Genomic DNA, 207,634 nt, shown 5'->3' on the forward strand with positions numbered 1-207,634 from the left:
GCGGGGCGCCGGCCGGGGCACGGGCCGGGCGGCGGCACGGGCGGCACGGCGGGCGGCGGCGCGCTCGCGGCGGGCCGCGGCGCGCAGGACCACCAGGTAGCCGACCAGCGCGACGTCGAGCAGCCCCTGGGCCACCCACAGCCACGGCGTGAGGGTCAGCGCGCCGACCAGCGCCAGCAGCGTGAGCGCCACCAGCCCGGCGAGCGTGCGCCGCCGGACGGCGTGCACGTCGATCCGCAGCTCGCCGGTCTGCCGGAGGAACTCGCGGTCGACCGCGACGCGCTCCGTCTCGGCCGAGCGGACCGGGTCACTCCCCCGCCGGCGCTGCAGCGTCCGGCCCGGAGTGACCTCCGCGCGGGTCGCCGAGGCGTCGCCGCGGGTCACCACCATCGGCACCAGCACGACGAACCACAGCACGACCAGCGCGGCCAGCAGGACGCCTGACCCCATCGAGAACACCACCCGTCACACGAGTCACTTGCCGCGGGAGGTTATGCAGGTCGCTGCCCACATCGAGGGAGGCGCGCGGCGTGTCGCGCGAGTGTCGTGTGACGGGAGTGGCCGCGGCAGCGGCGTGTCGACATGGAGTCGAACGGACACCGGGCGTGCGCGTGCTAGTGGCGGGGCGCGCGCGAGGCCCAGACGGCGACCACGCCGCGCGGGGAGTCCTCGGCCAGCAGCGCGTAGGACAGGTGGTCGCGCCAGTCGCCGTCGATGTCGAGGTAGCGGCGCAGCAGTCCCTCGCGGGTGAACCCGAGCCGCTCGACGAGGCGCTGGCTGGGCCCGTTCTCCGGGCGGATGTCGGCCTGCAGCCGGTGCAGTCCGCCGGGGCCGAAGGCGTGGTCGCAGACGAGGGCCACCGCCAGCGACGCCATCCCGCGCCCGGCCACCGACCGGTCGATCCAGTAGCCCAGCGACCCCGACCGCAGGGCGCCGCGGACGATGTTGTCCACCGTCACCTGCCCGGCCAGCCGGCCCTCGACGCGGACGGCGAAGGGCATCGACGTCCCGGCCCGCGCCCGGCGGGCGACCGAGCGGCGCATCACGCGGTAGGCCGCCGGCGTGTGCCGGACCGACCAGGCCACCCCGGCCGATGGCTCCCACGGCCGCAGCCAGGACTCGTTGGCCAGCCGCAGCCGGCTCCACTCGGCGGCGTCGCCGCGTCGCAGCGGGGCGAGCTCGACCGGTCCGTACGCCAGCCGGGCCGGCCAGCCCGGGTGCTGCACCGGGTCCAGCTCAGCCGCCCAGCAGCAGGGGCATGACCGTCACGAGCCCGCCCTCGGCGACCTCCGTGACGTCCTCGTCGACGACGATCAGGCAGTTGGCCCGCGCCATGCGCGCCAGCATCGCCTCGTCGCCGTCGCCGAGCGGCTCGACGACGTAGCCGCCGTCGGGGTGGCGCATGACCTGGCCGTGCAGGTACTGCCGGTAGCCCAGCGGCGAGACCAGCCGCTCGGCGCTGATCGCCTGCACGGTGCGGCGGAACAGCTGGCGCTTGCCCAGCATCGAGCGGATCGCCGGGCGCACGAAGACCTCGAAGGACACCAGCGCGGCCACCGGCTCGCCGGGCACGCAGATGACCGGGACCTCGTCGCGGCCCAGCCGGCCGAAGCCCTGGACGGGTCCGGGGTGCATCGTCACCTGACGGAAGCGCATCGGCCCGAGCTCGGCGAGCACCTCCTGCACCATGTCGCCGTCGGTGGCGAACGTGCCGGCGATCAGGACCAGGTCGCTGCGCAGCAGCTGGCTCTCCAGCACCTCGGTCAGCCGGCGGCGCTCGGTGGGCAGGATCCCCCACCGGTAGGCGGCCGCGCCGGCGTCGCGGGCGGCGGCGGCCAGCGCGTAGGTGTTGACGTCGACGACCTGCCCGGGCGTGGGCTGCGCGGTGATGTCGACCAGCTCGGTGCCGGCGGAGAGCACCGCGACCCGCGGCCGGGGCCGGACCTGCACGCGGTCGCGGCCGACGGCGGCCAGCAGGCTGATCTGCGCCGGCCCGATCGGGGTGCCCAGGCGGACGGCGACGGTGCCGGGCGAGACGTCGTCCCCGGCGCGGCGCACGTAGCCGCCGGCCTCCGGCCCGCCGTGGACCTGCACCCGCACCACGCCGCGGTCGGTCCACACGGCCGGGACGACGACGTCGGCGCCGGCCGGCAGCATCGCCCCGGCGCTCACCTTCTGCGCGAGGCCGGGCGCCAGCGCCGTCGGGCCGGCCGCCCCCGCGACGGTCTCCCCCACGACGGCGAGCTCGACGGGCGCGTCGGGCGTGGCCGCGGCGACGTCCTCGGCCCGGGCGGCGTAGCCGTCGAGCGCGGCCTGGTCGAAGGCCGGCAGCGCGCGGGCGCTGACCACCTCCTCGGCGCACAGCAGGCCCTGGGCGTCGAGGACGGCGAGCTCGATCGGCTCCGGCTGCGGGACCGCGGCGAGGATCTCGTCGAGGTGCGTCTCCACCGTGCGCAGCACCGGCGTCTCGGGCTCCGGGGCCGGCGGCGGCGGGAGGGCCGCGCCGCGGTCGATCGCGGCGGTGGCGTGCACCGGCAGCCGCGGGGACGTCGGCGGGTCCAGGGTGGCCCCGCTGCGGAGGTCCAGCGCCGTCGTGTCCCGTCCGCCGTGCGTGCCGTTCTCGCTCATCGCTGTGATCGTCCCCCCTGCGGGGAGCGCCTCAGGCCTGCGACGCGCCCTCGGCGGGCAGGTCGGCCACGAACTCCGTCAGCCAGGAGCGCAGCGCGGGGCCGAGGTCCTCGCGCTCGGAGGCCAGCCGGATGACCGCCTTGAGGTAGTCGAGCTTGTCGCCGGTGTCGTAGCGGCGGCCGTCGAAGACCACGCCGTGCAGCGGGTGCCCCCGCTCGACCAGCGTGGCCAGCGCGTCGGTCAGCTGGATCTCCCCGCCGCGGCCGGGCGCGGTCTCGCGGAGCACCGCGAAGACCTCGGGGGCGAGCACGTAGCGGCCGATGATCGCCAGGCTGCTCGGCGCCTCGTCGACCGGCGGCTTCTCGACCAGACCGGTGATCGTCACGACGCCCTGCTGCGTGTCCTCCTGGATCGCGACCGCGCCGTACTTGTCGATGTTCTCCCGGCCGACGTCGAGCAGCGCGATCACCGATCCGCCGTGCTCGGCCTGGACGGCGAGCATCTGCTCGAGCAGGTGGTCGCGGGCGTCGATCAGGTCGTCGCCGAGGAGGACGGCGAAGGGCTCGTCGCCGACGAAGGCCGCGGCCTGCAGGACCGCGTGGCCCAGGCCCCGGGCCTCGCCCTGCCGCACGAAGTGCACCTGGGCGACGTCGGTGGACTCCTGGACGGCGGCCAGCCGGCCGGCGTCGCCCTTCTTCTCCAGCGCCGTCTCGAGCTCGGGGGTGCGGTCGAAGAAGTCCTCGATGGCGGCCTTGTTGCGGCCGGTGACCATGAGCACCTCGGCGAGACCGGCGCGGGCGGCCTCCTCGACGATGTACTGCAGCGCCGGGCGGTCCACCACGGGCAGCAGCTCCTTGGGCACCGCCTTGGTGGCGGGGAGGAACCGCGTCCCCATCCCCGCGACGGGGATGACGGCCTTGCGCGCCGCACGCGGCGTCGGGGTCGACATGGTCGGGGAGCCTAGCCAGAGCCCGCCGGGCACCACCTCCAGCACTAACCTCCGAGGGTGACCTCCGCGCAGGGCGCCGAGCCCGCCAAGGCCGCGCTGCGCGAGGCACTCACCGCCCGCCGCCGCACGCGGTCCTCCGCCGAGCGGGCCGCCGCGGCCGCCGCGGTCGCCTCCGCGCTGCTGCAGCGCCTGGCCCGGGTCCGGGTGCTGGCCGCCTTCGCCCCCGACGACACCGAGCCCGGCCACGGCCGGCTGCCGGCCGCCTTCACCCAGCTCGGCGCGCGGGTGCTCCTGCCGGTCGTCCCCGACTCCGGCGCCGAGCTGCGCTGGGCGGTCGACACCGGCCGGCTGGCGCCGGGCCGCTTCGGGCTGCCGGAGCCGGTCGGCCCGCGGCTGGGCCCGACGGCGATCGGCACGGCCGACGTCGTGATCGTGCCGGCGCTGGCCGTCGACGCCCAGGGCATCCGGCTGGGCCGCGGCGGCGGGTACTACGACCGCGCCCTGCTGCACGCCCGGCCGGGCGCCGTCGTCGTGGCGCTGGTCTTCGACGACGAGTTCGTCAACCGGCTGCCGGCCCTCGAGCACGACCGCCCGGTGACCGCCGTCGTCACCCCGTCCGGCGGCTGGCAGGAACTACCCGCCGGTAGGTGACACGGTGGGCGGGCCCGTCGACGCCGACGAGAGGAGCCCGCTGGTGTCCCCCGAGATCGTCACCATCCTCGCGCTGGTCGTGATCTTCGCGATCGCCACGTTCCTGCCGATCAACATGGGGGCGCTGGCCTTCGTCGCGGCCTTCGTCGTCGGGACGCTCTCGGTCGGGTTGACGACCGACGAGATCCTCGCGGGCTTCCCCTCGGAACTGGTCCTGACCCTCATCGGGGTCACCTACCTGTTCGCGATCGCGCAGAACAACGGGACGGTCGACCTGCTGGTGCGGGGGGCGGTCCGGCTCGTCGGCGGCCACGTCGCGGCCATCCCCTGGATCATGTTCTTCGTCACCGCGGCGCTGACGGCGATCGGCGCCCTCTCCCCCGCCGCGGTCGCGATCATCGCGCCGATCGCGCTCACCTTCGCTGCGAGGCACGGGATCAGCCCGCTGCTGATGGGCATGATGGTCATCCACGGCGCCCAGGGGGGCGGCTTCTCCCCCATCAGCGTCTACGGCGTCACGGTGAACGACATCGTGGAGGAGGCCGGCCTGCCGGACAGCTCGATCCAGGTCTTCCTCGGCAGCCTCTTCTTCAACCTGGCGATCGCCCTGGTGCTGTTCTTCGTGCTGGGCGGCCGGAAGCTGCTGGGGCGGAAGGTGGCGGCCGCGCCCCTCGAGCACGTCGAGCACTCCCACGGCACCCTGGTCCGGGGCCACGGTGCCGCCCCGGGTCCGGGGGTCGGCGGCGACGACGACGAGCACATCCACCCCGACGTCCCCCAGCCGGTGCGCCTGGAGCAGATCCTCACGCTGATCGGTCTGGCGGTCGTCGCGGTCCTGGCGCTCGTCTTCGACCTCGACATCGGGTTCGTCTCGATCACCGTCGCCGTCGTCCTGGCGCTGTTCTCCGCGCAGCAGCACAAGGGAGCGGTCACCCAGATCAGCTGGAGCACCATCCTGCTGATCGCCGGCGTGCTCACCTTCGTCTTCGTGCTGCAGGAAGCGGGCACGATCGAGTACGTCGGCGAGGCGGTCACCGGGATCGGCGCGCCGCTGCTCGTGGCCCTGCTGCTCTGCTACATCGGCGCGGTGGTGTCGGCGTTCGCGTCGTCCGTCGCGATCATCGCCGTGGCCATCGCGCTGGCCGTGCCCTTCCTCCAGGCCGGGGACATCGGGGCCGTGGGCGTGGTGGTCGCCCTGTCCGTGTCCTCGACCATCGTCGACGTGAGCCCGTTCTCGACGAACGGCGCGCTGGTGCTGGCCAACGCGCAGGACGTGGACAGGGACCGCTTCTACAAGCAGATCCTGGCCTACTCCGGGATCGTCGTCACCGCCGGACCGCTCCTGGCCTGGCTGGTCTTCGTCGTCGTCCCGAGCTGGCTCTAGACCGGACCAGGGAGACTGGACCCATGACCGGACCGCTCGACGGGATCCTCGTCGTCGACCTGACCCGCGCCCTCGCCGGGCCGCACGCCGCGATGATGCTCGGCGACCTCGGCGCCCGGGTGATCAAGGTGGAGAACCCCGGCGGCGGGGACGACACCCGCGGCTGGGGGCCGCCGTTCGTCCAGCCGGACTCCGGCGACCGGGAGTCGACGTACTTCCTGTCGGCCAACCGCAACAAGGAGTCGGTCACCCTCGACCTGAAGGACGACGCCGACAAGGAGCTGCTGCGCGAGCTGGTCCGGCGCGCCGACGTGCTCCTGGAGAACTTCCGCCCCGGGACGCTGGAGCGCCTCGGCTTCGGCACCGCCGTCCTCGCCGAGCTCAACCCCCGGCTGGTGACCCTGTCGATCAGCGGCTTCGGCCACGACGGACCCGAGGGCGGACGGGCCGGCTACGACCAGATCGCGCAGGGCGAGGCCGGGCTGATGTCGCTGACCGGCCCGGGCCCGGACGACCCGCAGCGGGTCGGCGTCCCGATCGGCGACCTGCTCGCCGGCATGTACGGCGCCTACGGCGTGCTCGCCGCGCTGCACGAGCGGGAGCGGACCGGCCGCGGCCAGGTGGTGCGCACGTCGCTGCTGGCCGCCGTCGTGGGCGTGCACGCCTTCCAGGGGACGGCGTGGACGGTGGGCGGGCAGGTCGGCCGCGCGCAGGGCAACCACCACCCCTCGATCGCGCCGTACGGCCTGTTCCACTGCAAGGGCGGCAGCGTGCAGCTGTCCTGCGGGTCGGAGGGGCTGTGGCGGCGGCTGTGCGCCGAGTTCGGCCTGGACGCCGAGGCGCCGGGCCTGGCCACCAACGGCGAGCGCGTGGGCAACCGGCAGCAGGTGATCGAGCTGCTCGAGCGCACCTTCGCCGACGTCGACGCCGAGACGCTGCTCGCCCGGCTGGCCGCCGCCGGCGTCCCGGCGGGCAAGGTCCGCACGATCGACGAGGTCTACGGCTGGGACCAGACGCTGTCGCAGGGGCTGCTGGTCGACGTCGAGCACGCCACGCTGGGCCGGCTGCAGCTGCCCGGCCCGCCGCTGCGCTTCTTCGCCGCCGGTCCCGACGGCGAGACCGAGACGACCCGCCGCGAGCACGCCGCTCCCCCGGTGCTGGGCGGCTCCGACGCCGAGATCCGCGCCTGGCTGGGGCAGTGAGCGAGCTCGCGAGCTCACCGATCAGCACAGCAGCCTGGCTCACTGGTCCGACGAGCGCCAGCGAGGAGGCCGCGTGAGCCGGCGGCTCGACGCCCGGACGCTGCGCGACCTCGTCCTCGACCCCGGCTCCTGGACCAGCTGGGACGCCCCGGTCGGCCCGCGCGACGTCGCCCCGGACTACGCCGCCGACCTGCGCGCCGCGGCCGAGCGCAGCCGGCAGGACGAGGCCGTCGTCACCGGTGAGGGCACGCTGCGTGGCCGGCGGGTGGCCGTCGTCGCCGGGGAGTTCGGCTTCCTGGCCGGCTCGATCGGGGTGGCGACGGCGGAGCGGCTGGTGTCGGCCGTGGAGCGGGCCACCGACGAGGGGTTGCCGCTGCTGGCCGCGCCGGTGTCGGGCGGCACCCGCATGCAGGAGGGCACGGTCGCCTTCCTGCAGATGATCGGCATCACCGCCGCGATCGCCCGGCACAAGGCCGCGGGCCTGCCCTACCTGGTCTACCTGCGCGACCCCACCTTCGGCGGCGTGCTCGCCTCGTGGGGGTCGACCGGGCACGTGACGATCGCCGAGCCCGGCGCCGCGGTCGGCTTCCTCGGCCCGCGGGTGTACGAGGCGCTCTACGGCGAGCCGTTCCCGGCGGGCGTGCAGACCTCCGACCACCTCGCCGAGCTCGGGCTCATCGACGCCGTCGTGCCGCACGAGGACGTCGCCGACCTCGCCGACCGGGCCCTGTCGGTGCTCTCGGCCCGGCGGACGTGGCACGTCGACGTCCGCGACGCCGAGCGGCCCCGCCCCGACGACGGCACCGAGACCGACGACCCCGAGGACGGCCGCAGCGCGTGGGACGTCGTCACCTCCTCGCGGCGGCGCGACCGGCCGGGCGTGCGGCGGCTGCTGCGGACGGCGGCCACCGACGTCGTCGGACTGTCGGGCACCGGCGCCGGCGAGAAGGACCCGGGCCTGCTGCTGGCGCTGGCCCGCTTCGGCGGCGCGCCGTGCGTCGTCCTCGGGCAGGACCGGCGCGGGCAGTCGATGTCGGCGCCGCTGGGCCCGGCGGCGCTGCGCGAGGCCCGGCGCGGGATGCGCCTGGCCGCCGAGCTGCACCTGCCGCTGGTCACGCTCATCGACACCCCGGGCGCGGCGCTGTCGGTCGAGGCCGAGGAGGGCGGGCTGGCCGCGGAGATCGCCCGCTGCCTGGAGGACCTGGTGACGCTCAGGGCGCCGACGCTGGCGGTGCTGCTGGGCCAGGGCACCGGCGGCGGGGCGTTGGCGCTGGTCCCGGCCGACCGGGTGCTGGCCGCGGCGAACGGCTGGCTGGGTCCGCTGCCGCCGGAGGGCGCCTCGGCGATCGTGCACCGCACCACCGACCGGGCGGCGGAGATGGCCGCCGCGCAGGGCGTGCGGGCCACCGACCTGTGGCGGGCCGGGATCGTCGACCGCGTGGTGCCCGAGCGGCCCGACGCCGCCGACGAGCCGGTCGAGTTCTGCCGCCGGCTGGGGCGGGTGCTCGGCGAGGAGCTGGCCGGGCTGCTCGGCCGCGACGACGCCGAGCGGCACCGCAGCCGGCTGCACCGCTACCGCCGCCTGGGGCGCTGACGGCCCGCAGCACGATCAGGTGACCTGATCGTGCTGCGTCCTGGCTCAGTGTCGACGGTGAGCCAGGACGCGCGGTGGTGAGCCAGGACCGGCGGCTCAGGCCGCGGCGACCGCCGGCGCCAGACCCCACGCGGCGGCGACGAGCTCGAGGCTGCGCACCCGCTCGGCCACCCCGTGGGTGGAGGCCGACAGCATCAGCTCGTCGGCGCCGGTGGCGGCGGCCAGCTCGCGCAGCCGGTCGGCGACCTGCGGCGGGTCCCCGACGACGGCGTTGCCCGGCATCCCCTCGGCGGCCGCCCGCTCGGGGTCGACCTGCGCCTCCTCGAGGCTGGGCACGGGGCGCAGCCGGTTGGTGCGGATGGCCAGGCGCATGAGCTGGCCGGGCAGCGCGAGCCGGCGGGCCTCGTCCTCGGTGTCGGCGGCGAGCACGTTCGCCGTCACGACCGTCCAGGGCCGCTGGAGCACCGGGGAGGGGCGGAAGGACTCCCGGTACAGCTCGACGGCGGCCTGCACGTTCGGCCCGCCGAAGTGGTGGGCGAAGGCGAAGGGCAGCCCGAGCGCCCCGGCGAGCTGGGCGGAGAAGCCGCTGGAGCCCAGCAGCACGACCTCCGGCGCCGACGTCGGGGCCGGCGTGGCGGAGAAGTGCTCGGCCAGCCCGCCCTCGACCCGCCGGTCGCCGAGCAACCCGAGCAGGTCGAGGAGGTGCTGCGGGAAGTCGTCGGCGCTGAGCGCCGCGGGGTCGCGGCGCAGCGCGATCGCGGTGTGCGCGTCGGTGCCGGGCGCGCGGCCGATGCCGAGGTCGATCCGGCCCGGGTGCAGGGCCTCGAGCAGGGCGAACTGCTCGGCGACGACGAGCGGGGCGTGGTTGGGCAGCATGACGCCGCCCGAGCCGACGCGGATGCGGTCGGTCACCGCGGCCAGGTGCGCGATGAGCACCGGCGGGTTGGTGCTGGCCACCGCCGGCATGTTGTGGTGCTCGGCCACCCAGATGCGGGTGTAGCCGAGCCGGTCGGCGGCCTGCGCCACGCGGGTCGTAGCGGCGAGGGCGTCGGCGGTGGACTGCCCCGTGCCGACCGTGGCCAGCTCGAGGACGGACAGCGGCAGGGGCGCGGACTCGGACATCATCAGCGGCAACACCGCCGGGACCTCCCCGGCTTCCCGGAGGAGGACCCGTGCGCGATCCCGGCGTCGACACCCTGCTGGCCGGCTCGGACCATGCGATGGTCCCGGCCGTGCAGCGGCTGCGGACCGCGCTGCTCGACGACGTCGACGGGCTCTCCGAGCACGTGAAGTGGCGCTCCCCGACGTTCCTCCACGGCGGCGCGGACCGGCTGACGGTGGACCTGTCGCGGGCCGGCCGGGCGGTGCTGGTGTTCCACCGCGGGGCGCGGGTGCGCGCGGACTTCACCTTCGCCGACCCCACCGGCCTGATGGGGTGGCGCGGGCCCGACCGCGCGCTGGTCACCTACACCGACGCCACGGCCCTCGACGCCGCCGTCCCGGTGCTGACCGGGCTGGTCCGGGACTGGGTGCGGGCCTAGGGGACGTCCCCGCCGTGGGCGACCCGGCGGCTGCTGTCGGGGTCGAGCGCCTCGACGACGGTCTCGAGGACCTCGCGCAGCGCCTCGGTCTGCTCGGCGGTCAGCGGGTCGAACAGCGCGGCGCGGACGGCGTCGACGTGCCCGGGCGCCACGCTGCGGACGAGGTCCCAGCCGGCGTCGGTGAGCACGGCGAGGTTGCCGCGGCCGTCCTCGGCCGAGCGCTCCCGGCGCACCCAGCCGCGGTCCTCCAGCCGCGCGACGGTGTGCGAGAGCCGGCTCTGCGACTGGTTGGCCCGCCGCGCCAGGTCGCTCATCCGGCGGCTGCGGCCGGGCGCCTCGGACAGCATCGCCAGGACGACGTAGGCGGCGTGGGAGAGGCCGGCGTCGCGCTGGAGCTGGGCGTCGAGCTCGCGCGGGAGCAGCTCGGCCAGGGTCAGCCAGGCCCGCCAGGCCCGCTGCTGCGTGTCGTCCAGCCAGCGCGCGGTCACGCGGCGACGGTACCGGCGCGTCGTCACCCCGATGCGCTGTCTGCCACCTGACCTGGTGGTACGCACTGTGAGCGGCCGACCACCGCGTGACACCCGTCGGGGGGACGGGTGACACCCGCCAGGACTGTGAGCTGATCCACCGTTGACGCTCCGTCACCGGCGACTGAGGGTGTCCAGCGGCCGGATCGACCGGCCGACCAGCGAACGGAGACCTCGTGCCCCACGGCAACACGCCCGCCCCCACTCCCCCCGGCGGCCGGCGCGACGCCTTCGCTCCCCTGCTCGACAACCCCCTCGCCGCCCTCTTCCGCGAGCACGACCGCGCGGGCGTGGCCACGCACGGCGTCCCCACCGGCGGAGCCCCCGAGCCGATCACCGTCTACGACGACGGCGTCCCGCGGGTGAACCTGGGCAGCAACAACTACCTCGGCCTCGCCGGCGACCCGCGGGTCGTGGAGGCCGCCGTCGACGCCGTCCGCCGGTTCGGCACGAGCACCTCGGGCAGCCGCGTCCTCAACGGCACCACCCGGCTGCACCTGCAGCTGGAGGAGGAGCTGGCCGACCACTACGGCGTCGAGGCGGCGGTGCTGACCTCCTCGGGCGTCAACGCCAACGTCGCGCTGCTCTCCACCGCGGGCGGCCCCGGCGACGCGCTGCTGGTCGACGCGCACGCCCACGCCAGCGTGCACGCCGGGGCGGCCGCCAGCCGCGGCACCGTCGTGCGGTTCCGGCACAACAGCCTCGAGTCGCTGGCGCAGCGGCTGGACCGGCTCGACCCGCGGGCCGGCGCGGTCGTCGTCGTCGACGGGGTCTACTCGATGACCGGCGAGACCGCGCCGCTGGCCGGGCTCGCCGACCTGTGCGCCGCGTACGGCGCGCGCCTGGTGGTCGACGAGGCGCACGGCCTCGGCGTGCTCGGCGAGCGGGGCCGCGGCGCGGCCGAGCACTGCGGCGTCCTCGACCGGGTCGACGCCGTGACGCTCGCCTTCAGCAAGTCGCTGGCCAGCGTCGGCGGTGCGGTGCTGACGTCGCGGGCGGTGGCCGACGGCATCCGCGCCAGCGCCATGCCCTACGTCTTCAGCGCCGCCAACGAGCCGGCCGGCGTCGGCGCGGCCCTCGCGGCGCTGCGCATCCTCCGCGCGGAGCCCGAGCGCCGCGACCGGCTGCGCGAGAACGGCGCCCGGCTGCGCGTCGAGCTCTCGGTGGCCGGCACCCCGCCCCTGTCCGGCAGCGGCGCGGTCATCGCCGTCCCGACCGGCAGCGAGGAGGCGACCGCCGCGGCGTGGCGGGCCGCCTACGAGTCCGGCGTCTACTGCAATGCGGTCGCCTACCCGGCCGTGCCGCGCGGGCAGGGGGTGCTGCGGCTGTCGGTGATGGCCACGCACACCGCCGAGCAGCTGCAGGCGGCCGCGGGCTCGGTGGCCGCGGCGGTCCGGTCGACCCGGGACGCGCAGGTGTCCGAGGAGGTCAGCGGGCGGCTCGCCGTCGCCTGACCGGCGCGGCCCCCGTCAGCGCGGGGTCGAGGCCTGCGGGCGGAACGGCGCGCCGTGGCCGGGGACGACGAGGGTGGCCAGGCCGAGCACGCGCTCGCGCTGCTGCCGCAGCTGCTCGCGGTCGGGGGCGTACGGGTCGTCGGCGGGGCCCTCGCCGGTCCACCACAGGTGGGTCAGCGCCACGACGTCGTCGGGCGTGCCCACCAGCGTCGTCACGTCCTGCGGGGTGTGCCCGGGCGTGGCCAGCAGCCGCACCGACGGCGTCAACTCGACCCCGTCGGCCGGACGGCGGATGAAGACGTCACCCTCGATGACCGACTGGAAGTCGTGCACCGGCACCACCGGGAACAGCGCGATGTTCACGGTGTGGTCGAGGTGGTGGTGGCTGACGACGACGTCGGTGACGTCCCCGGGTGCGACGCCGAGGTCGCGCAGCGGGCGCAGCAGCAGGTCGCGGTCGGCCACCATCCCCGGGTCGACGACGACCACCCGCCCGGCGTCGCGGACGAGGGTCACCGTGCCGGCGACGTTCGGCAGCCGGGCGTACCCCTCGACGAGGACGTCGACGCGGGCGGTGCGGGCGAGGTCGGCCATGAGCGCGACCGTAGGGCGGCCGCGGTCCTCCCGCAGGAGGGCGACCCGCACGGACCACGTCCTCAGCGGATCGCCGTCACCGCGGTGAGCGCAGCGCCGGCGGGACCGATCCGCTCCGGCGGGTCCGGCTGCAGGCCCGCCTCGCGGATCTGCCCGAGCAGCAGGTCGACGGCGGGCAGCTCCATGCGGCCCTCCTGCGCCCGCAACAGCAGGTCCAGGTGCCGGCTGAACAACTGCGGCCTCGCCACGGTGGTGACGACCACGAGGGCGCCACCGGGCGCCAGCAGACGGGCGACCGCGCTCAGCAACTCCACCCGCTCGTCGAGCGGCACGTAGTAGACGACATTGGCGAGCAGGGCCAGGTCGATGCGGTCGGTGAGGGCGCCGGGGCGACCGGCGGCGAGCACCGTCCGGATGTCGACCGCCTCGACACCGGCCCGGTCGGCCAGGCCCCGCTCGCTCAGGGTGCGCCGGGCCAGCGCCGCGGCGTCGGGGTCGACGTCCACACCGATGCCGGTGGCGTCCGGAGCGGCCTCGAGCATCGCCGCGAGGTGGAGGCCGGCACCGCATCCGATGTCGAGCACCCGGCGCGGCCGGCGCTCGCGGACCGTCCGGGTGAGCAGATCGTGGAGCAGCGGCTCCAGGACGGCGGAGAGCCGGGCGATGACCCCGGCCTGCTCCTCGACGTCACGGCGTCGCGGGCCGCCGGAGAGCAGCGGTCGCAGCTCCCGGTAGAGCCCGGTGTGGTAGCCGCCGAAGCCCTCGTAGACGGCCCGCACCCGGTCGTCATCGACGACCGCTCGACCGGCCCTGGTGAGCGCCCACGAGCCCTCGCCCGTGATGAACCCCGCCGCCGCCAGCACGCGGAGGTAGGCCGCCAGCAGGTCGGGATCGGGCACACCCAGGCGGTCGGCCAGTGCGGCGGTGCTGACCGGCCCCCCGACGAGCGCGTCGAGCACCCCGAGCTCGGCGGCCGCCGCGACCACCTGCAGGCGGACCGCCGCCTGCCCGTCCCGCGCCGCCCGCAGCAGCGCGCGGAGGTTCCCGCTGCGCAGCACCTCGGCCAGCACTCCCGGGTTGGGCATCCTCGCCATCGAGCACCCCCTCGGCGAAGGGCGACGGTAACGCACCCCGACCGCCCGGTCCGCGGTCCTGCCGGACCAGCTGCAGCCGGCATCCCGGCACCGCGATCGCACGCCCGATCCCCGCGATGGTGACACTCGGCAACACACGTGGACGCCGGGCCCGGGCCTGGCGCATGATTGGCAGTCGAGGTCCCCGAGTGCCAGCCTCCGCCGGCGCCCGGCCCCGCCCCACCCCCGCTCGACCAGGAGTGCCACACCGTGCCCACGTACCAGTACGTCTGCACCAACCCCGAGGGCAAGCACCACTTCGAGGTGGTGCAGTCCTTCACCGACGCGGCCGTGGCCGAGTGCCCGACCTGCGGCGCCCCGGTGCGCAAGGTCTACGGCTCGGTCGGTGTGGTCTTCAAGGGCTCGGGCTTCTACCGCACCGACAGCCGCTCCAGTTCCTCGGCGAGCGAGACGGCGACGAGCACCTCGTCCTCCTCGGACTCGACGCCCGCGAGCACGTCCTCGTCGTCGTCGTCGTCGTCGTCGAAGGAGTCCTCGAGCAGCTCGTCGTCGTCCTCCTCGGGCGGCGGCAGCAAGGCCGCCGGCAGCTGAGCCCGGGCCGTCCACAGCCGGACGGCCGCTCCACAACCGCTGCGCCCCGGGTCCCCGGGGGCCGCGCGGCGGTGAACCTGGGCCGGTGGTCCGCCTCCGCCGCCCCCGCTCCCCCGCCACCCTGCTGCGCCGGTGCCTCGCGGCGGCGCTCGCCGTGGGCGCCCTCGTGCTGGCCCTGCGCCCGCCGCCGGCACCTGCGACGCCACCGCCTCCCGGCACGCCGGTCGTCACCGCCGCCGCCGACCTGACGGCGGGCACCGTGCTCACACCCGACCTGCTGCGGACCGTCGAGCTGCCGCCCGCGGCGGTCCCCGCCGGCGCCGCCGCCGACCCGGCGTCGCTGGAGGGCCGGGTGCTCGCCGCGCCGCTGCGGGCCGGCGAGCCGGTCACCGACGTCCGGCTGCTCGGCCCGGGCCTGACGGCGCTGCTCCCGCCCGGGCAGGTCGCCGCGCCGGTTCGGCTGGCCGACCTCGCCGTCGCCGGGCTGGCCGCCGCCGGGGACCGGGTCGACGTGCTCGCCACCGCGCCCGGCGCGGCCCGCGCCGAGGTCGTCGCCTCCGCCGCGCTGGTCCTGGCCGCGCTCCCGGACGACGGCGGCGGACTGCTCGTGCTGGCCGTCGACGAGGCCACCGCCGCCACTCTGGCCGCTGCGGCCACCACCGCCACGCTGACGTTGAGCCTGCCCGGGTCGCCGTGAGGGGATGGCCGGGTGCTCAGGGGCTTCAAGGACTTCGTACTGCGCGGCAACGTCGTGGAGCTGGCCGTCGCGGTCGTCATCGGCGCGGCGTTCACCGCGGTCGTCGACGCGTTCACCGACTCGTTCCTCACCCCGCTGATCGGCCTGGTGACCGGCGGCGGCGGGATGGGCGGCGAGTTCACCGTCGACGGCGAGACGTTCACCTACGGCGCGTTCGTCAGCCAGGTGGTCACCTTCGTGCTGACCGCGGCGGTCGTGTACTTCCTCGTGGTGCTGCCGATGACGCGGCTTGCCGAGCGTCGCCGCCGCGGCGCGGAGGCCGGGCCGGCGGCGCCCACGCAGGTCGAGCTGCTCGCCGAGATCCGCGACCTGCTGCGCGCCGAGCAGGCCGGCACGCGGGCTCCCTAGTCGCTGCCCCAGTGCGGCGGGCGGTCCTCGAGGTAGCGCCGGTCGGGGTCGGGCTCGTCGGGCCGCTCGCCCCAGCCGACGTCGCGGTCGTCGGGCGCCCGCTCCGCCGCCAGTACCGGCGCCGGGTCGGGGGCCTCGGTGATCGGCACGCCGAGCCCGTGGAGCACCTCGGCCGTCGGCAGCGCGGCCAGGACGGACCCGGGCACCGCGATCTTCGCCCCCCGCGTCCCCGAGCCGACGACGACGAGGTCGGCGGCGGCCACCGCGGCCTCGACCAGAACCGGCCAGGACGCCGGCAGGCCGATCGGGGTGATCCCGCCGTAGGCCATCCCGGTCTCGGCGACGGCGACGTCCTGCGGCGCGAACGACGCCTTGCGGGCGCCCAGGTGCCGGCGGACGAGTCCGTTGACGTCGGCGCGGGTGGTGGCCAGGACCAGGCAGGCGACCAGCGTGGTCTGCCCGGCCCGGCGGGCGGCCACGACGACGCAGTTGGCCGAGGCCTCGGGCGGCACGCCGTACGCCTCGGTGAACGCGGCGGTGTCGGCCAGCGCGTCGTCCACGGGCGCGACCCACGCCGGACCGCCCAGGGCGGGCAGGGCGGCCGCCACCGGGTCGCCGAGCAGGTCGGGCCGCGCGGCGGCCGGCTCCCAGGTCAGCGAGCCGAGGACGGGGGGCTGGTCGCGGGGGTCCGGCACGCCCGCGATCCTGCCCCGTGGCCGGATCCGCGCGATCGTCGGCCCGATCCCCGGCGGTGCCGCGGGCCGGTGCCGGTCAGGATGAGGGCCATGATCGGTCAGTTGCACTCCGTCGTGGTGGACGCGCCGGACGCACACGCGCTCGCCACCTTCTACGCCGAGCTGCTGGGGCTGGAGGTGAGCAAGGGCGGCCCCGGCGACGACTGGGTCGTGGTCAGCGGCCAGGGTCACCGGCTGGCGTTCCAGCAGGCACCGGACCTCGTGCCGCCGGACTGGCCCGACCCGCAGCGCCCGCAGCAGTTCCACCTCGACGTCTACGTCGCCGACATCGACGAGGCCGAGCCGGAGGTGCTCGCCCTCGGCGCCCGGAAGCTGCCCGGCGGCGGGGGCGACTTCCGCGTGTACGCCGACCCGGTGGGCCACCCCTTCTGCCTGGTGTGGGACGCGTGAGCGCCGAGCTGCCCGGCGTGGACCGGTCCTCCAGCAGCGCGTTCGTCGCCGCCACCGGCTTCGACGTCGGCGAGGTCAGCGGCACCCGGGTCACCGGCACCGTCGAGCTCGGCCCCGACCAGCACACCCCGTGGGGCGTCGTCCACGGCGGCGTCTACTGCGCGGTCATCGAGTCCGCGGCCTCGATCGGTGCCAGCGCGGCCGTGGCCGACCGCGGCCAGTTCGCCGTCGGGGTGAACAACAGCACCGACTTCCTGCGGCCGGTCACCGCCGGCCGGGTCGACGTCGTGGCGGAGCCGATCCAGCAGGGCCGCACCCTGCAGTTGTGGCTGGTGCAGCTGACCCGCGAGGACGGCAAGCTCGTCGCCCGCGGCCAGGTGCGCCTGCAGAACGTGCCGATGCCCGGGTCGTGAGCGGTGGGGGGGCGCCGTGGCCGCACCGCGGCGCCCCTCAGACGAGCGGCAGCGCGGGCTCCCGGTAGGTGGTGCCGGCCAGCGACGGCGGCAGCACGTCGGGGTCGATGACGACGGAGAACAGGGCGCGCGGGTCCTGCAGCGTGGCAGGCGGGCGGGCCGCCGCGCGGGGCACCACGTGGTCCCAGCGGGCCGGGCGCCGGTGCGGCAGGAGCTCGCGGCCGTCGAAGAGGTAGTCGCCGAGCACCTCGCCGACCAGCAGGCCGGCGCCGTGCTCGATGGGCAGGGCCACGGGGTCGCCCGGGCGGATGTCGTCGAGGAACGTCGAGAGCTGGCGCAGGTCCTTGCTGGGCCGCCGTCCCGAGATCTCCTTCGCCAGCGCCCGCAGCTCGGCCGGCGACAGGCCCGTGGCGTCGACGTCGACGCCCGACTGGGTGCCGAGGCCGACGACGCCGGCGGCCAGGCAGGCGCCGAGCTCGTTGTGCGCCCGCGGCCGGACCACCCACACCCGCGTGCCCTCGGGCTCGGGAGCCGGCGCGACCTCGTCGGGACCGGGCCAGATGTAGGGCAGGTCGTCGGGCTCGCTGCCGAACAGCGGCTGGAACAGCGGCCGGTAGAAGCCGGGGTCCTTGGCCAGCAGGTTCGACCGGTGCGACAGGTGCAGCGCGTCGTCGCCCACCCAGGAGGGCAGCAGGCCCGCGCGGGCGAGCTCGTCCTGGGAGGCGCCCTCCACGTCGGGGGCGAACTCGGCGATGAGCGTGTGCGTGCTGTCGGCGAACCCGCGCTCGCGCCAGACCTCCACCATCGCCAGGCCGTAGACCACCAGCGCCGCCGTCCGCCCGCGCCACATGTGCACGACCGGGTGCGAGGCCCAGCCGTAGTCGGGCAGCTCGAGCGCGCGCAGCACCTGCAGCGTCTCCACGCGCTGCTTGCCCAGCCGCGGCGAGTCCAGCAGCCGCGCGCTCTCCTCGAAGTCGGCCACCGGCAGGAAGGTCTGCATCGCGGGGCTTCCTGCCCGGGCCGGCGCCCGGTCAACCGCCGAGGGCCTCCAGCGCCGCCTCCCAGCGGGCGCGGCGGGCGTCGTCGTCCTGGTCCCACCAGGCCGGGCCGCGCTCCCCGAGGCCGGTCTTGGCCAGCTGCACCCGGTCGCGGGCGGCCCGCACCGCCGCGGGGTCGGTGGCGGTGCGCACCGCCGAGCGGGCGGTGCCCAGGTGCGACAGCAGGCGGGCGCGGACGTCGTCGGGCAGCGCCGGGTCGGCCTTCCGCCACCGCCGCCCGTCAACGACGATCCAGCGGCCGTCGTCGGTGTGGGTGACCTCGCGGCGGGTCACGCGCCGCAGCGGCGGGCGAGCTCGGGCAGCAGCTCGCCCAGCGGGGCGTCCACCTTGACGTCGACCTTCGCGTCACCGCGGGTGGGCCCGAGGGTGACCACGCCGACCGGGATGCCGAGCTCGGCGGCGCGCAGCACGAACCGGTAGCCGCTCATGACCGTCAGCGAGGAGCCGAGGACGAGGAGGCTGCCGGCGTCCTCCAGCATGCGGAAGCAGGTGTCCACGCGGTCGCGCGGCACCGTCTCGCCGAAGAAGACGACGTCGGGCTTGAGCGGGCCGCCGCCGCACGCGGTGCAGTCGACCATCACGAAGCCGTCGAGCACCTCGTCGGGCAGCTCGGCGTCCCCGTCGGGGTTCACCTCGGCCACGCGCGGGCCGAAGCCCGGGTTGGCCTCCCGCAGCCGGCGGTGCAGCTCCGCGCGGCCGGCGACGTCGCCGCAGGCCAGGCAGACGGTGCGGTCCAGCCCGCCGTGCAACTCGACGACGTCGCGCGCGCCGGCGGCCTGGTGCAGGCCGTCCACGTTCTGCGTGACGACGCCGCCGAGCAGGCCGGCGCGCTGCAGCCGGGCGACGGCGGAGTGCCCGGCGTTGGGCCGGGCGGCGGCCATCTGCGGCCAGCCGACGTAGCTGCGCGCCCAGTAGCGGTGCCGCCCGCGCGGGTCGCGCCGGAAGGTCTGCCAGGTCATCGGGGTGTGCCGGCGCAGCGAGCCGGTGGCGCCCCGGTAGTCGGGGATGCCGGAGTCCGTGGACAGGCCGGCGCCGGAGAGGACGAGGACGTCGCCGTCGGCGACCAGGTCGGCGAGCTCGTCGAGGCCCGCCGGGCTCGCGACGTCGGGGAGGGCGGCGGTCACCGGGCCATCGTCCTCCGCGACGGCGCGCCGTGCCGCCGCGCTCAGGTGAGCCGCCGCTCCAGCCGGCCGAGCAGGTCGTCGTACACGCGGCGCAGGCCCCGAGGGGCGAAGGTCCGCTCGAAGAAGCCGCCGACGCCGCCGGCGCCGTCCCAGGTGGTGCGCACCCGCACGGTGCTGCTGCCGGAGCCGGCGGGGGTGACGGTCCACGTGGTGACCATCGACGAGCGGGTGTCGCGCTCGACGAGGCTGCCGTCGGGCTCGGTGACCTCGACGTCCTGCTCGCGGACCCGCTTCGACGTCGCGGCGAACCGCCAGTGCACGCGGGTGCCCGAGCCCTGTCCGCCGGCCTCGACCCGGTAGTCGCTGAACTGCTCGGGCAGCACCTCCCGCCGGGTGCCCGAGTAGTCGGCGAGCGCCGCACGGACCCGCTCGGCGGGGGCGCGGACGGTGCGTTCGGCGGTGGCGACGACCTGACCCATGACCCCATCCTCCCCCGGCCGGGACAGTGGCCGACGTCACCGCGGGGACGGCGCCGTGCCGGGTACCGATGGCCGGTGCCCGTCCTCCCCCTCCGTCCACCCCTGTCCGTCGCCCGCTCCGGCCGGGGCGAGCCCCTCGTGCTCCTGCACGGCATGGGCAGCTCCCGGCGCGACTTCGCCGCCGTCGTCCCGGAGCTGTCCGAACGGTTCGACGTCCTGGCGGTGGACCTGCCGGGATCCGGGGCGTCCCCGCACCTGGAGGAGCGCCCGACCGTCGCGGCGATCACCGACGCCGTCGAGCGGACCCTCGGCGCCGAGGGCGTCGGCCGGGTGCACGTGCTGGGCAACTCGCTGGGCGCCCGGATCGCCCTGGAACTGGCCCGCCGGGGCCGCGCGCGGTCGGTGGTCGCCATCGCGCCGTCGGGGCTCAACGTGCTGCCCGAGCGCGCCTTCCAGGGCACCGGGATGGCGGTGGTTCGGGTGGTCATGCGGACGGCGGCCCCGCTGGTGGAGCCGCTGTCCCGCCGGCGGGTCGGCCGCAGCGCCATGCTCGCGCCGCTCAAGGCCCAGCCGTGGTCGACCAGCCACGAGGAGGCGCTCGGCGCCCGCGAGGGGTTCTCCGACGCCCGCGACTACTGGCGCACGCTGCTGTACGCGCTGCTGCTCGACGTGCCGCGCGGCATGGACCGCATCGCCTGCCCCGTGACGCTGGTGCAGGGCGTGGCCGACTGGATCGCCTCGGGGCAGACGGTCCGCTACCTGCCGCTGGTGCCGGGTTCCCGGTTCCGCCCGCTGGTGTGGGCCGGGCACGCGCCGCAGTCGGACCGCCCGCGGACCGTCGTGCGGCTGGTCGAGGAGACCGCGGGCCGCGCCTGCGCCGACGAGGCGCCGGAGGTCAGCGCTGCTCCTCGGCCTCGAGGTATGAGCACCGGAACCGCGCGCCGGACATCGCCTCGGTGAACCGCGCCTCCCAGGCGGGGTCGTCGGCGGAGAAGGCCGCGAAGAGCCGGTCCTCGAGCACGACCTGCGACCCGTCGGCCCCGGGCCGCCAGTGGCGCAGCAGCACCCGCGTCTCGCCGTCGACCTCCGCGTGCGCCGGCGTCCAGTGCGCCGGAGCAGGCACGGCCCGCCGCCCGGCCGACCAGGCGCCGAGACGGGTCACCAGCAGGCCGAGGACCACCAGCAGCAGCACGATCTCCACCACCGCGAGGAGCACGGTCCGACGGTAGCCACCCGGGACGCTCCGCGGGTGCCCGCGAGCCGTCCCGGTAGCCTCGTCCGGCACGCCCCGGTCGGCCTCCGCGCCGACGAGCCCCCGTAGCTCAGGGGATAGAGCATCGGTTTCCTAAACCGTGTGTCGCAGGTTCGAATCCTGCCGGGGGCACCAGCAACACCGCACGAGCGGCGTCCATCTCACCGTCGGACCCGGCGGCGACGACCGACGGTGAGGAACCCGATCGCGACGACCGCGGCAGCGAGGGTGACCACGCGGTCGACGTCGACCGCCGGCTGCCCGGTGACCGTGCCGTTGGTGATCACGATGGCGCCGGCAGGCCACGCCACGACACCGAAGCCGCCGCCCTCGCCGTGCTGATCACGTTCGTCGGCTCCCCATGGCTGGACTCCGATCCTCGGGGGCATGGAGGCGTCGGACGATCGCATGGCGGTGTCCGGCATCATCCCGGTGCCCGCGGCCGTCGATCGGTCGTCGGAGCGGCCCGCGACGCACGTCGGAGCCGGGACGGCCGGTGACCTAGGAGAGAGACTCGAGGCGCTCCTTGAGCCGTGCGAGGTTGGCCGGCATCTCCTTGCGGGCCTCGCGGCGCACGAGTAGTGGCACCAACAGCTTGCCGATGCCGTGCCCGGTGAAGTCCACGGCGATCGCCACGGTGGACCGGTCGGCGCCGAGTGGTTCGACGGTGACGTCGACCGTGGCCCGGATCGGCCCGTCGATGCCGCGCACCGCCCATGCGCGCGGCGGCTCCAGCCGCACGAGGGTGGACGTGCTGGGCCGCTCGGCCCCGCCGATGCGGCGCACCGTCACGCACCGCGCCCCGACCTCGTGACCATCCAGGTGGCCGCTGACCACACCGGCCTGCCACTCGGCGAACCGGGTCGGGTCGGTGGTGTAGGCGAAGACGTCCGCAGCCGGCCGGCCGACCTCAGCGGTCGCGACGATCGGCGGCACGTCAGCGGCCCTCGTCGAACAGGGCGGCGTACCGGTCCAGGTACAGCGGCCAGCCGGCGTCGTCGGCGATGCCGTCGCGGACGGCCTCCCACCCGGGACCGTGCCGGTCGAGGTGGCGGTGCTCGAGCTCCACCCGGGTGCGCTCGGGGGACTCGGGGATGAAGCGGATCTCGACCTCGCTGGCGTTCTCCGGGTCCGGCACCAGCTGCCAGTCCGGTCCGATGTCCCAGCTGAACACCACCCGGTCGTGCGGCTCGTAGGCCAGGATCCGCGCCCAGCGGCACTCGCTGCCGTCCTGGGCGACGTCGACGATGTGCCCGCCGACCCGCGGCTCGAAGACCGTCCTGGCGATGGGCGAGGACATGAGGTTGTGCTCGCGCGGCTTGAAGTCGCCGAAGCCGGCGGTGAACACCTCGAAGGCGCGCTGCTGCGACGCGGGCACGACGAGCCGCTTGCGCACCGCGGCGGTGGCTGTCTGGGTCATGGCTTCTCCGGTCCTGGTGCATCGGTGACGTCCTGCTGCCCGCCGGCGCTCGGTGCGTCGGCAGGTCCGGTGTCGTCGGGGGAAGCGACGGCGTCCTGGTAGCCGGCCAGAGCCCGGTTCCAGTAGGTGTCCAGCTGATCGCGCAGCGCCGCGACGCCGGTGGGGTTCAGCCGGTAGATGCGGCGAGTGCCCGCCGCCTGGTCGGTGACGAGACCTGCTTCCTTCAGCACGCGCAGGTGCTGGCTGACCGCCGGCCGGCTGATCGGCAGATCGTCGGCGAGCTCACCGACCGCTCGCGGCCGCTCTGCGAGACAGGCGACGATCGCCCGTCGGTTCGGATCACCCAGGGCACCCCACGCCTCGTCCGGTTGGTAAGTTGCCACGAACGGTAAGCTGGCACGAACGATCGGAGCCGTCAAGCGCCGCGTGCACCGGCGACACCGGTGACCAGCGCGGCCTCACCTCAGGTGACGGGCGAGGAACCGGTTCCCGGCGTCCCCCTCGAAGTGCGGGACGCCGGTGTGCCCGCCGGTGTTGGCGTGCAGCGTCTTCTCCTGCGAGCCGAGGGCGTCGAACAGGTCCAGGGCCACCTGCCGGTCGTTCCCCTCGTCGTCCCACTGCAGCAGGACCAGCAGCGGGACGGTGACCCGCCGGGCCTCCTCGAACACGGCGCGCGGCACGTAGCTCCCGGCGAAGAGGAGGGCGGCCGCGATGCGCGGCTCGACCAGCGCCAGCCGGACGCCGATGGAGATCACCCCTCCCGCGTAGCCGACCGGGCCGCCGATCCCGGGCAGCGCGAGGAGGGCGTCCAGGGCGGCCCGCCACTCCGGGACCGCCTGCTCGACCAGTGGGAGGACGAGCCGGTCGACGATCCCGTCGTCGACCGGCCGGCCGGCCTCCAGCGCCCGGCGCAGGTCGGCGCGGGCCGCCTCCGCAGCGGCCGATGGTGGCCGGTCGCCGCTCCAGGGGAGCTCGATGGTGGCCGCGGCCCAGCCCTCCGCCACGCAGTGCCGGGCCCGGGCCGCCAGCCGGGGGTACATCCGGCGCAGCCCGCCGGGGTGGCCGAGCAGGACCAGCGGGACGGGCCCGGACGCGGATGCGGGCGTCCACAGGACGCCGGGGATCCCGCCGAGGGTGAAGTCGTGCTCGAGGACGCCGTCGTCGAGGCGTCGTTCGGAGGTGAACTGCACGGTCGTGCCTCTCGGGAGTGCTGGGAACGGCGCTCCCGGACGACCTACCGCCCGACCGTGACCCCCGGGGGGAGCACCCCTGTCATCGCGATCACGGGTACCACCTCCTCGACCTCCGGCACGGCCCCGGGAACGTAGCAGCGGGCACCCGGATCCGCCGACGGCTTTCCGTGGGCACGGGAGAGGTCAGCCGCGCGGGTCGGTCCGGTCGCGCAGCAGGTCGAGGACCGGCGCGTACATGCGGGCCTTGATGGTGGCGAGGGTGGGACCCGCCCTGCCGGCCTGGACGGCGGCGAGGTCCACCGCGGTGGAGCGGACGGCGTCCTCGGCGACGGCGGAGTCGACGATGCCGGCGGCGAGGGCGTCGCCACCGCCGTAGCGGCGGGCGGTGGTCATGGCCTCGTGGGCGGTCTGCGGGGCGAGCCGGGCCTGGATGAGGGCGGACATGGCGCGGGTGAACGGGATGCCGATGTCGGCCTCGGGCAGGCACCAGAAGCCGCGGTCGGCCCGCATGACCCGCAGGTCGTGGGCGAGGGACAGCATCGCCCCAGCGGCGAAGACGTGCCCCTGCAGCGCGGCCACGGTCACCACCGGCAGCGCCAGCACCCGGGCCAGCAGCGCGTGGACGTCGCGGACGTAGTCCTCGTGCCGCTCGGGGTGGGCGCCCAGCCAGTCCAGGTCCAGGCCGTTGGAGAAGAACTTGCCGGTGGCGGCGGTCACCAGGGCGCGCGGCCCGTCGGCACGCTCCACCTCGTCGAGGGCGGCGCCGACCGCGGCCAGCCAGTCGGGGGAGAAACGGTTCTCGGTGTCGCCGAGGTCGAGGACGAAGACGTCGTCGGAACGGTCGAGCGTGGGCACGGGGACTCCTCTTCGGTGGTGGGGACGTGCTCAGGACGGCGGGCCGCAGTCGAGGACGGCGCCGACGGCGGCGGTGAGCCGGGCGCGGGTGTGCGCACGGACGCGGCCGGCGCGGATCTCGCCGAACAGCAGTGCCGCGGGCAGGCGCACCACGCAGGCGGTGACGCCGTCGACCGCGGCGGCGTCCCCGCGGTCCCAGACCGCGTGGGCGAGGTCGCGCAGGGTGGTGGCGAGCGTGGCGTCGAGTGCGCGCAGGTCCTGCGCCACCGCCGGCGCGACGGCCCCGGTGAGCAGGTCGTCCCGCTGCAGGGAGACCAGCAGCCGCGCCGCGCGCAGGTCGTCGTCGGCCAGCCGGGCCGGCGCGTCGGCCGCCGCCTGCACCGCGCGCCGGACGTCGCCGGCGGCCAGCGCCTCGTCCACGGCGGCGCGCTGCAGGGTGAGGAAGGACCGCGCGCGGCGCAGCCAGGCGGCCGCGACAACGGTCTCCAGCGAGCCGAAGGCGTGGTAGACGCTGCCGTTCGAGGCACCGGACCGCTCGGCCAGGGCGCGGATGGTCAGCTGCGCGCGGCCGTGCTCGACGAGGAGGTCCTCGGCGGCGTCCAGGACGGCGTCCGGGGAGTGGACGCGGGGCCGGGGCACGGGCGACCTCCTCCTCCGGCCGGATGGGACCCTCGGAGCGTAGTGGAGCGTTCGCTCTACTACATCCGGGTACCCCGCGGGCATGGCACTGCGCAACGCGGCGGTCGCGGCCGCCGGACAGTGGACCGACCCCGACGACGGGATCCGCTACCCCAGCGGCGAGGTGCACGCCTGGGAGCGGGGGCGCAACGAGACGGCCTGCGGCCTGTCGCTGTCCCGCTCCCGGCTGGCCCGCTTCCCGCACGTGAGCTGGGCCGACGTCCAGCCCGAGTCCGGCCGGCACGCGGAGGAGGTCGCCGCCGTGTGCCGCCGCTGCGCCGCCGCGCTCGGCGCGCGTCGCGACGACCGCGGCTGGACCCGCACGAACCCCCGCCCCTGAGCTTGGTGCCGCTGGCGGCGGTCGCGGGCGTCGTCCTGGCGCTGTGGAGCGGCAACGGCTGACCCGACACGTCCGGCGGACAATCCTTGCAGGAGGAAACCTCCGGGGCTCCGACGCGTTACCGTTCCAGAAGCACGTCGTGCCCCCCGACAACGGCGCCGGGGGAAAGCGGAGGTGGGAACGCAACGATGGAGACCACGGTGGTGGACGTCCCCGAGCGGGGACGGTTCGAGGTGCGGGTCGGCGAGCGTGTCGTCGGGTTGGCCAGCTACCACGTCGAGAACGGGACGATGGCGCTGCCGCACACCGAGGTGGACCCGAGCATGGGCGGCCGCGGTCTCGGCAAGACCCTGGTCAGCGGGGTCCTCGACGCCGCCCGCGAGCGCGGGCTGACCGTCCTGCCCTACTGCTCCTTCGTGCGCCACTACATCGAGCAGCACCCCGAGACGCTCGACCTCGTCGCCGACGAGGACAAGCCGCACTTCGGCCTGGCCACCGCCGACCACTGAGCCTCTGACCTGCGGTCCCCCGCCGCGTTGCCTAGCCTGGCGGGGGTGCCGACAGCCCTGCTCTGGTTCCGCCGCGACCTCCGACTCAGCGACCACCCGGCACTCGTCGCCGCGGTCGAGGCCGCGGGCGGCGACGGCACGGTGGTGCCCGTCTTCGTCGTCGACCCGCGGCTGTGGGAGACGTCAGGCCGGCCACGTCGGGAGTTCCTGCGCGGCTGCCTGGCCGACCTGCGCGAGCAGACCGGCGGGGCGCTGGTCATCCGTTCGGGCGACCCGGTGCGCGTCGTCCCCGACCTCGTGCGCGAGACCGGGGCCGACAGCGTGCACCTGTCCGCCGACGCCGGCGTCTACGGCCGGGCCCGCGACGCGGCGGTCGAGCGGGCGCTGGGCGACGTCCCGTTCGTGCGCACCGGCTCGCCCTACGGCGTCACCCCGGGGCGGCTGACCAAGGACGACGGCACGCCGTTCAAGGTCTACTCCCCCTTCGCCCGCGCCTGGCGCGCCCGCGGGCTGCACGGCCCCGCGCCCCGTCCCGACGACGTCGCGTGGGCGACCGACGTCCGCACCGAGGACCTCCCGCCGGCGCAGGACCTCGACGGCACGGTGCTCCCGCCGGCCGGCGAACGGGCCGGCCTCGACGCCTGGGCGCTGTTCCGCGACCAGCGGCTGCTCGGCTACGCCACCTCGCGCAACACCCCCGGCACCGACGGCACCAGCCGGCTGTCGGCGCACCTGAAGTACGGCACCGTGCACCCCCGGACCCTCCTCGCCGAGGCGCAGCAGCTCGACGGGGACCACGCCGAGGCGGTGGACAAGTTCGTCGGCGAGCTGATCTGGCGCGACTTCTACGCCGACGTCCTGTGGCACCGCCCCGAGACCGCGCGCGAACCGTTCAACCCGCAGATGAGAGCCATGCAGTACGACACCGGCCCGGACGCCGACGAGCACTTCTCGGCCTGGGCCGAGGGCCGCACCGGCTACCCGATCGTGGACGCCGGGATGCGCCAGCTGCACGGCGAGGCCTACGTGCACAACCGGGTGCGGATGGTCGTGGCGTCGTTCCTGTGCAAGGACCTGCACGTCGACTGGCGGCGCGGCGCCCGCTACTTCCTCGACCACCTCGTCGACGGCGACCTGGCCAGCAACCACCACGGCTGGCAGTGGGTGGCCGGCACCGGCACCGACCCCTCGCCGTACTACCGGGTGTTCAACCCGACCCGGCAGGGCCAGCAGTTCGACCCCGACGGCGCCTACGTGCGGCGCTGGGTGCCCGAGCTGCGCGACGTCCCCGACCGGTACGTGCACGAGCCGTGGGCCATGCCGGGCGGGCCACCGGAGGGGTACCCGGCGCCGATCGTCGACCACGCCGAGGAGCGCCAGGTGGCGCTGGCCCGCTACCAGGCGGTGCGCGATGCCTGAGGGGCACACCCTCTACCGGCTGGCCCGGGAGCAGTCGGAGCTGTTCGCCGGGCGCCCGGTGCACGTGACCAGCCCGCAGGGCCGCTTCGCCGCCGGGGCCGCGCTGCTCGACGGCCGTGTGCTCGAGGAGGTCACCAGCTACGGCAAGCACCTGTTCGCCGACTTCGGCGGCGACGTGCTGCACGTGCACCTCGGCCTCTACGGCACCTACAGCGCGGGGGTCGGCGACCCGCCGCCGCCACGCGGGGCGCTGCGCATGCGGTGGGTGGCCGATGGGCCGAAGGGCGAGGGCGTGTGGACCGACCTGCGCGGGGCGACGGCGTGCGACGTCCTCACCCAGCCCGAGGTCGACGCCATCCTCGACCGGCTCGGCCCCGACCCGCTGCGCACCCGCCGCGGCGGGCCGCTCTCCTACGCGAAGGTGGGCCGCAGCCGGACCGCGGTCGGCGCGCTGCTCATGGACCAGTCGGTGCTGGCCGGGGTCGGCAACGTCTACCGCGCCGAGATCCTCTTCCGGCACCGCATCTCGCCGTTCCGACCCGGCCGCGACGTCGGCGCCGAGGAGTGGCAGTCGCTGTGGGACGACCTCGTGGTGCTCCTGCGGGCCGGCGTCCGGATGGGCCGTATCGTGACCACGCACCCGGCCGACCGCTCCCGCCGCTCGGGGGCCGTCCGCCGCGAGGACGCCCACTACGTCTACCGGCGCACCGGCCTGCCCTGCCGGATCTGCGGCACCGAGGTGCGGACCGAGGAGATGGTCGGCCGCAACCTCTACTGGTGCCCCGTCTGCCAGGCCGTCTGAGCGCGGAGCCCGAGGCCCTCGGACGCCGAGATGCGGCTGGTGGCGGTCACCGGCGTCCGATGACCGCCACCAGCCGGATGTCGACGGCGGCCCGTCAGGTCAGAGGGCGCCCTTGGCGGGGTCGCCGGCGGGGTGGGCGGTGAGCACCTGGACGGCGGGGCGCTCGGTGAGCTTGCCCTCGAGCTTGCCCGACAGCGCGGTCAGCGCCTCGGCCTTGCCGTGGGTGGCCAGCGCCTCGGGGCTCTCCCACTGCTCGACCATGATGAGGACGCCGCGGCCCTCGTGCAGGGCGTACCGCTCGCAGCCCGGCTCCTCGTGCACCTTCGGCACCGCCTCGAGCACCGCCTGACGGACCTCGTCGACGTGCTCGGGCTTCGGGGTGATGGTGGCGACGACGACGACGGACACGGGCGGTCCCCTCTGCTGCTGGTCGGTGAGCTCGCCGGGCGTGACCTGGCGCACCAGCGCCCGGCGGGGCCAGGATGCCAGTCGTGTCGGAAGACGGTGAGCGCGCCCCGGAGGACGGCAGGCCGCTGCGGGTGGCCGTGGTGGGCGCCGGCCCGGCCGGCATCTACGCCGCGGAGACCCTGACCCGCCGCGCGCCGGTCCCGGTGACCGTCGACCTCATCGACCGGCTGCCCACCCCCTTCGGCCTGGTCCGGCACGGCATCGCCCCCGACCACCCGAAGATGCGGGCCATCCGCGACACCCTGCACCGCGCGCTCGACGACCCCGGCGTGCGGTTCGTCGGCAACGTCGAGGTGGGCACCGACATCACCCTCGAGGACCTGCGCTCCCACGTCGACGCCGTCGTCTACACCTACGGCGCGGCGCTGGACCGGCCGCTGTCCATCGACGGCGAGGACCTGACCGGCAGCCTCGCCGCCACCGACCTCGTCGCCTGGTACTGCGGGCACCCCGACGCCGACCGGGCGAAGGTGGAGACGGCGCTGACCGGCGTGCGCCGCGCGGTCGTCGTCGGCGTCGGCAACGTGGCCCTCGACGTCGCCCGGGTGCTGGCCCGCGCCCCGCAGGAGCTCGAGCCCACCGACATGCCCCAGCACGTGCTCGACGTCCTCGCCGCGACGCCGGTCGAGGAGGTCACCGTCATCGGCCGCCGCGGCCCCGCGCACGCCAGCTTCACCACGATGGAGCTGCGCGAGCTCGACGGGCTCGACCAGGCCACCGTGCTGGTCGACCCGGCCGACCTCGAGCTGACCCCCGCCGCCGAGGAGCGGGTCGCCGCCGACCGCAACGCCACCCGCAACCTCGCCGTCCTGCGCGAGTGGGCCGGCCACCGGGCCGAGCCCGGCCGGGTGCGGCTGTCCCTGCGCTTCTACCGCCGCCCGATGCGCCTGCTCGGCGACGACCGCGTCACCGGCGTCGAGGTGGAGCGGACCGCGGTGGACGACGACGGCCGGGCGACCGGGACCGGCGAGTACGAGGTGCTGCCCGCCGACCTCGTCGTCCGCTCGGTCGGCTACCGCGGCCAGGGGCTGCCCGGCCTGCCCGTCGACCCCAGCACCGGCACCGTGCCCCACGAGGAGGGCCGGGTGCTGCGCGAGGGCGCCCGGTCGCCCGGCGAGTACGTGGCCGGGTGGATCAAGCGCGGCCCCACCGGCGTCGTCGGCACCAACAAGCACGACGCCCGCGAGACCGTCGCCTCGCTGCTGGCCGACGCCGAGGCCGGCGTCATCGCCCCCCACGGCGAGCGTGACGACCTGGTGGACACGCTGCGCGCCCGCGGCGCCGAGCCGGTGCTGCTGGAGGACTGGCGGGCCATCGACGCCGCCGAGGTGGCCCTGGGTGCCACCCGCGGCCGGGCCCGCACCACGATGCACGAGCGCGAGGCGCTGCTGGCCGCGGTCCGGGCGGCGTCCGGGCAGTCCGGCGGGCGTTAGCCCAGCACCGCGGCGGCGAGGTCGCGCGCACCCTGCTCGGAGGCCGCCGCCACGAACCGGATGAGCGTCTCGGTGTCCGGGCGCAGCCGCAGCGGCCCGCCGTCGTCGGCCAGCGCCACGCCGCCCGCGGCGGCCAGCACGGCCAGCCCGCCGGCGACGTCGTGCACGTGGGTGCCGCTGCGGTCGAGGTCGTGCCAGGCGCCGGCGGACCCGTCGGCGACCAGGCACAGGTCGACGGCGGTGCAGCCGGTCACCCGCACGCGGTGCGCGGTCGCGGGCACCCGGACGGTGCGCCCCGACGGCGCGACGACGGTGCTGCCCTCCCGCACCCGGGCCGGCACGCCGTCGCGCTGCGCGCCGGTGTCCACGGTGCCCGCCCAGCGGCGGCCGGAGGACAGGTCGACGACGAGCCCGGCCACCGGGCGACCGCGGTGCACCAGCCCCGCCGAGAACGCCCACGGCGGCAGCCCGGCGCGGAAGTTGCCGGTGCCGTCGAGCGGGTCGAGCACGATCCACGGCTCGTCGTCGGGCACGTCCGGGTCGGGCCGCTCCTCCGACAGCACGGGCACGCCGAGCGGGGCCAGCGTGACGGCGGCGGCGTCGTGCGCGGCGTCGTCGGCGGCCATCGACCAGCTGCCGTCGTCCTTGCGCACGTCCCGGCCGGTGTCCCGGGCCAGCGCGACGGCCACCTCGACCCGCGTGGCGGCCAGCGCGGCGAGGTGGGCGAACCGCTCGGTCAGCGGCGCGCCGGCGGGCGGCGGCACCACCTCGACCACCCGGCCGGTCCCCGCGTCACGGACCTGCGAGCACCCCCAGGCCGCGGCGACGGCGAGCAGCCCGGCCCGGCCGGTCACGTGCGTGGAGCGGTGGACGACGACGGCCTCGGTGGTGCCCTCGTCGGTCCAGCGGCGGCGCAGGTGGGCGGCCGCCCCGTCGCCGACCAGCAGCCGCGCGCCGGGGTCGAGCAGCTCGGGCGCGAGCGCGGCCGGCCCCACGCCGAGCAGCCGGGCCGCCGCGCGCAGGTCCTCCCCCGACGAGGCCACCCGCATCGTCTCCGCCACCGCTCCCCCGCTCTGCCCGCTCTCCCGCAAGGTAGGCCACCGGCCGCGGCCGGGTAGGGCGCCACGGTGACGTCCTCCACGCGTACCGGGATCGACGACGTCGACGTGGTCCTGCTCGTCCACCGGGAGCCGCCGGAGCTGCTCGCGCGGCACCACGCGGCGCTGTCGGCGGCCACCGGCCCGGGCTGGCGCGGCCGGGCGCTGCTGGTGGAGAACGCCGCCGCGCCGGCGACATCGGCGGCCGCCCGCGCGGAGGTCGCGGCCCGCTACCCCGACGCCGACCAGTGGGTCCTGCGCTCCCCGCGCAACCTCGGCTTCGCCCGCGCCATGGACCTCGCTCTCGACGCCTGCCGCGGCCGCTACGTGGCCCTGGTCAACTCCGACGGCGAGCCCGACCCCGGCATGCTGCGCCGGCTGGCCGGTGTCCTCGACGCCGAACCCCGGGCGGTGTGGGCCGCCCCCGCCGTCGAGGGACCCGGTGAGGACGACGACCCGCCCGGCCCGCCCTACGAGGCCGGCGAACTCAGCGGCACCGCGCTGCTGGTGCGCCGGGCGGAGTTCCTGGCCGCCGGCGGCTTCGACCCGCTGTACTTCTTCTACAACGAGGACCGCGAGGCCTCCCGCCGGCTGCGCGCGGCCGGGCACCTGCTGCTGCGGGTCCCCGACAGCCGCTTCCGGCACGGCAAGGACGGCCGCAGCGCCCGCGGGGTGTTCCTGCGCGAGTGGCACTACGGCCGTACGGTCCAGGTGCTCCTCGCGCAGCACGCGGACCGGCCGGTGCGAGAGGCCGCGGCCTTCCTCGCCCGGCGTCCGCGCGCCGTGGCCCGGCACCTGCGCGACGGCGACCTGCCCGGCGCCGCCGGCATCGCGCTGGCCACCCTCGAGCTGCCGCGCGGGCTGCTGGTGGCCGCGGCCCGGCGCCGACGCCCGTGGGACGGCGCCCGGCTCGCGGCCTGGCTGGAGGAGCACCGCGCCGACGTGGAGCTCAGCCCGAGTTGCGCAGCGCCGTCGCGATCCCGTTGATGGTCAACTGGATGTTGCGCCGGACCAGCTCGTCGTCGTCACCGGTGCGGCGCCGGCGCAGCATCTCCACCTGCAGGTGGTGCAGCGGCTCCAGGTAGGGGAACCGGTTGCGGATCGAGCGGACCAGCGACGGGTTGTCGGCCAGCAGGGAGTCGTCACCGGTGACGGCGAGCAGCATCCGGCAGCTGCGCTCGTGCTCGGCGGTGATCTGGTCGAACACCCGCGCGCGCAGCTCCTCGTCGGGCACCAGCTCGGCGTAGCGGGCGGCCAGCTCGAGGTCGGTCTTGGCCAGCACCATCCCCATGTTCGACAGCACGGTGCGCAGGAACGGCCAGCGCCGGTGCAGGTCCCGCAACCGGTCCAGGCGCGCGGGGTCGTCGCCGATCCAGGACTCCAGCGCCGACCCCGTGCCGTACCAGCCGGGCAGCATGATCCGCGCCTGCGACCAGCTGAACACCCACGGGATGGCCCGCAGGTCGGCGATGCGGTCACCGGCCTTGCGCGAGGGCGGGCGGCTGCCGATGTTGAGCTCGGCCAGCTCGCGGATCGGCGTCGCGGCGCGGAACCACTCCACGAATCCCGGGGTGTCGTGCACCAGCGCCCGGTAGGCGCCCTGGGCGCGGGCGGCCAGGTCGTCGAGCAGCGCGTAGGTCTCCTCGGCGTCGTCGCCGAGGCCCTCGACGTCGAGCAGCGTGGCCTCCAACGTGGCCGCCACCAGCGCCTCGAGGTTGCGGCGGGCGAGGTCGGGCTCGCCGTACTTGGCCGCGATGACCTCGCCCTGCTCGGTGAGCCGCAGCGCCCCGGCCACCGCGCCGGGCGGCTGGGCCCGGATCGCCTCGTAGCTGGGCCCGCCGCCGCGCCCGACGGTGCCGCCGCGGCCGTGGAAGAGCCGCAGCCGGATGCCCTCGGCGCGGGCCACCTCGACCAGGGCCAGCTCGGCCCGGTACAGCGCCCAGTTGGCGGCCAGGTAGCCGCCGTCCTTGTTGCTGTCGGAGTAGCCGAGCATGACCTCCTGCGCGTCGCCCCGATTGCGCACCAGCTCCCGGTAGACCGGCTGGGCGAGGACGGCGGTCATCGTCTCCCCGGCGCCCTGCAGGTCGCCGATCGTCTCGAACAGCGGCGAGATGCCGACCGGGCAGGTGGGGCCGTTCTCGCCGTCGGGGTCGAGCAGGCCCACCTCCTTGAGCAGGACGGCGACCTCCAGCACGTCGCTGACCGACTCGCACATGCTGATCACGTAGGTGGGGATCGCCCGCGGGCCGAGCAGCGCGACCTGCTCGGCGGCGGCCACCAGCAGGTCCAGCTCGCCGCGGGCCAGCTCGGAGAGCTCCGCGTCCGGGCGCACCAGCGGGCGGCGCATCCGCAGCTCGCCGGCCAGCAGCTCGACCCGCGCGGCCTCGTTCAGCGACGCGTAGTCGGGGCAGACGCCGGCCCAGGCCAGCAGCTCGCCGAGCACCTCCTCGTGGACGGAGGAGTTCTGCCGCATGTCCAGCCCGGCCAGGTGGAAGCCGAACACCTCGACGGCGTCGCGCAGCCGGGCCAGCCGGTCGTCAGCGAGCGCGCCGGCGCCGTGGCTGCGCAGCGAGGCGTCGACGACGCCGAGGTCGGCGATCAGCTCGTCCGGGGTGTCGTAGGGCGTCAGCTCGGCGTGCGGCGCGTCGCCGGGCACCCGCCCGAGGACCCGCCGCGCGGTGGCGGCCAGCCGCGCGTGCACGCCGTTGAGCGCCCGGCGGTAGGGCTCGTCGGCGCGGAACGGCGAGTCGTCGCGTGAGGCCTCGGCCAGGTGCGACAGCTCCGGCGTCGGGGTGACCAGCCGGTCGGACATCGACAGCTCGCTGCGCAGCTCCACCAGCTCGGACAGGTGGTGGGCCAGCGCGGTCTCGGCCTGCCGGGTGCTGGCGCGGCGGACGGCGTCGGCGGTGACGAACGGGTTGCCGTCGCGGTCGCCGCCGATCCACGAGCCCGGCTGCAGCACCGGCTGGGTGGGCAGGCCGCTGGAGGGCCACCGCTCCCCCAGCGCGCGGCGCAGGTCGGCGTTGATCTCGGGGACGACCCGGAACAGCGACAGGTCGTAGTAGCGCAGCGCCTCGTCGATCTCGTCGGCCAGCCGCAGCCGCGACAGCCGCAGCAGCGCCGTCTGCCAGAGGGTGAGCACCGAGCGGTGCAGCTCGGTCGACCACGCCTGCTCGTCGACCTCGCCCGGCGCCATCCGGTCGCGCTGGCGGATGAGCTCGGTGACCTCCTGCTGGACCTGCGAGACCGTCCGGCGGCGCACCTCGGTCGGGTGCGCGGTGACCACCGGCACGACCAGCGCGCCGGACAGCTCCCGCGCGACGACGTCGGGGTCGAGGCCGGCCTCGTCCAGCAGCGCGAAGGTGGCCGCGAGGCTGCCCGGCTGCGGCGGGGACCCGGCCCGGCGGTGGTGCCGGCGGCGGCGCTCGTGGTGCAGGTCCTCGGCGAGGTTGGCCAGCAGCGAGAAGTGGCTGAACGCGCGGATGACGTGGTTGGCCGCGCGGACGTCGAGGTCGCCGAGGCGGGCGGCCAGCCCGGCGCGGTCGGTCTCCGAGCGGCGGACGGCGAACGCCTGCACGCGGGTGGACTCGACCAGGTCCAGGACGTCGTCGCCGGTCTGCTCGCGGATGACCTCGCCGAGCACCCGGCCGAGCAGCCGGATGTCGTCGCGCAGCGGTGCGTCGTCGGCGCGGCCGTCCCCTCCCGGGTCGCGGCCGGGCAGGCGCAGGTCGGCGACGTCCACGGTGGCTTCGGACATGGGGCGCAGTATCCGTCCCGCGTGTGACGCGCGGGTGTCCTGGGGCACCCTGACCGCGTGCTGACCCTGCGCGCCACCCCCGCCGACCCCACGCCCGCCGACCACGGCGAGGGCCCCACCTGGGACGCCGCCCGCTCCGAGCTGCTGTGGGTCGACATCTCCGCCGGCGTCTTCCGGCGGGCGACCCTCGACGGCGACACCCTGACCGACGCCGGCTCGCTGCGCGCCGGGGACACCGTGGGCGCCGTCGTCCCCGCGGCGGCCGGTGGCTGGCTGACCGCTGCCGGCGGCGGGTTCACGCACGTGGCGGCCGACGGCACCGCCCGCCGGCTGCTGGAGCTGGCCGGCGAGGGCGGCGGCGAGGCCGACGGCGGCACCCGCATGAACGACGCCAAGTGCGACCGCGCCGGCCGGTTCTACGCCGGGACCATGGCCTTCGACCAGCGCCCCGGCGCCGGCACCCTCTACCGGCTCGACACCGACGGCACCGTCACCACCGTCCGCGCGGACCTCACCGTCTCCAACGGCCTGGGCTGGTCCCCCGACGACCGCACCGTCTACCTGGCCGACTCCGGGCCGGGGCTGGTGCACGCCTTCGACCACGACCCGGCCAGGGGCGCGTGGAGCAACGGCCGGGTGCTGCTGGAGACCGGCGGTGCCGACGGCGTCGCCGACGGCCTCACCGTCGACGACGAGGGCTGCCTCTGGACGGCGATGTGGGGCGGCGGCCAGGTGCGCCGCTGGTCGCCGGAGGGCGAGCTGCTCGCCGTCGTCGAGGTGCCGGTGGCCAACACCTCCAGCTGCGCCTTCGCCGGCCCCGACCGCGGCCTGCTCGTCGTCAGCACCGCGCACGGCGAGGACGGGGAGGACGCCGCCGGGCGGCTGTTCACCGTCCGGCCCGGCGTCACCGGCCCGCCCGCGAACCCCTACCGCGGCCCGCTGGCTGCCCTGCGGCAGGTGGTCTGACGTGCAACTCCGCGGACGTGCACGGTGCACCTCCGCGGAGTTGCACCGATCTCAGCTCTCCTGGAGCAGCGCGAGGGCCGCGGCGGCGAGCTGGTCGCCGGCGGCGGCGCCGCGCTCGAACTCCTCCGCCGCGCCGGCGATGTCGCCGCGGTCGGCCAGGAGCACGCCCAGGTTGTGGTGGCAGTACGCGTCGCCGGCGTGGATGCCGGCGCGGTAGGCCTCCTCGGCCGCCTCGTCGTCGCCGAGCTGCTCGCGGTAGAGGTTGCCCAGCGGCAGCCACGCCACCTGCTCGCCGAGCTTGGCGCCGCGCTCGAGCACCGAGCGGGCCTCCTCGGCGCGGCCGGTCTGCAGCAGCAGCGCCGCGAGGTCGGCGCGGGCGGCGGCGAAGTGGGCGGCACCGGCGCGCAGCCGCGGCTCGAGGGCGGGGTCGAGGGTGGCGCACCACTGCCAGCACGCGGCGACGGCGTCGGCCTCCTCGTCGCCGGTCGCGGCGAGCTCCTCGGCGACGGCCAGCGCCTCCTCGCGCTCGCCCTGCTCGCGCAGGAGGAACGCCAGCTGCAGCCCGCCCTCGGTGTCCCCGGCCTCGGCGGCCCCCCGGTAGGCGGCCATGGCCCCCGCGAGGTCGCCGAGCCGCTCGAGCACCAGCCCGAGGTTGCGCCAGGCGTCGTCCTCGCCGCCGGCCAGCGCGACCTCGTAGGCCTCGACCGCCTCGGCCCAGCGCTCCTGCGCGGCCAGGCTGTTGCCCAGGTCGTAGTAGCCGGTGACGTCGCCCAGCTCCGCCGCGCGGCGGAAGCACCACTCGGCGTCGGTCTGCCGGCCGGCGTCGGCGAGGTCGCAGCCCAGCTCGATCAGCTCATCGGCGTCCTCGGAGGCCTGCAGCCGCCAGAGGCGCGCGTCCAGGTCCTCGGTCATGGCGACGATGATGGCCGCGCTGACCTGGGCACACGCCCTCCGTCGGGGTGAGGTCACCCCAACGTGTCCGGTGCTCGTCCGGGCGGGTGTCCCCCCGCCGGGATCAGGCCTCGCCGGCCTTCAGCGCCTCCCGCAGCTTGGTCTTCCCGCCGGTCCGCAGCAGGGCCCCGGAGTACACCCGGCCGCCCAGCCGGACCACCAGCGCGATGGCCACCAGCATGAGCGCGACGGCCACGCCGACCTCCCACAGCGCCACGTCGCCGGCCGCCTGCCGGACCGGCATGACCATCGGCGAGAGCCCCGGCACGTAGGAGGTCACGATCGCCAGCGTCCCGTCCGGGTCGCTCGCCGCCTGGACGGCCACGATGAACCCGGCCACCAGCACCAGCGACGCCGGCGTCAGCACGCTGCCGAGGTCCTCCTGCCGGCTCACCAGCGAGGCGGCGACGGCGAACAGCGAGGCGAACAGGGCGTAGCCGAGCACGAACCAGAACAGCAGCCACAGCACCGTCCCGATCAGCTCGCCGGGCAGGTCGACGACGTCGAAGGCCAGCGCCCCGCCGATCCCGATCGCGGCGATCACGGCGATCTGCCCGAGACCCAGGACGCCGAGGCCGAGGATCTTGCCGGCCAGCAGCTGCCAGGGCTTCATCGTGGCCAGCAGCAGCTCGACCACCCGGCTGGACTTCTCCTCGACCACGCCCTGCGCGACGAACTGGGCGAAGAGGATGAGCAGGCTGTAGAGCACCACGACGCCGACGACGGCGACCACGGTGCGCTGGGTGTCGGCCGCGGAGTCGCCGTCGAGCGCGGTCACCGTGAGCTGCGGCAGGTCGGAGGGGTCGACGCCGGCCTGCGCCAGCGCGTCGCCCAGCGCCACCGAGCCGACCGCCCCGGACACGACCGCCTCGAGCGTGGTGTCGGGGTCGGCGACCACGAGCTCGGGATCGCCGCTGCTGCCGACGAGGGCGCCGTCGACCTCCTCGTCCTCGACGGCGGTGCGCGCGGCGTCCTCGGTGTCGAAGCGGACCACCTCGACGTCGACGTCGAGCGCCTCGCCCTGCGCCTCGAGGGCGGTGCCCACCTGCCCGGGGTCGCCGACGACCCCGATCCGGCTGGTGTCCTCCCCGGAGTTGACGACGACCTGGAAGACCAGCACGCCGAGGATCAGCACGATCATCAGGACCGAGCTGGCGATGAACGTCTTGTCGCGGATGCGCGAGGAGATCTCGCGCCCGGCGACCAGGCGGACCAGCTGCCCGCTCGACAGCGGCGAGGTCGACGACGGCGCGCTCACGCCGCCACCTCCTCGCGGACGGCGGCCTGCTGCACCGGGTCGGCGACGACCTCGCGGAACAGCTCGACCAGCGTGGCCTCCCGCCAGGCGAAGTGGGTGACCCGGCCGGTGCGCAGCGCCGCGGCGAGCACCTGCTGGTCGTCGGTGCCACCGGCGAGCTCCAGCAGCGTGTCGCCGGCCCGCTCGGACACCACCCGGACGCCGGGGACGGCGGCCGCCCAGCCGGGCGCGGCGTCGGGGACGACGACCCGCAGCACCCGGCCCGACTCGCGGCGCCGCAGCTCCTCCACGGTGCCCGTGGCGACCATCCGGCCGCGCGCGAGGATGCCGACCGAGTCGCACAGCCGCTCGACCAGGTCCAGCTGGTGGCTGGAGAACACGACGGGAACGCCGGCGCGGCACTGCTCGAGCAGCGCCTCGGCCAGCGCGTCGACGCCGACGGGGTCCAGGCCGCTGAACGGCTCGTCGAGGATGAGCACCTCGGGCCGGCTGACCAGGGCGGCGGCCAGCTGCACGCGCTGCTGGTTGCCCAGCGACAGCTTCTCGACCGGGTCGCCGCGCCGCTCGGCCAGGCCGAGGCGACCCGACCACTCCTCGGCGGCGCGGGCCGCGGCGGCGGCGTCCATGCCGTGCAGCCGCGCGAAGTAGGTCAGCTGCTCCCCCACCCGCATCTTCGGGTAGAGCCCGCGCTCCTCCGGCATGTAGCCGATGCGCCGCCGCGCCTCCTCGTCCAGGGGGCGGCCGCGCCAGCGGACCTCCCCGGCGTCGGCGCGGGCCAGGCCCATCGCGATGCGCATGGTCGTCGTCTTCCCGGCCCCGTTGGACCCGCAGAAGCCGAACATCGAGCCGGGGGCGACGGTGAAACCGACACCCTCCAGCACGCGGTTGTCGCCGTAGCTCTTGTGGAGCCCGTCGAACTCGAGCACTGCTCCTCCGTCCAGAGATCCCCGTCCGCCGGGGACGCTATCGGTCCCCGCCTCGCGCCCCGCCCCGACCTGCGGTGTCATCGGGACATGAGCCAGGAGAACGTCCCCGCCAGCCCACCGTCGGGCGTGGGGCTGGACGGCCTGCGGCAGGCCGCGGCCGGGTGCCGGGCCTGTGAGCTGTGGGAGCCGGCGACCCAGACGGTCTTCGGGGAGGGCCCCGAGACCGCGCGCATCGTGTTCGTCGGGGAGCAGCCCGGCGACCAGGAGGACCGCAGGGGCGAGCCGTTCGTCGGCCCGGCCGGCCGACTGCTCGACCGCGCGCTCGCCGACGCCGGGATCGAGCGGGGCGACGCCTACGTCACCAACGCCGTCAAGCACTTCCGGTTCACGCCCACCGCCAAGCGGCGGATCCACCAGTCCCCGGGCGCCGAGCACATCCGAGCCTGCCGCCCGTGGCTGGAGGCGGAGTTCGAGGTGCTCAAGCCGGAGGTCGTCGTCTGCCTGGGCGCGACCGCGGCCAAGGCGCTGATCTCGCCGTCGTTCCGGATCACCAGGGAGCGCGGCGTGCTCATGCCCTGGACGCCGCCCGGCGTCGCGCGGGCCGAGGCCGGCGACGACGAGCCCGACGAGGACGCCCCGGCACAGACCTGGATGCTCGCCACCGCCCATCCCTCGGCGGTGCTGCGGGTGCCCGACGCGGACCGCCCGAAGGCCTACGACGCGCTGGTCGCCGACCTGCGCGTGGTGGCCGGCGCCCTGGCCTAGGAGCCGCTGCGCGAGGCGCGGAAGTGCAGGAACGAGGGCACCAGCAGCGCGACGACGACCATCGCCACCACGACGACGACCCCGCCGGACACCATCGCCACGCTCACGCCCGCGGCGCTGGCCATCGCCCCGGCGCGCAGGTCGCCCAGCCGCGGGCCGCCCGCGACGACGACGAGGAAGACGCCCTGCATCCGCCCGCGCATGTCGTCGGGCGCGGCGGTCTGCAGCATCGACGAGCGCAGCACCGCGCTGACCATGTCGCCGGCGCCGGCGAGTGCCAGGAAGAGCACGGCCAGCCACAGGGTGGACGCCAGGCCGAACCCGATGATCGCCAGGCCCCAGACGACGATCGCCGCGAGCACCACCGCGCCCTGCCGGTCGACCCGCGAGACCCAGCCGGAGGTCAGCCCCATGAGCAGGGCGCCGATGGAGATCCCGGCGAACAGCCACCCGAGGCTGTTCGGCGACCCCTCGAAGCGCGTCTCCGACAGCTCGGGGAACACCGCCTGCGGCCAGGCGAAGAGCATCGCGATGACGTCGACGACGAAGGTCATGAGCAGCACCGGCTGGGTGCGGAGGAACGTGAAGCCCTCCCCCACCCCGCGGACGGCGGCACCGAGGCGCAGCGGGCCGGTCCGCCCGGCCGGGGGCAGCGGTGGCAGGCCGCGCAGCAGCAGGACGGCGACCAGGAACCCGAGCGCGTCGACCGTGTAGGCGAGGAAGAGGTCGCCGAGGCTGATGAGCACCCCGGCCAGCAGCGGCCCGGCGATGACGCCGACCTGGCGGACGGTCATCGCCAGCGCGTTGGCCGCCGGGACGCCCGCGGTGCCGACGAGTGCGGGGATGACCGCGCTGCGCGTCGGCTGGTTGACGGCGGTGAAGCCGGAGACCGCGGCGACGAGCACCCACAGCAGCCAGATGTTGCCGCCGCCGGGCAGGAGCGCCTGCACCGCCAGCAGCGCGCTGGTCACCGCCGACCCCGCCCCGGTGACCAGCATGAGCCTGCGGCGGTCCATCGCGTCGGCGATCGCGCCTCCGAGGAGCCCGAAGACGACGAGCGGCACGAGGGCGACGATCGACGTGACGCCCACCAGCAGCGAGGAGCCGGTGAGGTCGTAGACCTGGAACGGAACGGCGACCAGCGTCATCTGCTGGCCGAGCATCGTGGCCGCGACACCCCAGAACAGCCGCCGGTAGCCGGGGTTGCGCAGCGGGCTGGTGTCGATCGCCCAGCCCCTCGACGAGCGGCGGCGCACCGGCGCGGGCTCGGCGACCTTCCCGGCCCCCTCGACGGGGTCGACGGGCACCTGCTCGCCGGGCGTCTCCCGCGCCGTCACGGGGCCAGCCGCTGGAGCACCCAGCCGCCGCCCTCCTCGTCGTCGCGCACGAAGCGCAGCCGGTCGTGCAGCCGCCCCGGGCCGCCCTGCCAGAACTCGATGCTGTGCGGCACGACGCGGTAGCCGCCCCAGGCCGGCGGCCGCGGCACCTTCTCCGTCGTCGTCTCCTCGTCGAGCAGCCGCACCCGCCCCTCGAGCTCCTCGCGGGAGTCGACGACGGTGGACTGCACCGAGGCGACGGCGGCCAGCTGGGCCTCGCGGGGGCGGGGGTCCCACAGGTCGTCGGAGGCGGCCTCGCCGATGCGCTCGACGGTGCCGGTCACCCGCACCTGGCGCTGCAGCGCGTGCCAGGGGAAGACCAGCGCCGCGCGCGGGTTGGCCGCCAGCTGCGCACCCTTGGCCGAGGCGTAGCTGGTGCCGAAGACGAAGCCGGCCTCGTCGTAGCCCTTGAGCAGGACGATCCGCGCGTCGGGGGCGCCGTCGGCGTCGGCGGTGGCCACGACCACCGCGTTGGGGTCGGGGACGTCGGCGGCCACGACGTCGCGGAACCAGCGGTCGAACTGCTCGACCCAGGTGGGCGCGAGGTCCTCCTCGCGCAGCCCCGGGCGGTCGTAGTCCCTGCGCATGCGGGAGAGGTCGGCCACGCCGCCATGCTGACACCGCCGCCGCGGCAGGGGGCCGGGCGCCTCCCGCTGGACGGCAGCCCCCCGTGTGCCGGGGCCGGCCGCTGGGCCTAGTGTCGCGGTGCAGTCGTGCGCCGCGGAACGTGCGGGCACGAGGTCCGCGCGCAGAGGAGCATGCGAGATGGCCGACGACTTCGTACCCGGCCTCGAGGGCGTCATCGCCTTCGAGACCACGATCGCGGAGCCCGACAAGGACGGCGGGTCCCTGCGCTACCGCGGGGTCGACATCGAGGACCTGGTCGGCAAGATCACCTTCGGCAACGTCTGGGCGCTGCTGGTCGACGGCAAGTTCGGCCCGGGCCTCCCGCCGGCCGAGCCGTTCCCGATCCCGGTGCACAGCGGCGACGTCCGCGTCGACGTCCAGGCCGCGCTGGCGATGCTGGCCCCGTTCTGGGGCTATCGCCCGCTGCTGGACATCAGCGACGAGGAGGCCCGCAACCAGCTGGCCCGCGCCGCGGTGATGGCGCTGTCCTACGTCGCGCAGTCCGCGCGCGGCATCGGCACGCCCGCCGTGCCGCAGAGCCGCATCGACGAGGCCTCGACCATCGTCGAGCGCTTCATGGTCCGCTGGCGCGGCGAGCCCGACCCCCGCCACGTCGCCGCCGTCGACGCCTACTGGACGTCGGCCGCCGAGCACGGCATGAACGCCTCCACGTTCACCGCCCGCGTCATCGCCTCCACCGGGGCCGACGTCGCCGCCGCGATGTCCGGCGCCATCGGCGCCATGTCCGGCCCGCTGCACGGCGGCGCCCCCTCGCGCGTGCTGCACATGCTCGACGGCGTCGAGCAGGAGGGCGACGCCGAGAAGTACGTGAAGGGCCTGCTGGACCGCAAGGAGCGGCTCATGGGCTTCGGGCACCGCGTCTACCGCGCCGAGGACCCCCGCGCCCGCACGCTGCGCAAGGCCGCCAAGGAGCTCGGCGCCCCGCGCTTCGACGCCGCGCTGGCGCTGGAGCAGGCGGCGCTCAAGGAGCTGCGCGAGCGGCGTCCCGACCGGCCGATCGAGACCAACGTCGAGTTCTGGGCGGCCATCGTCCTCGACTTCGCCGAGGTCCCGAGCCACATGTTCACCTCGATGTTCACCTGCGCCCGCACCGCTGGCTGGTGCGCGCACATCCTCGAGCAGAAGCAGACCGGCCGCCTCGTGCGCCCGTCGGCCCGCTACGTGGGCCCGGCGGCGCGCAAGCCGGAGGAGGTCGAGGGCTTCGACACCATCACGGTCAAGTCCGTCGACGAGGCCACCCCCGCCTGAACGGAGCGCCCATGAGCATCGAGATCCCCGCCGACCTGCTGCCCGCCGACGGCCGCTTCGGGTGCGGACCCTCCAAGGTCCGCCCCGAGGCGCTGCGGGCGCTGGCCACCGACGGGGCGGCGCTCATGGGCACCTCCCACCGCCAGGCCCCGGTGAAGGGCCTGGTCCGCCAGGTGCGTGAGGGCCTGGCCGAGCTGTTCGGCCTGCCCGAGGGGTACGAGGTCGTGCTCGGCAACGGCGGGAGCACCGCGTTCTGGGACGTTGCCGCGTTCGGCCTGATCCGGCGGCGCAGCGCCCACGGCACGTACGGCGAGTTCTCGGCGAAGTTCGCCTCCGGGGTCGCCGAGGCGCCGTTCCTCGACGACCCGGTCGTGGTCACGGGCGCGCCGGGGACGCTGGCGCTGCCGGAGGGGCAGCCCGGCGTCGACGCGTACGCGTGGGCGCAGAACGAGACCTCCACCGGGGTCATGGCGCCGGTGGTGCGGCCTGCCGGCGCCGACGACGACGCGCTGGTGCTGGTCGACGCCACCAGCGGCGCCGGCGGCCTGCCGGTCGACGTCACGCAGGCCGACGCGTACTACTTCGCCCCGCAGAAGTCCTTCGCCTCCGACGGCGGCCTGTGGATCGCGCTGATGAGTCCGGCCGCGCTCGAGCGGGTGGCCGAGATCAAGGCGTCGGGGCGGTGGATCCCCGGGTTCCTCGACCTGGCGACCGCCGTCGACAACTCCACGAAGGACCAGACCTACAACACCCCCGCGGTGGCCACGCTGTTCCTGCTCGCCGACCAGGTGCGCTGGATGCTCGGCCTCGGCGGGCTGGACGGCACCGTGGCGCGCACCCAGGACTCCTCGGGCCGGCTCTACGGCTGGGCGGAGAAGTCGCCGTACGCCACGCCGTTCGTCGCCGACCCGTCGCAGCGCAGCCTCGTCGTCGGCACGGTCGACGTCGACGACTCCGTCGACGCCGCGCAGGTCGCCAAGGTGCTGCGGGCCAACGGCGTCGTCGACGTCGAGCCCTACCGCAAGCTCGGCCGCAACCAGCTGCGCGTGGGCATGTTCCCCGCCGTCGACCCCGACGACGTCAGCGCGCTGACCGCCTGCATCGACTTCGTCGTCGAGCGGCTCTAGGCCGAGCGGCTGCGGCCTACCGGGCGATCTCGCCGTCGGCGGGCTGGACGGCGGTGCTCGGGAAGTCGCGCAGGTCGCCGGTGGGCGTGCGGTCCCAGCTGCGGAAGGTCAGGTCCGTCTGCAGGTAGAGCGCGATGAGCTCGGCGGTGCTGCGGATCCCGTCGAGGTGGGTGCGCTCGTTGCCGTGGCTGCCGTCGATGCCGAAGCCGACCAGCGCCGCGCGGGTGTTGGCCCCGGCCTCCAGCGCCGAGGCGGCGTCGGACCGGTAGTACTTGTAGACGTCGCGGCGGTGCGGCACCTCGTGCACCCGGCACAGGTCGATCAGGTGCCGGGTCAGGTGGTAGTCGAAGGGCCCGGTCGAGTCCTGCATCGCGATGTTCACGCAGTGCTCCGACGACGCCTGGCCCGGCGCGACCACCGAGGTGTCGATCGAGACGAGCTCGGCGACGTCGGCGTCGAGGCCGTGGCTGGCGCCCAGGCCCACCTCCTCGGCGATGGTGACCAGCAGGTGCGCCGTCACCGGCACCTGGACCCCGTGGTCGACGATCGCCTTGAACGCGCCCAGCGCCGCAGCGACGCCGGCCTTGTCGTCGAGGTGCCGGGAGTTGACGAACCCGCTCGCGGTGACCACCGGCTGGGCGTCGATCGCGACGAAGTCGCCCACCTGGATGCCGCGGCGCTCGAGGTCGGCGCGGCTGTGCGCGACCTCGTCCACGCGCACCTCGACGTGGTCCCAGCCCACGCCCTGCTCGTCGACCTCGTCGCCGTAGCGGTGCCCGCTGGCCTTGTTGGGCAGGATCGTGCCGGTGTGCCAGTAGTCGCCGGAGACGTCGTCGCTGAAGATCGTCACCCGGGCGCCCTCGGCGAAGCGGGCGCTGTGCGTCCCCACCGGCACGATCGCCAGCCGCCCGTTGTCCTTGAGCTGGCTGACCATGCAGCCGATGGTGTCGGCGTGCACGACCACCGTCCGGTCGGCGCCGGGCGAGCGGCTCGGCAGCTCGGCGATGAGCGCGCCGCGGCGGGTGACCTCGAAGTCCAGCCCCATGTCACGCAGCTCGCCGCCGATGACCTGCATGACGTGGTCGGTGCGCCCGGACGGGCTCGGGATGTTGAGCAGCTCGAGCATCACCCGCTGCACGTAGTCCATGTCGATCGGCAGCCGCTTCTGTCCGGCGTCGACCGGGGAGGGCAGGAAGCGGGCGTTGAGCTCGGCGTCGTCGCGGCTGTCGTCGCGGACGAGGCCGGTGTCGTCGCGGGGACCGGTCAGCATGGAGGCCGAGTCTAGGTGCGCCCGGCACGCCGGACGGGGGCCGGGCAGCGCCGTCCGGGTGACGCCACGCCGGTCCACGTCCGGCGCGGACCCCCCTGGCGCCGATAGCCTCGCGCGTGGTCCCGTGTCGCCGGGACCGTCCGCCCGTCCCGTCGTCGAAGGAGGTTCGCGTGCGCACGCTGCGTCTCGTGGGCCTGTCCGAGGACGGCAAGAGCCTGGTCCTCACCATCGACGGCGGGGACGGCACCGACGACGGCGAGCGCTTCGAGCTCCCGGTCGACGACCGGCTGCGCGCGGCCGCCCGCGGGGACACCCGCCGGCTGGGCCAGATGGACGTCGACAGCGGCCTGTCCCCGCGGGTCATCCAGCAGCGGATCCGCGCCGGCGAGACCCCCGAGCAGGTCGCGGCGAGCTCCGGCACCCGCGTCGAGCGGATCATGCGCTTCGCCCACCCGGTGCTGCAGGAGCGCGAGCGGATCGCCGACCAGGCCCGCGAGGCGCGCGTACGGCTGTCCGAGGGCACGCCGAGCGTCCCGCTGCAGCAGTTCATGGCCGAGCGGCTGCGCCTGCTCGGTGCCGACCTCGACGCCGTCCGCTGGGACGCCGCCCGCTCCGACGACGGCACCTGGGTGGTGACGGCCGCCTGGCGGGCCGGCACCAAGGAGGGCACCACCCAGTGGGCCTACGACCTCGCCGGCCGCGCGGTCAGCCCGCTCGACGCCGCCACCCGCGACTTCGCCGAGGGCACCCGGCTGGTCCGCGTCGTCCCCGGCGTGCCCGCCGAGCGGCCGGTGCTGCCCGTGCACCGCAGCGCCGCCACATCCGACCGCCCCGCCACCGAGCGTCCCGCTCCCGAGCGCCCTGCTCCCCCGGCCGCCGAGGAGCCCGCGCGCCCGGCCCCGGCCGAGCGGCGCACCGACGTGCCCGACGACGAGGACGTCTCCGAGCACGACACCGTCGTCCTGCGGACCGGCGAGACCGACGGCGAGGACGAGGACCCGCGCGCCCGCGTCCCGGCATGGGAGGACATCGTCTTCGGGGTGCGCCGCAACCGCTAGCCTGGGTGTGACCGATCGGACGTGTCCAACCGATCGGCCCGGGTACCTCCACCCGACCGGGAACGCGGAAGTGGAGAGAGCCATGTCGATGTCGGTGTCCATGCCCCTCGGGGGCGTCCAGGTCGGGTCCTACGACAGCTACCAGCAGGCGCAGGCCGCGGTCGACCACCTCTCCGACGAGAAGTTCGCGGTCGAGAACGTGACGATCATCGGCTCGGACCTCAAGATGGTCGAGCGGGTCACCGGCCGGCTCAACTGGGGCCGCGCGATCGGCGCGGGCGCCGCCGGCGGCGCCTGGTGGGGCCTGTTCGTTGGCCTGCTGCTCGGGATCTTCGCCTCGGACGGGACCAGCTGGTTCAGCTCGGTCCTCACCGGCCTGCTGATCGGCCTGGTCTTCGGTGCGCTGTTCGGCGCGATGGGCTACGCGGCCACCCGCGGCCAGCGGGACTTCACCAGCGTCTCGCAGGTCACCGCAAGCCGGTACGACGTCATGTGCGACCCCTCGCGCGCCGAGGAGGCCCGCGCCATCCTCGCCCGCTGGTCCCTGCGGAACTGATCACCGCAGGGTCGCGAAGGCGACCGCCGCGGCCGCCGCGACGCCGAGGGAGTCGACGCCGGCGCGCATGGGGATCCGGGCGCGCACCCGGGCCGCCGCCTGTGCCTCCGGGGTGAGCCCGGGTCCCTCGGCGCCGAGCAGCACCGCGGTGCGCGGGTGCGCCCGCGGGTCCACCTCGGTGAGGTCGACGGCGTCGGGCGCCGGCGTGAGGGCCACGGTGAGGTAGCCGGCGTCGTGCAGCCGGGACAGCCCCCCGGGCCAGTCCGGGAGGACGGCGAACGGCAGGGCGAGCACGTGGCCCATCGAGACCCGCACCGCGCGGCGGTAGAGCGGGTCGGCGCAGCGCGGGTCGAGCAGCAGCCCGTCGACGCCGAGGGCCACCGCCGAGCGGGCGATCGAGCCGAGGTTCTCCGCGTCGTTGAGCGCCTCGAGCACCGCGAGCCGCCGCGGCGCCGCCGGATCGGGCCCGGCGAGCAGGTCGCCGACGTCGGCCGGGGGGCGGCGGTCGGCCGAGGCGAGCACGCCGCGGGTCAGCCGGAAGCCGATGAACTCCGACAGCGCCCACTTGTCCATCTCGTAGGCCGGCACGTCAGCGGGCAGGTCGAGGTCGGCCAGCCGGCCGGGCACGCCGAGCACCGCGCGCACCCGGTAGGGCGAGGCCAGCAGCCGCTGCACCGCCGGGACGCCCTCGACGATCACCGGGCCGGTCCCCCGCTCCCGTCCCGCGGGGCGGTCGCCGGCGTGCAGGTCGCGGAAGTCGGCCACCCGCGGGTCGGCGACGTCGGAGATCGGCTCGGGCACGCCGACGATCCTCCCCGAGCGCCGCGGCCGTCCTGCCCGCAGGATCCAGTGGTGCCCAACTCAACCGTCGTCGTCGGAGCCGGCATCGCCGGGATGGCCTGCGCCCGGGCGCTCGCGGCGGCGGGCGTGCCGGTGCGCGTCCTCGACCGCGGGCGCCGTCCCGGAGGCCGCATGGCCTCCCGCACGCTGGCCGGCCGGGTCACCGACCTCGGCGCCTCGTACGTCACGGCCCGCGACGGCTCCCCGTTCGCGGCCGTCGTCGACGACTGGGTGGGCCGCGGGCTGGCGCGGCCGTGGACCGACACCTTCGCCGTCGCCGGGCCCGACGGGCTGCGGGACACCACCAGCGGCCCCGTCCGCTACGCCGCGCCGGGCGGCCTGCGCTCGCTGGTCGCCGACCTCGGCACCGGCCTCGACGTCGTCCAGGAGTCCGCGGTGCGGCGGGTGGAGCCCGGCCCCCGGGTGGACGGCGCGGAGGTGGCCGCCGCCGTCCTGGCGCTGCCCGACCCGCAGGCCCGCCGCCTGCTGCCGCCCGACCTCGCCGGCCGGTTGCTCGGCGGGGAGGACGAGCACCCCTGGCAGCCGACGCTGGCCGTCGCGATGGGTTGGGACGAGCGCCGGTGGCCGGCCGACCTGCACGGCGCGTTCGTGAACGACGACGTCGTCGTGGAGTGGATCGCCGACGACGGCGACCGGCGCGGCGACGGCGCCCCGGTGCTCGTCGCGCACACGACGCCGGGCATCGCCGCCGCGCACCTCGACGACCCCGACCGCGCGGCGCCCGAGGTCACCACCGCCGTCCGCCGTGCGCTCGGCATCGACACGCCGCCGGCGTGGACGCACGTGCACCGCTGGACCTTCGCCAAGCCGTCGGCCCCGCGCGAGGCGCCCTTCGGCCTGGCCGGCGGCGTGGGCGTGTGCGGCGACGGGTGGCGGGCGCCGTCGAAGGTGGAGAGCGCCTGGACCAGCGGGCACCTGCTGGGCACCGAACTGGGCACCGGGCCCGGCAGCCGCTGAGTGCCCGCGGGTCTCGCCCCTCCTCCCGGCCCGGCCGACCAGGCGGCCGAGGAGGAACGCTCCGACGGCTCCCCCGCCAGGGCCGCCCTGCGCGGTATCGGCCTGCCCGCGGTCGTGGCGGTCGCGGTCGGCACGCTGCTGGTGGTCGTCTACCTGGCCGCCTTCCCCACCGCCGCGCCGCACGACCTGCCCGTGGGCGTCGTCGGCCCGGCCGCCGTGGTCGACGACGTCCGGGCGGCGGTGCAGGAGGCCGCGCCCGGGACCCTCCGGCTGGTCGGCCTGCCCGACGCCGCCGCGGCCGAGCGGGCCGTCACCTCCGGCCGCGTGTACGGCGCGCTGGTGCTCGACGGCTCGCCGCCGCGCCTGCTCGTGGCCGGCGCGCACGGCCAGGCGGTGACGCAGGACCTGACTCGGACCCTCGGTCCCGTGGTGGCCGACCGCACCGGCGCGCAGCCCGCCGTCACCGACCTCGCGCCCCTGGCGGCCGGCGACCGGCGCGGGCGGGCCGTCGACCACACCACCTTCGGCGTCGTCCTCGGCGGCTTCCTGTTCGGCATCACCAGCTACCAGGTGGCCCCGAAGCTGCGGCTGCGGCTGCGCCTGCTCAGCGCGGTCCTGTTCGCCGTGGCGGCCGGCCTGCTCGGCGCCCTGCTGGCCGGACCGGTGACGGCGGCCCTGCCCGCCGGGTTCTGGCCGGTGGCCGGGATCGTGGCCCTGCTGGCGCTGTCCTGCGGAGCGGCGGCCGCGCTGGCGCTGCGCCTGCTCGGCGGGGCCGGCACCTTCATCGCCACCGCCGTGCTGCTGACCCTCGGCGCCGCCACGAGCACCGGCAGCTTCCCGGCCGAGTACCTGCCCGGCTGGCTCGAGCCGCTCGCCTCGGTCCTGCCCCCGGGCGTGGCCGTACGGGCGCTGCGCGGCCTGGCCTACCTCTCCGGCGACGGCGTGGCCCGCGCGGTCTGGGTGCTCGGCCTCTGGTGCGTCGTCCCCCTGCCGCTCATCGCCCTCGCCGACACGGTCGCCCGCCGCCGTCGGCATTGACGGGGCGGACGGAACTCATCTACCGTTGAGTTCATCAGGCGTTGAGTTCTCAGCCCTCGGAGGTTCCCGTGGCCGACGCCGTCACCGTCACCGATCTCGTCGTCGAACGCGGGCGGCGCCGGGTCCTCCACGACCTGTCGTGCGCCGTCCCGGCCGGGCGGGTCACCGGCCTGCTCGGTCCCAGCGGCAGCGGCAAGACCACGCTGATGCGGGCGCTGGTCGGCGTGCAGCGGGTCCGCTCCGGCGAGGTCACCGTCCTCGGCGAGCCCGCGGGCTCCCCCGGCCTGCGCGCCCGGGTCGGCTACGTCACCCAGTCGCCGAGCGTCTACCCCGACCTCAGCGTCCGCGAGAACGCGCGCTACTTCGCCGCCCTCTACGGCCGGGGAGCCCGGGCGGCCGACGACGCGCTCGCCGCCGTCGGGATGACCGACGCGGCCGGGCAGCTGGTCGCCGACCTCTCCGGTGGGCAGCGCAGCCGCGCGTCGCTGGCCTGCGCGCTGGTGGGCGAACCGGAGCTGCTGGTCCTCGACGAGCCGACCGTCGGCCTGGACCCGGTGCTGCGCGTGGACCTGTGGGACCGGTTCCACGCGCTGGCCGGCGCCGGGACGACGCTGGTGGTCTCCAGCCACGTCATGGACGAGGCCGGCCGGTGCGACCGGCTGCTGCTGCTGCGGGAGGGCCGGCTGCTGGCCGACCTCACGCCGGGCGAGCTGCGCGCCGACGCCGGCACGCACGACCTCGAGGAGGCCTTCCTGACGCTGGTGCGGCGCGGCGAGGAGGTGGCGGCATGAGCGCCGCGACCGCCGTCCTGAACCCCCGGCTGACCGCCGCCACCACCGGGCGGGTGCTGCGGCAGCTGCGGCACGACCACCGCACGATCGCGATGATGGTGCTGCTGCCCAGCCTGCTGCTCGGGCTGCTGTACCTGCTCTGGCGCGACGTCCCGTCCCTGCCCGGGCAGCCGTCGGTGTTCGACCGGGTCGGGCTGACGATGCTCGGGATCTTCCCGTTCGTCGTGATGTTCCTGGTCACGAGCATCGCGATGCTGCGCGAGCGCACGTCCGGCACGCTGGAGCGGCTGCTCACCACCCCGCTCTCGCGGCTGGACCTGCTGCTGGGCTACGGCCTGGCCTTCGGGGTGGCCGCGGCGGTGCAGGCCCTGGTCACGGTGACCGTGGCGACCACGGTGTACGACCTCGAGGTCGCCGGGTCGCTGTGGCTGGTGGTCCTCATCGCCGTCGTCGACGCCGTCCTCGGGGTGGCGCTCGGGCTGCTGGCCAGCGCGTTCGCCCGCAGTGAGTTCCAGGCGGTGCAGTTCATGCCGGTGATCGTGCTGCCGCAGTTCTTCCTCTGCGGGCTGCTGGTCGCCCGCGAGCAGATGGCCGGCTGGCTGCAGGCGGTCAGCGACGTGCTCCCGCTGACCTACGCCGTGGAGGCCCTGCAGGAGGTCGGGCGGTCGGCCGCGGAGACCGGGACGATGTGGCGGGACGTCGGCGTGGTGGCCGGCGCGGCGGTGCTCGCCCTCGCCCTGGCGGCGGCGACCCTGCGGAGGAGGACCAGCTGAGCGAGGCACGCCGACGGCCCTCCGGCCGTCGCCCCGGCAACCCGGACACCCGGGAGGCGGTGCTGGCCGCGGCCCGCACCGCCTTCGCCGAGCGCGGCTACGACGGCGCCTCGATCCGCGCCATCGCGACCGCCGCGGGCGTGGACCCCGCGCTGGTGCACCACTACTTCGGCACCAAGGACGCCCTGTTCCTGGCCGCGGTGCAGCTGCCGGCCGATCCCGACGACTTCCTGCCCGAGGTGCTCGCCGCGCCGCCGGACCAGCTCGGCGCCGCCGTCGTCCGCACGGTCCTGCGGGTGTGGGACGGGCCCGCCCGGCCGGGCATCCTGGCGCTGGTCCGCTCGGCGGTGAACCACGAGTGGTCGGCCCGCCTGCTCCGCGAGTTCGTCCTGGCGCGGATCATCCGGCGGGTGGTCGGCACGCTCGACATGCCGGTGGCCGAGCGGGAGGCGCGCGGCGCGCTGGTCGCCTCGCAGGTGATGGGGCTGGTCATGGCCCGCTACGTGCTGCGGCTGGAGCCCCTGGCCTCGGCCCGCCCGGACGACGTCGTCGCCGCGGTCGCGCCGACCCTGCAGCGCTACCTCACCGGCGAGGTCGACCTCTCCGGCCGCCGGGACTAGCGGGCGACCCGGGCCAGCTGCCGGGCCTGCGCCACCAGCCGGCCGGTGGAGTCCCAGATCCGGCACTCCTCGTCCGACCAGCCGCCGGCCACCTCCGTCGAGCGTGACTCGACGACGCACCAGCCCGGCGCCGGCAGCCCGCGGACGAGCACCTGCAGCTGCACGGTGGGCGCCCAGCCCGGCTTACCGACCGCGAACGCGGTGGGCGGCAGCGCGTCGGCGAACAGCAACAGCGCCAGCGGGTCGGGGTCGCGGCCGTCGGCCAGCCGGATCCACGCGCGCAGCAGCCGCACGTCCGAGGGCCGGCCGAGCGTCCAGCCCGCCGTCGCCGGGTCCAGCCGGGTGTCGAGCTGCCGCGCCAGGCCGACCGCCGGGCCGCCCTCGCTCGTCCGGGTGGCCACGCACGCGTCGGGGCCGGGCAGCTCCGGCGCCGGGTTGACCGTGTAGTCGGCCCGGTCGGTGCCGAGGGTCGCCGTCGTCACCTGGACGGCGAGCGAGGGGCCGGCCGCGCCGCTGAGCAGGACCGTGGAGTGCGCCAGCGTCCGCCCGGCCGGGCCCGCGGTGACCGTGAGGTCGGCCGGCCCGCCCGGGGTGGCGCGCAGGTAGCTCGCCGACAGCGCCACCGGGTGCGGGTGGGGGCTGTCCAACAGCGCCGCCCGCGCGACGACGCCGAGCAGGTAGCCGCCGTTGAGGACGCCGTTGCCGACGTCCCAGCCCGGGTCGAGGTCGGCGCGGAAGCCACCTCCCTCGGTACGGGTGACGGCGGTGGCACGGTCGAAGGCGGAGATCTCGGCGTCGGTCTGCGGCACGCCCGACAGGGTGCCAGGGTGCTCAGGCGTGGAGTACACACACCTCGGACGCAGCGGTCTGTCGGTCTCGCGGCTGTGCCTCGGCACCATGAACTTCGGCTGGAAGACCGAGGAGGCACCCTCGCACGCGATCATGGACCGCGCCCACGCCGAGGGCGTCAACTTCTTCGACACCGCCAACGTCTACGGCTTCGAGGCCGGCAAGGGCCGCACCGAGGAGGTGCTCGGCACCTGGTTCGCGCAGGGCGCCGGCCGACGGGATCGCACGGTCCTGGCCACGAAGGTCTACGGCGGCATGTCCGACTGGCCCAACGACACCTTCCTGTCCGCCCGCAACATCGTGCGCGCGTGCGAGGCCTCGCTGCGGCGCCTGCAGACGGAGTGGATCGACCTCTACCAGTTCCACCACGTCGACCTCGCGACGCCGTGGGACGAGATCTGGCAGGCCTGCGAGACGCTCGTCGCCCAGGGCAAGGTGCTCTACGTCGGCTCGTCCAACCACGCCGCCTGGCAGCTCGCCGCGGCCAACGAGGCCGCCGCCCGCCGGCACTTCCTCGGCCTGGTGAGCGAGCAGTCGCACTACAACCTGCTCACCCGGCACGTCGAGCTGGAGGTGCTGCCGGCCGCGCGGCACTACGGCATCGGCGTCATCCCGTGGAGCCCGCTGGCGCAGGGGCTGCTGGCCGGCGTCCTCGGCGACCAGCAGGGCGACCGCCGGCACGCCGACCGCAACCGCGACCGCATCGAGCAGCACCGCCCGGCGCTGCAGGCCTTCGAGGACGCCTGCCAGGACTGGGGCCTGGCCCCGGCCGACGTCGCGCTGGCCTGGCTGCTGCACCAGGACGGCGTCACCGCCCCCATCGTCGGCCCGCGCACGGTCGGGCAGTTCGAGGGCTCGCTGGCCGCGCTCGACGTCCAGCTGGAGCAGGCCCAGCTCGACCGCCTCGACGAGGTCTTCCCCGGCTTCAGGGCCGCCCCGATGGAGTACGCCTGGTGACGGCGGAGAGCCCGTCGTCACGGAGGGTCGTTCACGAAGCGGAACTGCAGCCGCACCGAGTCGTCCATGGGCACCACCAGGGTGGAGTTGCTGGCGTCCCACGTCTCGGGGACGAGGAACAGCCGGTCCTCGCCCTGGATCAGCAACCGCAGGTCGCGGTACCGGTAGCGGAACGTCTGCCCCTCGTTCGGCGGTAGCGCCGACTCGCGGACCCCGTACGAGGTGAGGTTCAGCCGCTCGGTGGTGTCGAGGATGACGGCCGGGAGGCGGTCCAGGTGCCGCGCCACCTCTCGCGCCGCGCCCCGGCCGGACCACTCCGCGAAGGTCGCCGTCGCCCAGAAGACGCTGACCACCAGGAGCACGGAGAGGACGACGGTCACCAGCCCCGACGGCGGCTGCCCCGGCTCCAACGACCGTGCGATCCGCCGTCCGTAGAGCGCGAGCCCGGTGCCGGCCGCCATGAGCAGCGGCGTCACGAGGGTGTAGTACGCCCAGTCACCCCACAACGGGAAGGCGAGGAGGAGCAGGACACCGACGAGCAGCAGAGCGTCTCCGGCGAGGACGACGGCGCGCGCTCTCCGGCTCCCCCGCTGCACGCGCTGCCGCCCGGTCGCCGCGACCTTCGGATCGGCGTCCTTCGCTTCGGTGAGAGCGGCCTGCACCCGGCGGTGCACCCGCTCGTGGACGACCGCGACGACGACGGCCAGGAGCGCCAGGACCAGCAGCGGGGTCAGCAGCGGCTCCGGGCTGCGCATGACGTAGTCCTGCGTGCTCAACCCGATCGTGTCGACGTCGACGCCGAAGTACAGGTACCGCGCCCGCGAGGAGGCGTAGCCGAAGTAGAAGAGCAGCGCGGTCAGGACGCTGAGCGGCGCGACGACCTGAGCCACCGATCCCGCGACCTGCCCGAACCGGCCGAGGGCCGTGGCCGGGTCGGGCGGCGGGGAGGTCATTCCCCCGGCTCAGGCGGGTCGAGTGGGATGTCCTGGTCGTCGGTCTCGATGCCGACCGCCAACTCGTCGCACTCCGCCTTCGACATCCCCGGGCACTCCACACGGCCGTCGAGTGACAGCGTGGAGTCCGGCTCCTCGACCACGTCCCCACCCTCAGGAACGTCGCTGCCCACATAGCTCACGGCGACGACGCAGACGGCCGCGTCCTCGTTGTCGGCGGTGAAGACGAACCCCGGCACGCACGGCTTGCCCCCGGAGCACCCGCCCTCTTGCACGTCCCACAGGTCCGAGGAGGTGGAGGCACCGGTGACCGTGATCGTCACTCCGGATGGGATGGCGGACGATTCCGTCGCGTCGCCTCCCAGGTAGTTCACGACCACACATTGGTCGGCATCGCTGCCTTCAGGGTCGTCGTCGCCTCCACCGATCGGCAGTCCGACCGCTTCGACCTCAGGCTTCTCCTCTGCCGGCGGCTCCGGGGCCTCCGGGCCTGTCTGCTCGGGCGGCGGTGGCGGCGCTCCCGGCTCGGGCGGGGGCTCCGCTGGCGCAGGCGGTTGCGGAGGCGCTGGAGGCGGCGGTGCCGGGGGATCCGGGGTGCTCGGCGGGGGTGCCGGCGAGTCCGGTGTGCTCGGCGGGTCGACGGGGGGCGCAGGTGCCGGGGAACCAGGTCCGGACGGCGGGTCCGCCGGAGCCTCGGGTGCTGGAGAGCCCGGGTCCTCCGGGGGGTCACCCGGCGGCGGCGCCGGGGAGTCCGGATCCTCCGGGGAGTCACCCGCCGGTGGCGCCGGGGAGTCGGGTCCGGTCGGCGGGTCCGCCGGCGACTCGGGTGACGGTCCGGTCGGACCCGGTGCGGGAACCGGTTCGACCGACGTCGTGGGGGCGGGCGCGGCTCCTGCGTCGCCGTCGTCCCCACCGCCGCAGCCGGCGACGGCCACCAGCACCACCGCAGCCCCGGACACCAGCCTGATGCGCGACCTCGACATGCGATCACCTCGGCCGTAGCCGCCGCACTCCTGTCGGAGCACCGGCCCGGCGGCCGACGCCCAGGGCGTGCGGATCCCCGGCCTCGAGCGCCGTGTTCTCGCGGACGAGACCGTCCATGTTGCGAGCGGGACCACGCTAGGGACGCGCCTGGTCGGGCGCAACACTCGGTACGCCACCGGTGACGGTGCGGTGACGCCAAGCCCCCGGTGGAGGTCAGGCCCGCGCCGAGGGAGCACGCGTGGTGAAGGTGGCGACCACCGTGTGCCGGCCGGCGGTGCTGCGCACCAGCGTCACCTCGCGCAGCGGCCAGTCCGGCCCGCGGTAGCCGCCCAGCCGCTCGGGCAGGTCGCCGTCGGCAGGCCGGCGCGGGTGCCAGCGGCCGAGGGTCAGGTGCGGGCGGAACGGCCGGTCCTCCACCGGCAGCCCCAGCCCGCGAGCGGCCTCGGCCAGCCTGCCGGCCAGCCCGGTGAGGACGGCGACGTCGCCGTCGAGGCCGGCCCAGCACACCTGCGGGCGGCGCCGCGGGCCGAACCGCCCGGCACCGGCCAGGCGCAGGGTCGCCGGCGGCGTCGGCGCGACGGCGTCCCCGACGGCGGCGGTGAGGCCGGGCAGCAGCCCGGGCGGCACGGCGCCGAGGAAGAGCAGGGTGAGGTGCCAGCGCGCCGGGTCGCCCCAGCGCGGGGCACCCGGCGCCCCGCGCAGTGGCTCGAGGGCCGCCGCCAGGTCGGCACGGGCCGGTGCGGGCGGGGCCACCGCGACGAACAGCCGCAGCGGCGCCAGCTCGCTCAGCGCACCACCAGGCCGGCGTCGGACAGCGCCGTCTGCAGGCGCAGCCGCTCGACGTCGCGGGCGAAGCCGTGCGGCACGGTGCCCAGCGCGTGCGGCAGGGCCAGCAGCGCGGCGGCCTCGGTGAGGACGTCGTCGTAGGCGGCCTGCAGCCCGCGGCGGCGCACCTGGGGCGCGCCGGCCGGCACCGTGTCGAGCTGGCGGCCCAGCCGGCGCACGTCGGCGGCGACGGCCTCCACCGGCCGGGGCGCGGCGGGCGCGGGCACGTCCCCCTCGCGGGCTCGGCGGCGGGCGCGGAGGTCGAGCACGAGCTGCCCGGAGAAGAGGCGGAACAGCAGGCCGAGCGCGGCGAAGGCGCCGACGAGCATCGCGGTGATGCCGGCGAGCTGGAGCAGGGCGGAGGTCATCATCGGCACTCCGTGGGAGCGGGGTGGCCGCGACGGTACGTGCCGGCACGGGCCGCCGCCAGATGTGCCGGTCAGCGCCCCGCGGCCTGCTCCCCGCGGACCTCGCCGACGTGCAGCAGCAGCCGCGGCGGGACGACGTGGGCCTCCAGCCGCACCCGCCGTCCGCGGGCGAGCCACAGCCCGGCGAGGGCACCGGCCACGACGACGACCGCCCCGCCGAGGATGAGCCCCCACGGCGCCCCGAGGTGCTCGGAGACCCAGCCGATGAGCGGCGCGCCCAGCGGCGTGCCACCCATGAAGCACATGAAGTACAGCGCCATCACCCGGCCGCGCATCTGGGGGTCGGCGCCGAGCTGCACGAAGCTGTTGTTGGCCACGCTGAAGACCAGCGCCGCCGCGCCGGTGGGCACCAGCAGGACGGCGAAGGGCAGGAACCCCGTCGTCAGCCCGCACGCCACGGTGAGCAGGCCGAAGAGCACCGCCGAGGTGACCAGGAAGCGCTGCCGCGGGCGGGCGCTGCGCCGGGTGGACAGGAACGCCCCGGTCAGCGACCCGACGGCGAACGTCGTCGACAGCAGCCCGAACGCCTCGGCGCCGAGGTCGAAGACCTCGCGGGCCATGAGCGCGATCGTGACCTGGAAGTTGAACCCGAAGGTGCCGATGACGAAGGCCAGCACCATCGCCAGCCGCAGGTCGGGCCGCGCCCAGGTGTAGGCCAGTCCCGCGCGCAGCTGGCCACGGGCGCGCGCCACCGGCTCGCTGCGCCGCAGCTCCTCCGGCCGCATGAGCAGCAGCGCGGCGATGGTGAACGCGAAGCTCCCGGAGTTGACCAGGAACGCCGGCGCGGTGTCCCCGCCGGAGGCGCCGATGAGCAGCCCGGCCAGCGCCGGGCCGACCAGCCGCGCGCCGTTGAAGATCGTCGAGTTCAGCCCGACGGCGTTGGCCAGCAGGTCGCCGCCGACCAACTCCGAGACGAACGCCTGGCGCACCGGGACGTCGATCGCCGAGACCGACCCCAGGCCCGCGGCCAGCACGAACACGTGCCACAGCGCGACGGTGCCGGTGGCCACGAGCAGACCGAGGCCGACGGCGAGCAGCCCCATGAGCACCTGGGTGACGACGAGGACGCGGCGCTTGTCGTAGCGGTCGGCCAGGACGCCGCCGTACATGCTCAGCAGCAGCGACGGCCCGAACTGCAGGGCGGTGATCAGGCCGAGGGCCACCCCGCTGTCGCCGGAGAGCTGCAGCACCAGCCAGTCCTGGCCGATGCGCTGCATCCAGGTCCCGGTCAGGCTGACCAGGTTCGCCGACGCGTAGAGCCGGAAGTTGTGCACGTGCAGGGAGCGGAACGGGCTGCGCCCACCGGCCGTCGGCTCCCCTCCCGTCGGGTCAGCGGCCGTGGATGTCACCCACCGGCGAGCTCCTCCATGATCGCGGCGGCCTCGCGCAGGGTCGCGCGCTGGTCCGGGGTGAGCCGGTGCAGCTGGCTGGACAGCCAGGCCTCGCGGGCCCGGGCCTCCTCGTCCAGCAGCGTGTCGGCGGCCGGGGTCAGCTCGATGACCACCTGCCGGCCGTCGGTCGGGTGCGGCGTGCGGGTGACCAGGCCCATCCCCTCGAGCGCGACCACGACGCGGGTCATCGACGGCGGCTGGACCCGCTCGTGCGCGGCCAGCTCCCCGGGACTCATCGGCCCGTGGCGCTGCAGCGTGGACAGCGCCGCGAGGTGGGTGAGCGTGACCGAGGTGTCGACCCGCTGGTTGCGGATGCGGCGGGAGAAGCGCATGACCGCCAGCCGGAGGTCGTGGGCGAGCGCTGCGGTGTCCAGCGTCGACCGTGTCACGGCGGCAGCCTACCGGTGGTTAGCCGGGCTCAGAACAGTTGCTGGAGCGGCTCCAGCGCGAAGTAGACGACGAACGCCGCGGCGATCACCCACATCAGCGGGTGCACCTCGCGCCGGCGGCCCACCGCCGAGCGCAGCAGGACGTAGCTGACGACGCCGGCGCCGATGCCGTTGGTGATCGAGTAGGTGAACGGCATGAGCGCGATGGTGAGGAAGGCCGGGATGACCAGGGACATGTCGTCCCAGGTCAGCGTGCGGATCTGGCTGATCATCAGCGCGCCGACGATCACCAGGGCGGGCGCGGCGGCCTCCGAGGGCACGACCTGCACCAGCGGCGTGAAGAACATCGCCAGCAGGAACAGCACGCCGGTCACGACGCTCGCCAGGCCGGTGCGGGCGCCGTCGGCGACACCGGAGGCGCTCTCGATGTAGGTCGTGTTCGACGAGACGCTGGCCGCGCCGCCGGCCGCGGCGGCCAGCGAGTCGACCAGCAGCACCGGCTGCGCACCGGGCAGGTTGCGGTCCTCGTCGAGCAGGTCGCCCTCGGCGCCGACGGCGGTGACCGTGCCGACGGTGTCGAAGAAGTCGGCGATCATGATCGAGAAGACGATGAGCAGCGCGGCGACGACGCCGATGCGCTCGAAGCCGCCGAACAGCGAGAACTGCCCGACGATCGACAGGTCGGGGGCGCTCACGACCTCGGCGGGGAGGGTGGGCACCTGCAGCGCCCAGCCGCGCGGGTTGGACCCGTCGGGCGTGCGGGCGCCGACGCCGGCCACCGCCTCCACCACGATCGCCAGCACGGTGGAGACGACGATGCCGATGAGCAGCGCGCCGCGGACCCGCCGCACCACGAGGACCGCGGTCAGCAGCAGCCCGACGACGAAGACCAGCAGCGGCCAGCCGGCGAGCTGGCCGTTCACCCCGAAGCTGATCAGCGGGTTGCCCGGGCGGATGACCCCCGCGTCGGCCAGGCCGATGATCGTGAGGAAGAAGCCGATGCCGACGGCGATCGCCGTCTTCAGCTGCGGCGGGATGGCCTCGAACACGGCCTTCCGGAAGCCGGTGAGCACCAGGACGGTGATCAGCAGGCCCTCGAGGACGACCAGGCCCATGATCTCCGGCCACGTCAGCTGGGTGGCGGCGAAGACGGCGACGATCGCGTTGATGCCCAGGCCGGTGGCCAGCGCGAAGGGGTACCGGCCGACGACGCCCATGAGGACGGTCAGCGCACCGGCGACCAGCGCGGTCACCGCCGCGACGGCACCGAAGGGCAGCGTGGCGCCGGTGACGTCGGTGCCCGACAGGATGATCGGGTTGAGCACCACGATGTAGGCCATCGTGAAGAAGGTGGTCAGCCCGCCCCGGACCTCGCGGCCCAGCGTGCTGCGCCGGGCGCTGATGCCGAAATAGCGGTCCACCCCGTTGCGCGGCCGCACCCGGGGGCCGGGGCTGCGCCGCGGCCGGGGGGCACCCGCGGCGACGTCGGCCGGCGTGTCCCCGGCGGGAACGGCCGCGCTCGCGCCGCGGGCGGGACGGGACTTCTCGGGCATGCGGGCTCCTGCTGGTGCCGGGTGACGAGCGGCGACAGAGTGCCACACCGCCCGCGAGCCCCCGCGCCGGTCTGGGCGGTTCGCCGCCTAGTGTCGGCCGCGTGTCCCGGCCCTCCGCACCCGGCTCCCTGAAGCCGGCCCCTCCCCCGCTGCAGGTCGACACCGCCCGCGTCGTCCTGGCCGGAGCGGCGCTGTGGGCCCTCGCGCTCGTCGTCCTGCTGTTCCTCGGCGACCGGGTGGACCGCGCCTGGACCTGGACCTGCGTGGTCGGCATCGTGCTCGCCGCGGTCGGCCTGGCGGTCATGCGCTGGCAGGGCCAGCTCGGGCGCCGCCGTTAGTCGGTGAGGACGTCGAAGTCCGCGGTGTCGTAGCGGGCCGACGTCACGACCTCGGCCGGCTCGCCGACGGCGAGGGTGGCCTGGCTGTGCGCGCCGCAGCCGTAGTCGACGGCGACCACGCGGCCGTCGGCCGGTGCGTACTCGTTGCCGCACGCGCCGAGCAGCCCGCGCAGCGAGCCGGCCAGCGGGAGGAAGAAGCCGCACGTGCCGCACGGGCCGGGTGCCGAGCGGGCCATCGCCGAGCGCGGGCCGAAGTCGCCGGCCAGCCAGCGGGCGACCGCGGAGCTGCGTCCCTCGCGGGACATGACCCGCTCACGGCCCAGGCCGAGCTCGGTCGCCAGCGCCTGCGCCTCGGGGTCGGCCGCGGCGTCGTCCTCGGCGGTGTAGGAGGGCACCAGACGCGGGTCGTCCTCGGTGGCCGGCAGGACGTCGCCGACCGACAGGTCGCCCGGACGTAGCCGCTCGTGCCACGGCACCCAGGCCGGCGCGAGCAGCGCCGCGTCGCCGGGCAGGAGCACGACCTCGTCGACGGTGACCTCGTCGCTGCCCGGGACGCGCGCCAGGGTGACCGCCCAGTGCCAGCCCACGTAGCCCGGCAGCCGGCTGGCGAAGGAGTGGGTGACCACCTCGCCGAGGACGGCGGGACCGCCGTCGGCGTCCCCGATCGGCTCGGGCCCGGCGCCGAGGTGCTCGCCGACGACCGCGGGGTCGCCGGCGGTCTCCTCGGCAGTGGCACGGGCGAGGTCGACCGCGCCGGTCAGCACGTCGCTCGGGACGGAGTCGGCAGTCACGGCGTCATCGTCCCAGACGCACCGCACCGGTAGGCGCGGCCGGGCGACCCGCGTGATCACGACTCCCCCGGACTCCCAGGCCGGTACGGCACCATGGAGCCGTGCCGTCCTCGCGTCCGCCCGGGTCCCGCCGGGGCCCGCTACGCCGGTCGCGGCAGGAGCCGGACTCCCCCGACCGGGTCGACACCGCGCCCCTGGAGATCCCCCCGCCGGGGACCCAGCCGCAGGCCGCGGCCCCGCCGCCGTACCCCGCGTACGGCGCCCCGCCCCCCGGCTACGGCCCGCCGTACCCCGCGTACGGCCCACCGCCCGGCTACGGGCCGACCACCGTCCCGGCTCCGCGGGCGCTCCCGCCCGGCTACGCACCGCCGCCGGTGCCGCCGCCCGCCGCCCCGGCGCCGGAGACGCCCCCGCCCGACGGGGCGGCGCAGCCACGGGTCACCGTCACCCGGGTCGCCGTCGCCCGGACCAGGGAGCTGACCGGCGCGACCGTCGCCCGGGTGCGCGCCGCCAGCCGCGCCGACGGCGCCGCCGAGAGCGGCCTGACCCACCTGCTGTGGGTCAACGCCGTGCACATGGCCGGCGACGCGATGATCGCCGTCTCGCTGGCCGGCACGCTGTTCTTCGCCGCCGCCTCCGACGCCCAGCGCGGCAACGTGGCGCTGTACCTGCTGGTCACGATGGCGCCGTTCGCGGTGGTGGCGCCGGTCATCGGCCCGCTGCTCGACCGGCTGCAGCGCGGCCGCCGCTGGGCCCTCGGTGCCGCGGCGCTCGGGCGCGCGGTGCTCGCGCTGGTCATGGCCGCCCACCAGGACGACTGGTGGCTCTACCCCGCCGCACTCGGCGTCCTGGTGCTGTCGAAGGCGCACAACGTGCTGCGCGCCGCCGTCGTCCCGCGGGTGCTGCCCGGTGCGATGTCGTTGACGTCGGCCAACGCGCGACTGTCGGTGTTCGGCTTGGTCACCGCGGGCGTCTTCGGTGCGATCGGCGCCGGGCTGGCCTGGGCGTTCGGGTTCGCGCCGCTGCTGTGGGTGACCGCGGTGGTCTTCCTCGTCGCCGCGGTCCTCGCCGTCCGGCTGCCCCGCCACGTCGACGTGCCCACCGGCGAGCAGCCCGCCGACGTGCTGAGCACCGGCCCGGTGCCCGCGACCGGCCGGCGCCGGCGGCCGGTCAACCCGCACGTGGTGCTCGCCCTGCGCGCCAACGCGGCGCTGCGCGGCCTCGGCGGCTTCCTGACGATCTTCTCCGCGTTCTTCGTGCAGGCCACCGTCGAGGGCGGCTGGGAGGCCACGCTCGCCCTCGGCGCGATCGCCGGCGCGGCCGGTGCCGGCAGCGTGCTGGGCACCGGCATCGGCTCGCGACTGCACGCCGCCGACCCCGACCGGATGGTCGTCTGGGCGGCCGGTGCCGCCGCCGCGGTCACCGTCCTGGCCGCGGTGTTCTTCGGCCTGGCCACCGCGGCCGTCGTCGCCGGGGTCTCCGCCGTGGCCAACGCGCTGGGCAAGGTGGCGCTCGACGCGATCATCCAGCGGGAGGTGCCCGAGAGCCTGCGCGCCTCGGCGTTCGCCCGCTCGGAGACCGTGCTGCAGCTGGCCTGGGTCTTCGGCGGCGCCGTGGGCATCGCGCTGCCGCCGATCGGCTGGCTGGGCTTCACCGTCGCCGCCGCGTTGCTGGTGCTCGCCGTCGGGCTGCTCCTCTGGACGCCGCGCCGCCGGCGGTGGGCGCCGGTCGACCCGGCCGCACCGACCGTCCCGGGCACCTACGCGGTCCCCGACGCCGCCGTCCCCGACGCCCCGACCGTGCCGGAGGCACCCCGCCCGTGAGCAGCCTGTCCCGCGCCGCCGCTGCCCTGCTGGCCGGCGCGCTCCCCGCCGTGCTGGCCGGGTGCGGCGGTGGCTCGCCGTCGGCTCCCGACGCGCCCCCGGACGTCACGGTGGCCGCCGGCCCGCAGGAGGTCGCCGTCCAGCCGACCCAGTACTGCGGGTCCGGCGAGGGCCTGCGCTACGACGTCACGCCGCCGGTGGTCGAGGTCTCCCCCGACACCCCGATCGCGCTCACCGTGCCCGACGACGTCGCCGCCCACGGCTGGAGCGTGCAGGTCTTCGACGAGCGGCTCGAGGAGAAGATCGGCGAGGTCGACGTCGAGGTGGGGACGACGACGTTCGACGGCATCAACAGCTCCGACGTCGTCCCGCCGGCGTACTACCTCGTCGTCGTCGAGGACGCCCACGGCGAGTGCCTGCTGACCGGCTCGTGGCCGGTGGGCTTCCTCCGCGCCGGCGGCGAGATCGGCGCCGACCCGACGGGTTAGGCCTCCAGGTCGCCGGCGACCGCGCGCAGCACCGCCGCGACCTTGCGCGACTCGGCGCGGTCGGGGTGCCGGCCGCGGCGCAAGCTGTTCGACACGTCGTCGAGCAGCTTGATGAGGTCCTCGATGATCGGGACCAGCTCGTCGGGCTTCTTGCGGTTGGCCGCGGCCACCTTCGCCGCCACCGACGGCAGCGGGTCGAGGACGCGCACCTGCAGCGCCTGGTCGCCGCGGCGGCCGGCGACGATGCCGAACTCCACCCGCTGGCCGGGCTTGAGCTCGGCGGTGCCGGAGGGCAGGGCGTCCTTGTGCACGAAGACGTCGGGCCCGTCCTCGCGAGAGAGGAAGCCGAACCCCTTCTCGGGGTTGAACCACTTGACTCTGCCGGTGGGCACGGTGAGATCCCTCGGTCGCTGCTGGCTGTCCCGGCACGGGTGCCGGCGGACGGCGGCACGGGAGCGCCGCTCGCTGCCAGGTTAGCCGTCCGGCGCACCCCTATTGAGCGGGTGCCGCCCGCGTCCGGGCGCGCGGATCAGCTGCCCGCGACCTCGCGCTCGACGACTCCCAGGCGCCCCAGCAGGTCGAGGAAGACGACGGCGAAGTCGTTGTCCGCGATCTCGCGCTCCACCGTGGCCCAGTCGACCTGCTCGCGCAGCGCCCGGGCCACCGGCAGCAGGCGCGAGAAGTCGCAGTAGTGCTCGTCGAGCGCCATGAGCTTGGTGACCAGGATGTCGGTGGCCGCCAGCACCGGCATGTGCACCGAGAGCACGGGCATCTGCTCGGCCCGCTCGATGAGGTCGCTCTCCACCGGGTGGCCGCAGGTGCGCCAGAGGACGTCGACGAACGAGTTGCCCTGGACGACCTTGGTCAGCCAGTCCTCGGCCGGGTCCTCGACCTGCAGGCCCGCGTCGGTGAGCACCTTGACCGCCCGCTCGGCCTCGTCGTCGGGCACGAGGAAGTCGGCGTCGTGGTCGGGCTCGGGGGCGCCGCGCACCCACGCCGCGTAGCCGCCGCAGAGGGCGAAGGGCACCCCGCCCTCCTTGAGGGCGACGGCGGTGCGCTTGAGGAGGTCACGGATCTCGTCGCGGTCGGAGGGCTGCACGGGGCGCTGCTACCCGGCACTCGCCGCCTCATGCACGGGTGAACCGGCGCCGGCCGGGGCACGGGGACAGCGTGCGCATCGCGACCTTCAACATCCTGCACGGGCGCTCACCGGAGGACGACCGGGTCGACGTCGACCGGCTCGCCGCCGCGGTGAAGACGCTGGACGCCGACGTCCTGGGACTGCAGGAGGTCGACCGGGACCAGCCCCGCTCGATGAACGCCGACCTCACCGCGGTGGCCGCCGAGGCGATGGGTGCGGTCGACTCCCAGTTCGTGGCCGCGCTGGCCGGCACCCCCGGTGGCACGTGGATGGCGGCCACCGGCGAGGAGCAGCCCGGCTCGGCCAGTTACGGCATCGCGCTGCTCTCGCGCTACCCGGTGGTGTCCTGGCGGGTGGTGCGGCTGCCGGCGCTGCGCGGGCGGGTGCCGGTGTGGTTCCGCGGCGCGCGGGCCCCGAAGCTGGTCGGCGACGAGCCGCGGGTCGCCGTCGCCGCGGTCCTCGACGGGCCGTCCGGGCAGTTCACCGTGACCTGCACGCACCTGTCGTTCATCCCGGGCTGGAACTCCCTGCAGCTGCGCCGGCTGGTGCGGTCGCTGGCCGGCACCCGCGAGCCGCTCGTCGTCCTGGGTGACCTCAACATGGAGCCGCGCCAGGCCGCCCGGGTCAGCGGGCTGCGGTCACTGGCGGCGGGGCACACCTTCACCGCCGACGCGCCCACCCGGCAGCTGGACCACGTCCTGGGCCGCGGCCCGGTGGCCGCCACGGGGCCGGGCGAGGTCGTGCGGCTGCCCCTGTCCGACCACCGGGCGCTGGTCGCGTCGTGCGAGGTCGGGTGACGCGGTTGGCGTCGTGACAGTGCCGGGTGTCACGATCACGGCATGGCCACCTCCGTCGGCACCCGCGCGTTCACCCTGATCGCCTCGGCGGTCCGCCTGGTCGCCTCGCTCGTGGCGGTGGTGATCGTGCTGCACGCGGTGTTCACCTTCTTCGAGGCCAACCCCGCCAACACGCTGGTGTCGGCCGCCGCGGACGTGCGCCAGGGCCTGGGCTGGTTCACCGTCGACCTGTTCCGGCCGTCGGACCCGCGCGTCGGCGAGACCATCAACGCCGCGATCGCCGCCCTGGTGTGGGTCGTCGTCGGCAACGTGGTGTCGAAGCTGCTGGTGAGGCTGGCGCCCTAGGCGTTGCGGACCGCCGCGGCGGCCTCCAGGCCCAGCTCCTGCACCGACACCTCGCGCATCTCGACCTTGCGGACCTTGCCGGTCACGGTCATCGGGAACGCCTCGACGACCTTGACGTAGCGCGGGACCTTGTAGTGCGCGAGCTTGCCGGCGCAGAACTCCCGCAGCGCCTCCGGGGTGAGCGGCTCGGCACCCTCCCGCAGCCGCACCCAGGCCATGAGCTCCTCGCCGTAGCGCTCGTCGGGGACGCCGATCACCTGGGCGTCGACGACGTCGGGGTGGGTGTAGAGGAACTCCTCCACCTCGCGCGGGTACACGTTCTCCCCGCCGCGGATGACCATGTCCTTGATCCGGCCGACGATGTTGAGGTAGCCGGCCTCGTCCATGACGGCGAGGTCGCCGGTGTGCATCCAGCGAGCGGCGTCGATGACCTCGGCGGTCTTCCCCGGCTCGTCCCAGTAGCCGAGCATCACCGAGTAGCCGCGGGTGCAGAACTCGCCGGGAGTGCCGCGCGGCACGGTGATGCCGGTCTCGGGGTCGACGACCTTGACCTCCAGGTGCGGGTGCACCCGGCCGACGGTGGAGGTGCGGCGGTCGAGGTCGTCGTCGGCGCCGGTCTGGGTGGAGACCGGGCTGGTCTCGGTCATGCCGTAGCAGATGGTCACCTCGGTCATGCCCATCTCGGCGACCACCCGCTTCATCACCTCCACCGGGCACGGCGAGCCGGCCATGATGCCGGTGCGCAGGCTGGAGAGGTCGTAGGTGCCGAAGTCGGGCAGCGCCAGTTCGGCGATGAACATCGTCGGGACGCCGTAGAGGGAGGTGCAGCGCTCCTCCTGCACCGCCCGCAGCGTGGCCGCCGGGTCGAACGCGGGCGCCGGGATGACCATCGTGGCGCCGTGGCTGGTGGCCCCGAGGTTGCCCATCCCCATGCCGAAGCAGTGGTAGTAGGGCACCGGGATGCAGATCCGGTCGGCCTCGGTGTAGCCGCAGCCCTCGCCCACGAAGAAGCCGTTGTTGAGCAGGTTGTGGTGGCTGAGCGTGGCGCCCTTCGGGAAGCCGGTCGTCCCCGACGTGTACTGGATGTTGATCGGGTCGTCGGGCGAGAGCTCGGCGGCGCGGCGCTCCAGCAGGCCGCGGTCGGCGGCTCGGCCGGTGGCCAGCAGCTGCTCCCACTCCGGGTCGCCGAGGAACAGGACCTCGCGCAGCTCGGGGCAGTCGCCCCGGACCTCGGCCACCATCGCCCGGTAGTCGCTCGTCCTGAACTCCGGCGCCGCGACCAGCACCGAGATCCCGGCCTGCTTCAGCACGAACGCCAGCTCGTGGGTGCGGTAGGCCGGGTTGATGTTGACCAGGACGGCACCGAGCTTGGCGGTGCCGTACTGGACGAAGACCCACTCGGCGCAGTTGGGCGCCCAGATGCCGACGCGGTCGCCCTTCTGCACGCGGAGGGCGTCCAGGCCGAGGGCGCAGGCGTCGACGTCGGCGACCAGCTGCGGATAGGTCCAGCGGCGGCCGGTGACGCACTCGACGAGCGCCTCGTGGTCGCCGACCCGCGCTGCCGTCCGGTCGAGGTCGGCCCCGATCGTGTCCCCCAGCAGGGGGACGGTGGAGGTGCCGCTGGCGTAGGACGGCAGCGCGGGGGTGCTCACGGCCGCCGGTTCTCGGGCAGCTGCACCCCGGCCCGGTTGGGCTTGTCCGTGGGGTGGGCGTAGCGGATCCGGTCGACCGGCAGCGGGAAGCTGTGGTCCTCACCGAACGGTGAGAGCCCACCGGCCATCTCGCTGATCAGCTCGGTCACCGGCGGGCCGGCGTCCTCCGACTGGCCCCAGGTGGGCTCCACCAGGTGGGCGTGCTTCTCCTTGCGCTTGGCCATCTCGCCTCCGTGCATCGGGCGCACCCGGCGGTGCGCGCGTCGCCGCCATTCTGTCGGCTGGCTGGTCCTACCCGCACCAGCCCCGCTCTCCCGTGTCTCAGCGGGACGGGCGCCGGGCCGAGCGCGCGCCGTACAGGGTCGGCAGCCCCTCGGCGGTGAGCACCCACTGCCCGGTGCCCACGGGCGCGAGCCGCACCTCCCCGCCGTCGAGCCCCTGCACCTGGCGGGTGCGCCAGACCGAGGTGCTGACCAGCCGCAGCCGCACCGGCTCGTGGGTGGGGTCCCACTCGTCGAAGCCCTCGGGCTCGAAGGCGACGATGGCCGGCCCCGCGATGCGCAGCAGCCCGCGCTGCCACGGCACGGCGGAGAGCGCCCGCCGCCAGCGCAGCGCCCGGGCCAGCGCGCCGGCACCGGCGAACGCCGCCACCGCCCCACCGATCACCAGGACGACGACGACCATCCCGGCCAGCGGCACCGGGCGCCCGCGGTCCTCGGCCAGGCTGACGGCGACGGCGCCGAGCAGCACGGCCAGCACGACGGCGATGACGCCCCCGGCGAGCCAGCGCAGCGCACCGGCCCGGTAGCCCTCGAGCGCGGACCGGGTGTGCGGGTCGTCGGCGGCCGGCTGCACGCCCCGATGATCCCAGGCCCGGCCTCCGGGGCAGCACCTGCGGCAACGGACGTAACGTGGTCCGGATGCCTGCCGACCGACCCGCCACGCTGGCCGCGTGGCTGCGCACCCGCAGCGACGCCCAGCTGGCCGCGCTGCTGGCCGCGCGGCCCGACGTGGCCCGGCCCGCGCCCTCCGACGTCGTCGCGCTGGCCAGCCGGCTGGCGGTGCCGGTCTCTGTGGACCGGGCGCTCGACGACCTCGACGCCGCGACCCTGCAGGTGCTCGACGTCGTGCTGCTCGCGCCGACCGACGGCGTCCCCGCCGAGGACGTGCACGCCGCGCTGCCCGGGCTGCCCGCCGACGTCGTCGACGCGGCGGTCGAGCGCCTGACGGTGCGGGCGCTGCTGTGGGGCGAGGACGTCCTGCACGCCCCCGACCAGGTGCGCCGCGCCGTCCGCCACCCCGCGGGTCTCGGCCGCCGGGCCGTCGACCTGCGGGTGACCCTGCCGGCGGACCTGCCCGCCGCCGTGGGTGCCCTGGACCCCGCCGAGCGCGAGGTGCTCGAGCGGCTGGCCGGCGACCGCCCGGTCGGCCACCTGCCCGAGACCGGCGGCCCCGGCGCCTCCCCGGCCCGGCGGCTGCTGCAGGCGGGGCTGCTGGCGCGCATCGACGCGCTCAACGTCGAGCTCCCCCGCGAGATCGGCCTGCTGCTGCGCGGCGGCCTGCCCTACGGCCCGCCGCGGCTGCGCCCCGAGCCGGCCGCCGTCGAGCGGGACGCCGCCGTCGTCGACCGGCAGGCGGCGGGCGCGGCGCTGGAGGTGGTGGGGCGGGTCGGTGAACTGCTGGCGGTACTCGAGGAGGAGCCGGCCGGGCTGCTGCGCAGCGGCGGGGTCGCCGTCCGGGACCGCAAGCGGCTGGCGAAGGCGCTGACGGTGTCGGAGGCCGACGCCGGCTGGCTGCTGGAGCTCGCCTTCGCCGCGGGGCTGCTCGACGTCGGCGGACCGCACCGCGACGAGTGGCTGCCCACCCGCGGCTACGACCTGTGGCGCGAGCAGCCGCTGCCCGACCGGTGGGGCGCGCTGGCCGCCGGCTGGCTGGAGAGCACGCGGCTGCCCTCGCTGGTCGGGTCGCGGGACATGGCCGGCAAGGCGGTCAACGCGCTGTCCCCCGACCTCGTGCGGCACACCGCGCCGGCGATCCGCCGCTCCGCGCTGGCCGCGCTCCTCGACTCCCCGCCCGGTCGCGGGCTGGCCCCCGACGACCTGGTGGCGCTGCTGCGCTGGCGCACCCCGCGGCGGGCCGACCGCCTGGCTCCCGTGCCGGACATGCTGGCCGAGGCCGGGCGGATCGGCGTCCTCGTGGGCGGCGTGCTGTCCTCGGGCGGGCGCGGCCTGCTCACCCGGGGCGAGGAGGGCGCCGCCGACGGGATGCAGGGGCTGCTGCCCGAGCCGGTCGACCACGTGCTCGCCCAGCCCGACCTCACCCTCGTCGCACCCGGCCCGCTGGTGGCCGAGCTGGCCGACACCCTCGCCGTCGTCGCCGACGTCGAGTCCTCCGGCGGGGCGACGGTGTTCCGGGTGTCGGAGTCCTCGGTCCGTCGCGCGCTGGACGCCGGGTGGTCGGCCACCGACCTGCACGACCTGTTCACCCGCGCCTCGCGGACGCCGGTGCCGCAGGCGCTGGACTACCTCGTCGACGACGTCGCGCGGCAGCACGGCCGGCTGCGGGTCGGCGCCATCGAGTGCTACGTCCGCTCCGACGACCACGGCCTGCTCTCGCAAGTGCTCGGCGACCGGCGGACGGCGGCGGCCGAGCTGCGCCGACTGGCCCCCGGCGTGCTGGTCAGCGGGCTCGGCGCCGACGAGGTGCTCACCGTGCTGCGGCAGGCCGGGTACGCCCCGGCCGGGGAGTCGCCGGGCGGCGCGGTGCTCACCCGCCCGCCGGCCCGGCCACGCGCCGCCGGCCGGCGCCCCGGGCCACCGCCGTCGGCGGCGGGCCGCCCGCTCACCGAGGCGGAGGCCGAGGCCACCGTCCGCGAGATCCGGGCCGGCGACGCCGCGCTGGCCGCCCGCCCGGCGACGCCCGTGCGGCAGGTCCCCGGGGTCACCACCGCGGGCACGCTGGAGCTGCTGTCCCGCGCGATCCGCGAGGGCATCCCCGTGTGGCTGGGCTACGTCGACGCCCAGGGCAGCGGCAGCCAGCGCGTGGTGCAGCCGGTGTCACTGGCCGGTGGTTTCCTCCAGGGGTGGGACGAGCGCCGGCACGAGAACCGCACCTTCGCGGTGCACCGGATCACCTCGGTGGCGCTGGTCGACGAGGAAGCACCGGCCGCCGGCAACGGTTGACCTGACAGACGCCCACCCTCCGAGGAGAGGCAACCCATCCCCGTGAACGACGGACCCCTCATCGTCCAGTCGGACAAGACGCTGCTGCTCGAGGTCGACCACCCGGCGGCGCGCGAGTGCCGCGCGGCCATCGCCCCTTTCGCCGAGCTCGAGCGCTCGCCGGAGCACGTGCACACCTACCGGGTCACCCCTCTGGCGCTGTGGAACGCGCGCGCCGCGGGGCACGACGCCGAGCAGGTCGTCGACGCGCTGGTGCGCTACTCCCGCTACCCGGTGCCGCACGCGCTGCTGGTCGACGTCGCCGACACGATGGACCGCTTCGGCCGGCTGACGCTGGTCAACCACCCGGTGCACGGGCTCACGCTGGCCACCACCGACCGCGCGGTGCTCGAGGAGATCATCCGCTCCAAGCGGGTGGCGCCGATGCTCGGTGCGCGGATCGACCCCGACACCGTCGTCGTCCACCCCTCCGAGCGTGGGCGGCTCAAGCAGGCGCTGCTCAAGGTCGGCTGGCCGGCCGAGGACCTCGCCGGCTACGTCGACGGCCAGGCGCACCCGATCGAGCTCGACCAGGCCGGCTGGCACCTGCGCGACTACCAGCAGGAGGCCGTCGAGGGCTTCTGGGCCGGCGGCTCGGGCGTCGTCGTCCTGCCCTGTGGCGCCGGCAAGACGCTGGTCGGCGCCGCGGCGATGGCGCAGGCCAAGGCGACCACGCTGATCCTGGTGACCAACACCGTCTCGGGGCGGCAGTGGAAGCGCGAGCTGATCGCGCGCACGTCGCTGACCGAGGAGGAGATCGGCGAGTACTCCGGTGAGCGCAAGGAGATCCGCCCGGTCACCATCGCGACCTACCAGGTGATGACCACCCGCCGGAAGGGCGAGTACCGGCACCTGGACCTCTTCGACGCCCAGGACTGGGGCCTGATCGTCTACGACGAGGTGCACCTGCTGCCCGCGCCGATCTTCCGGCTCACCGCCGACCTGCAGTCCCGCCGCCGGCTGGGCCTGACGGCCACGCTGGTGCGCGAGGACGGGCGCGAGGACGACGTCTTCTCCCTCATCGGGCCCAAGCGCTACGACGCGCCCTGGAAGGACATCGAGTCCCAGGGCTACATCGCGCCGGCCGAGTGCATCGAGGTGCGGGTCGGCCTCGACGACGAGGAGCGGATGACCTACGCGGTCGCCGAGCCCGAGGAGCGGTACCGGATCGCGGCGACGGCGACGTCGAAGCTGCCGGTGATCCGGCGGGTGCTCGACCGGCACCCCGACGAGCAGAAGCTGGTGATCGGGGCCTACCTCGACCAGCTCGACGAGCTCGGCCGGGCGCTGGACGCGCCGGTCATCCAGGGGTCGACGACGAACAAGGAGCGGGAGCGGCTGTTCCAGGCGTTCCGCACCGGCGAGATCAAGACGCTGGTCGTCTCCAAGGTCGCGAACTTCTCGATCGACCTGCCCGAGGCCGCCGTCGCCGTCCAGGTGTCGGGCACCTTCGGGTCGCGGCAGGAGGAGGCCCAGCGGCTGGGCCGGGTGCTCCGCCCCAAGGCCGACGGCCGGCAGGCGCACTTCTACACGGTGGTCAGCCGCGACACCCTCGACGCCGAGTACGCCGCCCACCGGCAGCGCTTCCTCGCCGAGCAGGGCTACGCGTACACGATCGTCGACGCCGCCGACCTGGCCGGTCCCGGTGAGGTCAACGGCCCGGACTGGGTCGACGAGCCCGCCGACTGAGGGGTGAGTGGCCGGGGCGTTCGGCGCCCCGGCCACTCACCCCTCGGTGAGCTCGTGCAGGACGTCGGCGGCGTCGGCGTTGCCCTCCTCGGCGAGCCGGCGCAGCTCGGTGAGGTCGTCGGCCTCGCTCGCCCGCTGCACGAGCTCGTCGGTAGCGTCGCGGTAGCCGAGGTCGCCCAGCCGGCGCAGCTCGGCGAGGTCGCCGCGTTCGCCCGCCAGTTCGATCAGCTCGTCGACCGCGCTGCGGTCACCCTTCGCCGCCCGCTCACGGAGTCCGGCGTACTGGGGCTCGCTCATGCCTGCAGGATGCTCGCGTGGCCGGTGAACGGGACCTCGATCGGCTGCTGCGCGGCATGGCGCCACGGCGCGCGCCCGGGACATACGTGTTCGCCACCGTCCCGGGCGATGAGGTGCCCGCCGGCCTGACGCCGTTCGCCACGGTGCGGGAGGACGAGGGGCTGACGCTGGTCCTGCGCCGGGAGGACGCCGACGCGGCCGGCCTGCCCCACGACTTCCCCGCCGCGCGGATCACCCTGCTGGTCCGCTCCGACCTCGCGGCGGTCGGGCTCACGGCGGCCGTGAGCACCGCGCTGGCCGACGCCGGGATCAGCTGCAACGTGCTGGCCGGGTACCACCACGACCACCTGCTGGTCCCGCTGGGCGACGCCGACCGCGCGCTCGCCCTGCTGGAGGGGCTGGCCGCGTAGCGCGGTGTCCGGTCTCACCCGCCGGATCGGCCGGGATGTGCCACCGTGGGGGTGGGTCCGCAGCGGACCCCCGGACGAGCGGCGCCGTACCCGGACAGCGACAAGACGGCAGCCTCGGGAGTCCTCGTGTCCTGGTTCGTGCTCGTGCTGTCCGGTGTCCTCGAGGCCGTGTGGGCGACCGCCCTCGGCCGGACCGAGGGCTTCACCCGGCTCGCACCGACCGTCGTGTTCGTGCTCGGTCTGGTCGCCAGCATGCTGGGGCTCGCGTACGCGATGCGCAGCCTCCCCGTGGGGACGGCGTACGCCGTCTGGGTGGGCATCGGGGCGGCGCTGACCGCCGGCTACGCGATGGCGTCCGGCGAGGAGCCGCTGTCGGCGCTGCGGGTGCTGCTCCTGCTCGGCATCGTCGGCTGCGTGATCGGACTCAAGCTCACGCACTGAGCCCGGCCTGCCCCACTCAGTACGGCGGTGGGGTGGTGACGGCGGTGAGGCCGGTGGGTGTGGTGACGGTGAGGGTGCCGTCGGGGGCGAGGGTGTGCCGCCAGCCGGGTGCCTGGTGCTTGCCGCGGTGGTGGCCGGTGCAGTAGCCGGTGAGGTTGCCCGCGGCGGTGGGTCCGGCCGGCCAGGGGACGGCGTGGTCGAGTTCGCCGGTCCGGGGGACGCGGCGGCGGCAGCCGGGGAAGCGGCAGCGGCGGTCGCGGGCGCGGACGTGCCGGTCCAGGGCAGCGCCGGGCCGGTAGCCGGCGGTGACCCCGGGGACGCGCAGGCCCACGCCGGTGGTCGCGGCGCGACGCAGGACGGGCAGGTCGGTGAGGGCGAGCAACGCGCCGGTCAAGGCGTCGGTGAGGACGAGGCGGGGGCGGTCGGCCAGCCCGCCGCCGCCGGTTGTGGCCAGCAGGCCGGCGAGCGCCTGGCGGGCCTGGTCGGTGGCGGCTGCGAGGGCGGTGAGGGCGTCGGGGGCGGCGGTGACCCGCCCGGCGGGGCTGTGCGCCCAGGCAGCCTCGTCGGCGGCATCAGCGCGCTGCGCGGTGGCCACCAGCCGGTGGGCGCGGCCGAGGGCCTGCTGGGCGGCGAGGACCGCATCCCCGGCGTCCTGGATCGCCTGGTCGGCGCGCGCCCACCAGCCATCGTCGGCGTCGGCATCGGCGTCGGCGGGTGGCGTGTCGTCGCGGGTCGGGCTGGCGGGATCCGGCGGTGGGTGGTCGGCGGCCCACACGGCCTCCACCTTCGCGGGGTCGAGGGAAGGGGCACCGCGGCCGGCCAGCTCCTCGATGAGCACCCGGCGCACGGTGTCGGTCCACCACCGCTCGAACTCCGGGTCCACCGCCACGGCCGGCCACACCGGGACCTCGATCGGACCGAGGTCGTGCCTGCCAGCGGCCGGAGCGGTGTCCGCCGGAGCGGTGCCGGCCGGAGCGGTATCGGCCGCGGCGGTGTCCGTTGCGGCGGTGTCGGTCGCGGCGGTGTCCGACGGAGCGCCATCGACAGGGGCAGCGGTGGTAACCAGCGGGTGCCCGGTGAGGGCGGCCAGCAGAGCGCGGACCGTCTCGGCGGGCACCACCTGTCCGTCGATCTCGCACGGCTGGTCCCCACCGAGCAGCGCGCCCAGCGGCGCGATCACCGACAACACCACCTGCACCGGCGGGAGGTCGGTCTCGCCGGGGCGCAGCACCAGGTCGAGCAGGCAGTCGGCCATCTTCTGCCCGCGGGAGCGCCCGTCGGCGGGGTCGGCGGGCAGCGCGTCGGCGTACGCGCCCAGCGCCGCCACCAGCGCCGCGGCCTCCGGCGTCGTCAGCAGCGCCGAGACCACGCTCATGCCCTCGACCCGGTCCGGGCGCGCCGAGACCCCGCGCTCGCGGATGGCCCGGGCCAGCCGGTCGGCGGCGGAGCGGGCGTCGCGCTTGAGCACCTCGCGGCGGACCTTGTCGCCCAACTGCGCCGGAGTGGTCACCCGCCCGGCCATCCAGGCCAGCAGATCCCGCTCGAGTGAGGCACGGATCGCGTCGTCGGCGATCGGGGCGACCTTGTCCAGCAACGGCCACAGGTGCCCCGGGTGCAGCATCCCCGCCTCGAGTGCGTCGAGGGTCAGCGGGAGGCGGTGCACCAGCGTCAGCGAGCGTTCCAGCAGCGCCTCGGCGGCCTCGGTGGAGATCGACAGCGCCACCACCAGCTCCTGCGCCGCCCACTCGCTCACCGGCCGCAGCACCGCCGCCCGCCGCGCCCACCGCTCGCCCGACATCGCCCCCGGCTCCCCCTGCGCCCGGTCCGCCGAGGCCGGCCGGGTGGCGGCGAAGGCCGCGACCGCCCGGGCCCGGCGGGCCGTCTGACGGGAGATCTCCCGGTCGGCCGCCTGGACCTCGCCCAGCGGACCGGACGACAACCCGACCGGCGACACCGGCGCCGGAGCGGTCAACACGTCGTCCACACAGTCGATCATACGTTCGAAGCACTCGCCGGACCAGTCCTGTGGACACAGAAACCGCTGGTCAGCGTCTCGTGCTCCGTCCACCCCCGACCCCACGGCCGCAGGAGCACGCATCCGGAACGAGTCGGTCCGCCCGACCGGTTTGCCACGCCGAGCGTGCCGGGCACCGACCGCGCCATGGACGCCGACATCAGGCTGCGGGTCGACGGCGAGCTCCACGAGCTCACCGTGGACACGCGCACCACGCTGCTCGACCTGCTGCGCGAGCGGCTGGGCAACACCAGCCCGAAGAAGGGCTGCGACCACGGCCAGTGCGGCGCCTGCACCGTGCTGCTCGACGGCGAGCGGGCGCTGCTGTGCCTCGCCCTCGCCGTCTCCCACGACGGCGCGGAGATCACCACCGCGGACGGCCTGGCGCCCGAGGGCGAGCTGCACCCGGTCCAGCAGGCCTTCCTCGACCACGACGCCTTCCAGTGCGGCTACTGCACGCCCGGCCAGGTGTGCAGCGCGGTCGGCGTTCTCAGCGAGGTCGACCGGGGCTGGCCCAGCCACGCCACCCGCGACCTCACCGCCGCCCCCGAGCTCAGCACCGACGAGGTCAGCGAGCGGATGAGCGGCAACCTCTGCCGCTGCGCCGCCTACGCGCACATCACCCCCGCCGTGCAGCAGGCCGGCGGCGCGCGGTGAAGCCGTTCGCCTACGCCCGCCCCAGCGACGTCGCCGAGGCCGTCCGCGAGGTCGCCGCCGAGCCGAACGCCGTCTTCCTCGGCGGCGGCACGAACCTCGTCGACCACCTCAAGCTCGGCGTCGCCCGCCCCGACCTCGTCGTCGACGTCCGGACGCTCACCTCCCGCGAGATCACCGACACCGGCGACGGCGGCCTGCTGGTGGGCGCCGCCGTCAGCAACAGCGAACTGGCCGCCGACCGGCGCGTCCGCGAACGCTGGCCGGTGCTCACCCAGGCCCTGCTCGCCGGCGCCAACGGGCAGCTGCGCAACCTCGCCACCGTCGGCGGCAACCCGCTGCAGCGCACCCGGTGCGTCTACTTCCAGGACGTCACCACCGCCTGCAACAAGCGCGCGCCGGGCAGCGGCTGCTCCGCGATCGGCGGCTACACCCGCTACCACGCGATCCTGGGCGCCAGTGAGCAGTGCATCGCCACCCACCCCTCGGACATGGCCGTGGCGCTCACCGCACTCGACGCCGTCGTCCACACCGAGGGCCCGCGCGGCGCGCGGACGATCCCGTTCGGCGAGCTGCACCGCCTCCCGGGCGACGACCCGTCCCGCGACACCGTCCTCGAGCACGGCGAGCTGGTCACCGCGGTCGAGCTGCCCCCGCTCGAGATGGCCCGCCGGTCCACCTACCGCAAGGTCCGCGACCGCGCCTCCTACGCGTTCGCGCTGGTCAGCGTGGCCGCCGCGGTCGACCTCGCCGACGACGGCACGGTCCGCGACGCCCGCGTCGCCCTCGGCGGCGTGGCCCACACGCCGTGGCGGGCCACCCGCGCGGAGGAGGTCCTCCGCGGACGGCGGCTCACCGACGACACCGCCCGCGCGGCCGCCGAGGCCGAGCTGGCCGACGCCGTCCCGCAGCCGGGCATCGACGGCGGCAACGCGTTCAAGGTCCCGCTGGTGGCGCGCACGCTCACCGCCGCCCTGCGCATCCTCACCGGCCGGGAGGGCTGAGATGACCGAGCTGCTCGAGCCGCGCGCGATGGGCCGCGACCTGGTCCGCCGCGACGGCGTCCGGAAGGTCCGCGGGACGGCGACCTACGCCTTCGAGACCCCCGTCGAGTCGCCGGCGTTCTGTCACCCGCTGCAGGCCACCGTCGCGCGGGGGCGGATCACCGCGGTGGACACCACCGCCGCCGAGGCGCTCGACGGCGTCCTCGCGGTCGTCACCCACGAGAACGCCGAGCGGCTCGCCTCCACCGACGACGCCGAGCTCGCCGTCCTGCAGTCCCCCGAGGTCGCCTTCCGCGGCCAGCCGATCGGCGTCGTCGTCGCGGAGACCTCCGAGCTGGCCCGGCAGGCCGCCGACCTCGTCCGCGTCACCTACGACGAGCAGCCGCACGACAGCGTGCTGTCCGCCGACCGCGGGGACCTGTACGCGCCGGAGAAGGTCAACCCCGGCTACGACACCGACACCGTCCAGGGCGACGTCGACGCCGAACTGGCCGCCAGCGCCGTCCGGGTCGAGCAGACCTACGCGACGGCGATGGTGCACAACAACCCGCTGGAGCCGCACGCCTCGACGGCGCTGTGGGACGCCGCCGACGGCGGGAAGCTCACCCTCTGGGACTCCACGCAGGGCGTGCACCCCGACCGCAAGGCGGTGTGCAGCCTGTTCGGCCTCGACCTCGAGCGGGTGCAGGTCGTGTGCCCGTACGTCGGCGGCGGGTTCGGCTCCAAGGGGACGCCGCACGCCAACGTCGTCCTGGTGGCCATGGCCGCCCGCGCCCTGCCCGGCCGCGCGGTGAAGCTCGCCCTCACCCGCCAGCAGATGTTCACCATGGCCGGCTACCGGACGCCGACCATCCAGCGGATGCAGCTCGGCGCCGACCGCGACGGCCGGATCCGCGCCCTGGCCCTCGACGTCGTCGAGCAGACCTCGCGGATCAAGGAGTTCGCCGAACAGACCGGCGTCCCGGCCCGGATGATGTACACCGCCGCCGCCCGCCGGACGACGCACCGGCTGGCCGCCCTCGACGTCCCGGTGCCCTCCTGGTTCCGCGCGCCCGGCGAGTGCCCCGGCATGTTCGGCCCCGAGGTCGCCATGGACGAGCTCGCCCACGCCCTGGGGATGGACCCGGTCGAGCTGCGGATCCGCAACGAGCCCGACCGCGACCCCGAGACCGGCCAGCCCTGGTCGAGCCGGCACCTCGTCGAGTGCCTGCGCGAGGGCGCCGAGCGCTTCGGCTGGGCCGGGCGCGACCCCCGCCCCGGCGTCCGCCGGGAGGACGGCTGGCTGGTCGGCACGGGCATGGCCTCGTCGGTCTACCCGACCATGCGGCAGGCCCAGTCGACGGCGACCGTCCGGTTCGAGGACGGCCGGTACGTCGTCGAGATCGGCGCCGCCGACCTCGGCACCGGCGCCTGGACGGTGCTGCCGCAGATCGCCGCCGACGCCCTGGACGCCGACGTCGACGACGTCGAGGTGCGCATCGGCGACACCCGCTACCCGATCGCCTCGGTGGCCGGCGGCTCGTCGGGCACCAACACGTGGGGCTCGGCGATCGTCGAGGCCGCGCGGCAGTTCCGCGGCAAGTTCGGCCGGCGCCCGGAGGACGGCGACGAGGCGCAGGGCTCGGTCGACCAGGCCGCCACCGACGACGAGCACGCCACCTATGCGTTCGGCGCGCAGTTCGTGGAGGCGCGGGTGCACGCCGACACCGGCGAGGTGCGGGTGCCGCGGCTGCTCGGCGTCTTCGCCTGCGGCCGGATCGTCAACCCGCGCACCGCGCGCTCGCAGTTCATCGGCGGGATGACCATGGGGCTGTCGATGGCGCTGCACGAGAACAGCGCGTGGGACGCCCGGATCGGGCAGGTCGCCAACCACGACCTCGCCGAGTACCACGTGACGGTCAACGCCGACGTCGGCGACGTGCAGGCGCACTGGATCGACGAGCACGACCCGTACGTCAACGCCATGGGGATCAAGGGCATCGGCGAGATCGGCATCGTGGGGACGGCGGCCGCGGTGGTGAACGCGGTCTTCCACGCGACCGGCGTCCGGGTGCGGCACCTGCCGGTGACCCTGGACAAGATCCTCCCCGGGTTGCCCTGAATGACTACCGTTCCCGGGGTGCCACCTGCCAAGGACCTGCCGGACCTCGTCCGGCGCCGCCTGTGGGAGCTGGGGATGACCGTGCAGGAGGCCTCGCGCCGGGCGCGCGGGACCATCGCGCCGGAGGTCCTCGAGCGGCTGGCCCGGTCCCGCGGGCGGGCCTTCATCAGCGCCCGCCTGGCCGGGCACCTGGCCCGCGCGCTCGACGTGCCGGAGAACCGGGTGCGCCGGGCCGCCGACCTGCCCGAGGTCCCCGACCCGCGCGAGGACGTGCCCACCGGCCCGCACCTGCGGCTGGTCCACAACCAGCCCGCTCCGGAGCAGGCGGCCGGCGAGGCCTGAGCCCCGGGGACGCGGCGGACCGGTCCCCCTTGCGGTGTGAGGCCTGCCACGTCTCTGTGGGCGCCGTCGAGAAACCGCAGGTCAGCGCGGTGCGCCGGGCCGCGTATACGACGGCTCGCGGGAGGCGCGCGGGAGGTGGCCGGTCGGGCGTGTCCTCTGCGCGCCAGGCAGGATGGTCCGCGAGATGGCGAGTGCAGCACGGGCCGGGGCGGTCGCCCCGCAGACGACCAGCCGACCGCTCCGGGCATGGCAGCAGGCCGCCCTCGAGCGCTACGAGCAGTCCTCCCCGAAGGACTTCCTGGTCACCGCGACCCCTGGCGCCGGCAAGACGACCTTCGCCCTGACCCTCGCCGCGCGGCTCCTGCAGCGGCGCGAGGTGGCCCGGGTGATCGTCGTCTGCCCGACCGACCACCTGCGGCTGCAGTGGGCCGACGCCGCCGACCGGATGGGCATCGTGCTCGACCCCGGGCTCACCAACGCCGTGGGCCCGGTGCGCGCCGGCACGCAGGGCTACGTGACGACGTACGCGCAGGTCGCCGGCAAGCCGATGCTGCACGCCGCCCGCGCCACCGCCGTCAAGACGCTGGTGATCCTCGACGAGGTCCACCACGCCGGCGACGGCCTGTCGTGGGGCGAGGCGATCGAGGAGGCGTACGGCTTCGCCGCCCGCCGGCTGTGCCTGACGGGGACGCCGTTCCGCACCAAGCCCGACGAGCGGATCCCCTTCGTGCGCTACGAGGAGGACGGCTTCGAGGGCGACTCCGGCGACGGCGCCGGGCTGGTCAGCCGCGCCGACTACACCTACGGCTACAAGGAGGCGCTGTCCGACAGCGTCGTCCGCCCCGTCGTGTTCGCCGCCTACACCGGCACCGCGCGCTGGCGGAACTCCGCCGGCGAGGTGGTCGCCGCCTCCCTGTCGGAGGCCGGCACCCGCTCGGTGGAGATGGCCGCCTGGCGCACCGCGCTGGACCCCAAGGGCCAGTGGGTGCCGCACGTCATCGCCGCGATGGACGAGCGGATCACCCACCTGCGCGAGAACGGCATGCCCGACGCCGCCGGGCTGGTGCTGGCCAGCGACCAGGACGACGCCCGCGCCTACGCCCGCATCGTCAAGCGCATCACCGGCAAGGCGCCCGAGCTGATCCTGTCCGACGACCCCAAGGCGTCGAAGAAGATCGAGCGGTTCGCCGCGGGGTCGGCGCGGATCGCCGTCTGCGTCCGGATGATCTCCGAGGGCGTCGACGTCCCCCGCGCCGCCGTCCTGGCGTGGATGACCTCCTACCGGACGCCGCTGTTCTTCGCCCAGGCCGTCGGCCGCGTCGTCCGCTCGCGGGCGCCGCACGAGACGGCCACCGTGTTCCTCCCCGCCGTCCGGCCGCTGCTCGGCCTGGCCGCGTCGATGGAGAAGGAACGCAACCACGTCATGCCGCCGCCCAAGGCGCAGGACCCGGAGGCGCTCGACCTCGACCCGCTGCCGCCCAAGGAGCGCGAGGCCGTGGGCCTCAAGCAGTGGGAGGCGCTGGAGGCCGACGCCCGGTTCGCGCACGTGCTGCACGGCGGGACGGCGCACACCGGGGACGGGTCCGGCCCGGTCGCGGCGGCACCGCTCGGCGCCGAGGAGGAGGACTTCCTCGGCATCCCCGGCCTGCTCACCCCCGAGCAGACGGCGTCGCTGCTGGCCAAGCGCGACGACGAGCTGCGGCTGCGCATCGCCCAGCGGGTGCACGACGAGGACACCGGCGAGCTGCCCGTCGTCGAGGACCACCCCGAGGAGGACGAGGCGGGCCGCTCCTGGCGCGACGTCGCCGAGCTCCGCCGGGAGATCAACCGCCTGGTGAGCCGGGTGTCGGCGAAGACCTCGACGCCGCACGCCGTGGTGCACACCCAGCTGCGGCAGCACGTGCCCGGCCCGCCGTCGGCCTCGGCGTCGGTCGACGTCCTGCGCGCCCGCCGCGAGCGCCTCCGCACGATGTTGTGACGGGGTCGTGCACTTCCGCGGAAGTGCACGACCTCACCCCGTGGGCAGCAGGCCCCTGGAGGCGGCCAGCGCCACGGCCTCGGTGCGGGAGCCGGCGCCGAGCTTGGCCAGGATGTTGCTCACGTGCACGCTGGCGGTCTTCTCGCTGATGTAGAGCTCGCTGCCGATCTGCCGGTTGGTGCGCCCGCGCGCGAGCAGCGCCAGCACCTCGGCCTCGCGCGGGGTGAACACCGCCGCGGGGTCGGCCACCCGCCCGGTGCCCGGCAGCTCCAGCCGCGCCCGGCGGGCGAGCGCGGTGACCGCCGCCAGCAGCGGGGCGGCACCCAGCTCCCGCGCGGTCGCGGCGGCGGCGGCCAGCGGCGCGAGCGCCGCTTCCCGGTCGCCCGTGGCGACCAGCGCCTCGGCCAGCCGCCACCGGCTGCGGGCCTCCTCGAAGACGTGGCCGTAGCCGAACGCCTCGACGGCGGCCGTCCACAGCGCCGGGGCCGCGCGCCCGCCCAGCCGCGCCTCCTCGGCCTCGACCCGCGCCACCCAGGCCGCCGCCTCGAGCCCGTGCTCCCCCACCACGCGGGCGTGGTCCTCGACCGCCGAGCGGGCGAGCGCCACCAGCGACTCCCCCGCCGCCGTCCACTCCCGCTCCGCGGCGGCGTCGCCGGTCAGCCGCGCGGTGGCCGCGGCGTCGGCCGCCGCAGACAGGGCCGTGGCGGCCAGCCGCACCACCGCCAGCCGGTTGGCACCCCAGAGCCGGGCCAGCGTGGCCGAGGCGGCCCGCGCCCGCTCGACCGCCGTCCCGGCGTCCCCGGACCACGCGGCCAGGTCGATCTCGGCGCCCGCGGTGGACAGCATGAGGAGCACGTGGGCGTCCAGGCGGTCGACGAGTCCGCGCGCCCAGGCGATCCGCTCCGCCGTGGCGGGGTCCCCCCGCCCGACCAGCACGAGCAGGCCCGCGGCACGCACGTGCGCCGCCATCTCGGGCACCCGGGCCAGCCGGTCGGCCAGCCCCAGGCTGCCGTCCCAGTCGCCGAGGACGTAGCGGGAGACGACGCCGAGGTAGCGCAGCTCGGCGGCGTAGAAGGACCACTCGACGCCCAGCGTGGCGGCCCGTCCGAGCCCGGTGTCGCTCCACCGCAGGGCCTCGCGCGGGTCGCCGCCCTCCCAGGCGACGGTGGCCAGGTTGAACAGCACCCGCATCTCGACGTCGGGGTCCCCGGACCGGCGGGCGCGCACCAGCGCCTCCTCCAGCCGCGCCCGCGTCGCGGCCCGGTCCCCGCCGCCGGCCTCCTGCGAACGCGCCAGCGTCACCGCGACGTCGGCCCAGGCGCTGTCCAGGCCCAGGGCGTCGGCGGCGGCGAGCGCCTCCTCGGCGGCGGCGTCCCCCTCGGCGCGCCGGTCCAGGTCGTAGCAGACCCGGGCGTGGGTGGCGGCCGCCCAGGTCCGCACCGCGGACGGCGGCTGGGCCGGGACCAGCGCCATGGCCGCGCCGGACTCCCGGAACGCCGAGGTCTGGTCCTCGATGCGGGCCAGCGCCTGGGCCAGCGCGTAGTGGGCGCGGGCGCGGGTGACCGGGTCGCCGTCGTCCCCCAGGACCTCCTGGACGGCCCGCAGCAGGGCGACCGCCCGGGGCACCTGACCGCCGCTGCGGGCGGCGGCGGCCGCCTCCAGCAGCACGTCGGCCCGGCCCCGCCCGGCGGCCTCGGCGGCGCCGGGGACGGCCGGCCACAGCGCCAGCACCGTCTCCAGGTGCTGCAGCTGCTCGGCCGGGGCGCCCACGCACCGGGCCGCGTCGGCGGCCTCCAGCGAGGCCGACAGTGCGCCGGCGAGGTCGTGGCTCTCCCGCAGGTGGTGCGCCCGCTCGGCCGCGGTGCCCGCCGAGGGGTCGGCCGCCAGGTGCGCGGCGACGGCGGCGTGCAGCCGCACCCGCTCACCCGGCAGCAGGTCGGCGAGGACGGCCTCGCGCACCAGCGCGTGCCGGAAGCGGTAGGCGCCGTCGGGGTCGACGACGAGCAGGTGGGAGTGCACGGCCTCGGCCAGCGCGGCGTCGAGGTCGCCGTCGGCGGAGGACGGGACGACGGCGGCCACCAGCTCGTGCCGCACCCGGCGCCCGGCGACCGCGGCCGCCCGCAGCACCTGCTGCGCGGCCGGCGTGAGCTGCTCGACGCGCGCGAGCAGCACGTCGGTGAGCCCGAGCGGGAGCGTCTCCCCCGCGAGCCCGGCGGCCAGCAGCTCCTCGGCGTAGAAGGCGTTGCCCTCGGCGCGCGCCACGACGTCGTCAACCGTGCGGTCGCTCGCCCCCGCGGCGAGCCCGCGGACCAGCTGCTCCACCTGCGCGTCGGGCAGCGGGCCGAGGTCGAGGCGCTCCACGCCGGGCAGCCGGACCAGCTCGGCCAGCAGCGGCCGCAGCGGGTGGCGCCGGTGCAGGTCGTCGGAGCGGTAGGAGGCGACGACGGCCACCGGCTCGTCGGTCAGCCGGGCGAGCAGGTAACGCAGCAGGTCGCGGCTGGACCGGTCGGCCCAGTGCAGGTCCTCGAGGACGACGAGCAGCGGCGTGTCGGCGGCGAGCCCGGCCAGCGCGGCGGCGACCGCCTCGAACAGCTGCAGGCGGCCGTCGTCGACCGGCGGGCGCAGCACGCGGACCGGGCTGCCGAGGTCGGCGGCGTCCGGCTCGCGGGCGGCGGCCGACCGGGCCGCGAACAGGCCGGCCGCCCCGTCACCGAGCTCGGCGGCGACGGGGCGGAGGAGGTCGACGAAGGGCAGGTAGGGCAGGCCGACCTCGCCGAGGTCGACGCAGTGACCGGCGAGCACCCGCAGACCGCGGCCGGCCGCGCGGGCGGCGAGCTCGTCGAGCAGGCGGGACTTGCCGACGCCGGCGTCTCCGGCGACCAGCACCGCCGAGCCGCGGCCGGCGGCGGCCCGGTCGACGGCGGCCAGGAGCGTGGCCAGCTCACCGGCCCGCCCCACCAGGGGTCGTTCGTCCCACCTCGGCACGGCGCCGATCGTGGCACGGGCCGCCGACAGCACGGTCAGCCGCGTGACCAGCGCGACCGCCACGGCCCGCGGCGGGTGCGGGTGCCGCGGCCGATCGCCTGCAGGACCTCGCGCCGGTAGGCGAGCTCGGCCTCGAGTCCGGGGTTGGGGTAGGTGTTCACGGTCGTCTCCTCGTGGTCGTCCGCTGGGTTCGACGACCACGGTCGTGCTGAGGCCGGGGCCCGGGCATCGGTCGTCCGGGCAGTCCTGGTCCCGCCCGGCGCGTCTGAGGCCCCTCAGACGCGCCGCGCTTGAGGACTCCGGGGCCGGGGAAGCCTGAGGTCATGCCCGACCTGCCCCCGACCGTCTTCGTCCTCTTCGGCGCCACCGGCGACCTGGCCGCCCGCATGGTCCTGCCCGCCTTCGACGTCCTGGACCGCCGCGGGCTGCTGCCCCCCGACTGGCGCCTGGTCGGCAGCGGGCGCGGCGACCGCTCCGACGACGACTTCCGCGACCTGGTCCGCGACGCCCTGGCCGAGCACGGCGACGGCGCACCCACCGACGGGCTGCTGGAGCGGCTGCGCTTCGCCGGCGGCGGGCACACGCCGTCGGACCCCGGCCAGCTGCTCGAGGTCGTCGACCGGGCCCGGGACGAGCTCGGGGGCGACGCCCAGCTCGTGCACTACCTCGCCGTCCCGCCCGGCGCGTTCGAGGACCTCACCCGGGCCCTGGACCGGCACGGCCTGGCGAAGGGCGCCCGCGTCGTCTACGAGAAGCCCTACGGCACCTCGCCCGAGGGCTTCCGCGAGCTCGACGAGCTGGTGCACTCGGTCTTCGACGAGGACCAGGTCTTCCGCATCGACCACTTCCTCGGCAAGGAGGGCACCCAGGACCTGCACGTGCTCCGCTTCGCCAACGGCCTGTTCTCGTCGGTGTGGAGCCGCGAGCACGTGGCCCAGGTGCAGGTCGACGTCCCCGAGACCCTCGACGTCGCCGACCGGGCCGAGTTCTACGACGCGACCGGCGCCACCCTCGACATGCTGGTCACCCACCTGTTCCAGGTGGCCGCGGAGGTGGCCATGGAGCCGCCGGTGTCCCTGGCGCCCGACGACCTGCAGGAGGCGCGCGAGGCGGTGCTGGCGGCGTTCCGGCCGCTGGCCCGCGAGGACGTCGTCCTCGGGCAGTTCACCGGCTACCGCGACCTCGACGACGTCGCCGACGACAGCACCACCGACACCTTCGTGGCCGCGCGGCTGTGGATCGACACCGACCGGTGGCGCGGCGTGCCGTTCCTGCTGCGCACCGGCAAGCGGATGGCCGACAGCGAGCAGCGGGTGACGCTGGTGATGCGCCGTCCGGAGGGTCCCGTGGGGACGCTGCCGGGCGGGGGCAACACCGTCTCCCTGTCGCTGTCGGGGGCGGGCGCACTGGACCTGGGGCTGGTGGCCAAGCGCCCGGGCCCGGGCCTGGAGCTCGCCGTCGCCGGGACCTCGCTGGACCTGGCCGCCGTCCCGGGCGGGGACCCGCTTCCGCCCTACGCCTCGTTGCTGCTCGACGTCCTGACCGGCGACCGGTCGCTGTTCACCACCAGCGCGGGGCTCGAGCACGCCTGGCGGGCGGTGCGCCCGGTGCTCGAGGACCGGCCGGAGGTCCGCCCCTACGAGCCGGGCTCGTGGGGACCGGAGGAGGCGACGGCGCTCGCCGACCCGTGCGGCTGGGTCGTGGGCCAGGGCGGCTGAGGAGGAGGGTCCGGACCGGGCTCTGGTCGCCTCGCGGCGAGTAGCACGACGCGGCTCCAGACCCCCGACCGAGGTCGGGGCGGTGGTCCGCGAAGGCGGTATCCAATTGGCACCCGGGGACACAGATCGCCCGGTCCGGACACCACCGACGGTACCCCTGTCCCGGAGCGCACACACCGGGACACGGGTCTCTATCCGAAGCCGCGCGCGTCCTGCTTGAGCGCCGTGTCGACGGTCAGCGCCGAGGCGAGCACCAGGCTCGCCAGCGGCTCGGGCAGCCGCGCGTGCACCCGGACGACGTAGCGGTCGGCGGTGGTGAACAGCGTCCGCGCCAGGCCCTCCCACGACTTGGTGATGCGGGCGACCTCGGTGCCCACGTGGTCGGTGATCGAGAAGTCCCAGGCCCGCCAGTTCTCCGCCTGGATCGCGCCGGCCAACTGCCCGCCGACGACGAGGTCGAAGCGGATCCGGCCGAACACGGTGGCCTGGACGATCTCCCCCACCGGCGCGCCCTCGGGCGTCTCGACGACGACCCGCGACTTCACGAGCTTGGCCGGGCGGGTGAGGACGAGCACCGGCCCGTACGCGTCGCGCACCTCGAGGCGGTGGGTGAGGTACTGGTCGAGACTGCTGACGAACCGGACGACCTTCTTGGCCGTCGACTGACCCACCTCGACGACCGCGCCGATCTGCACCTCGTGGGCGTCGAGGACGGCGTACTCGTTGGTGAGCTCGACGAGCTTGGTCTTCTGGTTGACCAGCAGCACCGGCTGGTCGTGCAGGACCGAGCGCCGCGGGGCCGCGCCGTACTGCTGCTGTACCGGCTGGGGCTGCGCCGGCGCCGGCGGCTGCTGCACGTGCTCGGTCCAGGTCCGGCCGTCCCACCAGCGGGACCCGCCGCCGCCGGCGGGGTCGGCGTACCACCCGGGCGGCGGGGAGGGCTGTGTCACGGCGGCGACGGTAACCGCCGCCGCCGTGCGTGCCAGACTGCCGAGCCGTGGCCGACCTGACTCCCACCGAGGCCGCCGTCCTCGACGCCGTGGACGAGGCCGCCGCGGTCGGCCTGCTGTGCCGGCTGGTCGCCGTCCCCTCCGTGGGCGGCACCGCGGCCGAGAGCGAGGTGCAGGCGCTGGTCGCCGGCGAGCTCGACGCGCTGGGCTGCGACGTCGATCGCTGGTCGATCGACCTGCAGGCGGCCGCCACCGCCCCGGACGCCCCCGGCCAGGAGGTCGAGCGCGACGAGGCGTGGGGGGTCGTCGGCACGCTGCCCGGCGCCGGGGACGGCGACCCGGCGCTGGTGCTCTGCGGGCACACCGACGTCGTCCCCACCGGCGACCGCACGCTGTGGCCGGGCGACCCGTTCACCCCGCGGCTGGACGGCGGCACCGTGCACGGCCGCGGCACCTGCGACATGAAGGGTGGGCTGGTCTCGGCGCTCGCCGCGCTGGCCGCCGTCCGCGCCGCGGGTGTGCGCCTGCGCCGGCCGGTGGCGCTGCACGCCGTCGTCGGCGAGGAGGACGGCGGGCTCGGCGCCTGGGCGACGCTGGCCCGCGGGCACCGCGGCGACGCCTGCGTGATCCCCGAGCCCACCGACGGCGCCGTCGTCACCGCCGCGGCCGGTGCGCTGACCTTCCGGCTCGAGGTGACCGGCGCGGCCGCGCACGCCGCGATGCGCGACCGCGGGGTGAGCGCCGTGGAGCTGTTCGCCGACGTCCACGCCGACCTGCGGGCGTTCGAGGCCGAGCGGCAGCGCGACGCCGACCCGCGCTTCGCCGGCGAGCGGTACCCCTTCGGGCTCTCGATCGGCACCGTCCACGCCGGCGACTGGGCCTCCTCGGTGCCCGACCGGCTGGTGGCCGAGGGCCGCTACGGCGTGCGGCTGGGCGAGCCGGTCGAGGGCGCCCGCGGGGCGTTCGAGGCCCGCGTCGCCACGTTCTGCGCGAGGCACCCGTGGCTGGCCGCGCACCCGGTGCGGGTCACCTGGACCGGCGGTGCGTTCGCCAGCGGGCAGCTGCCGCCGGCGCACGAGCTGCTCGGCCAGGTCCGCGGCGCCGTCGTCGACGCGGGCGGGCCGCCGCCTCCGGAACGCGCGGTCGCGGCCGGCACCGACCTGCGCCTCTACGCCGCCGCCGGGATCCCGGCACTGCACCTGGGCCCCGGGGACCTGCACCTGGCGCACGGCCCGGCCGAGCGGGTGCCGGTGGCCGAGGTGACCGTCGTGGCCCGCGCGCTGGCCCTGCTGACGCTGCGGCGCTGCGGGGTCGCGTGATCGGCTACGAGGACTTCGCGGCCCTGACCGCCGACTCCCCCACCGCGCGCACCGAGTGGGCGGCCGTCGTGGCCGCGTGGAGCGAGCCGCACCGCCGCTACCACGACCTGCACCACCTGGCCGCGGTGCTCGGGCTGGTCGCCGAGCTGGGCGGATCCGCTCCCGACCCGGCCGCCGTCGCGCTGGCCGCCTGGTACCACGACGTCGTCTACGACCCGCGCCGCGGCGACAACGAGCAGGTCAGCGCCGAGCGGGCACGGGCGGGACTCACCGGCCTGGTGCCGCCCGCACGGGTGGCGGAGGTGGTCCGGCTGGTGCTGCTGACCGCCGGCCACGACGCCGACCCGGACGACGGCAACGGCGCGGTGCTCTGCGACGCCGACCTCGCGGTGCTGGCCGCGCCGCCGGGGGCCTACGCCGCCTACGCCTCCGCCGTCCGCGAGGAGTACGGGCACCTGCCCGACGAGGTGTTCACCGCGGGCCGGATCGCCGTCCTCGAGTCGCTGCTGGCGCTGCCGGCGCTCTACCGGCTGCCCGCGACGGCCGACTGGGAGCCGCGCGCGCGGGCCAACCTCACCGCGGAGCTCGGCCTGCTGCGCGGTCGCGCTTCCTGACCCGCAGGCCCGCCGCCATCAGCCGGGCCAAGAGCTCCCGGGCGCCCACGGGCTGCGCGCCGGCGGCCACGGCGACGTCGTAGAGGTCCTCGGGGACGTCGTAGTGGTCGCCCTGGAACGCCCGCCGCGGGATGCCGAGCTCGGCGGCGACGAAGGCGTGCAGCTCCTCGTAGGAGACGTCGCTGACCAGGTGCGACCAGCGGCGCCCCCGCCAGGGCCACACGGGGCTGTCGATCAGCACGGCCACGGAGTGCAGTCTGCCCGGGACCACTAGCGTCGTCGCCGTGAGCAGGGAGATCCGCTGGGGCGTCGTCGGTCCGGGGCGCATCGCGCAGAACGTGATGGGCGACTTCGCGCACGTCGAGGGGGCCCGGCCGGTGGCCGTGGCGTCGCGCTCGGCCGACCGGGCGCGGGCCTTCGCCGAGCAACACGGGCTCGAGCGGGCGTACGGCTCCTACGCGGAGGTCCTCGCCGACCCCGACGTCGACGTCCTCTACCTCGCCACCCCGCACCCGCAGCACCACGCGGTGGCGCTGGCCGCCATCGAGGCGGGCAAGGCGCTGCTGGTGGAGAAGGCGTTCACCGCGACGACGGCCGGCGCGCAGGAGGTGGTGACGGCGGCCCGCGAGGCCGGCGTCTTCGTCATGGAGGCGATGTGGACACGCTTCCAGCCCGCCGTCGTCCGCCTGCGGGAGCTCGTCGCCGACGGCGCCATCGGCGAGGTGCGCTCGGTGCAGGCCGACCTCGGCGTCGACCGCGTCTACGACCCCGACGACCGGCTGTTCGCCCTCGAGCTCGGCGGCGGCGCGCTGCTCGACCTCGGCGTCTACGTCGTGTCCTTCGCCCAGATGCTGCTCGGCACGCCCGACACGGTGACCGCCGCCGGCTCCACCTACCCCACCGGCGCCGACGCCGAGGCCGCGGTCCTGCTCGGCTGGGAGGACGGCCGCTCGGCCACGCTGACGACGTCGCTGCGCTACCCGACTCCCGGGCAGGCCCGCGTGTTCGGCACCGGCGGCTGGGTCGACGTCCTCCCCCGCTTCCACCACCCGGCCACGATCGTGCTGCACCGCAGCGGCGCCGACCCCGAGGAGATCACCCACCCGGCGACCGGCGTGGGGTACTCCCACGAGCTCGCCGAGGTCACCCGCTGCCTGCAGGAGGGCCGCACGGAGAGCGAGGTCATGCCGCTGGCCGACACCCTCGCCGTGCAGGACGTCCTCGGGCAGGCGGCCGCGCAGCTCGGCGTGCACCACCGGGAGGACCCGCACGTCCTCGGCTGATCAGGCCGCCGCCCAGGCCGCGCCCGTCGCCTCCTCCGGCGTGGGCACCCGGGTGGGCGTGCGCCCGGCCCACCGCACCGCGCCGGCCAGGGCGACGGCGTCGACCACCGCGGCGCCGCCGGGGTCGTTGTTGAGGTAGACGAACACGTCCTCGTCGTCGGCGTACGCGGCCGCCATCCGCTGCGCCCACTCCTCGAGCACGGCCGGCGGGTAGCCCCAGCCCTCGGCGCCGGTGTGCAGCCGGAGATAGCCCCAGCCGGCGGTGCGCCACAGCGGCGTCACCGGCCGCTCGGCGCGGTCGGCCCAGCACAGCGCGGCGCCGTAGCGCTCGAGCAGCGCCCGCACCTCGTCGGTCTCCCAGGTGACGTGCCGCGGCTCCACGGCCACGCGCACGCCGGGCGGGAAGCAGGCCAGGCAGTCGCGCAGCAGCCCGGCGTCGGCCTTGAGCGTGGGCGGCAACTGCAGCAGGACGACGTCGAGCCGGTCGCCGAGCCCCTCGGCGTGCTGCACCAGCCGGGCCACCGGCTCCTCGGGCTCGCGCAGCCGCTTGACGTGGGTGAGGAACCGGCTGGCCTTGACCGCCCAGCGGTAGTCCGGCGGGGTGCGCTCGCGCCAGGCGGCGAAGGTGTCCCGCTCGGGCAGCCGGTAGAAGGCGGCGTTGCTCTCGACGGTGGCGAAGTGCTGCGCGTGGTGCTCCAGCCACAGCCGCTGCGGCAGGCGCTGGGGGTAGAAGCGGCCGCGCCAGTCGCGGTACTGCCACCCCGACGTCCCGATCAGCACGGCCACGCCGACGGCCTACCCTCCGCCGTCATGGCCGACGCACCCGCCCGCTTCAAGGACCTCTGCATCGACGCCCGCGACCACCAGGCGCTGGCCGACTGGTGGTGCGCCGCCATGGGCTACGTGCGCCGCGACCGGGTCGCCCCGCCAGAGGAGGGCTGGACGCGCCCGCCGGCCTGGCCGGTGCCGATCGTGGACCCGGCCGGCCGCGGCCCGCTGATCTGGGTGGTCCCGGTGCCCGAGGAGAAGACGGTCAAGAACCGGATGCACCTCGACGTCGTCGGCGACTCCGCCGCCCTGCAGGCCGCGGGCGCGACGGTCGTGCGGGCCTCGGACGCGCGCCCCGGCCACGAGGCCGACGAGGACGCCGGCGAGATCGCCTGGGACGTGCTGGCCGACCCCGAGGGCAACGAGTTCTGCTGCTTCCCGCCGCAGGACTGACCACCCTGGGCAACGGACATCCCACGCACAGCGCTCCGGAAGCCGCCGTCGCTTCGCGCGGAGGGCTGATCACCTCGGGTGCAGCGGGCGCTGCTGGGCCGGGAGGCCCCACTGGATCCGAGTTGATCTCACGCGCTCGGCGCGCTGGACGCGCGCTGCCCTCACACGCTCGTTCGGGCGGCAAGTGCGGGGAAGTCGTCGCCTGCGGGCGGCCGCGGACGACGTCTTCCCCGCAGTTGCCGTGCCAAGGCCCGCCGAACGCCGACAGGGGCGGCCCCGCGAGTGCGGGACCGCCCCTGTCGGGCGTTGCTGGTGTTACGGGAGGGCGGGACTCAGAAGTCCATGCCGCCCATGCCGCCGTCGCCACCCGGCATGGCCGGAGCGGACTTCTCCGGCTTGTCGGCGATGACGGCCTCGGTGGTGAGGAAGAGCGCCGCGATGGAGGCGGCGTTCTGCAGCGCCGAGCGGGTGACCTTGGCCGGGTCGATGATGCCGGCCGCGACCAGGTCCACGTACTCGCCGGAGGCGGCGTTGAGGCCCCAGCCGGTCTCGGAGTTGCGGACCTTCTCCGCCACGACGCCGCCCTCGAGGCCGGCGTTGATCGCGATCTGCTTCAGCGGCGCCTCGAGCGCGACGCGCACGATGTTGGCACCGGTCGCCTCGTCACCCTCGAGCTCGAGCTTGTCGAACGCGACGGCGGTGGCCTGCGCGAGAGCGACGCCACCACCGGCGACGATGCCCTCCTCGACGGCGGCCTTGGCGTTGCGCACCGCGTCCTCGATGCGGTGCTTGCGCTCCTTGAGCTCGACCTCGGTCGCGGCGCCGGCCTTGATGACGGCGACGCCACCGGCCAGCTTGGCCAGGCGCTCCTGCAGCTTCTCGCGGTCGTAGTCGGAGTCCGACTTCTCGATCTCGGCGCGGATCTGGTTCACCCGGCCGGCGATCTGGTCGGTGTCGCCGGCGCCCTCGACGATCGTCGTCTCGTCCTTGGTGACGACGACCTTGCGGGCGCGGCCGAGGAGGGAGACGTCGGCGGTGTCGAGCTTGAGGCCGACCTCCTCGCTGATGACCTGGCCACCGGTGAGGATGGCGATGTCGGTCAGCATGGCCTTGCGGCGGTCACCGAAGCCGGGGGCCTTGACGGCCAGCGACTTGAAGGTGCCGCGGATCTTGTTCACGACGAGGGTCGCGAGGGCCTCGCCCTCGACGTCCTCGGCGATGATGGCCAGCGGCTTGCCCGACTGCATGACCTTCTCCAGCAGCGGGAGCAGGTCCTTGACCGAGCTGATCTTCGAGTTGACGACGAGCACGTACGGGTCGTCGAGGACGGCCTCCATGCGCTCGGCGTCGGTGACGAAGTAGGGCGAGATGTAGCCCTTGTCGAAGCGCATGCCCTCGGTGAGCTCGAGCTCGAGGCCGAAGGTGTTGCTCTCCTCGACGGTGATGACGCCTTCCTTGCCGACCTTGTCCATCGCCTCGGCGATGAGCTCGCCGATGGCCGGGTCGGCGGCGGAGATCGACGCGGTGGCGGCGATCTGCTCCTTGGTCTCGACGTCCTTGGCGGTCGAGAGGAGGTACTCGGTGACCGAGGCGACGGCCTTCTCGATGCCCTTCTTCAGGGCCATCGGGTTGGCGCCGGCGGCGACGTTGCGCAGGCCCTCGCGCACGAGCGCCTGGGCGAGCACGGTGGCGGTGGTGGTGCCGTCACCCGCGACGTCGTCGGTCTTCTTCGCGACCTCCTTGACCAGCTCGGCGCCGATCTTCTCCCAGGGGTCCTCGAGCTCGATCTCCTTGGCGATGCTCACACCGTCGTTGGTGATGGTGGGAGCGCCCCACTTCTTCTCGAGGACGACGTTGCGGCCCTTGGGGCCGAGCGTCACCTTGACGGCGTCGGCGAGGGTGTTCATGCCCCGCTCGAGGCCGCGGCGCGCCTCTTCCTCGAAGGCGATCATCTTGGCCATGTGGTGATGTCCTCCATGCATGGATCGCTGCACGGCCGGGACCGGCGCCCGCGACGGACGACACCGGCGCGGCGGGCTCCCTTGTGGCCCGCGCTCCAGTGCCTCACCGTTCCGACCTGATTGGCACTCGGCACTGTCGAGTGCCAATCCGAAGTCTGGCACTCGACCCTGCCGAGTGCAAGAACGGGGGGTGGTCCGGGGCTGTTCCCGGTCAGTCGACCGAGCGCACCGGGTCCCACCGCCCCGTCGCGGGGTCCAGGCGCTCGACGACCACCTGCCCGCCCGGGTGCCCGTCCGCCTCGCGGGGCCGCGTCAGCCACACCCGCGTGCACCCGTCGTCGTACTTGAGGTCCGAGTCGCCGGTGCGGTCCAGCGTGGGCATGTCCTCCAGGGACGTGATGCTCCAGTGCGGCACCGGTCCTCCTCGGTTCGGCAGGGACGGGACGGCTGCCCGGGGACAGCACCGAGGCCCGGCCCCACGGGTGGGACCGGGCCTCGGGAAGGACCACGGGAGCCGGGAGCTCAGGCGACGCGGACGCCGTCGGCCTGCGGGCCCTTCTCGCCCTGGACGACCTCGAAGGTGACCCGCTGGCCCTCGTCGAGGCTCTTGTAGCCGTCCATCTGGATGGCCGAGTAGTGGACGAAGACGTCCTGGCCGCCGTCGACGGCGATGAAGCCGAAGCCCTTCTCGGCGTTGAACCACTTCACGGTGCCCTGTGCCACGTGTGCTCCCACGGTGCGTGCGTGCGGACGGCCCCCGTGATCCGGGGACCGGGGTACAGCTCTTCCGCCCGTCGGACACGTGCGTGGAACTGACGACCGCGCGAGAACGTACAGCAGAGACGCCGCTGTGGGGAGATGCTCGCCACACGACCCGGGTACGACCGGGCCGGGATGTCACCCGCCGGATCGACGTCCCCGACCGTACGCCTCAGCCGATGAGGCCCGCCGCCCGGACCGACCGGAGCGACGACTCCACCCGGTGGGTGGGGCCGACGACCGGCTCGAGCGGGTCGAGGGTCTTGAGGCCCTCGCCGGTGTTGAGGACGACGGTCTCCTTCGCCGGGTCCAGCCGGCCGTCCTCGACGAGCTGCCGCAGCACCGCGACGGTCACGCCGCCGGCGGTCTCGGCGAACACGCCGGTGGTGCGGGCGAGGTCGCGGATGCCCTGCACGATGGCCTCGTCGCCGACCCGGCCGACGGAGCCGCCGGTGCGCCGGATGGCGTCGAGCGCGTAGGGGCCGTCGGCGGGGTTGCCGATGTTCAGCGACTTGGCGATCCCGGTGGGCTTGACCGGCTTGACGACGTCCCAGCCGTTGTCGAAGGCGGTGGCGATCGGGTCGCAGCCGGCCGACTGGGCGCCGAACACCGTCCACTCCGTGTCCTCGACGATGCCGGCGGCGGCCAGTTCCCGCCACGCCTTGTCCACCTTGGTGAGCAGCGAGCCCGACGCCATGGGGATGACCACCTGGGCCGGGATCCGCCAGCCGAGCTGCTCGGCGATCTCGTAGCCCATCGTCTTGGAGCCCTCGGCGTAGTAGGGCCGCACGTTCTGGTTGACGAAGGCGGTGTCCTCGAACTCGTCGGTCTCGGCGAGCTCGCTGGTCAGCCGGTTGACGTCGTCGTAGGAGCCGTCGACGGCGACCAGGGTCTGGCCGTAGACCGCCGACTGCACGACCTTGCCCGGCTCGAGGTCGGCCGGGATGAAGACGAAGGACGGGATGCCGACGCGGGCGGCGTGCGCGGCCACCGAGTTGGCCAGGTTGCCGGTGGAGGCGGCGGCGATCTTGCGGTAGCCGAGGCCCTTCGCGGCGGTGGCGGCGAGGCTGACCACGCGGTCCTTGAACGAGTGCGTGGGGTTGGCCGAGTCGTCCTTGACCCACAGGCCGCCGGTGATGCCGAGCTCGGCGGCCAGCCGGTCGGCGCGCACCAGCGGCGTCATGCCGGGGTCGAGGGAGACGCGGTCGGCGGGGTCCTGGCCCACCGGCAGCAGCGCGGCGTAGCGCCAGATGTTCTGCGGGCCGGCCTCGATCTGCTCGCGGGTGACCGCGCGCATGCGCTCGGGGTCGTAGTCGACCTCCAGCGGGCCGAAGCACTGCGCGCAGGCGTGCTCGGCGATGAGGCCGAAGGTGGCGCCGCAGTTGCGACAGACGAGGCCGCGGGCGGGGCTGGGCGGAACGGGGCCGTCGGCGGACGAGTCGGCCTGCAGAGAACCGGGAGCGGTCAGGGTCATGCGACGACTACCTCCTCATCTTCCCCGCGTCGGGCCGTCGAGCCGCGCGGGACGGAATTGGCACCTCTCGCCGCTCGCGCGAGCGCGGTTGCCGGGGCTTCACCGGGCCGTGTCCCTCTGCCCCTCTGGATGAGTGGAACGGGCCCGACTCTACCCGGCTGCCCGTGCCGCCCCGGGCTCCGGCCATGCTGACGCCCGTGGCAGCGCGCATCGTCTACACCGACCTCGACGGCACGATGGTCGGCCCGCGGGGGTCGTTCTGGCACACCGCCGACGGCTCCCCCACCGCCGAGCCGGCGACGGCGCTGCTCGAGCTGCACACCGCGGGCGTCGCGCTGGTGATCGTCAGCGGGCGCACGGCCGACCAGGTCACCGAGGCGGGCCGGATCTTCGCGGCCGACGGCGCGATCGCCGAGCTCGGCTCGCTGGTGACGTGGAAGGGCGGCCGGGCCCGGCACGGGCTGACCGGGGAGCTGCCGGAGGAGTACGCGGGACGCACGCCGATGGACGTGATGGCCGAGCTCGGCGTCGTCGAGGCGCTCTGCGCGGCGAACCCCGGCCGGCTGGAGTGGCACGCGCCCTGGCACACCACGCACGCCGGCGACGCGCTGCTGCGCGGCTTCGTCGACCCGCTCGCCGTCGACGCGTGGCTGGCCGAGCGCGACCTGGGCTGGCTGACGCTCAAGGACAACGGCGCCATCCCGGCGACGGCGAAGCTGGACCTGGCGCCGGAGGGGCAGCTGGCGCGGGTCTACCACCTCATGCCGCGCGGCATCACCAAGGGCGCGGCGATCGCCTGGGACCTCGAGCGGCGCGGGATCGACCCCGCCGACGCCGTCGCGATCGGCGACAGTGCCAGCGACCTGGAGATGGCGCCCGCCGTCGGCCGGCTGTGGATCACCGCCAACGGCGCCGACGTGGAGGGCATGGCCGGGCTGCTGGCCGCCGTCCCCAACGTGTCGGTGACCGACGAGCCGATGGGCGTCGGCTGGGCCCAGGCAGTCCGAGCGAGCCTCTAGCTCGTCACGTCGCGCCGGGCGAAGTGGCGGAAGCCCAGGGCGGTGAAGACCGCGGCGTAGACCAGCGACTGCACGACGCCGCGGAACAGGTCGGCGGAGTCGACCGGCGTCTGCAGCAGGTCGGTCCAGGCGAACTCCTCCGCGGTGGGGAACCAGTCGCGCAGGGACCCCAGCTGCTCGACCTGGTCGAGGATCGCGAACACGACCATCGAGAAGACCGCGCCGCCGACGGCGGCCAGCGGCGCGTCGGTGATCGTGGACAGCCAGAACGCCAGCGTGCCGACGACGAGCAGGTGGACGGCGAGGTAGCCGAGCATCCCCGCCAGGCGCAGCAGCCCCTCGCCCTGCGAGAGCGTGACCCCGATCGGCGTCCGGATGTCGTCGAAGCCGAACGCGATCCCGCCGGCGACCACCGCCACGACCGCGAGGGTGAGCAGCGCGCCGACCGACTGGACCAGCGCCGCGAGCCACTTCTGCCGGAGCAGCCGCATCCGGGGCACCGGCGTGGCCAGCGTGTAGCGCAGCGACCCCCACGCCGCCTCGCTGGCCACGGTGTCGCCGAAGAACAGCGCGTAGACCACGACGAGGAAGAACGTCGTCGTGGCGAACAGGACGAACAGCGTGAAGTTCAGCCCGCTGGAGGTGGCGACGTCGACCAGGTTGATCCGGCTGTTGGTCTGCGCCTCCTCGCTCGCGCCCAGCTGCAGCGCGGCGATGAGGACCAGCGGCAGCGCGACCATCGCCACGAAGACACCGATCGTGCGGCGCCGCTTGAACTGCCGGCGCAGCTCCACCGACAGCCGCAGCGTGCGCTCGGGCCGGTAGCCGGCGACGGCGCCGGTCGGCTGGACGTGCTCGGTCGCGGTCACGACTCCCCCACCAGGGCCAGGAACGCGTCCTCCAGGCGGCGACGCGGGGTGAACTGGTCGACGGCGACGCCCGCGGCCACCAGCGCCTCCAGCGCTGCGGCGCGGGAGGTCTGCGCGCCGAGGTCGGCGACCAGGCCCTCGTCGGTGTGCTCGACGGTGACGCCGGGCAGCCCGGACAGCACCGCCGCCGCCCGCTCGGTCTCGCCGTCGTCGGCCAGGCCGACCAGCACCGCACCGCCGGCGCCCACGATCTCGTCGACCGTCCCCTGCGCGATCTTCTGCCCGCGCGCCATGACGACGACGTGGCTGCAGGTCTGCTCGATCTCGCTGAGCAGGTGGCTGGAGACGATGACCGTGCGGCCGGTGGCGGCGTAGGAGCGCAGCACCTCGCGCATGGCGTGGATCTGCGGCGGGTCCAGGCCGTTGGTCGGCTCGTCGAGGACCAGCAGGTCGGGCAGGCCGAGCATGGCCTGGGCGATCGCCACCCGCTGGCGCATGCCCTGGCTGTAGCGGCGCACCGGGCGGTCGAGCGCGGCACCGAGGCCGGCGACCTCGATCGCCTCCTCCATGTGCGCGTCCTCGGCCGGGCGGCCGGTGGCGGCCCAGTACAGGCGCAGGTTGTCGCGGCCGGACAGGTGGGGCTGCAGTCCGGTGCCCTCGACGAAGGAGCCCAGCCGCGACAGCACCGGCGCGCCGGGGCCGACCTCGTGGCCGAACACGGTGATCCGCCCGGAGTTGGGCTTGATCAGGCCCATGAGCATCCGCAGGGAGGTCGTCTTGCCCGCGCCGTTGGGGCCGAGCAGGCCGAGGACCTGGCCGCGGCGGACCTCGAAGGAGAGGTCCTCCACCGCGACGAAGCCGTCCTTGTAGGCCTTGGTGATGCCCTCGAAGCGCAGCGGCACGTCCTCGCCGTCGGGCTCGACGGCCGAGGTCACCCGGCGCCGGCGGCGGCCCCACAGCACCGCCGCGAGCCAGCCGAGCAGGCCGAGGACGGCGACCGCGCCGAGCAGCCACCACCAGCGGGAGGTGCCGCCGGCGGACTGGGTCTGCCCCTCGACGGTGGGCACCGCCAGCGCGGTGCCGCCGTTGCCCGACCCGGCCAGGGCGACGGAGTAGACGGTGGCCTCGGCCGGCAGCGCGAAGGACTGGTCCGTCGAGGAGACGACGACGCGCATCGTGTGGCCGGCCTCGAAGCGGTGCACGATCGCCGGCAGCGTGACCGTGACCTCGGTGGGCGCGGCCGGGTCCGCCGACAGGCCGGTCAGCGACAGCGGGGCGACCAGGCCGCCGGGCAGCGTGCGCGCGCCGTCGGGGCCGACGTCGTAGAGCTTGGCGAACAGCGTGGCGCTGCCCGAGGGCGAGGCGACGGCGAGCGAGACGGTCGGGGCGCCGACCACCTCGACGGCCGCGTCGAGCGGCTCGCTGGAGAAGGCGGCGAACTGGCCGGGGATCTCCACGGTGGTGCCGCCGAGCGCCGAGGCCAGCGCGCCGAGACCGGGCACGGTGGTGATCGCCGCGGGAGTGCCGCCGGCGGGGGTCACCACGGGCTGGACGTCGCCGTCGAGGGCGACGCTCTCCCGCTGCACGGGCCGGTCGCCGTCGAGGCCGGGGTAGGCGTCGGCGAGCACGCTCTGGGTGCCGCCCTGCACGCTGCCCAGGCCGCTGCCCAGGCCGGTGGGCGCGGGGTACTCGAAGCCGGTGCCGGGGTCCTCGCCGCGGGCGGGGTCGTCCTCGTCGCGCAGGTGCCAGTCGAACCAGCCGGCGACCAGGTCGCGCAGCTCGGCGGTCTCCCGCTCGGAGGCCTGCGAGTCGTGCCCTCCGGCGTACCAGACGACCTTGACGTCGGTGCCGTTGGCGGCGATGCCGCGGGCGTTGGCGTCGGCCTGGCCGAGGCCGAACAGCGAGTCCTCGGTGCCCTGCACCAGCAGGGTGGGGGCGGTGATCCGGTCGAGCACCGCGGCCGGGCTGCTGCGGTCGAGCACCGCGGCCACCTCGGGCGTGAGCGTGCCGGAGGCTGCGGCGGACTGGTAGGCGGCGCAGATGTCGGCGCGGAAGCGGCCGCAGGTGAGCGCCTGCTCGACCGCGGCCGGGTCCACCGACGCGGGGTCGAACGGCAGGGTCGGCGCGGCGTTCCCGGACGCGGGGGCCGCCCCGCCGGAGCTCTCGCCGTCCTCGCCGTCCTCGGCCTCGGCCGCTCCCCCGCCGCCGAGCGCGTCGAGCAGGCCGCCGGTCGGCACGGAGCCGACGCCGAAGAACAGGCCCGCCCACAGCCGCTTGTAGACGCCGGTGTCGGCGGTCTGCGGCGTGGCGGCGGGCGTGGCGTCGTCGGCGGTGCCGGTCTGGGAGGGGAAGAGCGCGGCGGTCAGCGAGTTCCAGGTGATCTGCGGCGCGATCGCGTCGACCCGGTCGTCGTAGGCGGCGGCCAGCAGCGACAGCGCGCCGCCGTAGGAGGCGCCGGCCACGCCCACGCGCGGGTCGCCGTCGCCGTCGAGGAGGACGTCGTCGCGGTCGGCGAGCAGGTCGAGCAGGGTGGACAGGTCGGCGACCTCGTAGCGCGGGTCGTCCAGGCCGATCTGGCCGGTGCTCGACCCGAAGCCGCGCGCGGAGTACGTGAGGACGACGAAGCCGCGGCCGGCGAGGTCGCGCGCGTCGTCGGCGACGGACTGCTTGCTGCCGCCGAAGCCGTGCGCCAGCACCACCGCGGGGGCGGGCTCGTCGGCCGTGGCCGAGGCGGGGAGGTAGAGCGTGGTGTCGAGCTCGACGGCGTCGGCACCGGACCCGGAGGGGACCCGGGCCTCCTCGGTGCCCACGTCCTCGGCCGCGGCGGCCGTCGCCGGGAGGGCACCGACGAGGGTGCCGGTGAACAGGAGGGCGAGCAGGGCGCCGAGCGCCGCGCGGGCGCCGGAGCGCGGGCGGGGTGTCACGGGCCCGCGGACGGGACGCACGCTGCGGCCAACGGACGGTGTCGCGCGGGTGTTCCGGGACCGTCCCGTCGGCGCGTCGCCGGCGGTCAGGGCTGCAGCGCGCCGGTGACGACGACGACCAGGCCGGGGTCGGGCACGTCCGGCACGTCGAAGAACCGCGCCGCCGGTCCGGTGGTGATGGCCGGGAAGGCCTCCATGAGCTGCAGGGCCGACAGCCGCTGCTCCTCGTTGCCCGGGTCGAAGTAGACGGTCGTGGCGGCGACGTCGCCGCCCTCGTACGCGCCGACGCCGGCCGAGGTCCAGCCCTGTGCCTCGAAGGCGGCGGCGACGTCGGCGGCGAGCCCGCTGGTGGGCGTGGCGTTGAGCACGGTCACCGGCACGCGGACGGGCGTGCCGGGCGCCTCCTCGACCGGCGGCAGCGGCTCGGCCGACAGCGGGGGCAGCGGCCCGGTGGAGGGGGCGATCGGGGCCGGGTTCGACGTCTGCGTCTCCGGCTCCGTCGAGCCGGCCTCCTGCGCCGCCGGGGAGATGAAGCTGTAGACGCCGAGCACGACCAGGGCGATCACGACGACGGCGAGCAGCGCCACGAGCCGGCGGCGGCGCGGCGGCGCGTCCTCGCCGTCGGCGGCGCGCAGCGCGGCGCGGGAGACCCCCGCCCGGCGCGCGGCCTTGCGGCGCTCGACCTCCATCGCCTGCCGCTCGGCCTCGCGGGCGGCGCGCTCGGCGCGCATCGCGGCCCGGTTGCCCGTGACGCCGGTGTCGGGACCGGTCTCGGCCTCGCGGTCGTCCCGGTCGTCCCGCGTCCGGGTCCGCGACGGGACCGCGCGGTCGGGGATCGCCTCGGTCAGCGGCGCGGCGACGACGTCGCGGGCCGACTCGCGGTCACGGGCGGGCTCGCGGTCGGGGATCGCCTTGGTGGGCGGGGCCGCCGGGACACGGGACGCCCCGCGGTCGCGGGCGGGCTCCCGGTCGCGGACCACCTCGCGGTCCGGGATGGCCTCGGTGGGCGGCGCGGCCGGCGTCGCGGCGTCGGCGCCGGAGGGACGGGTCCAGTCGCGGTAGCCGGACGCGCCGTCGGCCTCCGGTGGGGACGGCGGGGCCTCCGGCGTCCTCGTCCGGTTCCGGGCCGGCGGGCGGGCGGGCTGGTCCCACGGGTCCAGCGGCGGGGCGGACGGCTCGGCGCTGTCGGCCTGCGGGGTCGGGACCGCCTGGAACGGGGCGACCGTCGTGGCGGGGGCCACCGGCCGGGCCGGGGACTGGGGCGCGGGCCGCGCGACGACCGGCGACTGCGCGGTCGGCGGCTCCACCGGAGCGGGGCGCCGGGCCGGCGTCCGGCCCGCGGGAGCCCGCACGGTCGCGGGCTGGACGACCGGCGGTGCGGCGACGGGCGGGGGCGCGGCGGGCGGCTGGACGGCCGGCGGCCGGGGCCCGCGCCGCGGCGGGGCGGGGGCCTGCCGGGCGGCGCTGGCGGCCGGTACCGCCGCCGGGACGCGCGGGCGGGCCGGCGGCGCGGGCTCCGCGGGCCGCGACCGGGCGGGGGCCTCGGGCTGCGGCGCGCGTGACCGGGCCGGCGGCCGCTCGGGCTCGACCGGGCGGACGGGCACGGCGGCCCCCGCCGGCCGGCCGGTGAGCCGGCGGCGCTCGGTGTCGTCGCCGAGCGCGTCGCGGCGGCGGTCGGCGCGGCTGCGACCGGGCGTGGTCGGGTGGTCGCTCAGCTCGGGCGCGGGGGCCGCGGCGGCGCCGGCGCTGGGGTGCGGGGCCGTCGGGAGGTCGGGCGCGGGGGCAGCCGGCGGCTGGTCGGTCCGGCGGCGACCGCCGGCCACCGGGGCTGACGGCCGGTCCGGTTGGTCACCACCTGGCGCCGCATGCCTGCCCACGGTGACCAAATCTAGAGGGCGGAGGAGTCCTTGCCCAGCAGGTGAGGCGAACGCCGCTGGCGCCGGGCGCTGCGCAGGCGGCGCAGGCGGCGTACCAGCAGGGGGTCGGCGGCCAGTGCCGCCGGGCGGTCCACCAGCGCGTTCAGCACCTGGTAGTAGCGGGTCGGCGGGACGCCGAACTGCTCGCGGATGGCCGTCTCCTTCGCACCGGCGTGGCGCCACCACTGCCGCTCGAAGGCCAGCATCTCGTGCTCGCGCCGGGTCAGGCCCGCGGGCTGCGCGGGACCCTCGCCGGACGCCGTGCCCCCGGGCGGGGAGACCGCGGGAGCAGGGTCGGGGGTCATGGTCGTGTCCGTTCGATCGGGGGGAAGCCGTCACCCAGAACGGTAGGCCCGGGCAGTGACGATTACAGCCCGAACGCGCGGGCGATCACGCCGCGGCCGGCACCTGCTCGGCCGCCGCCCGCCGGTGCGCGGTGCGGGCCGCGCGCAGGCCGTCCACGCTGAACACGGCCAGCGCCGCCCAGACGATCGCGAAGCCCACCAGCCGCGCCGGGGGCATGGGCTCGTGGAACACGAAGACGCCCAGCGCCAGCTGCATGAGCGGCGTGACGTACTGCAGCAGGCCGACCGTCGACAGCGGGATCCTCCGGGCGGCCGCGGCGAACAGCAGCAGCGGCACCGCGGTGGCGATGCCCGAGGCCAGCAACAGCAGCAGGTGGCCGGTGCCGGCCGAGCCCGCGGTCCCCCGCCCCGTGGCCTGCAGCACCGCGAGGAACACCAGCGCGGGGAGGAACGCCACCGCCGTCTCGACGAACAGCCCCGGCGCCGCCTCCACCCGCACCAGCTTCTTGAGCAGGCCGTAGCCGCCGAAGGTGGCGGCCAGGGCCAGGGCGATCCACGGCGGCCGGCCGTGGTCGACGGTCAGGACGACGACCGCCACCGCCGCCAGTCCGACGGCCGCCCACTGCAGCGGCCGCAGCCGCTCGGAGAAGACGACGACGCCGAGCAGCACGCTGACCAGCGGGTTGATGAAGTAGCCGAGCGAGGTCTCCACCACGTGGCCGGAGTTGACGCCGTAGACGAACACCAGCCAGTTGCCCGCGATGAGCACCGAGGCGCCGGCCAGGACGAGCATCGTGCGCCGGTCGGTGACCGCCGCGCGCACGAGCGGCCAGCGGCGCAGCGCGGTCAGCAGCAGCGCGACGAACAGCAGCGACCAGACGATGCGGTGGGCGACGATCTCCACCCCGCCGGCCGGCTCGAGCAGCGGGAAGTACAGGGGGAACAGGCCCCACAGGCCGTACGCGGACAGGCCCGCCGCCGTCCCCAGCCGCCGCTCGTCCACGGCGGCACCGTACGCGGGGCGCTCAGGCCTGGATGTAGTCCACCAGGTGTGCGCGCTCCTGCTCGAGCTCGTCGAGGCGGGCCTTGACGACGTCGCCGATGGAGACGATCCCGAGCAGCCGGCCGTCCTCGACGACGGGGACGTGCCGGACACGGTGGTCGGTCATCGTGCGGGCGAGGTCGTGCACCGAGGCGCCGGGCGGGCAGGTGTGCACGTCGGCGGTCATCAGCGCCGACACCGGCCCGTCGAGGACGCCCGGCCCGGACGCGTGCAGGGCACGGACGACGTCGCGCTCGGAGACGATGCCGTCGACGGCGTCGCCCCCGGCGGAGACGACGAGCGCGCCGATGCCGTGCTCGGCGAGCAGGGCGAGGGCCTCGCGGACGGACCGGTCGGGCGCGACGGTGGCCACGTCGGGGCCCTTGCGGCGGAGCAGCTGGGCGATCTGCACGGACGCCCTCCCTCGGTCGGCGGCAGCAGTGTCCACCCGCCGGCACGCCCGCGACAACGGGCCCGGCCGCGTCTCGCGGGACCGGCTCCGGACTGGACAGCGGGGCCTACCGTCGAGGTGTGCGCACCCAGCACGCCGCACCCGCGACGCCCCGCCCCACGGCCCTGCAGTGGCTCCGCTACGCCTTCGGCGGCGGCCTGCCCCGGGCCCTGGCGCCGTGGGTGCTGTCGGACACCACGCGGCCCGGCTGGGTGCGCCGGCACGTCACGCGGTCGCTGGTGCAGCTGTCCCCGCTCGTCGTGCTCTGCCTGGTCGCCGTCCCGGTGGGGATGGGCTACCGGGTGACCGCGGCGTTCGGGGGCCTGATGGTCGGCCTCATGTACTCGCTGGCGTTCATGGTGGAGACCACCGAGCACCGGGTCGCCAAGGCCGGCTATCCCGCCGGCACCGCGGCGCGGCTGCGTGAGGAGCGTGCCGAGCGGGCGCGGGCCGCCCGCGCCGAGCAGCGCCACACCTACCGCCAGGGCGGCGCCGGCAGCTTCGACTGACCGGTCAGCGCACCAGCCCCACGAGCACGGGCACGGCGGCGTCCCGGAACGCCGGGTCCGCCCGCCCCTCCTGCCCGAGCAGCTCCAGCAGGCCGCCCGCCCGGTTCCCCAGGTCGTAGACCGGCAGCTCCGGCATGTCGCGAAGCGCCGCGAGGACGTCGTCGGCGGCAGGGCCGACGGCGTCCGGGTCCGCCTCGGCACGGGCGAGGAGGCCGGCCAGGGCCCCGAGCGGCGCCGGGTCGGCCAGCTCCCGCAGCGTGGGGACGACCGCCTCGCCGGCGGCGGCAGTGAGCCGGCCCTGCGCCACGCCGGCGGTCACGCTCTCGAGCAGGGCCGTGGCCTCGGCGGCGGTCCGGCCGGCGGGGACCCGGTGGTCCAGTGCCCACAGCCCGTCGAACAGCGCCGTCCCGTCCGGCCCGGCGGCGAGCGGGTCCACGTCCAGCATCGCCACCAGGTCCACGAGCCGGTCGGGCCGGACCAGGTCGCCGAGGACCTCGCCGACCCGCTGGGCGACCCCGGCGTCGAGGTCCCCCGCTCCGGACGCCGCGTCGGCGGAGGCGGCCGCCGCGAGCGCGGCCGCGCGCTGGCCGGGCCCGTCCAGGGACTCGACGCGGCGGAGGTCGGCGAGCACGGCCCCGGCCGCCGGTCCTCCGGCGGCGGGGTCGTCAGCGGCCAGCTCGGCGAGGGCGGGGATCGTCGCGCCCAGGCGCTCCTGCGGCGTGCCGTCGGGAGGCGGCGGCAGGGTGGCCGTCGCGGTCGTGCCGGGCGGCTCCGCGACGCCGCCCCCGGACGGGTCGGCGCCGCCCCGGACGGCGACGAGGACGACGGCGAGGAGGACCGCCGCCGCCAGCCCGGCCAGGAGCCACGCTCCCCGGTGGTGCCGCACGGGGGCGCGGTGGCTGGTGTGCACCGGGACGCGGGCGGCGCCGGCGGGTGCCACGGGTGGGACCGGGACGAGGGCCGGGCCGTGCGGCACCACGCGCAGCACCGCGGTGCGGGTGAGGACGTCGGGGACCGCGGCGCGCAGCGGACCGGCCGGCGCGGTCCCGGCCGCCCGCGTCGTGGCGACGGCGCCCAGCGCCTGCTCCAGCTCACGCGCGCCGATCCGCCGCGCCGGGTCGGGCTCGAGCGCCCGGGCGAGCACCGGCCCGAGGTCGCCGGCGCGGGCGGAGGGCTCGTACCCGCCCTCGGCGACGGCGGCCAGCGTCGCCTGGGCGTCGTCGCCCCGGTACGGCGGGCGGCCCTCGACCGCGGTGGCCAGCGTGGCGCCCAGCGACCAGGTGTCCGCCGCGGGGCCGGGCACCGCGCCGCGGGCGACCTCGGGGGCGCAGTAGCCCGGGGAGGCGACCACCAGCCCGGTGCCGGCCAGGACGGCGTCCCCGGCTGCGGGGACGACCCCGAAGCCGGTGAGCAGGACCCGGCCCGGCGAGCCGTCCGACGGCGTGCCGATCAGGACGCTGTCCGGCGTCAGGTCCCGGTGCAGGAGACCCCGCTCGTGGGCCGCCTCGAGGACGCCCAGCACGGCCAGCCCGACCAGCGCGGCGCGCTGCGGTGACAGCGGCCCCTCGCGCGCCAGCACCTCCGACAGCCGCAGGCCCGCGACGTCTGGCAGGACCAGCGAGGTGACCGCGCCGTCGTCGACGACGTCGAGGACGGCCAGGGTGCCGGGGTGGTCGAGCCCGGCCACCGCCCGGACCTCCTGCAGACAGCGCTGGCGGCCGGCGGCACGGGCGTCCTCGGGCCAGCCGTCGGGGAGGCGGACCTCCCGCAGGACCACCGCCCGCCCGAGGACGACGTCCTCCGCGCGCCGGTCGGCGCCCACCTGCCCGGTGGGCCGGTAGCGCCCGGCGATGAGCTGCCCGTCGTCCGCCGCTGGGGCCATCCGGGTCCGGTACCCGGTCCGACCAGCGGATACGCGGTGAGGGCGGGCGCCGCTGCGTCACCGCGCGCTGACAGCGGGCACGCGGGGAGGGAGAGCCGACGGGGGGACTCGAACCCCCAACCGCCCGATTACAAGTCGGGTGCGCTACCAGTTGCGCCACGCCGGCGGGACACGGGAACACGTCCCGGGACAAGGATAGGGACAGCGCGGGTGACGACTCGGCGGCTCCGGTCCGGCCCCGGTCCGCGTGTCCCGGCCGGATCTCACACGAGCTTGGGGAAGGTGGTGAGGAGCGTCATGCCGACGGCCGCGAGGACGAGGCCGGTCCCGAGCAGCACCCACTGAGATCGGCGGCCCCGCACTCTGCCGGCCATCGCCATGAAGAAGAGGACGGCGGCGAAGAGCACCGTGAGAACCGTGTAGTTGTCGCTGCGCTGGTTGTTGACGAGAGCCGCCTCGAACCGGCCTGACGCCCGCTCGTCGGCCGCCGCGGCTGCCAGTCTCTCCGGCAGGACGTACGACGCCATGGCGAACGGGGAGTCAGGAGCGCCCTCGGAGGCGCCGCCCGCCGCGAGCCAGTCCCGGTGAGCGCTCGACAGGGGCTCGGGGAACCGTTCGACGAGGAACTCGCCCAGTTGCACCTCTCCCGCCCCTTCGGCGGCCACCCACTGGGTCCACAGCCCGATGTGGTTGGACTGGCGCGCGTTCGCGGTGGCTTCGGAGCGAGCCGCCTCGATCCGGGTCGACGACGCCTCGCTGAAGGCGATCGACATGGCCCCGCCCCACTTGCTGGCCTGGAAGGCCGACCACGCGGTGAGGATCGTCGTCACCGCCAGCACCAGCACGGTGACGAGCTCCATCACCCCGCCGGGGGTGTCCCGCGCCGCATCACGGCCGGCGGCCGTGCCGGTGTCCCCGGAACCGGAGCGGGAGCCGGATCCACCGTCCGCGACCTGGACGCCGTCCTCCGACGCTGACCTCACGGCAGACCTCCGATCGGATCAGGGCGGCCCACCGTGCACGCGGATGCTGCCGATCTCATCCCCCCGACCGGGTGACCCACGGGCGGCACGGCCGTCGCTGCGCAGGCCACTCGACGTCCCACCGGAGGCGTGCGGGCAGGACGGCATCACGACAGGGCTCGACCCACGGGCTCCTCCTGCCGATGCTGACGACGTGGCACCGATCGACGACCAGGCCGGGCTCCTGCCGCTGGACCGGACCCAGCTGGACGCGCTGCGCGAGCACCTCGACGCCGTGATCGCGGCCGCGGGCTGCGACCGGACCCACCGCGCCACCGACGCGTGGGCGGCCGGGCACGGCATCGCCCTCGACCGCCTGCACGAGGGCCTGGAGGAGTACGGCGGCTTCTGCGACTGCGAGGTCGTGATGAACGTCGACCCGGTCGTCGTCTTCGACGAGCTCGTCGACGAGGTCGCTCAGGCGGCGTCGGGCCCCTCGGTCAGGTAGTCGGCCGGGTCGCTGCCCGGCAGCGGCCCCTCGGCCAGCCAGCGGGCGAAGCCGGCCGGGTCGCGGCGCTCGAGCTCGTCCAGGGCGTCCTGGCGGCGCCGGACGATCGACTGCCGCGCCGCCGGGTCGAGCCGGCCGGCCAGGGCCTCGGTCGTGGCCAGCCACTCGCGGCCCAGCGCGGCGGTGCTCAGCGTCGCCACCGGCGGCTGGAACGTCACCGTCCCGCCGGCCTCGGCGGGGCGGACGCCGCCCACCGGCCGCTGCGGCGCGGGCGCGGGGAGCCGCCCGCCGGCCGGCAGGTCGTCGGGCGCGACCGGCCGGACCGGGGTGCCGGCACGCAGCAGCCACAGCCCCAGCGCGCCGACGGCGAGGACGGCACCGGCCAGGGCGGTGAGCGCGGCACCGCCCAGGACCGCGGTGCCCGACAGGAACAGCAGCACGCCGATGGTCAGCGCGCCGGTGCGCCAGGCGGCCTCCAGCGGCGTCCGCCGCGGGGGCCCGTCGGCCTCGGCCAGGGACTCGCGGGCCACCCCGCCGGCCAGGCAGGCGGTGACGACCGCGGCCAGGCCCACGGCGAGCAGCCCGGGGGGCCGCAGGGCGAGGCCGCCGATCCCGGCCACCGCGAGCGCGGTCAGGGCGGCGAGGCCCACGAGCAGGCGGGCGGGCAGACCTCGGGTCGACACGAGCAGCCTCCGGGGGAGCAGGCCGGGCAGGAGGGCCGGCCTGCTCCGGGGGGAGCGACCGGGCTCCCCCTCTACCCCGCGACCGTCCCCTCGCACACCGTGGTCGGCGTGTCGCAGGCCGCGGCGGGGCGGACGGCAGGATCGGCGCCCGTGGGGACCTCCGTCGTCGAGCTCGGCCCGCGGCTGGCCGTCGTCCTGGTGCTGCTCACCGCCCTGGCGGCGGCGGGCGGGCGGCTGTCCGGACTGGGCCAGGAGCGGCCGGTGGTCGTCGCGGCGCTGCGGGCCACCGCGCAGCTGGCGGCGGTGTCGGCGGTGCTGGTGGTCGTCGTCCGCTCGCTGTGGCTGTCGGCGGCCTTCGCGCTGCTCATGGTCACGGTCGCGGCGGTCACGGCGGCCGGGCGGGTGAGCGGCCTGCCGCTGCGGGCGCCCGGCGCGTCCCGCCGGGTGGCGGCCGCGGCCCTGGCGGTCGCCGGCGGCGCGGCGCCCGTGGTCGCGCTGGTCCTGGCCAGCGGGACGGTGCCGCTGCGCGGCGAGGCGGTCATCCCGATCGTCGGCATCCTCGTCGGCGGCGCGATGACGGCGACGTCCCTGGCCGGCCGGCGGCTGCGGGAGGAGCTGACCACCCGCCGCGGGGAGGTGGAGGCGGCGCTGGCGCTGGGCCTGCTCCCCCGCGACGCCGTCCTCGAGGTCGCCCGGCCGTCGGCGGCCACCGCACTCCTGCCGCCGCTGGACCAGACCCGCACCGTGGGCCTGGTGACCCTGCCCGGCGCCTACGTGGGCGTGCTGCTCGGCGGCGGCAGCCCGCTGGCCGCCGGCGCCGCGCAGCTGCTGGTCCTGCTCGGGCTGCTGGCCGTCGAGGTCGCGGCTATCTGGCTGGTCACCGAGCTCGTCGCCCGCGGGCGGGTGCTGTCCGGCCTCCCTCGCTGAGCGCCCCCAGACACCTCACAGGCGCTCCCCAGGGCCCCGCCAGACCCCGGGCCGATGGTGGTCCCCAGAGCGGCGGACGACCGCCCAGGAGGAGGACCACCGACAGTGAACGGACACCCGTACCCCGACCCGGCGCAGCCCCAGCCGCAGCCGCAGCCGACCGGGGCGACCCCGGGGTGGACCCCGCCGCCGTCCGCCGGCTCCTGGTACCCGCCGGCCGCCCCCGCGACGGCGACCCTGCCGCCGCTGGCGCCTCCCCCGGTCCCGGCTCCGGAGACGCGGCGCGCCGGGCGGCTGCGGATCGGCGTCGCCGGCCTGCTGGCCGGCGCCCTCATCGGCGGCGGGACCGGAGCCGGCGTCGTCGCCCTCACCGACGGCGGCGGCAGCGGCACCGGCACGACCCCCTCGGCGCAGTCGGTGGTCATCACCGACCCCGAGAACGCGACCGCGGTGACCGCCGCCGCCGCGAAGGCCTCGCCCAGCGTGGTCACCGTCTACGTCACCAGCGGCTCCGGCTCCGGCAGCGGCTCGGGCGTCGTGCTCTCCGCCGACGGCTACGTCCTCACCAACAACCACGTCGTCACGCTCGACAGCAGCACCGACGGGGCGACGGTGCAGGTGCGCACCTCCGACGGCACGCTCTACGACGCGACCGTCGTCGGCACCGACCCGACGTCGGACCTCGCCGTCATCCGGCTGCAGGACGCCAGTGACCTCACCCCGGCCACCTTCGCCGACTCCGACGACGTGCAGGTCGGCGACCTCGCCGTCGCGATCGGTGCGCCGCTCGGCCTGTCCGACACCGTCACCGACGGGATCATCAGCGCCACCGACCGCGCGGTGGCCACCGGCTCCACCCAGGACGACGCCACGGTCATCGACGCCCTGCAGACCGACGCCGCCATCAACCCCGGCAACTCCGGCGGCGCGCTCGTCGACGGGGCGGGCGAGGTCGTGGGCATCAACACCGCGATCGCCTCGGTGGCCTCCGGGGCGCCCGGCTCGTCGTCGCAGAGCGGCAACATCGGCGTCGGCTTCGCGATCCCGAGCAACACGGCGAAGCGGATCGCCGACGAGATCGTGCAGACCGGCTCGGCCACCCACGCCGTCCTCGGGGTCAACGCCCAGACCGCCGGCGGCAGCGCCTCCGGCGAGGTCGGCACCGGCGCGCAGGTCGTCCAGGTCCAGCCCGGCGGTGCCGCCGAGGACGCCGGGCTCCAGGCCGGCGACGTCGTGACCGCGGTCGGCGACCGGGTGGTCACCAGCTCCACCGAGCTCACCGCCGCCATCCGCAGCTCCGCCCCCGGCGACACGGTGCAGCTGACCGTCCAGCGCGGCGGGCGGACGACCACCGTCGAGGTGACCCTCGGCAGCAGCGCGGGCTGACTCTCCGCTGCCCGGGATGACACCCTCCTCCGCCTCTAGGCTGGGGAGGGTGTCGTCCCTGAGCGCCCCGCTGGCCTCCTCGCTCGACGACCCGGAGCGCGCCGCCGGTCTGCGGCGCATGAAGCGACTGGCCACCAGCCTCTTCCTGGTGGCCGCGGTGGTCTTCCTCGGGTGCGTGCTGCTCGGCGACGAGGCCGGCCCCTGGGTCGGCTACGTGCGGGCCACCGCCGAGGCCTCGATGGTGGGCGCGCTGGCCGACTGGTTCGCCGTCACCGCCCTGTTCCGGCACCCGCTGCGGATCCCGATCCCGCACACCGCGATCATCCCGCGCAAGAAGGACCAGATCGGCGCGAGCCTCGGCGCGTTCGTCGAGGAGAACTTCCTGACCCGCGCCGTCGTCGAGGACAAGCTGGCCACCGTCGACGTGCCCGGCCGGATCGGGGACTTCCTCGCCGCACCCGGCCGCGCCGAGCGGCTGGCCGGCGACGCCGCCGCCGCGCTGGCCGGCCTCACCGACCTGCTGCGCGACGACGACGTGCAGGAGGCGGTGTCGGGCCTGGTCGACCGCAAGCTGCACGAGACGCCGGCCGCGCCGGTGCTCGCCCGGGTGCTGGAGCTGGTGGTCGACGGCGACCGGCACCAGGAGGTGCTCTCGGCGGCGCTGCGCTACCTCGCCCGCTTCCTGGAGGAGAACCGGATCGTCTTCCGCGCCCAGCTGGGCGACGCCTCGCCCTCCTGGGTGCCCGACTGGGTCGACGACCGGGTCTTCGACCGCGTCCTGGCCGGCGTGCTGCGCTTCCTGGACGAGGTCGGCGCCTCCCGCGACCACGAGCTGCGGCGGGTCTACGACGCCCGGCTGCGCACGTACGTGCACCAGTTGCGCACCGACCCCGACACCGCCGCGCGGGTCGAGGCGTTCAAGAAGGAGCTGCTGGAGCACCCGGCGGTGCGCACCTGGTCCTCGTCGCTGTGGACCAACGCCAAGACGGCGTTCCTCACCGCCGCCGCCGACCCGGACTCCGAGCTGCGGGCCCGGGTCATCGGCTTCATCCGCGACGGCGCCCGGATGCTGAGGACCGACGAGCGGGTGCGCGAGCGGGTGCAGCGGCAGTCGGTGCGCGTGGCCGGCTACCTGGTCGAGCGCTTCGCCACCGACGTCGCCGACGTCGTCGGCACCACGGTGGCGCGCTGGGACACCGAGGAGACCAGCCGGCGCATCGAGCTGCAGGTTGGCCGCGACCTGCAGTTCATCCGCATCAACGGCACCGTCGTCGGCGGCCTGGCCGGGCTGGTCATCTACACCGTCGCCCAGCTGCTGGGCTGAGCTCAGGCGAGGCGGAACCCACTCCACTCGAAGCCGGGCGAGACGACGCAGGTGACCAGGACCTCCGTGCCGGCCGGCTCGGTCGCCTGCCACGTCCCGGCCGGCACGAGCACCTGGACGACGTCACGCCCCAGCACCCGGCGCTCGGGGTCGGCCGCGGGAGCGGGAGCCAGCAGCAGCGGCAGCTCGCCGGGGCCGTGCCACAGCCACAGCTCGTCGGCGTCGACGGCGTGCCAGGCCGAGCGCTCCCCCGGCGCGAGCAGGAAGAGGATCGCGCTCGCGGCCGGACGGCCGCCGACCGTGGCGGGCGCGGTCCACGTCCGCCGGTACCAGCCGCCCTCGGGGTGCGGCTCCAGCCCGAGCCGGGCCGCGGTCCCGGGGATCAGCCGCGCGCCTGGGCGGCCGCGTAGAGGGCGATGCTCGCCGCGACGCTGACGTTGAGCGACTCGGTGTCGCGGGCGATCGGGATGCGGACGACGACGTCGCAGCGCTCGCGCACCAGCCGCGAGAGCCCTGCCCCCTCCGCGCCGACGACGAGGGCCACCGGGTCGGCCAGGCCGTCGTAGTCGCCCAGGTCGATGTCGCCGTCGCCGGCCAGGCCCACCGTCTGCAGCCCGGCGTCCTGGTAGGAGGCGAGTGCGCGGGCGAGGTTGACCGCGCGGGCCACCGGCAGCCTGGCGGCCGCGCCGGCGCTGGTGCGCCAGGCCGAGGCGGTCATGCCGACCGAGCGGCGCTGCGGCACGACGACGCCGTGCGCGGCGAACGCGGCCGCCGAGCGCACCACGGCGCCGAGGTTGCGGGGGTCGGTGACGCCGTCCATGGCGACGACCAGCGGCGGGCGGCCGGAGTCGCGGGCGACGTCGAGCAGGTCGTCGGGGTGGGCGTACTCGTAGGGCGGGACCTGCAGGCCGATGCCCTGGTGCAGCGCGCCGTTGGACATCCGGTCGAACTCGGCCTTGCCCACCTCGAGCAGCGGCAGACCGCGGTCGCCGGCCAGGTGCAGCGCCTCGGTGATCCGCTCGTCGGTCGCCGTGCGGGTGTCCCCCGTGACGACGTAGAGCGCGGTGGCCGGGATGTGCGCGCGCAGCGCCTCGACGACGGGGTTGCGGCCGAGCAGCAGCTCCGGCGTCTCCTCGGCGCGCTGGCGGCTGCGGTCGCGCTCGGCCCGGCGGCGGGCGTCGGCCTGGGCCTTGCGCTGCGCCGGGTGGCCCTTGCGCATCTCGGCCGGCGGGGTCGCCCCCCGGCCGGCGAGCGAGCGGCGGTTCTTGCCGCCGGTGCCGGCGGTGGCGGTCTTCTTGCCGGCACCGCTCGTGCGGCCGCGGCGCTGGCTGTTGCCGGCCATCAGCGGGTCAGCTCCCATCGGGGTCCCTGCGGGGTGTCCTCGACCTGCACGCCGAGGGCGGTGAGCTGGTCGCGCAGCGTGTCGGCCGCCGCGTAGTCCTTGCGGGCGCGGGCGGCCTGCCGCTGCTCGAGCGCCAGGCGCACGAGGCCGTCGGTGACCCCGGCCAGCCGGTCGTCGGTGCCGCCGCCGGCCGCCCAGTGCGGGTCGAGCGGGTCGAGCCCGAGGACGCCGAGCATGCCGCGCACCGCGCCGAGCGCCTCGGCCGTCGCGGCGTCGTCGCCGTCGGCCAGGGCGGTGTTGCCGGCCCGGACCACCTCGTGCACGACCGCGACGGCGGCCGGCGTGCCCAGGTCGTCGTCCATCGCCTCGCGGAAGGCCGGGGGCAGCCTGGTCGGGACGTCCCGGCCGGCCCGCTCGGCGGCGCGGTGCACGAAGGACTCGATCCGGCGGTAGGCGGCGCCGGCCTCGGCCAGCGCGGCGTCGGTGAACTCCACCGTCGACCGGTAGTGCGGCGCGACGAGGTAGTAGCGGAGCTCGACCGGCCGCACCCGGCGGACCACCTCGTCGACCAGCGCGGTGTTGCCCAGCGACTTGCTCATCTTCTCGCCGCCGAGGGTCACCCAGCCGTTGTGCATCCAGTACCGGGCGAACGGGTCGCCGGCGGCGCGCGACTGGGCCTGCTCGTTCTCGTGGTGCGGGAAGCGCAGGTCCAGGCCGCCGCCGTGGATGTCGAACTCCGGGCCGAGGTAGCGCCCGGCCATCGCCGAGCACTCCAGGTGCCAGCCGGGCCGGCCGCGACCCCAGGGCGTGGGCCAGCTGGCGGTCTCGGGCTCGCCGGGCTTGACGGCCTTCCACAGCGCGAAGTCGCGCGGGTCGCGCTTGCGGTCGTCGGTGTCGGTGTCGGCGGCGGGCTCGAGGTCCTCGACCCGCTGCCGGGTCAGCGCGCCGTACTCGGGGAAGGACCGGACGTCGAAGTACACGTCGCCGTCGGCCGCGTACGCGTGCCCGCGCTCGATGAGCCGCTCCATGAGCATGACCATGTCCGGGACGTGCCCGGTCGCGCGCGGCTCGTAGGTGGGCGGCAGGACGCCGAGGACGTCGTAGGCGCGGGTGCAGGCCAGCTCGTTGGTGTACGCCCAGGCCCACCACGGCACGCCGTGCTCGCCGGCCTTGGTGAGGATCTTGTCGTCGATGTCGGTGACGTTGCGGACGTAGGTGACCTCGAGGCCGCTCGCGGTCAGCCACCGGCGCAGGACGTCGAAGGCGACGGCGGCGCGCACGTGCCCGACGTGCGGCGGTCCCTGCACGGTGAGCCCGCACACGTACACGGAGGCCTGCCCGGGACGCAGGGGCGTGAACTCCCGGACCGCGCGCGCGGCCGTGTCGTGGAGGCGGAGGGTCACTGCGGGGAGTCTACGGAACCCGCCCGGACCACCAGGGCCGTCGCCACCGCTGCCCGGCCCTCGCCGCGGCCGACCAGCCCCAGCCCGTCGGTGGTGGTGGCCGTGACGCTGACCGGGGCGCCCAGGGCCGCCGACAGTGCCGCCTCCGCCTCGGCCCGGCGCGGGCCGAGCTTCGGGGTGGGCGACACCAGCTGGACGGCGGCGTTGCCGACCCGCCAGCCGGCGGTGGCCAGCGTCTCCCGGACGTGCTCGAGGACGGCGACGCCGCGGGCGCCGGCCCAGCGCGGGTCGTCGGTGCCGAGCAGCCCGCCGATGTCGCCGAGGCCGGCGGCCGACAGCACCGCGTCGGTGAGGGCGTGGGCGACGACGTCGCCGTCGGAGTGCCCGGCGCAGCCGTCGGCGCCGGGCCAGGACAGGCCGGCCAGCCAGCACTCGCGGCCGGCCTCGACCGGGTGGACGTCGACGCCGAGGCCGATGCGCGGCAGCTCGGCGCTCACCGGGCGGCCAGCATCTCGGCGACGCGCAGGTCGTGCGGCACGGTGACCTTCGCGGCGCGCTCGTCGCCGGCCACGGTGGTCACGGGGATGCCGGACGCGCGGACCACGGCGGCGTCGTCGGTGAGCTCCGCGCCGAGCGGCAGGCCCGCGTACCCGTCGGCGAGCACGACGCGGGAGAAGCCCTGCGGGGTCTGCACCCGGCGCAGGGCGGCACGGTCGGGGGCCGCCGTCACCGTGCCCTCGGCGTCCACCACCACGGTCGTGTCGACGACGGGCAGCACCGGGACGACGGCGAGCGCGCCGGCGGCCAGTGCGGCGAGGACGCGGGCCACCACGTCCGGCGGGGTCAGCGGGCGGGCGGCGTCGTGGACCAGGACGGCGTCGACGCCGGGGCCGACGGCCGCCAGCGCGGCGCGCACCGACGCGGTGCGGGTGGCACCGCCCTCCACGAGGCGGACCCGGCTGGGCAGCGCGGCCGCGAACTGGTCGTGCTCGGCGGCGGGGACCGCGACGACGACCTCGTCGACACCGCCGGCGAGGAGAGTGTCGACCGCCCAGGCGACGAGCGGGCGGCCGGCGAGGTCGACCAGCGCCTTGGGCCTGTCGGCCCCCAGACGCGAACCACTCCCGGCCGCTGCGACGATGCCGGCAGCGGACACGGGAGCGGTCCGGTGGTACGAGGGTGCGAGGGTGCGGGGCTCAGCTGGCGAGGACCTCGTCGAGCAGCACCTCGGCCTTGTCCTCGTTGGTGCCCTCGGCGAGCGCGAGCTCGCTGACCAGGATCTGGCGGGCCTTCGACAGCATCCGCTTCTCACCGGCGGACAGGCCGCGGTCCTTGTCGCGACGCCACAGGTCACGGACGACCTCGGCCACCTTGTTCACGTCACCCGAGGCCAGCTTCTCGAGGTTGGCCTTGTAGCGGCGCGACCAGTTGGTCGGCTCCTCGGTGTGCGGGGCCCGCAGGACCTCGAACACGCGGTTGAGCCCGTCCTGCCCGACGACGTCACGGACGCCGACGATCTCTGCGTTGTCGGCCGGAACGCGCACGGTCAGGTCGCCCTGGGCGACCTTCAGCACGAGGTAGGCCTTCTCTTCACCCTTGATGACCCGCGTCTCGATCGCCTCGATCAGAGCGGCACCGTGGTGCGGGTAGACGACGGTCTCGCCGACAGTGAAGCCCATGTGTGTTAGACCCCTTTCGCTGTCCCCAGGTTACCACGGCACACTGACGCCCGGAACGGCCGATCGACGGATATCCGCAGGTCAGAGGCCTGATGAAGTACCAGGGAGGGGTTGACAGGGCGTGGTCGGTGTGCCTGCGCGGGCCTCGCGGCGCCCCTCCGTCCGGGCGCTCGTGCTGGCCACGCACGCGCCGCCGGCGGTCGCCGTCACCCTCGTCGCCACCCTGCTGGCGGTGACCGCGCAGGTGTCGCCGGGGCGCGTGGTCCTCGTGGGACTGGCCGTCCTCGCAGGTCAGGCGTCCATCGGGTGGAGCAACGACTGGCTCGACGCCGACCGCGACCGCGCCGTCGCGCGGTCGGACAAGCCGGTCGTGCAGGGCGCCGTCGACCCCGCGGTGCTGCGCACGGCGGCCCTCGCGTCGGCCGCGGCGGCCGTCGTCCTCTCGCTGCTGCTCGGGTGGGTGCCCGGCCTGCTGCTGCTGGTCCTGGTGGCCAGCGGGTGGGCCTACAACGCCGGTCTCAAGCGGACGGCGGCGTCGGGGGTGCCCTACGTGACCGGGTTCGGCGCGCTGCCGGCCGGGGTGGTGGCCGCGGCGCCCGGCGTCCCGGTCGCGCCGTGGTGGCTGCCGGTCGCCGGTGCCGCCCTGGGGGCCGCGGCGCACCTGGCCAACGTCGCCCCCGACATCGCCGACGACCTCGCCACGGGGGTGCGCGGGCTGCCGCACCGCCTGGGCCCGCGCCTCTCGGCGGTCGTGGGCGCGGTGCTGCTCGGGACGGCGTCGCTGGTGCTCGTGCTGGGCCCGGCCGGGCCGCCCGCGTGGTGGGGCTGGGCCGGGCTGGTGCTGGCGGTGCCCGCGGTCGCGGTCGCCGCCCTCGCGGGGACGGCCCGCTTCCGCCGGCTGGCGTTCCCGGCGGTGATGCTGCTGACCGTCCTCGACGTGGTGCTGCTGCTGGCCGGCGGGGCCGCGCTCACCTGAGCGCGGCCCCGCCAGGGGTCACTTCCGGCCGTTGCCGTGGCCGTTGCCGCCGCCGTTGCCCTGGCCGCCACCGTTGCCGTTGCCGCCACCGTTGCCGTGGCCGTTGCCGCCACCGGTCGTGGTGGTCGCGGTGGGCGCCTCGGGAGCCGGCGCGGGGGCCACCTCGGGAGCCGGCGCCGGGGCGGGCGCGGGGGCCGGGGCAGGCGCGGGGACCGCCTCGGGAGCCTGCTCGCGGGCCGCCTGACGCGCGGCGTTGCGCTCGTGGGCCTCCCGGCTGACCGTCGCACCGTTCGACCAGCCGTTGCGGGCGCCGGCGCTCACCCACTCGCCGAAGGACTGCCCCTCCGCCGGGCCGGTCTCCCACTGCTCCCGGGTGAGCTCCGGCTCCGTGGTGACCGGCTCCTCGGTGTCCTCGGTCGTGCCGTCGTCGGTGGTGCCGTCGTCGGTCGTGCCGCCGTCCGTGGTGCCGCCGTCGGTGGTGCCGTCGTCGGTGGTCCCGCCGTCCGTGGTCCCGCCGTCCGTGGTCCCGCCGTCCGTGGTCCCGCCGTCGGTGGTGTCGTCCGTGCCGCCGTCGGTCGTGCACTCGGTCTCGCCGTCGGTCGTCCCGTCGGTGGCCCCGTCGGTCCCGTCGGTCGTGCCCTCGGTCCCGTCGGTCGTGTCGGTGGCGTCGGTCCCACCGTCGGTGGTGCAGTCCGTCGCGCCGTCACCGGCGACGCTGCCGTCGGTGCTGTCGCCGGCCTCGGCGATGGACGCGGTGACGTCCTCCGCGGGCAGGACGACCGCGGCGGTGCCCGCGGTGAGGGTGAGGGCGACGGCGCTGCCGGCGACGGCGGCCTTGGCGACCGCGGACAGGGCGACGAACTTGGCGGCGAGCGAGGTGATGAACACGTGGGGTCTCTTCCGTGAGGCCCGGGCGGGGTGCCCGGCCGTCCGCGTGGACGGTTCCGACTGGTCGGTGAGCAGACCGGTCGCCAGCAGTTCGGCCAGGGCCGCGTTCGGGCGTCCCGGCGCGGAGGCGGAGGACCGGACCGCGTCGGTGAACGCGGCCAGGTACTGCGCGCCCCCGGGCACGGGACGGCCGGCGAGGCAGGCCTCGAGGGTCTCCTCGGCGGATCGGGCGTCGGCTGGCGTGGTCATCTCGCCCCCGTCATCGCCGGGCGGGCCCGCAGGGGTGCGCGGCCCGTCGTCGTCTCACCCGTCGGGGTGGTCCCCGCGGGCTCCAGCTCCTCGCGCAGCCGGCGCAGCCCGCGCCGCTGCAGCGCCTTCACCGAGGCCACCGAGCGGCCCATCACGCCGGCCACCTGCTCCACGGTGAGGTCGGCCAGGACGCGGAGCAGCAGCACCGAGCGCTGGTCCTCCGGCAGTCCGGCGCACAGCCGGTGCACGGCCTCGGCGCCCAGCCGGGTCAGGACGTCGTCCTCCACGTCGCCGCCGGCGACCTCGGGGAGCAGGTCCCCACCGCCGTCGGCCAGCAGGGGACGCCGGCTGCGCCGCCGCAGGTCGTCGACGAGCCGGCGGTGGGCGATGGTGAACACCCACGAGCGCAGTCCCGCCTCGTCCCCGCTGAAGCCGGGCAGCCCGCGGAAGACCGCGAGGAACGTCTCGCTCGCCAGGTCGTCGGGTTCCTGGGCGCCGTGCAGGCGCAGGTACCCGGTGACCACCGGGGACAGGTCCCGGTAGAGCACCTCGAAGGCCCACGCGGCGCCCGCGCGGGCCCCCGCGAGGACGTCGTCGAACGCTGGTCCCACCGCCATCCACGACCTCCCGTGCCGTCCCCCGTGCGGGGATGGCATCGGCAGGTGCGGGGCCGGACTGGACCGGCGCCACCCGTCAGGGTGCCGACGTGCCCCGGGCGGCCTCCTGCTCGACGACGAGCGGCAGGTCGTCCAAGCGGTCCAGGCCCTGCAGCGGACGGCGCATCCGCTGGTTGCCGGCGAGCCGCTCGCGGTTGCGCTCGAGGAATGCCCAGTAGCCGGCGGTGTAGGGGCAGGCGTCGTCGCCCAGGCGCCGCCTCGGGTCGTAGCGGCACCCGCGGCAGTAGTCGCTCATCCGGTCGATGTAGGCGCCGCCGGCGGCGTAGGGCTTGGTGGCCAGCGCCCCGCCGTCGGCGTGCTGGCTCATCCCGACGACGTTGGCGACCATCACCCAGTCGTAGCCGTCGACGAACGTGCGGTGGAACCAGTCGGTCATCGCCAGCGGGTCGACGCCGCGCTGCAGCGCGTAGTTGCCGAGCACCATCAGCCGCGGGATGTGGTGCACCCACCCGTCGCGGCGCAGGTCGCCGAGGACGCCGGACAGGCACGCGGCGTCGACGGCGGACCCGTCGAGCTCGGCCATCCACCCCGGCACCGGCTCGGTGGCGCGGAGGTGGTTGGCGTGCCGGAAGTCCCGGCCGAGGTGCCAGTACATGTGCCAGATGTAGTCGCGCCAGCCCATGACCTGGCGGACGAACCCCTCGACGCTGTTGAGCGGCAGCGGCTGCCCGTCGGCGGCGGCCGTGCGGGCGGTGTCCTCGGCGGCGTGCACCACCTCCAGCGGGTCGAGCAGCCCGAGGTTCATCGCCGGTGACAGCAGCGAGTGCGCCAGCCAGCGCTCGCCGGCGAGCATCGCGTCCTCGTGCGGGCCGAACACGCCGAGCCGGCTGGTGAGGAAGTCGTGCAGCCGGGTGAGCGCCTCCTCGCGGGTGACCGGGAACAGCCGCGGGCCGTCGTCGCCGACGAAGGAGACCTCGCCGTCGGCCTCCCAGCGGTCGAGGTCGGCGCGCACCTGCTCGTCGATCTCGTCCTCGGCCGGCCACCACGGCTCCGGGGCGGGCGAGCGGCCGTCCCTCGGCGCCGGCTCGCGGTTCTCGGAGTCGAGGTTCCACCGGCCGCCCACCGGCTCGGCGCCGTCCATGAGGACGTCGAGGCGGCGGCGGGCGTCGCGGTAGAAGTCCTCCATCAGCAGCCGGCGCCGGCCGCGGCCCTCCGCCCAGCGCGCGAACTCGCCCTGGCTGCTGACGAACCCGCGGGCGGCGAGCACCTGCAGGCCGGGCCGGCGCAGCACGTAGTCGCGGCTGCTCCAGGTGGTGGGCGCACACACGCTCAGCGGCTCGTCGTAGCGGTCCAGCGCCTCGGCGTAGGTGGTGACCTGGTGCAGGTGTGCCTGCTCGCCGAGCTCCGCGGCGCGGTGGCGCAGCGCGGAGAGCACCAGGTGCGCCTTCTGCCGGTGGAACCGCCGCCGGGCGAACACGGCCTTGGACTCGACGAGGAGAACGGGCTGGTCGGGCGCGTCGAGGAAGTGCGGGCCCAGCTGGTCGGCGAAGGTCCAGCGGCGGGTGGCCGGGGACCGCTCGGGGAAGTCGGCCAGGGCGGGGTCGCGCTCCCCGGCGCCGCCGCCGGGTCCGGGGCGCACCATCGGCCTCACCTCCCGGCGGACATCGTGGGGGGACCGTTACGCTCGGCGCGACTCGGGCCATCGAACACACGGTGGCCGGCACGTGCTCGCTGGAGGTCGACCGCTGTGAACCGCGCGCTGCGCGCCGCCGTGATGGGTGCCCTCGTCCTCAGCCCGGTCGCGCTCGGCGCGTGCAGTGGCGGACAGGTGACCCAGACCGGCACCCAGGACCGCGACAAGGTCGGCCCCCAGGCGCAGGTGGAGGACATCCTGCTGCGCCAGGTGCTGCTCGCCTACCCCGAGGGCGGCCGGTACGAGGAGGGCGACGACGCCGAGCTGATCCTCACGATCATCAACGCCTCGAACGCCGACGACACCCTGACCGGGGTCGAGGGCGAGGGCTTCGACGGCGTGCTGGTCGCGGCGACCGGGCCCACCCCCTCGCCGTCGTCGCCGGCGGGCAACCAGCCCACCGCGACGCCGACGCCGGGCGGCACCGGGGCCACCCCCGGGTCCTCCCCCGCCGCGCCCGCCACGACGAGCGCCACCCCCTCGGCCAGCACCGAGGTGTCGCTGGACCTCCCCGCCGACACCGCGCTGTACATCGGTCGCGAGGACGGCGCCACGATCACGCTGCAGGACCTCGGCGAGGAGCTGACGGCCGGGCAGACGCTCACGATGACCTTCACCTTCGAGCAGGCCGGCGAGATCACCACGCAGGTGCTCGTGGCCGGCCCGGAGGAGGAGCTCGAGCGCCCCGAGCCGTTCGACTTCCACGAGGGCCTCGAGGAGGAGAACCCGGAAAACGAGGAGGACACCGTCGCCGAGTGACGGCGTCGGCCTCCCCGGGAGTGTCGGTACCCGCACCTACCGTGGCGGCGTGCCCCCCTCCGGAGTGAAGTCCGCCCGTCCCGCCCACCGCTGCACCGAGTGCGGCTACGCGTCGGCGAAGTGGATGGGCAAGTGCCCGGAGTGCCAGGCCTGGGGCACCCTGCAGGAGGTCAGCGCCCCGGCGCCGGCGCTGCGCGCGGTCGCCGCCGGGCCGGTGACCGCACCGGCCCGCCCGATCGCCCAGGTCGAGCTCGCCGGCGCCCGCGCGGTGCCCACCGGGATCCCCGAGTTCGACCGGGTCCTCGGCGGCGGCCTGGTCCCCGGCGCCGTCGTGCTGGTCGCCGGCGAGCCCGGGGTGGGCAAGTCCACGCTGCTGCTCGAGGTCGCGCACCGGGTCGCGGAGGCCAACGGCCCCACGCTGGTGGTCTCCGGTGAGGAGTCGGCCGCCCAGGTGCGGCTGCGCGCCGAGCGGATCGACGCGTTGCACCCCCGCCTCTACCTCGCCGCCGAGACCGAGCTGTCGGCCGTCCTCGCGCACGTCGAGCAGGTCAACCCCTCGCTGCTGGTCCTCGACAGCGTGCAGACCGTCCGCTCCCCCGCCGTCGACGGCACCGACGGCGGCGCCAGCCAGGTCCGCGCGGTGGCCACGGCGCTGACCGCCGTCGCCAAGTCCCGCGGGATGACCACCATCCTGGTCGGGCACGTCACCAAGGACGGCGCCATCGCCGGCCCGCGGGCGCTGGAGCACCTGGTCGACGTCGTCGTGTCCTTCGACGGCGAGCGGCACTCCACGCTGCGCCTGGTGCGGGCCACCAAGAACCGCTTCGGCCCGGCCGACGAGATCGGCTGCTTCGAGATCGGCGACGGCGGCGTGGTCGGGGTCCCGGACCCCTCGCACCTGTTCGTCTCCCGCCGCACCGCCTCGGTGCCGGGCAGTTGCGTCACGGTGACCATGGAGGGCAGCCGGCCGCTGCTGGCCGAGGTGCAGGCCCTGGTGGCCACGAGCGCCGGCGGCGGCTCCCCGCGCCGGGCGGTCAGCGGGCTGGACTCGCAGCGGGTCGCGATGGTGAACGCCGTCGTCGAGCGGCGCGGCGGGATCCGCCTGGCCGACGCCGACGTCTTCGCCGCCTCGGTCGGCGGCGTGAAGATCGCCGAGCCCGCGGCCGACCTGGCGCTGGCGCTGGCGATCGCCTCGGCGTCCAAGGACACCCCGCTGCCCGAGGGCATGATCGCGCTCGGCGAGGTCGGGCTGTCCGGCGAGATCCGCCGGGTCGGCGGCACCGGCCGGCGGCTGGCCGAGGCGGCCCGGCAGGGCTACCGGCTCGCGCTGGTGCCGCCGGACGCCGGCCAGGCACCGCAGGGCATCCGGCTCATGGAGGTCCCCGACCTGGGCGCCGCGCTCGCCGGGCTCTTCCCCGGGTGAGCGCGCTCCCGAGACCCCGCTCACGACCGGCCGGCCGGCGTGCCACGTAGACTCAGCCGCCGTACCACGACGACGTCAGGAGCGCCCGTGCCCCCCGCTGTGGACTCCGAGGTCGCCCTGCGCGAGCTCCTCGGCCGCATCGCCCCGGGGACGGCGCTGCGCGACGGCCTGGAGCGCATCCTGGCCGGCCGCACCGGCGCGCTGATCGTGCTGGGCTACGACCGGGTCGTGGAGTCCATCTGCACCGGCGGCTTCGCCCTCGACGTCGCCCTGTCGGCGACCCGGCTGCGCGAGCTGGCCAAGATGGACGGCGCGGTCATCCTGTCCTCCGACGGGCTGCGCATCGTACGAGCCGGCGTGCACCTCATGCCCGACCCGACCGTGCCCACCGAGGAGTCGGGCACCCGGCACCGGACCGCCGAGCGGGTGGCTGTGCAGACCGGGTTCCCCGTCATCTCGGTCAGCCAGTCGATGCACATCATCAGCGTCTACGTGGCCGGCCGGCGCTACACCCTCGAGCACCCGACGACGATCCTCGCCCGCGCCAACCAGGCCCTGGCCGCGCTGGAGCGCTACAAGCTGCGCCTCGACGAGGTCGCCAGCACGCTGTCGGCGCTGGAGATCGAGGACCTCGTCACCGTCCGCGACGCGATGAGCGTCAGCCAGCGGCTGGAGATGGTGCGCCGCATCGCCGACGAGATCGAGGGCTTCGTCGTCGAGCTGGGCACCGACGGCCGGCTGCTGGCCCTGCAGCTCGACGAGATGCTCGCCGGCGTCGAGGAGGACCGCGCGCTGCTCGTGCGCGACTACCTGCCCGCCGCGGGCACCCGCCGGCCGCGCACCATCGAGGACGTGCTCGCCGACCTGCGCACGCTGTCGGCCACCGAGCTGCTCGACCTGTCCGCCGTCGCCCGCTGCTACGGCCTGCCCACCTCGGCCGACGCGCTGGACTCCCCCGTCAGCCCGCGCGGCTACCGGCTGCTGGCCCGGGTGCCGCGCCTGCCGGCGGCGATCATCGACCGGCTGGTCGACCACTTCGGCGGCCTGCAGAAGCTGCTGGCGGCCACCATCGAGGACCTGCTGGCCGTCGAGGGCGTGGGCGAGGCCCGGGCGCGGGGCATCCGCGAGGGCCTGTCCCGGCTGGCCGAGACGTCGATCCTCGACCGTTACAGCTGAGCAAGGACCCCGTCCCTCGCGAGCTCGGGACGAGCCTCGGGACGGGGCCGGTCAGGCGACCGTCAGGACCGCGTCGGGGCTGGTCTTGGCGTCCAGGCGGGCACGCAGCACGTACTGACCGGGCGCCACGGGCACCCGCGGAGCGGCGCAGCCCGGCTCGCTGGTCAGGCCGCTCCACGTCAGCGGGAACACCACCTGCTCGCCGGGCGCCAGCGTGCGGGTGTCGGCGCTGCTCGCGGGCTGGCAGTCGTTGCTGCCCCACACCCGGGTGCCGGCCCCGTCGAGCAGCACCATCTCCTGCAGCTGCGCGTCGAGCACCCGCGTGCACGGCACCGCCGCGGTGTTGGTGACGACCAGCTCGAAGGTCGGCGAGGAGCCCGAGGCGACGGTGCCCGGCGTGCGGACCTCCAGCGCGACGACGTCGTCGGAGCACGGGGCGCCGGGCTCCTGCACCGGAGCGGCCGGCGGCACGGGCTCGGCCGGTGCCGGTGCCGGTTCCGGCGGCGGGGTGGGGGTCTGCACGCCCGCGAGCGAGGGGACCACCCGGTCCAGCGCGGGGGGCTCCGCCGCCGACGACGAGGACGCGGCCTCCGACGTCCCGGCGGCCGACGCGGTGCCCTCCGAGCCGGTCAGCAGCGCCACACCGAGCCAGCCGCCGCCCCCGAGGACGGCCACGAGCAGGACGAGCACGAGCAGCCGCCGCCTCCAGTAGACGGCGGCCGGCAGGGGCCCGACCGGGTGCAGCACGAAGGCGACCGTAGTCCGCGCCTCCGAGCCGTCCCGAGAGGGCACGCCGTCGGCAGGGCCGGGCACACTGGACCCCTGTGAGCAGCACGGCCGGACTCGGGGACGCCCTCGTCGACTGGTACGACACCGCCGCCCGCGACCTGCCCTGGCGCCGGCCCGGCGTGGACCCGTGGGCGGTGCTGGTCAGCGAGGTCATGCTGCAGCAGACGCCGGTGACCCGGGTCGAGCCGGTGTGGCAGGCGTGGGTGCAGCGCTGGCCCACCCCGGCCGCGCTGGCCGCGGCGTCGCCGGCCGAGGTGATCCGCGCCTGGGGCAAGCTCGGCTACCCGCGCCGGGCACTGCGGCTGCGCGAGACCGCCGTCGCGCTCACCGAGCGGCACGGCGGCGCCGTCCCGGCCGACGTGGCGGCCCTGGAGGCGCTCCCGGGCATCGGCACCTACACCGCCCGGGCGGTCGCCTGCTTCGGCCACGGGACGCCGCAGCCGGTCGTGGACACCAACGTGCGGCGGGTCGTCGCCCGGCTGGTGCACGGGCGCGCCGAGGCCGGGACCGCCCGCGCGTCCGACCTGACCGACGTCGCCGCGCTGGCGCCGGCCGACCGGGAGCGGGCGTGCCGCTTCTCGGTGGCGGCAATGGAGCTCGGGGCGCTCGTCTGCGTGGCGCGCACGCCGCGCTGCGCCGTCTGCCCGGTGCGGGACCGCTGCGCGTGGCGGCTGGCCGGGTCGCCGGCGCACGAGGGTCCGGCCCGCAGGGTGCAGCGCTTCGCGGGGACCGACCGTCAGGTGCGCGGGCGGCTGCTGGACGTCCTGCGGGCCGCTGAGGGCCCCGTGGCGGCGTCCCTGCTCGACGACGCGTGGGACGACGCCGCGCAGCGCTCGCGCTGCCTGGACTCGCTGCTGGCCGACGGCCTGGTCGAGCAGACGGCCGACGGGCGGTTCGGGCTACCGGCCTGAGCGCCGGCGCGGCGTGAGGTCGCGGAAGGTCAGCAGCCAGCCGCCCAGGGCAGCGACGCCGGCCAGGACCAGCAGGACCGCCCGCAGGGGCGTCGGCAGCGCCGTGCCCTCGACGACGACCAGCGTGGCGCCGACCATCGCCGCGGCGATCAGCAGACCGCCGTAGACCGGCGTCCGACGTGGATGGTCACCGCGCGCCACCCCGCTCACCTCCCCCCCGGACGCGGCGAGGGCCGTCCCCCGCGGTGCGGGAGGCGGCCCTCGTCGGTGGAGCTACCGGGTCACTCGGCCTTCTTGAGGCTGGTGGGCCCGCTGCCGTCCTCGTCGTCGCCGACGGCCAGGGCCACCGGCGGCGTGTCGGGCAGGTCGATCGGCTTGGCCTCGCCGCGGAAGGTGAACTTCGCGGTGGGGCCCTCGCCCTCGACGTCGACCACGATGATCTGACCAGCGGTCAGCTCGCCGTAGAGGATCTTCTCCGACAGTGCGTCCTCGATCTCGCGCTGGATGGTCCGGCGCAGCGGCCGGGCACCCAGCACCGGGTCGAACCCGCGGTGCGCCAGGAGCTTCTTGGCCTCCTGCGTGATCTCCAGCGACATGTCCTTGTTCGCCAGCTGGCCCTCGACGCGGGCCACCATGAGGTCGACGATCTCGATGATCTCGTCCTCGGTCAGCTGGTGGAACACGACGATGTCGTCGATGCGGTTGAGGAACTCCGGCCGGAAGTGCTGCTTGAGCTCCTCGTTGACCTTGAGCTTCATCCGCTCGTAGTTCGACTGGGTGTCGTTGCCGACCTGGAAGCCCAGACCCACGGCCTTGGAGATGTCCCGCGTACCGAGGTTGGTCGTGAGGATCAGGATCGTGTTCTTGAAGTCCACGATCCGGCCCTGACCGTCGGTGAGGCGGCCGTCCTCCAGCACCTGCAGGAGCGTGTTGAACACGTCCGCGTGCGCCTTCTCGATCTCGTCGAAGAGGACCACCGAGAACGGCTTGCGCCGCACCTTCTCGGTCAGCTGGCCACCCTCGTCGTAACCGACGTAGCCGGGAGGGGCACCGACGAGCCGCGACACGGTGAACCGGTCATGGAACTCGCCCATGTCGATCTGGATGAGGGCGTCGTCCTCACCGAACAGGAACTGCGCGAGCGCCTTGGCCAGCTCGGTCTTACCGACACCCGAGGGGCCGGCGAAGATGAACGAACCACCGGGGCGACGCGGGTCCTTGAGGCCCGCGCGGGTGCGCCGGATCGCCTGGCTGACGCTCTTGATGGCCTCTTCCTGGCCGATGATGCGCTTGTGGAGCTCGTCCTCCATGCGGAGCAGACGGGTCGTCTCCTCCTCGGTGAGCTTGAAGACGGGGATGCCGGTCCAGTTGGCCAGCACCTCGGCGATCTGCTCGTCGTCGACCTCGGCGACGACGTCCATGTCGCCGGCCTTCCACGCCTTCTCCCGCTCGGCCTTCTCGGCCAGGAGGGTCTTCTCCTTGTCGCGCAGCGACGCGGCCTTCTCGAAGTCCTGCGCGTCGATCGCGGACTCCTTCTCGCGCCGGATGCCGGCGATGCGCTCGTCGAACTCGCGCAGGTCCGGCGGGGCGGTCATCCGCTTGATCCGCATCCGGGCGCCGGCCTCGTCGATCAGGTCGATCGCCTTGTCCGGCAGGAAGCGGTCGGAGATGTACCGGTCGGCCAGCGTCGCGGCGGCGACGAGGGCGCCGTCGGTGATGCTGATCCGGTGGTGCGCCTCGTAGCGGTCGCGCAGGCCCTTGAGGATCTCGATCGTGTGGGTGAGCGTCGGCTCGCCCACCTGGATCGGCTGGAAGCGCCGCTCGAGGGCGGCGTCCTTCTCGAGGTGCTTGCGGTACTCGTCGAGCGTGGTGGCGCCGATGGTCTGCAGCTCACCGCGGGCCAGCATCGGCTTGAGGATGCTGGCGGCGTCGATCGCGCCCTCGGCCGCACCGGCACCGACGAGGGTGTGGATCTCGTCGATGAACAGGATGATGTCGCCGCGGGTGCGGATCTCCTTGAGGACCTTCTTCAGGCGCTCCTCGAAGTCACCGCGGTAGCGCGACCCGGCGACGAGGGCGCCGAGGTCGAGGGTGTAGAGCTGCTTGTCCTTCAGCGTCTCGGGGACCTCGCCCTTGACGATCGCCTGGGCCAGGCCCTCGACGACGGCGGTCTTGCCGACGCCGGGCTCGCCGATCAGGACGGGGTTGTTCTTGGTCCGCCGCGAGAGGACCTGCATGACCCGCTCGATCTCCTTGGCCCGCCCGATGACCGGGTCGAGCTTGGAGTCGCGCGCGGCCTGGGTCAGGTTGCGGCCGAACTGGTCGAGCACGAGCGAGGTCGAGGGCGTGCCCTCCGACGGGCCGCCGGCCGCGGCCGGCTCCTTGCCCTGGTAGCCGGAGAGCAGCTGGATGACCTGCTGGCGGACCCGGTTGAGGTCGGCGCCCAGCTTCACGAGGACCTGGGCGGCGACGCCCTCGCCCTCGCGGATCAGGCCGAGCAGGATGTGCTCGGTGCCGATGTAGTTGTGGCCGAGCTGCAGGGCCTCGCGCAGCGACAGCTCGAGGACCTTCTTCGCCCGCGGCGTGAAGGGGATGTGGCCGGACGGGGCCTGCTGGCCCTGGCCGATGATCTCCTCGACCTGCTGGCGGACACCCTCGAGCGAGATGCCGAGGGACTCGAGGGCCTTGGCAGCGACGCCCTCACCCTCGTGGATCAGGCCCAGGAGGATGTGCTCGGTGCCGATGTAGTTGTGGTTGAGCATCCTGGCTTCTTCCTGCGCCAGGACGACCACCCGTCGGGCTCGGTCGGTGAACCGTTCGAACATCTGCTGCTTCTCCTCTGACCGGCTGGTCCGGCACTGTCCTCCCCGTTCCTGGGGAGGAGCACCCGACGTCCGTCGGCGCGCTGGGGCACCGGTCATTCCACTGTAGTCACGGACCACGCCGTCCCGTCGGCTGCGACCGACGGTGCGGTGGGTGGCTGTCCCGTCCAACCGATGGTGGACGAGAGGTGTTCCGATCCGGTTACGCCGACAGCGGACGGCGACGACGACACGGTCGGCCTACCGGCCTCCACCGCGGCCACGTGCCGGGTCGCCCTGCGTGGAGCCGAGACCCGTCGGCCCGCGGGAGGGGACGCTGCGCGCCCCCGCCACACGGGCCGACCGCCGACTGCGTCGGCGTGCGAGGGAACTGCTCAGTGGGCGGCCTCGTAGGCGTCGACGACGCTGGCCGGGATCCGGCCGCGGTCGCTGACGTTGTGGCCGTTCTTGCGGGCCCAGTCGCGGATCGCGCCGGCCTGCTCGCGGTCCATGCGCCCGCCGCCACCGGTGGCGCGCGAACGGCCTCCGCCGGAGGCGCGGTTGCCGCCGCCGCGGCCGACCTTGCGGGCGGCCTGCACGTAACGGGAGAAGGCGTCGCGCAGTTCCTTCGCGTTCTTCTCGGACAGGTCGATCTCGTAGTTCGTCCCGTCGAGCGAGAAACTCACCGTCTCGTCGGCGGGGAGGTCCTCGTCGAGGTCGTCACTCAGGATCACCTGGACCTTGCGCGCCATTCTGCTTTCCTCACTCCCTCTCGGCCCCCGTGGCCGGACATTCAATGCCGCTCAGATGGGCGGCGCGCACATTCCACCACAGAATCGGCGCCCGCGGTCAATACGGGACGGCGGGTCGCCCATTTCGGGGAGGAAATCGCGACGGCGGTACGGGGTGTTTCAGAAAATGGGGCGCACCAAAGGGAACAGGATCGTCTCTCGGATGCCGAGTCCGGTCAGCGTCATCATGAGCCGGTCGATGCCCATGCCGACCCCACCGCTGGGCGGCATCCCGTACTCGAGCGCCTCGAGGAAGTCCTCGTCGAGGACCATCGCCTCGGGGTCGCCGGCCGCGGCCAGCAGCGCCTGCTGGGTGAACCGTTCGCGCTGCACCACCGGGTCGACCAGCTCGGAGTACCCGGTGCCCCGCTCGAGGCCGCCGATGTAGAGGTCCCACTTCTCCGCCAGCCCCGGCGTCGAGCGGTGGGCGCGGGTCAGCGGCGAGGTGTCGACCGGGTAGTCGACGACGAACGTCGGCGCCTGCAGGGAGTCCTGCACCAGCGCCTCGAACAGCTCCTCGACCACCTTGCCGGGCAGCCACGCGGGGTCCACGCCGACGTCGTGCCGCCCGGCCAGTTCCCGCAGCCGCTCGACCGGCGTCTCCGGGGTGACCTCCTCGCCGACGGCGTCGGAGACCAGCGTGTAGAGCGGCACCTGCGGCCACTCCCCCGACAGGTCGACCTCGGTGCCGTCGTGGTGGCGGGCGACGTGGTCGCCGAACAGCGCCGCGCAGGTCTCCTGGATCAGTTCCCGGGTGGTGCGCGCCACGCCCTGGTAGTCCGACCAGGCCTCGTAGAACTCGAGCATCGCGAACTCCGGCGAGTGCGAGCTGTCGGCGCCCTCGTTGCGGAAGTTGCGGTTGATCTCGAAGACCTTCTCCAGCCCGCCGACGATGCACCGCTTGAGGAACAGCTCGGGCGCGATCCGCAGGTACAGGTCGAGGTCGAAGGCGTTCATGTGCGTGCGGAACGGCCGGGCGGCGGCGCCGCCGTGCACGGTCTGCAGCATCGGGGTCTCGACCTCGAGGAAGCCGCGGCCGGTGAGCCCGGTGCGCAGCGCGGCCATCACCTGGGCGCGCTGGCGCACCGTGCGGCGGGCCTCGTCGCGGACGATGAGGTCGACGTAGCGGCGGCGGACGCGCAGTTCCTCGCTCATCGGCTTGTGCGCCACCGGCAGCGGCCGCAGCGCCTTGGCCGCCATCTGCCAGGAGTCGGCGAACACCGACAGCTCGCCGCGGCGCGAGGTGCCCACCTCGCCGGTGACGAGGACGTGGTCGCCGAGGTCGACGTCGGCCTTCCAGGCGGCCAGGGATTCCTCGCCCACCCGGTCGCGGGAGAGCATGACCTGCAGCTCGGCGTCGCCCTCGCGCAGCGTGGCGAAGCAGAGCTTGCCGGTGTTGCGGCTGAAGATCACCCGGCCGGTGACGCCGACGCGCTCGCCGGTCATGGTGTCGGGCTCGAGGTCCGGGTGCTTCGCGCGGACGTCGGCCAGGGAGGTCGTGCGCTCCAGCGAGACCGGATACGGGTCGACGCCGGTCTCGCGCAGGCGGTCGAGCTTGGCGCGGCGGACCCGGAGCTGTTCGGGGAGCTCGTCGTCCGGGGAGCCCGGGAATTCGTCGGTCACGGCGTCCGAGCCTACGGCCGTGCTCCGCGACACCCCCGGCGCGCTCCCCTCCCCCGCAGCCCGCCGGGCCGCTACCGTTCCGATACCGCGCCGGGCCGGGCGGCGCAGCGGGACCGCGGAGGTCTGCGTGGGCACGGTCGTCGGCTGGGTCGTCAGCGGGCTCGTCACGTGGACCGTGGCGGTGTGGCAGCGCACCGCGGAGGTCCACCGGCGGTTCTTCACCCCGGCCGACCGTTTCGGGGTCCGCGACCCGCAGCTCGAGCGGCTGACCGCGCTGCGGGGCGCCTGGGGCATCGCCATCCTCACCGTCGCCCAGCTGCAGTGGGCCGGCCTCGGCGGTCTGGGCGACCAGCTCGACCGCGTCGTCCTCTCCGTGCTGCGGTCCGCGGCGATCGGCGGCGTGGCCATGCTCGTGCCGATGGCGCTGATCCTGCTGCGCACGCCTTCGCAACTGCGCCGGCAGCAGGCGGCCAACCTCCGTGTGCCGCTGGGCCGTCTGGGCGGGTCGGTGGCCGGGATCGTGCTGGCCGCGGCGCTGGCCTGGCTGGTCCTCGACCGCGTCTCGCCGAACGGGATCGTCGCGTTCCTGGTGCTCGCGCTCGCCTGGACGGCGGTGGTGGCGGTCGGGGCGACGCTGTGGGTGGCCGGCCGGCTCGTCGTCGTCCACTGGTTCTGCGCGGTGGACGGGCACCCGGCGCTGCGCGGGCTCACCGAGCTCGCGGTCGCGGCCGTCGTCCTCGTCCTCGGGGTTGCCGGCCTGTCCGACCCGGAGAACGCGGCCCTGCCGCCGGTGGTGGCGGTGGCCTTCGCCGTCGTCGGGCCGCTGCTCAGCGGGGCACTGGCCACGGTGGAGCTGCGGCGGCTGCGCGCCCGCGGCATCGGCCTGGGCACGGTGCTGCCTGCGGTGCCCGCCCCCTCCTAGCGGCGGCCGGGGGTCTGCTGCCGCTCGAAGGCCAGCCGCAGGCCGATCACCGTCAGGTCGGGCTCGCGCTCGCCGATCGTGCGGCAGCTGTCGGCCACCAGCGGCGCCAGTCCCCCGGTGGCGACGACGACCGGCGGGTCGCCGAACTGGGCGACCAGCTCGCCGGCGATCCGGCCGACCAGCCCGTCGACGAGGCCGGCGAAGCCGAGCACCACGCCCGACTGCAGCGCGGCGACGGTGTTCTTGCCGATGGCCTGCGGCGGCACGGTGAGCTCCACCGACCGCAGCTGGGCCGCACGGGTGGCCAGCGCCTCCAGGCTGACCTCGAGCCCCGGCGCGAGCGCGCCGCCGAGGAACTGCCCGTCGGGGCCGACGGCGTCGACGTTGGTGGAGGTGCCGAAGTCGACGACGACGACCGGGCGGCCGCTGCCGTCGGGCGCGCGGCCGAACAGCTCGTGGGCGGCCAGCGCGGTGACAACGCGGTCGGCGCCGACCTCGCGCGGGTTGTCCACGTGCAGCGGGACGCCGGTGCGCACGCCGGGGCCGATGAGCACGACCGGCACCTCGAGGGAGTCCAGCAGCCGGCGCAGCGCGGGCAGCAGCGCCGGGACGGTGGAGCACGCGGCGACGCCGGTGACCTCGGTGTCGCGGAGCAGCCCGCGCCAGAGCATCCGCAGCTCGTCGGAGGTGGCCCGCGGGTGCGTCGTCACCCGCCAGCACCCGACCCGCCGGGCGCCGTCGAAGGTGGCCAGCACGGTCTGGCTGTTGCCGACGTCGACGGTGAGCAGCACGCCGGTCAGCTCCGCAGGTCGAGCGCGAGGTCGAGGATCGGCGAGGAGTGCGTGAGCGCGCCGACCGAGAGGAAGTCCACCCCGGTCGCGGCGACCTCGCGGGCGACGGCGAGGGTCAGGCCGCCGGTGGCCTCCAGCTCCGCGCGGCCGCCCACGAGCGCGACCACCTCGCGCAGCTGCGCCGGCGCCATGTTGTCCAGCAGCAGGAAGTCCGCGCCGGCCTCGACCGCCTCCAGCGCCTGGGCGGGGGTGTCGGCCTCGACCTGCACCGGCACCCTCGGCGCCCGCTCCCGCACGGCGGCCACGGCGGCCGCCACGGAGCCCGCGGCGGCGACGTGGTTGTCCTTCACCATCGCGACGTCGTAGAGGCCCATCCGCTTGTTCGACCCGCCGCCGCACCGCACCGCGTACTTCTCCAGCGGCCGCAGGCCCGGGGTGGTCTTGCGGGTGTCGAGGACGACGGCGCCGGTGCCCTCGACGGCGTCGACCCAGGCGCGGGTGGCGGTGGCGATGCCGCTGGCCCGGCTGGCGATGTTCAGCGCGCTGCGCTCGGCGGCCAGCAGCGCGCGCACCGGCCCGCGGACGGTGAGCAGCACGTCGCCGCGGCGCACCCGGTCGCCGTCGGCGGCGCCCGCGGTCAGCGTGGCGCCGGGGGCCAGGCGGGTGAACACGCGGGCGGCCACCGGCAGGCCGGCGACGACGCCGTCGGCCCGGGCGACGAGGTCGGCGGTGCCGAACTGCGCCGGCGGCACGGTGGCGGCGCTGGTGACGTCGTAGGAGACCGCGATGTCCGGCGCGCTGGGCAGCACCGCGCCGCCGGCGAGGTCCTCGGCCAGCGTGCGCTCGACGAGGTCCTCGACCCACGACTCCGACAGCCCCGTGCCCTCCAGCGAGCGCGGGTCGCGGTCCACGACGTCGCGGCTCACCACGGGGCGACCACCGGCTCCCCGACCGGGCGCCGGATCAGGCGCAGGGCACCGTCGGCGTCGAGGCGGACGTCGAGGTGCACCCGCCAGTCGGCCTCGGTGTCGGGGTGGTCCTCGCGCCAGTGGCAGCCGCGCGTCTCCCGGCGGGCGGTGGCGGCGGCGGTGAGGGCGCTGGCGACGGTGAGCAGGTCGGTGGCCTCCCAGCTGTCCACGCCCGGCGTGGCGCCGGGGCCGGTGGCCAGCCCGGCGGCGAGCGCGCCCAGCTGCGCGGTGGCCTCGGCCAGGCCCGCGCCCGAGCGGAGCGCGGCCACCCGGCCGGACATGGTCTCGGTGACCGCGCGCCGGCCGGCCGGGTCGAGCAGCCCCGACGTGCCGGCGACGGCCGCGCGGGCGGGCATCGCCGGCGGCAGGGAACGGGCCAGCTCCGCGCCGATGCGGGCGGCGAACACCAGGCCCTCGAGCAGCGAGTTCGACGCCAGCCGGTTGGCGCCGTGCACGCCGGTGCAGGCCACCTCGCCGCAGGCGTACAGGCCGGGGACGGTGGTGCGCCCGGCCAGGTCGGTGACCAGCCCGCCGGAGGCGTAGTGCGCGGCGGGGGTGACCGGCACGAGGTCGGTGGACGGGTCGACGCCGGCCACCCGGCAGCTGGCGACGATCGTCGGGAAGCGCTGCTCGATGCCGGGCACCGAGCGGGCGTCGAGCCAGACGTGGTCGACGCCGTCGCGCAGCTGCACGCGGGTGATCGCCTTGGCGACGACGTCGCGCGGCGCGAGCTCGGCCAGCGGGTGGACGCCCACCATGAACCGCTCGCCGGCGCCGTCGCGGAGCACCGCGCCCTCGCCGCGCAGCGCCTCGCTGACCAGCGGCTGCTGCCCGCGGGCGCCGGGGCCGAGGTACAGCGACGTCGGGTGGAACTGGACGAACTCGAGGTCGGTGGCGACCGCGCCGGCGCGCAGGCCGAGGGCGACGCCGTCGCCGGTGGACACCGACGGGTTCGTCGTCGCGGCGTAGACCTGCCCCATCCCGCCGGTGGCGAGCACGACGGCGCGGGCGCGCACCGCGCCGACGCCGTCCTCGGTGCCCTCGCCCAGGACGTGCAGGGTGACGCCGGCGGCGCGGCCGGCGTCGTCGGTGAGCAGGTCGAGCACCATGGCGTGCTCGACGAGCGTGATGCCGGGGTCGCTGCGGACGGCGGCGTGCAGGGCGCGCTGCACCTCCGAGCCGGTGGCGTCGCCGCCAGCGTGCACGATCCGGTCGGCGGAGTGCCCGCCCTCGCGGGTGAGCAGCAGCCTGCCCGAGGGGTCGCGGTCGAAGGCGGCGCCCCAGTCGATGAGCTGGTGCAGCCGGGCCGGGCCCTCGGTCACCAGCGCGGAGACGGCGTCGGGCTCGCACAACCCGACGCCGGCGACCTCGGTGTCGCGCGCGTGCGCCTCCGGGGTGTCGGCGGGGTCGAGGACCGCGGCGATGCCGCCCTGCGCCCAGCGGGTCGAGCCGTCGTCGACCCGGACCTTCGTGACGACGGCGACCGACAGGCCCGCCGCCCGCGCGTGCAGCGCGACGCACAGGCCCGCCACGCCGGAGCCGACGACGCAGACGTCGGCCGACAGCTCCCACCCGGGCGCCGGGGCGGCGAGGCGGGTGGGCAGGCCCGTGACCGACGGCGCCGCCAGCGAGGTCACCGGACCGGGACGCCGAGGTCGCTGCGCTGCTGGTCGTCCGCCCCGGGCACCGGCGCCGAGGGGTCCCCGCCCAGCTCGACGACGCGGTTGCCGCCGTCGACGTGCACGACCTTCGGGATGTAGCTCTTGGCCTCGGTCTCGTCCATCAGCCCGGGCGCCGGGGCGGCGAGGCGGGTGGGCAGGCCCGTGACCGACGGCGCCGCCAGCGAGGTCACCGGACCGGGACGCCGAGGTCGCTGCGCTGCTGGTCGTCCGCCCCGGGCACCGGCGCCGAGGGGTCCCCGCCCAGCTCGACGACGCGGTTGCCGCCGTCGACGTGCACGACCTTCGGGATGTAGCTCTTGGCCTCGGTCTCGTCCATCAGGCCGTAGCTGATGAGGATGACCAGGTCGCCGGGGTGCACCAGGTGGGCGGCCGCGCCGTTGATGCCGATGACGCCGGTGCCGCGCTCGCCGGGGATGACGTAGGTCTCCAGCCGGGCGCCGTTGGTCACGTCCACGATCGCCACCTGCTCGCCCGGGATGAGGTCCGCGGCGTCGAGCAGGTCCTCGTCGATCGTCACCGAGCCGACGTAGTGCAGGTCGGCCTGCGTCACCGTCGCCCGGTGGATCTTGGACTTCAGCATCGTGCGCATCATCGGGGTTCTCCCAGGGTGACGGGGACGTTGTCGAGGAGTCGGGTGCTGCCGGCGCGGGCGGCCAGCAGGAGTCGGGCGGGGCCGGCCGCCGGCGCGGGGCCCAGGTCGGGGTCGGTGAGCTCGAGGTAGTCGGGCACCAGGTCGGGCGCGGTGGCGAGCACGGCGCGCGCGGCGGCGAGGACGGCGTCGGCGCCCTGCGGGCCGGCATCCGCCCCGGCACGCAGCGCCCGGTACAACGTCGCGGCGCGGGCCCGCTCTTCCGGCGCCAGGTAGCGGTTGCGGCTCGACAGCGCCATGCCGTCGTCCTCGCGGACGGTGGGGACGCCGACGACCTCCACCGGCAGCGCCAGCTCGCGGACCATCGCCCGGACCAGCGTGAGCTGCTGGTAGTCCTTCTCGCCGAAGAACGCGAGGTCGGGCCGGGCCAGACCGAACAGCTTCGCGACGACGGTCAGCACGCCGGCGAAGTGGCCGGGCCGCACCGCGCCCTCGAGGACGCTGCCGAGCGGACCGGGGTCGACGGTGACGCCGAGCGCACCGGGCGGGTAGACCTCGTCGACCGGCGGGTGGAGGACGACGTCGGCGCCCTCCTCGGTGAGCGCGGCGAGGTCGGCGTCCCAGGTGCGCGGGTAGCGGTCGAGGTCCTCGCCGGGACCGAACTGCGTCGGGTTGACGAAGACCGACACGACGACGCTGCCGGCGCGCTCGCGGGCGGCGCGGACCAGCGTGCGGTGCCCCTCGTGCAGGGCGCCCATGGTGGGGACCAGGGCGACCGGTCCGGGCAGCTCCGCGACCAGCTTGCGCAGGTCCGCGGCGGTCTCGGCGACGGCGGGCCGGGCGGTCACCGGGAGCCCGCGGGGTCAGTCGGGGTGGCGGGGTGGGCAGGCGGCAGGGCCTCGTAGAGCAGGTCGAGCAGCGGCGCGCCCTCGTGCCGCTTGAGCCGGCCGGCGGCCAGCGCGCGCTCGGTCGTCCGCTGCGCCATCGCGACGTAGGCGGCCACGGACTCCGGCGCCCGCTCGGTGAGCGTCTCGAGATGGTCGGCCACGGTGCCGACGTCGCCGCGGCTGACCGGGCCGGTGAGCCCGCGGTCGCCGCGGCGCAGGCCGTTGTCGAGCGCGGCGGTGAGCAGCGGGGTGAGCACCCGGGCCGGGGCGTCGACGCCGGCCGCGCGCAGCAGGTCGGCGGCCTCGGCGACGAGGGTGACCAGGTGGTTGGCGCCAGTGACCAGGGCGGCGTGGTAGAGCCGCCGGTCGGCCTCGGCGACGAAGAACGGCTCGCCGCCCATCTCGAGGACGAGCGTCTCGGCGACCGGCCGGTGCTCGGGGCGGCTGGTGACGCCGAACGGGGCGCCGGTGAGCCCGTCGGCGTCCTCGGGGGCGCCGGTGAAGGTCATGGCCGGGTGCAGCGCCAGCGGGAGGACGCCGGCCCGCTCGGCGGGGGCGAGCGCGGCGAGGCCGTGCGCGCCGGAGGTGTGGAACGCCAGCTGGCCGGCCCGCCAGGCGCCGGTCTCGGCCAGGCCGGCGACCAGGCCGGGGAGCGTGTCGTCGGGGACGGCGAGGACCACGAGGTCGGCGGCGGCGACCACCTCGTCGGCCGGCAACAGCGGGGTGCCGGGCAGCAGCCGGGCGGCGCGCTCGGCGGAGGCGGTGGAGACGCCGGAGGCGGCGACCACGTCGTGGCCGGCGGCGGCGAGGGCGGCCCCGAGGACGGCGCCGACGCGGCCGGCGCCGACGACTCCGATCCGGAGCCGGGCGGGGGCGCTGGCGGCGGGCGGGAGCCCGGCAGCGCGGGGGTTCCTGCGGGCAGCAGGCATCGGGACACTCCTCGTTCCAGTCCCTGGCGGGTACCGGACTCGGTGGGCGGACCGTCGGCGCTGGCGGTCCTTGTGGTGCCGGGTGGTGCTGGCCGTGCTCGGTGGTACCCGGCGGGCCGTCCGCTGCGACCGGTGTGTGTCACGCGGGCGACGTGCCGATGGCGAGTGTGTGACCGCCCGCGGTCCCCTGCAACGCAACGGCACTGTGGGGTGCCTCACGTGCCGCCCGGGAGGGGGTCGGGAGCGGCGCCGCGGCCCGACCTACCGTGTGCGGCGGGCACCGGCGACGAGGCCGGCCGACACCGACAGGAGCGCGACGTGGGCACGTTCGAGGGACGCACCGCACTGGTCACCGGCGGCAGCCGCGGCATCGGGCTGGCCATTGCCCGCAGCCTGGTCGACCGGGGGGCGCGCGTGGTGCTCACCGCACGCAAGCCGGAGGCGCTGGAGGAGGCCGTGGCCTCGCTCGGCGGGCCCGAGGTCGCCGTCGGCGTGCCGGGCAACGCCGGGGACGCCGCGCACCGCGCGGAGGCTGTGCGCACCGCCGTCGAGCGCTTCGGCAGCCTCGACCACCTGGTGGGCAACGTCGGGATCAACCCGGTCTACGGCCCGATGGTCGACCTCGAGCTCGACGCGTTCCGCAAGATCCTCGACACGAACGTCGTCGGCACGCTCGGGCTGGTGCAGGAGGCCTGGCGGGCGTGGATGGGCGAGCACGGCGGCTCGGTGCTCGTCGTCGCGTCGGTGGCCGGGCTGAAGGCCTCGCCGAACATCGCCGGCTACGGGGTGAGCAAGGCCGCGCTGATCAACCTGGTCACCCAGCTGGCCGTCGAGCTCGGCCCGAAGGTGACGGTCAACGCCGTCGCGCCGGCCGTGGTGAAGACCCGCTTCGCCGGCGCGTTGTACGAGGGCCGCGAGGCGGAGGCCGCCCGCGCCTACCCCGCCGGGCGCCTCGGCGAGCCGGAGGACATCGGCGAGGCCGCGGCCTACCTGCTCGGCGCCGGCTGGGTCACCGGCCAGACGATGGTGCTCGACGGCGGCGCGCTCTCGCGCGGTCCCGCCTAGTCGCGGTAGCGCCGCCGGCGGCCGCCGGGGGTGACGCCGCTCTCGGCGAGGATCTGCGCCAGCCGTGCGGAGCCGGCCTCCTCCTCGGCCGGGGGCACCGCGTACCCGCCGTGGCCCGCCGCGGCGGCGTGCACGGAGGGCCGCTCGGCGGTCAGCTGCTCGGCCGGTGCCGGCGGCAGCAGGTCGGCGGCCAGGTCGGTGCGGCGGCGGCGCGGCGCGCCCGTGTCCACGGGGACCGGCGGCGGGGTGAGCACGCGGGCCACCGGCTCGGGGTCCGGGGACACGACCGGGACGGCCACCGTGGCGGGCGCCCCGGTGCCGGGCCAGCCGCCGAGCTCGCGGGTGACGTCGGCGTGCCAGGCCACCTGGGCCGCGGACGCCGTCGCGGGCTCCAGCGGCTCCCGCCCGGTGCGCACCGACTGGGTCCGCATGACGACCCGCTCGACGTGCATCTCGCCCGCGTGGTGCAGCTCGCCGGTCTGCCGCTCGGTCAGCTCGGCGCGCAGCCGGCCGACGTCGCCGCGCAGCCCGGCCAGCTCGGCCAGGTCCGCCCGCAGCCCGGCGAGCGCGGCGAGGTCGGCCCGCAGGGCACCGACCGCGGCGACCTCGGTGCGCAGCGCGTCGAGACCGGTCAGGTCCCCGCGCAGACCGGCCAGCTCGCTGCGCAGGCCGTCGAGCTCGCGGCGCATCGCGGCCTCTGCCTCGCCGCGGACCTGCAGCTCCAGTTCCAGCTCGGCCTGCCGGTGCACCGCGGCCTCGCGCTCGAGCTCGGCGTCGTAGGTGCGGCGCAGCTCCGCCTCGACCGCCGCCACGTCCCGCCCCTCGGCAGCGGCGGCCTCGGGACGTCGTCCGGTGGCGAAGGCGGCGCCCAGGCAGGCCCAGGCGACGGCGACCACGGCGACGCGCAGCACCTGCGGGTCGTCGGACAGGAAGACGACGGCCGTGGCCGCGGCGGCGGCCACGCACCCGACCAGCAGTCCGGCGACACGCATCCGTCCCCCCGTCCGCATGGGGACAGCGTAACGGTGAGCGAGCCCCCGACTCCGGCACGGAGTCATCCGTGCCGAATTCGGGGGCTCGTCGGGTCCTTCGTCAGCCCTGGGCGAGGGCGCCGTCGGAGCTGAACACCAGGCCCATCGAGACCTCACCCTGCGTGATGGCGGCCTTGGTGGCCGGGCCGCCGGCGTCGAACTCACGGAACTCGGCGAAGGTCAGGCCGTAGGTCTCCTCGAGGCCCGGCTGGCAGAACGGCCGGGTCGGGCACTCGGCCGGCCCGCCGAGGACCAGCGACCCGTCGCCGCACGCGTCGGCGAGCTCCGACAGCGTCGTCACGCCGAGCTGGTCGGCGAACTCCTGCGTCACGGCGAAGGCGTTCTGGTCGGCGGCCTCCGACGGCGTCCCGAAGGTCAGCCCGACCTGGTCGGCCAGCGGCTGCAGCGCGTCGCGGGTGGCCTGGGCGTCGCCGCTGGCGATCGGCGTCGGGTTGGCGCCGTTGACCTGCGCGTTGAGCGCCTCGGTCACGGTGGCCAGGTACTCCGGGAAGACCTGCAGGTCGGTGCCGGAGATGAGGGCCGGCAGGTAGAGGTCGCGGTTGCCGACCTCGCGCACGGTGGCGTCGAAGCCCGCCGCCTGCAGCACCCCGGCGTAGATGTTGCCCAGGATCGTCGACTCGGTGAAGTTGCCCGCGCCGACGACGATCGGCCCGCTGCCCTGCTCGAGACCCTCGGTGACGCCGCTCTCCTCGACCCACGCGGCCGCGACGTCCTCGGCGCTCTGCCGCTCGAGGTCGACGGCGGCGTTCATGTCGATGAGCTGGTCGGTGGTCAGCGCGGCCGAGACCGCGTCGAGGGCCGGCACCAGCGCCGGGTTGGCCGCGGCGGTGGCCGCCGTGACCGCCGGGACGATGTTGTCGGCGTTCTGCAGCTCCTGGTCGTCCTCGAGCACGACGAGCTGGTCGCCGGGCACCGGGGCGCAGGCGTCGCCGCTGGCGGCCGAGCCGCTGGTCCCGGTGGAGCCGCCGGTGCCCGAGGAGCCGGACTCGCCGCAGGCGGCCGTCAGGAGCAAGCCGGCGAGCAGGAGAGGAGCGAGGGCGCGCTGCTTGCGCATGGTGGTCCGCCTTCTGTGTCCCGTGCGGCGAGCGGCCGCGACGCGTGTCTGGCGGGGGTGGCCCGCGCGGGACATGCAACCCCCGGGGTTCTCCCCCGGGCAATCGCCGCACGGATGTGTTGCGCGGTCGTTACACGCCCGCGCTCAGGAGGAGATCCAGCTCACAGCGGCACGCCGCTGGCCGTGGGTTCCGGAACCCCTCCGGCCCGCGGTGACGTCCTGACCTGCAGGAACGGCAGCCGGCGGGGGCCCGGGGTCACCGCCCAGGACACCGTCGCGAGCAGCAGCTCGGTGAGCAGCGCCAGGCCCGCCACCAGGATCGCGCCGGCGATCATCACGCCGTAGTCCTGCTGGCCGAAGCCGAGGTTGATCAGCCGGCCCAGCCCTCCCCCGCCGACCAGCGCAGCCAGGCCCGCCGTCGCCACCACCTGCACCGCGGCGGTGCGGATGCCGGTGGTCACCAGCGGCAGGGCCAGCGGCAGCTCGACGCGACCGAGGACCTGCGCCCGGCTCATGCCCATCCCCCGCGCGGCCTCGCGGACCTCGGCGTCGACACCGCGGAAGCCGACGAAGGTGTTGGTGAGGATCGGCGGGATCGCGAACACCGCCAGCGCGATCGTCGTCGCGCGGTTGCCGAAGCCGATCGGGCTGACGGCGAAGAGGGTGAGCAGCGCCAGCGTCGGGATGGCCCGGCTGACGTTGGACAGGACGACGACCAGGCCGGCGCCGCGACGCGCCGTGCCGAGCGCGACGCCGATCGGCAGCGCCACGACCATCGCCGCCAGCACCGCGACGGCGGAGATGCCGATGTGCTCCAGCGCGAGGTCGGTGATTCCGTTGGGCCGGCTCCAGTTGAACGGGTCGTTGAGGTACGTGATCGCGCGGGAGAAGTCGTTCACGTCCGCACCGCCCGGGCCCAGGGGGTCAGCACCCGCTCGGCGCCGGCCAGCAGGACGTCGGCCAGCAGCGCGAGCAGCACGCAGCCGACGGCGCCGGTGACGATCTCGGCGCGGTAGAAGTTCGCGGCGAACCCGCCGGTGATCAGCTGCCCCAGCCCGCCGTGGCCGACCAGGACGCCGACCGTCGTCAGCGCCACCGTGGACACCGTCGCGATCCGCAGCCCCGCCATGAACGCCGGCAGCGCGAGCGGCAGGTCCACCCGCCAGAACGTCTGCGCCGCCGACAGCCCCATGCCGCGCGCCGCCTCCCGGACGTCGGCGGGGACGCCCTGCAGGCCGGCCAGGAAGTTCCGCACGAGGATCACCAGCGAGTAGGCGACCAGCCCGATCAGCACGGTGTTCGACGACAGCCCGGTGAAGGGCACCAGCAGCGCGAACAGCGCCAGCGACGGGATCGTGTAGACGACCGTGGACAGGCCCAGGACAGGCGCCGACAGGTACCGGCTGCGCCGTGCCAGCAGGGCCAGTGGCAGCGCGACGGCCGCCCCGATGACCACCGCCAGCACGGTGAGGCGCACGTGCTCGCCGGTGTAGGTCAGGATGGAGTCCCAGTTGTCGGTCACGTAGGACGGGTCGAACCACGGGTTCGGGGCCTCGTCCACCGCGAGCAGCCCCACCGCGGGGTCGCTCACCGCGTCCAGGAGCGGGCGCGTAGCCAGGGAGGTCACCCGGTGGACGCTACTGCCGCGAGCGGTCCGGACGGCAGCGCGTCGGAGGGCACGGCGCAGGAGATCCGGCTCGAGGGGGTCTCCAAGACCTACGCCGACGGGACGGTCGGCGTCGAGCGGCTGGACCTCACCTTCGCCGCCGGCGAGCTGTCGGTCCTGGTCGGCCCCTCGGGCTGCGGCAAGACCACGACCATGAAGATGATCAACCGGGTCATCGAGCCGACGACGGGGCGGATCCTGCTCGGCGGCGAGGACGTCACCCGGGTCGACCCCGACAAGCTGCGCCGCCGCATGGGCTACGTCATCCAGAACGTCGGGCTCTTCCCCCACCAGACCGTCCGGGACAACGTGGCCACGGTGCCGCGGCTGCTGGGCTGGGACAAGCGGCGCACCCGCGCCCGGGTCGACGAGCTCCTGTCCACCGTGGGCCTCGACCCCGCCGTCCACGGCAAGCGCTACCCGGCGCAGCTCTCCGGCGGCCAGCGGCAGCGCGCCGGGGTGGCGCGGGCGCTGGCGGCCGACCCCGCCGTCCTGCTCATGGACGAGCCCTTCTCCGCCGTCGACCCGGTGGTGCGCGAGCGGCTGCAGGCGGAGTTCCTGCGGCTGCAGGAGACCGTGCGCAAGACCATCGTCTTCGTCACCCACGACATCGAGGAGGCCGTGCGGCTCGGCGACCGCATCGCGGTGATGAGCACCGGCGGCCGGGTCGAGCAGTTCGCGCCGCCCGCCGAGCTCCTCGGCCGCCCGGCCACCCCGTTCGTGGCCGACTTCGTCGGCGCCGACCGCGGCCTCAAGCGGCTGGCGGTCACCGCCATCGGCCCCGACGACCTCGAGCGCCCGCCGGTGGTGCACGTCGCCGACGGCCTGGCCGACGCGCGGGCCTCGCTGCAGGTGCACGGCGCCCGGTGGGCGGTGGTCCTCGACGACGACGAGCGGCTGCACGGCTGGCTGTCGGCCGACCGCGCGGTCGGCGCGGGCACGGTGGGCTCGGCCGCGCGGCGCATGGAGGCGTGGGTGCCGGCCGACGCGACGCTGAAGACCGCGTTCTCCACGATGCTGCAGCACGAGGCCGGCTGGGTGGCGGTCCTCGACGGCGACGTCTTCCTCGGGGTGCTGACCCCGGAGTCGCTGCACGCCGCGCTGCGCCGCTCGGTCGACGGCACGGCTCCCGAGACGGCCGGTGCCGCGGTGCCCGCGCGCTCCTAGGCGCGGACGCCGTCCCCCGGGCGCTGCTCGTCGCGCTCCTCCGGCGGCACGCGGCACACCGACTCGAGCCACAGCGCGGCCGCGGTCAGCGCCGCGGCGCACAGCACCCCGACGACGGCGGTCACCGTGTCGCTGCCGGCCGCCTGCAGCCGTGACACCGCCGGCCCGACGTGCAGCAGCACCCCGGCCCAGATGCCCACGAAGGCCGCGCCCACGAAGGCGCTGGCCTGGGCGAGCACCGCCAGCCGGGCCACCAGCATCGGCTCGACCGGGCGCACCAGGGGCGTCGCCGGGTCGGCGGCCCGGACCGTCTCCCCGCCGCGGGCCGAGCGCCGGGCGGCGCGCTGGGCGGCCAGGCGGGCGCGCAGCGTGCGGGCACCGAGCGCCTCGGCGACGGCCAGCACCGCCAGCGGGACCGGCAGCCACCAGCGCAGCGGCGGCAGGCTGCCGTAGGTCGCGCGCACCAGCAGCCAGGCGGCCAGCGCCAGCCCGGCGGCGACGACCACGAGGTCGCGGCGGCTCACCGGCCTCACTCTGCAGCTCCGCGTGAGCTCGCGAGCTCGCTCACCGAAGGTGCTCCCACTTCACGACCGCGGCCACCTCGTCGGGCGGCAGCGCGGCGACCAGGTCGGCGACCCGCCCGTGCCCGGGCAGCACGGCGGTGGGGTCGAGTGACAGCCACGGGACCAGGACGAACGCCCGTTCGTGCGCCCGGGGGTGCGGCAGGGTGAGGGCCGGGTCGTCGGAGACCACCGGCGTCCCGTCGTCGGCGGTCACGGTGACCACGTCGACGTCGAGGGTGCGCGCGCCCCACCGGACCTCGCGGGTGCGGCCGGCGGCCTGCTCGAGCTCCTGCGCGCGGGCCAGCCAGCCGGCGGCGTCGCGGTCGCCGCGGACGAACACCACCGCGTTGAGGTAGGACGGCTGTTCGACCGGGCCCCACGGCGGCGTCTCGTACAGCGTCGAGCGGGCGACGAGGCCGTCGGCCTTGAGCGCCTCCATCGCCGTGCGCAGCGCGCGGGCGCGGTCGCCGAGGTTGGCGCCCAGGGACAGCACCGCGCGGGTCAACGGGAGCCTTCTTCGAGTTCCGTCCCTCGGCCCTCTCCTGAGGCTCCCCCGAGCGTGCGAGGGGAGAGGGGGAGAGGGTCCTTCTGTCGCCGGATCGTGACGGTCACGTCGTCGAAGGGGACGCCGAGGTCGGCCTGCGGCTTGTGCACGGTGATCTCGGTGGCCTGCACCAGCGGGTCGGCGAGGCAGACGTCGGCCAGCCGCTGGCACAGCGTCTCGAGCAGGTCGACCGGCTCCCCGGTGAGGACGGCGTGCAGCCGCTGCGCCAGCTCGGCGTAGTTGACCGTCCTCGTCAGGTCGTCCCCGGCCGCCGCGGGCGCGGTGTCGAGCTCCAGGACGGCGTCGACGGAGAACGTCTGCCCGTTCTCCCGCTCGAAGCCGTAGACGCCGTGGTGGGCGTGCGCGGTCAGGCCGCGGACGGCGATCCGGTCGGGGGTGCGGTGGTCAGTCACGACGGGCCTCCTCGCGGGCGCGCTGGACGGCGGCGACGGTGCGCACGGCGTCGGCCGAGCCGGCGGCGTCGTGCACCCGCACGCCCCAGGCGCCGGCCTCCGCGGCCAGGACGGTGGTGGCCAGGCTGGCGGCGTCCCGCTCCGGCGCCGGGCGCAGCGCGCCGTCGGGACCGGCGAGCAGGCGGCCGAGGAAGGACTTGCGCGAGGCGCCGACCAGCACCGGCAGGCCGAGGGACACCACGCTCGGCAGCGCCGCCAGCAGCGCCCAGTTGTGCGCCGCCTGCTTGGCGAAGCCGAGGCCCGGGTCGAGCACGAGCTGGGCGGCGTCCACCCCGGCCGCCAGCGCGGCGTCGACGCGCGCGGACAGCTCGGCGCAGACCTCGGTGACGACGTCGGCGTAGACGGCGTGCGCGTGCATCTCCCGGCTGTGGCCACGCCAGTGCATGAGCACCCACGGGACGCCGGCGTCGGCGACCAGCGCGGCCATCCCGTCGTCGGCCAGGCCGCCGCTGATGTCGTTCACCAGCACCGCGCCGGCCTCCAGCGCCGCCTCGGCGACCCCGGTGCGGGTGGTGTCGACGCTGACCCGGACGCCGGCGGCGGTCAGCTCACGGACGACGGGGACGACGCGGCGGCGCTCCTCGGCGGCGTCGACGCGGTCGGCGCCGGGGCGGGTGGACTCACCACCGACGTCGACGTAGTCGGCGCCCGCCGCGGCCATCGCCAGCCCGTGCGCGACCGCCGAGGCGGTGTCGGCGAAGCAGCCGCCGTCGGAGAAGGAGTCGGGCGTGACGTTGAGGACGCCCATGACCACGCACCGGCCGGGGTGCAGCAGCTCGGCGCGGCGCCCGCTCACCGGCCCAGGACGAGGCTCATCGCCTCGGCGCGGGTGGCGGCGCTGTCGCGGAACATGCCGCGGACCGCGGAGGTGACCGTCGTCGACCCGGGCTTGCGGATGCCCCGCATGCCCATGCACAGGTGCTCGGCCTCGACGACGACGATGACGCCGCGCGGCTTGAGGTGCTGGTCGAGGGCGTCGGCGATCTGCCGGGTCATCCGCTCCTGCACCTGCGGCCGGCGCGCGTAGACGTCGACCAGGCGGGCGAGCTTGGACAGACCGGTGACCCGGCCGTCCGCCCCGGGGATGTAGCCGACGTGCGCGGCCCCGTGGAAGGGCACCAGGTGGTGCTCGCAGGTCGAGTACATCGGGATGTCCTTGACCAGGACCATCTCGTCGTGGTCCTCGTCGAAGACCGTCGCGAGCACCTCGGCCGGGTCCTGCCAGAGGCCGGCGAAGGTCTCGGCGTAGGCGCGGGCGACCCGGGCAGGGGTGTCGCGCAGCCCGGGCCGGTCGGGGTCCTCTCCCACCGCGAGCAGCAGCTCCCGGACGGCGGCCGCGGCGCGCGCGGTGTCGATGTTCGCGGGGTCCGCGCGGACCTCGTCCTCCGGCTCCTCCGGGATCACGCTCACGCCGCCGCCTCGCTGGCGCTCGTCGTCCGCGATCGCGCTGCTGCTGTGCCCATGGGTGAGCTCGCGAGCTCGCTCACCGCTGCGCAGGGGCGCCGACGTCACCGACCGGGTTGGTGCCGCCCTTGACCAGGCCGTGGCCGTTGCCGGCGCCCGGGCCGTGCTGGCCGACGGCGGTCGCGCCGTGCCCGTTGCCGTTCGCCTGCGCGGCCAGCTCGGCGGGCGTGAGCACCGGCGGCTGGTCCGACGGCGTCCGCTTGCCGAAGCCGTTGTAGGGCGCCAGCGCCGGCCGCTTGGTGACCGGCGCGCAGATGCGGGCCATGTCCTCGCGGGACAGCGTCTCGCGCTCCATCAGCTCGAGCACGAGCTGGTCGAGCACCGGGCGGTACTCCACCAGGATCTCCCACGCCTCGTCGTGCGCGGCCTCGATGAGCGCGCGGACCTCGGCGTCGATGTCGGCGGCGACGGCCTCGGAGTAGTCCGGCCGCGAGCCCATGTCCCGGCCCAGGAACGGCTCGGACTCGGTGCTGCCGTACTTGACCGCGCCCAGCTTGGCGCTCATGCCGTACTGGGTGACCATCGCGCGGGCCATCGAGGTGGCCTTCTCGATGTCGTTGCCGGCGCCCGTGGTCGGCTCGTGGAAGACCAGCTCCTCGGCCGCGCGCCCGCCGAGGGCGTAGGCCAGGGTGTCGATCATCTCCGAGCGGGTCTGGGTGTACTTGTCCTCGGTCGGCAGGACGAGCGTGTGCCCGAGCGAGCGGCCGCGCGGCAGGATCGTCACCTTGTGCACGGGGTCGAGGTTGGGCAGCGCGTGCGCCACCAGGGCGTGGCCGCCCTCGTGGTAGGCGGTGACCTTCTTCTCCTTCTCGCTCATCGCCCGCGTCTTGCGCTCGGGACCGGCGATGACGCGGTCGATCGCCTCCTCGAGCGTCTCGTCGGTGATGACCGAGCCGCCGTGGCGGGCGGTGAGCAGTGCGCCCTCGTTGAGCACGTTGGCCAGGTCCGCGCCGGTGAAGCCGGGGGTGCGGCGGGCGACGGTCTCGAGGTCGACGTCGGGGGCGAGCGGCTTGCCCTTGGCGTGCACCTGGAGGATCTGCTTGCGGCCCTCGAGGTCGGGCCGGTCGACGGCGATCTGGCGGTCGAAGCGGCCCGGACGCAGCAGCGCGGGGTCGAGGATGTCCGGCCGGTTGGTGGCGGCGATCATGATGACGCCGCCCTTGACGTCGAAGCCGTCCATCTCGACGAGCATCTGGTTGAGCGTCTGCTCGCGCTCGTCGTGGCCGCCACCCATGCCGGCGCCGCGGTGCCGGCCGACGGCGTCGATCTCGTCGACGAAGATGATCGCCGGGGCGTTGGTCTTGGCCTGCTCGAACAGGTCGCGCACCCGGCTGGCGCCGACGCCGACGAACATCTCCACGAAGTCCGAGCCGGAGATCGAGAAGAACGGCACGCCGGCCTCGCCGGCCACCGCGCGGGCGAGCAGGGTCTTGCCGGTCCCGGGCGGGCCGAACAGCAGCACGCCCTTGGGGATCTTGGCGCCCACGGCCTGGAACTTGACCGGGTTGGCCAGGAAGTCCTTGATCTCCTGGAGCTCCTCGATCGCCTCGTCGGCCCCGGCGACGTCGGCGAACGTCGTCTTCGGGGTGTCCTTGGTGATCTGCTTGGCCTTCGACTTGCCGAAGGCCATGACGCCGCGGCCGCCGCCCTGCATGGAGTTGAACAGCCAGAACAGCAGCAGCAGGAGGATGAGGAACGGCAGGAAGCTGATCAGGACGCTGACGAGGACGTTGTCCTGGGTGACGTTGGTCGTGAAGTCGACGCCGTCACCGTTGGTCTGCCCGTCGCCGTCGATGCCGGAGACCAGGGAGAAGACGTCGTCGGAGGCCCCGATCGGGTACGACGCGGTGATCTGCTCGTTGCCGTCGACGGCGGTGCGCAGGTCGAGGTCGAGCGTCTGTTCCTTGTCGTTGATCGTGACCGACTCGACGTTGCCGGACTGGATCTGCTCCAGGGCGACCGACGTCTTGACCTGCTCGTAGCTGGAGCCGCCTCCGAGGAAGGAGGACAGGCCGAGGGCCACCAGGACGACGAGGACGACCCAGAACCACACGGAGCGGAAGATCTTCTTGCGTTCCATACACCGATGCCGGGCGGCCGGAGGTCTCCGGCCTGGCCCGTCGACCCTCCTGATCGTCCGGGTGACGCTCCGCGCGACCCGGGCGGGCACCCTGGCGCTCGGTCCAGCGTCGTTGCGGTCGACGGTACACCGGGGAGGCTGTGGATCCCCTGTGATCGCGCTGCCCGGAGGCCGGGCGCTCCCCCCTCCGGAGGACCCGCTACGTCGAGTAGACCTGCGGCTTGAGCGTGCCGATGTAGGGCAGGTCGCGGTAGCGCTCGGCGTAGTCGAGGCCGTAGCCGACGACGAACTCGTTGGGGATGTCGAAGCCGACGTAGCGGACGGGCACCTCCACCTTGATCGCGTCGGGCTTGCGCAGCAGGGCGCAGACCTCCAGCGAGGCGGGGCGGCGGCTGCCGAGGTTCTTGAGCAGCCAGGACAGCGTCAGGCCCGAGTCGATGATGTCCTCGAGGACCAGGACGTCCATGCCGGAGATGTCGCGGTCGAGGTCCTTGAGGATGCGCACGACCCCCGAGGAGCTCGTGGAGCTGCCGTAGGAGGAGACGGCCATGAACTCCATCTGGGTGGGCAGCCGCAGCGCCCGGGCGAAGTCGCTCATGAACAACACCGCGCCCTTGAGGACGCCGACGAGCAGGACCTCGCGGCCCTCGTAGTCGCGCGCGATCCGGTCGGCGAGCTCGGTGATCTTGCTCTGGATCTGCTGCTCGGACAGGAGCACGTGGTCGATGTCGGGGCCGTAGCCGTGGTCGGGACCCAGCACGGCAGGGGTCGACGCTGTCTCGGTCACGGGTGCTGCTCCTCCGGATCGGGGGCGACTGCGGCACTCCTGCCCGGGGAGCCGGCGGGCCGCAGCACCAGCCTGCCAGACGCCCGGAGCGCCTCGGCACCGCCCGGCAGGGCGACCGGCCCCTGCCCGCGCCACGCGGTCAGCAGCGCGTCGACCGCGCCCAGGTGCACCGCCTGCAGATCGCCCACGCCCGCACCGCGCAGCCACCCGCGCAGCACCCGGCGGCGCAGCGCGGCCGGCAGCCCGGCCAGCTCCGCGGCCGGCAGGCCGTCCGGGCCGGTCAGCCGCGCGAGGTGCTCCCCGGCCAGGGCGTCGAGGGCGTCGAGGTCCTCGCGCAGCAGGTCGGCCGTCCGGGCCAGGGCCGGGGCGACGCCGCCGCCGAGGACGTCCTCCAGCAGCGGCAGCACCTCGGCGCGCAGCCGGGCGCGGCGGTAGGCGGGGTCGGTGTTCCACGGGTCGTCCCACACCGGCAGGCCCTGGTCGGCGCAGGCGGCGCGGGTGGTCGCCCGCCGGACGCCGAGCAGCGGCCGCCAGAACGGCGGGCGCTCGGCCACCATCCCGGCCACCGACCGGGGGCCGGACCCGCGGCCGAGGCCGAGGAGCACGGTCTCGGCCTGGTCGTCGAGGGTGTGGCCGAGGGCGATCCGCGCGCCGCACTCCTCCGCGCACCGGGTCAGCGCGGCGTACCGCGCGGTCCGCGCGGCGGCCTCGGGCCCGCCCGCGGTGCCGACCTCGACGGGGACGACGTGCACCGGGTCCAGGCGCAGGCCGCGCAGCAGGCCGGCGACCTCGCGGGCCCGCTGCGCCGATCCGGCCTGCAGCCCGTGGTCGACGGTGACCGCCCCGGCGGGCACACCGGCGCGCGGGGCCTCGAAGGCGACGGCGGCGGCCAGCGCGAGGGAGTCCGCTCCCCCGCTGACGGCGACCAGGACCGGCTGCGCGGACGCCCGCAGACCCGGCCGGACGGCGCTGCGGACGGCCGCGACCGCCGGCGGCGGGCCGCTCACCGCAGCCGGGGGGTCAGGCGGTGACGGCCGGGCGGCCGTGCACCCGCTCGACCCAGCGGGCCGGCTCGGTGAGCTCCTCGACCAGCGGCAGGTTCTCGGGACCGGCCCACACGCGGTTGAACCCGTCCATGCCGACGAGGTCGACGACGCCGCCGACGAAGGTCCGCCCGTCGGCGTACTGCTTCATCTTCTGCTCCAGCCCCAGCAGCCGGCGCAGCACGCGGTCGAGCGGGCTGCGGCCCTTGCGGCGCTGCGCGAAGCGCTTGCGCAGCGTGCGCACCGAGGGGACGACGTCGGGGCCGACGCCGTCCATCACGTACTCGGCGTGCCCCTCGACCAGGCTCATCACGGCGGTGACCCGGTCGAGGACGGCGCGCTGCTCGGGGTCGCGCACCAGCGCCATGAGGCCGGCCGACCCGCCGTCGTCGTCGCTGCCGCGGACGGCGTCGGCGATGCCGCGGACCAGGTCGGACATGCGGTCGCGCAGCGCGTCGGGGCTGAGGTCGGTGGCCTCGACGAAGCCGGAGATCTGGTCCTCGAGGTGGTCGCGCAGCCACGGGAAGGCGGTGAACTGCAGCTGGTGGGTGACCTCGTGCAGGCAGACCCACATGCGGAAGTCGCTGGGGTCGACGCCCAGGCGCCGCTCGGCGTCGACGATGTTGGGGGCGACCAGGAGCAGCCGGCCGCCGGTGCCGAACACCTCGTACTGGCCGAGCACCCGGGAGGACAGGAAGGCCAGCAGCCCGCCGGCCTGCACGCCCGTGGCGCGCGAGCCGATCGCGGTGGCCAGCGGCCCGGGCGGGTTCTCCGAGCGCTCGAGGAGCGCGGCGGCCAGCGGGTCGAGCAGCGCGGCCATACCGGTGGTGTTGGCGTCGATCCAGCCCGGCCGGTCGACGACGGCGACCTCCGGCACCGGGCCGCCCTCGACCGGGTGCAGCCCGGTCAGGCCCTCCACGTGGGCGACAGCGGCCGCGGCGGCCTCGTGCAGCTCGCGGACGACGGCGGCGGCCTCCTCCCGCGTGGTCGCGGGCCCGGGCCCGGCCAGCCGGCGGGCGGTGCGCCCGGCGAGCCCCCAGTCGACGAGTGCGCTGCTGCTCATCGCCTCACGGTAGGCCCTGCTGCAGGGCCCCGTCGCGAGCCTGCGAGCGGTGGGGGGCAGCAGGGTCCTTGCTCAACGGCATCCGCAGCCGGCCAGCGCGGCCGCCACGGCGTCGAGGGCGGCCTCCTCCGGCCCGCCGCCGCCGATGGTGCCGTTGGCCACCAGCGCGTAGGCCAGCAGCCGCCCGTCGGCGGTCACCACGGTCCCGGCCAGGGCGTGCACGCCGAGCAGGGTGCCGGTCTTGCCGCGGACGGCGCCGGGCGCGGTGGCGGGGTCCGCGTCGCCCCGGTCGGCGAGGGTGCCGTCGTACCCGGCCACGGCCAGGCCCGAGACCACGGCCGAGGTGCCGTCCAGCGAGCCGTCGGCGGCACCGGCGAGCACGTCGGCGAGGACGGCGGGGGTCACCAGGTCCAGCCGGGACAGCCCACTGCCGTCGCGCAGCTCGACCTCCGAGGTGTCGATGCCGGCGTCGGCGAGCGCGTCGGTGACCGCCTGCGCGGACCCGTCGAAGGTGGCCGGCAGGCCGCGGGCGAGGGCCACGTGGCGGGCCAGCGAGTCGGCCAGCAGGTTGTCCGACTGCGACAGCGCCTGCTCCACCAGCCGCGCGACGGGCGCCGAGCGGACGGTGCCCAGCGTCGCGGCGCCGTCGGGGGTCTCGCCCAGCTCGACGGTCGCGCCGGGGACGCCGAGCGCCTCGGCCAGCGCCCGCCCCGCGTCGGTGCCCGGCGCGCCGCTGCGGGCGTTCTCCCCCGGGGTCACCCGCGCGCCGTCGACCGCAGCGGCGGTGACGGGGGCGGCGTAGCTCGACGGCGCGTCCTCCGGACCCCAGCCCTCCGCGGTCAGCGGCCCCTCGAACAGCGAGGTGTCGACGACGACCCGGCTCACGGTCGTGCCCTGCGGCAGCGCGGCCTGCACCTGCGCGGCGAGGTCGGCCACGGTCGCCGCCCCCGGGTAGGTCAGCGACGGGCTGGTCGTCGACAGGGTCGGGTCCCCGCCGCCGACCAGCACGACCTCGTCCGGCGTGGCCCCGGCGACGACCGTCGTCTCCAGCGTGTCGTCGGGGTCGAGGGTGGTGAGCGCGGCGACGGCGGTCAGCAGCTTGGCCGTCGACGCCGGCGTCACGGGCTCGTCGGCGTCCTGGTCGAAGAGGGTCTCCCCGGCGGCGACGTCGACCACCTCGGCGCTCAGGCCGCCGGCCAGCGCGGGCGTCGCCAGCAGCGGGCCGAGCGCGGCCGAGAGCGCGGCGGGGTCGGGCGCGGGGGCGTCGGAGGACAGCGCGGCGAGCACGGGCGAGGGCTCGCCGACGTCGGGGAGCTCCGCGGTGGGCCCGGCGGCGGTGCCCCCGGTGCCGCCCGTGCCGTCGTCGTCGCGGCCGAGGAACACGACCCCGCCGACGACCAGGGCGGCGACCACGAGGAGCGCCAGGACGCCGCCGACGATGCGCCGACGCAGCCGCCGGTAGCTCGGCGTGACGCTGCTCGACCCGCTCGCCGCGATGGTGCCCACCCCCCGGAAGAGCCCCCCGGGGCGGACCTGCACCGGTGGGCCTGATACCGGTGGGCCACACTACGTGCCGTGCAGTTCGACGTGACGGTAGAGATCCCCAAGGGCCAGCGGAACAAGTACGAGCTGGACCACGCCACCGGGCGCATCCGGCTCGACCGGATGCTGTTCACCTCGACCCGGTACCCGGCCGACTACGGGTACATCGAGAACACCCTCGGTCAGGACGGTGATCCGCTCGACGCCCTGGTGCTCCTCGAGGAGCCGACCTTCCCCGGGTGCCTGATCACCTGCCGGGCCATCGGCATGTTCCGGATGACCGACGAGGCGGGTGGCGACGACAAGGTCCTCACCGTCCCGGCCACCGACCCCCGCATGGCCCACCTCCAGGACATCACCGACGTCTCGGAGTTCGACCGGCTGGAGATCCAGCACTTCTTCGAGACCTACAAGGACCTCGAGCCGGGCAAGTCGGTCGAGGGCGCCAACTGGGTCGGCCGCGCCGAGGCGCAGGCCGAGATCGAGGCCTCCATCAAGCGGGCCCAGGAGGCCGGCGGCCACTGAGCCCCCTCCCTGCGGCCCTCCCGAGCGCACGACGGACGACCGACGGCGGTGCACCCCACCCGGGGTCGCACCGCCGTCGTCGTCTCAGGCCCGCTCGTCAGCCACGCGTGTCGTGCAGGACGAGGGTCACGAAGCCGAGCTCGCCGCGGTAGCCCTCCAGCCACTGGCTCCGGTGCGTGCGGGCGGCCTCCAGGGCGGCGGCGCGCTCGGACCCGTCGGCCTCGGTGAGCGCCCACTCCGTCAGCGCGCCGGTCCGGCACCACTCGTACTCGTCCCACTCGGTGAGCGTGGACAGGTGCGCGTAGCCGGGCTCGAAGTCGCAGCGCTGCACCTCGGCCAGCAGCCCCGGCAGGTCGGGCAGCTCGCCGGGCTCGGCGCCGAGGCCGGCCAGCGCCGCGTCGCTGGGGCCGGCCTCCCAGAAGCCGTCGCCGAAGAGCACCCGCCCGCCGGGGCGCAGCGAGCGACGGACGGCGTCGAGGGTCCCGGCCGGGCCGCCGAAGACGTGCGTGGCCCCGATGCAGACGACGGCGTCGAACGGGCCGCCCTCCCAGGTGGCGGCGTCGGCCTGGACGAACTCCACGCGCCCCCGGAGACCGCCCATCGCGGCCCGGTCCCGTGCGGCGTCGAGGGCGGGCGCGGAGGTGTCCACGCCGACGCCGACCAGACCCGGCTGCGCGGCCAGCAGCGGGAGCAGCCAGGCGCCCTGGCCGCAGCCGAGGTCGAGCACCCGGCCGCGCAGGGGCGGGGCCAGGCGCTCGACGAGCCGGGCGAGGGCGTCGTCGGAGACCGGGGCGGCGACGGGGTGCCAGCGGTGTGCGACCGCGCTGACCACGGCCCTGTCCAGGGTGCTGTCCACCCGCGCATCCTGGCCGACGGAGCCGGTCAGCGGCCGACGTAGTCCGCCAGGTGCTCGCCGGTGAGGGTGGAGCGGGCGGCCACGAGGTCGGCCGGGGTGCCCTCGAAGACGACCCGGCCACCGTCGTGGCCGGCGCCGGGGCCCAGGTCGACGATCCAGTCGGCGTGCGCCATGACCGCCTGGTGGTGCTCGATGACGATCACCGACCGCCCCGAGTCGACGAGCCGGTCGAGCAGGCCCAGGAGCTGCTCGACGTCGGCGAGGTGCAGGCCGGTGGTCGGCTCGTCGAGCACGTAGACCTCGCCGCTCTCGGCCATCTGGGTGGCCAGCTTGAGCCGCTGCCGCTCGCCGCCGGACAGCGTCGTCAGCGGCTGGCCGAGGGTGAGGTAGCCCAGGCCGACGTCGGCGAGGCGGGCGAGGATCCTGTGGGCCGCGGGCAGCCGCGCGTCGCCGTCGCCGAAGAACGCCTCGGCCTCGATCACCGACATCGCGAGCACCTCGCTGATGTCGCGGCCGCCGAGCCGGTACTCCAGCACCGCCGCCTGGAACCGCTTGCCCTCGCACTCCTCGCACGGCGACTCGACGGTCGCCATGACGCCCAGGTCGGTGAAGATGACGCCGGCGCCGTTGCAGGTCGGGCAGGCGCCCTCGGAGTTGGAGCTGAACAGCGCGGGCTTGACGCCGTTGGCCTTGGCGAAGGCCTTGCGGATCGGCTCGAGCAGGCCGGTGTAGGTGGCCGGGTTGCTGCGCCGCGAGCCGCGGATCGCGCTCTGGTCGACCACCACCACGCCGTCGCGGCCGGCGACCGAGCCGTGGATGAGCGAGCTCTTGCCGGAGCCGGCGACGCCGGTGACCACGCAGAGGACGCCGAGCGGGACGTCGACGTCGACGTCCCGGAGGTTGTGCGTCGACGCGCCGCGGACCTCGAGCGCCCCGGTGGGCCGGCGGACCTCGTCCTTCAGCGCCGCCCGGTCGTCGAGGTGGCGGCCGGTGGTGGTGCCGGCGGCCCGCAGCCCCTCGACGCTGCCCTCGAACACCACCTGGCCACCGCCCGTTCCGGCGCCGGGGCCGAGGTCGACGACGTGGTCGGCGATCGCGATCATCTCGGGCTTGTGCTCGACGACGAGCACCGTGTTGCCCTTGTCCCGCAGCTGCAGCAGCAGGCCGTTCATCCGCTGGATGTCGTGCGGGTGCAGCCCGATCGAGGGCTCGTCGAAGACGTAGGTGACGTCGGTGAGCGACGAGCCGAGGTGGCGGATCATCTTCGTGCGCTGCGCCTCGCCGCCGGACAGGGTGCCGGCCGGGCGGTCGAGCGAGAGGTAGCCCAGCCCGATCTCGGCGAAGGAGTCGAGCAGGTGGCGCAGGCCGCTGAGGAGCGGGGCGACCGACGGCTCGTCGAGGGCGCGGACCCACTCGGCCAGGTCGCTGATCTGCATCGCGCAGAGGTCGGCGATGTTCTTGCCGCGGATCCGCGACGACCGGGCCTCCGGGCTCAGCCGGGTGCCCTCGCACTCGGGGCAGGGCTGGAAGGTGATCACGCGCTCGACGAAGGCGCGGACGTGCGGCTGCATCGCCTCGACGTCCTTGGACAGCATCGACTTCTGGATCTTCGGGATCACGCCCTCGTAGGTGAGGTTGATGCCCTCGACCTTGATCTTCGTCGGCTCCTTGTAGAGGAGGTCGTCCAGCTCCTTCTTCGTGAACCTCCCGATCGGCTTGTCCATGGGGAGGCCCGCGCCGCTGAAGATCCGGCCGTACCAGCCGTCCATGCTGTAGCCGGGGACGGTCAGCGCGCCCTCGGCCAGCGACTTCGTCTCGTCGTAGAGCGCCGTCAGGTCGAAGTCGGAGACCGAGCCCATGCCCTCGCAGCGCGGGCACATGCCGCCCATGTAGACGACGTCGCGGACGACGGCCTTCTCGACCCGGCCGCCGGCCTTCTCGGTGCTCATCACCCCGCTCGCCTTCCGCGTGGGGACGTTGAAGGAGAACGCCGTGGGGGGACCGATGTGCGGCGTGCCGAGCCGGCTGAACAGGATGCGCAGCATCGCGTTGGAGTCGGTGGCGGTGCCGACGGTGGAGCGCGGGTTGGCGCCCATGCGCTCCTGGTCGACGATGATCGCCGTCGTCAGGCCCTCGAGCAGGTCGACCTCGGGCCGCGCCAGCGTGGGCATGAAGCCCTGCACGAAGGCGCTGTAGGTCTCGTTGATCAGCCGCTGCGACTCGGCGGCGATCGTGCCGAACACCAGCGAGCTCTTCCCCGACCCGGAGACGCCGGTGAACACCGTCAGCCGGCGCTTGGGCAGTTCGACGCTGACGTCCTTGAGGTTGTTCTCACGCGCGCCGACGACGCGGATGACGTCGTGGCCGTCGGCGGCGTGCAGCGCGGGCGACAGCGGGTCGGTGCCTGTGGCGGTGCTCATCGTCTCTCCATCCGGTCGTCTCTCCATCCGGTCGTCTCTCCAGCCGGTCGTCTGTCCATCGGGGAGGCGCCGCCGTCGTCGGCGCGGTCGCTGGGGGCGGGTCAGGCCAGCTCGTTGATGCGGAGCAGGTTGCCGGCGGGGTCGCGGACGGCGCAGTCGCGGAGGCCGTAGGGCTGCTCGGTCGGCTCCTGGACGACGTCGGCGCCGCGGGCGACCAGCCGCTCGAAGGTGCCGTCGAGGTCCGCCGTGGCCAGGACGAGCATCGCGTAGGTGCCCTTGGCCATCATCTCGGTGACGACGCGGCGCTCCTCGTCGCTGGTGCCGGGGTCGACCGCCGGCGGGTGCAGGACGACGGCGGTACCGGCACCACCGGCGGGGCCGACGGTGATCCAGCGCATCCGGCCGGAGCCGACGTCGAGGCGCACCTCGAAGCCGAGGACGTCGCGGTAGAAGGCCAGCGAGGCCTCCGCGTCGTCGTGCGGGAGGAAGGTCGAGGCGATGGTGAGGTCCATGGCGGTCACGCTAGGGACGGCGCCGTGACCGGCGCTTCTCGATTCCTGACCGGTCGGGTGACCTGCTTGGCCACGCACGCCGGGAGGCCCGCGGAGGCCTGCGCCGCCAGCCGCCGGTAGGTGCTCGGCGGCATCCCGACGAGCTCGGTGAAGCGGGTGCTGAAGGTGCCCAGCGACGAGCAGCCGACCGCGAAGCAGACCTCGGTGACGCTGAGGTGGCCCATCCGCAGCAGGGCCATCGCGCGCTCGATGCGCCGGGTCATCAGGTAGCTGTAGGGCGACTCGCCGTACGCCGCCTTGAACTCGCGGCTGAGGTGGCCGGCCGACACGTGCACGCCGCGGGCGAGCGCCTCGACGTCGAGCGGCTGGGCGTACTCCCGGTCGATCCGATCGCGGACGCGGCGCAGCCGCGCGAGGTCACGCAGGCGCTGGTCGGCCGCGCTGCTGGTCACCGGCGGATCGTGCCACGGACCGGCGACGTTCCCGGGTGACGGGACACGGGAGAGTGAGAGCCGCCTGTCGGAATCGAACCGACGACCTTCTCATTACGAGTGAGATGCTCTACCGACTGAGCTAAGGCGGCGGGCGTGCGGGGAACAGCGTACGACACCGCCGTCCGCGCCCCGCGCAGGCCCGGCGGTCAGGCCGCGGGGAGGCGGAGGGCCACGGTGAGCGCCTCGACGGCGATCTGCGGCTTCACGTTCTGCTCCAGCGCGGTCCGGCAGGCCAGCACCGCGTCGATCCGCCGCAGCGCACCCTCGGCACCGATCCGGCGGGCCAGCTCCTCGGCGTCCTGCCGCCGGTCGGGGTGCGACAGCACCGGGGTCTGCTCCCCCGCCGCGGCCAGCACCAGCGCGTCGCGGTAGAGCCCGGCGAGGTCGACCAGGGCCCGGTCCAGCGAGTCGCGGCCCAGCCGGGTGGCGCGGCTCTTCTGCCGCTTCTCCAGGTCCTTGAGGACGCCGGCGCCGCCCCGGCTGGCGGCGACGCCCGGCCCGCGCGCGCCCACGCCGAGGCTGGTCTTGACCGCCTCGGTCTCGGCGCCGTCGAGGACGGCGGTGGTCCGGTCGGACTCCTCCTTCGCCGAGCTGACCAGGTCGTCGGCGGCGTTGAGGCAGGCGGCCAGGGAGACCAGGGACAGCGGGACGTCGAGTACGGCCTTGCGGGCCAGCCGGGCGCCCTCGTCGCGGGCTAGGTGCCGGGCGCGCCCGACGTGCCCGCCGGCCGCGCCCGCCGCCCACGCCGCCAGCGCCGGGTCGATCCCGTCGCGGCGCACCAGCACGTCGGCGACGGCGTCGACCGGCGGCGTCCGCAGGCCCACCACGCGGCAGCGCGAGCGGATGGTGACCGGCACGTCGTCGGGGTGCAGGCTGGGCGCGCAGAGCAGGAAGACCGTCCGCGGCGGCGGTTCCTCGATCATCTTGAGCACGGCGTTGGACGCCTGCTCGGTCATGCGGTCGGCGTCCTCGACCACCACGACCTGCCAGCGGCCCTGCGACGGCGCCCGGCCGGCCAGGCGCACCAGCTCGCGGGCCTCGGTGACGCCGATCGACAGCCCCTCGGGGACGACGGTGGCGACGTCGGCGTGGCTGCCGGCGAGCACCGTGCGGCACTGGTGGCAGGTCCCGTCGCCGCCGTCGGGGCACTGCAGGGCGGCGGCGAAGGCGCGCGCGGCCACCGACCGGCCCGACCCCGGCGGCCCGGTGAACAGCCAGGCGTGGGTCATCGCCGTGGGGTCGGCGACGGCGGCCTGCAGCTCCGCGACGACCGCGGGCTGGCCGATGACCTGCGTCCAGACGCTCACGCGACCCTGCCCGGGAGCAGCGCCGCGACCCGCTCGCGGACGGCGTCGGCGAGGTCGTCGGCGGGGCGCTGGGCGTCGAGCACGAGGTAGCGCGCGGGCTCGGCGGCCGCGAGGTCGCGGAAGGTGGCACGGACCCGCTCGTGGAACTCCACCGATTCCGACTCCAGTCGGTCGGCGGCCGCCCGGCCGCGGGCGCGGGCGAGACCCGCCTCGGGCGGCAGGTCCAGCAGCACGGTCAGGTCGGGCACGAGCCCACCGGTGGCCCACTGCGACAGCCGCCGGACCTCCTCGAGGGCGAGGGCGCGCCCGGCGCCCTGGTAGGCCAGCGAGCTGTCCACGTACCGGTCGGTGACGACCACCTCGCCGGCGTCGAGCGCCGGGCGGACGACGGTGTCGACGTGGTGGGCGCGGTCGGCGGCGTAGAGCAGCGCCTCGGCGCGCGGCGAGAGGCCGGTGGAGGCCGGATCGAGCAGCAGCGCGCGGATGCGGGCGCCGGGCGCCGTGCCGCCGGGCTCGTGGGTGACCCGCGCGGGCACCTCGACCAGCCCCAGCCAGTCGAACAGCCGGCGCACCTGGGTGGACTTGCCGGCTCCCTCCCCACCCTCGAAGGCGACGAACAGGCCGCGGCCGGGCACGCGGGCGGAGGCGTCGATCGGGGGCTCCCGGGGGTGTTCGAGGAGAGGTGCGGCGGCCGGTCCACGGTACCGGCCGGGGCCGACACCCCCGCGGTCCTACGGTCGGCGGGTGACCGCCTGGGACCCCGCCACGTACCTCCGCTACGCCGGCGAGCGGGCCCGGCCGTTCGCCGACCTGGTCGCCCGGGTGCACGCGGAGGCGCCCCGCGAGGTCGTCGACCTGGGTTGCGGCACCGGGGAGCCGGCCGCCGCGCTCGCGCAGCGGTGGCCGGGCGCGCGGGTCACCGGCGTCGACTCCTCGCCGGAGATGCTCGCCGCGGCGGCCGCGTACTCCGTTCCCGGGCGGGTGCGTTTCGTCCCCGGCGACGTCCGCGACTGGCGGCCCGACCGCCCGGTCGACGTCCTGGTGAGCAACGCGGTCCTGCACTGGGTGCCCGGGCACGCCGGCCTGCTGGCGCGGTGGGCCGCGGCGCTGGCGCCCGGCGGCTGGCTGGCGCTGCAGGTCCCCGGCAACTCCGGCGCCCCGACCCACCGGCTGCTCGCCGACCTGTGCACCGCACCGCGCTGGGGCGGCCGGCTCGCGGCCGCCGCTCCCCCGGCCGACCCGGTGCTCGCGCCGGCCGGCTACCTCGACGTCCTCACCAGGGCGGGGCTGGCGGCCGACGTCTGGGAGACCACCTACCTGCACGTGCTGCGCGGCCCCGACCCGGTGCTGGACTGGGTGCGCGGCACCGTGCTGCGGCCGGTCCTGGCCCTGCTCGGCGACGACGCCGCGGCGTTCACCTCCGAGTACGCCGCGGCGCTGCGGGCGGCCTATCCGGCGCAGCCCGACGGCACCACCGTGCTGCCGTTCCGCCGGGTGTTCGCCGTCGGCCACCGCCCGGAAAGTAGTTGACCACCTGGAAGTAGTTGCCGCTCTGTCGCGCACCCGATCAGGAGGCAGCCATGACCGCGCCCACGCCCGAGTCCGCCGCCGCGCTGCTCGCCGAGGCCGACGCCGCGCGGGTCCGCGACGGCGCGAGCCCGGCCGCGTCGGCCTTCCTCGTGACCCTCGGCTGCGCGAGCGCCGGCTTCTCCCTCGCCCAGCCGCTGGCCGGCAGCGAGCGCGGGGTGGGTGCCGCGGCGACGGTGTTCGCCCTCGCCGTCCTGGGTGCCACGGCGGCCCTGCTGGGCGGCCGCGGCACGACCCGGGCGGGGTTCTCGCCCCGGTTCGGCCTGGCGATGGGGCTGTGGGGCGCGGTGCTGGCCGTCGGGCTCGCGGTGAGGCTGACCGTGCCGGGGCTGGCCCACGACTGGTCGTGGTGGGCGCCGCTGGCGGTCGCCGTTGCGGCGCCCTGCCTGGTCGGGGCCTGGCGGGAGCGGCCCCGGTGACGGCGGCCGGGCACCCGCGGCACGCGCTCGACGAGGTCATCCACGCGCCGGTGCGCTTCTCGGTGATGGCCACGCTCGCGGCGGCCGAGGAAGCGGAGTTCGGCTTCGTCCGCGACGGCGTGCAGGTCAGCGACTCGATGCTGTCGAGGACGGTGGCCACCCTGGAGCGGGCCGGCTACGTCGAGGTCCGCAAGGGCTACGTGGGCAAACGGCCGCGGACGTGGCTGCTGCTGTCCCGGGACGGCCGGCGGGCCTTCGACGCACACGTGGCGGCGCTGCGGGCGATCGCGGAGGGCCGAGCGCTCAGCGCGGGGTGAGCCGGTAGGCGTCGGTGCGGTAGGGCAGCTCGAGGACGGCACGGCCGCGGGTGTCGGGGTGGCCGGCCAGCAGGTCGCGGATGCCGCCGAGGAAGGCGGCGCGCCCCTCGGCGGTCATGGTGGCCACGTAGCTGCGGGTGCCGATGCCGCCCACGACCTGCTCGGGCGTCACCGTCTGGACGATCCCCGACCGCGCCGTGGCGACGTCGGCCGGCAGCGCCTCGGCGAACCGCGCGACCACGCCCTGGTCGGCCTCGTGGCCGCGTGCCTCCGCGGCCAGGGCGGCGCCGAGCGCGGCCACCCACGGGACGGTCTCGTCGCGCACGTTCCACACGAACCCGACGACGCCGCCGGGCCGCAGCACCCGGCGCAGCTCCGCCGCGGCCGGCTCCGGGTCGAACCAGTGCGCGGCCTGGCCGGCGACGACGGCGTCGACGCTCGCGTCGGGCAGCGGGACCGCCTCCGCCCCGCCGACCGCCACGGGGATCTCGGGGTGCCGGGCGGAGAGCTGTCCGAGCATCTCCGCCGACGGGTCGACGGCGAGCACCTCGTGCCCCGCGGCGACGAGGACGTCGGTGAGCAGGCCTGTGCCGGCGCCCAGGTCGAGCACGCGGCGCGGCCGGTTCCCGAGCAGGAAGGCCACCGCGTCGGGCGGGTAGCCCGGGCGGTGCGCGGCGTAGTCGGCCGCGACCGACCCGAACGACGTGCGCCGCTGGTCCCAGTCGGCGGGGTCGATCGTGCCGGTCACGGCCCGGCTCAGCTCGCGGGGACGGCGTCGGTGGCCGCGGCCTTCTTCGCGGTGGTCTTCGTGGCCGTCTTCTTCGCGGCCGTCTTCTTGGCCGCGGTGGTCCCCTTGGCCGCCGCGGTCTTCTTCGCGGTCGTCTTCTTGGCGGCCTTCTTCTTCGTGGCCGCCGGCCGGCTGCGACGGTCGGCCAGCAGCTCGGCGGCGCGGTCGAGCGAGATGGTCTCGACCTCGTCGCCCTTGCGGAGGCTGGCGTTGGTCTCGCCGTCGGTGACGTAGGGCCCGAAGCGGCCCTCGCGGACGGTGATCTGCCCCTGGGTCACCGGGTCGGGGCCGAGCTCCTTGAGCGGAGCCGCCGCCGCCCGCCGGCCGCGCTGCTTGGGCTGGGCGAAGATCGCCAGCGCCTCGTCGAGGGTGACGGTGAACAGCCGGTCCTCACTCTCCAGCGAGCGCGAGTCGGTGCCCTTCTTGACGTAGGGCCCGTACCGGCCGTTGAGCGCCTGGATCTCCTCGCCGTCGGGAGCGGTGCCGACGGTGCGGGGCAGGGTGAGCAGCTGCAGCGCCTGCTCCAGCGTCACCGTCTCCGGCGACATGGACGCGAAGAGGCTGGCCGTGCGGGGGCTCTCCTTGCTGCCCTCGGGCACGACGGTGGTGACGTAGGGGCCGTAGCGGCCGGCCTTGACCACCACCGTCTGGCCGGTGGCGGGGTCGGTGCCGAGCTCGCGGTCCCCCGACGGCGCGGCGAGGAGCTCGGCGACCCTGTCGGCGGTGAGCTCGTCGGGCGCGATGTCCTCGGGGATGCTGACCCGCGCGCCGTCCTCACCGCCGGCCTGCAGGTAGGGGCCGTAGCGGCCGACCCGCACCACCACCGGCTCGCCCTGGGGGCTCCGGGCGCGCAGCGGGATGGAGTTGACGCCGCGAGCGTCGATCTCCTCGAGCTGCTGGCCGATGACCTGCTTGAGGCCGCCGGAGGCGGCGATGCCGCCGGCGTGCCGGCCCTCGCCGCCGAAGTAGAACTCCGTCAGCCAGTCGACCCGGCCCAGCTCGCCGTTGGCGATCTCGTCGAGCTCGTTCTCCAGCGAGGCGGTGAAGTCGTAGTCGACGAGCGCGGCGAAGTGCTGCTCGAGCAGGTTCACCACCGCGAAGGCGGTGAAGGAGGGCACCAGCGCGGAGCCCTTCTTCCACACGTACCCGCGGTCCTGGATGGTCTGCATGATCGACGCGTAGGTCGACGGGCGGCCGATCCCGAGCTCCTCGAGCCGGGCGACCAGGCTCGGCTCGGTGTAGCGCGACGGCGGGCTCGTGGTGTGGCCCTTGGGCTCGAGCTCGCGGGTGTCGAGCTGCTGGCCGCGCTCGACGCGGGGCAGCCGCCGCTCGGCGTCGTCGCTGCCGTGCTCGTCGTCGGACCCGGCGGCGCCCTCGTCGCGGGACTCGACGTAGGCGCGCAGGAAGCCGGGGAAGGTGATGGTGCGCCCCGACGCGGTGAACTCGACCCGCTCGTCGGTGGTGCTGCGGCCGGCCAGCCGGATGCTGACGGTCTGCCCGACCGCGTCGGCCATCTGCGAGGCGATGGTGCGCTGCCAGACGAGCTCGTAGAGGCGGAACTCGTCGCGGGCGAGCTGCCCGGCCAGCTGGCCGGGGGTGCGGAAGGAGTCACCGGCCGGGCGGATCGCCTCGTGCGCCTCCTGCGCGCCCTTGGCCTTCTTGCTGTAGCGGCGCGCCTCGGCCGGCACGTAGGCGTCGCCGTAGAGCTCGCGGGCCTGGGTGCGCGCGGCGTTGATCGCCTCGGCGGAGAGGTTGGTCGAGTCGGTCCGCATGTAGGTGATGTGGCCGTTCTCGTACAGCCGCTGGGCCACCCGCATGACCTGAGCCGAGGACCAGCCCAGCTTGCGGCCGGCCTCCATCTGCAGCGTCGAGGTGGTGAACGGCGCGTAGGGGCGGCGCCGGTAGGGCTTCTCGTCGACGCGGCTGACGGTCACCTGGCGGCCCTCGAGCCGGGCGGCCAGCCCGCGGGCGCCGGCCTCGTCGAGGTGGACGACGTCGCCGGTGACCTGGCCGGTGGCGGGGTCGAAGTCGCGGCCGGTGGCCACGCGGCTGTCGTCGACGCTGACCAGGCGGGCGCGCAGCGTCGTCGGCTCGCCCGCGTCAGCACCGGTGCGGCCCGGGACGGCGAAGACGCCGTCGAGGGACCAGTAGTCGGCGGCGGTGAACGCCATCCGCTCGCGCTCCCGCTCGACGACGATGCGGGTGGCCACCGACTGCACGCGGCCGGCCGACAGCTTGGGCAGGACCTTCTTCCACAGGACCGGGCTGACCTCGTAGCCGTAGAGCCGGTCGAGGATGCGGCGGGTCTCCTGCGCGTCGACGAGTGCCGTGTCGAGCTCGCGGGGGTTGGCCACGGCGCGGGCGATGGCCTCCGGAGTGATCTCGTGGAAGACCATCCGGCGGACGGGGACCCGCGGCTTGAGCGTGTCGACCAGGTGCCAGGCGATGGCCTCGCCCTCGCGGTCCTCGTCTGTCGCGAGGTAGACCTCGCTGGCGTCCTTGACCAGCTGCTTGAGCCGGCTCACCTGCTGCTTGCGGTCGGGGCTGACCACGTAGAGCGGCTCGAAGGCGTTGTCGACGTCGACGCCGAGACGGGCCCACGAGGCGCCCTTGTGCTCGGCGGGGACGTCGGCGGCGTTGCGCGGGAGGTCGCGGATGTGGCCGACGCTGGCCTCGACGACGTAGCCGTTGCCCAGGTAGCCGGCGATCTTCCCGGCCTTGGTCGGCGACTCCACGATGACCAGCGGACGACCACCCCCGGCAGCGGCGCCCCGGCGGCGGGCGGGCGTGCTGGTGCCGCCGGCGGTCTCGCCGGCGGTCTGGCCGTTCTTCGTGGTCTTCGTGGGCACGGTGCTCCTGTCGGTGGTGCTGGTCGCGGCAACGCGGTACGCGGTCTCGTCGTCACGCGGTGCGCCCCCTCGGCGGGCCACGGTAGGCCACGACCGCGGAACGCGACCGGCTGGCGACCCCGCGCGGGCGCGCCGTCACCGCGTCCAACGGTGCAGCAGCGCCGCTGTTCCCCGCCTCCCCCGCGCGGGTCCCGGCCCACTCAGTCGGCCTGGCGCTCGCCGGTCACCACCTCGCCGATCGCGCCGACGGTGGGCCGGTCGGGGTCGTAGTACTCCCAGTGCAGGGTGTACGGGTCGACCGGCAGGAGGCTCGCGCCGAAGTCCGGGCGCCACGGGCTGGGGCCGAACCACTCGAGGGTGGAGATCGGGTCCGCCGGGGAGGAGGCGGTGTGGACCTCGGGCGCCTCGAGTCCGGTCGCGTCCTCCTCCTCGATCCCCGGGCTGCCCAGCAGGACGACCGCGTCGGCGTCGAGCAGGCCCGGCCGGTCGGCGGCCTGGTCGACGACCACGGTGCCGTAGCTGTGCGCGACGACGGTGACCCGCGGGTCGCCCGCACGGCCGGGCCCGTTGCCCTTCCGTGCCGCCGCCAGGCCCGCCAGGTCCCCGGCCAGCGCCGCGCCGCCCCGGGCCGCGGCGTCGGCGAAGGCCACGCGCCACGAGCCCGCACCGGCCGGCGGGCGGTAGCCGAACCAGGCGATCGTCGCGACCGAGGCGCCCGGCGCCGCGTCACGGGCGGCGTCCCCCACCGCCTGCGCGTCGTCGCCGAGCGCGTCGAGGTCGTCGGCGACCGTGTTGCCCAGGCCGGGAACGAGCAGCGCGACGTCGTCGGCGGTGTCCGCGTCGCCGTGGACGAGCGCGACCAGGTCGTCGGCCGGTTCGTAGACCCAGAGCTGGACGGTCCGGCCCGCGGCCTCCTCCGCCGCCACCTCCGCGGCGACGGCCAGCGCCACCTCGCGTCCCGGGGCGGAGGGATCGGCCAGCGTCTGGTGGAGGAGGACGCGGTTGACCCGGTCGCGCACCCACGCCGGCAGGCCGTCGAGCCGGCCGAGCTCGGGCGGCGCGGCGGTCAGGAGCTCGTCCCGCGCAGGTCCGGCCAGGCCGCCCCACCAGGCGGCGACCTCGTCGGGGGACGCGTCCGGCGGGGGGAGCACCGCCGGGACGCGGAAGGCACCGGCGGCGCCGGCCGCCGCGGAGAGGGCCGCGAAGCCCGCCGGGGCCGCGCCCCCGACGACGCCCACCGTGGCCAGCGGGCCGGCCGAGTCGGCCGCGTGCGTGGCGGCCCGGGCGGCGGCCCGGAGGGCGTCGGCCGCGGTCCCGGCGACCCGCTCCGCCGCGGCCGCCCGCTCGGCGATCGCCGCGTAGTGGTCGGCCACCGCCTCCGGTGTCGCGCCGGCGGCCGGTGGCGCCGCCGCGGGGACCACCACCCCGCCCGCCTCGTCGACGGTCACCCCGAGAGCCGCCGCCTCGGCCAGCGCCTGCTCGGCGAGCTCCTGGGCGGTGCGCGCCTCGCGGGCGGTGTCCTCCAGCCGGACCAGCGAGGCCACCAGCGCGCCGGTCACCGCCGTGACCACGGCCGACACCTCGCCCAGTGCCAGCGCGGCGGCCTGCCCGGCGTCCCCGGACCAGCACTCGGCCTCCCGCAGGGCCCGCCCGACGGCCTCCATGCGCCCCCGCCACGGAGGCAGCCGCTCGGTGACCGCCTCGAGCGTCCAGACCGCGCCGTCGAGCAGGGCGACGTCCCACGCGGCGACCGCCGTGAGGCCCGGGGCGCTCACCGGGTGCCCACGGGCAGCGCCGCCCGGGCGGCCAGCACGCGGTCGGAGACGGCGGCGTCGGCGAGCCGGTAGGACCGCACCGCCTCGAGCAGCGCGGTGGACGCCGCCCGCGCCCCGGCGACGAGGTCGGCGACGAGCACCGCCCACAGCTGCCCGGTCGCGCCGGCCTGGTCGGACACCTCGCCCGGCGCCGCCGTCGCCAGCGAGACGGCGGTGGAGCCGCACAGGTCGGCGTCGTCGGACAGCTCGGCGGCGAGTGCGGCGAGCTCCTCGCCCAGCGCCTGGACGGCGTCGAGCTGGATGGCGATCGGTGCGGACAACGGCCCTCCCGGCGTCGGCGCCGGGCCACGGTGGTCCGGCGCCGCGGACGCTAGGGCCGCACCGCGCCCGGACCGGTCCCGTCGTCCACAGCCGGCCGGCCGTCCACAACCGCCGCCGCGGGCCCCCGCCCGGCGCCAGGCCGGGCGGAGGCTCGCGGGGTGGGCTCAGGTGGCGGAGGTGGAGAGCGTGTCCGCGGGCTCCTCGCTCGCGCCGCCGACGACGACCGAGCGGCGCTTGGACACGATGACGGCACCGATGACCACCGCCGCGGCGGCCCCGGCGATGAGCAGCCGCACCGTGGTGTTGGCGTCGTCGCCGACCGACAGCGTGACGACCGCCGGCGCGATGAGCAGCGCGACGAGGTTCATCACCTTGAGCAGCGGGTTGATCGCGGGGCCCGCGGTGTCCTTGAACGGGTCGCCGACGGTGTCGCCGATGACGGTCGCCGCGTGCGCCTCGCTGCCCTTCCCGCCGTAGGCGCCGTCCTCCACCATCTTCTTGGCGTTGTCCCAGGCGCCGCCGGAGTTGGCGAGGAACACGGCCATCAGCGTGCCGGTGGCGATGGCGCCGACGAGGTAGGCCGCGAGCGGGCCGAAGCCCAGCCCGAAGCCGACCGCGACGGGGGCGAGGACGGCGAGCAGGCCGGGGGTGGCCAGTTCGCGCAGCGAGTCCTTGGTGCAGATGTCGACCACGGCGGAGTAGTCGGGCCGCTCGCTGTAGTCCATGATCCCGGGCCGCGTGCGGAACTGCTCCCGGACCTCGAACACGACCCGCCCGGCGGCGCGGGAGACGGCGCTGATGGCAAGGCCGGAGAAGAGGAAGACGACCGCCGCCCCGATGATCGCGCCGACGACGTTGTCCGGCTCGACCAGGCTGAACGCCTGCGCCAGGTCGACGTCGCCGAGCGCCGTGCGGACCTGCTCGTTGTAGGACCCGAACAGCGCCGTCGCGGCCAGGACGGCGGTGGCGATGGCGATGCCCTTGGTGATGGCCTTCGTGGTGTTGCCGACCGCGTCGAGGTCGGTGAGGACGCGCGCGCCCTCCTCGTCGATGTCGCCGGACATCTCGGCGATGCCCTGGGCGTTGTCGCTGACCGGCCCGAAGGTGTCCATCGAGACGATGACGCCGGCGGTGGTGAGCAGGCCGCAGCCGGCCAGGGCGACGGCGTACAGCGCGGCACCGCCGCCGATGAGGAAGGCACCGTAGACCGCGCCGCCGATGAGCAGGGCGGCGTAGACCGCCGACTCCAGGCCCAGCGAGATGCCCGACAGGACGACGGTCGCCGCGCCGGTGAGCGAGCTGCGGCCGATGTCGCGGACCGGCTTGCGCGAGGTCTCGGTGAAGTAGCCGGTCAGCTGCTGGATGGCGGCGGCCAGGACGATGCCGATGAGGACGGACACGAAGCCGAGGACCTGCGGGTTGACCACGGAGTCGGGGACGTCGGCCACGCCCGGCAGCACGGTGAAGGCCGCAACGACGACGAGCACGAGGGAGACCACCGCGGAGGTGAAGAAGCCGCGGTTGATCGGCGCCAGGCCGCTGGAGTCGTTCTTGCCGGGGTTGCTGGCGAGGATCCCGACGACGGAGGCCAGCACGCCGATGGCGGCCACGACGATCGGGAACACCATGCCGTCGGCGCCGAAGAAGACCTGTCCCAGGATCAGCGCGGCGACCAACGTGACGGCGTAGGACTCGAACAGGTCCGCGGCCATGCCGGCGCAGTCACCCACGTTGTCGCCCACGTTGTCGGCGATGGTCGCGGCGTTGCGCGGGTCGTCCTCGGGGATGCCGGCCTCGACCTTGCCGACGAGGTCGGCGCCGACGTCGGCGGCCTTGGTGAAGATGCCCCCGCCGACGCGCATGAACATGGCCAGCAGGGCGCCGCCGAAGGCGAAGCCCTCGAGGACGACCGGGGCGGTCTCGTCGAAGAGCAGCAGCGCCAGGGAGGCGCCGAACAGGCCCAGGCCGACCGTGATCATCCCGCACACGCCGCCGGTCCGGTACGCGATGCGGAAGGACGGCCGATAGCCGCCGCTCTGGGCGGCGGCCGCGACCCGGACGTTGCCGCGCGTGGCCAGCGTCATCCCGATGAAGCCGACGGTCGCGGAGAACAGCGCGCCGACGAGGAAGAAGACGGCCCGGGCCAGCCGCGTGCCCCAGCCGCCCTCGGAGACCGGGAGCACCAGCAGGAGCAGGAAGACGATGACGGCGAAGACCGCGAGGGTGCGGAACTGCCGCCTCAGGTAGGCCCCGGCCCCCTCCTGCACGGCCTGGGCGATCTCGCGCATGCGGACGGTGCCCTGGTCCGTGGCCAGGACGGCACGCACGAGGGACCAGGCGAAGACGAGCGCAGCCAGCGAGACGACGAGGGCTGCCGTCACGAGGACGACGTCCCCGCCGGAGAGATCATTGTCCGGCATCAGTACCTCCCAGCGGTCGGCTGCCGCCGGGCGGCTCGCGTCCCCGGTCGGCGGAGAGCACGTCGGCGAGCGGGACCGCCCGGCGACGCCGCGCCACTGTAAGCGAGATCACACCTCTCGTCTGCCCCCTCCGGCGGATGCGCAGGCGGAGGCCGCGACGGGCCAGCGGCGGGTTGCCCCCGGATGTGACAGTGGTGGGGTGACCACGCTCCACCCGGTCCGGCCGGCTGCTCCCCCATCCGGCCGTGAGGGGTCATCGGGGGGTGACGTGTCCCGGGAGACGCCGGCCGGCAGTGCGCCGGCCGTCCACGGGGCGGCCGCCGGGCACGGGTCGGCCGTGCCGCCGGCGGGCAGCGTGCCGCCGGGGGCGGAGCTGCTCGAGGACCTGCTGGCAGGCACCGCCGAGGAGGAGTCCCCGGTCACCCACGTGCACCGGCTCGCGGTGCGGCGGAGCCGGACCCTGCCGTGGCCGGAGTGGGTCGACCCGGCGCTGCGCGAGCGGCTGGAACAGCAGGGCGTGGCTGAGCCGTGGCGGCACCAGGTCGAGGCCGCGCAGCTCGCCCGCGCGGGCACCTCGGTCGTGGTGGCCACGGGCACCGCGTCGGGCAAGTCGCTGGCCTACCAGCTGCCGGCGCTCACCCGGCTCGTGGAGGACCCGCGCGCCTGCGTCCTCTACCTCGCCCCGACCAAGGCCCTGGCCCGCGACCAGCTGGCCTCGGTGGCCGCGCTCGCCGACCCGTCGGTGCGGCCGGCGGCCTACGACGGCGACACCCCCGCCGAGGAGCGCGACTGGGTGCGCCGCCACTCGCGGTGGATCGTCACCAACCCGGACATGCTGCACCGCGGCGTGCTGCCGGCCCACCAGCGCTGGTCGTCGACCCTGCGCAGGCTGGCCTACGTCGTCATCGACGAGTGCCACGCCTACCGCGGGGTGTTCGGCTCGCACGTCGGGCACGTGCTGCGCCGGCTGCGCCGCATCTGCCGCCGCTACGGCGCCGACCCGGTGTTCGTGCTGGCCTCGGCGACCGTGGCCGAGCCGGCCGCGGCGGCGACCCGGCTGGTCGGGGCGCCGGTCGTCGCCGTCACAGACGACGGCTCGCCGCGCCCGGGTGCCACGTTCGCGCTGTGGGAGCCGCCGCTGACCGAGCACACCGGTGAGCACGGTGCGCCGCTGCGCCGGTCGGCCGCCGCGGACACCGCCGGGCTGCTGGCCGACCTGGTCGAGCGCGGCGCGCGCACCCTGGCGTTCGTCCGGTCGCGGCGCAGCGCCGAGACGGTGGCCGAGCAGGCCCGCCGGCTGCTGGCCGACCGCGGCCGCGGCGACCTCGTCCGGCGGGTCGACTCCTACCGGGGCGGTTACCTGCCCGAGGAGCGCCGCGAGCTCGAGCGGGCGCTGTCCGCGGGCGACCTGCTCGGGGTCGCGACCACCAACGCCCTCGAGCTCGGCATCGACATCGCCGGTCTCGACGCCGTGGTGCTGGCCGGCTACCCGGGGACGCTGGCCTCCCTGTGGCAGCAGGCCGGCCGGGCCGGGCGCGCGCAGCGCGAGTCGCTCGTCGTCTTCGTCGCCCGCGACGACCCGCTGGACCACTACCTGGCCCACCACCCGCGCGCGGTCTTCGGCCGGCCGGTCGAGGCCACCGTCACCGACCCCGCCAACCCCTACGTCCTCGGCCCGCAGCTGTGCTCCGCGGCCGCCGAGCTCCCGCTGACGCCCGAGGACCTGCCCGACTTCGGCGGCCCCGTGGCCGAGGCCCGGCTGGAGGAGCTCGTCGCCGCCGGCGACCTGCGGCGGCGCCCGGCCGGCTGGTACTGGGCCGGCCGTGGGCGTCCCGACGTCGACATCCGCGGCAGCGGCGGCGAGCCCGTGGCGATCATCGAGGGCGACACCGGACGGCTACTGGGCACCGTCGACGGCGGCGCGGCCCACTCGACCGTGCACACCGGCGCGCTCTACGTGCACCGCGGCGACACCTTCGTCGTCGACGAGTTCGACCCCGACGACGCCTGCGCCGTCGTGCACGCCGAGAGCCCGGAGTGGACGACCGTGGCCCGCGACGTCACCGACCTCTCGATCGTCGACGTCGAGCGGACCCGCCGGCTGGGCACGGTCACCGCGCACACCGGCGTCGTCGACGTGACCAACCAGGTCGTGGCCTACCAGCGGCGGCGGGCCGGCACCGGCGAGGTGCTCGCGGAGTTCCCGCTGGACCTGCCCGCCCGCCAGCTCCGCACCCGCGCGGTGTGGCTGACCCTCGACGCCGACGCGGTGGCCCGCGCGGACGTCGACGACCTGGCACTGCCCGGCTCGCTGCACGCCGCCGAGCACGCCGCCATCGGGATCCTGCCGCTGCTGGCCACCTGCGACCGCTGGGACCTCGGCGGGCTGTCGACCGCGCTGCACCCCGACACCGGCACCGCGACGGTGTTCGTCTACGACGGGCACCCGGGTGGCGCGGGCTTCGCCGAGCGCGGGTACGCCGCGCTGCGGCGGTGGCTGCGGGCCACCCGGGCCACCGTGGCCAGCTGCGAGTGCGAGAGCGGCTGCCCGTCCTGCGTGCAGTCGCCCAAGTGCGGCAACGGCAACGACCCGCTGGACAAGGCCGGCGCGGTGCGCGTGCTCGACGTCGTCCTCGACGAGCTGGCCGCCGCGGAGGGCGCGGGGGACGACGAGGACGGCGACGGGGCCGACGGCGGGACCGGCACCGCGCACGTCATGCCGACCGGTCCGGTCCGCGGCCTGCTGCGCCGGCCCGGCGTCGGACGGCCCCCCACCCGGCCGGAGGCCGAGGCCGGGGACCCGCCGGCCCCCGAGGGACCCGCCGACGCGGGCGGCGGGTACGTCGAGGACGACCTGGTCTTCTGAGCCCTCCGGCGGCACCGGCCCGGCTCGGGCGAGGCCCTGCGCCCGGCGGGTGCCCAGCGGCCCGAGCGGGACGGTGACCGCCACCCGCACGTCGACGACCGCGCCCTCGCCGACCGTGCACCCGGTGAGGACCGCGCCGTTGGCCTCGGCGACCTGCGCGGCGGCCGAGCACTCGGCCGGGTCCCCGGCGACCGCCCGGGCCGCGGCAGCGAGCGCCGCCAGATCGGCGGCGGACCCGGCCCGGTGGCGGGCGACGGCGGCCGCGCCGACCAGGACCGCCGCGAGCCCGACGACCGCGAGCACACCGGCCAGCGCCACCGTCCAGACCGTCGCCGACCCGCGCTCGCCGGCCTCCCCGCGCCAGCTCATCCCGGCTCCACACCGGGCTCCAGGCGTGCGACAGCGCTCGCCCCGACCCCGACCGCCGGCCCGACGCCCAGCGGCGGCACCCGAGCGCTGACGGTGACCCGCACCTCCCCGCCCGCCACGGCCACCGCGGTCACCGCCCCCGCGGGAGCCGCGCGTGCCGCCAGCGCGCGCACCTGCGCCACGTCCTCGCCGCGGGCCGCCGCGCGGGCGCCCTCGCGCGCCGCGTCCACGCAGCGCAGGTGGGCCCCGACCACCACGACGGCGGACACCACGGCGGCGAGCACGAGCAGCAGCACCGGCAGCACGACGGCGGTCTCGGCGGTGACCATGCCCGCCTCCTGCCGCTCGCCCCGGGGTCGGCGGGGAGTCAGGACAGGACCCCGAGGGCGGAGTCGACCAGGTCGCCCAGCGCGGTGACGACCGAGCCGCCGGTCACCACGCGGTAGAGGACCGCGGCGAAGGCGCAGGCCGCCACGGTCCCGACGGCGTACTCGGCGGTGCTCATGCCCGCCTCGGCGGTGGCGAGGGCCCGCGCCCACCGGCGTCGCAGCCGGCCGGGCCCCCGGGCCGCCGGGGCACTGATGGCGGGGACGTCAGGGCTGGGGTGGTCGGCGGTCACGGGCTCCTCCTCGGGTCGTCGGCCCCGGACGCGGGGCGCACCCCGACCCTCGCCGCCGCGGGCCGGCGGACCGGCGTCCGCGGACCGGCTGTGGACGACGGGCGCCCTGTGGACGGCGCGACGCCGGCTGTCGGCCCTTCCGCTTCAGCTGGGCCCCTCAGGTGCCGTATCAGCCATGAGGTGGCGCGGCCGCACCACCCAGGCGGCGGGAGGAGGACCCGTGGCACATCCCGACCGCCCCGAGGGCCGGCCGCTCGTGCTCGCCGGTTACGCCGTCGCCTTCGCCGCGGCCGCCGTTCTCTTCGGCTTCGACCGGACGCTGGGCGTCGTCGCCGGCGCCCTCAACGTGGTGTTCGGCATCTACTTCTGCCGGCACCTCGCCTTCGCCGTCGCCGCAGCCCGCTGGGCCGAGCGCGACCTGCTCGCCGCCGACGTCGGCCTGGACACCTACACGCCGCCGGTCGCGGTGCTGGTCGGCTGCAAGAACGAGGAGCTCGTCGTCGACGGGATGGTCTCCGCGCTGCTGGCGCTGGACTACCCGGCCGACCGGCTCACCCTCGTCGTCGTCGACGACGGCTCCGACGACTCGACCGGCCCGAAGCTCGACGCCTGGGCGGCGCAGGAGCCGCGGCTGCGCGTGCTGCACCGCCCGCCGGGTGCCGGCGGGGGCAAGTCCGGCGCGCTCAACGAGGCCCTCGCGCTGGTGGACGCCGAGATCGTGCTGGTCTTCGACGCCGACCACGAGCCCGAGCCGTCGTCGCTGCGCCGGCTGGTGCGGCACTTCCGCGACCCGGTGGTCGGCGCGGTCATGGGCCGGTGCGTCATCCGCAACGGCAAGGACTCGGCCATGGCCGGGACGGTCTTCGTCGACTACCTCTCCGGCTACCTGGTCAACGAGTACGGCCGGCAGGCGCTGTTCGAGCTGCCCGCCTACGGCGGCGCCAACTGCGCGGTCCGCATGAGCACCCTGCGGGCGCTCGGCGGCTGGAACCCCGAGACCGTCACCGAGGACACCGACCTCACCCTGCGCGTGCTCATGGCCGGGCAGCGGGTGCGCTACGACGTCTCCGCGATCGACTTCGAGGAGGCGGTGGTCAGCGCCCAGCGCTTCTGGAAGCAGCGCTACCGCTGGGCCCGCGGGCACCAGAAGTGCCTGCGCGACTACTGGTGGCCGCTCATGCGCACGCCGTACCTCTCCCCGGTGGAGAAGGTCGAGACGTCCCTGTTCCTCGCCGTCTACCACGTGCCGATGCTGTCCGGGCTCGGGCTGCTGCTCACCGTCCTGCGCGCCTTCGGCGTCGGGGACCTGCCGATCGTCGGGCTGCTCCCGCTGTCGATGCTGCTGTTCATCGGCCCGCTGGCCGAGCTGTGCGTCGGCCTGCTGGTCGGCCGGGTGGAGCGCCGCTCGGCCTGGCGGCTGCTCGGCTTCCTGCCCGCGTTCGCCCTGTCGATCTGGATCACCTCCCGCGCCTACGTCGACGGGATGCTCGGGCGTCCCTACAGCTGGGTGAAGACGACGCGGTCGGGCGCCACCTCGACCGTGCGGCCGGCCGCGCCCGCCCCGGTGCCCGCCGTCCCGGTGTCCGCTCCGTCCGGCAGCCGGCCGCGCTCCTTCGCCGTCCCGCCCGGGGAGGAGCGGTGAGCGCCGCCGGCCTCGCGCTGCCCCCGGCCCGCCGCCGGCCCTGGCGCGGGTCCACGCGGCGGCTGCTGCCGGTCCTGCTCGACCTCGCGGTCGCCGCGGCGATCTGCGTCCTGGGCTTCCGCTACCTGTCCGGCCCGCTGCAGGTGCTGGAGGCGGCCGGGGTCGCCCGGGTGCTCGGCTGGATCGCGCCGGGACAGGCGTCGGGCGTGCTCCCGCAGCACGTCCTGATCTTCCCCGACGGCGGCGGGATCATCGACGCGGTCGTGACGGCGTCGTGCTCCTCGGTGCTGTCGGTGCTCGGGCTCACCGCACTGACCGCCGTCGTCCTGCGCAGCCGCAAGCTGCACGCCGTCGGTGGCCTGGTCGTGGCCGTCGGCGCCCTGCTGGTCCTCAACCACGGCCGGCTGCTGCTCTCGGCCTGGGCGGGCCTGCAGTGGGGCGAGGGCGCCCTCGTCCTCTTCCACGACTGGGTCGGCACGGTGTGGAACCTGGTCGCCACCCTGGGGGGCTTCCTGCTCATGGTCTGGGTCACGCTGCCGGCGCTCGAGCGGGCCGAGCAGGACGTCGCGGGCCGGCACACCGCCCGCCGGCCCGACAGCTGGGCCCGTCCCGGCCTGGGCTACCGCGCGCCCGAGGGCGACGAGGCACAGGGCCGCCGGCGGCGCACCACCGTGACCGGGCTGCTGCACCGCCACGTGCTCCCGCGCCGGCTCTCGGGCTGGCTGGCCGCCCGCCGCGAGGCCGCCCGCGTGGACTACCGGCTCGGCCACCTCCCCCCGGACCGCCGGGCCGACCGCATCCGCGAGCTGGCCGCCGACGGACTGGGGGCGCACAGCGCCTCGCTGGTGGCCGTGGCCACCTACGAGACCGATCCGGCCGTGCTGGACTGCCTCGCCGAGTGCGTCGCCGCCCGGCAGTGGGAGCCGGTCACCGACGCCCGCGTCTCCGCGCTGCGCCTGTGGGCCCGGGGCTGGCTGCTCGCCCGGCCCGCCGTCGACCGGGACGAGGCCGCCCGGACGGGGACCGCGCCGCAGCCGACGGTCCCGGTCGCCCGGATCGCGGTCCCGCCGGCCGTGCCCCGGTCCGCTGAGCCCCCGCCCGCAGCGCCGTCGCCGAGCACGGCCGCCCCGCACCCCGCCACGTTCGCCCGCCCGCACGACTCGGAGACGCCCCGGTGACCTCGACCCTGCACCCCGCGCCCACTCCCCCGTCCGAGGACACCGGCGCCGGTCGCGCGGCCGTGCTCGTCACCGGCGCGGGCGGCCCGGCCGGCGTCGCGGTCGTCCGCCGCCTGGTCGCCCTCGGGCACCGCGTGGTCGGCGTCGACGCCGACTGGTCGGCCGCCGGCTGCGCCCTGGCCACGGTCGGCGCGGTCGTCCCGCGCGCGGACCACGTGCGCTTCGTCGACGCCCTGGTCTCCCTGGCGACGGCGCACGGCGTCGACGCGCTGATCGGCACGGTGGCCGAGGAGCTCCCCGCCCTGGCCGCCGGGGCGTCGCCGCTGGCCGCGGCCGGCGTCGCCACCTGGCTGCCGTCGGTGAACAGCGTGGAGCTGTGCTGCGACAAGGCCGCCTTCGCCCGGACGCTGCGCGACGCCGGGGTCCCCCACCCGGCCACCACCGGGACGGCCGCGGGGCTGGCCGCCGTCCCTGGGCCCTGGGTGGTCAAGCCGCGGGCCGGCCGCGGGAGCCGCGGGGTGCGCCTGCTCGACAGCCGGTCCGCGGTCGCCGAGGCCCTCAACGAGGACGCCGCGCTGATCGCGCAGACCCGGCTTCCGGGGCGCGAGTTCACCGCCGACGCCCTGGTCGGCCGCGACGGCGGCCTGCTCACCGTGGTGCCGCGCTGGCGCGACGACACGAAGGCGGGGATCTCGGTCAAGGGCACCACCTTCGACTCCCCCGCCGTCACCGACGTGGTCGCGGCGGCCCTCGAGGCGGTGCGGCTGACCGGCCCGGCGAACGTGCAGGGCTTCGTGGCCGACGACGGCCGGGCGACCGTCGTGGAGATCAACCCGCGCTTCTCGGGCGGGCTGCCGCTGACGCTGGCCGCCGGCGCCGACGTCGTCAGCGCCTACCTCCGGGGCATCCGGGAGCCGCAGGCCGCGCTGCCGCACCTGTGGTTCACGCCCGGCGTGCGGATGAGCCGCTACTTCGCCGAGACCTACACCGGGCCGGACGGCGCACCGGTGGCCGACCCCTCCGTCGCACGGGCGGTGTCCGCATGAGCCGCAGCCGGCACGTCCTCGTCCCCTTCGGCACCCGGCCGGAGGTGGTCAAGCTCGCCCCCGTCGTGGCGGCGCTGACCGCCGCCGGGCACCGGGTCGACGTCGTCGACACCGGGCAGCACACCGACCCCGCCCTCTCCACGCGGCTGCAGGAGACCCTCGGCCTGGCGCCGACGTGGCGCTTCGCGCTCCCGGCCGGGGACCCCGCCGCACGGCACGGCGCGCTGCACGCCGACGCCGCCGGCGCGGTGGCCCGCTCCCGCCCGGACGTCGTGCTGGCCCTCGGTGACACCAACACCGTGCCCGCCTACGCCCTGGCCGCGCGGGGCGCCGGCGTGCCCTTCGCCCACCTGGAGGCCGGGCTGCGCAGCCTCAACCCGCGCAGCGTCGAGGAGGTCAACCGGCGGGTGGCCGCGGCCGTGGCCGCGTTGCACCTCGCCCCGACCCGGCGGGCCGCGGCGTTCCTCGCCGCCGAGGGCGTCCCTGCCGAGCGGGTGTTCGTCGTCGGCAACCCGGTGGTGGACACGCTCGTGGCCCGCGGCATCCGGCCGGTGCCGGTGGCGCAGCGGCGCGGCGTCCTGGTGACCGCCCACCGCCCCACCAACGTCGACGACCCGGTGCGGCTCGAGCGGCTGGTGGGCGTGGTGCGCGCGCTGGCCGACCAGGTCGGGCCGGTGACCTTCCCGGTGCACCCGCGCACCGCCGCCCGGCTCGCCGCCGCCGGTCTCGACGCCGAGCTCGAGCACCCGGCGATCACGCGCAGCGGCCCGGTGGACTACGACGCCCTGCTGGCCGCGCTCGCCTCCGCGCGCCTCGCGGTCACCGACTCCGGCGGCATCCAGGAGGAGGCCGCCTACCTCGGGGTCCCCGTGGTCGTGCTGCGTGGGTCGACGCCGCGGTGGGAGGGCGTCGAGGCCGGGACCACGACCCTGGCGGGCCTGGCCGACGACTGCGCGGCCGATGCCGTCCTGGCCGCCGCCGCGGCGCACACCGGAGCCGAGGGCCAGGCCCGCGCCGCCGGGCTGCCCTGCCCCTACGGCGACGGCACGACCGGGCCGCAGGTGGCCGCCGTCCTCGCCGACGAGGCGACCGACGCCCTGCTGGCCCTCGACGAGCCGGACTTCACCGACGGCCGGCTCCCGTGGTGAGCGCCGCCCCTCCCTGGGACGGCCTCCCGCCCCTGGCCGTGGTCGTCGACCTCGACGACACCCTCTACCCGCAGGCCGCCTACCTCGCCGCGGCGGCGGCCGACGTCGGGACCGCCGCCGCGTCGGCCGGCCTGGACGGTCCCGCGGTGCACGCGGCGCTGGTCGCGGAGCTCGCGGCCGGGTCCGACACCGGCGGCACCATCGACCGCGCGCTGCTGGCCACCGGCGTGCCGGCCGCCGACCTCCCCCGCCACGTCCCCCCGCTGGTCGCCGCCTTCACCGCCTGCGCACCCGACCGGCTCGAGCCCTACCCGGGCGTGCGCGAGGCCCTCGCGACGCTGGCCGCCGCGGTCCCCGTGGGCTGCCTGACCGACGGCAACCCGGTCATCCAGCAGGCGAAGCTCGCCGCGACCGGCCTCGCTCCACTGCTCGGGGAGGTCCTGGTCACCGACACGCTCGGTGGGCGGGCGGCGCGCAAGCCCGCGCCCGCGGGACTGGTCGAGCTGGCCGCGCGGCTCGGCGTGCCCGCCGACCGCGTGCTGGTCATCGGCGACCGCCCGGGCAAGGACGTCGCCGTCGCGGCCGCGGTGGGCGCCCGGGCGATCCGCGTCCGGCAGGGCGAGTACGCGACCGTGCCGGACGTCCCCGCGCCGTGGGCGGTGACCGCCTCGTTCCCGGAGGCCGCCGCACTGGCACGGGGCCTCGTGCGCGCCGCCGTCCCCGCGGCCGGCTGAGCAGGCGCGTTCCCTCCTGCGGGTGATCCCGGCGGCGGCCACCTGCACCGGCCCGTCCCGCCGTCCGATGCCCCTTCGGTGGGGCGGAGTGCGCCCCGGTCCGGAAGGGGTTGCACATGGCAGGCAGGACGCGGCGGCGCAGGGCGCCGCTCGGGGCGCGGCTGGCGGTGATCGCCGGGATCGTGCTGTCCGTGGTGCTGCTGACGCCCGGCGCGGCCAGCGCCCACTACGGCTGGATCCGGCCGGTGGTCACCTGCGTGACCCCCGTCCAGGGCGGGTCGTGGACGGCGGTGTTCGGCTACACCAACACGACGTCGTCCACGCTCACGGTCAACCGCGGCAGCCTCAACGACATGACGCCCGACCAGTTCGACGGCAAGCAGGTCACCCACTTCTCGCCGGGGACCCGCCAGGGCGTCTTCTCCGTCTCGGTGCCGGCGTCGATCACGACCGTCCAGTGGCAGGTCTACGGCGTCTACGGCATCGCCCGGCGCGACAGCAGCACCCGGTGCCCGTCCTCGACCGAGCTGCCGGCCGACGGCAACGGCATGGGCGTCGTCATCGCCCTGGCCGCCGCCGGCGCGGTCGGTGGCACCTCGGTGTACGTCTCGCGGCGGCGCCGCGACCGCGGGGCCCCGGTCCCGACCGAGGGCTGAAAGGTCGTACACGACCGGACCTCCCCCCACAGAGGGAGGTCCGGTCGCCGCACTGGAGGGCGCCGCACGCGGCGCCGATGGACAGGTGTCGGGCGGGAGGCCGCCCCTGACGGGGAGAGGACGGCGGCCATGGACGGCGCGACGACGAGGACCGCGGGACGCAGCGTCCTGGCCATCGGGGCGCACCCCGACGACGTCGAGCTCGGCTGCGGCGCGACGCTGATGGCGCACGTCGCCGCCGGCGACACGGTGACCGTGCTGGTCATGACCGGCGGCGAGAACGGCCCCGGCGACGACCGCCAGGTGGCCGGCCGGCGCGCCGAGCAGCAGCGGGCGGCCGAGCTGATCGGCGCGCGACTGGTGTGGGGCGGCCTGCGCGACTGCGAGGTCGTGGCCGACTCGGCGACCGTCCGCCGCATCGAGCAGGTGCTGCAGGACACCGCCGCCGACCTCGTCTACGTGCACGCCCCTGACGACAGCCACCAGGACCACCGCGCCATCGCCGCCGCCACCCTCGGCGCGGCCCGGCGCCTGCCGCGGGTCCTGCACTACCAGAGCCCCTCGACACTGACCTTCACACCGAGCGTCTTCGTCGACGTCACCGCCTTCCTGGCCGGCAAGCTCGACGCCCTGGCCGCGCACGCCTCGCAGGTGGAGCGCTCGGCGATGGTCGAGCCCGACGCCGTGGTCGCCTCCGCGCGGCACTGGGGAGCGCAGGCGCGCATCGGCTACGCCGAGGCCTTCCAGCCCACCCGCATGGTGCTCGACCTCGCCCCCGCTCCCCGGCCGGTGCCCGCCTCGGTCCCGGCCTCGTGGTCGCTGGTGCCGGCGCACACCGCGTCGATGCCGGCCCGCGGCCGCTGACCTCGCGCCGGGCGGCGCCTCACCAGGACCCGCACCACTGCAAGACCGCGTCACCGGAACACCTGCCCGGCGATACCGATGACCATCGGCGCGATCCCCAGGCACACGAAGGCCGGCAGGAAGCACAGCCCCAGCGGCGCCAGCACCCACACTCCCGCTCGCCGCACGCCCGCCTCGGCGCGGCTGCGGGCGGCCGCGCGTGCCTCCGCGGCGAGGACCCGCAGCGCCGGTGCCGCGGCGGCTCCGGACTCCCCCGCCCGCACCAGGACCCGGCCCAGCCCGGCGAGCTCCGGCGGAGCGTCGTGCCAGGCCGTGCGGGGGGCCGCGCCCAGCCGCAGCCGGCCGGCGACGGCGGCCAGCGCGTCCCCCAGCGGCCCGGGCAGGGCGGAGGCGACGGCGCCCAGCGCTCCGCCCACCGTGAGCCCGGCGGCCAGACAGACCCCCAGCAGGTCGCAGGCGACGGGCAGCTCCTCGGCCGGGAGCGAAGCGGCGGAGCCGTCACCGGGGACCCGCCGCAGCCACCGGTCGGCGAGCACCCCCATCACCGCACCGAGCGCCACCCCGGTCCCGCCGCCGAGCAGCAGCGCCACGGCCAGGCCGGCGAGCACCGGCAGCACGAGGCGCCGGCCCGGCCCGGACGTCCCGGTCCTCCGCACCGCCGGCGGCACGCCCACCGCCCGCAGCCGGGCGCTGCGGGCCGCGACCGGGGACGGCCAGGCGACCAGCGCACCGGCGACGGCCAGCAACGCGGCGGCCTCGGTCACCGCAGCGCCCGGCGCACCAGCCACGCCGACCAGGCCAGACCGGTCGCCTCCAGGGCGACCCCGGCGACGAGCAGGACCTGGCCGACGGGAGTGGTGGTGAGCACGGTCCACGGACGGGCGCCGATGCCTCCGCCCATCGCGAGCGCCAGCAGGGGCAGGCCCGCCAGCAGTGCGGCGCTCGCCCGCGGGCCGGCGGTCACCGAGCCCAGTTCCTCCCGCTGACGTCTCCGGGCGCGCAGGTCGTCCTCGACCGCACCGGCGACGGCTGCGAGAGAGCACCCGGTGCGGTTGCTGAGCCGCACGGCCGCCGCGAGCCGCTCGAGCGCCCGCTCCAGCTCCGAGGAGCCTCCCGCCGGGAGTGCGTCCGGTGCGCGGAGCGCGCGGGCGAGCCCCCGGGCCGCGTCGGCGTCGGGGACGACCGCGACGGCCGACGCGGTGGCCGCCGCGAGCGGTCGGCCGCTGCGCAGCTCGGCGGCCAGCGCGGCCAGGGCGTCGGCGAGGACGTCGAGGACCTGCTCGTCCCGGCGGCGGTCGCTCTGCCGGAGCACGGTCCGGGCCGCTCCGACGCTCACCGCGGCCGCGAGGACGGCCACCAGCGGCGGGCCGGCCAGCGCTCCGGCGGCCAGCCCCGCGGCGCCGGCGAGCAGCGGCCAGGCGGCCGGGGCGCCGGCCACGGACCGCACCGCCGTCCCCCGCGACCGGCCCACGAGCCGCCGCAGCCGCTCGCGCCGCCGCGCCGCCCCGCCCGGCCAGGCCAGCAGCGCGAGGGCGCCGGCCAGCAGCGCCCCGGTCACGCCGCACTCCCCTCGAGCAGGCCGGCCAGCCGTTCCGCGCCCGGGCACGGACCACCGTCGGCCCGCCAGCCGGCATCGACGGCGACCAGGTCGCCGTCGCGTCGCACCACCCCGATCTCGGCCACCTGCCGGCCGCCCGGGGTGCGCCGGAGGTGGACGACGACGGCGAGCGCGGCCGCGGCCTGGCTGTGCACCGCCCGCCGGTCCAGGCCCGCCGCCACACCCAGCGCCTCCAGCCGGGCCGGCACCCCCCCCGGCCGGTTGGCGTGCAGGGTGCCGCAGCCGCCGTCGTGCCCCGTGTTGAGCGCGGCCAGCAGGTCGGTGACCTCGGCGCCGCGCACCTCGCCGACGACCAGCCGGTCCGGCCGCATCCGCAGCGCCTGGCGCACCAGGTCGCGCAGGGTGACCTGCCCGGCGCCCTCCACGTTCGGCGGCCGGGTGAGCAGCCGGACGACGTGCGGGTGCGCCGGGGTCAGCTCCGGGGCGTCCTCGCAGAGCACCACCCGCTCGCCCGGCGGCACCTCCCCCAGCAGGGCCGAGAGCAGCGTCGTCTTGCCCGATCCGGTGCCGCCGGTGACCAGGAAGGCCAGCCGCCGACGCACGACCGCCCGCAGCAGCGCCTCCGACGCCCCCGGCAGCGTGCCGCGCGCGGCGAGGCCGGCCAGGTCCAGCGAGCACCGGCGCAGCACCCGCAGCGACAGGCAGGTGCCCCTCCCCGACACCGGTGGCAGCACCGCGTGCAGCCGGGTGCCGTCGGGCAGGCCGGCGTCGACCCACGGCGCGGCGTCGTCGAGCCGGCGGCCGGCGCTGGCGGCCAGCCGCACCGCCAGGCGGCGGACGGCGTCCTCGTCGGGGAAGCGCACGTCCGCCGGCTCCAGGCCGCTCCCCCGGTCCACCCACACCTCGCCGGGGCCGTTGACCAGCACGTCGGTGACACCGGGCGCCCGCAGCAGCGGCTCCAGCGGCCCGGCGCCGGCCAGCTCGGACACCGCGTCGCGCACCGCGTCGAGGACGTCGGTCTCGCCGAGCAGGCCCGCCTCCTCCCGCACGAGCGCCGCGACCGCCGCCCGGCTCGGCGGTCCGGGCTCCAGCGCCAGCCGGGCGCGCACCCGCTCGACCAGCGGCAGGCCGCTCACGCCGCGCGCTCCGGCCGGGCGAGCTCCACGAGCAGCAGGCGGGTGAGTGTGCCCAGCGGGCTGCGTGGCGCCACCGAGGGCGGCTCACCGCGCTCGCCGCGGGACGGCGCGCCGCGGTCGTGCACCAGCTCGGCGAGGACCGGGGAGCCGGTCACGGCGGCGACCTCCGCGGCCGACAGCCCGCCCGGCACGGAGCGGACGACGACCCGGGCCGCCGACCACGGACCGCCGGCCACCAGCGACCGCGCGGCCGAGGCGGCCCGCAGCCGGGCCGGCACGACGAGCACCGCGAGGTCGGCCTCGGCGAGGACGGCCTCGGCGGCGGGATCGGTGCCGGTCCCCCGCGGCAGGTCGACGACCACCGGCAGCCCGCACCCGCGCGCGGCCTCGACGACGGCGGCCAGCGCCTCGGCGGGCACCGGCGCGGGGTCGTCGCGCGCGGCGGCGAGGACGTGCACGCCGCCGGCGGCCTCGGGGAGGGCGGCCAGCAGCGCGTCACCGGCCAGCCTGCCGCGCACCCCGGACAGCGCGGGCCAGCGCAGGCCGTCGGCGTCCTCGGCGCCGAGCAGCAGGTCCAGCCCGCCGCCCCACGGATCGCCGTCGACCAGCAGGACGCCGTCGCCGCGCGCCGCGGTGGCGACGGCGAGCGCGGTGGCGAGCGTGCTCGCACCCGCTCCGCCGCACGCGCCCCCGACCACCGCCAGCCAGCCGCGCTCCACCGGCGAGCGCACCGCCTCACCGGCCCGGGCGGCCAACCAGGCCTCGTCGTCGGGCAGGACGGCGACCCGCTCGGCCCCGAGCTCGACCGCGGCCGCCCACGCCGGTGCCGGCAGCGCCCCCGCCGCGACGACGACCACGCCCGAGCGGCGGGGCAGCGCGCGGACGGCCGGCGAGGCGAGGACGTCGGCGCCGAGCAGCACCAGCCCCGCCTCGCGGTGCGCGCGGCGCAGCGCCGGACCGCCGGTGGCGACCTCGGCCTCCGTGCCGGCGGCGGCGAGGACGCGCAGGACGTCGTCGAGCAGGTCCTCGTCGGCGCTGACGACCAGCGGGCGGAAGGGTGGGGAAACGGGACGCGGGTGCACGCGGCGAGCCCAGCCCACCGCGGCGCCGCCCGGCCCGCCAGGCGGCGACCTGTGGATGACCCGGACGGGTGTGGACGGCGCGCGGGAGCCCGTCACCCCCCTCGGGTGCCCTTACAGTCGTGAACTGTGACCCGCGCCGCGGCGTTCTTCGACCTGGACAAGACGGTCATCGCCAAGTCCAGCACCCTGGCCTTCGGCCGCCCCTTCTTCGCGGGCGGGCTGATCAACCGCCGCGCCGTGCTCAAGGGTGCCTACGCGCAGTTCGTCTTCTCCCTGGCCGGCGCCGACGCCACGCAGATGGAGCGGATGCGGGCGCAGATCACGGACATGGCGACGGGCTGGGACGTCGCGACGGTGCACGAGATCGTCCGCGAGACGCTGCACGAGGTCGTCGACCCGCTGGTCTACGCGGAGGCCGCCGACCTCATCGAGTTCCACCGGGCCGCGGGCCGGGAGATCGTCATCGTCTCCAGCAGCGGTGCGGAGATGGTCGAGCCGATCGGCGAGATGCTCGGTGCCGACCGGGTGGTGGCCACGCGGATGGTGACCGCCGAGGGCCACTACACCGGCGAGATCGAGTTCTACGCCTACGGCGAGAACAAGGCCGAGGCCATGCGGCAGGTGGCCGCCGAGAGCGGCTACGACCTGGCCGACTGCTGGGCCTACAGCGACTCGGTCACCGACCTGCCGATGCTCTCGGCGGTCGGGCACCCGACGGCGGTCAACCCCGACCGGGCGCTGCGCCGGGCGGCCGCCGAGCGCGGCTGGCCGGTGCTGGAGTTCACCCGGCCGGTGTCGATGCGCTCGCGCTTCGCCGTGCCCCCGGCCCCCGTGGTGACCGGCGCCGCGATGGGCGTGGGCGCGGCGGTGGCCGGCCTGGCCTGGTACGCCCGGCGGCGGGCGCTGCGCGCGGTGGCCACCGCGGCGTCCACGGCGGTCCCGGTGGCGGCCCCGGCCGGCGGCCGGTGGCGGCACCGGGGCGCCTGAGCCCCCGGCTCCCTCCCCGGCCGGCCCCCCGGCGCTCAGACCCCCAGCCGCTCCCGCACGCCGTCTATCCGTTCCCGCACGCCGTCGACCAGGGTGCGCACGGCCGACACCGGCGTGAACGCCCGCGCCGCCGACGTCAGCGCCGCCTGCTCGTCGGGACGCAGGTCGATGTCGCCGGCCGCGGCGTTGGCCTCCATCTGCTCCACGCTCGAGGCACCCGGGATCACCACCACCTGTGGCAGCGAGACCAGCCAGGCCAGCGCGATCGCGCCCGGCCGGACGCCGTGGGCGTCGGCGACCTCGCGCAGGACGTCGAGCAGTGGCTGGACCCGACGCAGGTTCTCCGTGCCGAACAGCGGGTTCGCCGCGCGCACCCCGCCGGGCCGGTTGCCGACGTCGTAGCGCCCGCCGAGCAGACCCTGCGCCAGCGGGCTGTAGGCGATGACGATCCGCCCCTCGCGCTCGGCGAAGGGCACCAGGTCCTCGAGCGCCCCGGGCCGGGCCAGGGAGAACTGCACCTGGTTGCTCAGCACCGGGCGGCCCAGCGCCGCGTCGGCCGCGCGCCAGCGGGCCAGCGAGTAGTTCGAGACGCCGGCGGCGCCGATGCGGTCCTCGTCGAGGAGCTGCCGCAGCCCCGGCATGATCACGCTGTCGGGGACGACCGGGTTGGGCTGGTGCACCTGGTAGAGCGGGACCCTCCGCAGCCCGAGCCGCCGGGCGCTGCCCTCCAGCCGGGAGCGGACCACCGGCGGGAACGGCGCCACCGGGAAGACCTTCGTGGCGACGACGACCTCGGCGCGATCCTCGCCGAGCGCCTCACCGAGGATCCGCTCGCTGCGGCCGAAGCCGTAGACCTCCGCGGTGTCGAACAGCGTGACGCCGAGGTCCCGGGCACGGCGGACGATGTCGCGGGCGGCGCCCTCGGCGTAGCCCTCGCCGTAGCCCCACTCCCGGGAGCCGAACTGCCAGGTGCCCAGCCCGATCCGGCTGACCCGGCCGATCCCGTCGACGTCGAGGTAGCGCATCGCCCCACTCTCCCCCGCGCCCCTGCCGGGCGCAGGGCGGGCCGGTCAGCCGCGCAGGATCGCCTCGGCGATCGCCAGGCCCTCCCGGGCGCCGAGCTCGGTGGCGCGGCAGCAGTGCACCAGCCACGCCGCGACGCCCTCGGGTCCGCCCGCTGCGTAGCCGGCCAGCCGCTCCCGGTAGGCGTCGACGCCGAGCTCGGCGAAGCCGACCTCGGGCACCGAGACGGCCTTGGGGTCCAGCCCGCGGCCGATCGTGGTCAGCCGGCCGGCGGCCCGGGCGACGACGCCGTCGGCGGTGCCGAAGGGCGCCAGCGCCGCGAGCTCCCCGTGCACCAGGCCGGCCACGAGCACGGCGGGCACGGTGGAGGTGCCGGTCACCACCTGGAACAGGCCGTTGAGCCGCGGCCCGGCGTGCGGTCCGGGGCGGCCGAGGTCGGCCCGGTCGGCGACGTCGGCGGCGGCGAGCACGTGCAGGCGGGCCAGCACCTGCCCGGGCGCCTTCGCCCAGGTGTCGACCATCGAGCCCAGCCCGACCGAGACCCGCAGCGACCCCTGCACCACCGGGTCGTCCACCGAGCCGGCCCGCAGGTCGGCCAGCGGGACGTCGACGCCGTCGAGGGCGGCCGAGGCGCGGGCGCCCCGCAGCGCCGACTCGCTGCTGACCTCGGCCGACCGGTTGCGCATGAGCCGGTGCGCGAGCAGCCGGTCGATGCCGGAGCGGGCGGCCTCGGCGGCGTCGCGGACGCCGGGCAGGTCGAGCAGCGGCGCCAGCGGGTCGGGGCCCGCGGACGCGGCGGCGGGGCGGGCGGCACCGGGACGGACGGGGATGCTCACGGCTGCGACGGTACGAGCACCGGCTCGGGCGTCCGCCGTCGCCTGTCCTACGCTCGGCGACCACCATGGCCCGCCCGCTCACCCTCCTCCTCGTCCGCCACGGCCAGAGCGAGTGGAACGCCGCCGGGCTCATGCAGGGCCAGACGGCGCACGTCCCGCTCACCGCGCTGGGGCACGAGCAGGCCGCCGCCGCGGCCCGCGAACTGGTCCCGCTGCGGCCGGGCGCGATGCTGGCGTCGGACCTGCTGCGGGCGGTGCAGACCGCCGAGCACTGCGCCGCGGCCACCGGGCTGCCGTTCACCACGACGCCGGCGCTGCGGGAGCAGGGCTACGGGGTGCTGGAGGGCCGGCCCTCGCGCGAGCTGTGGGACGTCGTCGACTGGACCGATCCGCACTGGGCGGCCGAGGGCGGCGAGAGCCTGGCCGGCCTGCACGCCCGGGTCGGGGCGTTCCTGGCGCGGCTGCGGGAGGACCCGCCGGCCGACGTCGTCGCGCTGGTCACCCACGGCGACACCATCCGCGCCGCGCAGGCGGTGGCGGCCGGTCTCGGTCCCGCGGAGATGCCGGCGGTCACGCCGCACAACGGCACGGTCACCCGGTTGGAGCTCGGGGCGGCGGTCGCCCGGTGAGCAGGGTGCTGGTGCTGGGCGGCTCGCGGTCGGGCAAGTCCGCGCACGCCGAGTCGCTGGTCGCCGGCCGGTCCGACGTCGTCTACCTGGCCACCTCGGCGGCCGCGCCGGAGGACGCCGAGTGGTCGCGCCGGGTCGCCGCGCACCGCGCCCGCCGGCCGGCCGCGTGGACGACGCTCGAGACGACGGCGCCCAGCGACCTGCTGCGCGGCGGGACCGTGCTCGTCGACAGCGTGACCACCTGGGTCGCCGCGCTCATGGACGAGACCGGCGTCTGGACCGACGAGCCCGGCTCCGCCGACCGGCTGGCCGGACGGGTCGACGCGCTGGTCAACGCCTGGGCGATGACCCCGGCGCACGTGGTCGCGGTCAGCGACGAGGTGGGGCTGGGCGTGGTGCCGGAGTCGCGGTCGGGCCGGCTGTTCCGCGACACCCTCGGCGAGGTCAACCAGCGGCTGGCCGGGACCGCCGACGAGGTCTGGTTCGTCGTGGCCGGGCTGCCCCAGCGGCTGCGGTGAGCGGCCGGCGCACGTGGTGGGCCGGCCCGCTGGAGTCGGTCGCGCTGCTCACCGTGGTCCGCGTCCCTGCGGCCGGGACGACGTCGACCCGCGGCGTGCTGCCGTGGGCGCCGCTGGTCGGGCTGGCGCTGGGCGGGGTGGCGGCCGGCACCGGCGTCCTCGGCGCGCATCTGGTGTCCCCGCTGACCGGCGCGGTCGCGGCCCTGGCCGTCCTCGCGGCGCTCACCCGCGCGCTGCACCTCGACGGGCTCGCCGACACCGCCGACGGCCTGGGCCCGCTGCGCGGCCGGGAGCGGGCACTGCAGGTGATGCACCAGGGCGACGTCGGGCCGTTCGGGGTGGTGACGCTCGTCCTCACCCTGCTGCTGCAGGCGGCGGCGGGCGCCGCACTGCTGACCTCCGACGGCGGCTGGCTCGCGCTGTGGACGGCGGTCGTGGTGGCCCGGCTGGCGATGGCCCGCACGGGGCTGCCCGGGACGCCGATCGCGGAGGGCTCGTCGCTGGGGCGGGCAGTGGCCGGCACCGTGTCGCGGCCGTGGCTGGCCGGCTGGGTCGTCCTCGCGCTGGCCGGTGCCGCGGCGGCGGGATGGGCGCATGGGGGCCCGGCGGCAGCCGCGGTCCTGGCCGGGGCCGCGGCGGCGGGGCTGCTCGCGGCAGAGGCCGTGCGTGCCCGCGCATCAGCGCGCCTCGGCGGGGTCACCGGGGACGTGATGGGGGCGATGGGCGAGGCGGCGACGACCGTCGTGCTGCTGGTCGCCGCCGCCTGCGCCGGGATCGATTAGCGGCGGAGGCCCGCCGCGGTCGTCAGCGGCGCTTGGTCAGCGAGCCGAGCAGCCGGCCCAGCCCGCCGGAGGCGGCGGTCGTCGGCGCACCGCGGCCCATGCGCTTGGTCGGGGTGCCGGCCGACATGCGGGTCCGGCCCATGCCGGCGCTGCGGCCGGCAGCCGTCCCGCGTCCGCTCACCCCGCGGCCCGTGCCGCGTCCGGTCGTGGCACGCCCGGCGGTGGCGCGGCCTCCGGCGGCGCCCCGACGAGCCGTGGTCTCAGCAGTTCCGAGGAGTCGGTTCAGGATGCCCATGCTGGTGGGGTACCCATCCGGCCGGAACCACGCGCCGGGGACGCGGTCGGACGGCGCGCCGTCACGCAGGACACCGAGGTGATCACGCGGGCGCGCCCGACTGCGCCGGGGTCTCGCCGCCCTCGAGGTCGCCCTCGGTGTCGAGGTAGGCCTGCCGCAGCTCGGCCAGCAGGCCGGCGTCCGGCTCGGCCCACATCCCGCGGTCCACGGCCTCGAGCAGCCGCTCGGCGATGCCGTGCAGCGCCCACGGGTTCGACCTCTCCATGAACTCCCGGTTCTCGGGGTCCAGCACGTAGGTCTGGGTGAGCTTCTCGTACATCCAGTCGGCGACCACGCCGGTCGTGGCGTCGTAGCCGAACAGGTAGTCGACGGTCGCGGCCAGCTCGAAGGCGCCCTTGTAGCCGTGCCGGCGCATCGCCGAGAGCCACTTCGGGTTGACCACCCGCGCCCGGAAGACGCGCGAGGTCTCCTCGGTGAGCGACCGGGTGCGCACCTGCTCGGGCCGGGTCGAGTCGCCGATGTAGGCGCGCGGCGCGGACCCGGTCAGTGCGCGGACGGTCGCCACCATCCCGCCGTGGTACTGGAAGTAGTCGTCGGAGTCGGCGATGTCGTGCTCGCGGGTGTCGACGTTCTTCGCCGCCACCGCGATCCGCTTGTAGGCCGCCTCCATGTCCGGCCGCGCCTGCACGCCGTCGAGGTCGCGGCCGTAGGCGTAGCCGCCCCAGACGGCGTACACCTCGGCGAGGTCGGCGTCGCCGCGCCAGTTCCGCGAGTCGATCAGCGACAGCAGCCCCGCCCCGTAGGCGCCGGGCTTGGAGCCGAACACCCGGGTGGTCGCCCGACGGCGGTCGCCGTGCCCGGCGACGTCGGCGTCCACGTGGGCCCGCACGAAGTTCTGCGACGCCGGCTCGTCCAGTCCCGCCACCAGCGTCACGGCGTCGTCGAGCATGGTCACCACGTGCGGGAAGGCGTCCCGGAAGAAGCCGGAGATGCGCACCGTGACGTCGATCCGCGGCCGGCCGAGCTCCTCGAGCGGCACCGCCTCGAGCGACGTCACCCGCCGCGAGGCGTCGTCCCACACCGGGCGGACGCCGAGCAGGGCGAGCACCTCGGCGACGTCGTCACCGGAGGTCCGCATGGCCGAGGTGCCCCACACCGACAGGCCGACCGACGGCGGGTACTCCCCCGTGTCGGCCAGGTACCGCTCGAGCAGCGAGTCGGCCATCGCCTGCCCGGTCTCCCACGCCAGCCGCGACGGGACCGCTCGCGGGTCGACCGAGTAGAAGTTGCGCCCGGTCGGCAGCACGTTGACCAGCCCGCGCAGCGGCGAGCCCGACGGCCCGGCCGGCACGTAGCCGCCGTCGAGGGCGTGCAGCGTGGCGTCGAGCTCGTCGGTGGTGCGCTCCAGCCGCGGCACCACCTCGTCGACGGCGAAGCGCAGCACCTCGGCGACCTGGGCGTCCTCGCGGCCGAGCACCTCGCGCACGACCGGGCCGACCGCGCCGATGGTCCAGCCGGCGTCCTCCATGCCCGAGACCAGCGCGAGAGCCTGCGCCTCGACGGCGTCGGTGGCCTTCAACCCCGCGGTGCCGTCCTCGGTCAGCCCGAGCGCCTCGCGCAGCCCCGGGAGCGCCACCGAGCCACCCCAGATCTGCCGCGCGCGCAGCATCGCCAGCACGAGGTCGACCCGGTCGGAGCCCGACGGCGGCGTCCCGAGCACGTGCAGGCCGTCGCGGATCTGCGAGTCCTTGATCTCGCAGAGCCAGCCGTCGACGTGCAGGATCATCTCGTCGAAGTGGTCGTCCTCCGGCCGCTCGGCCAGCCCCAGGTCGTGGTCGAGCTTCGCCGCCTGCAGCAGCGTCCAGATCTGCGCCCGCACCGCCGGCAGCTTCGCCGGGTCCATCGCGGCCACGTTGGCGTGCTCGTCGAGCAACTGCTCCAGGCGGGCGATGTCGCCGTAGGAGTCCGCGCGCGCCATCGGCGGGACCATGTGGTCGACGAGCGTCGCGTGCGCCCGGCGCTTGGCCTGCGAGCCCTCACCCGGGTCGTTGACCAGGAAGGGGTAGACCAGCGGCAGGTCGCCGATCGCGGCGTCCGGGCCGCAGGAGGCCGACAGGCCGACCGTCTTGCCCGGCAGCCACTCGAGGTTGCCGTGCTTGCCCACGTGCACCAGCGCGTGCGCGCCGAACCCTCCCGTCGACTGCGCAGACCGCAGCCACCAGTAGGCGGCCAGGTAGTGGTGCGAGGGCGGCAGGTCGGGGTCGTGGTAGATCGCGATCGGGTTCTCGCCGAAGCCGCGGGGCGGCTGCACCATCACGACGACGTTGCCCGCGCGCAGGGCCGCGAACACGATGTCGCCGCCGTCCACGAACAGCGAGCCGGGCGCCTCGCCCCAGTGCTCGACCATCGCCGAGCGCAGGTCGTCGGGCAGGGTGTCGAAGAAGCGCCGGTACTCCGCGGCCGGGATGCGCACCGGGTTGCCCGACAGCTGCTCCTCGGTCAGCCAGTCGGCGTCCTGGCCGCCGGCGGCGATGAGCGCGTGGACCAGCGCGTCGCCGTCGAGGTCGGCCACGCCGGGCAGCGCGTCGGGGCCGTCGAACGGGCCGATGTCGTAGCCCTGCCCCTGCATCGCGGCCAGCAGCCGCACCACCGACGCCGGGGTGTCCAGGCCGACGGCGTTGCCGATCCGCGCGTGCTTGGTCGGGTAGGCGCTGAGCATCACCACGACGCGGCGCTCGGCGGGCGGGGTGGACCGCAGCCGGGCGTGGGCCACCGCGGTCCCGGCCACCCGCGCGGCCCGCTCGGGGTCGGCGACGTACTGCGTCAGGCCGTCGTCGTCGGTCTCCTTGAAGGAGAACGGCACGCTGATCAGCCGACCGTCGAACTCCGGGATCGCCACCTGGTTGCCGACGTCGAGCGGGGAGAGGCCGTCGTCGTCGGCCAGCCAGTCCGCGCGCGGGCGGGTGAGGCACAGCCCCTGGACGACCGGCACGTCGAGGGCGGCGAGCTGGCCGACGTCCCAGGCGCCGTCGTCCCCGCCCGCCGACGCGGTGGCCGGCCGCGAGCCCCCGGCGGCGAGCACGGTGACGACGAGGGCGTCGGCGGTGCGCAGGACGTCGAGCAGGTCGTCGGACACCGAGCGCAGCGAGCTCACGAACACCGGCAGCGCCTGCCCGCCGGCGTCCTCGACCGCGCGGCACAGCGACTCGACGAAGGCGGTGTTCCCGGCCAGGTGGTGCGCCCGGTAGTAGAGGACCGCGATCCGCGGCCCCTCAACGGTGCGCGCGGCCCGCTCCATGACGCCCCACTCCGGCGCCACCGACGGCGGCTCGAAGCCCTCGCCGGTGAGCAGCACGGTGTCGGAGAGGAAGCGGTGCAGCTGGACGAGGTTGTCCGGACCGCCCTGCGCGAGGTAGCCGTGCGCCTCGGTGGCCACGCCCATCGGGACGGTGGACAGCTCCATCAGCTCGGCGTCGGGCACCTGCTCGCCGCCGAGGACGACGACCGGCGCGGGCCCGGCGAGCAGGGGCGCGAGCATCTCCTCGTACTGCCGCCGCACGCCGAGGATCCGGACGACGACCAGCTGCGCGCCGTCGGTCAGGGCCGCGATGCCGTCGTCGCCGAGGCGGACGGGGTTGCCCAGCCGCCAGTCGGCGCCGCTGGCGCGGGCGGAGAGGAGGTCGGTGTCGCTGGTGGAGAGCAGGACGAACACGCGGTCAGACGCTACGCGCCGGTGCCCCGTGCACCCGGCCCCCCGCCGGACGGTCCCGTCCCGTTGCCGCAGGTCGACTCCCGCGGGCTAGCCGGGCAGCTCGCCGATGCGCGTGAGGACCGCCGAGCGCAGCCGGAGGTACTGCTCGGCGGCGTAACCCGGCAGGCCCTCGGGGCGGACGACGACCCGCGGCGCCTGCACCACCTCGGTGGGCGCGAACTGCCCGAGGGTGAGGTCGACCTCGCGGCCGTCGGGCAGCCGGTTCCACCAGTGCACGCCCTGCCGCGACCCGTCGGGGTACAGCACCTCGGCCAGCAGCAGGTCGCCGCCGAACAGGTCGTGCAGGACCAGCGCGGTGGGCCCGCACTGACCGCGGGCGCGGTTGCCCTCCGACCAGTCGGCCACGTCGGCCGGGTCGCAGGTCTCCAGGCACCAGGCGGCGCGGACGGCAGCGGTCACCTCGTCGAGCGTGGGCACGGGCGGCACCCTGCCAGGCGGGGACGACGGATCAGCGCAGCAGCAGCCGCTCGACGGCGCCGGGCAGCCAGTCGGCGTAGCGCTGCGGCGGCCAGCCGCACCCGCGGATGAGCCGGGACTGCGTCTGCGGGGACAGCACCGACCAGACGACGTCGACGGCGGACTCCAGGTCGAGGTCGGCGCGCAGGTCGTCGGCGAAGGCGCGCACGAGGAGCGTCACGTCGGCGCGGCGCCGTCGCTCGTAGGCCGCGTAGGGGGCGGCGACCTCCGGATCGGCCGCGGCGGCGGCCGCGAACACGTCCTGCATCTCGAGGGTGCCGGCCGCGCTCTCCGACGCCAGCCGGTGCAGGGCGGCCAGCCGGGCGGGCCGGTCGGCCGCCGTGAGCAGCTCGGCGAAGGGGCCGAGCTCCCGGACGGGGCGGTCCTCGTCGGACCCCACGAGGGCCCGGTCGACGCAGGCGAGCAGCAGCGCGGCCTTGCCGCCCTGCGCGAAGACGGTGGGGACCGAGACCCCGGCGGCCGCGGCGATCTCCCGCATCGTCGTGGCGGCGTACCCCCGCTCGACGAAGCAGCGGGTGGCCGCGTCGAGCACCTGGACCCGCGTGCGCCGCGCCTGCTCCTGGCGCAGGTCGGAGCGGTAGACCCTCTTGCCCTCGGACACCGGTTCACCCTACCGTGCCGCTATTCGATTGACCGGTACTTAACCCGAAAGGGCCACCCCGTGACCGTCACGTCCGACCACCCCGTCCAGATCCGGCTCGAGGGCCAGGCCGCCGCGCCCGACGGGCCGATCGACCTCGCCGCCATGTACCTGATGCACCGTGCCTTCCGGCGGGACCTGGACGCCTTCGCCGCCGTCGTCCCCACCGTGGCCGTCGGCGACCGGCGCCGGTGGCGGCGGCTGGCCCGCCGCTTCGCGCGGTTCGCCGGTTACCTGCACAAGCACCACTTGGGCGAGGACGCGGGGCTGTGGCCACTGCTGGCCGAGCGCGGCGCCGACGCGGGCGTCCTCGACGCGCTGGAGGCCGAGCACGCCGGCATCGACCCGGCGCTGGCCGCCGTCACCGCGGGCCTCGGGGCGCTGGCCGCCGGCCGCGGGAGCGAGGCGGCCCGGGCGGAGCTCGCCGCGCAGGTGGTGGCGCTGCGCGACGGGCTGGCCGCCCACCTCGCGCACGAGGAGAGCGACGGGATGACCTTGGTGCAGCAACACCTCACCCCGGAGGACTGGGACCGCCTCGACCGCGAGGTGTTCGCGGAGGAGTACGGCCCGCGCGACGCCGTCGGCGCGCTCGGCTGGGTGACCTCCGCGATCCCCGACGACGCCGTGGCCCGCCTCCCCCTCCCGCACCCCGCGCTGCTCGCCGTCGCCCGCCTCCTCGGCCGCCGCGCCGCCCGCGCCGACGCTCGTCTGTTCGGGACCACCCGGTGACCGCGGTCCTGTCCCGCGCCGACCGCGCGGCCACGGTCCTGTCCCGGCGGGTGGCGGCGCTGCACACCGCGCTGCTGCGCCGCACCGGCGGCCGGCTGGGCAACCGGTTCCGCGGCGGCGACGTCGTCCTGGTGACCTGCCGCGGGCGGGTGTCCGGGCAGCCACGCACCACCCCCCTGATCCACGTCCGCGACGGCGCGGACGTCGTCGTCGCGGCGTCCAACGGCGGCATCGACACCGAGCCGCAGTGGTGGCTGAACCTGCGGGCCCACCCGCACGGGGAGGTGGAGGTCCGCGGCCGGCGGTGGGCGGTCACCGCCGCCGAGGTGGACGGCCCCGAGCGCGACCGGCTGTGGGCGGCGCTGATGGCCCACTTCGACGGCTACGACGGCTACCAGGCGAAGGTGTCCCGGCGGATCGCCGTGGTGCGACTCTCCCCCGCCGGCTGAGCTCAGGCGGCGACCGGCTGACCGAACTGGGTGCGGTACAGCTCGGCGTAGCGCCCGCCGAGGGTCAGCAGCTCCTCGTGCCGGCCGCGCTCGACGACGCGGCCGCCCTCCAGCACGAGGATGCAGTCGGCCGCGCGCACGGTCGAGAGCCGGTGCGCGATGACGATCGCCGTCCGCCCCTCGAGCGCCTCGTCCAGGGCCTCCTGCACCGCGGCCTCGCTCGTCGCGTCGAGGTGGGCGGTGGCCTCGTCGAGCAGCACCACGCGCGGGCGGGCCAGCAGCAGCCGGGCGATGGTCAGCCGCTGCCGCTCGCCGCCGGAGAAGCGGTAGCCGCGCTCGCCCACCACGGTGTCCAGCCCGTCGGGCAGCGCGCGGACGAGGTCGGCCAGCCGGGCGCGGGTGAGGGCGTCCCACAGGTCGTCGTCGGTCGCCTCGGGCGCGGCCAGCAGCAGGTTGTCCCGCAGCGACTCGTGGAACAGGTGCCCGTCCTGGGTGACCACGCCGACGGTGCGCCGGATCGAGGCGGCGGTCAGGTCGCGCACGTCGACGCCGCCCAGCCGCACCGCTCCGGCGTCGGCGTCGTAGAGGCGCGGCACCAACGAGGCGATCGTGGACTTGCCGGCGCCCGAGGAACCGACCAGCGCGACGACCTGGCCCGGCTGCACGGCGAAGGAGACGTCGTGCAGGACGTCGACGCCGCCGCGGCCGTCGAGCCGGGCGACGTCCTCCAGCGAGGCCAGCGAGACCCGGTCGGCCGAGGGGTAGGCGAAGGTGACGCCGTCGAGCTCCACCGACACCGGGCCGGCGGGCACCTCGCGGGCGTCCGGGCGCTCCCGGACCAGCGGCACGAGGTCGAGCACCTCGAAGACCCGCTCGAAGCTGACGACGGCCGAGGCGACGTCGACCCGCGCGCTGGCCAGCGCGGTCAGCGGCGCGTACAGCCGGGTGAGCAGCAGGGCCAGCGCGACGACGGCGCCCGGGTCGAGCGAGCCGGCCAGCGCGTAGGTGCCGCCCAGGCCGTAGACCAGCGCGAGCGCCAGCGCCGACACCAGCGTGAGCGCGCTGATGAAGGCCCACTGCACCATCGCCGTCCGCACGCCGACGTCGCGGACCGCCCGCGCCCGGGCGGCGAAGCGGACCGACTCGGCGTCGGGACGGCCGTAGAGCTTGACCAGCGTGGCGCCGGGCGCGGAGAAGCGCTCCGTCGTCTGCCCGGTCATCGCCGCGTTGGACTCCGCGGCCACCCGCTGCAGGCCGGCGAGCTGGCGGCCGATCCGGCGGGCGGGGAGCAGGAACACCGGCAGCAGGAGCAGCGCCAGGACGGTGACCTGCCAGGACAGCGTCAGCATCGCCGCGAGCGCGAGCAGCAGCGTGACGGTGTTGCTGACGATCCCCGACAGGGTGTCGCTGAAGGCGCGCTGGGCCCCGAGGACGTCGTTGTTGAGGCGGGACACCAGCGCGCCGGTGCGGGTCCGGGTGAAGAAGGCGACCGGCATCCGCTGCACGTGGTCGAAGACGGCGGTGCGCAGGTCGAGGATCAGCCCCTCGCCGAGCGTGGACGACAGCCACCGGCCGAGCAGGCCCAGCGCCGTCCCGGCGAGGGCGATCCCGGCGATGAGGAAGGCCAGGCCGACGACGGTCGAGGTGCTCCCGCCGCCGACGATCGTGTTCACCACCCGGCCCGCCAGCAGCGGGGTGGCCACCGCGAGCACCGCCTCGACCACGCCGACCGCCACGAACGCGGCGATGCGCCCGCGGTGCGGCCGCGCGTAGGTCATCACCCGCCGCAGGGTGGCGCGGGAGATCCCGCGCCGGTCGTCGCGGGCGTGCGTGGCCCGCGAGAGCGCCGACCACGCCGTCATCTCCATGCTCACGCCGGCGACGCTAGGACCTCACGTGAACTGGAGGTCAAGATCCTCCGCGGTTCCGGCAAGAACGGTCAGGCGCCGTCACTCCGCGCCGAGCGCGTCGGCCATCCGGTGGTGGGGAACGGCCTCGTCCCGGCGGCTCTGCCGCTCCAGCGTGCGCGCCAGCGCCCGCCGGGCCCACCCGTTGGCCGGCGCCAGCTCGACCAGCCGGCGCAGCGCCTCCTCCGCCTTCTGCAGCTGGGCCGCGCCGAAGTAGCTGCGCGCCAGGAGCTCCAGCGCCGCCTCGTTGGCCGGCTCGGCCGCCACCAGCGGCTCGAGGACGCGCGCGGCCTCGACCGGCTGCCCCATGGAGAAGAACAGGTCGGCGCGCAGGAAGTCGGAGTGCAGGTCGGTCTCGAAGGGTCGGGTCACGCCGGCTGAACGGGAACGGGGCGCCCGCTCTTCCCGGCGGAGATCACGACACGCCCGGCCGACATGCGGTCGGGGAAAGTCCGGAACGCGGTGCATCCGGACACGACCGGATTGGGAACAACCGGTGTCAGCACCACCCGACACGAGGAGCACGCCGTGGCCCTGTCCCTGCCCCGGAAGCGGACGGCCGACCGCACGCCGGCGACCCCCACCTCCACCCCCGCCCCGACCGCACCCCCTGAGACCGAGCGGGCGCGCGACACCGGGGACTCCCCTAGCGGCGGCAACCGCGTCTACACCGTCCAGCGCATCGGCGCCTTCGCCGTGGCGGGGGTCATCGCCGTCTTCGGCATCCTGGGCCTGCTCAACGGCCTGGACTTCTTCTCCACCGACGGCGAGCGCGTCCTCGGCCTGTCGTCGAACGGCCTGCTGTCGGTGATCTCGCTGGTCACCGCGGTGGTGCTGGTCGCCGCCGCGCTGCGCGGCCCGCGGGTCGCCTCGACGGTGATGATCGTCATCGGCGTGCTGTTCCTGGTCTCGGCGCTGGCCAACCTGGCCGTGCTCAACACCAGCTGGAACTTCCTCGCCTTCCGCATCAGCAACGTCGCCTTCTCCGTCGTCGCCGGCCTGGTGCTGCTCATGCTCGGCGCCTACGGCCGGGTCAGCGGCAACCTGCCCTCCGACAGCCCCTACGCCCGCGACACCAGCGACGACGTCCCGCCCGTCTCCCCCGACGAGTACCCCTCGACGCCGGCCGACTTCGCCGCCGAGCGGGCCATGCGCGAGGCCGAGGTCGCCGTCGTCCAGCACATCGCGACCTTCGACCAGCGCCGCCGCGTCGCCGCGATGTCCCAGGTCACCAGCCGCAAGGAGCGCCGCGCGATCTGGATGTCCTTCGACCGCGCCCGCCGGGACGCCTGACCCTCGGAGCGGCACGATCCCCGGGTGACCGTTCCGCTCTCGCACTGGCCCACCCCGCTCGACCGGGCGCCGCGGTTGTCCGCGGCGCTCGGTCTGCGTCCCGGGGACCTGGCGGTCAAGCGCGACGACCTCACCGATCTCGGCGGCGGCAACAAGGTGCGCAAGCTCGAGCACCTGGTCGCCGAGGCGGTGGGCGACGGCGCCACGGTCCTCGTGACGCAGGGCGGCGTGCAGAGCAACCACGCGCGGATGACCGCCGCGGCCGCCGCCCGGCTGGGGCTGCGCGCCGTCCTCGTCCTCGGCGGCACGCCGGCGGAGGACCGGCCCGGCAACCTCGCGCTGGAGGGCGCGCTCGGCGCACGGGTCGTCGTCGTCCCGGACCCCGCCGACGTCGACGCCCGCGTGGCGGAGGTGGCCGCGGAGCTGCGTGCCGCCGGTGAGGCGCCCGCGGTGCTGCCGCTGGGCGGCTCGTCGGCGACCGGCGCGCGCGGCTACCTGGCCTGCGCGGCCGAGCTGGAGGAGCAGGCGCCCGGAGCCCGGCACGTCGTCGTCGCGGTCGGCTCCGGGGGCACGATGGCCGGGCTCGTCGCCGGGCTGGGCGCCGACCGGGTGCTCGGCGTGGACACCGGCGCGGTGCCCGACCCGGTCGAGCGGGTGGCCGCGCTGGTCACGGCGCTGGGAGGCGACGCGTCCGGCCTGCGGCTCCGGCGGGACCAGGTGGGCGGCGGCTACGGCGCGCCCACGGAGTCGGCCGGGGCCGCGCTGCGCACGGCGGCCCGCACGGAGGGCCTGCTGCTCGACCCGGTCTACACGGCCAAGGCGCTGGCCGGGCTGGCCGCCGCGGTCGCCGACGGGTCGATCCGCCCGGGCGAGCCGACCGTGTTCGTGCACACCGGGGGGCTGCCGGGGCTCTTCGTTCACCCGATGGCCGCCGAGCTGGCGGCCGAGGTCCTGGCGTCGTCGGGCCCCCGGGCGACGTAGCCTCGCTGGCGCGATGACCAGCCCCCGCCTGCGCGCCGACGCCTGTCCCGGCGCGCTCCAGACGCACTCCGCCGCCGACGGCGAGCTCGCCCGCGTGCGGGTGCCCGGCGGCCTGCTGACCGCCGCCCAGCTGCGGGCGCTCGCCGCCGCCGCGCGGGACCTCGGCGACGGCGCGCTGGAGATGACCAGCCGGGGCAACCTGCAGCTGCGCGGCCTGGCGCCCGGCGCGGCCCGCGAGCTCGGCGACCGGCTGGCCGCCGCGGGCCTGCTGCCGAGCGAGACGCACGAGCGGGTGCGCAACGTGCTGGCCAGCGCGCTCACCGGCCGTGCCGGCGGGCTGCTCGACGCCCGCCCGTGGGTGGCGGCGCTCGACGCCGGCCTGCTCGCCGACCCGGCCCTCGCCGCGCTGCCCGGCCGCTACCTCGCCACGCTCGACGACGGCCGCGGCGACGTGTCCGGACTCGGCGGCGACGTCGGGCTGCTCGCGATGTCGCCGTCGTCGGTGGCCCTGCTGCTCGCCGGCGAGGACAGCGGGCTGCGCACCGGCCCCTCCGACGCCGTCGGCCTGCTGCTCACGGCCACCCGCGCGTTCCTCGCCGAGCGCGACGCCCAGGGCGGCACCGCCTGGCGGCTGGCCGAGCTCGACGACGGCCCTGCCCGCGTCGCGGCCCGCGTGGCCGCCCGCCTCGGCGGTGCCCGGTCCGCGCCGGTCGCCGTCCCGCCCGCGCCGTCGCTCGGCCCGGTCGGCGCGGAGACGCAGGCCGACGGGCGGACGGCGCTGATCGGTGTCGTCCCGCTGGGCCGGATCGCCGCCGGCCAGGCCGAGCTGCTGGCCTCGCTCACCGGGGAGGTCCAGCTGACGCCGTGGCGCAGCGTCGTGGTGCCCGACCTCGCCGAGGACCGTGTCGACGACGCGGCCGTCGACCTGCACCGCACCGGGATGGTGTTCGACGCCGCCAGCCCGTGGGCGCGGGTGACCGCGTGCGCCGGCCGGCCCGGCTGCGCGAGGTCGCTGGCCGACGTGCGCGCCGACGCCGCCGCCGCGGTGGCGTCCGGCGCGGTGCCCGACGAGACGCGCGTGCACTGGGCCGGGTGCGAGCGCCGCTGCGGCCGGCCGCGCGGCGAGGTCCTCGACGTCGTCGCCACGGCCGACGGCTACCGCGTCTCCTAGTCCTCCTCGGGATCGGGGTACCGGGCGCCCGCGGGGACCTCGGTGCCCTCGGCGACGGTCACCGCCCGGCCGACCAGCGTGACGTCCCCGTCGCCGCCCACTGTGGCCCCCCGCCCGACGTCGACCCGGTCGTCGACGACCGAGCGGGTCACCGTCGCGCCCGCGCGCACGCGGACACCGGGCAGCAGCACCGAGTCCACGACGGTCGCCCCGGCCTCGACCACCACGCCCGGCGACAGCACCGAGCCGCGCACGTTGCCCGAGACCCGCGTGCCGCCGGAGAGCAGGCTGTTCTCGATCTGGCCGTCGTCGAGCACCCGGGCCGCGCTGTGCCGGCCGCCGCGGGTGTGGATCGGCCAGGCCTCGGCGTCGAGGTCGATCGGCGGCTCCTCGGACAGGAACTCCTGGTGCGCCTCCCAGTACGAGTCGACCGTGCCGACGTCGCGCCAGTAGCCCTTCAGCGGGTACGCCCGGGCCAGGCCGTCCTGCGTCTGCGCCGGCAGCAGGTGGGTGCCGAGGTCCTCGAGCCCCTCCTCGCCGACCTCGGACTGCAGCTGCTCGAGCCGGTCGAGCGTCGGGCCGGGGCTGAACACGAACACCTCGTTGGTGGCCGTGGTGGTCGCGGGCTCGTCGGGCTTGTAGGCGTAGCCGGTGACCCGGTCGCCGTCGACCTCGACGATCCCGTAGCGGGCGGCGTCGTCGGCGGCGACCTCGGTGGTCACCATCGTCACCTCGGCGCCGGACTGCAGGTGGGCCTCGGCGACCTCCCGGTAGTCGAGCTCGTAGACGGCGTCGGCGCTGACCACGACGAGCGCGTCGGCACCGAACCCGCGGATCAGCTCGGCCTGCCGCCACAACGAGTTGGCCGTGCCGGTGTTCCACCCGCCGCGCTCGGTGCCCTGGAACGGCGGCAGCGTCATCAGCCCGCCGGTGGTGCGGTCGAGGTCCCACGGCCGCCCGTTGGCCAGGTGGTCGGCCAGCGACGTCGGGTGCTGCTGGATCGAGATCCACACGTCGGGGATCCCCGAGTGCTGGCAGTTGCTCAGCGGGAAGTCGATGAGCCGGTAGACGCCGGCGAAGGGCACGGCGGGCTTGGCGCGGTGCTCGGTGAGCAGCTGGAGACGGCCACCGGCACCACCGGCCAGCACGAGGACGAGCAGACGGGGGAGGGCCATGTGCCCGCGCTACCCCGTCCGGCCGGGCCGTAGCCTCGCAGCCGATGTACGACTACGAGAAGGACGGCGCCGAGATCTACCGGCAGTCGTTCGCGACGATCCGCGCCGAGGCAGATCTCACCGGCCTGCCCGAGGACCTCGCGCGGGTGGTGGTCCGGATGATCCACGCCTGCGGCCAGGTCGACCTGGTCGCCGACGTGGCGGCCAGTCCCGACGTCGTCCGGCGCGCCCGCGAGGCCCTCGACGCCGGCGCCCCCGTCCTGTGCGACGCGCAGATGGTCGCCTCGGGCGTGACCCGGCGCCGGCTGCCGAAGGACAACGACGTCGTCTGCACGCTGAACGACCCGCGGGTCCCGGGCCTGGCCGCCGACCTGCGCACCACCCGCACCGCCGCGGCGCTGGAGCTGTGGCGCGACCGGCTCGACGGCGCCGTCGTCGCCATCGGCAACGCGCCCACCGCGCTGTTCCACCTGCTCGAGATGGTCGCCGCCGGCGCCCCGCGCCCGGCCGCCGTCCTCGGCATCCCGGTCGGCTTCATCGGCGCCGCGGAGTCCAAGGAGGCCCTGGCCGCCTCCGACCTGGACTCCCTCGTGGTGCGCGGCCGCCGCGGCGGCAGCGCCATCACCGCGGCCGCCGTCAACGCGATCGCGAGCGACGTCGAGTGAGCGCAGGGACGTCAGACATGGCCATTCCTGCCGCCGGAGGGGCCCGGTGACCGGGCGCCTGTACGGCGTCGGGCTGGGCCCCGGCGACCCCGAGCTGGTCACGGTCAAGGCCGCCCGGCTCATCGGCGCCGCCGACGTCGTCGCCTTCCACGCCGCGCGGCACGGCCGCTCGGTGGCCCGCGCGCTGGCCGCGCCCTACCTGCGCGAGGGCCAGGTCGAGGAGCTGCTGGTCTACCCGGTGACCACCGAGACCACCGATCACCCCGGCGGCTACCAGGGCGCCATCGACGAGTTCTACGAGGCGGCCGCGGCGCGGCTGGCCGCGCACCTCGACGCCGGCCGCGACGTCGTCGTGCTCGCCGAGGGGGACCCGTTCTTCTACGGCTCCTACATGCACATGCACAAGCGGCTCGCGCGCCGCTACCCGACCGAGGTGGTGCCCGGCGTGACCAGCGTCAGCGGCGCCGCGGCGGTGGTCGGGCGGCCGCTGGTGGAGCGCGACGAGGTGCTCACCGTGCTGCCCGGCACGCTGCCCGCCGACGAGCTGGCCGAGTGGCTGGCCACGACGGACTCCGCCGCGGTGATGAAGCTCGGCCGCACGTTCGAGCAGGTCCGCGAGGCGTTCGACGCCGCCGGCGTCCTCGACCGCGCGCTCTACGTGGAGCGGGCCACCACCGACCGGCAGCGGGTCGCCCCACTGGCCGACGTCGACCCGGCCACCGTCCCGTACTTCTCGCTGGCGCTGCTGCCCTCGCCGCTGACCGGGCCGACTCCGGGCCCCTCGCCCGACGCGGTGGAGCCTGGAGCGCAGGCCGGCGAGGTGGTCGTCGTGGGCCTGGGCCCCGGCGCCCGCGGGTGGACCACCCCCGAGGCCGCCGACGCCCTCGCCTGCGCCGACGACCTCGTGGGCTACGGCCCCTACCTCGACCGCGTGCCGGCCAACCCGCGCCAGACCCGCCACCCGAGCGACAACCGGGTGGAGGCCGAGCGGGCCGCGCACGCCCTGGAGCTGGCCGCGTCCGGACGGCGGGTCGCGGTGGTCTCCAGTGGCGACCCCGGCGTCTTCGCCATGGCCGCGGCGGTGCTCGAGGTGGCCGCCCGTCCCGAGCACGCCGGCGTCCGGGTGCGGGTGCTGCCCGGGCTGACCGCGGCGCAGGCGGTGGCCTCCCGCGTCGGCGCGCCCCTGGGCCACGACTTCGCCGTCATCAGCCTCTCCGACGTGCTCAAGCCGCTCGACGTCGTCCTCGACCGGCTGCGGTCCGCGGCGGCGGCCGACCTCGTCCTCGCGCTGTACAACCCGCGGTCGAAGGCCCGCCCGCACCAGCTGGCGAAGGCGCTCGACGCGCTGCGCGAGGTGCGCGAGCCGGAGACGGTGGTCGTCGTCGGCCGCGACGTCGGCGGGCCGGAGGAGGAGGTCCGGGTGACCACGCTCGGCGACCTCGACCCGGAGACGGTGGACATGCGGTGCCTGCTGCTCGTCGGGTCCTCGCAGACGCGGGTCACGACGGCCGGGCAGGTGTACACGCCGCGGCGGTATCCCGGCTGACACACCGTTGCGGGGAACAACCGGCCCGCGGGGTGCCTTGCCTCCTTGCGTGCCCCGACTCTCCCGCCCGCTCGCGTTCTGGTCGGTGGCCGGACTCCTCGTGCTGGTGCTGGCCGCCTCCGGCGTCCCGTCGCCGCTCTACCGCGTCTACCAGGAGCAGTTCGGTTTCGGCTCCGGCGTCCTGACCCTGGTGTTCGGCATCTACGCCTTCGCGCTGCTGGCCGCGCTGCTCGTGGTGGGCAGCCTGTCCGACCACGTCGGTCGGCGGCCGGTGCTCGCCGGGGCGCTGCTGCTGCAGGCGGTGGCGATGGTGGTCTTCCTCGCCGCCGACGGCGTCGGCTGGCTGCTGGCCGCCCGCGTCCTGCAGGGGCTGTCCACCGGCGCGCTGACCGGCTCGCTGGGTGCGGCCCTGCTCGACCTGCAGCGCCGCGACCGGCCGCTCGGCCCGCTGCTCAACAGCGTCTCCCCCGGCCTCGGGCTGTCGCTCGGCGCCGTCGGCGCGGGCCTGGCCATCGAGACGATCGTCAGCCCGACGCCGTGGGTGTTCGGCGTGCTGACCGTCGTGTTCGTGCTCGGCGCGGTCCTGGCCTGGGCGCTCCCGGAGACCTCGCCGCGGCTGCCCGGCGCGCTCGCCTCGCTGCGCCCGCGCGTCGAGGTGCCCCGGCCGCAGCGGCGGGCGTTCCTCGTCGCGACCCCCGCCCTGGTCGCGCTGTGGGCGATGGGCGGGCTGGTGCTCTCCCTCGGCCCGTCGCTGACCGCCGGCGTCTTCGGCGTCGAGGACCACCTGGTCGGGAGTCTGCTGATCCTCTGCATGCAGGGCACGGCCGCCGTCGGCGCCGTGCTGGCCCGCGACCTCGCTCCGCGCCGGGCCATGGCCGGCGGCTGCGTCGTGTTCGCCACCGCCGTCGTCGGGCTGCTGGTCGCCCTGGCCACCGGCACGCTGTGGCTCCTCTTCGTCGCCGCGGGGATCGCCGGACTCGGCTTCGGCGCGGCCTTCCTCGGCTCCGTGGCCACCGTGACCGCGGGCGTCTCGCCGGGTCACCGCGCGGGCCTGCTGTCGAGCATCTTCGTCGTCGGCTACCTGGCCTTCAGCATCCCGGCGATCGTCGCCGGCCTGGCAGTGAACACGCTGGGACTGCGGGTGGTCGCGGAGGTCTACGGCGTGGTCGTCATCGTGCTGGCGGTGGTCGCCGCGGTGGGGCTGCGGCTGTCACGGCCGCGGACGCCGACCGCCGTCGCGGCCGAAGAGCCCGCGGAGTCGCTCGCGGCCTGACGGCCGGTCCTGACCTACCCGCCGAACGTGTACCGCAGGTTGGCGTTGACCAGCTCGTTGATCCGCCGACGCATGTGGCCCAGCAGCGAGGCGTCCGGGGACGGTTCCTCGACGAGCAGCACCCAGCGCAGGTCCGTGCCGTGCCCCTCGCGATCACGCCTCAGCTCGAAGCGGATCCGCGCGTCCGGTCTGCGGTCCCACAACGACGACCACACCACCAGGTCCGGCTCGGCCTCGACGACGTCGGGGCGCCGCTCGTCATCGAGGAGTAGCAGCCACGGCCGGGCGGGGTCGCGGTTCGGCTCGGTCAGCGCCTCGTAGACCACGTGCGGCGGCGCCGGCTGATCGCGACGCCGTGCACCCACCTCGATCACCCGGGCACCGTATGCGGTCCTCGACACGCGACCTCACCGATTCCTCGTCGCCCGGCTGACCTGCGGAAACTGTCGTACCCCTTCCGTAGGTTCGAGGTCGTGGAGGAGGTAGCCGGGTCGCTCGTGGAGCGTGCGCTGGCGGGCTGGCTCGTCGAGCGGCCCGCGCCCTTCCGGCGGCTGCCGGTGGCGCTGCTGTCGCGCGAGCAGAAGGCCGCGGAGCTGCAGCGACTGCAGGCCCTCAAGGCGCGGACCGCCGCCTACGAGGCCGAGCTGATCCTGGGTCTCGCGGACGACTCACCCGATGACGACGACCCGGCGCCGGGCACGCCGGGGGCGCGGGCGCGGTCGTGGAAGCCCGATCCCGAACTGCCGGGTGTCTCGGA

At 76.0% G+C, this 207,634-nt stretch carries 213 protein-coding genes, 3 tRNA genes, 2 pseudogenes and 2 riboswitches (1 of these 220 running past the window's edge); of the genes and pseudogenes, 89 read left to right on the forward strand and 129 right to left on the reverse strand.

Annotated elements, in window-relative coordinates; all coding sequences use genetic code 11:
• The 4 genes from sepX to galU form a co-directional block, all read right to left on the reverse strand.
• On the reverse strand, positions 1 to 450 hold the 5' portion of the coding sequence (gene sepX / locus FN207_RS07795; RefSeq protein WP_142457780.1) for a divisome protein SepX/GlpR. The gene continues 249 nt to the left of window position 1, outside the view; 450 of the gene's 699 nt are visible here — the first part of the coding sequence; it begins with the start codon at positions 448 to 450; its stop codon lies beyond the left edge, outside the window.
• Between the two features lie 164 nt (positions 451 to 614).
• Positions 615 to 1,226, reverse strand: coding sequence for a GNAT family N-acetyltransferase (locus FN207_RS07800; protein WP_246065858.1), 612 nt, complete (start codon positions 1,224 to 1,226; stop codon positions 615 to 617).
• Positions 1,227 to 1,236: 10 nt separating this feature from the next.
• Positions 1,237 to 2,628 carry a molybdotransferase-like divisome protein Glp gene (glp, locus tag FN207_RS07805; protein WP_185938241.1) on the reverse strand — a complete coding sequence of 464 codons (1,392 nt, stop codon included), beginning with the start codon at positions 2,626 to 2,628 and terminating at the stop codon, positions 1,237 to 1,239.
• Between the two features lie 31 nt (positions 2,629 to 2,659).
• Positions 2,660 to 3,577, reverse strand: coding sequence for a UTP--glucose-1-phosphate uridylyltransferase GalU (galU, locus tag FN207_RS07810; protein ID WP_142457784.1), 918 nt, complete (start codon positions 3,575 to 3,577; stop codon positions 2,660 to 2,662).
• A gap of 57 nt (positions 3,578 to 3,634) precedes the next feature.
• Between galU and FN207_RS07815 the strand changes: the two genes are divergently transcribed.
• The 4 genes from FN207_RS07815 to FN207_RS07830 all read left to right on the forward strand — a co-directional run bounded on the left by FN207_RS07815 (position 3,635) and on the right by FN207_RS07830 (position 8,408).
• The gene (locus FN207_RS07815; RefSeq protein WP_142457786.1) at positions 3,635 to 4,228 is read left to right on the forward strand and encodes a 5-formyltetrahydrofolate cyclo-ligase; all 594 of its coding nucleotides are present in this window, start codon (positions 3,635 to 3,637) and stop codon (positions 4,226 to 4,228) included.
• Positions 4,229 to 4,232: 4 nt separating this feature from the next.
• A complete protein-coding gene (locus FN207_RS07820) occupies positions 4,233 to 5,612 on the forward strand; it encodes an SLC13 family permease (RefSeq protein WP_246065859.1) in 1,380 nt (459 codons plus the stop codon).
• A gap of 23 nt (positions 5,613 to 5,635) precedes the next feature.
• Positions 5,636 to 6,814 carry a CaiB/BaiF CoA transferase family protein gene (locus FN207_RS07825; protein ID WP_142457787.1) on the forward strand — a complete coding sequence of 393 codons (1,179 nt, stop codon included), beginning with the start codon at positions 5,636 to 5,638 and terminating at the stop codon, positions 6,812 to 6,814.
• A gap of 73 nt (positions 6,815 to 6,887) precedes the next feature.
• Positions 6,888 to 8,408: a carboxyl transferase domain-containing protein gene (locus tag FN207_RS07830; RefSeq protein WP_142457789.1), complete on the forward strand. Its 1,521-nt coding sequence runs from the start codon at positions 6,888 to 6,890 to the stop codon at positions 8,406 to 8,408.
• Positions 8,409 to 8,504: 96 nt separating this feature from the next.
• Here the strand turns inward: FN207_RS07830 and FN207_RS07835 are convergent, their stop codons facing one another.
• Positions 8,505 to 9,545, reverse strand: coding sequence for an LLM class flavin-dependent oxidoreductase (locus FN207_RS07835; protein ID WP_246065861.1), 1,041 nt, complete (start codon positions 9,543 to 9,545; stop codon positions 8,505 to 8,507).
• 35 nt (positions 9,546 to 9,580) lie between these two features.
• Between FN207_RS07835 and FN207_RS07840 the strand changes: the two genes are divergently transcribed.
• On the forward strand, positions 9,581 to 9,949 hold the full coding sequence (locus FN207_RS07840) for a DUF1801 domain-containing protein (protein ID WP_142457791.1): 369 nt from the start codon (positions 9,581 to 9,583) through the stop codon (positions 9,947 to 9,949).
• Here FN207_RS07840 and FN207_RS07845 read toward each other — a convergent pair.
• Positions 9,946 to 10,437: a MarR family winged helix-turn-helix transcriptional regulator gene (locus tag FN207_RS07845; protein ID WP_142457792.1), complete on the reverse strand. Its 492-nt coding sequence runs from the start codon at positions 10,435 to 10,437 to the stop codon at positions 9,946 to 9,948. The two genes, FN207_RS07840 and FN207_RS07845, sit on opposite strands and share 4 nt — an antisense overlap.
• A gap of 215 nt (positions 10,438 to 10,652) precedes the next feature.
• Here FN207_RS07845 and FN207_RS07850 point away from each other — a divergent pair, with 215 nt between their 5' ends.
• A complete protein-coding gene (locus FN207_RS07850; RefSeq protein WP_142457794.1) occupies positions 10,653 to 11,930 on the forward strand; it encodes an aminotransferase class I/II-fold pyridoxal phosphate-dependent enzyme in 1,278 nt (425 codons plus the stop codon).
• Between the two features lie 15 nt (positions 11,931 to 11,945).
• Here FN207_RS07850 and FN207_RS07855 read toward each other — a convergent pair whose 3' ends face one another.
• On the reverse strand, positions 11,946 to 12,575 hold the full coding sequence (locus tag FN207_RS07855) for an MBL fold metallo-hydrolase (RefSeq protein WP_246065862.1): 630 nt from the start codon (positions 12,573 to 12,575) through the stop codon (positions 11,946 to 11,948).
• Positions 12,576 to 12,586: 11 nt separating this feature from the next.
• Positions 12,587 to 13,618: a class I SAM-dependent methyltransferase gene (locus tag FN207_RS07860; RefSeq protein WP_142457795.1), complete on the reverse strand. Its 1,032-nt coding sequence runs from the start codon at positions 13,616 to 13,618 to the stop codon at positions 12,587 to 12,589.
• 249 nt (positions 13,619 to 13,867) lie between these two features.
• Between FN207_RS07860 and FN207_RS07865 the strand changes: the two genes are divergently transcribed.
• The 3 genes from FN207_RS07865 to mscL all read left to right on the forward strand — a co-directional run bounded on the left by FN207_RS07865 (position 13,868) and on the right by mscL (position 15,314).
• On the forward strand, positions 13,868 to 14,209 hold the full coding sequence (locus tag FN207_RS07865) for an FmdB family zinc ribbon protein (RefSeq protein ID WP_142457797.1): 342 nt from the start codon (positions 13,868 to 13,870) through the stop codon (positions 14,207 to 14,209).
• 85 nt (positions 14,210 to 14,294) lie between these two features.
• A complete protein-coding gene (gene cpaB / locus FN207_RS07870; RefSeq protein ID WP_142457799.1) occupies positions 14,295 to 14,906 on the forward strand; it encodes a Flp pilus assembly protein CpaB in 612 nt (203 codons plus the stop codon).
• 12 nt (positions 14,907 to 14,918) lie between these two features.
• On the forward strand, positions 14,919 to 15,314 hold the full coding sequence (mscL, locus tag FN207_RS07875; protein ID WP_142457800.1) for a large conductance mechanosensitive channel protein MscL: 396 nt from the start codon (positions 14,919 to 14,921) through the stop codon (positions 15,312 to 15,314).
• Here mscL and FN207_RS07880 read toward each other — a convergent pair.
• Positions 15,311 to 16,009: a YbaK/EbsC family protein gene (locus FN207_RS07880; RefSeq protein WP_142457802.1), complete on the reverse strand. Its 699-nt coding sequence runs from the start codon at positions 16,007 to 16,009 to the stop codon at positions 15,311 to 15,313. The genes mscL and FN207_RS07880 overlap by 4 nt on opposite strands.
• 90 nt (positions 16,010 to 16,099) lie before the next feature.
• Here FN207_RS07880 and FN207_RS07885 point away from each other — a divergent pair, with 90 nt between their 5' ends.
• Positions 16,100 to 16,459 carry a VOC family protein gene (locus tag FN207_RS07885; protein ID WP_185938242.1) on the forward strand — a complete coding sequence of 120 codons (360 nt, stop codon included), beginning with the start codon at positions 16,100 to 16,102 and terminating at the stop codon, positions 16,457 to 16,459.
• Positions 16,456 to 16,872: a PaaI family thioesterase gene (locus FN207_RS07890; protein ID WP_221888093.1), complete on the forward strand. Its 417-nt coding sequence runs from the start codon at positions 16,456 to 16,458 to the stop codon at positions 16,870 to 16,872. The genes FN207_RS07885 and FN207_RS07890 overlap by 4 nt, the downstream gene beginning before the upstream one ends.
• A 37-nt stretch (positions 16,873 to 16,909) precedes the next feature.
• Here FN207_RS07890 and FN207_RS07895 read toward each other — a convergent pair whose 3' ends face one another.
• Genes FN207_RS07895 through FN207_RS07910 form a run of 4 tightly spaced genes read right to left on the reverse strand, consistent with a single transcriptional unit; the run spans position 16,910 to position 19,533 of the window.
• A complete protein-coding gene (locus tag FN207_RS07895) occupies positions 16,910 to 17,872 on the reverse strand; it encodes an MSMEG_6728 family protein (protein ID WP_142457806.1) in 963 nt (320 codons plus the stop codon).
• Between the two features lie 31 nt (positions 17,873 to 17,903).
• On the reverse strand, positions 17,904 to 18,203 hold the full coding sequence (locus FN207_RS07900) for a biopolymer transporter Tol (protein WP_142457808.1): 300 nt from the start codon (positions 18,201 to 18,203) through the stop codon (positions 17,904 to 17,906).
• Positions 18,200 to 19,054, reverse strand: a complete 855-nt coding sequence (locus FN207_RS07905; protein WP_142457810.1) for an NAD-dependent protein deacetylase — start codon at positions 19,052 to 19,054, stop codon at positions 18,200 to 18,202. Before FN207_RS07905 ends, FN207_RS07900 begins: the two co-directional genes overlap by 4 nt.
• A 41-nt stretch (positions 19,055 to 19,095) precedes the next feature.
• Positions 19,096 to 19,533: an SRPBCC family protein gene (locus tag FN207_RS07910; RefSeq protein ID WP_142457812.1), complete on the reverse strand. Its 438-nt coding sequence runs from the start codon at positions 19,531 to 19,533 to the stop codon at positions 19,096 to 19,098.
• A 75-nt stretch (positions 19,534 to 19,608) separates the two neighbouring features.
• Between FN207_RS07910 and FN207_RS07915 the strand changes: the two genes are divergently transcribed.
• Entirely contained in the window at positions 19,609 to 20,493 is an 885-nt protein-coding gene (locus FN207_RS07915) for an alpha/beta fold hydrolase (protein ID WP_221888094.1), read from the forward strand.
• Here FN207_RS07915 and FN207_RS07920 read toward each other — a convergent pair.
• Positions 20,429 to 20,749 (reverse strand): hypothetical protein, encoded by a 321-nt coding sequence (locus FN207_RS07920; RefSeq protein WP_142457814.1) that lies wholly within the window; start codon positions 20,747 to 20,749, stop codon positions 20,429 to 20,431. The genes FN207_RS07915 and FN207_RS07920 overlap by 65 nt on opposite strands.
• 95 nt (positions 20,750 to 20,844) lie before the next feature.
• Here FN207_RS07920 and FN207_RS07925 point away from each other — a divergent pair.
• A tRNA-Arg gene (locus FN207_RS07925) sits at positions 20,845 to 20,920 on the forward strand.
• Between the two features lie 26 nt (positions 20,921 to 20,946).
• Here the strand turns inward: FN207_RS07925 and FN207_RS26200 are convergent.
• The 7 genes from FN207_RS26200 to FN207_RS07955 form a co-directional block, all read right to left on the reverse strand.
• The gene (locus FN207_RS26200) at positions 20,947 to 21,096 is read right to left on the reverse strand and encodes a hypothetical protein (RefSeq protein WP_185938243.1); all 150 of its coding nucleotides are present in this window, start codon (positions 21,094 to 21,096) and stop codon (positions 20,947 to 20,949) included.
• A gap of 190 nt (positions 21,097 to 21,286) precedes the next feature.
• On the reverse strand, positions 21,287 to 21,721 hold the full coding sequence (locus FN207_RS07930; RefSeq protein WP_142457815.1) for an SRPBCC family protein: 435 nt from the start codon (positions 21,719 to 21,721) through the stop codon (positions 21,287 to 21,289).
• Between the two features lies 1 nt (position 21,722).
• A complete protein-coding gene (locus FN207_RS07935) occupies positions 21,723 to 22,205 on the reverse strand; it encodes an SRPBCC family protein (protein WP_142457817.1) in 483 nt (160 codons plus the stop codon).
• Positions 22,202 to 22,624 carry an ArsR/SmtB family transcription factor gene (locus FN207_RS07940; RefSeq protein WP_246065863.1) on the reverse strand — a complete coding sequence of 141 codons (423 nt, stop codon included), beginning with the start codon at positions 22,622 to 22,624 and terminating at the stop codon, positions 22,202 to 22,204. The genes FN207_RS07935 and FN207_RS07940 overlap by 4 nt, the downstream gene beginning before the upstream one ends.
• Positions 22,625 to 22,663: 39 nt before the next feature.
• The gene (locus FN207_RS07945; protein ID WP_142457819.1) at positions 22,664 to 23,395 is read right to left on the reverse strand and encodes a dienelactone hydrolase family protein; all 732 of its coding nucleotides are present in this window, start codon (positions 23,393 to 23,395) and stop codon (positions 22,664 to 22,666) included.
• A gap of 186 nt (positions 23,396 to 23,581) precedes the next feature.
• Positions 23,582 to 24,253, reverse strand: a complete 672-nt coding sequence (locus tag FN207_RS07950) for an enoyl-CoA hydratase-related protein (protein WP_142457821.1) — start codon at positions 24,251 to 24,253, stop codon at positions 23,582 to 23,584.
• A 30-nt stretch (positions 24,254 to 24,283) separates the two neighbouring features.
• Positions 24,284 to 24,892 (reverse strand): TetR/AcrR family transcriptional regulator, encoded by a 609-nt coding sequence (locus FN207_RS07955; protein WP_221888095.1) that lies wholly within the window; start codon positions 24,890 to 24,892, stop codon positions 24,284 to 24,286.
• A gap of 82 nt (positions 24,893 to 24,974) precedes the next feature.
• Here FN207_RS07955 and FN207_RS07960 point away from each other — a divergent pair, with 82 nt between their 5' ends.
• The 4 genes from FN207_RS07960 to FN207_RS07975 all read left to right on the forward strand — a co-directional run bounded on the left by FN207_RS07960 (position 24,975) and on the right by FN207_RS07975 (position 28,001).
• Complete coding sequence (locus FN207_RS07960; protein WP_142457825.1) at positions 24,975 to 25,271, forward strand: hypothetical protein; 297 nt, start codon at positions 24,975 to 24,977, stop codon at positions 25,269 to 25,271.
• Between the two features lie 188 nt (positions 25,272 to 25,459).
• On the forward strand, positions 25,460 to 25,780 hold the full coding sequence (locus FN207_RS07965) for a GNAT family N-acetyltransferase (RefSeq protein ID WP_142457827.1): 321 nt from the start codon (positions 25,460 to 25,462) through the stop codon (positions 25,778 to 25,780).
• A 45-nt stretch (positions 25,781 to 25,825) separates the two neighbouring features.
• A complete protein-coding gene (locus FN207_RS07970; protein ID WP_142457828.1) occupies positions 25,826 to 27,199 on the forward strand; it encodes a cryptochrome/photolyase family protein in 1,374 nt (457 codons plus the stop codon).
• Entirely contained in the window at positions 27,192 to 28,001 is an 810-nt protein-coding gene (locus tag FN207_RS07975) for an Fpg/Nei family DNA glycosylase (RefSeq protein ID WP_142457830.1), read from the forward strand. The genes FN207_RS07970 and FN207_RS07975 overlap by 8 nt, the downstream gene beginning before the upstream one ends.
• Positions 28,002 to 28,100: 99 nt before the next feature.
• On the opposite strand, the gene FN207_RS07980 is transcribed toward FN207_RS07975, so the two are convergent.
• Entirely contained in the window at positions 28,101 to 28,409 is a 309-nt protein-coding gene (locus tag FN207_RS07980) for a putative quinol monooxygenase (RefSeq protein WP_142457832.1), read from the reverse strand.
• A gap of 83 nt (positions 28,410 to 28,492) precedes the next feature.
• Here FN207_RS07980 and FN207_RS07985 point away from each other — a divergent pair, with 83 nt between their 5' ends.
• Positions 28,493 to 29,902: an FAD-dependent oxidoreductase gene (locus FN207_RS07985; protein ID WP_246065864.1), complete on the forward strand. Its 1,410-nt coding sequence runs from the start codon at positions 28,493 to 28,495 to the stop codon at positions 29,900 to 29,902.
• On the opposite strand, the gene FN207_RS07990 is transcribed toward FN207_RS07985, so the two are convergent.
• Positions 29,899 to 30,963, reverse strand: a complete 1,065-nt coding sequence (locus FN207_RS07990; protein WP_246065865.1) for an inositol monophosphatase family protein — start codon at positions 30,961 to 30,963, stop codon at positions 29,899 to 29,901. The genes FN207_RS07985 and FN207_RS07990 overlap by 4 nt on opposite strands.
• A 66-nt stretch (positions 30,964 to 31,029) precedes the next feature.
• Here FN207_RS07990 and FN207_RS07995 point away from each other — a divergent pair, with 66 nt between their 5' ends.
• Entirely contained in the window at positions 31,030 to 31,986 is a 957-nt protein-coding gene (locus FN207_RS07995; RefSeq protein WP_142457836.1) for a glycosyltransferase family 2 protein, read from the forward strand.
• Here FN207_RS07995 and ppc read toward each other — a convergent pair.
• On the reverse strand, positions 31,949 to 34,756 hold the full coding sequence (ppc, locus tag FN207_RS08000; protein WP_142457838.1) for a phosphoenolpyruvate carboxylase: 2,808 nt from the start codon (positions 34,754 to 34,756) through the stop codon (positions 31,949 to 31,951). The genes FN207_RS07995 and ppc overlap by 38 nt on opposite strands.
• Before the next feature lie 57 nt (positions 34,757 to 34,813).
• On the opposite strand from ppc, the gene FN207_RS08005 reads away from it, so the two are divergent.
• Positions 34,814 to 35,722, forward strand: coding sequence for an SMP-30/gluconolactonase/LRE family protein (locus tag FN207_RS08005; protein ID WP_142457840.1), 909 nt, complete (start codon positions 34,814 to 34,816; stop codon positions 35,720 to 35,722).
• Between the two features lie 51 nt (positions 35,723 to 35,773).
• On the opposite strand, the gene FN207_RS08010 is transcribed toward FN207_RS08005, so the two are convergent.
• The 3 genes from FN207_RS08010 to FN207_RS08020 form a co-directional block, all read right to left on the reverse strand.
• Complete coding sequence (locus tag FN207_RS08010) at positions 35,774 to 36,634, reverse strand: tetratricopeptide repeat protein (protein ID WP_142457842.1); 861 nt, start codon at positions 36,632 to 36,634, stop codon at positions 35,774 to 35,776.
• 103 nt (positions 36,635 to 36,737) lie between these two features.
• The gene (locus tag FN207_RS08015; RefSeq protein ID WP_142457844.1) at positions 36,738 to 37,931 is read right to left on the reverse strand and encodes an ABC transporter permease; all 1,194 of its coding nucleotides are present in this window, start codon (positions 37,929 to 37,931) and stop codon (positions 36,738 to 36,740) included.
• Complete coding sequence (locus tag FN207_RS08020; protein WP_142457845.1) at positions 37,928 to 38,857, reverse strand: ABC transporter ATP-binding protein; 930 nt, start codon at positions 38,855 to 38,857, stop codon at positions 37,928 to 37,930. The genes FN207_RS08015 and FN207_RS08020 overlap by 4 nt, the downstream gene beginning before the upstream one ends.
• A gap of 87 nt (positions 38,858 to 38,944) precedes the next feature.
• On the opposite strand from FN207_RS08020, the gene FN207_RS08025 reads away from it, so the two are divergent.
• Positions 38,945 to 39,622 carry a UdgX family uracil-DNA binding protein gene (locus FN207_RS08025; protein ID WP_142457847.1) on the forward strand — a complete coding sequence of 226 codons (678 nt, stop codon included), beginning with the start codon at positions 38,945 to 38,947 and terminating at the stop codon, positions 39,620 to 39,622.
• Here FN207_RS08025 and FN207_RS08030 read toward each other — a convergent pair.
• Positions 39,619 to 40,959 carry an MFS transporter gene (locus FN207_RS08030; protein ID WP_246065866.1) on the reverse strand — a complete coding sequence of 447 codons (1,341 nt, stop codon included), beginning with the start codon at positions 40,957 to 40,959 and terminating at the stop codon, positions 39,619 to 39,621. The genes FN207_RS08025 and FN207_RS08030 overlap by 4 nt on opposite strands.
• Positions 40,956 to 41,603: a pyridoxamine 5'-phosphate oxidase gene (gene pdxH, locus FN207_RS08035; RefSeq protein WP_142457849.1), complete on the reverse strand. Its 648-nt coding sequence runs from the start codon at positions 41,601 to 41,603 to the stop codon at positions 40,956 to 40,958. Before pdxH ends, FN207_RS08030 begins: the two co-directional genes overlap by 4 nt.
• Positions 41,604 to 41,763: 160 nt before the next feature.
• Here pdxH and FN207_RS08040 point away from each other — a divergent pair, with 160 nt between their 5' ends.
• Positions 41,764 to 42,894, forward strand: coding sequence for a citrate synthase 2 (locus FN207_RS08040; protein WP_142457850.1), 1,131 nt, complete (start codon positions 41,764 to 41,766; stop codon positions 42,892 to 42,894).
• A gap of 11 nt (positions 42,895 to 42,905) precedes the next feature.
• Positions 42,906 to 44,021 (forward strand): phosphoserine transaminase, encoded by a 1,116-nt coding sequence (serC, locus tag FN207_RS08045; protein WP_142457852.1) that lies wholly within the window; start codon positions 42,906 to 42,908, stop codon positions 44,019 to 44,021.
• A gap of 16 nt (positions 44,022 to 44,037) precedes the next feature.
• On the opposite strand, the gene FN207_RS08050 is transcribed toward serC, so the two are convergent.
• Positions 44,038 to 45,291, reverse strand: a complete 1,254-nt coding sequence (locus tag FN207_RS08050) for an osmoprotectant NAGGN system M42 family peptidase (protein WP_142457853.1) — start codon at positions 45,289 to 45,291, stop codon at positions 44,038 to 44,040.
• Between the two features lie 170 nt (positions 45,292 to 45,461).
• Here FN207_RS08050 and sepH point away from each other — a divergent pair, with 170 nt between their 5' ends.
• Both sepH and FN207_RS08060 read left to right on the forward strand, forming a co-directional pair.
• A complete protein-coding gene (gene sepH, locus FN207_RS08055; protein WP_142457855.1) occupies positions 45,462 to 46,349 on the forward strand; it encodes a septation protein SepH in 888 nt (295 codons plus the stop codon).
• Positions 46,350 to 46,431: 82 nt separating this feature from the next.
• The gene (locus FN207_RS08060; protein ID WP_110907700.1) at positions 46,432 to 46,905 is read left to right on the forward strand and encodes a YflT domain-containing protein; all 474 of its coding nucleotides are present in this window, start codon (positions 46,432 to 46,434) and stop codon (positions 46,903 to 46,905) included.
• Here the strand turns inward: FN207_RS08060 and FN207_RS08065 are convergent, their stop codons facing one another.
• Complete coding sequence (locus tag FN207_RS08065) at positions 46,906 to 47,706, reverse strand: TrmH family RNA methyltransferase (protein WP_142457856.1); 801 nt, start codon at positions 47,704 to 47,706, stop codon at positions 46,906 to 46,908. It abuts the gene before it with no gap.
• A 51-nt stretch (positions 47,707 to 47,757) separates the two neighbouring features.
• On the opposite strand from FN207_RS08065, the gene FN207_RS08070 reads away from it, so the two are divergent.
• From FN207_RS08070 to FN207_RS08090, 5 genes are all read left to right on the forward strand, one after another.
• Entirely contained in the window at positions 47,758 to 48,723 is a 966-nt protein-coding gene (locus FN207_RS08070; RefSeq protein WP_246065868.1) for an NAD(P)/FAD-dependent oxidoreductase, read from the forward strand.
• Positions 48,724 to 49,761 (forward strand): ABC-2 transporter permease, encoded by a 1,038-nt coding sequence (locus FN207_RS08075; protein WP_142457860.1) that lies wholly within the window; start codon positions 48,724 to 48,726, stop codon positions 49,759 to 49,761. It abuts the gene before it with no gap.
• 68 nt (positions 49,762 to 49,829) lie between these two features.
• Positions 49,830 to 50,552 (forward strand): ABC transporter ATP-binding protein, encoded by a 723-nt coding sequence (locus FN207_RS08080; protein WP_142457862.1) that lies wholly within the window; start codon positions 49,830 to 49,832, stop codon positions 50,550 to 50,552.
• The gene (locus FN207_RS08085) at positions 50,549 to 51,325 is read left to right on the forward strand and encodes an ABC transporter permease (RefSeq protein WP_221888096.1); all 777 of its coding nucleotides are present in this window, start codon (positions 50,549 to 50,551) and stop codon (positions 51,323 to 51,325) included. The genes FN207_RS08080 and FN207_RS08085 overlap by 4 nt, the downstream gene beginning before the upstream one ends.
• A gap of 59 nt (positions 51,326 to 51,384) precedes the next feature.
• A complete protein-coding gene (locus FN207_RS08090; protein ID WP_142457863.1) occupies positions 51,385 to 51,945 on the forward strand; it encodes a TetR/AcrR family transcriptional regulator in 561 nt (186 codons plus the stop codon).
• Here the strand turns inward: FN207_RS08090 and FN207_RS08095 are convergent.
• Complete coding sequence (locus tag FN207_RS08095) at positions 51,942 to 52,754, reverse strand: thioesterase family protein (RefSeq protein WP_142457865.1); 813 nt, start codon at positions 52,752 to 52,754, stop codon at positions 51,942 to 51,944. The genes FN207_RS08090 and FN207_RS08095 overlap by 4 nt on opposite strands.
• Before the next feature lie 28 nt (positions 52,755 to 52,782).
• On the opposite strand from FN207_RS08095, the gene FN207_RS08100 reads away from it, so the two are divergent.
• Entirely contained in the window at positions 52,783 to 53,751 is a 969-nt protein-coding gene (locus FN207_RS08100; RefSeq protein WP_142457867.1) for an aldo/keto reductase, read from the forward strand.
• 17 nt (positions 53,752 to 53,768) lie between these two features.
• On the opposite strand, the gene FN207_RS08105 is transcribed toward FN207_RS08100, so the two are convergent.
• The 7 genes from FN207_RS08105 to FN207_RS08135 all read right to left on the reverse strand — a co-directional run bounded on the left by FN207_RS08105 (position 53,769) and on the right by FN207_RS08135 (position 60,274).
• On the reverse strand, positions 53,769 to 54,704 hold the full coding sequence (locus FN207_RS08105; RefSeq protein ID WP_221888097.1) for a hypothetical protein: 936 nt from the start codon (positions 54,702 to 54,704) through the stop codon (positions 53,769 to 53,771).
• The gene (locus tag FN207_RS08110) at positions 54,701 to 55,078 is read right to left on the reverse strand and encodes a hypothetical protein (protein ID WP_142457868.1); all 378 of its coding nucleotides are present in this window, start codon (positions 55,076 to 55,078) and stop codon (positions 54,701 to 54,703) included. Before FN207_RS08110 ends, FN207_RS08105 begins: the two co-directional genes overlap by 4 nt.
• Positions 55,079 to 55,901: 823 nt before the next feature.
• A complete protein-coding gene (thpR, locus tag FN207_RS08115) occupies positions 55,902 to 56,477 on the reverse strand; it encodes an RNA 2',3'-cyclic phosphodiesterase (RefSeq protein ID WP_142458159.1) in 576 nt (191 codons plus the stop codon).
• Positions 56,474 to 56,884: a hypothetical protein gene (locus FN207_RS08120; RefSeq protein ID WP_142457870.1), complete on the reverse strand. Its 411-nt coding sequence runs from the start codon at positions 56,882 to 56,884 to the stop codon at positions 56,474 to 56,476. Before FN207_RS08120 ends, thpR begins: the two co-directional genes overlap by 4 nt.
• Positions 56,885 to 56,952: 68 nt before the next feature.
• Positions 56,953 to 58,290, reverse strand: a complete 1,338-nt coding sequence (locus FN207_RS08125; protein WP_142457872.1) for an MFS transporter — start codon at positions 58,288 to 58,290, stop codon at positions 56,953 to 56,955.
• Positions 58,287 to 58,721 (reverse strand): MarR family winged helix-turn-helix transcriptional regulator, encoded by a 435-nt coding sequence (locus FN207_RS08130; protein WP_185938245.1) that lies wholly within the window; start codon positions 58,719 to 58,721, stop codon positions 58,287 to 58,289. Before FN207_RS08130 ends, FN207_RS08125 begins: the two co-directional genes overlap by 4 nt.
• 29 nt (positions 58,722 to 58,750) lie before the next feature.
• Positions 58,751 to 60,274: an NCS2 family permease gene (locus FN207_RS08135; protein ID WP_142457874.1), complete on the reverse strand. Its 1,524-nt coding sequence runs from the start codon at positions 60,272 to 60,274 to the stop codon at positions 58,751 to 58,753.
• Positions 60,275 to 60,375: 101 nt separating this feature from the next.
• Between FN207_RS08135 and FN207_RS08140 the strand changes: the two genes are divergently transcribed.
• Positions 60,376 to 60,612: a DUF2530 domain-containing protein gene (locus FN207_RS08140; protein ID WP_246065872.1), complete on the forward strand. Its 237-nt coding sequence runs from the start codon at positions 60,376 to 60,378 to the stop codon at positions 60,610 to 60,612.
• Here the strand turns inward: FN207_RS08140 and FN207_RS08145 are convergent.
• Positions 60,609 to 61,403: a DUF3027 domain-containing protein gene (locus tag FN207_RS08145; RefSeq protein WP_142457876.1), complete on the reverse strand. Its 795-nt coding sequence runs from the start codon at positions 61,401 to 61,403 to the stop codon at positions 60,609 to 60,611. The genes FN207_RS08140 and FN207_RS08145 overlap by 4 nt on opposite strands.
• Positions 61,404 to 61,504: 101 nt before the next feature.
• Here FN207_RS08145 and FN207_RS08150 point away from each other — a divergent pair, with 101 nt between their 5' ends.
• Together FN207_RS08150 and FN207_RS08155 are read left to right on the forward strand one after the other, a co-directional pair.
• Positions 61,505 to 63,226 carry an MFS transporter gene (locus tag FN207_RS08150; RefSeq protein WP_246065874.1) on the forward strand — a complete coding sequence of 574 codons (1,722 nt, stop codon included), beginning with the start codon at positions 61,505 to 61,507 and terminating at the stop codon, positions 63,224 to 63,226.
• On the forward strand, positions 63,223 to 63,714 hold the full coding sequence (locus tag FN207_RS08155) for a DUF2771 family protein (protein ID WP_246065876.1): 492 nt from the start codon (positions 63,223 to 63,225) through the stop codon (positions 63,712 to 63,714). The genes FN207_RS08150 and FN207_RS08155 overlap by 4 nt, the downstream gene beginning before the upstream one ends.
• Here the strand turns inward: FN207_RS08155 and FN207_RS27505 are convergent.
• Complete coding sequence (locus tag FN207_RS27505) at positions 63,711 to 64,106, reverse strand: cold-shock protein (RefSeq protein WP_093584334.1); 396 nt, start codon at positions 64,104 to 64,106, stop codon at positions 63,711 to 63,713. The genes FN207_RS08155 and FN207_RS27505 overlap by 4 nt on opposite strands.
• 137 nt (positions 64,107 to 64,243) lie before the next feature.
• Positions 64,244 to 64,813, reverse strand: coding sequence for a nucleotidyltransferase family protein (locus FN207_RS08165; protein WP_142457877.1), 570 nt, complete (start codon positions 64,811 to 64,813; stop codon positions 64,244 to 64,246).
• A gap of 71 nt (positions 64,814 to 64,884) precedes the next feature.
• Between FN207_RS08165 and FN207_RS08170 the strand changes: the two genes are divergently transcribed.
• Both FN207_RS08170 and FN207_RS08175 read left to right on the forward strand, forming a co-directional pair.
• Complete coding sequence (locus tag FN207_RS08170; protein WP_142457879.1) at positions 64,885 to 65,652, forward strand: endonuclease/exonuclease/phosphatase family protein; 768 nt, start codon at positions 64,885 to 64,887, stop codon at positions 65,650 to 65,652.
• 42 nt (positions 65,653 to 65,694) lie between these two features.
• Positions 65,695 to 65,997: a hypothetical protein gene (locus FN207_RS08175; RefSeq protein WP_142457880.1), complete on the forward strand. Its 303-nt coding sequence runs from the start codon at positions 65,695 to 65,697 to the stop codon at positions 65,995 to 65,997.
• Here FN207_RS08175 and FN207_RS08180 read toward each other — a convergent pair.
• The 3 genes from FN207_RS08180 to FN207_RS08190 form a co-directional block, all read right to left on the reverse strand.
• The gene (locus FN207_RS08180; protein WP_142457882.1) at positions 65,994 to 67,649 is read right to left on the reverse strand and encodes an AMP-binding protein; all 1,656 of its coding nucleotides are present in this window, start codon (positions 67,647 to 67,649) and stop codon (positions 65,994 to 65,996) included. The genes FN207_RS08175 and FN207_RS08180 overlap by 4 nt on opposite strands.
• Positions 67,646 to 67,873 (reverse strand): hypothetical protein, encoded by a 228-nt coding sequence (locus FN207_RS08185; RefSeq protein ID WP_110004363.1) that lies wholly within the window; start codon positions 67,871 to 67,873, stop codon positions 67,646 to 67,648. The genes FN207_RS08180 and FN207_RS08185 overlap by 4 nt, the downstream gene beginning before the upstream one ends.
• Before the next feature lie 97 nt (positions 67,874 to 67,970).
• Positions 67,971 to 68,504, reverse strand: coding sequence for a hypothetical protein (locus FN207_RS08190; protein ID WP_142457884.1), 534 nt, complete (start codon positions 68,502 to 68,504; stop codon positions 67,971 to 67,973).
• A 65-nt stretch (positions 68,505 to 68,569) separates the two neighbouring features.
• Here FN207_RS08190 and FN207_RS08195 point away from each other — a divergent pair, with 65 nt between their 5' ends.
• Positions 68,570 to 70,831 carry a helicase C-terminal domain-containing protein gene (locus FN207_RS08195; protein ID WP_142457886.1) on the forward strand — a complete coding sequence of 754 codons (2,262 nt, stop codon included), beginning with the start codon at positions 68,570 to 68,572 and terminating at the stop codon, positions 70,829 to 70,831.
• Positions 70,832 to 70,873: 42 nt separating this feature from the next.
• Positions 70,874 to 72,559: a DNA repair helicase XPB gene (locus FN207_RS08200; protein WP_142457888.1), complete on the forward strand. Its 1,686-nt coding sequence runs from the start codon at positions 70,874 to 70,876 to the stop codon at positions 72,557 to 72,559.
• 36 nt (positions 72,560 to 72,595) lie between these two features.
• Here FN207_RS08200 and FN207_RS08205 read toward each other — a convergent pair whose 3' ends face one another.
• Positions 72,596 to 72,856 carry a hypothetical protein gene (locus tag FN207_RS08205; RefSeq protein ID WP_142457889.1) on the reverse strand — a complete coding sequence of 87 codons (261 nt, stop codon included), beginning with the start codon at positions 72,854 to 72,856 and terminating at the stop codon, positions 72,596 to 72,598.
• Positions 72,857 to 72,873: 17 nt separating this feature from the next.
• Here FN207_RS08205 and FN207_RS08210 point away from each other — a divergent pair, with 17 nt between their 5' ends.
• Both FN207_RS08210 and FN207_RS08215 read left to right on the forward strand, forming a co-directional pair.
• Entirely contained in the window at positions 72,874 to 73,266 is a 393-nt protein-coding gene (locus tag FN207_RS08210; RefSeq protein ID WP_142457891.1) for an ACT domain-containing protein, read from the forward strand.
• 50 nt (positions 73,267 to 73,316) lie between these two features.
• Positions 73,317 to 73,382, forward strand: a riboswitch (guanidine-III (ykkC-III) riboswitch).
• Positions 73,383 to 73,392: 10 nt separating this feature from the next.
• Positions 73,393 to 73,707 (forward strand): DMT family transporter, encoded by a 315-nt coding sequence (locus FN207_RS08215; RefSeq protein ID WP_142457893.1) that lies wholly within the window; start codon positions 73,393 to 73,395, stop codon positions 73,705 to 73,707.
• A 16-nt stretch (positions 73,708 to 73,723) separates the two neighbouring features.
• On the opposite strand, the gene FN207_RS08220 is transcribed toward FN207_RS08215, so the two are convergent.
• Positions 73,724 to 75,691, reverse strand: a complete 1,968-nt coding sequence (locus FN207_RS08220; RefSeq protein WP_246065878.1) for an HNH endonuclease signature motif containing protein — start codon at positions 75,689 to 75,691, stop codon at positions 73,724 to 73,726.
• Positions 75,692 to 75,868: 177 nt separating this feature from the next.
• Between FN207_RS08220 and FN207_RS08225 the strand changes: the two genes are divergently transcribed.
• The 5 genes from FN207_RS08225 (at position 75,869) to FN207_RS08245 (ending at position 81,800) form a co-directional block, all read left to right on the forward strand.
• Positions 75,869 to 76,378 (forward strand): 2Fe-2S iron-sulfur cluster-binding protein, encoded by a 510-nt coding sequence (locus tag FN207_RS08225; protein ID WP_142457897.1) that lies wholly within the window; start codon positions 75,869 to 75,871, stop codon positions 76,376 to 76,378.
• The gene (locus FN207_RS08230) at positions 76,375 to 77,379 is read left to right on the forward strand and encodes an FAD binding domain-containing protein (RefSeq protein ID WP_142457899.1); all 1,005 of its coding nucleotides are present in this window, start codon (positions 76,375 to 76,377) and stop codon (positions 77,377 to 77,379) included. Before FN207_RS08225 ends, FN207_RS08230 begins: the two co-directional genes overlap by 4 nt.
• 1 nt (position 77,380) lies before the next feature.
• Positions 77,381 to 79,480: a xanthine dehydrogenase family protein molybdopterin-binding subunit gene (locus FN207_RS08235; protein ID WP_142457901.1), complete on the forward strand. Its 2,100-nt coding sequence runs from the start codon at positions 77,381 to 77,383 to the stop codon at positions 79,478 to 79,480.
• 18 nt (positions 79,481 to 79,498) lie between these two features.
• A complete protein-coding gene (locus tag FN207_RS08240; RefSeq protein WP_110908903.1) occupies positions 79,499 to 79,822 on the forward strand; it encodes a hypothetical protein in 324 nt (107 codons plus the stop codon).
• 184 nt (positions 79,823 to 80,006) lie between these two features.
• Positions 80,007 to 81,800 carry a DEAD/DEAH box helicase gene (locus FN207_RS08245; protein ID WP_142457903.1) on the forward strand — a complete coding sequence of 598 codons (1,794 nt, stop codon included), beginning with the start codon at positions 80,007 to 80,009 and terminating at the stop codon, positions 81,798 to 81,800.
• Positions 81,801 to 81,833: 33 nt separating this feature from the next.
• On the opposite strand, the gene FN207_RS27280 is transcribed toward FN207_RS08245, so the two are convergent.
• Positions 81,834 to 84,848, reverse strand: a complete 3,015-nt coding sequence (locus FN207_RS27280) for a helix-turn-helix transcriptional regulator (protein ID WP_281282133.1) — start codon at positions 84,846 to 84,848, stop codon at positions 81,834 to 81,836.
• The gene (locus tag FN207_RS27285) at positions 84,821 to 84,946 is read right to left on the reverse strand and encodes a hypothetical protein (protein WP_281282134.1); all 126 of its coding nucleotides are present in this window, start codon (positions 84,944 to 84,946) and stop codon (positions 84,821 to 84,823) included. The genes FN207_RS27280 and FN207_RS27285 overlap by 28 nt, the downstream gene beginning before the upstream one ends.
• Before the next feature lie 162 nt (positions 84,947 to 85,108).
• On the opposite strand from FN207_RS27285, the gene FN207_RS08255 reads away from it, so the two are divergent.
• Positions 85,109 to 86,503 carry a glucose-6-phosphate dehydrogenase gene (locus tag FN207_RS08255; protein WP_142457907.1) on the forward strand — a complete coding sequence of 465 codons (1,395 nt, stop codon included), beginning with the start codon at positions 85,109 to 85,111 and terminating at the stop codon, positions 86,501 to 86,503.
• Between the two features lie 191 nt (positions 86,504 to 86,694).
• Here FN207_RS08255 and FN207_RS08260 read toward each other — a convergent pair whose 3' ends face one another.
• Positions 86,695 to 87,453, reverse strand: a complete 759-nt coding sequence (locus FN207_RS08260; protein ID WP_142457909.1) for an LURP-one-related family protein — start codon at positions 87,451 to 87,453, stop codon at positions 86,695 to 86,697.
• 47 nt (positions 87,454 to 87,500) lie between these two features.
• Between FN207_RS08260 and FN207_RS08265 the strand changes: the two genes are divergently transcribed.
• Positions 87,501 to 88,772 (forward strand): ArgE/DapE family deacylase, encoded by a 1,272-nt coding sequence (locus FN207_RS08265; RefSeq protein WP_142457911.1) that lies wholly within the window; start codon positions 87,501 to 87,503, stop codon positions 88,770 to 88,772.
• On the forward strand, positions 88,769 to 89,386 hold the full coding sequence (locus tag FN207_RS08270) for an HD domain-containing protein (RefSeq protein ID WP_142457913.1): 618 nt from the start codon (positions 88,769 to 88,771) through the stop codon (positions 89,384 to 89,386). The genes FN207_RS08265 and FN207_RS08270 overlap by 4 nt, the downstream gene beginning before the upstream one ends.
• Here the strand turns inward: FN207_RS08270 and FN207_RS08275 are convergent.
• Entirely contained in the window at positions 89,346 to 89,633 is a 288-nt protein-coding gene (locus tag FN207_RS08275) for a DUF4031 domain-containing protein (RefSeq protein WP_142457915.1), read from the reverse strand. The two genes, FN207_RS08270 and FN207_RS08275, sit on opposite strands and share 41 nt — an antisense overlap.
• A 37-nt stretch (positions 89,634 to 89,670) precedes the next feature.
• Here FN207_RS08275 and FN207_RS08280 point away from each other — a divergent pair, with 37 nt between their 5' ends.
• Positions 89,671 to 90,669, forward strand: a complete 999-nt coding sequence (locus FN207_RS08280) for a Gfo/Idh/MocA family protein (RefSeq protein WP_142457917.1) — start codon at positions 89,671 to 89,673, stop codon at positions 90,667 to 90,669.
• Here the strand turns inward: FN207_RS08280 and FN207_RS08285 are convergent, their stop codons facing one another.
• Positions 90,670 to 91,455, reverse strand: coding sequence for a DUF72 domain-containing protein (locus FN207_RS08285; protein ID WP_142457919.1), 786 nt, complete (start codon positions 91,453 to 91,455; stop codon positions 90,670 to 90,672). It abuts the gene before it with no gap.
• 24 nt (positions 91,456 to 91,479) lie between these two features.
• Between FN207_RS08285 and FN207_RS08290 the strand changes: the two genes are divergently transcribed.
• Positions 91,480 to 91,890 carry a VOC family protein gene (locus FN207_RS08290; RefSeq protein ID WP_142457921.1) on the forward strand — a complete coding sequence of 137 codons (411 nt, stop codon included), beginning with the start codon at positions 91,480 to 91,482 and terminating at the stop codon, positions 91,888 to 91,890.
• 332 nt (positions 91,891 to 92,222) lie between these two features.
• On the opposite strand, the gene groL is transcribed toward FN207_RS08290, so the two are convergent.
• The 4 genes from groL to thrC form a co-directional block, all read right to left on the reverse strand.
• Entirely contained in the window at positions 92,223 to 93,851 is a 1,629-nt protein-coding gene (groL, locus tag FN207_RS08295; RefSeq protein WP_110908911.1) for a chaperonin GroEL, read from the reverse strand.
• Positions 93,852 to 94,062: 211 nt separating this feature from the next.
• Entirely contained in the window at positions 94,063 to 94,266 is a 204-nt protein-coding gene (locus FN207_RS08300) for a hypothetical protein (RefSeq protein ID WP_142457923.1), read from the reverse strand.
• Between the two features lie 107 nt (positions 94,267 to 94,373).
• Positions 94,374 to 94,574, reverse strand: coding sequence for a cold-shock protein (locus FN207_RS08305; protein WP_089405184.1), 201 nt, complete (start codon positions 94,572 to 94,574; stop codon positions 94,374 to 94,376).
• A 208-nt stretch (positions 94,575 to 94,782) separates the two neighbouring features.
• Positions 94,783 to 96,084 (reverse strand): threonine synthase, encoded by a 1,302-nt coding sequence (gene thrC / locus FN207_RS08310; RefSeq protein ID WP_221888098.1) that lies wholly within the window; start codon positions 96,082 to 96,084, stop codon positions 94,783 to 94,785.
• A gap of 12 nt (positions 96,085 to 96,096) precedes the next feature.
• Positions 96,097 to 96,220: riboswitch (SAM riboswitch) on the reverse strand.
• A gap of 61 nt (positions 96,221 to 96,281) precedes the next feature.
• Between thrC and FN207_RS08315 the strand changes: the two genes are divergently transcribed.
• Positions 96,282 to 97,103, forward strand: coding sequence for an HAD family hydrolase (locus tag FN207_RS08315; protein ID WP_142457924.1), 822 nt, complete (start codon positions 96,282 to 96,284; stop codon positions 97,101 to 97,103).
• Here the strand turns inward: FN207_RS08315 and FN207_RS08320 are convergent.
• The 6 genes from FN207_RS08320 to FN207_RS08345 all read right to left on the reverse strand — a co-directional run bounded on the left by FN207_RS08320 (position 97,100) and on the right by FN207_RS08345 (position 104,571).
• On the reverse strand, positions 97,100 to 97,972 hold the full coding sequence (locus tag FN207_RS08320) for an ABC transporter permease (protein WP_142457926.1): 873 nt from the start codon (positions 97,970 to 97,972) through the stop codon (positions 97,100 to 97,102). The two genes, FN207_RS08315 and FN207_RS08320, sit on opposite strands and share 4 nt — an antisense overlap.
• On the reverse strand, positions 97,969 to 100,896 hold the full coding sequence (locus FN207_RS08325; protein WP_246065879.1) for an alpha/beta fold hydrolase: 2,928 nt from the start codon (positions 100,894 to 100,896) through the stop codon (positions 97,969 to 97,971). The genes FN207_RS08320 and FN207_RS08325 overlap by 4 nt, the downstream gene beginning before the upstream one ends.
• 86 nt (positions 100,897 to 100,982) lie before the next feature.
• Positions 100,983 to 102,719, reverse strand: a complete 1,737-nt coding sequence (locus FN207_RS08330) for a LytR C-terminal domain-containing protein (protein ID WP_142457930.1) — start codon at positions 102,717 to 102,719, stop codon at positions 100,983 to 100,985.
• Between the two features lie 65 nt (positions 102,720 to 102,784).
• Complete coding sequence (locus FN207_RS08335; RefSeq protein WP_110004381.1) at positions 102,785 to 103,117, reverse strand: DUF3263 domain-containing protein; 333 nt, start codon at positions 103,115 to 103,117, stop codon at positions 102,785 to 102,787.
• An 85-nt stretch (positions 103,118 to 103,202) separates the two neighbouring features.
• Positions 103,203 to 104,120 carry an EamA family transporter RarD gene (gene rarD, locus FN207_RS08340; RefSeq protein WP_142457932.1) on the reverse strand — a complete coding sequence of 306 codons (918 nt, stop codon included), beginning with the start codon at positions 104,118 to 104,120 and terminating at the stop codon, positions 103,203 to 103,205.
• A 22-nt stretch (positions 104,121 to 104,142) separates the two neighbouring features.
• On the reverse strand, positions 104,143 to 104,571 hold the full coding sequence (locus FN207_RS08345; RefSeq protein ID WP_142457934.1) for a CBS domain-containing protein: 429 nt from the start codon (positions 104,569 to 104,571) through the stop codon (positions 104,143 to 104,145).
• 119 nt (positions 104,572 to 104,690) lie between these two features.
• Between FN207_RS08345 and FN207_RS08350 the strand changes: the two genes are divergently transcribed.
• Positions 104,691 to 105,119: a DUF5313 family protein gene (locus FN207_RS08350; RefSeq protein WP_142457936.1), complete on the forward strand. Its 429-nt coding sequence runs from the start codon at positions 104,691 to 104,693 to the stop codon at positions 105,117 to 105,119.
• Between the two features lie 4 nt (positions 105,120 to 105,123).
• Here FN207_RS08350 and FN207_RS08355 read toward each other — a convergent pair whose 3' ends face one another.
• The 3 genes from FN207_RS08355 to FN207_RS08365 form a co-directional block, all read right to left on the reverse strand.
• Positions 105,124 to 107,001 carry a serine/threonine-protein kinase gene (locus FN207_RS08355; RefSeq protein WP_142457938.1) on the reverse strand — a complete coding sequence of 626 codons (1,878 nt, stop codon included), beginning with the start codon at positions 106,999 to 107,001 and terminating at the stop codon, positions 105,124 to 105,126.
• A gap of 93 nt (positions 107,002 to 107,094) precedes the next feature.
• Positions 107,095 to 107,167 (reverse strand) — tRNA-Thr (locus FN207_RS08360).
• Positions 107,168 to 107,264: 97 nt separating this feature from the next.
• Entirely contained in the window at positions 107,265 to 107,864 is a 600-nt protein-coding gene (locus FN207_RS08365; RefSeq protein ID WP_185938246.1) for a hypothetical protein, read from the reverse strand.
• A 313-nt stretch (positions 107,865 to 108,177) separates the two neighbouring features.
• On the opposite strand from FN207_RS08365, the gene FN207_RS26205 reads away from it, so the two are divergent.
• Entirely contained in the window at positions 108,178 to 108,471 is a 294-nt protein-coding gene (locus FN207_RS26205) for a DUF2695 domain-containing protein (RefSeq protein WP_185938247.1), read from the forward strand.
• Here the strand turns inward: FN207_RS26205 and FN207_RS08375 are convergent.
• Positions 108,441 to 109,154 carry a hypothetical protein gene (locus tag FN207_RS08375; protein WP_142457943.1) on the reverse strand — a complete coding sequence of 238 codons (714 nt, stop codon included), beginning with the start codon at positions 109,152 to 109,154 and terminating at the stop codon, positions 108,441 to 108,443. The genes FN207_RS26205 and FN207_RS08375 overlap by 31 nt on opposite strands.
• 150 nt (positions 109,155 to 109,304) lie before the next feature.
• On the opposite strand from FN207_RS08375, the gene FN207_RS08380 reads away from it, so the two are divergent.
• From FN207_RS08380 to FN207_RS08390, 3 genes are all read left to right on the forward strand, one after another.
• Positions 109,305 to 110,081, forward strand: a complete 777-nt coding sequence (locus tag FN207_RS08380; protein ID WP_142457945.1) for an ABC transporter permease — start codon at positions 109,305 to 109,307, stop codon at positions 110,079 to 110,081.
• 105 nt (positions 110,082 to 110,186) lie between these two features.
• Positions 110,187 to 111,467 carry a S1C family serine protease gene (locus tag FN207_RS08385; protein WP_246065880.1) on the forward strand — a complete coding sequence of 427 codons (1,281 nt, stop codon included), beginning with the start codon at positions 110,187 to 110,189 and terminating at the stop codon, positions 111,465 to 111,467.
• Between the two features lie 49 nt (positions 111,468 to 111,516).
• On the forward strand, positions 111,517 to 112,791 hold the full coding sequence (locus FN207_RS08390; RefSeq protein WP_246065881.1) for a DUF445 domain-containing protein: 1,275 nt from the start codon (positions 111,517 to 111,519) through the stop codon (positions 112,789 to 112,791).
• Between the two features lie 2 nt (positions 112,792 to 112,793).
• Here FN207_RS08390 and FN207_RS08395 read toward each other — a convergent pair whose 3' ends face one another.
• From FN207_RS08395 to FN207_RS08420, 6 genes are read right to left on the reverse strand one after another with little or no spacing between them, the layout of a single operon-like run.
• Positions 112,794 to 113,279: a cupin domain-containing protein gene (locus tag FN207_RS08395; protein WP_221888113.1), complete on the reverse strand. Its 486-nt coding sequence runs from the start codon at positions 113,277 to 113,279 to the stop codon at positions 112,794 to 112,796.
• Positions 113,174 to 114,151 carry a 23S rRNA (guanosine(2251)-2'-O)-methyltransferase RlmB gene (gene rlmB, locus FN207_RS08400; RefSeq protein WP_246065882.1) on the reverse strand — a complete coding sequence of 326 codons (978 nt, stop codon included), beginning with the start codon at positions 114,149 to 114,151 and terminating at the stop codon, positions 113,174 to 113,176. Before rlmB ends, FN207_RS08395 begins: the two co-directional genes overlap by 106 nt.
• A complete protein-coding gene (gene cysS, locus FN207_RS08405) occupies positions 114,133 to 115,536 on the reverse strand; it encodes a cysteine--tRNA ligase (protein ID WP_142457953.1) in 1,404 nt (467 codons plus the stop codon). The genes rlmB and cysS overlap by 19 nt, the downstream gene beginning before the upstream one ends.
• Complete coding sequence (ispF, locus tag FN207_RS08410) at positions 115,533 to 116,033, reverse strand: 2-C-methyl-D-erythritol 2,4-cyclodiphosphate synthase (protein WP_142457954.1); 501 nt, start codon at positions 116,031 to 116,033, stop codon at positions 115,533 to 115,535. The genes cysS and ispF overlap by 4 nt, the downstream gene beginning before the upstream one ends.
• Positions 116,030 to 116,692, reverse strand: coding sequence for a 2-C-methyl-D-erythritol 4-phosphate cytidylyltransferase (ispD, locus tag FN207_RS08415; protein WP_142457956.1), 663 nt, complete (start codon positions 116,690 to 116,692; stop codon positions 116,030 to 116,032). The genes ispF and ispD overlap by 4 nt, the downstream gene beginning before the upstream one ends.
• A 40-nt stretch (positions 116,693 to 116,732) precedes the next feature.
• Positions 116,733 to 117,215: a CarD family transcriptional regulator gene (locus tag FN207_RS08420; protein ID WP_073418385.1), complete on the reverse strand. Its 483-nt coding sequence runs from the start codon at positions 117,213 to 117,215 to the stop codon at positions 116,733 to 116,735.
• Positions 117,216 to 117,336: 121 nt separating this feature from the next.
• On the opposite strand from FN207_RS08420, the gene FN207_RS08425 reads away from it, so the two are divergent.
• The gene (locus FN207_RS08425; RefSeq protein ID WP_246065883.1) at positions 117,337 to 118,191 is read left to right on the forward strand and encodes a UbiA family prenyltransferase; all 855 of its coding nucleotides are present in this window, start codon (positions 117,337 to 117,339) and stop codon (positions 118,189 to 118,191) included.
• 18 nt (positions 118,192 to 118,209) lie between these two features.
• Here FN207_RS08425 and FN207_RS26210 read toward each other — a convergent pair whose 3' ends face one another.
• The 3 genes from FN207_RS26210 to FN207_RS08440 all read right to left on the reverse strand — a co-directional run bounded on the left by FN207_RS26210 (position 118,210) and on the right by FN207_RS08440 (position 121,587).
• Positions 118,210 to 119,328, reverse strand: a complete 1,119-nt coding sequence (locus FN207_RS26210; protein ID WP_185938248.1) for a hypothetical protein — start codon at positions 119,326 to 119,328, stop codon at positions 118,210 to 118,212.
• Positions 119,325 to 119,945: an RNA polymerase sigma factor gene (locus FN207_RS08435; protein WP_185938249.1), complete on the reverse strand. Its 621-nt coding sequence runs from the start codon at positions 119,943 to 119,945 to the stop codon at positions 119,325 to 119,327. Before FN207_RS08435 ends, FN207_RS26210 begins: the two co-directional genes overlap by 4 nt.
• Positions 119,946 to 120,021: 76 nt before the next feature.
• Complete coding sequence (locus FN207_RS08440) at positions 120,022 to 121,587, reverse strand: cryptochrome/photolyase family protein (RefSeq protein WP_142457961.1); 1,566 nt, start codon at positions 121,585 to 121,587, stop codon at positions 120,022 to 120,024.
• A gap of 105 nt (positions 121,588 to 121,692) precedes the next feature.
• Between FN207_RS08440 and FN207_RS08445 the strand changes: the two genes are divergently transcribed.
• The 3 genes from FN207_RS08445 to disA all read left to right on the forward strand — a co-directional run bounded on the left by FN207_RS08445 (position 121,693) and on the right by disA (position 124,996).
• Positions 121,693 to 122,397 (forward strand): copper chaperone PCu(A)C domain-containing protein, encoded by a 705-nt coding sequence (locus FN207_RS08445; RefSeq protein WP_142457963.1) that lies wholly within the window; start codon positions 121,693 to 121,695, stop codon positions 122,395 to 122,397.
• A 49-nt stretch (positions 122,398 to 122,446) separates the two neighbouring features.
• A complete protein-coding gene (gene radA, locus FN207_RS08450) occupies positions 122,447 to 123,820 on the forward strand; it encodes a DNA repair protein RadA (protein WP_110908932.1) in 1,374 nt (457 codons plus the stop codon).
• A gap of 87 nt (positions 123,821 to 123,907) precedes the next feature.
• Positions 123,908 to 124,996 carry a DNA integrity scanning diadenylate cyclase DisA gene (disA, locus tag FN207_RS08455; RefSeq protein WP_110908933.1) on the forward strand — a complete coding sequence of 363 codons (1,089 nt, stop codon included), beginning with the start codon at positions 123,908 to 123,910 and terminating at the stop codon, positions 124,994 to 124,996.
• A 51-nt stretch (positions 124,997 to 125,047) separates the two neighbouring features.
• Here disA and FN207_RS08460 read toward each other — a convergent pair whose 3' ends face one another.
• Entirely contained in the window at positions 125,048 to 125,743 is a 696-nt protein-coding gene (locus FN207_RS08460) for a MucR family transcriptional regulator (protein ID WP_142457965.1), read from the reverse strand.
• Positions 125,744 to 125,820: 77 nt separating this feature from the next.
• Between FN207_RS08460 and FN207_RS08465 the strand changes: the two genes are divergently transcribed.
• Positions 125,821 to 126,696, forward strand: coding sequence for an HhH-GPD family protein (locus tag FN207_RS08465; protein WP_142457967.1), 876 nt, complete (start codon positions 125,821 to 125,823; stop codon positions 126,694 to 126,696).
• Here FN207_RS08465 and FN207_RS08470 read toward each other — a convergent pair.
• The 4 genes from FN207_RS08470 to lysS all read right to left on the reverse strand — a co-directional run bounded on the left by FN207_RS08470 (position 126,685) and on the right by lysS (position 131,911).
• A complete protein-coding gene (locus FN207_RS08470; protein WP_142457968.1) occupies positions 126,685 to 126,897 on the reverse strand; it encodes a hypothetical protein in 213 nt (70 codons plus the stop codon). The two genes, FN207_RS08465 and FN207_RS08470, sit on opposite strands and share 12 nt — an antisense overlap.
• 80 nt (positions 126,898 to 126,977) lie before the next feature.
• The gene (locus FN207_RS08475; protein WP_142457970.1) at positions 126,978 to 129,521 is read right to left on the reverse strand and encodes an ATP-dependent Clp protease ATP-binding subunit; all 2,544 of its coding nucleotides are present in this window, start codon (positions 129,519 to 129,521) and stop codon (positions 126,978 to 126,980) included.
• Positions 129,522 to 129,892: 371 nt separating this feature from the next.
• Positions 129,893 to 130,249, reverse strand: coding sequence for a histone-like nucleoid-structuring protein Lsr2 (locus FN207_RS08480; RefSeq protein WP_142457972.1), 357 nt, complete (start codon positions 130,247 to 130,249; stop codon positions 129,893 to 129,895).
• A gap of 159 nt (positions 130,250 to 130,408) precedes the next feature.
• Complete coding sequence (gene lysS, locus FN207_RS08485; protein ID WP_142457974.1) at positions 130,409 to 131,911, reverse strand: lysine--tRNA ligase; 1,503 nt, start codon at positions 131,909 to 131,911, stop codon at positions 130,409 to 130,411.
• Positions 131,912 to 132,038: 127 nt separating this feature from the next.
• Here lysS and FN207_RS08490 point away from each other — a divergent pair, with 127 nt between their 5' ends.
• Positions 132,039 to 132,833 (forward strand): hypothetical protein, encoded by a 795-nt coding sequence (locus FN207_RS08490; RefSeq protein WP_142457976.1) that lies wholly within the window; start codon positions 132,039 to 132,041, stop codon positions 132,831 to 132,833.
• Here FN207_RS08490 and FN207_RS08495 read toward each other — a convergent pair.
• Genes FN207_RS08495 through FN207_RS08525 form a run of 7 tightly spaced genes read right to left on the reverse strand, consistent with a single transcriptional unit; the run spans position 132,830 to position 138,679 of the window.
• Positions 132,830 to 133,624 (reverse strand): type III pantothenate kinase, encoded by a 795-nt coding sequence (locus tag FN207_RS08495; RefSeq protein ID WP_142457978.1) that lies wholly within the window; start codon positions 133,622 to 133,624, stop codon positions 132,830 to 132,832. The genes FN207_RS08490 and FN207_RS08495 overlap by 4 nt on opposite strands.
• Before the next feature lie 5 nt (positions 133,625 to 133,629).
• Complete coding sequence (gene nadC / locus FN207_RS08500) at positions 133,630 to 134,550, reverse strand: carboxylating nicotinate-nucleotide diphosphorylase (RefSeq protein WP_246065884.1); 921 nt, start codon at positions 134,548 to 134,550, stop codon at positions 133,630 to 133,632.
• Positions 134,547 to 136,229: an L-aspartate oxidase gene (locus tag FN207_RS08505; protein WP_142457980.1), complete on the reverse strand. Its 1,683-nt coding sequence runs from the start codon at positions 136,227 to 136,229 to the stop codon at positions 134,547 to 134,549. The genes nadC and FN207_RS08505 overlap by 4 nt, the downstream gene beginning before the upstream one ends.
• On the reverse strand, positions 136,226 to 136,444 hold the full coding sequence (locus FN207_RS08510; protein WP_246065885.1) for a hypothetical protein: 219 nt from the start codon (positions 136,442 to 136,444) through the stop codon (positions 136,226 to 136,228). The genes FN207_RS08505 and FN207_RS08510 overlap by 4 nt, the downstream gene beginning before the upstream one ends.
• Positions 136,441 to 136,866, reverse strand: a complete 426-nt coding sequence (gene panD, locus FN207_RS08515) for an aspartate 1-decarboxylase (protein WP_142457982.1) — start codon at positions 136,864 to 136,866, stop codon at positions 136,441 to 136,443. Before panD ends, FN207_RS08510 begins: the two co-directional genes overlap by 4 nt.
• Entirely contained in the window at positions 136,863 to 137,711 is an 849-nt protein-coding gene (gene panC / locus FN207_RS08520) for a pantoate--beta-alanine ligase (RefSeq protein ID WP_142457984.1), read from the reverse strand. The genes panD and panC overlap by 4 nt, the downstream gene beginning before the upstream one ends.
• Positions 137,708 to 138,679 carry a Rossmann-like and DUF2520 domain-containing protein gene (locus FN207_RS08525; RefSeq protein WP_142457986.1) on the reverse strand — a complete coding sequence of 324 codons (972 nt, stop codon included), beginning with the start codon at positions 138,677 to 138,679 and terminating at the stop codon, positions 137,708 to 137,710. Before FN207_RS08525 ends, panC begins: the two co-directional genes overlap by 4 nt.
• Positions 138,680 to 138,997: 318 nt before the next feature.
• Here FN207_RS08525 and FN207_RS08530 point away from each other — a divergent pair, with 318 nt between their 5' ends.
• Entirely contained in the window at positions 138,998 to 139,744 is a 747-nt protein-coding gene (locus FN207_RS08530; RefSeq protein WP_142457987.1) for an SDR family oxidoreductase, read from the forward strand.
• Here FN207_RS08530 and FN207_RS08535 read toward each other — a convergent pair.
• From FN207_RS08535 to FN207_RS08550, 4 genes are all read right to left on the reverse strand, one after another.
• Positions 139,741 to 140,754, reverse strand: coding sequence for a DUF6779 domain-containing protein (locus FN207_RS08535; protein WP_142457989.1), 1,014 nt, complete (start codon positions 140,752 to 140,754; stop codon positions 139,741 to 139,743). The two genes, FN207_RS08530 and FN207_RS08535, sit on opposite strands and share 4 nt — an antisense overlap.
• Before the next feature lie 82 nt (positions 140,755 to 140,836).
• Entirely contained in the window at positions 140,837 to 141,850 is a 1,014-nt protein-coding gene (locus FN207_RS08540) for a glycine betaine ABC transporter substrate-binding protein (RefSeq protein WP_142457991.1), read from the reverse strand.
• 161 nt (positions 141,851 to 142,011) lie between these two features.
• Entirely contained in the window at positions 142,012 to 142,749 is a 738-nt protein-coding gene (locus FN207_RS08545) for an ABC transporter permease (protein ID WP_142457993.1), read from the reverse strand.
• Positions 142,746 to 143,477 carry an ABC transporter permease gene (locus tag FN207_RS08550; RefSeq protein ID WP_246065887.1) on the reverse strand — a complete coding sequence of 244 codons (732 nt, stop codon included), beginning with the start codon at positions 143,475 to 143,477 and terminating at the stop codon, positions 142,746 to 142,748. The genes FN207_RS08545 and FN207_RS08550 overlap by 4 nt, the downstream gene beginning before the upstream one ends.
• 3 nt (positions 143,478 to 143,480) lie before the next feature.
• Here FN207_RS08550 and FN207_RS08555 point away from each other — a divergent pair, with 3 nt between their 5' ends.
• Positions 143,481 to 144,683: an ABC transporter ATP-binding protein gene (locus FN207_RS08555; protein WP_221888099.1), complete on the forward strand. Its 1,203-nt coding sequence runs from the start codon at positions 143,481 to 143,483 to the stop codon at positions 144,681 to 144,683.
• Here FN207_RS08555 and FN207_RS08560 read toward each other — a convergent pair.
• The 10 genes from FN207_RS08560 to dacB form a co-directional block, all read right to left on the reverse strand.
• Entirely contained in the window at positions 144,680 to 145,207 is a 528-nt protein-coding gene (locus tag FN207_RS08560) for a DUF3180 domain-containing protein (RefSeq protein WP_246065888.1), read from the reverse strand. The two genes, FN207_RS08555 and FN207_RS08560, sit on opposite strands and share 4 nt — an antisense overlap.
• Before the next feature lie 40 nt (positions 145,208 to 145,247).
• Positions 145,248 to 145,751, reverse strand: a complete 504-nt coding sequence (gene folK, locus FN207_RS08565) for a 2-amino-4-hydroxy-6-hydroxymethyldihydropteridine diphosphokinase (protein ID WP_142457997.1) — start codon at positions 145,749 to 145,751, stop codon at positions 145,248 to 145,250.
• Positions 145,748 to 146,203, reverse strand: a complete 456-nt coding sequence (folB, locus tag FN207_RS08570; RefSeq protein ID WP_142457998.1) for a dihydroneopterin aldolase — start codon at positions 146,201 to 146,203, stop codon at positions 145,748 to 145,750. The genes folK and folB overlap by 4 nt, the downstream gene beginning before the upstream one ends.
• Entirely contained in the window at positions 146,196 to 147,059 is an 864-nt protein-coding gene (folP, locus tag FN207_RS08575) for a dihydropteroate synthase (RefSeq protein ID WP_246065889.1), read from the reverse strand. Before folP ends, folB begins: the two co-directional genes overlap by 8 nt.
• Positions 147,056 to 147,673, reverse strand: a complete 618-nt coding sequence (gene folE, locus FN207_RS08580) for a GTP cyclohydrolase I FolE (RefSeq protein WP_185938250.1) — start codon at positions 147,671 to 147,673, stop codon at positions 147,056 to 147,058. Before folE ends, folP begins: the two co-directional genes overlap by 4 nt.
• A 73-nt stretch (positions 147,674 to 147,746) precedes the next feature.
• Positions 147,747 to 149,807: an ATP-dependent zinc metalloprotease FtsH gene (gene ftsH / locus FN207_RS08585; RefSeq protein WP_142458000.1), complete on the reverse strand. Its 2,061-nt coding sequence runs from the start codon at positions 149,805 to 149,807 to the stop codon at positions 147,747 to 147,749.
• Positions 149,808 to 150,006: 199 nt separating this feature from the next.
• Positions 150,007 to 150,594, reverse strand: coding sequence for a hypoxanthine phosphoribosyltransferase (gene hpt, locus FN207_RS08590; protein ID WP_185938251.1), 588 nt, complete (start codon positions 150,592 to 150,594; stop codon positions 150,007 to 150,009).
• Positions 150,591 to 151,601, reverse strand: a complete 1,011-nt coding sequence (gene tilS, locus FN207_RS08595; RefSeq protein WP_142458002.1) for a tRNA lysidine(34) synthetase TilS — start codon at positions 151,599 to 151,601, stop codon at positions 150,591 to 150,593. The genes hpt and tilS overlap by 4 nt, the downstream gene beginning before the upstream one ends.
• Before the next feature lie 13 nt (positions 151,602 to 151,614).
• Positions 151,615 to 152,700 (reverse strand): zinc-dependent metalloprotease, encoded by a 1,086-nt coding sequence (locus FN207_RS08600; protein WP_142458004.1) that lies wholly within the window; start codon positions 152,698 to 152,700, stop codon positions 151,615 to 151,617.
• 72 nt (positions 152,701 to 152,772) lie between these two features.
• Complete coding sequence (gene dacB / locus FN207_RS08605) at positions 152,773 to 154,239, reverse strand: D-alanyl-D-alanine carboxypeptidase/D-alanyl-D-alanine endopeptidase (protein WP_246065890.1); 1,467 nt, start codon at positions 154,237 to 154,239, stop codon at positions 152,773 to 152,775.
• Positions 154,240 to 154,275: 36 nt separating this feature from the next.
• Between dacB and FN207_RS08610 the strand changes: the two genes are divergently transcribed.
• Positions 154,276 to 154,767, forward strand: coding sequence for an inorganic diphosphatase (locus tag FN207_RS08610; RefSeq protein WP_093577771.1), 492 nt, complete (start codon positions 154,276 to 154,278; stop codon positions 154,765 to 154,767).
• 97 nt (positions 154,768 to 154,864) lie between these two features.
• On the opposite strand, the gene FN207_RS08615 is transcribed toward FN207_RS08610, so the two are convergent.
• The 7 genes from FN207_RS08615 to tmk all read right to left on the reverse strand — a co-directional run bounded on the left by FN207_RS08615 (position 154,865) and on the right by tmk (position 160,991).
• The gene (locus FN207_RS08615) at positions 154,865 to 155,623 is read right to left on the reverse strand and encodes an SAM-dependent methyltransferase (protein WP_185938252.1); all 759 of its coding nucleotides are present in this window, start codon (positions 155,621 to 155,623) and stop codon (positions 154,865 to 154,867) included.
• Positions 155,624 to 155,649: 26 nt separating this feature from the next.
• Positions 155,650 to 158,043 (reverse strand): ATP-binding cassette domain-containing protein, encoded by a 2,394-nt coding sequence (locus FN207_RS08620; protein WP_142458006.1) that lies wholly within the window; start codon positions 158,041 to 158,043, stop codon positions 155,650 to 155,652.
• 101 nt (positions 158,044 to 158,144) lie between these two features.
• Positions 158,145 to 158,555: a VOC family protein gene (locus tag FN207_RS08625; RefSeq protein ID WP_142458008.1), complete on the reverse strand. Its 411-nt coding sequence runs from the start codon at positions 158,553 to 158,555 to the stop codon at positions 158,145 to 158,147.
• A gap of 5 nt (positions 158,556 to 158,560) precedes the next feature.
• On the reverse strand, positions 158,561 to 159,007 hold the full coding sequence (locus tag FN207_RS08630) for a helix-turn-helix transcriptional regulator (RefSeq protein ID WP_142458010.1): 447 nt from the start codon (positions 159,005 to 159,007) through the stop codon (positions 158,561 to 158,563).
• A 58-nt stretch (positions 159,008 to 159,065) separates the two neighbouring features.
• Positions 159,066 to 159,138 (reverse strand) — tRNA-Thr (locus FN207_RS08635).
• Positions 159,139 to 159,195: 57 nt separating this feature from the next.
• Positions 159,196 to 160,356, reverse strand: a complete 1,161-nt coding sequence (locus FN207_RS08640; RefSeq protein ID WP_142458012.1) for a DNA polymerase III subunit delta' — start codon at positions 160,354 to 160,356, stop codon at positions 159,196 to 159,198.
• Positions 160,353 to 160,991: a dTMP kinase gene (gene tmk, locus FN207_RS08645; protein WP_246065891.1), complete on the reverse strand. Its 639-nt coding sequence runs from the start codon at positions 160,989 to 160,991 to the stop codon at positions 160,353 to 160,355. The genes FN207_RS08640 and tmk overlap by 4 nt, the downstream gene beginning before the upstream one ends.
• A gap of 109 nt (positions 160,992 to 161,100) precedes the next feature.
• On the opposite strand from tmk, the gene FN207_RS08650 reads away from it, so the two are divergent.
• From FN207_RS08650 to FN207_RS08660, 3 genes are read left to right on the forward strand one after another with little or no spacing between them, the layout of a single operon-like run.
• A complete protein-coding gene (locus FN207_RS08650; protein WP_142458016.1) occupies positions 161,101 to 161,886 on the forward strand; it encodes a trans-aconitate 2-methyltransferase in 786 nt (261 codons plus the stop codon).
• Between the two features lie 50 nt (positions 161,887 to 161,936).
• Positions 161,937 to 162,362, forward strand: a complete 426-nt coding sequence (locus FN207_RS08655) for a hypothetical protein (protein ID WP_142458017.1) — start codon at positions 161,937 to 161,939, stop codon at positions 162,360 to 162,362.
• Positions 162,359 to 162,679, forward strand: a complete 321-nt coding sequence (locus tag FN207_RS08660) for a winged helix-turn-helix domain-containing protein (protein ID WP_246065892.1) — start codon at positions 162,359 to 162,361, stop codon at positions 162,677 to 162,679. Before FN207_RS08655 ends, FN207_RS08660 begins: the two co-directional genes overlap by 4 nt.
• Here FN207_RS08660 and FN207_RS08665 read toward each other — a convergent pair.
• The 5 genes from FN207_RS08665 to FN207_RS08685 form a co-directional block, all read right to left on the reverse strand.
• Positions 162,666 to 163,427: a class I SAM-dependent methyltransferase gene (locus FN207_RS08665; RefSeq protein ID WP_246065893.1), complete on the reverse strand. Its 762-nt coding sequence runs from the start codon at positions 163,425 to 163,427 to the stop codon at positions 162,666 to 162,668. The genes FN207_RS08660 and FN207_RS08665 overlap by 14 nt on opposite strands.
• 8 nt (positions 163,428 to 163,435) lie before the next feature.
• Complete coding sequence (gene topA / locus FN207_RS08670) at positions 163,436 to 166,315, reverse strand: type I DNA topoisomerase (RefSeq protein ID WP_142458019.1); 2,880 nt, start codon at positions 166,313 to 166,315, stop codon at positions 163,436 to 163,438.
• Positions 166,316 to 166,515: 200 nt separating this feature from the next.
• Positions 166,516 to 168,090: an alpha/beta hydrolase gene (locus FN207_RS08675; protein ID WP_142458021.1), complete on the reverse strand. Its 1,575-nt coding sequence runs from the start codon at positions 168,088 to 168,090 to the stop codon at positions 166,516 to 166,518.
• Positions 168,087 to 168,410, reverse strand: coding sequence for a hypothetical protein (locus FN207_RS08680; RefSeq protein ID WP_110908963.1), 324 nt, complete (start codon positions 168,408 to 168,410; stop codon positions 168,087 to 168,089). Before FN207_RS08680 ends, FN207_RS08675 begins: the two co-directional genes overlap by 4 nt.
• 165 nt (positions 168,411 to 168,575) lie before the next feature.
• Positions 168,576 to 170,831 carry a sodium-translocating pyrophosphatase gene (locus FN207_RS08685; protein ID WP_142458023.1) on the reverse strand — a complete coding sequence of 752 codons (2,256 nt, stop codon included), beginning with the start codon at positions 170,829 to 170,831 and terminating at the stop codon, positions 168,576 to 168,578.
• Between the two features lie 268 nt (positions 170,832 to 171,099).
• Between FN207_RS08685 and FN207_RS08690 the strand changes: the two genes are divergently transcribed.
• Positions 171,100 to 173,697: a DEAD/DEAH box helicase gene (locus tag FN207_RS08690; protein WP_246065894.1), complete on the forward strand. Its 2,598-nt coding sequence runs from the start codon at positions 171,100 to 171,102 to the stop codon at positions 173,695 to 173,697.
• A 27-nt stretch (positions 173,698 to 173,724) separates the two neighbouring features.
• On the opposite strand, the pseudogene FN207_RS27510 reads toward FN207_RS08690, so the two are convergent.
• From FN207_RS27510 to FN207_RS08705, 3 genes and pseudogenes are all read right to left on the reverse strand, one after another.
• Positions 173,725 to 174,066: pseudogene (locus FN207_RS27510) on the reverse strand (Rv3654c family TadE-like protein); the annotation flags it as partial.
• Positions 174,063 to 174,395 (reverse strand): TadE family type IV pilus minor pilin, encoded by a 333-nt coding sequence (locus tag FN207_RS08700; protein WP_142458025.1) that lies wholly within the window; start codon positions 174,393 to 174,395, stop codon positions 174,063 to 174,065. The gene FN207_RS08700 and the pseudogene FN207_RS27510, both read right to left, overlap by 4 nt.
• Positions 174,396 to 174,433: 38 nt before the next feature.
• Positions 174,434 to 174,685, reverse strand: coding sequence for a DUF4244 domain-containing protein (locus FN207_RS08705; protein ID WP_142458027.1), 252 nt, complete (start codon positions 174,683 to 174,685; stop codon positions 174,434 to 174,436).
• 220 nt (positions 174,686 to 174,905) lie between these two features.
• On the opposite strand from FN207_RS08705, the gene FN207_RS08710 reads away from it, so the two are divergent.
• The 7 genes from FN207_RS08710 to FN207_RS08740 all read left to right on the forward strand — a co-directional run bounded on the left by FN207_RS08710 (position 174,906) and on the right by FN207_RS08740 (position 181,953).
• Positions 174,906 to 176,327 carry a glycosyltransferase family 2 protein gene (locus FN207_RS08710; protein WP_246065896.1) on the forward strand — a complete coding sequence of 474 codons (1,422 nt, stop codon included), beginning with the start codon at positions 174,906 to 174,908 and terminating at the stop codon, positions 176,325 to 176,327.
• Positions 176,324 to 177,505 carry an exosortase/archaeosortase family protein gene (locus FN207_RS08715; protein WP_142458031.1) on the forward strand — a complete coding sequence of 394 codons (1,182 nt, stop codon included), beginning with the start codon at positions 176,324 to 176,326 and terminating at the stop codon, positions 177,503 to 177,505. The genes FN207_RS08710 and FN207_RS08715 overlap by 4 nt, the downstream gene beginning before the upstream one ends.
• Complete coding sequence (locus tag FN207_RS08720; RefSeq protein WP_142458033.1) at positions 177,502 to 178,551, forward strand: ATP-grasp domain-containing protein; 1,050 nt, start codon at positions 177,502 to 177,504, stop codon at positions 178,549 to 178,551. Before FN207_RS08715 ends, FN207_RS08720 begins: the two co-directional genes overlap by 4 nt.
• The gene (gene wecB, locus FN207_RS08725; RefSeq protein ID WP_142458035.1) at positions 178,548 to 179,699 is read left to right on the forward strand and encodes a non-hydrolyzing UDP-N-acetylglucosamine 2-epimerase; all 1,152 of its coding nucleotides are present in this window, start codon (positions 178,548 to 178,550) and stop codon (positions 179,697 to 179,699) included. The genes FN207_RS08720 and wecB overlap by 4 nt, the downstream gene beginning before the upstream one ends.
• A complete protein-coding gene (locus FN207_RS08730; protein ID WP_142458037.1) occupies positions 179,696 to 180,433 on the forward strand; it encodes an HAD family hydrolase in 738 nt (245 codons plus the stop codon). Before wecB ends, FN207_RS08730 begins: the two co-directional genes overlap by 4 nt.
• A gap of 116 nt (positions 180,434 to 180,549) precedes the next feature.
• On the forward strand, positions 180,550 to 181,089 hold the full coding sequence (locus FN207_RS08735) for a hypothetical protein (RefSeq protein ID WP_142458039.1): 540 nt from the start codon (positions 180,550 to 180,552) through the stop codon (positions 181,087 to 181,089).
• 129 nt (positions 181,090 to 181,218) lie between these two features.
• A complete protein-coding gene (locus FN207_RS08740) occupies positions 181,219 to 181,953 on the forward strand; it encodes a PIG-L deacetylase family protein (RefSeq protein WP_142458041.1) in 735 nt (244 codons plus the stop codon).
• Positions 181,954 to 182,003: 50 nt separating this feature from the next.
• Here the strand turns inward: FN207_RS08740 and FN207_RS26645 are convergent, their stop codons facing one another.
• The 4 genes from FN207_RS26645 to ssd are packed head-to-tail and all read right to left on the reverse strand — an operon-like array spanning position 182,004 to position 185,729.
• Positions 182,004 to 182,741, reverse strand: a complete 738-nt coding sequence (locus tag FN207_RS26645) for a type II secretion system F family protein (RefSeq protein WP_246065897.1) — start codon at positions 182,739 to 182,741, stop codon at positions 182,004 to 182,006.
• Positions 182,714 to 183,511 (reverse strand): type II secretion system F family protein, encoded by a 798-nt coding sequence (locus FN207_RS26650; protein ID WP_221888100.1) that lies wholly within the window; start codon positions 183,509 to 183,511, stop codon positions 182,714 to 182,716. Before FN207_RS26650 ends, FN207_RS26645 begins: the two co-directional genes overlap by 28 nt.
• Complete coding sequence (locus tag FN207_RS08750; RefSeq protein WP_142458043.1) at positions 183,508 to 184,647, reverse strand: TadA family conjugal transfer-associated ATPase; 1,140 nt, start codon at positions 184,645 to 184,647, stop codon at positions 183,508 to 183,510. Before FN207_RS08750 ends, FN207_RS26650 begins: the two co-directional genes overlap by 4 nt.
• Positions 184,644 to 185,729, reverse strand: coding sequence for a septum site-determining protein Ssd (gene ssd, locus FN207_RS08755; RefSeq protein WP_142458045.1), 1,086 nt, complete (start codon positions 185,727 to 185,729; stop codon positions 184,644 to 184,646). The genes FN207_RS08750 and ssd overlap by 4 nt, the downstream gene beginning before the upstream one ends.
• A 126-nt stretch (positions 185,730 to 185,855) precedes the next feature.
• On the opposite strand from ssd, the gene FN207_RS08760 reads away from it, so the two are divergent.
• Positions 185,856 to 186,716, forward strand: coding sequence for an HAD family hydrolase (locus tag FN207_RS08760; RefSeq protein ID WP_142458047.1), 861 nt, complete (start codon positions 185,856 to 185,858; stop codon positions 186,714 to 186,716).
• 35 nt (positions 186,717 to 186,751) lie between these two features.
• On the opposite strand, the gene FN207_RS08765 is transcribed toward FN207_RS08760, so the two are convergent.
• Together FN207_RS08765 and FN207_RS08770 are read right to left on the reverse strand one after the other, a co-directional pair.
• Complete coding sequence (locus FN207_RS08765) at positions 186,752 to 187,741, reverse strand: aldo/keto reductase (protein WP_142458049.1); 990 nt, start codon at positions 187,739 to 187,741, stop codon at positions 186,752 to 186,754.
• A 45-nt stretch (positions 187,742 to 187,786) separates the two neighbouring features.
• Positions 187,787 to 188,575 carry a Fic family protein gene (locus FN207_RS08770; RefSeq protein WP_142458050.1) on the reverse strand — a complete coding sequence of 263 codons (789 nt, stop codon included), beginning with the start codon at positions 188,573 to 188,575 and terminating at the stop codon, positions 187,787 to 187,789.
• 65 nt (positions 188,576 to 188,640) lie between these two features.
• Here FN207_RS08770 and FN207_RS08775 point away from each other — a divergent pair, with 65 nt between their 5' ends.
• Genes FN207_RS08775 through FN207_RS08785 form a run of 3 tightly spaced genes read left to right on the forward strand, consistent with a single transcriptional unit; the run spans position 188,641 to position 190,504 of the window.
• Positions 188,641 to 189,204, forward strand: a complete 564-nt coding sequence (locus FN207_RS08775; protein WP_142458052.1) for a histidine phosphatase family protein — start codon at positions 188,641 to 188,643, stop codon at positions 189,202 to 189,204.
• The gene (cobU, locus tag FN207_RS08780; RefSeq protein WP_142458054.1) at positions 189,201 to 189,722 is read left to right on the forward strand and encodes a bifunctional adenosylcobinamide kinase/adenosylcobinamide-phosphate guanylyltransferase; all 522 of its coding nucleotides are present in this window, start codon (positions 189,201 to 189,203) and stop codon (positions 189,720 to 189,722) included. Before FN207_RS08775 ends, cobU begins: the two co-directional genes overlap by 4 nt.
• A complete protein-coding gene (locus FN207_RS08785) occupies positions 189,719 to 190,504 on the forward strand; it encodes an adenosylcobinamide-GDP ribazoletransferase (protein ID WP_142458056.1) in 786 nt (261 codons plus the stop codon). Before cobU ends, FN207_RS08785 begins: the two co-directional genes overlap by 4 nt.
• A 377-nt stretch (positions 190,505 to 190,881) precedes the next feature.
• On the opposite strand, the gene cobN is transcribed toward FN207_RS08785, so the two are convergent.
• From cobN to FN207_RS26895, 3 genes are all read right to left on the reverse strand, one after another.
• Positions 190,882 to 194,511: a cobaltochelatase subunit CobN gene (cobN, locus tag FN207_RS08795; protein ID WP_142458060.1), complete on the reverse strand. Its 3,630-nt coding sequence runs from the start codon at positions 194,509 to 194,511 to the stop codon at positions 190,882 to 190,884.
• A gap of 87 nt (positions 194,512 to 194,598) precedes the next feature.
• Positions 194,599 to 194,988, reverse strand: coding sequence for a YunG family protein (locus tag FN207_RS08800; RefSeq protein ID WP_221888101.1), 390 nt, complete (start codon positions 194,986 to 194,988; stop codon positions 194,599 to 194,601).
• 31 nt (positions 194,989 to 195,019) lie between these two features.
• Complete coding sequence (locus FN207_RS26895; RefSeq protein WP_142458064.1) at positions 195,020 to 195,649, reverse strand: TetR/AcrR family transcriptional regulator; 630 nt, start codon at positions 195,647 to 195,649, stop codon at positions 195,020 to 195,022.
• A gap of 60 nt (positions 195,650 to 195,709) precedes the next feature.
• On the opposite strand from FN207_RS26895, the gene FN207_RS08810 reads away from it, so the two are divergent.
• Together FN207_RS08810 and FN207_RS08815 are read left to right on the forward strand one after the other, a co-directional pair.
• Complete coding sequence (locus FN207_RS08810; RefSeq protein ID WP_142458065.1) at positions 195,710 to 196,417, forward strand: hemerythrin domain-containing protein; 708 nt, start codon at positions 195,710 to 195,712, stop codon at positions 196,415 to 196,417.
• A complete protein-coding gene (locus tag FN207_RS08815) occupies positions 196,414 to 196,866 on the forward strand; it encodes a nitroreductase family deazaflavin-dependent oxidoreductase (protein ID WP_185938253.1) in 453 nt (150 codons plus the stop codon). The genes FN207_RS08810 and FN207_RS08815 overlap by 4 nt, the downstream gene beginning before the upstream one ends.
• Before the next feature lie 2 nt (positions 196,867 to 196,868).
• Here the strand turns inward: FN207_RS08815 and FN207_RS08820 are convergent, their stop codons facing one another.
• Both FN207_RS08820 and FN207_RS26660 read right to left on the reverse strand, forming a co-directional pair.
• A complete protein-coding gene (locus FN207_RS08820; RefSeq protein ID WP_221888119.1) occupies positions 196,869 to 198,734 on the reverse strand; it encodes an ABC transporter ATP-binding protein in 1,866 nt (621 codons plus the stop codon).
• A gap of 81 nt (positions 198,735 to 198,815) precedes the next feature.
• Complete coding sequence (locus FN207_RS26660) at positions 198,816 to 199,145, reverse strand: tetratricopeptide repeat protein (RefSeq protein WP_246065898.1); 330 nt, start codon at positions 199,143 to 199,145, stop codon at positions 198,816 to 198,818.
• A 156-nt stretch (positions 199,146 to 199,301) separates the two neighbouring features.
• Here FN207_RS26660 and FN207_RS08830 point away from each other — a divergent pair, with 156 nt between their 5' ends.
• The 3 genes from FN207_RS08830 to cobG are packed head-to-tail and all read left to right on the forward strand — an operon-like array spanning position 199,302 to position 202,218.
• On the forward strand, positions 199,302 to 200,066 hold the full coding sequence (locus FN207_RS08830) for a DUF4383 domain-containing protein (RefSeq protein WP_246065899.1): 765 nt from the start codon (positions 199,302 to 199,304) through the stop codon (positions 200,064 to 200,066).
• 24 nt (positions 200,067 to 200,090) lie between these two features.
• Positions 200,091 to 201,047, forward strand: a complete 957-nt coding sequence (locus tag FN207_RS08835) for a pyridoxal-phosphate dependent enzyme (protein ID WP_142458068.1) — start codon at positions 200,091 to 200,093, stop codon at positions 201,045 to 201,047.
• Positions 201,048 to 201,060: 13 nt separating this feature from the next.
• A complete protein-coding gene (gene cobG, locus FN207_RS08840) occupies positions 201,061 to 202,218 on the forward strand; it encodes a precorrin-3B synthase (RefSeq protein WP_142458069.1) in 1,158 nt (385 codons plus the stop codon).
• On the opposite strand, the gene FN207_RS08845 is transcribed toward cobG, so the two are convergent.
• The gene (locus tag FN207_RS08845; RefSeq protein WP_142458070.1) at positions 202,215 to 203,393 is read right to left on the reverse strand and encodes a glucose-1-phosphate adenylyltransferase family protein; all 1,179 of its coding nucleotides are present in this window, start codon (positions 203,391 to 203,393) and stop codon (positions 202,215 to 202,217) included. The genes cobG and FN207_RS08845 overlap by 4 nt on opposite strands.
• A 44-nt stretch (positions 203,394 to 203,437) precedes the next feature.
• On the opposite strand from FN207_RS08845, the gene FN207_RS08850 reads away from it, so the two are divergent.
• Genes FN207_RS08850 through FN207_RS08860 form a run of 3 tightly spaced genes read left to right on the forward strand, consistent with a single transcriptional unit; the run spans position 203,438 to position 206,877 of the window.
• Entirely contained in the window at positions 203,438 to 204,058 is a 621-nt protein-coding gene (locus FN207_RS08850) for a precorrin-8X methylmutase (RefSeq protein WP_142458071.1), read from the forward strand.
• 46 nt (positions 204,059 to 204,104) lie between these two features.
• Positions 204,105 to 205,604: a precorrin-2 C(20)-methyltransferase gene (locus FN207_RS08855; RefSeq protein WP_142458072.1), complete on the forward strand. Its 1,500-nt coding sequence runs from the start codon at positions 204,105 to 204,107 to the stop codon at positions 205,602 to 205,604.
• Positions 205,605 to 205,653: 49 nt separating this feature from the next.
• Entirely contained in the window at positions 205,654 to 206,877 is a 1,224-nt protein-coding gene (locus FN207_RS08860; protein ID WP_142458073.1) for an MFS transporter, read from the forward strand.
• Between the two features lie 14 nt (positions 206,878 to 206,891).
• Here the strand turns inward: FN207_RS08860 and FN207_RS26900 are convergent, their stop codons facing one another.
• Complete coding sequence (locus FN207_RS26900) at positions 206,892 to 207,251, reverse strand: hypothetical protein (protein WP_142458074.1); 360 nt, start codon at positions 207,249 to 207,251, stop codon at positions 206,892 to 206,894.
• A 99-nt stretch (positions 207,252 to 207,350) separates the two neighbouring features.
• On the opposite strand from FN207_RS26900, the pseudogene FN207_RS08870 reads away from it, so the two are divergent.
• Positions 207,351 to 207,634, forward strand: a pseudogene (locus tag FN207_RS08870) (HNH endonuclease); the annotation flags it as partial.

The sequence above is a fragment of the Geodermatophilus aquaeductus genome (assembly GCF_900182545.1).
GTDB lineage: Bacteria > Actinomycetota > Actinomycetes > Mycobacteriales > Geodermatophilaceae > Geodermatophilus > Geodermatophilus aquaeductus.

Coding starts and splice junctions, on each gene's coding strand:
- glp (WP_185938241.1), bottom strand. CDS start 2,628: ATGAGCGAGAACGGCACGCACGGCGGACGGGACACGACGGCGCTGGAC.
- galU (WP_142457784.1), bottom strand. CDS start 3,577: ATGTCGACCCCGACGCCGCGTGCGGCGCGCAAGGCCGTCATCCCCGTC.
- FN207_RS07825 (WP_142457787.1), top strand. CDS start 5,636: ATGACCGGACCGCTCGACGGGATCCTCGTCGTCGACCTGACCCGCGCC.
- FN207_RS07860 (WP_142457795.1), bottom strand. CDS start 13,618: ATGGCGAGGATGCCCAACCCGGGAGTGCTGGCCGAGGTGCTGCGCAGC.
- FN207_RS07885 (WP_185938242.1), top strand. CDS start 16,100: ATGATCGGTCAGTTGCACTCCGTCGTGGTGGACGCGCCGGACGCACAC.
- FN207_RS07895 (WP_142457806.1), bottom strand. CDS start 17,872: ATGCAGACCTTCCTGCCGGTGGCCGACTTCGAGGAGAGCGCGCGGCTG.
- FN207_RS07910 (WP_142457812.1), bottom strand. CDS start 19,533: ATGGGTCAGGTCGTCGCCACCGCCGAACGCACCGTCCGCGCCCCCGCC.
- FN207_RS07935 (WP_142457817.1), bottom strand. CDS start 22,205: ATGACCCAGACAGCCACCGCCGCGGTGCGCAAGCGGCTCGTCGTGCCC.
- FN207_RS07960 (WP_142457825.1), top strand. CDS start 24,975: ATGGCACTGCGCAACGCGGCGGTCGCGGCCGCCGGACAGTGGACCGAC.
- FN207_RS07965 (WP_142457827.1), top strand. CDS start 25,460: ATGGAGACCACGGTGGTGGACGTCCCCGAGCGGGGACGGTTCGAGGTG.
- FN207_RS07975 (WP_142457830.1), top strand. CDS start 27,192: ATGCCTGAGGGGCACACCCTCTACCGGCTGGCCCGGGAGCAGTCGGAG.
- ppc (WP_142457838.1), bottom strand. CDS start 34,756: ATGTCCGAAGCCACCGTGGACGTCGCCGACCTGCGCCTGCCCGGCCGC.
- FN207_RS08010 (WP_142457842.1), bottom strand. CDS start 36,634: ATGACCGAGGACCTGGACGCGCGCCTCTGGCGGCTGCAGGCCTCCGAG.
- FN207_RS08025 (WP_142457847.1), top strand. CDS start 38,945: ATGAGCCAGGAGAACGTCCCCGCCAGCCCACCGTCGGGCGTGGGGCTG.
- FN207_RS08040 (WP_142457850.1), top strand. CDS start 41,764: ATGGCCGACGACTTCGTACCCGGCCTCGAGGGCGTCATCGCCTTCGAG.
- serC (WP_142457852.1), top strand. CDS start 42,906: ATGAGCATCGAGATCCCCGCCGACCTGCTGCCCGCCGACGGCCGCTTC.
- FN207_RS08050 (WP_142457853.1), bottom strand. CDS start 45,291: ATGCTGACCGGTCCCCGCGACGACACCGGCCTCGTCCGCGACGACAGC.
- FN207_RS08060 (WP_110907700.1), top strand. CDS start 46,432: ATGTCGATGTCGGTGTCCATGCCCCTCGGGGGCGTCCAGGTCGGGTCC.
- FN207_RS08085 (WP_221888096.1), top strand. CDS start 50,549: ATGAGCGCCGCGACCGCCGTCCTGAACCCCCGGCTGACCGCCGCCACC.
- FN207_RS08105 (WP_221888097.1), bottom strand. CDS start 54,704: ATGACCTCCCCGCCGCCCGACCCGGCCACGGCCCTCGGCCGGTTCGGG.
- FN207_RS08120 (WP_142457870.1), bottom strand. CDS start 56,884: ATGATGACCTCCGCCCTGCTCCAGCTCGCCGGCATCACCGCGATGCTC.
- FN207_RS08135 (WP_142457874.1), bottom strand. CDS start 60,274: ATGCCCGAGAAGTCCCGTCCCGCCCGCGGCGCGAGCGCGGCCGTTCCC.
- FN207_RS08175 (WP_142457880.1), top strand. CDS start 65,695: ATGGCCACCTCCGTCGGCACCCGCGCGTTCACCCTGATCGCCTCGGCG.
- FN207_RS08185 (WP_110004363.1), bottom strand. CDS start 67,873: ATGGCCAAGCGCAAGGAGAAGCACGCCCACCTGGTGGAGCCCACCTGG.
- FN207_RS08195 (WP_142457886.1), top strand. CDS start 68,570: ATGCCTGCCGACCGACCCGCCACGCTGGCCGCGTGGCTGCGCACCCGC.
- FN207_RS08205 (WP_142457889.1), bottom strand. CDS start 72,856: ATGAGCGAGCCCCAGTACGCCGGACTCCGTGAGCGGGCGGCGAAGGGT.
- FN207_RS08225 (WP_142457897.1), top strand. CDS start 75,869: ATGGACGCCGACATCAGGCTGCGGGTCGACGGCGAGCTCCACGAGCTC.
- FN207_RS08235 (WP_142457901.1), top strand. CDS start 77,381: ATGACCGAGCTGCTCGAGCCGCGCGCGATGGGCCGCGACCTGGTCCGC.
- FN207_RS08245 (WP_142457903.1), top strand. CDS start 80,007: ATGGCGAGTGCAGCACGGGCCGGGGCGGTCGCCCCGCAGACGACCAGC.
- FN207_RS08255 (WP_142457907.1), top strand. CDS start 85,109: ATGCCCGACCTGCCCCCGACCGTCTTCGTCCTCTTCGGCGCCACCGGC.
- FN207_RS08290 (WP_142457921.1), top strand. CDS start 91,480: ATGGCCGACGCACCCGCCCGCTTCAAGGACCTCTGCATCGACGCCCGC.
- groL (WP_110908911.1), bottom strand. CDS start 93,851: ATGGCCAAGATGATCGCCTTCGAGGAAGAGGCGCGCCGCGGCCTCGAG.
- thrC (WP_221888098.1), bottom strand. CDS start 96,084: ATGACCCTGACCGCTCCCGGTTCTCTGCAGGCCGACTCGTCCGCCGAC.
- FN207_RS08335 (WP_110004381.1), bottom strand. CDS start 103,117: ATGACCCCCGACCCTGCTCCCGCGGTCTCCCCGCCCGGGGGCACGGCG.
- FN207_RS08355 (WP_142457938.1), bottom strand. CDS start 107,001: ATGGCCCCAGCGGCGGACGACGGGCAGCTCATCGCCGGGCGCTACCGG.
- rlmB (WP_246065882.1), bottom strand. CDS start 114,151: ATGGGAGCTGACCCGCTGATGGCCGGCAACAGCCAGCGCCGCGGCCGC.
- FN207_RS08420 (WP_073418385.1), bottom strand. CDS start 117,215: ATGGGCTTCACTGTCGGCGAGACCGTCGTCTACCCGCACCACGGTGCC.
- FN207_RS26210 (WP_185938248.1), bottom strand. CDS start 119,328: ATGACCACGCCAGCCGACGCCCGATCCGCCGAGGAGACCCTCGAGGCC.
- FN207_RS08435 (WP_185938249.1), bottom strand. CDS start 119,945: ATGGCGGTGGGACCAGCGTTCGACGACGTCCTCGCGGGGGCCCGCGCG.
- FN207_RS08440 (WP_142457961.1), bottom strand. CDS start 121,587: ATGGTGCGCCCCGGACCCGGCGGCGGCGCCGGGGAGCGCGACCCCGCC.
- FN207_RS08475 (WP_142457970.1), bottom strand. CDS start 129,521: ATGTTCGAACGGTTCACCGACCGAGCCCGACGGGTGGTCGTCCTGGCG.
- FN207_RS08480 (WP_142457972.1), bottom strand. CDS start 130,249: ATGGCGCGCAAGGTCCAGGTGATCCTGAGTGACGACCTCGACGAGGAC.
- panD (WP_142457982.1), bottom strand. CDS start 136,866: ATGATGCGCACGATGCTGAAGTCCAAGATCCACCGGGCGACGGTGACG.
- FN207_RS08525 (WP_142457986.1), bottom strand. CDS start 138,679: ATGCCTGCTGCCCGCAGGAACCCCCGCGCTGCCGGGCTCCCGCCCGCC.
- FN207_RS08535 (WP_142457989.1), bottom strand. CDS start 140,754: ATGCGGACGGGGGGACGGATGCGTGTCGCCGGACTGCTGGTCGGGTGC.
- FN207_RS08540 (WP_142457991.1), bottom strand. CDS start 141,850: ATGCGCAAGCAGCGCGCCCTCGCTCCTCTCCTGCTCGCCGGCTTGCTC.
- ftsH (WP_142458000.1), bottom strand. CDS start 149,807: ATGGAACGCAAGAAGATCTTCCGCTCCGTGTGGTTCTGGGTCGTCCTC.
- FN207_RS08600 (WP_142458004.1), bottom strand. CDS start 152,700: ATGAGCAGCAGCGCACTCGTCGACTGGGGGCTCGCCGGGCGCACCGCC.
- FN207_RS08620 (WP_142458006.1), bottom strand. CDS start 158,043: ATGAGCACCGCCACAGGCACCGACCCGCTGTCGCCCGCGCTGCACGCC.
- FN207_RS08625 (WP_142458008.1), bottom strand. CDS start 158,555: ATGGACCTCACCATCGCCTCGACCTTCCTCCCGCACGACGACGCGGAG.
- FN207_RS08655 (WP_142458017.1), top strand. CDS start 161,937: ATGACCGCGCCCACGCCCGAGTCCGCCGCCGCGCTGCTCGCCGAGGCC.
- FN207_RS08685 (WP_142458023.1), bottom strand. CDS start 170,831: ATGCCGGACAATGATCTCTCCGGCGGGGACGTCGTCCTCGTGACGGCA.
- FN207_RS08700 (WP_142458025.1), bottom strand. CDS start 174,395: ATGGTCACCGCCGAGACCGCCGTCGTGCTGCCGGTGCTGCTGCTCGTG.
- wecB (WP_142458035.1), top strand. CDS start 178,548: ATGAGCCGCAGCCGGCACGTCCTCGTCCCCTTCGGCACCCGGCCGGAG.
- FN207_RS08735 (WP_142458039.1), top strand. CDS start 180,550: ATGGCAGGCAGGACGCGGCGGCGCAGGGCGCCGCTCGGGGCGCGGCTG.
- FN207_RS08740 (WP_142458041.1), top strand. CDS start 181,219: ATGGACGGCGCGACGACGAGGACCGCGGGACGCAGCGTCCTGGCCATC.
- FN207_RS08765 (WP_142458049.1), bottom strand. CDS start 187,741: ATGCGCTACCTCGACGTCGACGGGATCGGCCGGGTCAGCCGGATCGGG.
- FN207_RS08775 (WP_142458052.1), top strand. CDS start 188,641: ATGGCCCGCCCGCTCACCCTCCTCCTCGTCCGCCACGGCCAGAGCGAG.
- FN207_RS08820 (WP_221888119.1), bottom strand. CDS start 198,734: ATGGAGATGACGGCGTGGTCGGCGCTCTCGCGGGCCACGCACGCCCGC.
- cobG (WP_142458069.1), top strand. CDS start 201,061: ATGACCAGCCCCCGCCTGCGCGCCGACGCCTGTCCCGGCGCGCTCCAG.
- FN207_RS08845 (WP_142458070.1), bottom strand. CDS start 203,393: ATGGCCCTCCCCCGTCTGCTCGTCCTCGTGCTGGCCGGTGGTGCCGGT.
- FN207_RS08850 (WP_142458071.1), top strand. CDS start 203,438: ATGTACGACTACGAGAAGGACGGCGCCGAGATCTACCGGCAGTCGTTC.